200 protein-coding genes, 1 tRNA gene and 1 pseudogene (2 of these 202 cut by a window edge) are annotated in these 230,686 nt (G+C 66.3%); 98 read left to right on the top strand and 104 right to left on the bottom strand.

The features are described 5' to 3' along the window. The 11 genes from CJ010_RS12860 to CJ010_RS12810 all read left to right on the top strand — a co-directional run. A protein-coding gene (locus CJ010_RS12860; RefSeq protein ID WP_141018402.1) for an AraC family transcriptional regulator crosses the window boundary here: on the top strand, positions 1-874 show its 3' portion. It extends 113 nt beyond the left edge of the window; only the last 874 of its 987 coding nucleotides appear in the window; its start codon lies beyond the left edge, outside the window; its stop codon occupies positions 872-874. 158 nt (positions 875-1,032) lie between these two features. Continuing rightward, positions 1,033-2,262 (top strand): styrene monooxygenase/indole monooxygenase family protein, encoded by a 1,230-nt coding sequence (locus CJ010_RS12855; RefSeq protein ID WP_141018401.1) that lies wholly within the window; start codon positions 1,033-1,035, stop codon positions 2,260-2,262. Next, a complete protein-coding gene (locus CJ010_RS12850; RefSeq protein ID WP_141018400.1) occupies positions 2,259-2,783 on the top strand; it encodes a flavin reductase family protein in 525 nt (174 codons plus the stop codon). Before CJ010_RS12855 ends, CJ010_RS12850 begins: the two co-directional genes overlap by 4 nt. Before the next feature lie 172 nt (positions 2,784-2,955). Beyond that, entirely contained in the window at positions 2,956-4,296 is a 1,341-nt protein-coding gene (locus tag CJ010_RS12845) for a Rieske 2Fe-2S domain-containing protein (RefSeq protein ID WP_141018399.1), read from the top strand. Positions 4,297-4,596: 300 nt separating this feature from the next. Beyond that, a complete protein-coding gene (locus tag CJ010_RS12840) occupies positions 4,597-5,619 on the top strand; it encodes a 2Fe-2S iron-sulfur cluster binding domain-containing protein (protein WP_141018398.1) in 1,023 nt (340 codons plus the stop codon). Positions 5,620-5,642: 23 nt separating this feature from the next. Further along, positions 5,643-6,968 carry a M20 family metallopeptidase gene (locus tag CJ010_RS12835; RefSeq protein WP_141018397.1) on the top strand — a complete coding sequence of 442 codons (1,326 nt, stop codon included), beginning with the start codon at positions 5,643-5,645 and terminating at the stop codon, positions 6,966-6,968. Positions 6,969-7,189: 221 nt separating this feature from the next. Next, a complete protein-coding gene (locus tag CJ010_RS12830; RefSeq protein ID WP_240794356.1) occupies positions 7,190-7,930 on the top strand; it encodes an aspartate/glutamate racemase family protein in 741 nt (246 codons plus the stop codon). Next, a complete protein-coding gene (locus tag CJ010_RS12825; RefSeq protein WP_141018395.1) occupies positions 7,927-8,799 on the top strand; it encodes an alpha/beta fold hydrolase in 873 nt (290 codons plus the stop codon). The genes CJ010_RS12830 and CJ010_RS12825 overlap by 4 nt, the downstream gene beginning before the upstream one ends. Beyond that, on the top strand, positions 8,796-10,193 hold the full coding sequence (locus tag CJ010_RS12820) for an amidase (RefSeq protein ID WP_141018394.1): 1,398 nt from the start codon (positions 8,796-8,798) through the stop codon (positions 10,191-10,193). Before CJ010_RS12825 ends, CJ010_RS12820 begins: the two co-directional genes overlap by 4 nt. Before the next feature lie 36 nt (positions 10,194-10,229). Continuing rightward, complete coding sequence (gene iaaH / locus CJ010_RS12815) at positions 10,230-11,687, top strand: indoleacetamide hydrolase (RefSeq protein WP_141018393.1); 1,458 nt, start codon at positions 10,230-10,232, stop codon at positions 11,685-11,687. A 176-nt stretch (positions 11,688-11,863) separates the two neighbouring features. Further along, a complete protein-coding gene (locus CJ010_RS12810; protein ID WP_141018392.1) occupies positions 11,864-12,613 on the top strand; it encodes an SDR family NAD(P)-dependent oxidoreductase in 750 nt (249 codons plus the stop codon). Between the two features lie 288 nt (positions 12,614-12,901). On the opposite strand, the gene CJ010_RS12805 is transcribed toward CJ010_RS12810, so the two are convergent. The 4 genes from CJ010_RS12805 to CJ010_RS12790 are packed head-to-tail and all read right to left on the bottom strand — an operon-like array spanning position 12,902 to position 19,335. Continuing rightward, the gene (locus CJ010_RS12805; RefSeq protein WP_141018391.1) at positions 12,902-14,170 is read right to left on the bottom strand and encodes a DUF1329 domain-containing protein; all 1,269 of its coding nucleotides are present in this window, start codon (positions 14,168-14,170) and stop codon (positions 12,902-12,904) included. Positions 14,171-14,186: 16 nt separating this feature from the next. Continuing rightward, entirely contained in the window at positions 14,187-15,785 is a 1,599-nt protein-coding gene (locus tag CJ010_RS12800; RefSeq protein WP_141018390.1) for a DUF1302 family protein, read from the bottom strand. Between the two features lie 56 nt (positions 15,786-15,841). Next, positions 15,842-18,208 carry an RND family transporter gene (locus CJ010_RS12795; protein ID WP_141018389.1) on the bottom strand — a complete coding sequence of 789 codons (2,367 nt, stop codon included), beginning with the start codon at positions 18,206-18,208 and terminating at the stop codon, positions 15,842-15,844. Between the two features lie 44 nt (positions 18,209-18,252). After that, entirely contained in the window at positions 18,253-19,335 is a 1,083-nt protein-coding gene (locus CJ010_RS12790; RefSeq protein WP_240794355.1) for a YCF48-related protein, read from the bottom strand. A gap of 566 nt (positions 19,336-19,901) precedes the next feature. Here CJ010_RS12790 and CJ010_RS12785 point away from each other — a divergent pair. Beyond that, the gene (locus tag CJ010_RS12785; RefSeq protein WP_168224946.1) at positions 19,902-20,921 is read left to right on the top strand and encodes an AraC family transcriptional regulator; all 1,020 of its coding nucleotides are present in this window, start codon (positions 19,902-19,904) and stop codon (positions 20,919-20,921) included. Between the two features lie 202 nt (positions 20,922-21,123). Here the strand turns inward: CJ010_RS12785 and CJ010_RS12780 are convergent, their stop codons facing one another. From CJ010_RS12780 to mobB, 4 genes are all read right to left on the bottom strand, one after another. Continuing rightward, on the bottom strand, positions 21,124-21,987 hold the full coding sequence (locus CJ010_RS12780; RefSeq protein ID WP_141018388.1) for a DmsC/YnfH family molybdoenzyme membrane anchor subunit: 864 nt from the start codon (positions 21,985-21,987) through the stop codon (positions 21,124-21,126). Continuing rightward, positions 21,984-22,631 carry a 4Fe-4S dicluster domain-containing protein gene (locus tag CJ010_RS12775; protein WP_141018387.1) on the bottom strand — a complete coding sequence of 216 codons (648 nt, stop codon included), beginning with the start codon at positions 22,629-22,631 and terminating at the stop codon, positions 21,984-21,986. Before CJ010_RS12775 ends, CJ010_RS12780 begins: the two co-directional genes overlap by 4 nt. Beyond that, on the bottom strand, positions 22,628-25,354 hold the full coding sequence (locus CJ010_RS12770; RefSeq protein ID WP_141018386.1) for a molybdopterin-dependent oxidoreductase: 2,727 nt from the start codon (positions 25,352-25,354) through the stop codon (positions 22,628-22,630). The genes CJ010_RS12775 and CJ010_RS12770 overlap by 4 nt, the downstream gene beginning before the upstream one ends. Positions 25,355-25,450: 96 nt before the next feature. Further along, positions 25,451-26,002, bottom strand: a complete 552-nt coding sequence (mobB, locus tag CJ010_RS12765; protein ID WP_141018385.1) for a molybdopterin-guanine dinucleotide biosynthesis protein B — start codon at positions 26,000-26,002, stop codon at positions 25,451-25,453. 264 nt (positions 26,003-26,266) lie between these two features. Between mobB and CJ010_RS12760 the strand changes: the two genes are divergently transcribed. The 6 genes from CJ010_RS12760 (at position 26,267) to CJ010_RS12735 (ending at position 32,609) form a co-directional block, all read left to right on the top strand. After that, a complete protein-coding gene (locus tag CJ010_RS12760; protein ID WP_141018384.1) occupies positions 26,267-27,283 on the top strand; it encodes an AraC family transcriptional regulator in 1,017 nt (338 codons plus the stop codon). A 141-nt stretch (positions 27,284-27,424) separates the two neighbouring features. Continuing rightward, positions 27,425-28,555: an LLM class flavin-dependent oxidoreductase gene (locus tag CJ010_RS12755; RefSeq protein WP_141018383.1), complete on the top strand. Its 1,131-nt coding sequence runs from the start codon at positions 27,425-27,427 to the stop codon at positions 28,553-28,555. Then, positions 28,552-29,070 carry a flavin reductase family protein gene (locus CJ010_RS12750; protein ID WP_141018382.1) on the top strand — a complete coding sequence of 173 codons (519 nt, stop codon included), beginning with the start codon at positions 28,552-28,554 and terminating at the stop codon, positions 29,068-29,070. The genes CJ010_RS12755 and CJ010_RS12750 overlap by 4 nt, the downstream gene beginning before the upstream one ends. A gap of 241 nt (positions 29,071-29,311) precedes the next feature. Further along, complete coding sequence (locus CJ010_RS12745; RefSeq protein ID WP_141018381.1) at positions 29,312-29,926, top strand: gluconate 2-dehydrogenase subunit 3 family protein; 615 nt, start codon at positions 29,312-29,314, stop codon at positions 29,924-29,926. Beyond that, entirely contained in the window at positions 29,923-31,500 is a 1,578-nt protein-coding gene (locus tag CJ010_RS12740; RefSeq protein ID WP_141018380.1) for a GMC oxidoreductase, read from the top strand. Before CJ010_RS12745 ends, CJ010_RS12740 begins: the two co-directional genes overlap by 4 nt. A 152-nt stretch (positions 31,501-31,652) precedes the next feature. After that, the gene (locus tag CJ010_RS12735) at positions 31,653-32,609 is read left to right on the top strand and encodes a DUF808 domain-containing protein (RefSeq protein ID WP_141018379.1); all 957 of its coding nucleotides are present in this window, start codon (positions 31,653-31,655) and stop codon (positions 32,607-32,609) included. 48 nt (positions 32,610-32,657) lie between these two features. Here CJ010_RS12735 and CJ010_RS12730 read toward each other — a convergent pair whose 3' ends face one another. The 4 genes from CJ010_RS12730 to CJ010_RS12715 form a co-directional block, all read right to left on the bottom strand. Further along, positions 32,658-33,152 carry a flavin reductase family protein gene (locus tag CJ010_RS12730; RefSeq protein WP_141018378.1) on the bottom strand — a complete coding sequence of 165 codons (495 nt, stop codon included), beginning with the start codon at positions 33,150-33,152 and terminating at the stop codon, positions 32,658-32,660. 65 nt (positions 33,153-33,217) lie between these two features. Continuing rightward, positions 33,218-34,516 carry a styrene monooxygenase/indole monooxygenase family protein gene (locus CJ010_RS12725; protein WP_141018377.1) on the bottom strand — a complete coding sequence of 433 codons (1,299 nt, stop codon included), beginning with the start codon at positions 34,514-34,516 and terminating at the stop codon, positions 33,218-33,220. A 66-nt stretch (positions 34,517-34,582) separates the two neighbouring features. Then, positions 34,583-35,371: an SDR family oxidoreductase gene (locus CJ010_RS12720; RefSeq protein WP_141018376.1), complete on the bottom strand. Its 789-nt coding sequence runs from the start codon at positions 35,369-35,371 to the stop codon at positions 34,583-34,585. A gap of 124 nt (positions 35,372-35,495) precedes the next feature. After that, positions 35,496-36,509, bottom strand: coding sequence for an AraC family transcriptional regulator (locus tag CJ010_RS12715; protein WP_141018375.1), 1,014 nt, complete (start codon positions 36,507-36,509; stop codon positions 35,496-35,498). A gap of 221 nt (positions 36,510-36,730) precedes the next feature. Between CJ010_RS12715 and CJ010_RS12710 the strand changes: the two genes are divergently transcribed. The 9 genes from CJ010_RS12710 to CJ010_RS12670 all read left to right on the top strand — a co-directional run bounded on the left by CJ010_RS12710 (position 36,731) and on the right by CJ010_RS12670 (position 45,992). Continuing rightward, positions 36,731-37,237 carry a MarR family winged helix-turn-helix transcriptional regulator gene (locus CJ010_RS12710; RefSeq protein WP_141018374.1) on the top strand — a complete coding sequence of 169 codons (507 nt, stop codon included), beginning with the start codon at positions 36,731-36,733 and terminating at the stop codon, positions 37,235-37,237. A gap of 155 nt (positions 37,238-37,392) precedes the next feature. Further along, positions 37,393-39,711: a bifunctional salicylyl-CoA 5-hydroxylase/oxidoreductase gene (locus tag CJ010_RS12705; RefSeq protein WP_141018373.1), complete on the top strand. Its 2,319-nt coding sequence runs from the start codon at positions 37,393-37,395 to the stop codon at positions 39,709-39,711. Between the two features lie 318 nt (positions 39,712-40,029). Continuing rightward, positions 40,030-40,839: an SDR family NAD(P)-dependent oxidoreductase gene (locus tag CJ010_RS12700; RefSeq protein WP_141018372.1), complete on the top strand. Its 810-nt coding sequence runs from the start codon at positions 40,030-40,032 to the stop codon at positions 40,837-40,839. Between the two features lie 259 nt (positions 40,840-41,098). Next, complete coding sequence (locus tag CJ010_RS12695; RefSeq protein ID WP_141018371.1) at positions 41,099-41,944, top strand: enoyl-CoA hydratase family protein; 846 nt, start codon at positions 41,099-41,101, stop codon at positions 41,942-41,944. Positions 41,945-41,951: 7 nt separating this feature from the next. After that, positions 41,952-43,103: an acyl-CoA dehydrogenase family protein gene (locus CJ010_RS12690; protein ID WP_141018370.1), complete on the top strand. Its 1,152-nt coding sequence runs from the start codon at positions 41,952-41,954 to the stop codon at positions 43,101-43,103. A 46-nt stretch (positions 43,104-43,149) separates the two neighbouring features. After that, positions 43,150-44,331, top strand: a complete 1,182-nt coding sequence (locus CJ010_RS12685; protein WP_141018369.1) for an acyl-CoA dehydrogenase — start codon at positions 43,150-43,152, stop codon at positions 44,329-44,331. Between the two features lie 14 nt (positions 44,332-44,345). Beyond that, positions 44,346-44,801: a thioesterase family protein gene (locus CJ010_RS12680; protein ID WP_141018368.1), complete on the top strand. Its 456-nt coding sequence runs from the start codon at positions 44,346-44,348 to the stop codon at positions 44,799-44,801. Then, the gene (locus tag CJ010_RS12675) at positions 44,794-45,189 is read left to right on the top strand and encodes a RidA family protein (RefSeq protein WP_141018367.1); all 396 of its coding nucleotides are present in this window, start codon (positions 44,794-44,796) and stop codon (positions 45,187-45,189) included. The genes CJ010_RS12680 and CJ010_RS12675 overlap by 8 nt, the downstream gene beginning before the upstream one ends. An 8-nt stretch (positions 45,190-45,197) precedes the next feature. Continuing rightward, a complete protein-coding gene (locus CJ010_RS12670) occupies positions 45,198-45,992 on the top strand; it encodes an enoyl-CoA hydratase-related protein (RefSeq protein WP_141018366.1) in 795 nt (264 codons plus the stop codon). Between the two features lie 47 nt (positions 45,993-46,039). Here the strand turns inward: CJ010_RS12670 and CJ010_RS12665 are convergent, their stop codons facing one another. From CJ010_RS12665 to CJ010_RS12655, 3 genes are all read right to left on the bottom strand, one after another. Continuing rightward, positions 46,040-46,687 (bottom strand): hypothetical protein, encoded by a 648-nt coding sequence (locus CJ010_RS12665; protein WP_141018365.1) that lies wholly within the window; start codon positions 46,685-46,687, stop codon positions 46,040-46,042. Beyond that, positions 46,684-46,899 (bottom strand): hypothetical protein, encoded by a 216-nt coding sequence (locus tag CJ010_RS12660; protein ID WP_141018364.1) that lies wholly within the window; start codon positions 46,897-46,899, stop codon positions 46,684-46,686. Before CJ010_RS12660 ends, CJ010_RS12665 begins: the two co-directional genes overlap by 4 nt. Before the next feature lie 76 nt (positions 46,900-46,975). Beyond that, complete coding sequence (locus tag CJ010_RS12655) at positions 46,976-47,902, bottom strand: LysR family transcriptional regulator (RefSeq protein ID WP_141018363.1); 927 nt, start codon at positions 47,900-47,902, stop codon at positions 46,976-46,978. A gap of 184 nt (positions 47,903-48,086) precedes the next feature. Between CJ010_RS12655 and CJ010_RS12650 the strand changes: the two genes are divergently transcribed. The 5 genes from CJ010_RS12650 (at position 48,087) to CJ010_RS12630 (ending at position 54,354) form a co-directional block, all read left to right on the top strand. Next, the gene (locus CJ010_RS12650; RefSeq protein ID WP_141018362.1) at positions 48,087-49,274 is read left to right on the top strand and encodes an acyl-CoA dehydrogenase; all 1,188 of its coding nucleotides are present in this window, start codon (positions 48,087-48,089) and stop codon (positions 49,272-49,274) included. 507 nt (positions 49,275-49,781) lie between these two features. Further along, positions 49,782-51,005: a CaiB/BaiF CoA-transferase family protein gene (locus CJ010_RS12645; RefSeq protein WP_141018361.1), complete on the top strand. Its 1,224-nt coding sequence runs from the start codon at positions 49,782-49,784 to the stop codon at positions 51,003-51,005. A gap of 25 nt (positions 51,006-51,030) precedes the next feature. After that, complete coding sequence (locus CJ010_RS12640) at positions 51,031-51,780, top strand: electron transfer flavoprotein subunit beta/FixA family protein (protein ID WP_141018360.1); 750 nt, start codon at positions 51,031-51,033, stop codon at positions 51,778-51,780. Next, a complete protein-coding gene (locus CJ010_RS12635; protein WP_141018359.1) occupies positions 51,780-52,724 on the top strand; it encodes an electron transfer flavoprotein subunit alpha/FixB family protein in 945 nt (314 codons plus the stop codon). The genes CJ010_RS12640 and CJ010_RS12635 overlap by 1 nt, the downstream gene beginning before the upstream one ends. Positions 52,725-52,896: 172 nt before the next feature. Further along, complete coding sequence (locus tag CJ010_RS12630; protein ID WP_141018358.1) at positions 52,897-54,354, top strand: NAD-dependent succinate-semialdehyde dehydrogenase; 1,458 nt, start codon at positions 52,897-52,899, stop codon at positions 54,352-54,354. A gap of 19 nt (positions 54,355-54,373) precedes the next feature. On the opposite strand, the gene CJ010_RS12625 is transcribed toward CJ010_RS12630, so the two are convergent. Then, positions 54,374-55,483 (bottom strand): NAD(P)/FAD-dependent oxidoreductase, encoded by a 1,110-nt coding sequence (locus CJ010_RS12625; RefSeq protein WP_141018357.1) that lies wholly within the window; start codon positions 55,481-55,483, stop codon positions 54,374-54,376. 343 nt (positions 55,484-55,826) lie between these two features. On the opposite strand from CJ010_RS12625, the gene CJ010_RS12620 reads away from it, so the two are divergent. From CJ010_RS12620 to CJ010_RS12600, 5 genes are all read left to right on the top strand, one after another. Beyond that, the gene (locus tag CJ010_RS12620) at positions 55,827-56,777 is read left to right on the top strand and encodes a TAXI family TRAP transporter solute-binding subunit (protein ID WP_141018356.1); all 951 of its coding nucleotides are present in this window, start codon (positions 55,827-55,829) and stop codon (positions 56,775-56,777) included. A gap of 145 nt (positions 56,778-56,922) precedes the next feature. After that, entirely contained in the window at positions 56,923-58,959 is a 2,037-nt protein-coding gene (locus CJ010_RS12615; protein ID WP_141018355.1) for a TRAP transporter permease, read from the top strand. Then, the gene (locus CJ010_RS12610) at positions 58,959-59,372 is read left to right on the top strand and encodes a DUF1850 domain-containing protein (protein WP_141018354.1); all 414 of its coding nucleotides are present in this window, start codon (positions 58,959-58,961) and stop codon (positions 59,370-59,372) included. Before CJ010_RS12615 ends, CJ010_RS12610 begins: the two co-directional genes overlap by 1 nt. A 4-nt stretch (positions 59,373-59,376) precedes the next feature. Then, positions 59,377-61,170 (top strand): ATP-binding protein, encoded by a 1,794-nt coding sequence (locus CJ010_RS12605; protein WP_141018353.1) that lies wholly within the window; start codon positions 59,377-59,379, stop codon positions 61,168-61,170. A gap of 10 nt (positions 61,171-61,180) precedes the next feature. Continuing rightward, positions 61,181-62,524: a sigma-54 dependent transcriptional regulator gene (locus tag CJ010_RS12600; RefSeq protein ID WP_141018352.1), complete on the top strand. Its 1,344-nt coding sequence runs from the start codon at positions 61,181-61,183 to the stop codon at positions 62,522-62,524. Between the two features lie 3 nt (positions 62,525-62,527). Here CJ010_RS12600 and CJ010_RS12595 read toward each other — a convergent pair whose 3' ends face one another. Beyond that, complete coding sequence (locus CJ010_RS12595) at positions 62,528-64,141, bottom strand: NAD(P)/FAD-dependent oxidoreductase (RefSeq protein WP_141018351.1); 1,614 nt, start codon at positions 64,139-64,141, stop codon at positions 62,528-62,530. A gap of 200 nt (positions 64,142-64,341) precedes the next feature. Between CJ010_RS12595 and CJ010_RS12590 the strand changes: the two genes are divergently transcribed. Next, positions 64,342-64,848, top strand: coding sequence for a TIGR00645 family protein (locus CJ010_RS12590; protein ID WP_141018350.1), 507 nt, complete (start codon positions 64,342-64,344; stop codon positions 64,846-64,848). An 89-nt stretch (positions 64,849-64,937) separates the two neighbouring features. Here the strand turns inward: CJ010_RS12590 and CJ010_RS12585 are convergent, their stop codons facing one another. Both CJ010_RS12585 and map read right to left on the bottom strand, forming a co-directional pair. After that, on the bottom strand, positions 64,938-67,523 hold the full coding sequence (locus CJ010_RS12585; RefSeq protein WP_141018349.1) for a [protein-PII] uridylyltransferase: 2,586 nt from the start codon (positions 67,521-67,523) through the stop codon (positions 64,938-64,940). Positions 67,524-67,553: 30 nt separating this feature from the next. Further along, positions 67,554-68,372, bottom strand: a complete 819-nt coding sequence (gene map, locus CJ010_RS12580; RefSeq protein ID WP_141018348.1) for a type I methionyl aminopeptidase — start codon at positions 68,370-68,372, stop codon at positions 67,554-67,556. Positions 68,373-68,662: 290 nt separating this feature from the next. On the opposite strand from map, the gene rpsB reads away from it, so the two are divergent. From rpsB to CJ010_RS12495, 17 genes are all read left to right on the top strand, one after another. Beyond that, on the top strand, positions 68,663-69,418 hold the full coding sequence (rpsB, locus tag CJ010_RS12575; protein ID WP_141018347.1) for a 30S ribosomal protein S2: 756 nt from the start codon (positions 68,663-68,665) through the stop codon (positions 69,416-69,418). Positions 69,419-69,520: 102 nt separating this feature from the next. Beyond that, positions 69,521-70,411 carry a translation elongation factor Ts gene (gene tsf, locus CJ010_RS12570; protein ID WP_141018346.1) on the top strand — a complete coding sequence of 297 codons (891 nt, stop codon included), beginning with the start codon at positions 69,521-69,523 and terminating at the stop codon, positions 70,409-70,411. A gap of 64 nt (positions 70,412-70,475) precedes the next feature. Further along, on the top strand, positions 70,476-71,138 hold the full coding sequence (gene pyrH / locus CJ010_RS12565; protein WP_240794608.1) for a UMP kinase: 663 nt from the start codon (positions 70,476-70,478) through the stop codon (positions 71,136-71,138). Between the two features lie 10 nt (positions 71,139-71,148). Beyond that, complete coding sequence (gene frr / locus CJ010_RS12560; protein ID WP_141018344.1) at positions 71,149-71,706, top strand: ribosome recycling factor; 558 nt, start codon at positions 71,149-71,151, stop codon at positions 71,704-71,706. A gap of 48 nt (positions 71,707-71,754) precedes the next feature. Continuing rightward, positions 71,755-72,555, top strand: coding sequence for a polyprenyl diphosphate synthase (gene uppS / locus CJ010_RS12555; RefSeq protein WP_141018343.1), 801 nt, complete (start codon positions 71,755-71,757; stop codon positions 72,553-72,555). Next, positions 72,548-73,375: a phosphatidate cytidylyltransferase gene (locus tag CJ010_RS12550; RefSeq protein WP_141018342.1), complete on the top strand. Its 828-nt coding sequence runs from the start codon at positions 72,548-72,550 to the stop codon at positions 73,373-73,375. Before uppS ends, CJ010_RS12550 begins: the two co-directional genes overlap by 8 nt. 16 nt (positions 73,376-73,391) lie before the next feature. Continuing rightward, positions 73,392-74,591, top strand: a complete 1,200-nt coding sequence (gene ispC / locus CJ010_RS12545; protein ID WP_141018341.1) for a 1-deoxy-D-xylulose-5-phosphate reductoisomerase — start codon at positions 73,392-73,394, stop codon at positions 74,589-74,591. Then, positions 74,591-75,955 carry an RIP metalloprotease RseP gene (gene rseP / locus CJ010_RS12540; RefSeq protein WP_141018340.1) on the top strand — a complete coding sequence of 455 codons (1,365 nt, stop codon included), beginning with the start codon at positions 74,591-74,593 and terminating at the stop codon, positions 75,953-75,955. Before ispC ends, rseP begins: the two co-directional genes overlap by 1 nt. 8 nt (positions 75,956-75,963) lie before the next feature. Further along, complete coding sequence (gene bamA / locus CJ010_RS12535) at positions 75,964-78,321, top strand: outer membrane protein assembly factor BamA (protein WP_141018339.1); 2,358 nt, start codon at positions 75,964-75,966, stop codon at positions 78,319-78,321. A 34-nt stretch (positions 78,322-78,355) separates the two neighbouring features. Further along, on the top strand, positions 78,356-78,856 hold the full coding sequence (locus tag CJ010_RS12530; protein ID WP_141018338.1) for an OmpH family outer membrane protein: 501 nt from the start codon (positions 78,356-78,358) through the stop codon (positions 78,854-78,856). Between the two features lie 15 nt (positions 78,857-78,871). Further along, positions 78,872-79,897, top strand: a complete 1,026-nt coding sequence (lpxD, locus tag CJ010_RS12525) for a UDP-3-O-(3-hydroxymyristoyl)glucosamine N-acyltransferase (protein WP_141018337.1) — start codon at positions 78,872-78,874, stop codon at positions 79,895-79,897. A 5-nt stretch (positions 79,898-79,902) separates the two neighbouring features. Continuing rightward, positions 79,903-80,340, top strand: a complete 438-nt coding sequence (gene fabZ, locus CJ010_RS12520; protein ID WP_141018336.1) for a 3-hydroxyacyl-ACP dehydratase FabZ — start codon at positions 79,903-79,905, stop codon at positions 80,338-80,340. Continuing rightward, positions 80,337-81,107, top strand: coding sequence for an acyl-ACP--UDP-N-acetylglucosamine O-acyltransferase (lpxA, locus tag CJ010_RS12515; protein WP_141018335.1), 771 nt, complete (start codon positions 80,337-80,339; stop codon positions 81,105-81,107). Before fabZ ends, lpxA begins: the two co-directional genes overlap by 4 nt. A 4-nt stretch (positions 81,108-81,111) precedes the next feature. Beyond that, positions 81,112-82,287 carry a lipid-A-disaccharide synthase gene (gene lpxB / locus CJ010_RS12510; protein WP_141018334.1) on the top strand — a complete coding sequence of 392 codons (1,176 nt, stop codon included), beginning with the start codon at positions 81,112-81,114 and terminating at the stop codon, positions 82,285-82,287. Then, the gene (gene rnhB, locus CJ010_RS12505) at positions 82,260-82,874 is read left to right on the top strand and encodes a ribonuclease HII (RefSeq protein ID WP_141018333.1); all 615 of its coding nucleotides are present in this window, start codon (positions 82,260-82,262) and stop codon (positions 82,872-82,874) included. The genes lpxB and rnhB overlap by 28 nt, the downstream gene beginning before the upstream one ends. After that, positions 82,871-83,326, top strand: coding sequence for a CopD family protein (locus CJ010_RS12500; RefSeq protein WP_141018332.1), 456 nt, complete (start codon positions 82,871-82,873; stop codon positions 83,324-83,326). Before rnhB ends, CJ010_RS12500 begins: the two co-directional genes overlap by 4 nt. 8 nt (positions 83,327-83,334) lie before the next feature. Then, positions 83,335-84,123 (top strand): RNA methyltransferase, encoded by a 789-nt coding sequence (locus CJ010_RS12495; protein WP_141018331.1) that lies wholly within the window; start codon positions 83,335-83,337, stop codon positions 84,121-84,123. A gap of 3 nt (positions 84,124-84,126) precedes the next feature. Here CJ010_RS12495 and bioD read toward each other — a convergent pair whose 3' ends face one another. Genes bioD through bioA form a run of 5 tightly spaced genes read right to left on the bottom strand, consistent with a single transcriptional unit; the run spans position 84,127 to position 88,915 of the window. Continuing rightward, a complete protein-coding gene (gene bioD / locus CJ010_RS12490) occupies positions 84,127-84,810 on the bottom strand; it encodes a dethiobiotin synthase (protein ID WP_141018330.1) in 684 nt (227 codons plus the stop codon). Beyond that, a complete protein-coding gene (locus CJ010_RS12485; protein ID WP_141018329.1) occupies positions 84,807-85,616 on the bottom strand; it encodes a methyltransferase domain-containing protein in 810 nt (269 codons plus the stop codon). The genes bioD and CJ010_RS12485 overlap by 4 nt, the downstream gene beginning before the upstream one ends. Next, positions 85,609-86,364 carry an alpha/beta fold hydrolase gene (locus CJ010_RS12480; protein ID WP_141018328.1) on the bottom strand — a complete coding sequence of 252 codons (756 nt, stop codon included), beginning with the start codon at positions 86,362-86,364 and terminating at the stop codon, positions 85,609-85,611. The genes CJ010_RS12485 and CJ010_RS12480 overlap by 8 nt, the downstream gene beginning before the upstream one ends. Before the next feature lie 7 nt (positions 86,365-86,371). Beyond that, complete coding sequence (gene bioF / locus CJ010_RS12475; protein ID WP_141018327.1) at positions 86,372-87,544, bottom strand: 8-amino-7-oxononanoate synthase; 1,173 nt, start codon at positions 87,542-87,544, stop codon at positions 86,372-86,374. Then, positions 87,545-88,915 carry an adenosylmethionine--8-amino-7-oxononanoate transaminase gene (gene bioA, locus CJ010_RS12470; protein WP_141018326.1) on the bottom strand — a complete coding sequence of 457 codons (1,371 nt, stop codon included), beginning with the start codon at positions 88,913-88,915 and terminating at the stop codon, positions 87,545-87,547. It lies immediately after the preceding gene. 139 nt (positions 88,916-89,054) lie between these two features. Here bioA and yaaA point away from each other — a divergent pair, with 139 nt between their 5' ends. Next, entirely contained in the window at positions 89,055-89,840 is a 786-nt protein-coding gene (yaaA, locus tag CJ010_RS12465; RefSeq protein ID WP_141018325.1) for a peroxide stress protein YaaA, read from the top strand. 44 nt (positions 89,841-89,884) lie between these two features. Further along, on the top strand, positions 89,885-91,009 hold the full coding sequence (locus CJ010_RS12460; protein WP_141018324.1) for a M14-type cytosolic carboxypeptidase: 1,125 nt from the start codon (positions 89,885-89,887) through the stop codon (positions 91,007-91,009). Positions 91,010-91,029: 20 nt separating this feature from the next. Here CJ010_RS12460 and hpnE read toward each other — a convergent pair whose 3' ends face one another. From hpnE to hpnC, 4 genes and pseudogenes are all read right to left on the bottom strand, one after another. Beyond that, entirely contained in the window at positions 91,030-92,268 is a 1,239-nt protein-coding gene (gene hpnE / locus CJ010_RS12455; protein ID WP_371415709.1) for a hydroxysqualene dehydroxylase HpnE, read from the bottom strand. Next, a pseudogene (locus tag CJ010_RS25715) lies at positions 92,260-92,325 on the bottom strand (hypothetical protein); the annotation flags it as partial. The gene hpnE and the pseudogene CJ010_RS25715, both read right to left, overlap by 9 nt. Before the next feature lie 20 nt (positions 92,326-92,345). Continuing rightward, the gene (gene hpnD, locus CJ010_RS12450) at positions 92,346-93,179 is read right to left on the bottom strand and encodes a presqualene diphosphate synthase HpnD (RefSeq protein WP_141018322.1); all 834 of its coding nucleotides are present in this window, start codon (positions 93,177-93,179) and stop codon (positions 92,346-92,348) included. Next, entirely contained in the window at positions 93,176-94,021 is an 846-nt protein-coding gene (gene hpnC / locus CJ010_RS12445) for a squalene synthase HpnC (protein ID WP_141018321.1), read from the bottom strand. The genes hpnD and hpnC overlap by 4 nt, the downstream gene beginning before the upstream one ends. A gap of 102 nt (positions 94,022-94,123) precedes the next feature. On the opposite strand from hpnC, the gene CJ010_RS12440 reads away from it, so the two are divergent. The 3 genes from CJ010_RS12440 to CJ010_RS12430 are packed head-to-tail and all read left to right on the top strand — an operon-like array spanning position 94,124 to position 98,453. Next, complete coding sequence (locus CJ010_RS12440; protein WP_141018320.1) at positions 94,124-94,807, top strand: ABC transporter ATP-binding protein; 684 nt, start codon at positions 94,124-94,126, stop codon at positions 94,805-94,807. Then, positions 94,804-97,329 (top strand): FtsX-like permease family protein, encoded by a 2,526-nt coding sequence (locus CJ010_RS12435; protein WP_240794578.1) that lies wholly within the window; start codon positions 94,804-94,806, stop codon positions 97,327-97,329. The genes CJ010_RS12440 and CJ010_RS12435 overlap by 4 nt, the downstream gene beginning before the upstream one ends. Continuing rightward, positions 97,329-98,453, top strand: coding sequence for a lipocalin-like domain-containing protein (locus CJ010_RS12430; RefSeq protein ID WP_141018319.1), 1,125 nt, complete (start codon positions 97,329-97,331; stop codon positions 98,451-98,453). Before CJ010_RS12435 ends, CJ010_RS12430 begins: the two co-directional genes overlap by 1 nt. A 5-nt stretch (positions 98,454-98,458) precedes the next feature. Here CJ010_RS12430 and CJ010_RS25145 read toward each other — a convergent pair whose 3' ends face one another. The 3 genes from CJ010_RS25145 to CJ010_RS12415 all read right to left on the bottom strand — a co-directional run bounded on the left by CJ010_RS25145 (position 98,459) and on the right by CJ010_RS12415 (position 103,567). Beyond that, positions 98,459-100,522 carry a diguanylate cyclase gene (locus CJ010_RS25145; protein WP_168224945.1) on the bottom strand — a complete coding sequence of 688 codons (2,064 nt, stop codon included), beginning with the start codon at positions 100,520-100,522 and terminating at the stop codon, positions 98,459-98,461. After that, a complete protein-coding gene (locus CJ010_RS12420) occupies positions 100,519-101,442 on the bottom strand; it encodes an ABC transporter substrate-binding protein (protein WP_141018318.1) in 924 nt (307 codons plus the stop codon). The genes CJ010_RS25145 and CJ010_RS12420 overlap by 4 nt, the downstream gene beginning before the upstream one ends. Positions 101,443-101,563: 121 nt before the next feature. After that, positions 101,564-103,567, bottom strand: coding sequence for a TonB-dependent siderophore receptor (locus tag CJ010_RS12415; RefSeq protein WP_240794577.1), 2,004 nt, complete (start codon positions 103,565-103,567; stop codon positions 101,564-101,566). Positions 103,568-103,777: 210 nt separating this feature from the next. Here CJ010_RS12415 and rfbB point away from each other — a divergent pair, with 210 nt between their 5' ends. Genes rfbB through rfbC form a run of 4 tightly spaced genes read left to right on the top strand, consistent with a single transcriptional unit; the run spans position 103,778 to position 107,193 of the window. Beyond that, a complete protein-coding gene (rfbB, locus tag CJ010_RS12410) occupies positions 103,778-104,857 on the top strand; it encodes a dTDP-glucose 4,6-dehydratase (RefSeq protein WP_141018317.1) in 1,080 nt (359 codons plus the stop codon). Further along, positions 104,854-105,750 carry a dTDP-4-dehydrorhamnose reductase gene (rfbD, locus tag CJ010_RS12405; protein WP_141018316.1) on the top strand — a complete coding sequence of 299 codons (897 nt, stop codon included), beginning with the start codon at positions 104,854-104,856 and terminating at the stop codon, positions 105,748-105,750. Before rfbB ends, rfbD begins: the two co-directional genes overlap by 4 nt. Before the next feature lie 13 nt (positions 105,751-105,763). Next, complete coding sequence (rfbA, locus tag CJ010_RS12400; RefSeq protein WP_141018315.1) at positions 105,764-106,648, top strand: glucose-1-phosphate thymidylyltransferase RfbA; 885 nt, start codon at positions 105,764-105,766, stop codon at positions 106,646-106,648. Beyond that, on the top strand, positions 106,648-107,193 hold the full coding sequence (gene rfbC, locus CJ010_RS12395; RefSeq protein ID WP_141018314.1) for a dTDP-4-dehydrorhamnose 3,5-epimerase: 546 nt from the start codon (positions 106,648-106,650) through the stop codon (positions 107,191-107,193). Before rfbA ends, rfbC begins: the two co-directional genes overlap by 1 nt. A gap of 56 nt (positions 107,194-107,249) precedes the next feature. Here rfbC and CJ010_RS12390 read toward each other — a convergent pair. Both CJ010_RS12390 and CJ010_RS12385 read right to left on the bottom strand, forming a co-directional pair. Next, a tRNA-Leu gene (locus tag CJ010_RS12390) sits at positions 107,250-107,334 on the bottom strand. Positions 107,335-107,414: 80 nt separating this feature from the next. Next, positions 107,415-108,005: a pseudouridine synthase gene (locus CJ010_RS12385; RefSeq protein WP_371415708.1), complete on the bottom strand. Its 591-nt coding sequence runs from the start codon at positions 108,003-108,005 to the stop codon at positions 107,415-107,417. 266 nt (positions 108,006-108,271) lie between these two features. On the opposite strand from CJ010_RS12385, the gene CJ010_RS12380 reads away from it, so the two are divergent. Further along, positions 108,272-110,713, top strand: a complete 2,442-nt coding sequence (locus tag CJ010_RS12380; protein ID WP_141018313.1) for a GGDEF domain-containing protein — start codon at positions 108,272-108,274, stop codon at positions 110,711-110,713. Between the two features lie 147 nt (positions 110,714-110,860). On the opposite strand, the gene CJ010_RS12375 is transcribed toward CJ010_RS12380, so the two are convergent. From CJ010_RS12375 to CJ010_RS12365, 3 genes are all read right to left on the bottom strand, one after another. Further along, the gene (locus CJ010_RS12375; protein WP_141018312.1) at positions 110,861-111,604 is read right to left on the bottom strand and encodes an SDR family NAD(P)-dependent oxidoreductase; all 744 of its coding nucleotides are present in this window, start codon (positions 111,602-111,604) and stop codon (positions 110,861-110,863) included. A 172-nt stretch (positions 111,605-111,776) separates the two neighbouring features. Next, a complete protein-coding gene (locus CJ010_RS12370; protein WP_141018311.1) occupies positions 111,777-112,664 on the bottom strand; it encodes an alpha/beta fold hydrolase in 888 nt (295 codons plus the stop codon). Between the two features lie 179 nt (positions 112,665-112,843). After that, a complete protein-coding gene (locus tag CJ010_RS12365; protein WP_141018310.1) occupies positions 112,844-113,854 on the bottom strand; it encodes a quinone oxidoreductase in 1,011 nt (336 codons plus the stop codon). An 83-nt stretch (positions 113,855-113,937) separates the two neighbouring features. Between CJ010_RS12365 and CJ010_RS12360 the strand changes: the two genes are divergently transcribed. Continuing rightward, positions 113,938-114,882 (top strand): LysR family transcriptional regulator, encoded by a 945-nt coding sequence (locus CJ010_RS12360; RefSeq protein ID WP_205754953.1) that lies wholly within the window; start codon positions 113,938-113,940, stop codon positions 114,880-114,882. A 483-nt stretch (positions 114,883-115,365) separates the two neighbouring features. On the opposite strand, the gene CJ010_RS12355 is transcribed toward CJ010_RS12360, so the two are convergent. The 10 genes from CJ010_RS12355 to CJ010_RS12310 all read right to left on the bottom strand — a co-directional run bounded on the left by CJ010_RS12355 (position 115,366) and on the right by CJ010_RS12310 (position 125,913). Then, on the bottom strand, positions 115,366-117,465 hold the full coding sequence (locus CJ010_RS12355; protein WP_141018309.1) for a D-(-)-3-hydroxybutyrate oligomer hydrolase: 2,100 nt from the start codon (positions 117,463-117,465) through the stop codon (positions 115,366-115,368). Between the two features lie 380 nt (positions 117,466-117,845). Next, complete coding sequence (locus CJ010_RS12350) at positions 117,846-118,265, bottom strand: 4-oxalocrotonate tautomerase (protein WP_141018308.1); 420 nt, start codon at positions 118,263-118,265, stop codon at positions 117,846-117,848. Positions 118,266-118,275: 10 nt separating this feature from the next. Continuing rightward, the gene (locus CJ010_RS12345; RefSeq protein WP_141018307.1) at positions 118,276-119,031 is read right to left on the bottom strand and encodes an SDR family oxidoreductase; all 756 of its coding nucleotides are present in this window, start codon (positions 119,029-119,031) and stop codon (positions 118,276-118,278) included. A gap of 21 nt (positions 119,032-119,052) precedes the next feature. Further along, entirely contained in the window at positions 119,053-119,985 is a 933-nt protein-coding gene (locus CJ010_RS12340; protein WP_141018306.1) for a catechol 2,3-dioxygenase, read from the bottom strand. A gap of 284 nt (positions 119,986-120,269) precedes the next feature. Further along, positions 120,270-121,313 carry a 4-hydroxy-2-oxovalerate aldolase gene (dmpG, locus tag CJ010_RS12335; protein WP_141018305.1) on the bottom strand — a complete coding sequence of 348 codons (1,044 nt, stop codon included), beginning with the start codon at positions 121,311-121,313 and terminating at the stop codon, positions 120,270-120,272. Further along, positions 121,313-122,227 carry an acetaldehyde dehydrogenase (acetylating) gene (locus CJ010_RS12330; protein ID WP_141018304.1) on the bottom strand — a complete coding sequence of 305 codons (915 nt, stop codon included), beginning with the start codon at positions 122,225-122,227 and terminating at the stop codon, positions 121,313-121,315. Before CJ010_RS12330 ends, dmpG begins: the two co-directional genes overlap by 1 nt. Continuing rightward, a complete protein-coding gene (locus CJ010_RS12325) occupies positions 122,224-122,448 on the bottom strand; it encodes a tautomerase family protein (protein WP_141018303.1) in 225 nt (74 codons plus the stop codon). Before CJ010_RS12325 ends, CJ010_RS12330 begins: the two co-directional genes overlap by 4 nt. A gap of 19 nt (positions 122,449-122,467) precedes the next feature. After that, on the bottom strand, positions 122,468-123,271 hold the full coding sequence (dmpH, locus tag CJ010_RS12320) for a 2-oxo-3-hexenedioate decarboxylase (protein ID WP_141018302.1): 804 nt from the start codon (positions 123,269-123,271) through the stop codon (positions 122,468-122,470). Further along, positions 123,268-124,065: a 2-oxopent-4-enoate hydratase gene (gene dmpE / locus CJ010_RS12315; RefSeq protein ID WP_141018301.1), complete on the bottom strand. Its 798-nt coding sequence runs from the start codon at positions 124,063-124,065 to the stop codon at positions 123,268-123,270. The genes dmpH and dmpE overlap by 4 nt, the downstream gene beginning before the upstream one ends. Before the next feature lie 387 nt (positions 124,066-124,452). Beyond that, on the bottom strand, positions 124,453-125,913 hold the full coding sequence (locus CJ010_RS12310) for a 2-hydroxymuconic semialdehyde dehydrogenase (protein ID WP_141018300.1): 1,461 nt from the start codon (positions 125,911-125,913) through the stop codon (positions 124,453-124,455). An 845-nt stretch (positions 125,914-126,758) separates the two neighbouring features. On the opposite strand from CJ010_RS12310, the gene CJ010_RS12305 reads away from it, so the two are divergent. Next, the gene (locus tag CJ010_RS12305; protein ID WP_141018299.1) at positions 126,759-127,409 is read left to right on the top strand and encodes a HEPN domain-containing protein; all 651 of its coding nucleotides are present in this window, start codon (positions 126,759-126,761) and stop codon (positions 127,407-127,409) included. A gap of 126 nt (positions 127,410-127,535) precedes the next feature. Then, on the top strand, positions 127,536-128,912 hold the full coding sequence (locus CJ010_RS12300) for a deoxyguanosinetriphosphate triphosphohydrolase (RefSeq protein ID WP_205754952.1): 1,377 nt from the start codon (positions 127,536-127,538) through the stop codon (positions 128,910-128,912). 279 nt (positions 128,913-129,191) lie between these two features. On the opposite strand, the gene CJ010_RS12295 is transcribed toward CJ010_RS12300, so the two are convergent. Continuing rightward, on the bottom strand, positions 129,192-130,277 hold the full coding sequence (locus CJ010_RS12295; protein WP_141018298.1) for an IS110 family transposase: 1,086 nt from the start codon (positions 130,275-130,277) through the stop codon (positions 129,192-129,194). Between the two features lie 165 nt (positions 130,278-130,442). Between CJ010_RS12295 and CJ010_RS12290 the strand changes: the two genes are divergently transcribed. After that, positions 130,443-131,534, top strand: a complete 1,092-nt coding sequence (locus CJ010_RS12290) for a hypothetical protein (RefSeq protein WP_141018297.1) — start codon at positions 130,443-130,445, stop codon at positions 131,532-131,534. Here CJ010_RS12290 and CJ010_RS12285 read toward each other — a convergent pair. From CJ010_RS12285 to CJ010_RS12205, 17 genes are all read right to left on the bottom strand, one after another. After that, positions 131,522-132,358 carry an IS3 family transposase gene (locus CJ010_RS12285; protein ID WP_240794606.1) on the bottom strand — a complete coding sequence of 279 codons (837 nt, stop codon included), beginning with the start codon at positions 132,356-132,358 and terminating at the stop codon, positions 131,522-131,524. The two genes, CJ010_RS12290 and CJ010_RS12285, sit on opposite strands and share 13 nt — an antisense overlap. Then, on the bottom strand, positions 132,328-132,684 hold the full coding sequence (locus CJ010_RS12280) for a transposase (RefSeq protein WP_141018295.1): 357 nt from the start codon (positions 132,682-132,684) through the stop codon (positions 132,328-132,330). The genes CJ010_RS12285 and CJ010_RS12280 overlap by 31 nt, the downstream gene beginning before the upstream one ends. A gap of 573 nt (positions 132,685-133,257) precedes the next feature. Further along, the gene (locus tag CJ010_RS12275; protein WP_141018294.1) at positions 133,258-134,319 is read right to left on the bottom strand and encodes an NADH:ubiquinone reductase (Na(+)-transporting) subunit F; all 1,062 of its coding nucleotides are present in this window, start codon (positions 134,317-134,319) and stop codon (positions 133,258-133,260) included. A 55-nt stretch (positions 134,320-134,374) separates the two neighbouring features. Then, on the bottom strand, positions 134,375-134,731 hold the full coding sequence (locus CJ010_RS12270; RefSeq protein WP_141018293.1) for a phenol hydroxylase subunit P4: 357 nt from the start codon (positions 134,729-134,731) through the stop codon (positions 134,375-134,377). A 79-nt stretch (positions 134,732-134,810) separates the two neighbouring features. Next, on the bottom strand, positions 134,811-136,328 hold the full coding sequence (locus CJ010_RS12265) for a YHS domain-containing protein (protein ID WP_141018292.1): 1,518 nt from the start codon (positions 136,326-136,328) through the stop codon (positions 134,811-134,813). Between the two features lie 16 nt (positions 136,329-136,344). After that, positions 136,345-136,614 carry an MmoB/DmpM family protein gene (locus CJ010_RS12260; protein ID WP_011765580.1) on the bottom strand — a complete coding sequence of 90 codons (270 nt, stop codon included), beginning with the start codon at positions 136,612-136,614 and terminating at the stop codon, positions 136,345-136,347. 8 nt (positions 136,615-136,622) lie between these two features. Further along, positions 136,623-137,615 (bottom strand): phenol hydroxylase, encoded by a 993-nt coding sequence (locus CJ010_RS12255; RefSeq protein ID WP_065340348.1) that lies wholly within the window; start codon positions 137,613-137,615, stop codon positions 136,623-136,625. Positions 137,616-137,660: 45 nt separating this feature from the next. Continuing rightward, entirely contained in the window at positions 137,661-137,921 is a 261-nt protein-coding gene (locus CJ010_RS12250; RefSeq protein ID WP_065340347.1) for a phenol hydroxylase subunit, read from the bottom strand. 1 nt (position 137,922) lies between these two features. Beyond that, the gene (locus CJ010_RS12245; RefSeq protein ID WP_141018291.1) at positions 137,923-138,858 is read right to left on the bottom strand and encodes a catechol 2,3-dioxygenase; all 936 of its coding nucleotides are present in this window, start codon (positions 138,856-138,858) and stop codon (positions 137,923-137,925) included. A gap of 36 nt (positions 138,859-138,894) precedes the next feature. Then, positions 138,895-139,212: a 2Fe-2S iron-sulfur cluster-binding protein gene (locus tag CJ010_RS12240; protein ID WP_141018290.1), complete on the bottom strand. Its 318-nt coding sequence runs from the start codon at positions 139,210-139,212 to the stop codon at positions 138,895-138,897. Between the two features lie 510 nt (positions 139,213-139,722). Continuing rightward, on the bottom strand, positions 139,723-141,408 hold the full coding sequence (locus CJ010_RS12235) for a sigma-54-dependent Fis family transcriptional regulator (RefSeq protein WP_141018289.1): 1,686 nt from the start codon (positions 141,406-141,408) through the stop codon (positions 139,723-139,725). A 93-nt stretch (positions 141,409-141,501) separates the two neighbouring features. Next, positions 141,502-142,974, bottom strand: coding sequence for a methyl-accepting chemotaxis protein (locus CJ010_RS25285; RefSeq protein WP_240794576.1), 1,473 nt, complete (start codon positions 142,972-142,974; stop codon positions 141,502-141,504). A 4-nt stretch (positions 142,975-142,978) separates the two neighbouring features. Next, positions 142,979-143,428 carry a universal stress protein gene (locus CJ010_RS12225; protein ID WP_141018288.1) on the bottom strand — a complete coding sequence of 150 codons (450 nt, stop codon included), beginning with the start codon at positions 143,426-143,428 and terminating at the stop codon, positions 142,979-142,981. A gap of 19 nt (positions 143,429-143,447) precedes the next feature. Beyond that, complete coding sequence (locus CJ010_RS12220; RefSeq protein ID WP_141018287.1) at positions 143,448-145,838, bottom strand: RND family transporter; 2,391 nt, start codon at positions 145,836-145,838, stop codon at positions 143,448-143,450. Then, entirely contained in the window at positions 145,838-146,953 is a 1,116-nt protein-coding gene (locus CJ010_RS12215) for a YCF48-related protein (protein ID WP_141018286.1), read from the bottom strand. Before CJ010_RS12215 ends, CJ010_RS12220 begins: the two co-directional genes overlap by 1 nt. 92 nt (positions 146,954-147,045) lie before the next feature. Next, entirely contained in the window at positions 147,046-148,398 is a 1,353-nt protein-coding gene (locus CJ010_RS12210; protein WP_141018285.1) for a DUF1329 domain-containing protein, read from the bottom strand. 29 nt (positions 148,399-148,427) lie between these two features. After that, a complete protein-coding gene (locus CJ010_RS12205) occupies positions 148,428-150,116 on the bottom strand; it encodes a DUF1302 domain-containing protein (protein ID WP_141018284.1) in 1,689 nt (562 codons plus the stop codon). A 369-nt stretch (positions 150,117-150,485) separates the two neighbouring features. On the opposite strand from CJ010_RS12205, the gene CJ010_RS12200 reads away from it, so the two are divergent. Further along, the gene (locus CJ010_RS12200; RefSeq protein WP_141018283.1) at positions 150,486-151,388 is read left to right on the top strand and encodes a LysR substrate-binding domain-containing protein; all 903 of its coding nucleotides are present in this window, start codon (positions 150,486-150,488) and stop codon (positions 151,386-151,388) included. 121 nt (positions 151,389-151,509) lie between these two features. Here CJ010_RS12200 and CJ010_RS12195 read toward each other — a convergent pair whose 3' ends face one another. From CJ010_RS12195 to CJ010_RS12185, 3 genes are all read right to left on the bottom strand, one after another. Next, on the bottom strand, positions 151,510-152,745 hold the full coding sequence (locus CJ010_RS12195) for a Bcr/CflA family efflux MFS transporter (RefSeq protein WP_168224944.1): 1,236 nt from the start codon (positions 152,743-152,745) through the stop codon (positions 151,510-151,512). A gap of 28 nt (positions 152,746-152,773) precedes the next feature. Further along, positions 152,774-153,595 carry an SDR family oxidoreductase gene (locus tag CJ010_RS12190; protein ID WP_141018281.1) on the bottom strand — a complete coding sequence of 274 codons (822 nt, stop codon included), beginning with the start codon at positions 153,593-153,595 and terminating at the stop codon, positions 152,774-152,776. A 191-nt stretch (positions 153,596-153,786) separates the two neighbouring features. After that, the gene (locus tag CJ010_RS12185) at positions 153,787-154,641 is read right to left on the bottom strand and encodes an oxidoreductase (protein WP_141018280.1); all 855 of its coding nucleotides are present in this window, start codon (positions 154,639-154,641) and stop codon (positions 153,787-153,789) included. A 116-nt stretch (positions 154,642-154,757) separates the two neighbouring features. Between CJ010_RS12185 and CJ010_RS12180 the strand changes: the two genes are divergently transcribed. Beyond that, complete coding sequence (locus CJ010_RS12180) at positions 154,758-155,660, top strand: LysR family transcriptional regulator (protein ID WP_141018279.1); 903 nt, start codon at positions 154,758-154,760, stop codon at positions 155,658-155,660. Between the two features lie 56 nt (positions 155,661-155,716). Here the strand turns inward: CJ010_RS12180 and CJ010_RS12175 are convergent, their stop codons facing one another. From CJ010_RS12175 to CJ010_RS12140, 8 genes are all read right to left on the bottom strand, one after another. Beyond that, a complete protein-coding gene (locus CJ010_RS12175; RefSeq protein ID WP_141018278.1) occupies positions 155,717-156,877 on the bottom strand; it encodes an MFS transporter in 1,161 nt (386 codons plus the stop codon). Next, on the bottom strand, positions 156,871-158,397 hold the full coding sequence (gene treF, locus CJ010_RS12170) for an alpha,alpha-trehalase TreF (RefSeq protein WP_205754950.1): 1,527 nt from the start codon (positions 158,395-158,397) through the stop codon (positions 156,871-156,873). The genes CJ010_RS12175 and treF overlap by 7 nt, the downstream gene beginning before the upstream one ends. Before the next feature lie 140 nt (positions 158,398-158,537). Beyond that, positions 158,538-159,719, bottom strand: coding sequence for an ABC transporter ATP-binding protein (locus CJ010_RS12165; protein WP_141018276.1), 1,182 nt, complete (start codon positions 159,717-159,719; stop codon positions 158,538-158,540). 58 nt (positions 159,720-159,777) lie between these two features. Beyond that, positions 159,778-160,623 (bottom strand): carbohydrate ABC transporter permease, encoded by an 846-nt coding sequence (locus CJ010_RS12160; protein ID WP_141018275.1) that lies wholly within the window; start codon positions 160,621-160,623, stop codon positions 159,778-159,780. Continuing rightward, positions 160,620-161,627: a carbohydrate ABC transporter permease gene (locus CJ010_RS12155; protein ID WP_141018274.1), complete on the bottom strand. Its 1,008-nt coding sequence runs from the start codon at positions 161,625-161,627 to the stop codon at positions 160,620-160,622. Before CJ010_RS12155 ends, CJ010_RS12160 begins: the two co-directional genes overlap by 4 nt. A 158-nt stretch (positions 161,628-161,785) precedes the next feature. Next, positions 161,786-163,051, bottom strand: coding sequence for an ABC transporter substrate-binding protein (locus CJ010_RS12150; RefSeq protein WP_141018273.1), 1,266 nt, complete (start codon positions 163,049-163,051; stop codon positions 161,786-161,788). Positions 163,052-163,099: 48 nt separating this feature from the next. Then, positions 163,100-164,806 carry an alpha-glucosidase gene (locus CJ010_RS12145; protein WP_141018272.1) on the bottom strand — a complete coding sequence of 569 codons (1,707 nt, stop codon included), beginning with the start codon at positions 164,804-164,806 and terminating at the stop codon, positions 163,100-163,102. A gap of 16 nt (positions 164,807-164,822) precedes the next feature. Further along, the gene (locus tag CJ010_RS12140; RefSeq protein WP_141018271.1) at positions 164,823-166,472 is read right to left on the bottom strand and encodes an alpha-glucosidase; all 1,650 of its coding nucleotides are present in this window, start codon (positions 166,470-166,472) and stop codon (positions 164,823-164,825) included. A gap of 251 nt (positions 166,473-166,723) precedes the next feature. On the opposite strand from CJ010_RS12140, the gene CJ010_RS12135 reads away from it, so the two are divergent. Beyond that, a complete protein-coding gene (locus CJ010_RS12135) occupies positions 166,724-167,785 on the top strand; it encodes a substrate-binding domain-containing protein (RefSeq protein WP_141018270.1) in 1,062 nt (353 codons plus the stop codon). Between the two features lie 89 nt (positions 167,786-167,874). Here the strand turns inward: CJ010_RS12135 and CJ010_RS12130 are convergent, their stop codons facing one another. Both CJ010_RS12130 and CJ010_RS12125 read right to left on the bottom strand, forming a co-directional pair. Then, entirely contained in the window at positions 167,875-169,377 is a 1,503-nt protein-coding gene (locus CJ010_RS12130) for a carbohydrate porin (protein ID WP_141018269.1), read from the bottom strand. A 674-nt stretch (positions 169,378-170,051) separates the two neighbouring features. After that, the gene (locus CJ010_RS12125; RefSeq protein ID WP_141018268.1) at positions 170,052-171,944 is read right to left on the bottom strand and encodes a glucokinase; all 1,893 of its coding nucleotides are present in this window, start codon (positions 171,942-171,944) and stop codon (positions 170,052-170,054) included. A gap of 371 nt (positions 171,945-172,315) precedes the next feature. Between CJ010_RS12125 and zwf (CJ010_RS12120) the strand changes: the two genes are divergently transcribed. From zwf (CJ010_RS12120) to CJ010_RS12090, 7 genes are all read left to right on the top strand, one after another. Then, positions 172,316-173,776: a glucose-6-phosphate dehydrogenase gene (gene zwf, locus CJ010_RS12120; RefSeq protein ID WP_141018267.1), complete on the top strand. Its 1,461-nt coding sequence runs from the start codon at positions 172,316-172,318 to the stop codon at positions 173,774-173,776. Positions 173,777-173,813: 37 nt separating this feature from the next. After that, positions 173,814-174,809, top strand: a complete 996-nt coding sequence (locus CJ010_RS12115; protein WP_141018266.1) for a glucokinase — start codon at positions 173,814-173,816, stop codon at positions 174,807-174,809. 197 nt (positions 174,810-175,006) lie between these two features. Further along, the gene (locus CJ010_RS12110; protein ID WP_141018265.1) at positions 175,007-176,254 is read left to right on the top strand and encodes an ROK family transcriptional regulator; all 1,248 of its coding nucleotides are present in this window, start codon (positions 175,007-175,009) and stop codon (positions 176,252-176,254) included. Continuing rightward, the gene (locus CJ010_RS12105) at positions 176,244-177,791 is read left to right on the top strand and encodes a sugar ABC transporter ATP-binding protein (protein ID WP_141018264.1); all 1,548 of its coding nucleotides are present in this window, start codon (positions 176,244-176,246) and stop codon (positions 177,789-177,791) included. The genes CJ010_RS12110 and CJ010_RS12105 overlap by 11 nt, the downstream gene beginning before the upstream one ends. Before the next feature lie 48 nt (positions 177,792-177,839). Beyond that, on the top strand, positions 177,840-178,862 hold the full coding sequence (locus CJ010_RS12100) for a ribose ABC transporter permease (RefSeq protein ID WP_240794575.1): 1,023 nt from the start codon (positions 177,840-177,842) through the stop codon (positions 178,860-178,862). A 99-nt stretch (positions 178,863-178,961) separates the two neighbouring features. Continuing rightward, the gene (locus CJ010_RS12095) at positions 178,962-179,894 is read left to right on the top strand and encodes an ABC transporter substrate-binding protein (protein WP_141018262.1); all 933 of its coding nucleotides are present in this window, start codon (positions 178,962-178,964) and stop codon (positions 179,892-179,894) included. A gap of 46 nt (positions 179,895-179,940) precedes the next feature. Then, a complete protein-coding gene (locus CJ010_RS12090; protein ID WP_141018261.1) occupies positions 179,941-180,864 on the top strand; it encodes a carbohydrate kinase in 924 nt (307 codons plus the stop codon). 17 nt (positions 180,865-180,881) lie between these two features. Here CJ010_RS12090 and CJ010_RS12085 read toward each other — a convergent pair whose 3' ends face one another. From CJ010_RS12085 to zwf (CJ010_RS12065), 5 genes are all read right to left on the bottom strand, one after another. Continuing rightward, the gene (locus CJ010_RS12085; RefSeq protein WP_141018260.1) at positions 180,882-181,967 is read right to left on the bottom strand and encodes an oxidoreductase; all 1,086 of its coding nucleotides are present in this window, start codon (positions 181,965-181,967) and stop codon (positions 180,882-180,884) included. Between the two features lie 62 nt (positions 181,968-182,029). Further along, positions 182,030-183,670 (bottom strand): glucose-6-phosphate isomerase, encoded by a 1,641-nt coding sequence (pgi, locus tag CJ010_RS12080; RefSeq protein ID WP_141018259.1) that lies wholly within the window; start codon positions 183,668-183,670, stop codon positions 182,030-182,032. 48 nt (positions 183,671-183,718) lie between these two features. Continuing rightward, positions 183,719-184,630, bottom strand: coding sequence for a transcriptional regulator HexR (gene hexR / locus CJ010_RS12075; RefSeq protein WP_141018258.1), 912 nt, complete (start codon positions 184,628-184,630; stop codon positions 183,719-183,721). 69 nt (positions 184,631-184,699) lie between these two features. Further along, complete coding sequence (pgl, locus tag CJ010_RS12070) at positions 184,700-185,431, bottom strand: 6-phosphogluconolactonase (protein WP_240794574.1); 732 nt, start codon at positions 185,429-185,431, stop codon at positions 184,700-184,702. A 2-nt stretch (positions 185,432-185,433) separates the two neighbouring features. Continuing rightward, a complete protein-coding gene (gene zwf / locus CJ010_RS12065) occupies positions 185,434-186,906 on the bottom strand; it encodes a glucose-6-phosphate dehydrogenase (protein ID WP_141018257.1) in 1,473 nt (490 codons plus the stop codon). Positions 186,907-187,266: 360 nt separating this feature from the next. Here zwf (CJ010_RS12065) and edd point away from each other — a divergent pair, with 360 nt between their 5' ends. The 8 genes from edd (at position 187,267) to CJ010_RS12025 (ending at position 198,663) form a co-directional block, all read left to right on the top strand. Beyond that, on the top strand, positions 187,267-189,114 hold the full coding sequence (edd, locus tag CJ010_RS12060) for a phosphogluconate dehydratase (protein WP_141018256.1): 1,848 nt from the start codon (positions 187,267-187,269) through the stop codon (positions 189,112-189,114). 25 nt (positions 189,115-189,139) lie between these two features. Then, positions 189,140-189,775, top strand: coding sequence for a bifunctional 4-hydroxy-2-oxoglutarate aldolase/2-dehydro-3-deoxy-phosphogluconate aldolase (eda, locus tag CJ010_RS12055; RefSeq protein ID WP_141018255.1), 636 nt, complete (start codon positions 189,140-189,142; stop codon positions 189,773-189,775). After that, entirely contained in the window at positions 189,775-190,851 is a 1,077-nt protein-coding gene (locus CJ010_RS12050) for an aldose 1-epimerase (protein ID WP_141018254.1), read from the top strand. Before eda ends, CJ010_RS12050 begins: the two co-directional genes overlap by 1 nt. An 8-nt stretch (positions 190,852-190,859) precedes the next feature. Next, positions 190,860-192,290: a pyruvate kinase gene (gene pyk, locus CJ010_RS12045; RefSeq protein WP_141018253.1), complete on the top strand. Its 1,431-nt coding sequence runs from the start codon at positions 190,860-190,862 to the stop codon at positions 192,288-192,290. A 50-nt stretch (positions 192,291-192,340) separates the two neighbouring features. After that, the gene (locus CJ010_RS12040; RefSeq protein ID WP_141018252.1) at positions 192,341-193,978 is read left to right on the top strand and encodes an NADP-dependent glyceraldehyde-3-phosphate dehydrogenase; all 1,638 of its coding nucleotides are present in this window, start codon (positions 192,341-192,343) and stop codon (positions 193,976-193,978) included. A gap of 132 nt (positions 193,979-194,110) precedes the next feature. Next, positions 194,111-195,394: a phosphopyruvate hydratase gene (gene eno / locus CJ010_RS12035; protein ID WP_141018251.1), complete on the top strand. Its 1,284-nt coding sequence runs from the start codon at positions 194,111-194,113 to the stop codon at positions 195,392-195,394. Positions 195,395-195,514: 120 nt separating this feature from the next. Next, on the top strand, positions 195,515-198,250 hold the full coding sequence (gene ppc / locus CJ010_RS12030) for a phosphoenolpyruvate carboxylase (protein ID WP_141018250.1): 2,736 nt from the start codon (positions 195,515-195,517) through the stop codon (positions 198,248-198,250). Then, on the top strand, positions 198,247-198,663 hold the full coding sequence (locus tag CJ010_RS12025; protein ID WP_141018249.1) for a VOC family protein: 417 nt from the start codon (positions 198,247-198,249) through the stop codon (positions 198,661-198,663). The genes ppc and CJ010_RS12025 overlap by 4 nt, the downstream gene beginning before the upstream one ends. 15 nt (positions 198,664-198,678) lie before the next feature. Here CJ010_RS12025 and CJ010_RS12020 read toward each other — a convergent pair whose 3' ends face one another. The 3 genes from CJ010_RS12020 to CJ010_RS12010 all read right to left on the bottom strand — a co-directional run bounded on the left by CJ010_RS12020 (position 198,679) and on the right by CJ010_RS12010 (position 202,440). After that, positions 198,679-199,704, bottom strand: a complete 1,026-nt coding sequence (locus CJ010_RS12020; RefSeq protein WP_141018248.1) for a low specificity L-threonine aldolase — start codon at positions 199,702-199,704, stop codon at positions 198,679-198,681. 30 nt (positions 199,705-199,734) lie between these two features. After that, positions 199,735-200,970 carry a serine/threonine transporter SstT gene (gene sstT, locus CJ010_RS12015; RefSeq protein WP_141018247.1) on the bottom strand — a complete coding sequence of 412 codons (1,236 nt, stop codon included), beginning with the start codon at positions 200,968-200,970 and terminating at the stop codon, positions 199,735-199,737. Between the two features lie 90 nt (positions 200,971-201,060). Beyond that, a complete protein-coding gene (locus tag CJ010_RS12010; protein WP_141018246.1) occupies positions 201,061-202,440 on the bottom strand; it encodes an L-serine ammonia-lyase in 1,380 nt (459 codons plus the stop codon). Between the two features lie 137 nt (positions 202,441-202,577). Here CJ010_RS12010 and CJ010_RS12005 point away from each other — a divergent pair, with 137 nt between their 5' ends. Next, positions 202,578-203,501: a LysR substrate-binding domain-containing protein gene (locus CJ010_RS12005; RefSeq protein ID WP_141018245.1), complete on the top strand. Its 924-nt coding sequence runs from the start codon at positions 202,578-202,580 to the stop codon at positions 203,499-203,501. Here the strand turns inward: CJ010_RS12005 and radA are convergent. Together radA and CJ010_RS11995 are read right to left on the bottom strand one after the other, a co-directional pair. After that, positions 203,498-204,871 (bottom strand): DNA repair protein RadA, encoded by a 1,374-nt coding sequence (gene radA, locus CJ010_RS12000; protein ID WP_141018244.1) that lies wholly within the window; start codon positions 204,869-204,871, stop codon positions 203,498-203,500. The two genes, CJ010_RS12005 and radA, sit on opposite strands and share 4 nt — an antisense overlap. After that, positions 204,871-205,791 (bottom strand): LysR family transcriptional regulator, encoded by a 921-nt coding sequence (locus tag CJ010_RS11995; RefSeq protein ID WP_141018243.1) that lies wholly within the window; start codon positions 205,789-205,791, stop codon positions 204,871-204,873. Before CJ010_RS11995 ends, radA begins: the two co-directional genes overlap by 1 nt. A gap of 155 nt (positions 205,792-205,946) precedes the next feature. Between CJ010_RS11995 and lplT the strand changes: the two genes are divergently transcribed. Beyond that, positions 205,947-207,197, top strand: a complete 1,251-nt coding sequence (gene lplT / locus CJ010_RS11990; RefSeq protein WP_141018242.1) for a lysophospholipid transporter LplT — start codon at positions 205,947-205,949, stop codon at positions 207,195-207,197. 27 nt (positions 207,198-207,224) lie between these two features. Here the strand turns inward: lplT and CJ010_RS11985 are convergent, their stop codons facing one another. The 4 genes from CJ010_RS11985 to CJ010_RS11970 are packed head-to-tail and all read right to left on the bottom strand — an operon-like array spanning position 207,225 to position 209,591. Continuing rightward, positions 207,225-208,106 (bottom strand): uracil-DNA glycosylase family protein, encoded by an 882-nt coding sequence (locus tag CJ010_RS11985; RefSeq protein WP_141018241.1) that lies wholly within the window; start codon positions 208,104-208,106, stop codon positions 207,225-207,227. Then, positions 208,106-208,528: a ribosomal protein S18-alanine N-acetyltransferase gene (gene rimI, locus CJ010_RS11980; RefSeq protein ID WP_141020679.1), complete on the bottom strand. Its 423-nt coding sequence runs from the start codon at positions 208,526-208,528 to the stop codon at positions 208,106-208,108. Before rimI ends, CJ010_RS11985 begins: the two co-directional genes overlap by 1 nt. Before the next feature lie 29 nt (positions 208,529-208,557). Then, positions 208,558-209,247, bottom strand: a complete 690-nt coding sequence (gene tsaB, locus CJ010_RS11975; protein WP_141018240.1) for a tRNA (adenosine(37)-N6)-threonylcarbamoyltransferase complex dimerization subunit type 1 TsaB — start codon at positions 209,245-209,247, stop codon at positions 208,558-208,560. Positions 209,248-209,303: 56 nt separating this feature from the next. Then, on the bottom strand, positions 209,304-209,591 hold the full coding sequence (locus CJ010_RS11970) for a hypothetical protein (protein WP_141018239.1): 288 nt from the start codon (positions 209,589-209,591) through the stop codon (positions 209,304-209,306). Positions 209,592-209,869: 278 nt separating this feature from the next. Between CJ010_RS11970 and ompR the strand changes: the two genes are divergently transcribed. From ompR to CJ010_RS11935, 7 genes are all read left to right on the top strand, one after another. Next, positions 209,870-210,607, top strand: a complete 738-nt coding sequence (ompR, locus tag CJ010_RS11965) for a two-component system response regulator OmpR (protein WP_205754949.1) — start codon at positions 209,870-209,872, stop codon at positions 210,605-210,607. Positions 210,608-210,641: 34 nt separating this feature from the next. Then, positions 210,642-212,030 (top strand): ATP-binding protein, encoded by a 1,389-nt coding sequence (locus tag CJ010_RS11960; RefSeq protein ID WP_240794573.1) that lies wholly within the window; start codon positions 210,642-210,644, stop codon positions 212,028-212,030. Positions 212,031-212,182: 152 nt separating this feature from the next. After that, a complete protein-coding gene (locus CJ010_RS11955) occupies positions 212,183-212,599 on the top strand; it encodes a group II truncated hemoglobin (RefSeq protein WP_141018236.1) in 417 nt (138 codons plus the stop codon). 54 nt (positions 212,600-212,653) lie between these two features. Further along, positions 212,654-213,262 carry a septation protein A gene (locus CJ010_RS11950; RefSeq protein ID WP_141018235.1) on the top strand — a complete coding sequence of 203 codons (609 nt, stop codon included), beginning with the start codon at positions 212,654-212,656 and terminating at the stop codon, positions 213,260-213,262. Next, entirely contained in the window at positions 213,262-213,561 is a 300-nt protein-coding gene (locus tag CJ010_RS11945; protein ID WP_141018234.1) for a YciI family protein, read from the top strand. The genes CJ010_RS11950 and CJ010_RS11945 overlap by 1 nt, the downstream gene beginning before the upstream one ends. Before the next feature lie 5 nt (positions 213,562-213,566). Further along, positions 213,567-213,851, top strand: coding sequence for a BolA family transcriptional regulator (locus CJ010_RS11940; protein ID WP_141020678.1), 285 nt, complete (start codon positions 213,567-213,569; stop codon positions 213,849-213,851). Beyond that, the gene (locus CJ010_RS11935) at positions 213,848-214,630 is read left to right on the top strand and encodes a peptidylprolyl isomerase (RefSeq protein ID WP_141018233.1); all 783 of its coding nucleotides are present in this window, start codon (positions 213,848-213,850) and stop codon (positions 214,628-214,630) included. Before CJ010_RS11940 ends, CJ010_RS11935 begins: the two co-directional genes overlap by 4 nt. A gap of 87 nt (positions 214,631-214,717) precedes the next feature. Here the strand turns inward: CJ010_RS11935 and CJ010_RS11930 are convergent, their stop codons facing one another. The 4 genes from CJ010_RS11930 to CJ010_RS11915 all read right to left on the bottom strand — a co-directional run bounded on the left by CJ010_RS11930 (position 214,718) and on the right by CJ010_RS11915 (position 218,966). Beyond that, positions 214,718-216,514, bottom strand: a complete 1,797-nt coding sequence (locus tag CJ010_RS11930) for an acyl-CoA dehydrogenase (RefSeq protein ID WP_141018232.1) — start codon at positions 216,512-216,514, stop codon at positions 214,718-214,720. A 62-nt stretch (positions 216,515-216,576) separates the two neighbouring features. Then, positions 216,577-217,197: an energy-coupling factor ABC transporter permease gene (locus CJ010_RS11925; protein ID WP_240794604.1), complete on the bottom strand. Its 621-nt coding sequence runs from the start codon at positions 217,195-217,197 to the stop codon at positions 216,577-216,579. 84 nt (positions 217,198-217,281) lie between these two features. Next, complete coding sequence (locus CJ010_RS11920; RefSeq protein WP_141018230.1) at positions 217,282-218,217, bottom strand: electron transfer flavoprotein subunit alpha/FixB family protein; 936 nt, start codon at positions 218,215-218,217, stop codon at positions 217,282-217,284. Continuing rightward, positions 218,217-218,966, bottom strand: a complete 750-nt coding sequence (locus CJ010_RS11915) for an electron transfer flavoprotein subunit beta/FixA family protein (protein WP_141018229.1) — start codon at positions 218,964-218,966, stop codon at positions 218,217-218,219. Before CJ010_RS11915 ends, CJ010_RS11920 begins: the two co-directional genes overlap by 1 nt. A gap of 186 nt (positions 218,967-219,152) precedes the next feature. Here CJ010_RS11915 and CJ010_RS11910 point away from each other — a divergent pair, with 186 nt between their 5' ends. Then, positions 219,153-219,782: a TetR/AcrR family transcriptional regulator gene (locus CJ010_RS11910; protein ID WP_141018228.1), complete on the top strand. Its 630-nt coding sequence runs from the start codon at positions 219,153-219,155 to the stop codon at positions 219,780-219,782. Here CJ010_RS11910 and CJ010_RS11905 read toward each other — a convergent pair. The 8 genes from CJ010_RS11905 to ppx all read right to left on the bottom strand — a co-directional run bounded on the left by CJ010_RS11905 (position 219,744) and on the right by ppx (position 228,199). After that, positions 219,744-220,526, bottom strand: a complete 783-nt coding sequence (locus tag CJ010_RS11905; protein ID WP_141018227.1) for a TatD family hydrolase — start codon at positions 220,524-220,526, stop codon at positions 219,744-219,746. The genes CJ010_RS11910 and CJ010_RS11905 overlap by 39 nt on opposite strands. Positions 220,527-220,557: 31 nt before the next feature. Further along, on the bottom strand, positions 220,558-221,358 hold the full coding sequence (locus CJ010_RS11900; RefSeq protein ID WP_141018226.1) for an enoyl-CoA hydratase: 801 nt from the start codon (positions 221,356-221,358) through the stop codon (positions 220,558-220,560). Between the two features lie 129 nt (positions 221,359-221,487). After that, positions 221,488-223,140 (bottom strand): acyl-CoA synthetase, encoded by a 1,653-nt coding sequence (locus CJ010_RS11895; RefSeq protein WP_141018225.1) that lies wholly within the window; start codon positions 223,138-223,140, stop codon positions 221,488-221,490. 45 nt (positions 223,141-223,185) lie between these two features. Continuing rightward, the gene (locus tag CJ010_RS11890) at positions 223,186-223,818 is read right to left on the bottom strand and encodes an ABC-type transport auxiliary lipoprotein family protein (RefSeq protein ID WP_168224943.1); all 633 of its coding nucleotides are present in this window, start codon (positions 223,816-223,818) and stop codon (positions 223,186-223,188) included. Between the two features lie 19 nt (positions 223,819-223,837). Further along, positions 223,838-224,791 carry an MlaD family protein gene (locus CJ010_RS11885; protein ID WP_371415698.1) on the bottom strand — a complete coding sequence of 318 codons (954 nt, stop codon included), beginning with the start codon at positions 224,789-224,791 and terminating at the stop codon, positions 223,838-223,840. Beyond that, complete coding sequence (locus CJ010_RS11880; RefSeq protein ID WP_141018223.1) at positions 224,784-225,569, bottom strand: ABC transporter ATP-binding protein; 786 nt, start codon at positions 225,567-225,569, stop codon at positions 224,784-224,786. The genes CJ010_RS11885 and CJ010_RS11880 overlap by 8 nt, the downstream gene beginning before the upstream one ends. Before the next feature lie 2 nt (positions 225,570-225,571). Continuing rightward, positions 225,572-226,693, bottom strand: coding sequence for an ABC transporter permease (locus CJ010_RS11875; protein ID WP_141018222.1), 1,122 nt, complete (start codon positions 226,691-226,693; stop codon positions 225,572-225,574). A gap of 6 nt (positions 226,694-226,699) precedes the next feature. Next, positions 226,700-228,199 carry an exopolyphosphatase gene (ppx, locus tag CJ010_RS11870; RefSeq protein WP_141018221.1) on the bottom strand — a complete coding sequence of 500 codons (1,500 nt, stop codon included), beginning with the start codon at positions 228,197-228,199 and terminating at the stop codon, positions 226,700-226,702. Between the two features lie 170 nt (positions 228,200-228,369). On the opposite strand from ppx, the gene ppk1 reads away from it, so the two are divergent. Beyond that, entirely contained in the window at positions 228,370-230,451 is a 2,082-nt protein-coding gene (gene ppk1, locus CJ010_RS11865; RefSeq protein WP_141018220.1) for a polyphosphate kinase 1, read from the top strand. 40 nt (positions 230,452-230,491) lie between these two features. Here ppk1 and CJ010_RS11860 read toward each other — a convergent pair whose 3' ends face one another. Next, positions 230,492-230,686, bottom strand: the final stretch of a protein-coding gene (locus CJ010_RS11860) for a bifunctional (p)ppGpp synthetase/guanosine-3',5'-bis(diphosphate) 3'-pyrophosphohydrolase (RefSeq protein ID WP_141018219.1). 2,007 nt of this gene lie beyond the right edge of the window; only the last 195 of its 2,202 coding nucleotides appear in the window; its start codon lies off the right edge, out of view — the gene reads right to left on this strand; its stop codon occupies positions 230,492-230,494.

The following is a 230,686-nucleotide window of genomic DNA, read 5'->3' as shown; positions in this document are numbered from 1 at the left end:
GGTGCGCGGCGGCGAGCGGCTCGACTACCGGCAGGTCCATCAGCGCGTCGGCGCGCTCAGCTTCAGCCACATGCAATACGGCGCCGAAGTCAGGGTTGCACCTGGCAGCCTGCAGTCATTCTTCCTCGTGCAGGTACCTGTCTCCGGCTACGACAGGCTGCACGTCGACGGCACCGAGCTGAGCAGCGATGCGCGCCACGCCACCATCCATGCTCCGGACAGCCGGCTGGACATGAACTGGAGTGCCGACTGCAGCAAGTTCGTCGTGCGCATCGACCGTGACGCGCTCGAACGCCATGCCTCCGCGATCGCGGGGCGCGAACTCGGCGGTGCCGTGGCCTTCGACAACCTCGTCGACCTCGATTCGCCGATGGCACGCAGCTGGGTAAACACCGCGCAGCACCTCTTCACCGAGCTGCGCGGCAACAGCGCGCTCGCCGATCAGGCACTGGTGCGCAACCACATCGAACAGCTGCTGCTCACCACCGCGCTCAACTGGTTGCCAGGCAGTTTCACCCGGGAAGGCGCCTGTGCGGCGCGCACGGTGCTGCCGAGGCATGTACGGCAGGCGGAAGACTACATGCGCAGTTGCCCCGAACAGCCGATCACGGTGGAGTCGCTCGCCGCTCAGGTCGGCGTCAGCGGGCGCACCCTGTACGAGGGTTTCCGCAAGTTCCTCGGGGTCAGCCCGATGCGCTACCTGCGCGAGCTGCGCATGGAACGGGCGAGGGCGGACCTGCTCGACCCGGTCCGCCCTTCCAGCGTCACCGCCATTGCCACCTACTGGGGCTTCTTCCAGCTCGGCCGCTTTGCCGCCGACTATCGCCGCCGCTATGGCGAGCATCCGCGCGAGACCATGGCGCGCCGCGCCTGAATGCACCACGGTGGTGCCAACCGTCTGATTTCAAAGATTTTCGCAGTCTGTGCACGTCGGCTGCACTCCGCGCATATTGCGCACTGCCGCGCTACGTCAAATTGCAGGCGTCTTCAGTCACGAAGACTTCCAGCGAACCCACGACGGAGCATAGGCAGATGCGCAAGATCACCATCATCGGGGCAGGCCAGGCCGGGCTTCAGCTCGGCTTCGGACTGCTCTCCAAGGGTTACCACGTCACGCTCGTTTCCAACCGCAGCGCCGAAGAAATCGCCCGCGGCAGGGTGATGTCCAGCCAGTCCATGTACGACATGGCCGTCGGGTACGAACGCGACCTCGGCCTGGCCTGGTGGGACGATAGCTGTCCGCCGATCACCGGGGTGCACATGCGCGCCGGCAACAGCGAGGGCCAGACCCTGATCGATTGGCGCTCGCCGATGGCCGCCCCCGGCCAGTCGGTGGACCAGCGCATCAAGATGCCCGCGTGGATGCGCGAATTCGAACGCCGCGGCGGCCAACTGATGATCGAGGAGGCGGATCTCGCCGCGCTCGAACGCTACGCGGAGGCGTCCGACCTGGTGCTGGTCGCGAGCGGCAAGGGCGAGATCGGCCAGCTCTTCGAGCGCGACGCCGAACGCAGCACCTTCGACCGGCCGATGCGCACCATCTCGCTCACCTATGTGCACGGGATGAAACCGCGCAGCGACTACTCGGCGCTCAACATCAGCATCAATCCGGGCATTGGCGAGTATGTGAACTTCCCGGCGCTGACGCTCTCCGGTGCCTGCGACATCATCAACCTGGAATGCATTCCGGGTGGCCCGATGGACCGCTGGAACGAGGTGTCGACGCCGGCCGAGCATCTCGAACTCGCGGTCGAACTGATCCACCGCTTCTTCCCCTGGGAGGCACCGCGCTGTGGCGAGCTGCGGCTCACCGACGATCTCGGCACCTTGGTCGGGCGCATCCCGCCCACGGTGCGCAAGCCCATCGGTGCGCTGCCCTCGGGCCGCAAGGTGCTCGGCATGGCCGATGTACTGGTGCTCAACGATCCGATCACCGGGCAGGGTTCCAACAACGCCAGCAAGTGCACGATGCTTTACCTGGACGCCATCCTCGCGCACGGCGAGCGCACTTTCGACGCTGCCTGGATGCAGCAGACCTTCGAGCGCTACTGGGACTACGCCCAGTGGGTGGCGCGCTTCACCAACACCCACCTGCTGCCGCCGCCGCCCCAGTTGCTGAAGGTGTTCGGCGCCTGCGGCTGCAACCCCGAGCTGGCGGCGAAGGTCGCCAACGCGTTCGACGATCCGCGCAGCCTCGCGCCCTGGTACTACGACGAAGCGGAGGCCGACCGCCTGCTCGAAACCTTCGCCCAACCGGCATGAGCGCCGCTGCGCCCCTGGCCGAACCGGCGGCGATGGAGCAGGCGGCGCTGCGCCGCGCCTTCGGCCATTTCGCCACCGGCGTCACCATCGTCACCACCCGGAATACGGACGGCAGTCCTGTCGGCGTCACCGCCAGCAGCTTCAACACGGTGTCGCTGTCGCCGCCGCTGGTGCTGTGGAGCGTGGCCCGCAACGCCTACAGCTATCCCGCCTTCGCCGCCGCCGGCCACTTCGCCGTCCATGTGCTCGGTGCAGCACAACGGGGCTTGTCCGACCGCTTCGCGCGTGCCACCAGCGACAAGTTCGGCGGGCTGGCGCTCGCTTCCGGCTACGACGGTGTGCCGCTGCTGCCGGACGTGCCGGTGCTCTTCGAATGCGCGGTCGAGCATCGCTACGAAGGCGGCGATCACCTGATCCTGGTGGGGCGGGTGCTGCGCGTCCGGGAGTCGGACGGACCGGCGCCGCCGCTCGTCTTCCACCGCGGGCGCTACGCCGCGCTCCAGACCGAGGCCACCGCTTGACCCGGCCCCGTCAGCGTTTTTTGCACTGACGGGATAAACGAGGAAGGGAAGGGAGCGCGCCGGTGGCGGGCGCTCCCTAGGATGACTTCCACCGCAGCGCAGTCCGCCCGCCGGAGCGCGCAATGCATCCGCCAACCGGGGCCGTGCCCCGACAGACGCAGGAGATCGACAGATGTCAGACCAACCGATCATTCGCCGGCGCACAGTGTCGCCCGGCCACGCCATCAGCGACGCGCGGGTCAACAATGCCCGCACCCAGAGCCAGTACCAGCCCTACAAGGACGCCGCCTGGGGCTTCATCAACCACTGGTACCCGGCCGTGTTCAGCAAGGAGCTCGCCGAGGACGAGGTCAAGGGCATCCAGATCTGCGGCATCCCCATCGTGCTGCGCCGGGTCGACGGCAAGGTGTTCGCCTTGAAGGACCAGTGCCTGCACCGCGGCGTGCGCCTCTCTGAAAAGCCGATGTGCTTCAACAAGAAGACCATCTCGTGCTGGTATCACGGCTTCACCTTCGATCTGAAGGACGGCAAGCTCTCCACCATCGTCGCCAACCCCGACGACAAGCTGGTGGGCACCACCGGCATCACCAGCTACCCCACCGAAGAGGTGGCCGGCATGGTCTTCGTCTTCGTGCGCGAGGACGGTTTCCCGGATTCGGACGTGCCCCCGCTCGCCGACGACCTGCCGTTCCGCTTCCCCGAGAACAGCAAGCGCTTCCCGCATCCGCTGTGGCCCGCCGCCCCGAGTCTCCTCGACGACAACGCGGTCGCGCTCGGCATGCACCGCACCGGCTACGGCAACTGGCGCATCGCCTGTGAGAACGGCTTCGACAACGCCCACATCCTGGTCCACAAGGACAACACCATCGTCCATGCGATGGACTGGGTGCTGCCGCTGGGCATCCTGCCCACCGCGGACGACTGCATCACCGTGGTCGAGGATGAAAAGGGCCCCAAGGGCATGATGCAGTGGCTCTTCACCGACAAGTGGGCCCCGGTGCTCGAGAACAAGGAGCTCGGCCTCAAGGTCGAGGGCCTCAATGGCCGCTTCTACCGCACCTCGGTGGTACTGCCCGGCGTGCTCATGGTCGAGAACTGGCCCGGCGAGCACATGGTGCAGTACGAGTGGTACGTGCCCATCACCGACGACCTGCACGAGTACTGGGAGGTGATCGTCAAAGTCTGCCCCACCGAGAAGGCGCGCGGCGACTTCGATTACAAGTTCGAGCGCGTCTACAAGCCGCTGTGCCTGCACGGCTTCAACGACTGCGACCTCTACGCCCGCGAGGCCATGCAGAACTTCTACGCCGACGGCACCGGCTGGGACGACGAGCAACTCGTTGCCACCGACATCTCCCCCATCACCTGGCGCAAGCTCGCCTCGCGCTGGAACCGCGGCATCGCCAAGCCCGGCAAGGGCGTCGCCGGCGCGGTCAAGACACACAGCATCCGCTTCAAGGACACCGCCGAGGGCAAACCGCCCGGCTACTTCGTGGACAAGATCGAGGACTGAGCCGCGCCGTCACTCCCTCCCCTTCAAGGGGAGCGCGGTTCTGTCCCTCCCCCTTCAAAGGGGGAGGTGAGGAGGGGGATGGGGTTCGTCGCCGCGCTGAACCAAGCCCCATCCCCACCCTGACCCAGGAGCCTCCGCTGCGCTCCGTCGTTCAGCGGGTGGCAAACGATGTTTGCCGAAACCCCCGCTTCACCCCCTTGAAGGGGAGGGGACAAAACCACAGCGCGCTCCATCGTCTCCTTGAAGGGAAGCGCCCACGGCGCCTTTGCCAATAACACAACAGACCCCCAGAGAGCCCACATGACCGCCACCCATACCGTCAAGCTCCGCTTCGCCGACGGCGCCATCCGCGCGCTTGAAGTCGGTGCGGAGCAGACCGTGCTCGACGCGGCGCTGGCCGCCGGCGTGCCGCTGCTGCACCAGTGCCGCTCCGGCAGTTGTTCCAGCTGTCTGTCCCATCTCGTCGAGGGCGAGGCGCTGCCGCGTCCCGGATCGAGTTCGACCCTACTGGCGAGCGAGTTCGCCGCCGGCCAGCGCCTGCTGTGCGTGACCCAGCCCAGGGGCGATTGCACCTTCGAACTCGGCTACGGCAGCGAGGAGGGCGCCCAGCCGGTGGTCGAGGCCCATGCCTTCGTCAATGCCATCGAGCCGATCGCCTCCAACGTCGTCAAGCTCTCGCTCGAACTCGCCGAAGGCAGCTGGCTCGCCTGCCGCCCGGGCCAGTTCATCCAGGTGGAAGTACCGGGCGTCGGCGTGCTGCGCAGCTATTCGCCGGTCAGCACCGAAGCCGACCTGCCGCGGCTGGATCTGCTGATCCGGCTGCTGCCGCAGGGTGCGATGACCTCCTGGCTGACCTGCGGCGCCAAGGTCGACGACGTGGTGCGCATCAAGGGCCCCTACGGCGCCTTCTTCCTGCGCGAGAAGCGCCGTGCGCCGCACATCTTCGTCGCCGGCGGGACGGGACTTGCGCCGGTGCTGTCCATGATCGACCGCGTCCGCCAGCTCGGCGGGCGCAAGCCGCCGATGCTGCTTTCGTTCGGCTGCGCGACGCCCGACGTGCTGTTCTACCTCGACGAACTCGAACTGCGCCGCCAGTGGCTGCCGACGCTGGAGACGCGCGTCTGCGTCGACCGCGACAGCAAGGGCGACTTCCACGAAGGCAGCCCGGTATCCGCGCTGACCGCCGCCGATGTGCGCGACCCGGACACCGTGGCCTACCTGTGCGGCCCGCAGGGAATGATAGACGCGGCGACCCGGCGCCTGACCGAGCTGGGCGTGGCGCCGGAAAACATCTTCAGCGAGCAGTTCGTCCCCAGCAATTGAACCCGACCCGGAGCCCAATACCGATGAGCCAAACCACGCCCGTCCCGTTTTCCGGACAACACCAAGAGTGGTACGAACAGGCCTGCGCCCGCATCGACGCGGAGCGGCTGAAGCAGCTGCTGTTCTCGATCACCGACATCCACAGCCCCACCGGCATGGCGCGCGCCGCCAGCGAGTTCATGGCTGCACGGCTGCGCCAGGCCGGTCTCAAGTCGCGCTACATGCCGATGACCGAGACCAGCGGCAACGTGCTCGCCGAATACCGCGGCAGCGGCGGCGGGGCGGCGCTGATGCTGTACGCGCCGATCGACACCCATCTGGACTGCGACGACGCCGAACGCGAGTGGACCGGCGGCGCCACCGACGCCGACATGCAACCGCGCGCCAAGCTGGTCGGCGACTGGGTCTATGGCCTGGGGTCGTCGAACCCCAAGGCCATGGTCGCCACGCTCACCGAGATCGCCACCGCGGTGGTCGAGTCCGGTATCCCGTTGCGCGGAGACCTGCTGGTCGGCATGGCCGACGGCGGCATGCCGGTGGATATCTCCGCACGCCAGCACGCGGGCATGTCCAACGGCGTGCTGCATCTGCTCAACCGCGGCGCGGCAGCCGACTTCGCGGTGGTGATGAAGCCGTGGAACTGGGTCTATCACGAAGAGCCCGGCATGGGCTGGTTCAAGCTGCGGGTGCACGGCACCCTCGGCTACGCCGGTGTGCCGCGCGGCACGCCGGGTTTCCGCAGCTCGGTGGTACCGGCCGCGGCGGTCATCGAGGAGCTGGAGCGCTGGCTGGTCGGCTACGCCGAGTGCAACACCTCCGGCGTGGTCGCGCCGCACGGCTGGATCTCCGGCGTGCGCTCGGGCGACCCGGAACGTGCCGCCTTCCCGTCCGCCGTCACCGAGATCTTCTTCGACGTGCGCATCAACCCGCGCACCACCCCGGCCGACGTGAAGGCCCAGTTCGCCGCCTTCGTCGCCGACCTGCAATCCCGCCGTCCCGAGCTGAAGCTGGATTGGGAGATGTACGGCTCCGTCCCCGGCGGCACCACCGACGAGGGCAACTGGGTGATCCAGTCGGCGCGCCGCGGCTGGGAGCACATCGAAGGCCGCCCGCATGGCGTGCCCGACCTGCTCGGCGGCCAGACCGACGGCACCGCGCTGCGCCGCTACGGCGTGCCGACCGCACGCATCGGCTGGCCGTGGCCGGCGCAGGGCGCGACGGAACCGGTCGCCGAGGGGCTGGGCGGCATGGGAGCGACCTATGTGCCGGACCTGCTGCCGTGCGCGAGAAAGATCATGTACGTGGTGATCGACACGCTGACGCGGGGGAGAGAGGAGTTGGGGTTGTAGTTTTCTCCCTCCCCTTCAAGGGGAGGGCGGGGTGGGGATGGGGTTTGGTCCACCGCGGGGCCCAATCCCATCGCCCTACCAAGCCAAGCGCTTCGCTTCGTCGGTGGGCAGGCGAGGGGGCCGCGCAAACCCCATCCCCACCCCAACCCTCCCCTTGAAGGGGAGGGGGAAGAACCCCAAACGCCCCCCACCGGAGCCCCCCAATGCCCAGAAGAATCAAAATGATCTTCCCCGTCCCGATGAGCGACGCCACCCGGCCTATGGTGGAATCCCAGCTCCCGCCGGGCGTGCGCCGGCCCGACATCGAGGTCGAATTCGTCGGTGCCGGCCGGGTGATGACGCTGGCCGACAGCTACTACGACATGGCCATCATGGAGATGGCGGTGATCGAGGCCGGCATGCGCGCGCAGGACGAAGGCTTCGACGCGGTGTGCATCAACACCGTCAGCGATTCCGGCCTCGCCGCGCTGCGGGCGCGGCTGTCCATCCCGGTGCTGGCGCCGGGACAGAGCGCCTTTCACCTCGCCGCGATGCTCGGCCACCGCTTCTCCATCCTCACCATGTGGCCGCGCTGGTATCCGCTGTATCGCAAGACCATCAAGGAATACGGACTGGAATCGCGGCTTGCCTCGATCCGTTCGATCGACGTGCGGCCGGACGCCGCCGCGCTGTTGTCGGGCAAGGAAGAGGTCGTGTTCGGCAAGCTGGAGGAGGTCGCGCGGGATGCCATCGTTCGCGACGGCGCCGACGTGATCGTGCTCGGCTCCACCACCATGCACCAGTCGCACGCCCACCTCGCCGCCTGCCTGCCGGTGCCGGTGCTCAACCCGGGCGTGGTCGCCTACAAGCTGTGCGAGCTCTTCCTCGACCTCGGCCTCGCCCACAGCAAGCTCGCCTATCCGTCTCCCGAAACCATCAAGGACGGCGCCTTCTACGCCGCACACAGCGAGGTGAATGCATGAGCACGCAAGCCACACCCACACCCGAGAGCCGCTTCGTCACCGTCGACGGCCTGCGCCTGCATTACCTGGAGATCGACGGCCCGCAGGATGGCCTTCCGGTGATCTTCACCCACGGCGGCGGACCGGGCAGCACCGGCTGGAGCAACTTCCGCCTGTCCGCACAAGCCTTCTCGCGTCATCACCGCTGCTACTTCCTCGACCTGCCGCAGTACGGCAAGTCGGACATGGTGGTGGTCGACGGGCCGGTGTTCAGCTGGCACGCACAGAAGCTGCTCGGCTTCATGGACGCGCTCGGCATCGCCCGCGCCCACCTGGTGAACCAGAGCTTCGGCGGCTGCGTCGCGATCCGCCTCGCCGTGGACCACGGCGAGCGCATCGGCCGCATGGTGCTGATCGGCTCGCAGCCGGTCGCCCACGGCGTCATCGATCCGCTGCCGCTCGCCAGCAAGCACGCCCGCGGCATCTTCCCCGACTACTTCCGCGACAGCGGCGGGCCCAGCCTGGAGAAGATGCGCGCGCTGATCGCCCGGCTCGAATTCCACGACGACCGCCGCGTCGACGACGAGAACGTGCGCCTGCGCTACGAGGCCAGCATCAATCCGGCCTTCCTCCAGCTGTTGAAAACGCCAGGCTTCTTCGGCCAGCCCGAGGACCTCACCGCGCTGCTGCCGCAGGTGAAGGTGCCCACCATGATCTTCTGGGGCCTGCACGACTGGTTCGGCGGCGTCGACGTGCCGATGCTGATGCTCAACCGCTTCGCCGACGGACGCCTGCATGTCGTCGGCAACGCCGCCCACCACCTGCAGACCGAGCGGCCTGACGAGTTCAACGCCGCCGCGCTCGCCTTCCTCGGAGGCTACGCCACATGAACGGGAAGGTCGGCGGCCTGCACGATCTCGAACTCGCCGAAGTCGCGACCCTGCTGCGCGAGCGGGCGGTGTCGCCGGTCGAGCTCACGCGGCACATGTTCGGCCGCATCCGCGCACTCGACGGCCGCCTGCATGCCTATGCGCGCTTGATGGAAGACGAGGCGCTGCAGACCGCCACGCAGGCCGAGGCCGAGATTGCCGCCGGACGCTATCGCGGTCCGCTGCACGGCGTGCCGGTGGCGGTGAAGGATCTGTTCTGGACGCGCGGCACCGTCACCGCGGCCGGCACCACGGTATTCGCCGACTTCGTGCCGGACGAGGACGCCACCGTGGTGCGCCGCCTGCGCGAGGCCGGTGCGGTAATCCTGGGCAAGCTGCAGATGACCGAGGGCGCCTTCGCCACCCACCATCCGACGCTGGTGCCGCCGGTCAATCCCTGGGGCGCGGAGCACTGGACCGGCGCCTCGTCGAGCGGCTCGGGCGTGGCGACCGCGGCCGGCCTGTGCTTCGCCGCGCTCGGCACCGACACCGGCGGCTCGATCCGCTTCCCCGCAGCCGCCAACGGACTGTCGGGCCTCAAACCGGGCTGGGGCAGGGTGAGCCGTCACGGCGTGTTCGCCCTCGCGCCCACGCTCGATCACGTCGGACCGATGGCGCGCAGCGTGCGCGACGTGGCACTGGTCTACGCCGCCATCGCCGGCCACGATGGGCTCGATCCCACCTCGCTGCCCGACCTGCCGGCGAGTCCAGCACGCGCCGACATCGCCGGGCTGCGGGTCGGCGTCGACCCAGCCTGGAACGCGCGCGGCTCGGATGCCGAAGTGCTGGCCGGCTGCGCCCGCATGCTGGACGCGCTGGCGGAGCAGGGCGCCGAGATCGTCGAACTCGCGCTGCCGGAGTCCTGGCACATCGCGGGCGCATGGGAACTGCTGTGCGGGGTGCAGACCGCGGTCGCCCACGCGCGCACCTACCCGGCCCGGGCGGCGGAATACGGTCCGGCGCTTGCCCGCCTGATCGACGTCGGTCGCGCCGCCGACGCCATGACCTACCACCGCGCCCAGCTCGACGCTCTCGACTACACCGGCCGCATGGACGAGGCGCTTGCCCGCATCGATCTGCTGCTCGCCCCGGTTCAGCCCTTCGCCGCGCCGACGCACGAGCGCCTGGCCGAACTGGCGCAGAGCCCTGAGCTCAACCAGCGCCTGATCCAGTACACCGCACCGATCAACGTCAGCGGCCATCCCTCGCTGGTGCTGCCCTGCGGCCTGACCGCCGGCGGCATGCCGCTCGGCTGCCAGCTGATCGCCCGCAAGGGCGGCGAGGCCACGCTGCTGCGCGCCGGCGCTGCGGTGCAGGCGGTTACCGCCTGGCACCGCACCCACCCGCCGCTCTGAATGCAGCCCGATCAACGCCCAACCCGGAGAGAAACGATGAGCCCGACCCCGCCCCACGAAGGCGCCAAACCGGCCGCCGGCCCAACGCTGGCCGAAGCAGCCGCGCAGATCGCCGCCGGCAGCCTCAGCTGCGAGGCGCTGATGCGCGACTGCATCGCACGCGCCCAAGCCCACCCCGAGCTCAACATCTTCATCACCCTGGATACAGAAGGCGCGCTCGCCGCCGCCCGCTACGCCGACCACGCGCGTGCCGCCGGCAAGGCGCAGGGGCCGCTGGCCGGCCTGCCGCTGGTGGTGAAGGACAACATCCACGCCGCCGGATTGCCCGCCACCGCCGGCACCCCTGCGCTGGCCGGTTTCGTCCCCGCCACGGACGCACCCACGGTGCGCAAACTGCGCGAAGCCGGCGCCGTGGTGCTGGGCAAGACCAACATGCACGAACTGGCCTTCGGCGCCACCGGCTACAACCACGGCTTCCACCACCCGGACAGCGTCGGCGTGCGCAATCCCTACGACGCCACCCGCATCGCCGGCGGTTCGTCTTCCGGCAGCGCCGCCGCGCTCGGCGCCCGCATGGCGCTGGCCGCGCTCGGCACCGATACCGGCGGCTCGATGCGGATTCCGTGCGCGCTCAACGGCTGCGCCTCGCTGCGCCCGTCCTGGGGACGCTACTCCGGCGAGGGCGTGATCCCGATCGCCAACAGCCGCGACACCGTCGGGCCGATGGCGCTGTGCATGGCCGATGTTGCGTTGCTGGACGCCCTCATCACCGGCGAGCCGGCACTCCCCCCGGTACGGCTCGACAGCCTGCGGCTCGGCGTGGTCGCCGGTTACTGGGCCAACCTCGACGCCGACACCCGGGTGCTGGCCGAGGCGGCGGTGAAGAAGCTCGAAGCCGCCGGGGTGAGCTTCGTCGAGGTGCCGGATGCGCGCCTGCAGGAACTCAACGAGCCGATCGGCTTCCCGGTGGTGTTCCACGAGGCTTACGGCGACATGGTCGCCTACCTGAGCGAACAGGGGCCGGGCATCGGCATCGAGGCGCTCTACGAGCAGATCGCCAGCCCCGACGTGAAGGGCATCTACAAGGACCTGGTGCTGCCGCGCAAGACCTTCGGCCCGGACGGCAGCCTGGTCGACGTCGGCCCGGTTTATCAGGAGGCGGTGCGTTACGGTCGTCCGGCATTGAAGGCGCGCTACCGCGAGCTGTTCGAGCGTTACCGGTTGGACGCCTTCGTGTTCCCGACCACGCCTGTCGTAGCGCCACTGGCACGCCCCGAGGTCAGCCTGCCGGAGAACTTCCACCTGCTCATCCAGAACACCGAACCCGCCGCGAGTGCCGGCCTCGCGTCGATCCAGTTGCCGATCGGCCTCGGCCCGCAGACCGGCTTGCCGGTCGGCATGGAACTCGACGGCCCGGCGGGCAGCGACCGCCGCATGCTTGCCATCGGCATCGCGCTGGAGGCGGTGCTGGGGCGGGTGCCGTCGGCGTTCTGACAGCGCGGAGCAAAGTCCACGGATTTGCAGCCCGCTTTGCCTGACGGCGAGCGGGTTTTTTCGTTTGCGACGAAGCCCGACCGGCCGCAGGGGCTGCTCCTCCCGTGAAGGGTAGGGAGCAAACCGCTGGCGCCCTGGAACCGCCAATCCAATTTCCTCTTTACGGAACAACACCAATGAGCAACCTGCAAGACAAAATCGTCATCGTCACCGGCGGCGGCAGTGGCATGGGCCGCGATGCCTGCCTGGCCCTCGCGCATGCCGGCGCCCGGGTAGTGATCGGCAACCGCCGCGCAGAGGAGGGCGAGGCGGTGGTCGAAGCGATCCGCGCGCTCGGCGGACAGGCGGTGTTCCGCGTCACCGACGTGTCCCGCCCGGAGGACTGCGCCGCGCTGGTGCGCTGCGCGCTCGAGCACTACGGCCGGCTCGACGGCGCCTTCAACAACGCCGGCCTGCAGCGCGACTTCGGCGACATCCACGAGACACCCGACGCCGACCTGTCCGAGGTGATAGACATCAACCTCAAGGGCGTGCTCTACATGATGAAGTACGAGGCTGCGGCCATGCTGGCGGGCGGCGGCGGCGCCATCGTCAACAACAGTTCGATCTTCGGCCTGAAGGCCATGCCGCGGCTGGCCTACTACGTCGCCGCCAAGCACGGCATCGTCGGCGCGACCCGCGCCGTGGCGCTGGACTACGCGGAACGCGGCATCCGCGTGAATGCGGTGTGCCCCGGGCCGATCAAGACACCGAGCTACGACCGCGTCACCGGCGGCGACGACCACATGTACGACGAAGGCGTGCCGATGCGCCGGATCGGCATGCCGGGTGAGGTCAGCGCCGCGGTGCTGTGGCTGCTGTCGGCGCAGTCGTCCTACGTGACCGGGGCAGTGCTGCCGGTGGATGGGGGGATGAGTGCGGGATAGGGGGAAAGGGCTCTACCGGGCGACGACGATGTAGCGTCCGCAAGCCAGCTCCTTCCCCTTCAAGGGGAAGGCGGGGATGGGGATGGGGTTCCGGGCGATGGAACTGGCTCACAAACTAACCCCATCCCCACCCCAACCCTCCCCTTGAAGGGAAGGGAGCAAAAGCGGGCCAGCCGACAGGCCCGCTTTCATCACAACCAGTTAAGCGAAAAAAAAGGGGGCACCAACAGCAACCCCTCTTCATTTCCTGCCACACGGGCGGTGCCGCGGCACCGCCCGAACCCCAGCTCAGCGACCCGCCGCCTGCAGCGTCTGCAGGGTGAAGTCCTTGGCGCTCATGCCGGCGACGTTGGTCTTCCACGAGCCGGAATCCACCAGGAACACGGTGGCATGGTTGCGCTGGAAGTCGATGATGGCGCCGCCCGCGCTGCGCACGTCGGTGAAGCCGTCCTCCGCCTTGGCCGGGTAGGAGTGGAATTCCATCATCTTCCAGAATTCGCCCTTGCGGTTGTAGGCCTCGCCGTAATAGATGCGCGGGTACTTGGTATCGACGTAGAGCACCTTCTTGCTGTACGGGTGCTCCGCCGGCGTGGTCGCCTCGATCACATAGACTTCGCGCGGCTCGTAGGCGTTGTTGTTCATGTTCCAGAACGGCGCCTTGTCTTCGAGCACCGGGTACTTCTCGCCGAAGGTCTTGCCGTTGCGGTTCCACAGCGGCGTCTTGCTGTGGGCGACGGCGAGCACCATGCGCTTGCCCAGCATCTTGTAGCCCGGGTACCAGCAGGGGCGGGCGTTGAAGATCTCGAGGTCGTCCTGCAGCTGGTCGGAGGAACCCACCGGGTCCATCCAGGCGCCACCGGACAGGCGCCGCACGCGCCGCACCGCCGGAATGTAGGCCCACACGTCCGGCACCTTGGCGTTGTCGTACATCACCGTGAAGGTCCCCAGGCCCTTCATGTCGGACGGCGCCTTGAAGTACAACAACTGGCGGCCGCGTTCGCCACCGTCGCCCTCGACCGCGTCGCCGGACAGGCGGCCCTTCATCGAATAGCGGATGAATTCGGCCACCGGTTCGGCATGCACGCCCTTTTCGCCGTCGATCAGCACCTGGGTGAAGAAGGGTGCGTGGGCGAGGTCGCCGGAAAGCTGGCCGAGGTGCCAGTTCCAGATCACCTTCTCGGCCGCCTGCGGGTCCTTCATGTCGATGTCGGGGAAGGGCTGGCCAGCCTGCCAGCCGTCGACCTGACAGGTCTCGCCATTGATCTTGGTCTTGCCGGCGTTGGCGGCAGAGGCCTTGACCCACTTGGGATCGAGCGGAATCTCCTTGGACTTGGCCAGCGGCACCTTCATGCCGTTGTTGCGGATGCGCCATTCCATCTTTTCGGTCAGCAGGCTTGCGACCGTATGACCTTCGAAAGTATCGCTCTTGATCTTGTCGATGTTCTCGGCCGAAATCACCGTGCCGGCCGGCAGTTCGGCGGCATGGGCAAGGCCTGCTGCGGCCAGCGCGAGGGTGGCCGCGACGAGGCGCAGCACGGGCTTGTTGATCGTTTTCATGAGGTTGCTCCGGGGGTCAGAACAGGTAGGTCAGGCTGGTGTAGAGCTGGTCGCGCTTGTGGAAGTAGCCGAACAGCGCCGACTTGTCGCACATGCCGGCATTGGGCGGTGCGCACTCACCGGCGTCGCGGCTTTCGTTATTCCAGAACTTGTCGTACTCGACCTTCCAGCGCCAGTTCTTGGCCAGCTCGACAGTCACCGAAGGCACGGCGAAACCGCCACCGTTGGTCAGGTCGGTGCCCACCACCAGCTCGGGGCGGACGCGGCCGTTGTCGTAGCTGAGGCTGAAGATGCCGGTCAGCAGCATGTTGTGTTCCTTGGCCCGGCCACCCCAGCCGACCGAGTTCAGCAGGCGGTCGCCGCCGTCGTAGTCGAGGATCCATTTGTCGAACAGCTGGACCGAGAAGAACATCGGCTTCTCGGTGCCCAGCAGGGACTGGGTGAAGGCCAGGTTCTTGTCCATGCGCAGCATCCAGGCCAGCACGTTCTTGTGCTTGACGCCATCGAAACCGGGCGCGACGTTCTGGCTGGCGAGCGAACCCGGAACCGCCGAGAAGTTGTACGGCGCATCCTTGATGTAGGCGACCTCGGTGCTGAACACCGCGTCGGCCCAGTCGGCATAGCCGCTGGCGGTGAAGCCGAAGATGTCGACGATGGGGTAGATGATGTCGCCGAACAGGCCGTTGGTGTCCGCACGCCCTTCGGTCTTCACCGAGCTGAAGCCGGGGATGCCGTTGAACTTGCTCGTCCCGTTCATGATCGGGTTCGGCCAGTAGGTCTTCAGGTAGGACAGCGAATAGTTGATGTCGCCGGCCATGCCGCTCCAGCGGATGCCGCCGGTGACGTCGCGCACGTCGCCTTCATCGTTCTCGTAGTCGTAGGGGTCGATGTTGCGGAAGTCGACGCCGGCCCACGGATGGCTGGACCAGCGGCCGCCGTAGATCTCGAGTTCGGTGCCGATGTCGCTCTTGCGGTCCCAGCCCGGGCGGATGAACATCTCGACGCCGCCGTCGAGTTCGGGCACGTCGATGTTCACCTTGGCCATGATGTTGGCCTTGCGCAGTTCCTCGTTGGCCGGCTCCAGGAACGAACGCCAGGTCCAGTCGAAGCCGTGCACCATGTCGTTGGCGGCGAAGAAATCGGTCTCGCCCCAGGCGATCTGCTGCTTGCCCAAGCGCACCCGGGTGCGCTCGCCCAGCCCGAAATCGACGTACAGCTCGCGGACGACGTCGCTGATGTCGTTGCGGTTGTAGAGATCCATGATGTCGCCATCGTGGTAGTTGTTCGCCCCCATTTTCTCCAGGTGGCGCAGGAAGGGCGTCTGCACTTCGCCGACGGCGCGCAGCTTGGCCACCACCGAGACGTTCTCGGTGGCCTTCCAGTCAATGTTCAGGCGCGCGGTGCTGCGGGCCATCGACAGCTTGCCGCGGTCGTCGTAGCCCGGCGTGTCCTCCCAGTTCTGCATGTTCCACGACAGTTCCTGGCGCAGGTAGCCGTCGATCTTGAGATTGCCGTCCTCCGCATGGACGGGGAGGGCCGGCAACGCGAAGGCGATGGCGATCGCGGTGCCCAGGAGGGCGCGGGCAGGCCTGGTCTTGCTGCTTCTCTTCTTCATGGATGCTCCCTTGGGGTGAGTCGAATAGGTGCTGCGCTGAGAGACGGAGAACAGGTTCAGGCGGCGGCCGGGCGCAAGCCCGCGAGCACGGGCTTCTCCTGGCGGCCGAAGATGAAGGCGGGGCGGAAGACGTAGATCACCGACGGCATCACGAACAGCGCCGAAGCGGCCGAGACGCCGAGCCAGATCGCCATCAGCAGGCCCATCTCGGCCTGGAAGCGCAACGACGAGGCCCACCACAGCAGGGTGCTGAAGATCAGCACGCTGGCGGTGACCAGCACGCCCATGCCGGCCGAGTGCAGCGCCTCGTGGATCGCGTGCTCCGGCGTGCTGCCGGCGGCGATTTCTTCCTTGATGCGGTCGGCCACGTAGAAGGCGTAATCGACGCCCAGGCCGATGCCCAGCGCGGCCACCGGCACGGTGTTGATGTTCATGCCGATGCCCTTCCAGGCCATGAAGCTGAAGGTGAGCGTGTTGGAGATGATCACCGGCACCATGAACAACATGCCGGCCACGGTGGAGCGGTAGACCACGGTGCAGATCACCACCAGCACGAAGAGTGCGAGCGCGATGTGCTCGATCTGGCTGGACAGGATCACCTCGTTCACCGCCGCCATCACCCCGATCAGCCCGCCGGCGAGCTGCCACTTGCCCTCGGTGAGCGGATGGGTGTCGATGAACTCCTTGATGCGCGCCACCGCGGTGCGGATGGTCTCGCCCTGGCGGTCGCGGAACATCATGGTCACCGCGCCGTTGGCGTAGGCGGTGTCGGTGAAGCGGTCCATGTCGCCCGGTTCGGACACCGAATCGAGGATGGCCACCAGGCTGCCGTTCACCGCCTGGCTCTCGCCCAGTTCCAGGTAGCGCGGGTTGCCCTCGCGCAGCGTGCTGTTGACCACCGGAATCACGTCGGCGATGGACAGCGAGCCGCCGACCTCGGGCTGGGCCTCGATGAAGCGCTGGAAGCTGTTCATTGCGTGCAGCACTTCGTTGGACTTGACCAGGCCTTCCTTGCCGTCTTCGCCGATGACGATGAACATCCGGTCCACGCCCTGGAAGCGCTGGTTGATGGCCGCCGAATCGACGTTGTACTTGGCCTCCGGCCACAGGATGGGCGAACCCGGGTTGGCGTCGCCCACCTTCAGGTGGAAGGCGTAGTAGCCCGACACCGCCATCACCACCACGCTGCAGCCGATCACCGCGTAGCGGAAGCGCGAGGTCGCCATCCATACGCCGAAATCGAGCACCTTGCGCAGAATCGGCGCGAAATCCACCGGATGCACCGTGCCGTGCGGGCGGCGGATGTAGGACAGCAGCACCGGGGTCAGGATCACCGCGCTGATCGTCAGCGTGGACACCCACACCACCGACAGCAGCGTCAGCTTCTGCAGCATCGGAATGGGCGACAGCGCCACCACCGCCATGCAGGCGGCGTCGGCGATCACGCCCAGCATGCCGGGGCGGAAGAGGTCGGCGAGCGCCACCTTGGCGGCAATGCGGGCGCTGTCGGCGTCGGGCGGGATCACCGCCAGTTCGTCGTCGAAGCGGTTGACGATCTGCACCGAGTGCGACACTGCCCGCGAGGTGATCAGCATTGCCACCACGATCACCAGCGGTTCGAAATGCACCTTCAGCAGGTGGCAGATGCCCAGCGCCCAGATCGCGCTCACCACGCCGGCCAGCAGCGGCAGCAGCACGCCGCGCCAGGTACGCAGCAGCACGAAGAGCATCGCCAGGGTCAGCGCCATCGCCGCGGCGATCAGGTTGATCGTCTCCGGCACGTAGTGGTTCACCCAGCCGTACAGCATCGGGTCACCGACCACGCGGATGCTCACCGTGCCGTCATCGACGCGGGCGATCAGGTCGCGGATCTCGTGGAACACGGTGGCGTAGTCCACCTCGCGGTCGATGAAGTCGACCGTGATCAACGTCGCCTGCAGATCCTTGGACACATAGGGGCCGTACACCAGCGGATTGCGCAGCACCGAATCGCGCAGGGCTGCCATTGCCTCGGCGCTGGCGGGCAGGTCGGGCCACATCAGCGGCTTGGTCTCGATGCCGTCGGTCGAGGCGCGCACCTCCTTCAGCTTCTTGGAGGCGAGCGAGGTGATCTGGTAGGGATTGACCGCCGACACCTCGCGCAGGCCGAGGGTGATGGTGCGCACCTTGTCGAGCACCTTTGCGTCGAAGATCTCGCCCTGGTCCACCTCGACCATGATCGTGACCATGTTCGAGCCGCCGAAGGTGTCCTTGAACTTCTGGTGGGTCTGGATGTACTCGTGGCGCGACGGCAGCATGTCCTCGAACACGGTGCGCACTTCCACATGCAGCGCGAACCACGACAGGACCAGGGTCAGCACGGCGAGCGCGCCCACGACCCAGTTGCGCCGACGGATACATGTCTCGGCTATGCGTTCGATCATTTTTCTGCTCTCTGATTTGGGTGAGATGCGGGAGCGGGCCCGGTTCAGTTGCCCAGCGTGGTCCAGGCGCGGCCGTCCCAGCGGCCGATGTTGGCGCCGGCGAACCAGGCTCCGTCCTTGATCGGCAGCACCCGCGTGTGCCAGGACAGGTCGCGTTCGTCGAGGCGGCCGGTCTGCCACCTGGCGGCGTCGGCATCGGCCGAGATCCAGCGCCCGAGCGCCCCGGAGCCGATCCAGCGTTGCTGCGCCGTATCCCAGGCGATGTCGAAGAGGTGGTCGTGGATGCCGAGCTCCGCCGCCCTCCAGTTACGGCCGCCGTCGCGCGTTTCGAGCACTACGCCCTCCAGGCCCACCGCCACGCCGTGGTCCGCATCGCGGAAGGCGACCGCCATCAGCGAGCTCGCCACCGGCGCGGGCGTTTCGGTCCAGCTGGCGCCGCCGTCGTCGCTGGTCAGGATGCGGCCGAACTCGCCGACCACCACGACGCGCGAGGCACCGATGAGCGCCACGTCGTTCCAGGCCAGATCCTCCTCGTCGCGCAGCCGCGACCAGGTCGCACCGTAGTCGCGGGTCATCAGCAACGCGCCCATCTCGCCGCTTGCGATGGCGATGCCGTCCGCCCCGGTCTCGATGCGGGTGAGCTTGTTGGCAACCTCGGAGCGCGGCACGTCGGCAACCTGCTGCCAGCTCGCGCCGCCGTCGGCCGACACCAGGATCACGCCGTCGTTGCCGACCGCGACCGCGCGCGTGGCATCCCAGGTTGCGATGTCCTGCAAGGTCTGCCCAGACGGCACCGGCACGCGCTCGACCTGCCGGGAAGCCGGATCGATGCGCAGGATCTTGCCGCCCGATCCGACCGCCAGCAGGCGGTCCTCGGCCGCAGCGGTAATGCCGTAGTAGTGGTCGCGGCGCTCCAGCACGGGCGGCTGCAGCGTCGCGCCGACCGGTTGCGGCTTGACGAAGAGGCCGGCCCACAGCAGGCCGCCGATGATGGCCCAGGGCAGGGCGGAGACGACGTAGCCGCCCATCGACCGTGCCGGCGCCTGGCCGGTGTGCCGGGCGGCAGGGGAGTCGGCCGCGGCGGGCGGCGGGGAGTGGGAAGCGAGCTGGTCTGGCATGCGGTCCATGTCGTTGTGTCAGGTCTGTTGTGGGGCAAAGCCTAGGCGGCTTCTTGTGCCCTCTAAGCTAGAGCCCGGCCGTGCGCGGGACTATCCACGCAACGCAAGCCTTATCCCTTGCGCGCAAGTGAATCCGCGGTACCCCCCGAAGGCGGGCGGCACCCTTCGGCAAACGACCGCCGGGCATCAGCCGACACGGCCATCCTGCTGTTCGGAAAGGCTTTTTCAGAAAATGACAACGGCAAACAGGAAGCGCCTGCGCAGGCGTTTTCGGAACTGTCCCGATGCACTTGCAGGACGGTCATGGCACCGGCGAAGGGATGGCTGAAGGGGGGCGGCAAGAGCGGACCGCGCATCGCGCCGAGTGCTTTATTTATTTTGGAATCGTTCTTGCTTAAAGCACCTTGCGACGGCGTCCGACGCGTTCAAAGCAGCGGCAAGCGCGACCGGACGGCCCGCCGGCTGCACCAGGCTGGCGCCGACGGCACCCCGACGGTGCAGATCCTGGCGCCGTCACCACCACGGCGGTGCCGTAAGCGCCGCCCCAGGCGAAGACCAACGATGCAGGAGAACTCATGATTCTTCATGCCGGAACCACCCCCGACCCGGACAATCCCGCGCTGTCGCGTTTTCCGCTGTTCGAAACGCGCGATGTGGACGAAGCCCGCCTGCGCGGCACCCAGGTGTTCTGCGAGCACAGCCTGAAACTGGTGGACCGCCATGCGTCGATAGACGCCCGCATGTGCTTCAAGCGTATCCGTGGCGTGGGGATCGGCCGGATGACCTATGGTGCGCACGTCGCCGTCGATCCGGGCTGCCTCGACGATTTCCTGCTGGTGCAGATGCCGCTCAGCGGCGCCGAGATCCTGCGCAGCGGCGACATCGTGGTGAACTCCAGCCGCCGCGTCGCCACCGTGGCCAGCCCGCACCGTCCCTTCTCGCTGCGCCACGAGGCGGGCACCGAGAAGCTGTTCGTACGCATCGACCGAGACGTGCTGGAGCGCCATTGCCTGCAGCACCTTGGCCATGCGCTGCGCAAACCGCTCGACTTCCGCATGGACATGCCGCTCGACACCGTTGCGGGCCAGCAGTGGATGCGGGCGCTGCGCTGGCTGATGACCGAGCTCGACAGCGTCGCCGACGACGATCTCGCCACCAACCGTTACCCCTTGCTCGCCGCGCAGTTCGAGCAGTTGCTCATCTCGATGCTGCTGGTGTGCCAACCGCACAACTACACCGAGCAGTTGTGCAGCGATGCGCCGTCCATCGCGCCGGCCTTCGTCAAGCGGGTGGAGCGCTACATCGAGGACAACGCACACGAGCCGCTCACCATCGTCGACCTTGCCGCCCATGCGGGCGTCAGCAGCCGCTCGCTGTTCGCCGGCTTCAAGCGCTTTCGCAACAGTTCGCCGATGAACTACCTGCGCGAGGTGCGTCTGCAGCGGGTGCGCGACGCGCTGCTGGAGGCCGAGCCGGGCCACACCACGGTCACCAGCGAAGCGCTGCACTGGGGTTTTTCCCATCTCGGCCACTTCACCACGGCCTACAAGCGCCGCTTCGGCGAAAGCCCGTCGGAAACCCTGGCGCGCGGCTGAAAAAATGCCCGTTCGCCAGGCGAACGGGCAGTAAAAGGGCGGGAAATGCGGAGACAGGCTGAAGCGCCAGTAGAAGTTCCCGCCCGGGCAGCCGGACCGGTTTCAGGTCGTCATCGAAAAGGCGGGAGGGGCGCAGCCGCCCCTCCGCGCAAGGCGCTTCGACCGGGGTCGTTGCGCCGTCATGGAAACGGTGAGCGTCGCCTCAGCGCGCTTGCGCCAGCGGATGGCCGCGGCGCAGCTTGTTGCCGAGCGCATAGCCCTGCACCTGCGCCGCGCGCGTCACCAGCAGGAACTTGAAGTGCCAGCCGGGCAGCACGGCGGCGATGGCGGCCAGTACGCCGAACGCGACCGTCTGCGGCAAGACCAGGGCGGCTCCGCCAGCCAGCAGCGGCAGCGCGGCACCGGCCAGGAGCAGGCCGAGCTGCGCCGGCGCCAGTGCGCGGCGGGTCGACTGCGGCGCATCGGAGGCGAGCAGCCGGGCGCGATAGTGCAGCCAGCTGGCAGCACGCAGCAGCACCAGCACCAGCAGCGCGCCGAGCATCTCCGTCTGCAGCGCCGCGAACGCGCTCTGCAGCAGGAGCAGCAGCGCACAGCCTTCGACCAGCCCGGTCGCCACGATCAGGCGCACCACCGCCGGTTCCCGCCAGGCCGGAATGCCGCGCGCGGCCTTGAGGATGCGGCCCTGACAGTAGAGGAAGAGCAGGGCGGCCGCGCCCGCGGAATATGCCAGCAGCGCCAGGCCGGTGGCCAGCGCCGCCACCGACAGCAGGAAGATCAGCGCCGCGACATAGGCCTCGCGCGTCATCCACGAGGTCTGCGGATGGAAGAGCACGTTGAAGGCGCGCCACGGCCGCCCGATCTCGGCCCACACGCAGGCGAGGCCGGCACCGATCAGCGCCAGCCCGGCGAGCACCGCCCACAGCGGCGGCGACGCCGGATAGGCGGTCAGGGTGGCGAACAGCAGCAGCGCGGAGCCGCTGCCGCCGCCGATGAAGTTGGCTGCGGCACGCCAGTCCCAGCTGATCTGATGGCTGGTGCCGAAACGTCCGAACTTGGCAGGATTCATTTTTCGTTCCACAGGTAGAAGAAGCCCGGCTCGGTACCCAGTTCCTCGTGCATGCGGAACCAGGTGTTGTCGGTGAGCAGCTTCGAGACGTTGCTGTCGGGGTCTTCGAGGTCGCCGAAGGTGAGCGCGTTGGCGATGCAGGCATTGGCGCAGGCCGGCGTCGCGTCGGGATCGACGCCCGGCTTCAAGCCGCGGGCGAGGCCGGCATCGACCCGGTCCGAACAGAAGGTGCACTTTTGCGCGACGCCGATGCGGCCCTCGTCGAAGCGGATCGCCTCGGTTTCGGTCGGCTGGTCACCGTAGGCGAAGCGCGGCGTTTCCACCTTGTAGCGCGCCTGGTAGGGACAGGCCACCGCGCAGTAGGAACAGCCGATGCAGATGTCGTAGTCGATGGTGACGATGCCGTCCTTGCGTTGGCCGGTGGCGGTGCTGGGGCAGACCTCCATGCAAGGAGGATCGGAGCAGTGCTGGCAGCCGACCGGCATGAACAGGCGTTCGACATTGGGGTATTCGCCCATCTCCACATCCAGCACCTTGCGCCATTGCACGCCGGGCGGCGTGGCGTTGGTGTGCTTGCAGGCGGCGGTACAGGTCTGGCAGCCGACGCAGCGGTTGAGGTCGGCGACCATTACGTAGCGGGTCATCGTTTGCTCCCGATCTTCTTGATCTTGACGAGGACGGCGTCGACCGCCGAACCGGTGCCGTCGACCAGGTCCATGTTCATCGGCACCAGGTTGTTGAGGCTGGGCATGTCGAGGTCCTTGGCGTAGGGCGTTTTCCAGTGGCCGAACTGGCCGACCATCACCACCGTGTCGGGCCGCACGCCCTGGCGCAGCAGCGCGCGGCCGCTGGTGACACCGACCGGCGAGGTGACCTCGATGCGGTCGCCCTGGGCGATGCCCATCTCCTCGGCGACCCTGGCGTTGATCATGATCCCGTCGTGGCCGGCGACATTGGCCGCGACCTCGCGGATCATCTGCAGGCTGACGTTGCCGCCCCACGCGTACTGCATGCTGCGCGCGGTCAGCAGCCAGAACGGGTAGTCGCTGGCCTTGATCTTGTAGGCGCGCTCGTAGGCGTCGGCCCACAGCTTGTTGAGGTCTTTCCAGGTCGGCAGAGGCTCGTATTCGTGCAGCTGGCGGTCCCACCACGTGACGCCCTGCTCGTGCAGGCGGGCGGCGAGTTCCTGGCCGATGCGCAGGATGCGTTCCTGGTAGGGCAGCTCGAAGCGCAGACCCATGTCCTCCATCTTGGGGTAGAGATACCAGTTGATCTTGGGGAAGGGTTTGACGCGGAAGCCGTTTTCCTTGAAGTAGGCGAGGCCGTCGCTGGCGGCGCCGTCGGTCACGTCGACGCTCGCGGCACGGCACACCGCGTCCCAGGTTTCCTCCACCGTGTGCGGCTTGCTCACGTCCAGCGAGAAGTCGTACTTGTCCGTCTTCAGCGGCAGGCCGGCTGCGCCCATGTTGATCATGGTGTTGTAGGCCTCGAGCAGGCCGGTGCGCTTGGCCAGCTCGGTCGAGATCCAGGTGAAGTCCCTGGCCTCGCCGCGCGGCTCCACCACCGGCTGGCGCAGCACCCAGCCCTGGCTGTCCCAGAACTGCTCGAAGTAGTGCGTGCCGCCGAGGCGGATCAGCTGGGTGCTTTCGAGGTCGATGGCTTCGGGCAGCACCAGGTCGGCGAAGTGGTTGGTCTCGTCCTGGGTGTAGGAGAAGGCGACGGTGAAGGGGAAGGTCGCCATCGTCTCACCCATCTTGTCCGTCTCGGAGAACGAGATATTCGGGTTGCAGCGATAGACGAACCACAGGTCGGGCGGCTTGGGCTGGCCCCAGCTGTCGGCCGCGCGGCCCTGCAGGCGCATCCAGCTGAGCACGGTGGAGCCCATCAGCTGGCTGGTGAGGCCGCCGCCGATGATGGGGATGAGCGTGGTGTGGCCGTGGCGCACCTGCGGCTGCGCCGCCCAGTGTTCCTTGTCGGTGGGGTTGAAGGGGTAATCGAGGAAGCCGTCCGGACTGGGCGCGACCGAGCCCATGCGGTCGAAGTCCATGCCGGAGATGTGCACCGTGCTGCCGAGCAGCCCGCCCGGCACCTCCAGCCCGCCCACCAGCACCATCAGCATGGTGCGCGCCCACACGCATTCGTAGGCGCCCCAGCCGTTGTTCACGCCCTTGCCCAGCATCACCGCCACCGGGCGGAAGGGCAGGGTGCGGCCTTCGAACTCGATGGTCTCGCCGATGCGGGCGTGATCGACGAACTCGTTGGCGATGCGGCGTATCGTCGTCGCCGGCACGTCGGTGATCGGCGCCGCCCATTCCGGCGTGTGCGGCGCCACCATCTCGCGCGTCACCTCGAAGGCGGTGGTCGCCTCGACCGCGCCGTGCATCCACTCCTTGCCGTCGGCGCCCACTTCCAGCCCGCTCAGGCTGTAGCGGCCGAGCAGCGCGGGATCGGCCCCCGGCGTATCGAAGGGCACCGCGCGCTGGCTGCCCGCGTCCCAGATCAGCGGCTTGCGGCTGGCGGGGTCGCGCAGGAAGAAGCCCTTGGGGCCGACCAGGTAGGGCGAGCCGGTGCGCGCCTTGAGGAAGGGGCGGTCGAGATCGGCCAGCGGGCGCTCGTGCAGCAGCACGTGCAGCATCGCGTACAGGAAGGCCGGGTCGGTCTTCGGCTTGATCGGTATCCATTCGCTCGCCGAGGCGCCGGTGATCGACAGGTGCGGCTCGATCTGCACCCGCTTGATGCCTCGCGCCCGCGCATCCGCATGGCGGCGCACGCTGGTGACGCCGCCCGAGGCGTCGATGTTGTTGCCGAAGGAAACGATGTATTCGCAGCGCGGCGTATCGGGGCAGACGGTGAAGGCGCGGTGCCACAGCTCGCCGTACACATGCTCGGTGTGATAGCACTTGACCGTGCCGCCGGCGCCCAGGCTCTGGTCCACCGGCCCCCACGCGGCGAGGAAGGAGGCGAAGGTGCCCATGTAGAAATAGGGCGTCGCCGCACCGCCGGTGGTGAAGGCCACCCGCGGGTAGCCGTCCTCGTCGACCAGGCTCTCGGCACGGATCGCGTTCAGCCGCGCGGCGACGGTGTCCAGCGCTTCTTCCCACTCGATCTCGACGAAGCCCGGGTCCTCGCCGCGGCCCTTCTTCGGGTTGGTCCGCTTCATCGGCTTGAGGATGCGGTTGGGGTTGTAGATCTTCTGCACCAGGCCGTAGGGCTTGACGCACACCTTGCCGTCGGCCGGGTGGTAGCCCTTGGCGGCGAAATTGGGCGCCACCGTGGTCGCCACGCCGTCCGTCACCTCGACGGTGAGCATGTCCGGGCCATTGACGCACTGGTAGCAATAGGTGGAAACCTTGCGCGTGCTGCTCATGATTCTGCCGTGCTCCTTGCAGGGTCTTTCGGACGCGCCCGCCCCGACGAAGGACAGCGCGTAGGGACGCAGCTTATGAAGTGGCGTGCATGGGGACTATCCGAGGGCCGCAGCGCCTGTCCCTGCGCTGCAGCTTCCGCAGGCGCAGTCCGGCGCGCGCAGGGCGAGGTAATTGCAGATGAAGTCCGAGATGGCGCCGCAGGCGTCGAGCGGGAATACCGGCAGATGGGTGTTCTCGCCGCGGTCGCTGGCCACCGCCACGATCCACGGGTCGCTGCGGTGCAGCGGACTGGCGGGCGCGGCCGCGCGGCGCACCTCCATCTTGGGGATGGGCGCATGCTTGTAGCCCTCGACCAGCACCACGTCGCATGGCGCAAGCAGGCCGATCACCGCGTCTAGACCCGGCTCGGGCGCGCCGCGCAGCTCGCGCATCAGCGCCACGCGCTCCTTGGATACCAGCAGGACTTCGGCGCAACCGGCCTGGCGATGACGCCAGGAGTCCTTGCCCGGCTGGTCGAGGTCGAAGCTTTGATGGGCGTGCTTGACCAGCGAAACGCGCAGGCCACGGCCGACCAGCCCGCGGGTGACCCCTTCGATCAGCGTCGTCTTTCCCGCGCCGCTGTAGCCGGCAAAACCGAACACCTTCATTCCCGCCTCCCTGTCGATACACCTTCGCCACGAACGGGCGAAGGCTAGGGGAGCGCGGGTGGCGCTGCCTATCCGCAGGCCGCAAGCCCTATCCGACAGCTGCACTTTGCACGCCGGCCACCGCCCGGCAGGGCGCCACTTCCCGCCACGGGGAAAGACATTGCGGGCAGTACGGGAAAAGTAATAGACGTAAGAGAGTTACATCTGTTTTAATTTAGACATAAATAAATCCTGCATCGACAGGAACCCATTGGAGGAGACGCCATGGAAGCACAACGCCACTTCGCGCCGGCCGGCGCGGGGCCGGTCCTCGCCAATTTTCCGCTGTTCCGCACCTCGGACCTCGAGGAAGCCCGCAACCGCGTGTCGCAGGTGTTCTGCGACCACCGCCTGCGGGTGATGGGCAGCAGCAGCCGGATCGGCGCCGAGATGTACTTCCGGCCGATACGCGGCATCGGTGTCGGCCGCATGCGCTACGGCGCCAGCGTGGCGATCGATCCTGGCGAGCTCGGCGACTTCGCCCTCATCCAGATGCCCATCCGCGGCACCGAGGTGGTGGAACATGGCCGCCACACGGTGAACTCCACGCCGGATGTCGCCTCGGTCATCAGCCCGACGCAACCGGTCTCCATCCGCCACGGCGCCGATACCGAAAAGCTGTTCGTCAGGATCGACCGCGACACACTGGAGCGCCATTGCCGCCAGCACCTCGGAGGCGATCTGCGCCAGCCGGTGGAATTCCTGCCGCAGATGTCGCTGCCCGACAGCCGCTGCCTGTCCTGGGTGCGCCTGATGAACTGGCTGTGCGAGGAAATCGGCCACGAGAACCCGCAGGGCGATCCCATCCTCGATTCGCCGCTGTTCTCGGCCCAGATCGAGCAGATGGTGATCACCACCCTGCTGCTATGCCAGCCGCACAACTATTCGGAAAGACTCGCCCACGACGGCCCCACCGTCGCGCCGCACTTCGTCAAGCGCACCGAACGCTACATCGAGGAAAACGCCCACGAGCCGCTCACCATCGGCGAGATTGCCGAGCACGCCGGCGTCAGCACCCGCTCGCTCTTCGCCGGTTTCCGCAAGTACCGCAACACCACGCCCATGCAGTACCTCAAGGATGTGCGGATGCAGCGGGTGCACGAGGAACTGCTGCGCGCCTCGCCCGAAACCACCAACGTGACCTGCGTGGCGATGCGCTGGGGCTTTTCGCACCTCGGGCATTTCGCGGTCGATTACAAGCGCTGCTTCGGCGAAAGTCCCTCTGCCACCCTCAACCGCTGAACGGCTCGCCGCCGAATCCTGCAACTTCGGGATAAGCAGCGGAGTTTCGGGATAGTTCGCTTCGTATCGCGTCACTAGATTGGGCACATGCCGGCCACCGATGGCCGGCATCCCCGACAGCCTGACCATAAGGATACGAACATGAGCGAACGCACCGGCACCTTCGTGCCCCCGGTCCGCAACGACAACAAGTTCAAGCTCGGCTTCTTCGCCGCCAACTGCTCCGGCGGCATGTCCGTCACCCAGATGCCCGAACGCTGGCAGAACACCTGGGACAACAACCTGCGCCTGGCCAGGCTGGCCGACGCCGCCGGCATCGAGTTCATGCTGCCTATCGCGCGCTGGATCGGCTACGGCGGCGCCACCGACTTCCACGGCAACGTGCTGGAGACCATGACCTGGGCCGCCGGCCTGCTGGCGCACACCAAGCACATCAACGTCTTCGCCACCATCCACACCGCCTGCAACCATCCGGTGGTGGTTGCCAAGCAGATCGCCACCATCGACCAGATCGGTCGGGGCCGCGCCGGTCTCAACATCGTCTGCGGCTGGAACAAGCCGGAATACGACGCCATGGGCCAGACCCTGCCGGACGACCACGAAACCCGCTACCGCATGGGGCAGGAGTGGTACGACATCATCGAGAAGCTGTGGTACGAGAGCGCACCCTTCGACTGGGACGGCGAGTTCTTCAAGCTGAAGGGCGCCTACGGCCAGCCCCACCCGGTGGTGGACCGCGTCCCCATCTTCAACGCCGCCGGCTCTGCCCAGGGCCGCGACTTCGCCACCCGCAACGCCGACTTCCTGTTCACCTCGGCGATCGATCTGGCACGCTCGAAGGCCGAGGTCGCCGAGATCAAGGCGATGGCCGCCGCCAAGGGCCGCGACATCGACGTGCTGACCTTCTCCTACGTGGTCTGCCGCCCCACGCAGAAGGAAGCCGAGGACTACCACCGCTACTACTCGCAGGAGCACGCCGACTGGGCGGCAGTCGACAACATCATCCGGCTGATGTTCGCCCATGCCGAGTCGTTCCCGAAGGACCAACTGAAGCTGATCCGCGACCGTTTCTCCGGTGGCCACGGCGGCTATCCGCTGGTGGGCGATCCGCAGCAGGTGGCCGACGGCATCTGCGCGCTGCACGAAGCGGGCTTCGCCGGTTCGACGCTGTCCTTCGTCGATTACGCCGAGGAATTTCCCTACTTCCGCGACACCGTGCTGCCCATCCTGGAAGCGCGCGGGCTGCGCCAGCCCTTCAAGGTGGCGCCATGAGCAGCGCGGTGCTGGAGGCGCCGCTGTCGGCCGACGAGTTCCGGCGCGGCATGCGCCAGCTGGCGCTGCCCACCGCGGTGGTCACCACCGCGCACGAGGGTGTGCGCGGCGGGCTGACGGTGTCGTCACTGTGCTCGGTGAGCACCGAGCCGCCGCGGCTGCTGGTGTGCATCAACACCGCTGCCAGCGCCTACCCGCTGCTGCGTGCCAGCCGGGTGCTGGCGATGAACATGCTGGCCGAAGGGCAGGGCGCGCTGTGCATGCGCTTCGGCTCCAGCCGTTGCAGCGGCGAGGCGCGCTTTGCCGAAGGGCGCTGGGAGACCGGGCGCAGCGGCGCGCCCATCCTTGCCGACGCGCTGGCGAGCTTCGACTGCGAGGTGGTGGAGATGCACGAATCCGCCACCCACGCCATCGTCGTCGCCGACGTGATCGAGCTGCGCACCGTGGCGGACGCGATGCCGCTGCTCTATCGCGACGGCGCCTTCGCCCGCGTCGCGCGCGAGGCGATGCCGTGACGGCAGCGCCGGCCGGCGCCGCGCCGGACCAGTGGTTCCGCCCTGCCTGCGGCCAGAAGGCCGAACTGGACGTCAACACCGCCTGCGGCATCGTCCGGCACTTCCTGCAAGCGTGCTGCACTTTCCGGACAAGGCCTGCAGGGGCTGGATAGCTCCTGCGGCAGTGGGCGCGCTAGCTTCCAGCAAACGCCCGCGCACCGGCTGCGCGGGCGGCGACGCCCATCCATCCGAGGACACCCGCATGAAGCATCCGCTCGCCGGCACCACCACCGGCCCTGCCAAAGCGCCCGATCCGGCACGCCGGCAGACGCTCAAGGCCGGCGTCGGCCTGGGCGCCGCCGCACTTGCTGCCCAGGCCGCAGCAAAGGCGCCGGCGCCCGCCACCACGCTGTCGCGCCATACGCTGGCGCGCTGGTCGCATTGGCTCGACGCGCTGGTGCCTGGCGCTGCTGCGGCCGGCGCCGCTGCCTACCTCGTCGGCCAGCTCGGCCAGCCGCGCGACGCCAGCACGCTTTTCCTGCGCTATATGGACTGGCCCGGCAGCCCGGCGGATTTCTACCGCGACGGACTGGACGCGGTGGAGGCACTGGCGCAGCGCCTGTCGGGCCGTCCTTTCGCTGCGCTCGACGCCGACGCCCGCAAACGGCTGATCGATGCCGTGGCGGCTGGGCAGCCGGAGGGCTGGACCGGGCCGCCCGCCGGTCTCTTCTACTTCGTCAGCAAGGCGGACGGCGCCGACCTGGTGTTCGGCACCCGTCCCGGTATCGAACGGCTGGGCCTCGATTACCGCGCCCACATCGATCCATCCGCGCCTTGGCCGGGTGCAACAGGCATCAGGCGGAGGGCCCGCACATGAAGACGCTCAGGGAAACCGAAGTCGTCATAGTCGGCGCCGGTCAGGCCGGCAGCCTGATCGCGGCCGAGCTGGCCGCCGCCGGCCGCAGCGTAGTCGTGTTCGAGGCAGGCGCCGAGCGCGGCACTGCAGCGCTGGTCAGCTCGCAGATCTGGGCGCGGCGGCTGAAGGGCACGCCCGACCTTGCCGCGAGTACCGGTACCCATCCGCTCGGCATCACCTTCAACACCGGGCAGGGCGCCGGCGGCACTGCCGCCCATCACTACGCCTGCTGGTTCCGCCTGCACCCGGAAGACTTTGAGATGCGCCGCCGTCACGGCGTCGCCGCCGACTGGCCGCTGGGCTACGACGAGCTGCGGCCGCATTACGACGCGGTACAGGCCCAGGTCGGCCTGGCCGGCGACGCCGCCGCCGAGCGCTGGCGTCCGCCCGGGGCCGACTACCCGCTGCCGCCGGTGCCGCGTTTCCGTCAGGGCGAGATCCTGGCGCGCGGCTTCGAACGCCACGGCATGCACGTCGCGCCGCTGCCGCTGGCCATCGCCACCGCGCCTTACCGCGGCCGCGAGGCCTGCATCTACGACGGCTGGTGCGACGCGGGCTGCCCCACCGGCGCGCTTGCCAATCCGCTCGTCACCTATCTGAAGTGGGCGAAGGAGGGCGGCGCCGCGCTGCATTACCGGCACCGCGTCGAGCGCATCGTCACCGACGCCGCCGGCAAACGCAGCATCGGCGTGATCGTCGCCCGCCCCAACGGCGAGCGCGTGTTCCAGCCGGCCGCGCTGGTGGTGGTGGCAGCCTTCGCGCTGGAGACGCCGCGGTTGCTGCTGGCCTCGGCCACGGATCGCCACCCGGACGGGCTGGCGAACGCTTCCGGCACCGTCGGCCGCTACCTGCACACCCATGCTGCCGGCGGCGTGTTCGGCCTGTTCGACGAAACCACCGACTGCCACCTCGGTGTCAGCGGCGGGCAACTGGTCTGTCAGGATCGTTACGCGAAGGCGGCGGGCGAGGGCAAGGATTTCATCGGCGGCTACCAGTGGCTGATCGCGCATTCCGCCAAGCCCAACGACCTGCTCGGCATCGCCTGCAGCCGGCCCGACCTGCACGGCGACGCCTTCAATGCCTTCATGGCCGAGGCCGCCAGCCGCTTCGCCTCGATGACCGCCGTGGGCGAAACCCTGCCGCTGGCCGAGAACAGGCTGGAGCTCGTGCCCGGCAGCGACCGCGCCGGCATGGCGAAGATGCGCGTGGTGCACCGCTTCGACGACAACGCGCTGCGCCTGTACGCGCACGCGATGAAGGAGGGCGTCGAGATCTTCAGGAGCGCTGGCGCCCGCAGTGCCTGGCACGGGCCGATGGCGAGCATGCACCTGATCGGCGGCACCCGCATGGGCAGCGACCCGGCGAGTTCGGTCACCGACGGCTGGGGCCGCTGTCACGAACTGGCCAATCTCTTCATCGCCGGCCCGGGGCTGTTCCCGAGCGGCGGTGCGGTCAATCCGACCTTCACCGCATCGGCGCTGGCTCATCGCACGGCGGCACACATCGCCCGCCACTGGCGCGACTACGCCGGCTGAGTCGGCAATGCTGCAGCGCGGCGATTGACGCTGCTACCCGCTCGTCGTACCGTGGGCGCCCCATACTCTCCGAGCGCCCGCCATGCAGCCATCGCACGCCGTCCATCCGATCGATATCGTCCGTTGCGCCTGCGCGCGCGTGGAGGCTTGAGATGGCCGGGACCAGTCTGCTCGCCCTGATCGACGACATCGCCTCCGTCCTCGACGACGTGGCGGTGATGAGCAAGGTCGCCGCCAAGAAGACCGCGGGCGTGCTCGGCGACGACCTTGCGCTGAACGCCCAGCAGGTCACCGGCGTCTCCCCCGACCGCGAACTGCCGGTAGTGTGGGCGGTGGCGCTCGGCTCGCTCAGAAACAAGGCCATCCTGGTACCGGCAGCGCTGGCGATCAGCGCCTTCGCGCCCTGGCTGGTGACGCCGCTGCTGATGGTGGGCGGCGCCTTCCTGTGCTTCGAAGGCTTCGAGAAGCTCGCCCACAAGCTGCTGCACGCCAAGACGGAAGACGACGCCCACCACGCCGAGCTCACCGAGGCGCTGGCCAACCCGGACATCGACATACGCGCCTTCGAGCGCGACAAGATCAAAGGCGCGGTGCGCACCGACTTCATCCTGTCGGCGGAGATCATTGCGATCACGCTCGGCACCGTGGCCGACCAGCCCTTCGGCACCCAGTTCGCCGTGCTGACCACCATCGCGCTGGTGATGACGGTGGGGGTGTATGGCTTCGTCGCCGGCATCGTCAAGCTCGACGACGGCGGCCTGCACCTCAGCCGCAAGGCCGGCGAGAGCGCTTTCGCGCGCCTGCAGCGCGCCACCGGCCGCGGCATCCTGCGCGCCGCCCCCTGGCTGATGAAGGGGCTGTCGGTGGTCGGCACCGCGGCGATGTTCCTGGTCGGCGGCGGCATCCTGACTCACGGCCTGCCGGGTGCGCACGACCTGATCCATGGCGTGGCGCATGCGGCGGGCGGCATCGCCGGCATCGGCCCGGTGCTCGAAGCGCTGGTGCCGACGCTGATCGACGGCGTCACCGGCATCCTCGCCGGCGGGGTGGTGCTGGCCGGGGTCAAACTGGTGGGCGGCGGCCTGCGGGCGCTGCGCGCCGGCACATAAGGAAAAGGGGCGCTGCGGCGCCCCTTGTTGTTTCGAAGCGCTCCCCGCTCAGGCGGCGCATACCTCGGGATCGATCGGAGCCGCCAGATAACGCCCCCGATGGAACAGCAGCGGCGGCCGTTCCTCGGTATGGAAGTGCTGTACCCGACCGACGATGATGATGTGATCGCCGCCGTCGTAGTGGTGCTCGGTGCTGCACTGGAACACCGCCGGACATCCCGGCAGCAGCGGCGCTCCCCCAAGGCCGGCGCTGGTCTTCACGCCGGCGAACTTGTCTTCCGAGGCGCGTGCGAAGCGGTTGGACAGGTCCTGCTGGTCCTCTGCCAGCACGTGGATGGCGAAGAAGTCGGCGGTTTCGAACGCAGCTACGCTCCAGGCGTTCTTGGCCAGGCTCCACAGCACCAGCGGCGGCTCCAGCGACACCGAAGCAAAGCTGTTGATGGTGATGCCGATGGCACCACCGTGGATATCGCGGGTGGTGACGATGGCGACGCCGGTGGCGAAGTGGCCGAGGGCGTTACGGAACTGTCGGGGATCGAACATGGTTTTCTCCTGGCCGCGACCGGGGGGAATGGAACCCCCGGCCGCAGCGGCGGCAATGCAACGAATCAGGCGGCGAGCTTCTGCATCTCGCGGGCGATCAGGCTTTCCGCGTCTGCGGCATCGAACCAGTATTCGGCGTAATCGCGCGGATCGTTGAAGCCATTGGCGATGCGGCTGGCCAGCGACGGTGCCTGTTGCGCGGCGCCGAGCAGCTTGACGATATGCTCGGGCGGCGGGAACAGCAGGCTGTTGGTCCAGCGCACCACCTTTTCTGCATAGCCGTTGTAGAGCGCGTCGAAGGTCTGGCGCATCCAGGCTTCGTCGAAGGCGGCGGCGCCGCGGGCGAGGATGGCGTCGTAGTAGTGCTTGGCGCCCTTGGTGGCGTTGTTGGAGCCCTGGCCGGTGATCGGGTCGTTCACCAGCACCGCGTCGCCCATGCCGAAGACCTTGCGGCCGGAAGGCAGGGTCAGCACCGGGTTGCGCACCGTCGGCGTGATGCGGCCGGCGAGGATGCCGTTGGCGTCGGTGAGCTGGCAGTCGCGGCTGCGCTCGTATTCCCAGGGCACGAAGGTTTTGAGGATATTGAGGCTGATCTCGAGGTGCTGCTCCGGGGTCTTGGCCTCGCCCCAACAGTCCATCGGGCCGCCCGGCACGCCTTCGAACACCATGATGTCGCAGTCCTGGGTGCCGTCGGCGCCCTTGGTAGTCAGTGCCGGGAACACGAAGTATTCGCCCACGCCGGGGATCAGGTTGAAGTTCACGCACTCGTAGTAGTCGTGGCGCTTCATGCCTGTGACGTAGGTCAGGGCGAGCTGGCGCATCGGCTGCTTGACCGGCGAACGGCTTTCGTCGGTGCCGAGCAGCTTGACGATCTCGCCCTTGCCGCCGGCCAGCAGCACCAGTTCGTACTCGGCGGCGAGTTTGTCCAGCTCGGCCACGCCGACGTCGTCGAAGCGCAGTTCACCGCCGCGTCGCACGAACTCCTTCATCCAGCCCGGCATCTTGACCCGTTGGTCCACCGACTGGCCGTAGGCGTTGAGGCGCGCATGCCAATGGATCGCCTTGTTGCCGCTGCCGTCCGGCATCGGGATGGAGAAGCCGATGCCTTCGGTCTTCATGCAGTCGGCTTCCCACTGGTTCATGCCGAAATCGCGCTCGATCTGCAGCGCCGGATCGAAGATGAACTGGGACGACATCACCTTGCCGTGCCAGACATCCTCGGCACTGCGGTTGGTGACCAGGGTGACGCTGTAGCCCTGGTCGAGCAGGCCGCAGCCGAGCAGCAGGCCGGCCTGGCCGGCGCCGACGATGGCGACGCTGCGCGGGGTGATCTTGTTTTCGGACGCATTGCTGGCGAGGTGCATGGAAGTCTCCTGATGGGTGTGGATCTGTGCGGGAAAGCGAGGGACGCGGCGGCGAGGATGGAGAACTCAGGCCATCAGCCGCGTGATCGCGGCGGCGGTGCCTTCGGGACCGAGTGCGGTGTAGCCGCCATCGCAGGCATAGTCGGCGCCGGTGACGAAGCTGGCATGGTCGGACAGCAGGAAGGAGACGACCTGGGCGACTTCTTCGGGCAGGCCGAGGCGGCCGAGGATGTGGTAGTCGGCCGCGACCTTGTCGGCCTTGGCCTTGTCGCCGCCGGACAGCGTGTCGATCACCGAGGACCAGGTCCAGCCCGGAGAGACCGAATTGACGCGGATGCGCTCGGCGGCAAGATCAAGCGCCGCACTGCGGGTGAATTGCTGGATGGCCGCCTTGCTCATCGGGTAGAGCCAGCGGCCGGCCTGGGCAGCACCGGCGGAAATCGAGGCGAAGTTCACGACCGAACCGCCACCGCGCTTGGCCATCTCCGGGCGGCAGGCCTGCAGCATCATCGCCGCGCCGGCGACATTCACGTCGAAGGCCTGCAGCCACTCGGCGCGGGTAGAGGCAGCGCCGTTATCGACGTAGGTGCAGGCGCAATTGACGAGAAAATCGACGCCGCCAAAGGCCGCCGCCGTGCCGGCAACACAGGCGGCGATCGAAGCATCGTCGGTGACGTCGGTGCGGAGGTAGCGGGCGGCGGCGCCGAGGCGATCTGCGGCCGCAGCCCCCTTGGCGGCGTCGATGTCGGCCAGCACCACGCTGGCGCCGTGGGCGATCAGGTCACGTGCGACCGCCTCGCCGATCAGGGTTGCGCCACCGGTGACGATGGCGACTTTCTTGTCCAGGCCCTTCATCTGCTGTGCTCCGTTGTGGTGACGCACCGCGGCGTCGATGGAGCACAGTTTTCATTTCAGTCGGATGACGGGCTATCCGGAATGCGCCTGCCCCCTATCCGTTATCCGCGCAGGCACAAAAGACCTAGGCACGGGCGCCGCGGCCGGCCGTCTGCGAGGGAGTCTCACCGAAGCGGGCCTTGTAGTAGGCGGAGAAACGGCCGAGGTGCACGAAGCCGTAGCGCTGGGCGATGTCGGTGACGGATTCGCCATGCAGCGGCAGGTTCACCAGCGCCTTGCGCACCCGCTCCAGACGCACCTCGCGCAGGTAGACCAGCGGCGTGGTATCGCAATGCTTGCGGAAGCCTTCCTCCAGGGCACGCACGCTCACGCAGGCAGCGCGGGCAATGTCGCCCACGGTGATGCCTTCTTCGATATGGGCCTGCACGTAATCGATGGCGCGCTGCACATGACGCGGCTTGCCGGCCTCGCGCGGCGGGGTGGCGAGACGTTCGCTGTAGTTGTGCTGATGGAGCTGCAGTAATCCGCGCAACAGGCAATCCTCCAGGGCGGCGACAGTGGGGCGGAAGCGGAGCCAGTCGGCGCCGCATTGGTCGATGTTGGAAGCGAGGTCCACCAGCATCCGGCACCAGCTCTGGGTCAGACCCTCGCGCTGGGGCAGGGCGAGCCGGAAGCTGAGCGGCTTGTCCGGGGCTTCGCCGAGATGCTCGGCCAGCCGGCGTTCGAGCGCCTGGCGTGGGATCCACAGCAGCAGCTGGCGGTTGTCGTGGTGCCAGCGCATCTCGGTGTATTCGTCGGGGCTGAGGATGGACGCCACCGCCGGGCTGGACATCAGCTCCTGGTCGCCGCAGCGAATCGCCGCCGTGCCTTCGAGCGGCACCTGTACCAGGAAGAAACTCTTCAACTGCCCCGGCAGGATGTCGACGTCGGTGCCGTAAGTCAGGTAATTGAGCGCCGTCTCGTTGAGCTTGACCAGATTATGGCGCGAGGCGAAAGGCCGCCTGGCCGTGACTTGCTTGAGCTCGTGTGGGCAGAATACGCGGGCGACATGCAACCGCGACTCCTCGGCATCACCCGAGCGGAAAAAAGGGTAGGCGGCCAGCGGCTCTGCCGGCGGCAGGATTTCCGGGGCGTTCACGGCAAGGCTCCGGGCGGTCGGAATGGGAACAGGATTGCTCGGGGGACTGACATCGCGCTCTCCACTGCCCATAATGTATAGGTGTAAATAATTTAAATGCAACAAACTCCGGATCGCAAGACAAATCTGCACCTTCATTACACTTTAGACAGAGGATGTCGACTGTGCAGCTTCGCCATGCGATCCAGTGGTTTGCGCCAACCCCGGAGCCCAGGATGCCGATGAGCCCATCTTCAGAAGACAGACCCGCCGACGATGCGGGCGAACGCTTCATCGACGGCTATCTGGCCTACCTGCTCGCGCAGGCCAGCAGCCGGATTTCCCATGAGTTCCACCGCGAGGTGAATAGCGCCGGGCTGTCGGTGACCGAATGGCGGGTGCTGGCCAGTCTGGCCGGCAGTGCAGGCGAGAGCATAGGCGCGCTCAGTCAGCTGGCGCTGACCAAGCAGCCGACGCTGAGCAAGGTGGTGCAGCGCATGGAGAACGACGGCCTGGTCACGCGTACCCGCGTGCGCACCGACCGCCGTCAGACCGTCGTCCGGCTCACCCCCAAGGGCCAGCGTCTGACCGAAACCCTGCGCGAACGCGCCCAGCGCCACCAGCACGCGGTGCTGGAGCCGTTCGGCGCCGACAACGCACGCATGCTGCTGGCGATGCTGCGCGAGCTGCTGACCTTGCATCCGCCCGATCTTTCCGGCGACGGCGGCTACATTGGAGAGGAGCGCTGAGGCGACGAAAACGCATAGCCGCAATGAGCTTGTTGACTTAATAGTTTAGACATGAAATATTTCTCGCTAAATAAGCGATCCTATTTCATGCCTCGCGTCCGGTCCCGCACGAACCCGTCGGGCAGGCCGCAAGGAACAACCAGAGGAGCAACAGCATGCGCATCGTGTGTATCGGTGGTGGCCCGGCCGGGCTGTATTTCGCGATCCTGATGAAGAAGCTGAATCCGGCGCATCAGATCACGGTGGTCGAACGCAACAAGCCCTATGACACTTTCGGCTGGGGTGTCGTGTTCTCCGACGCGACCATGGACAACATGCGCGAATGGGACCCGGTGACGGCCGACGCCATCCAGGTCGCCTTCAATCATTGGGACGACATTGAGCTGCACTTCAAGGGCCGCACGATCCGCTCCGGCGGTCACGGCTTCGTCGGCATCGGCCGCAAGAAGATGCTCAACATCCTGCAGGAACGCTGCGAGGAGCTCGGCGTCGAGCTGGTGTTCGAGAAGGACGTCGATTCCGACCTGGAGTACCCGGATGCCGACCTCATCATCGCGTCCGACGGCATCAACTCCAAGATCCGCAACCGCTACAACGAAGTCTTCAAGCCGGACATCGTCACCCGCCCGAACCGCTATATCTGGCTGGGCACCAACAAGCTGTTCGACGCCTTCAACTTCATCTTCGAGAAGACCGAACACGGCTGGTTCCAGGCCCACATCTACAAGTTCGACGACACCACCACCACCTTCATCGTCGAATGCCCGGAACACGTCTGGCAGGCCCACGGCCTCGACAAGGCCGACCAGCAGCAATCGATCGAATTCTGCGAAAAGCTGTTCGAGAAGCACCTCGACGGCTTCCCGCTGATGACCAACGCCCGCCACCTGCGCGGCTCCGCCTGGCTCAACTTCCAGCGCGTGAAGTGCGAGCAGTGGCACCACTTCAACGGCAAGAGCCACGTCGTGCTGATGGGCGACGCGGTGCACACCGCCCACTTCGCGATCGGCTCCGGCACCAAGCTGGCGCTGGAAGACGCGATCGACCTCACCCGTTTGTTCAAGGAGCAGGGCGATGCGGTCGAGAACATCCCGGCGGTGCTGTCGCGCTACCAGGAAGTGCGCAACATCGACGTGCTGCGCCTGCAGAACGCCGCCTGGAACGCCATGGAGTGGTTCGAAGTCTGCGATGCGCGCTACTGCGATACGCTGGAGCCCGAGCAATTCATGTACTCGATGCTGACCCGCTCGCAGCGCATCTCGCACGAAAACCTGCGCCTGCGCGACGCCAAGTGGCTGGAAGGCTACGAGCGCTGGGTGGCCGAGAAGGCCGGTGTGCCGGTCGCCGCCGACCAGAACCCGCCGCCGCCGATGTTCACCCCGTTCAAGCTGCGCGGGCTGACGCTGGCCAACCGCGTCATCATGTCTCCGATGGCGATGTATTCCGCCGAGGATGGCGCGGCCAACGACTTCCACCTGGTGCATTTCGGCTCGCGCGCCCTCGGCGGCACCGGTCTGCTCTACACCGAGATGACCTGCGTTTCGGCCGATGCCCGCATCACCCCGGGATGCGCCGGCATGTACAAGCCCGAGCACGTCAATGCCTGGAAGCGCATCGTCGATTTCGTGCATGCCAATTCCAGCGCCAAGATGGGCCTGCAGCTCGGCCACGCCGGCCGCAAGGGTGCGACCAAGCTGGCCTGGGAAGGCATCGACCAGCCGCTGGAGTCCGGCGCCTGGGAGCTGATCTCGGCCTCGCCGCTGCCCTATCTGCCGAATTCGCAGGTGCCGCGCGAAATGAACCGCGACGACATGGACCGCGTCAAGGAAGACTTCGTGCGCGCCACCAAGATGGGTGCCGAAGCCGGCTTCGACATCCTCGAGTTCCACTGCGCCCACGGCTACCTGCTGTCGAGCTTCCTGTCGCCGCTGACCAATCAGCGCAAGGACGAGTACGGCGGCAGCATCGAGAACCGCGCCCGCTATCCGCTGGAAGTGTTCAAGGCGATGCGCGCGGTGTGGCCGGCCGACAAGCCGATGTCGGTGCGCCTGTCGTGCCACGACTGGTTCCCGGGCGGCAACACTGCCGACGACGCGGTGGCGATCGCGCGCCTGTTCAAGGAAGCCGGCGCCGACATCATCGACTGCTCGTCGGGCCAGGTGTGGAAGGGCGAGAAGCCGGTGTTCGGCCGCATGTTCCAGACCCCGTTCGCCGATCGCATCCGCAACGAAGTGGGCATCCCGACCATCGCCGTCGGTGCGATCTTCGAAGCAGACCATGTGAACAGCATCATCGGCGCCGGCCGTGCCGACCTGTGCGCGGTGGCCCGCCCGCATCTGGCGGACCCGGCCTGGACGCTGCACGAAGCTGCCAAGATCGACTTCAAGGGCCAGGCCTGGCCGAAGCAGTACCTGTCGGGCAGGGCGCAGTTCGAAACCAACCTCAAGCGCAGCTACGCGGCGCCTGGGAAGTAATCGAGCTCTCGACGGCTTGAGAGACTCGCGGTCTTGTTCCTCCCCTTCGGGAGGCTAGGAGGAGGGGGATGGGGTAGGAGGCAGCTCCGCGTAACCCCATCCCCACCCCAGCCCTCCCCTTGAAGGGGAGGGAGCAAATCGGGCCAGCCCGGTAGCCGGTGCCACGAGGCACCGTCGTTCGGCCGGCGGCGAGCGGTGCTCGCCGAAACCCCGTCCTCACCCCCTTGAAGGGGAGGGGGTAAAACCGAGCGCAGCTTGCTCGTGGTGGAGTGCTCCGACGTTGGGGCATCCCCCTATAAACCTCAGGAAGGTAGCGCAATGAACGCACCCACCGACAACAGCAGAGAGACCCATTCGCCGCTCGCCGGCCGCCACGCCGTGGTGACTGGCGCTGGCAGCGGTATCGGCGAGGCGATCGCGGTCGAACTCGCCCGCCTCGGCGCCACGCTGACGCTGGTCGGCCGCCGCGCCGAACCGCTGAATGCCACCCGCGACAAGCTGGCGGGGCAGGGCCACGGCATCGCGGTGGCCGACATCACCGACCACGCCGCCATCGCCGCCGCGCTGGCCGAAGCCGCCGCCGCGCGCGGTGCCATCGCCATCCTCATCAACAACGCCGGCGCCGCCAAGAGCGCGCCGCTCGCCAAGACCGAGCCGGCGCTGTGGAACGAGATGCTGACGGTGAACCTCACCGGCACCTACAACTGCACCCACGCCGTGCTGCCGGGCATGCAGGCCGCGCGCTGGGGCCGCATCGTCAACATCGCCAGCACCGCCGGCCTGGTCGGCTACGCCTACGTCTCCGCCTACTGCGCCGCCAAGCACGGCGTCATCGGCCTGACCCGCGCGCTGGCGCTGGAAGTGGCGAAGCAGGGCATCACGGTGAACGCGGTCTGCCCGGGCTACACCGACACCCCGCTGCTCGGCGGCGCGGTGGACAACATCGTCGCCAAGACCGGTCGCAGCAGCGACGACGCCAAGACCACGCTGGCCGCCAGCAATCCGCAGGGTCGCCTCGTGCAGCCGGAGGACGTCGCCCGCACCGTCGGCTGGCTGTGCCTGCCGGGGTCGGATGCGATACACGGGCAGTCGATTCCCGTCGCCGGTGGCGAGGTGATGGCCGGCTAAGAGCAGCACCAAACGAAATCGCTGGGGAGTCGCACCGACCGAGGTGAGCGTGCGGGATCTTTGTGGAGGGGCGAGGACTGTCTGAGCGAGCAACGCGAGCGCTCATTTGCGTACCCTCCGCCGCGCCGCGTAGCGGCAGCCCCGGAAGAAATATCCCGTGCGATCACCGGCAAGCGAGAGCCAGGCCAAACACTGCACAAGCCGCCACATAGCGGCAACCGAACCCAAAAATCAAGCCAGGAATGACAGGAGAGAGACCATGGCAGAACTTTCGATGAACGATCACAAGCGTCCGTTCAAGGACTACCAGGCCCGCCACTTCAAGTGGTCCTGCTCCGAAGACGGCCGCGTCGCCACCATCACGCTCAACCGCCCGGAGAAGAAGAACCCGCTCACCTTCGACTCCTACGCCGAACTGCGCGACCTCTTCAACAACCTCAAGTACGCCAGCGACGTGCGTACCGTGGTCATCCGCGGCGAAGGCGGCAACTTCTGCTCCGGCGGCGACGTGTTCGAAATCATCGAACCGCTCACCAAGATGAGCATGCCGGAACTCCTCGAATTCACCCGCATGACCGGCGATCTGGTCAAGACCATGCGGCGCGCCCCGCAACCCGTCATCGCCGCCATCGACGGCTTCTGCGCCGGCGCCGGCGCCATGGTCGCGCTCGCCGCCGACTTCCGCCTCGGCACGCCCGAAACCAAGACCGCCTACCTCTTCACCCGCGTCGGCCTCGCCGGCGCCGACATGGGCGCCTGCGGCCTCTTGCCGCGCATGATCGGGCAGGGCCGTGCCACCGAGCTGCTGATGACCGGCCGCGTGATGAGCGCCGAAGAAGGCCGCGACTGGGGCTTCTTCAGCGCGCTCCACGCCAGCGCCGAGCTCTTTGCCGAAGCCGACAAGCTCGCCCGCAACCTCGCCGACGGCCCCTGGTTCGCCCACACCATGACCAAGACCATGCTCAACCAGGAATGGGCCATGGGCATCGAGGAAATGGTCGAATCCGAAGCCCAGGCCCAGGCCATCTGCATGATGACCGGCGACTTCCGCCGCGCCTTCGAAGCCTTCGCCGCCAAGCAGAAGCCCAAGTTCGAAGGAAACTGAGCACGCCATGGACCGCTCCATCCTCGACCTGCCGTTCTACGGCCCCGAACACCGCCAGCTGTCGGACGCGATCTTCGAATGGGCATCGACCGCGATGCCCCACGTCGATCACCACGACACCGACAACGCCTGCCGCCAGCTCGTCGCCGCGCTCGGCAAGGCCGGTTTCCTGCGCTACGCGGTGCCGGCCGCCTACGGTGGCGCGCTCGCCGAACTCGATTCGCGCTCGCTCTGCATTGCCCGCGAAACGCTCGCCTACCACGACGGCCTCGCCGACTTCGCCTTCGCCATGCAGGGCCTGGGCACCGGCGCCATCACCTTGTCGGGCAGCGAAGAGATCAAGCGCCACGTGCTGCCCAAGGTGGCCGCCGGCGAATGGATTTCCGCCTTCGCGCTGACCGAACCGCTGGCCGGCTCCGACGTCGGCGCGATGAGCTGCGAAGCGCGCCTTGAAGGCGACCACTACGTCATCAACGGCGAGAAGACCTGGATCTCCAACGGCGGCATCGCCGATGTGTACTGCCTCTTCGCCCGTACCGGCGAGGCGCCGGGCACGCGCGGCATCTCCGCCTTCGTGGTCTATCCCGACATGCCCGGCTTCGAAGTCGCGGAGCGCCTGGACACGATCGCGCCGCATCCGCTCGCCCGCCTGCGCTTCACCGACATGAAGGTGCCGGTGGCCAACCGACTCGGCGCGCCGGGGGAGGGTTTCAAGGTGGCGATGCGCACGCTCGACATCTTCCGCGCCTCGGTCGCCGCCGCCGCGCTCGGTTTTGCCCGCCGCGCGCTCGACGAAGCCCTGAGCCACGCCCGCCAGCGGCCGATGTTCGGCCACACCCTGGCCGACTTCCAGCTGACGCAGGCCAAGCTCGGCGACATGGCCACCGACATCGAGGCCGCCGCGCTGCTTACCGCGCGTGCTGCCTGGCGGCGCGACGTGCAGAAGCTGCCGACCACCCGCGAAGCCGCGATGGCCAAGATGACCGCGACCGAAAACGCCCAGCGCGTCATCGACGCCGCCGTGCAGATCCACGGCGGGCAGGGCGTGCGTGTCGGCGTCAAGGTCGAATCGCTGTACCGCGAAATCCGCGCATTGCGCATCTACGAAGGCGCGACAGAAGTGCAGAAGCTGATCGTCGCCCGCGAGCTGTTGAAGTAAGCCTACCCCCAGCCCCGACCCTTACCCCTACGGAGCCGAACAGAGCATGAGCAAAGTCCAATTCAACTGGGAAGATCCCCTCAACCTCGACAGCCAGCTGACCGACGTGGAGCGCATGGTGCGCGACACCGCGCGCGCCTACTGTCAGGAAAAGCTGCTGCCGCGCGTGCAGGACGCCTTCCGTCACGAGCGCACCGACCGCGAGATCTTCAACGAGATGGGCGAACTCGGCCTGCTCGGCCCGACGATTCCCGAGCAGTACGGCGGCGCCGGCATGAACTACATCAGCTACGGCCTGATCGCCCGCGAAGTCGAACGCGTCGATTCCGGCTACCGTTCGATGATGAGCGTGCAGAGCTCGCTGGTGATGGTGCCGATCAACGAATTCGGCACCGAAGCCCAGAAGCAGAAATACCTGCCCAAGCTCGCCACCGGCGAATGGGTGGGCTGCTTCGGCCTCACCGAACCCAACCACGGCTCCGACCCCGGCAGCATGATCACCCGCGCGAAGAAGGTGCCCGGCGGCTACAGCATCTCGGGCGCCAAGATGTGGATCACCAACAGCCCGATCGCCGACGTGTTCGTGGTGTGGGCCAAGGACGACGAAGGCCAGATCCGCGGCTTCGTGCTGGAGAAGGGCTGGAAGGGTCTGTCGGCCCCGGCGATCCACGGCAAGGTCGGCCTGCGTGCGTCGATCACCGGCGAGATCGTCATGGACGAAGTCTTCTGCCCGGAAGAGAACGCCTTCCCCACGGTGCGCGGCCTGAAGGGCCCCTTCACCTGCCTCAACTCCGCCCGCTTCGGCATCGCCTGGGGCGCGCTCGGCGCCGCCGAAGCCTGCTACGAGACCGCCCGCCAGTACACCATGGACCGCAAGCAGTTCGGCCGTCCGCTCGCCGCCAACCAACTGGTGCAGAAGAAGCTCGCCGACATGCTCACCGAGATCACCCTCGGGCTGCAGGCTTGCCTGCAGGTCGGGCGGTTGAAGGACGCCGGCAACGCGCCGGTGGAGATCACCTCCATCATCAAGCGCAACTCCTGCGGCAAGGCCCTCGACATCGCCCGCGTCGCCCGCGACATGCTCGGCGGCAATGGCATTTCGGACGAGTTCTGCGTGGCGCGTCACCTGGTCAACCTCGAGGTGGTCAACACCTACGAGGGGACGCACGACATCCATGCGCTGATCCTCGGCCGCGCCATCACCGGCATCGCCGCGTTCGCCAACTGAGCACGGAGCCCGTCGTGACCCAGCACCCCGATTCCGATATGGCTCGCGAAGCGGCGCGTTTCGTCGTCGAGCGCCGCGTGCGCTTCGAGGACTGCGACCCGGCGGGCATCGTCTTCTTCCCCAACTACCTGCGCATGCTGAACAGCGTGGTGGAGGACTGGCTGGAATCCCTCGGCTATCCCTGGACCGAGCTGGTGAGCGTGCGCCGCATGGGCACGCCGACCGCCCAGCTCGACACCCGCTTCCTCGCGCCCTCGGTGTTCGGCGAGACCCTGCGCTGGCAACTGAGCATCGAAAAACTCGGCAATTCCTCGCTGGTCCTCAAGCACCTCGCCAGCGGCGAAGACAAGCCACGACTGAGTGCGCGACAGGTCATCGTCGCCACCTCGCTCGACAATCACAAATCGATCGCCTGGCCGGACGACGTCCGCAATGCGATTGCCCGTTTCATGGAGAACAGAGATGCATAAGACCCTGCAACCCGAAGGCTGGCTCGCCCCCAAGGGCTACGCGAACGGCATCGAAGCCCGTGGCCGGCAGATCTACGTCGGTGGCCAGATCGGCTGGAACGGCCAGTGCAAGTTCGAGAGCGACGACCTCGTCCAGCAGATTTTCCAGGCGCTTTCCAACATCCGCGACGTGATGGCGGTGGCCGGCGCCGGCCCGGAGCATATGGTCCGGATGACGTGGTACCTTAAGGACAAGAAGGAATACAACGCCCGCCTCAGGGAGATCGGTGCAGCCTACCGTGAGGTCATGGGCAAGAATTTCCCGGCGATGACCGCCGTCCAGGTTGCAGACCTCGTCGAGGACGAGGCCAAGGTCGAGATCGAGGTCACCGCCGTCATACCAGACTGAGAGGAAGGATGACAGACAAGGCTTACCTGCCCGGTGAGGGCGTGATCGTGGCCGGCCCCGATGCCGGCGTGCTCGAGATCCGGCTGGATCGTCCGCAGGCGAAGAACGCATTGTCGACGCCGCTGCTGCGCAGCATCGTCGCGCTGCTGGAGCAGGCGGAACACGACGACGCGGTGCGCTGCATCGTGCTCACCGGCGGCGACCAGGTGTTCGCCGCCGGCGCCGATCTGGCCGAGATGGCCGCCAAGGACATGCAGGCGGTGCTGCTCGAAGAGCGGCCGCGCCTCTTCGGCGCCATCGCGCGCTTTCCCAAGCCCATCGTTGCCGCGGTGTGCGGCTACGCGCTGGGCGGCGGCTGCGAGCTGGTGATGCATGCCGACATCGTCATCGCCGGCGAATCGGCGCAGTTCGGCCAGCCGGAGATCAACCTCGGCATCATCCCCGGTGCCGGCGGCACCCAGCGGCTGACCCGTGCGGTGGGGAAATCGGTGGCGATGAAGCTGGTGCTGGCGGGCGAGTTCATCCCGGCGCAGGAAGCGCGCGCCGCCGGGCTGGTGGCGGAAGTCGTCGCCGACGACGCCTGCATCGCCCGTGCGCACGAGCTGGCCGGCAAGATCGCCAAGAAGGCCCCGCTGGCGGTGCGGCTGGCCAAGGACTCGGTGCTGCAGGCCTTCGAGACGCCGCTTGCCGCCGGCCTGGCAATCGAGCGCCGCAACTTCGTGGTGCTCGCCGGCACCGACGACCGCAACGAGGGCGTCAGGTCCTTCCTGGAAAAGCGCAAACCGGTCTGGAAGGGGCGCTAAGCTCCGGAAAACGCGGGCACTGCATGAAGCGGCGCGCCCGCCGCCGGTCAGGGCCGGTGCGTGGCCCCCATCCGGTCCACATCACGCAGACTCATGATGGGCGCGTACATCACGTCGCCGATGTCGGGCGAACGCGCCCAGCCCAGCTGGACTTCACCGATGGCACGACGCGTCATCTTGCCCAGCCGCGTCGCCAGCATTGCGTCGGCGTATGGCGATTTGTCGTCGTCGGTCTGCAAGCGCGCAGTCGACACCACCGACACGCGCGAAATCGGGTCGTGCCAGGAGAACAGGAAACGGAACTGGCGCGAACGTGAATTGATGTCGCGGTTGCTCAGCAGCACATAGCTCGCATTCGGCGCCCGGTCGGGCAAGCCTGCCAGCATCGGCACGACCGCCGCAACGATGTCTTCCGCGGGATATTGCCGCGTGCCCGAGAAGGGCAGCACCCGGCGTGAGCTGAGCGGTGGCGCGCTCTTGATCCGCAAACCGAACTCGTCCGAAAACTGGCGCGCGAGCCTGCCGGCCTCGACCACGTTGAAGTCGTCGAGCGGAACGAGATAGACCGCCACCGGGCGTACATCCTCGACGACGGCGGGCGGCACCGTTTCATCCGATACCTGCAGTGGCGGCGAGGTCGCACAGCCGGCGGCGACCAGCAGCATCGCCGAGCCGAGCAGGCCCCGCAGCCTCATTGCTCACACTCCCCGGCACGCTCGGCGGCGGCCTGAACCACCTCCGCCAGCAACTCGCCGGCGGCAATCCATTCTTCGGCTTGCGGTAGCTGCCCGGAAGGCATGCCGGCATGCAGCTGTTCTAGCGGCGTTTTCGGGTTGTTGTCTGTCTGCGGCCCGCCAAACAAGGCGGACGCTTTGAACATGGTGCCGGCGAGGCGGATGGTCTTCATCGTGATTGCACTCCGTGCGGCGATATTGACCGCGAGGATAGTGCATTTGTCATTGCCTGACGACCCTTCCGGCATGTCATGTATCGGATGTCTTCTGCATCTCCTCGCTGGAGCTGTAGCGGGCTGTCTCGTCCACCAGCCATTGGCGGAAGTGAGTCAGCGCGGTGAGCTGGGCCTTGCGCTCCGGCACGATGAAGTAATACGCGCGTTCGCTCCGCTGGGCATGAGGGCAGGGCGTGATCAACAGACCCGCATCCAGCTCCTGGCGGATCAGGAAGGGCGGGATCAGTGCGACGCCGAGTCGGTGGATGGCTGCCTCGGCCAGCATGGAGAACAACTCCAGGCGTGGACCGCCCATATCTTGCGAAATACTCATACCGACCGACTCGAACCAGTGCCGCCAGGCGTAGGGGCGGGTGGTCTGCTGCAGCAGCGGCAATCCGGCGATCTCCGCCGGCGTCATGCCGGCCTTCACGCCGGCCAGTTGCGGGCTACAGACCGGCACCGGATATTCGCGCATGAGGAAGTGCGCCTCGGTACCCGGCCAGCCGGCGTCGCCGAAATAGATGGCGGCGTCGAACTCGGTCTCGTCGAACAGGAAGGGCCGGGTGCGGGTGCTCAGGTTTACCGTGACGTCCGGATTCCCGGCCAGGAAGGCGGGAAGGCGAGGCAACAGCCAGCGCGTAGCAAAGGTCGGCACGGTGGCGATTTCCAGCGTGGCGCCGCTGCCGCGGTGTGCCATCACCGACAGGGTGTCGCGTTCCACCGCATCGAGCCGCGCCGCAACCTTGCGGCTGTAGCTGATACCGGCTTCCGTCAAGCGGACGCCGCGCCGCGTGCGGCGGAACAGGGCGACGCCGAGAAAGTCCTCCAGCGCGGCGATCTGGCGGCAGATCGCGCTCTGGGTCAGCGCCAGTTCATCCGCGGCGCGGGTGAAGCTCTCGTGACGGGCGGCCGCATCGAAGGCCTGCAGCGCCGCGGTGCTGGGGATTTTTCTGCGCATGGTGTCCTTGACGTGCTGGTTTGGACCCGACTTTCCGTTCCCGCGGGCGGCCCAGACGTTTCGAAGTGAGTAAAGCGCACAGTTTACTTCCAAATACTCGTTTGCCGGCAGCTACGCGACTGCCTAAGATGGTCCTCGTTCGCGGCCCGCTGGCGGCCGCTCCCCGACAAGCAAAGGAGACAGCATGGCTTCCAACAAGGCGACCTTCGACTGGGCAGATCCGCTCTTCCTCGACAGCCAACTGACCGACGTGGAGCGCATGGTGCGCGACACCGCGCGCGCCTACTGCCAGGAAAAGCTGCTGCCGCGCGTGCAGGACGCCTTCCGTCACGAGCGCACCGACCGCGAGATCTTCAACGAGATGGGCGAACTCGGCCTGCTCGGCCCGACGATTCCCGAGCAGTACGGCGGCGCCGGCATGAACTACATCAGCTACGGCCTGATCGCCCGCGAAGTCGAACGCGTCGATTCCGGCTACCGTTCGATGATGAGCGTGCAGAGCTCGCTGGTGATGGTGCCGATCAACGAATTCGGCACCGAAGCCCAGAAGCAGAAATACCTGCCCAAGCTCGCCACCGGCGAATGGGTGGGCTGCTTCGGCCTGACCGAACCGAACCACGGCTCCGACCCCGGCAGCATGATCACCCGCGCGAAGAAGGTGCCCGGCGGCTACAGCATCTCCGGCGCCAAGATGTGGATCACCAACAGCCCGATCGCCGATGTGTTCGTGGTGTGGGCCAAGGACGACGAAGGCCAGATCCGCGGCTTCGTGCTGGAGAAGGGCTGGAAGGGGCTGTCGGCCCCGGCGATCCACGGCAAGGTCGGCCTGCGTGCGTCGATCACCGGCGAGATCGTCATGGACGAAGTGTTCTGTCCGGAAGAGAACGCCTTCCCGACGGTGCGTGGCCTCAAGGGCCCCTTCACCTGCCTGAACTCCGCCCGCTACGGCATCGCCTGGGGTGCGCTCGGCGCCGCCGAAGCCTGCTACGAAACGGCCCGCCAATACACCATGGACCGCAAGCAGTTCGGCCGTCCGCTCGCGGCCAACCAGCTGGTGCAGAAGAAGCTCGCCGACATGCTCACCGAGATCACCCTGGGGCTGCAGGCTTGCCTGCAGGTCGGGCGGTTGAAGGACGCCGGCAACGCGCCGGTGGAGATCACCTCCATCATCAAGCGCAACTCCTGCGGCAAGGCCCTCGACATCGCCCGCGTGGCCCGCGACATGCTCGGCGGCAACGGCATTTCGGACGAGTTCTGCGTGGCACGTCACCTGGTCAACCTCGAGGTGGTCAACACCTACGAGGGGACGCACGACATTCATGCGCTGATCCTCGGCCGCGCCATCACCGGCATCGCTGCTTTCAGCAACTGAGTACGTCCGGCGCGAGCTCAATTTCTTCGTCATATTCCTCTCGGCTTGGAGGAGGCAATAGAACTGCGACTCCAACGGCACCGTGTTCTGTCCGTGCCATAGCAACCAGGTATTGGCGGAGTGAGTGAGAGCTGCAGGAGGTTTTACTTCCCCCTTCAAGGGAAGGGCGGGGGTGGGGAAGGGGTTAAACCGAGCGCTCAACCCAAACCCATCCCCACCCTAACCCTCCCCTTGAAAGGGAGGGAACACACCGACGCACTTCCACGCGATGCCTCTCAATTAACCACAGGTTTGCTGTTCGCAGTTTCGGCCGCCGAATTTCCGCCGCCAGCGGTCGGGCGGGGTGTTTGTGGAGCCGGGCGAGGACTGTCTGAACGAGCGCAGCGAGTGAGTTCCGCAGCCCGGCGGAACAAATACCCCGCGCGAGGCGCCAGCCGATCCACAGGTTTTTTAACCCACCTAGAGCAGCGACCACGTCGTTACAAGAGGACAGCAAGAGAACCCACCATGCCCGGCGCACTCTCCCACATCCGCGTACTCGATCTCTCCCGCATCCTCGCGGGCCCCTGGGCCGGCCAGTTGCTCGCCGACCTCGGCGCCGACGTCATCAAGGTCGAACGCCCCGGCGCCGGCGACGACACCCGCGGCTGGGGCCCACCCTTCCTCAAGGACGAGCACGGCGAGAACACCAGCGTCGCCGCCTACTACCTCTGCGCCAACCGCAACAAGCGCTCCGTCACCATCGACATCACCCGGCCCGAAGGCCAGGCGCTGGTGAAGCAGCTCGCGGCCGAATCCGACGTCGTGCTCGAAAACTTCAAGCTCGGCGGTCTCGCCCAGTACGGCCTCGACTATGCCGCGCTGAAGGCGATCAACCCGCGCCTCATCTACTGCTCCATCACCGGCTTCGGCCAGGACGGCCCCTACGCACCGCGCGCCGGCTACGACTTCCTGATCCAGGGCCTCGGCGGCCTGATGAGCCTCACCGGCCGCCCGGACAATGAGGAAGGCGGCGGCCCGATGAAGGTCGGCGTCGCGCTCACCGACATCCTCACCGGCCTCTACGCCACCAATGCGGTGCTCGCCGCGCTCGCCTGGCGCGAGAAGAGCGGGGAAGGGCAGTTCATCGACCTCGCGCTGCTCGACGTGCAGATCGCCTGCCTCGCCAACCAGGCGATGAACTACCTCACCACCGGGCAGAATCCCAAGCGGCTGGGCAACGCCCACCCCAACATCGTGCCCTACCAGGACTTCCCGACTGCCGACGGCTACATGATCCTGGCCATCGGCAACGACGGCCAGTTCGCCCGCTTCTGCGCCGAAGCCGGCGCGCCCGAGCTTGCCGCCGACGCGCGCTATGCGACCAACAAGGCGCGGGTGGAAAACCGCGGCGCGCTGATCCCGGCGCTCAAGCGCCTGACCATCGAGCGCAGCACCGCCGACTGGGTGAAGGCCCTCGAAGCGCTCGCTGTGCCCTGCGGCCCGATCAACACCCTGGCCGACGTCTTCGCCGACCCGCAAGTGCAGGCGCGTGGCCTCAAGGTCACCATGCCGCACCCGCTCGCCGGCGAAGTGCCGTTGGTCGCCAATCCGCTGCGGCTATCGGCCACCCCGGTCGAGTACCGCAATCCGCCCCCGCTGCTCGGCGAACATACCGAGCAGATCCTCAACAGGACGCTCGGCCTCAGCGCAACGCAGATCGAAGAATTGCGCGCTGCCGGCGTGATCTGAAACGACAACCCAGGAGAAAGAGCGCGTGAAAATCCTCGTACCCGTAAAACGCGTGGTCGACTACAACGTGAAGGTCCGTGTGAAGGCGGACGGCAGCGGTGTCGACCTGGCCAATGTGAAGATGAGCATGAACCCGTTCGACGAGATCGCGGTTGAAGAAGCGGTGCGTCTGAAGGAAGCGGGCGTGGCGACCGAGGTGGTGGCGGTGAGCTGCGGCGTTGGCGCCTGCCAGGAGACGCTGCGCGCGGCGATGGCAATCGGCGCGGACCGCGGCATCCTGGTGGAAACCGACGTCGAACTGCAGCCGCTGGCGGTCGCCAAACTGCTCAAGGCGCTGTGCGACAAGGAAGCGCCGACGCTGGTGATCTGCGGCAAGCAGGCGATCGACGACGACGCCAACCAGACCGGCCAGATGCTGGCTGCCTTGAAGGGCTGGCCGCAGGCGACCTTCGCCTCCAAGCTCACGCTCGCCGACGGCAAAGCGACGGTGACGCGCGAAATCGACGGCGGTCTCGAAACCGTGGCGATCAGCTTGCCGGCGGTGGTCACCACCGACCTGCGCCTGAACGAGCCGCGCTACGCGACGCTGCCCAACATCATGAAGGCGAAGAAGAAGCCGCTCGACACGGTGAAGCCGGCCGATCTGGGCGTCGATGTCGCGCCGCGGCTCACCACGCTGAAAGTGAGCGAGCCGCCCAAGCGCAGCGCCGGGGTGCGGGTGGCCGATGTGGCCCAGCTGGTCGACAAACTGAAGAACGAAGCGAAGGTGCTCTGATGGCCATACTTGTCCTTGCCGAACACGACAACCAAACGATCAAGGCCGCCACGCTCAACACGGTGACGGCTGCCGCCAAGATTGGCGGAATGTTGGCAACCGAGATCCACGTGCTGGTCGCCGGCAGCAACTGCGCCGCCGCGGCCGAAGCCGCAGCCAAGCTCGCCGGCGTGGCCAAGGTGCTGGTGGCCGACGCCCCGCAGCTGGACGCCCAGCTTGCCGAGAACGTCAGCGCGCTGCTCAAGAACCTTGCCGCCGACTACAGCCACGTGCTGGCCCCGGCCACCTCGGCGGGCAAGAACACGCTGCCGCGCGTAGCCGCGCTGCTCGACGTCGCCCAGATCAGCGACATCGTCGGGGTGGAAGCCGCCGACACCTTCGTGCGCCCGATCTACGCCGGCAACGCGCTGGCCACCGTCAAGAGCGCCGATGCGGTCAAGGTCATCACCGTGCGCACCACCGCCTTCGAGGCGGCTGCGGCGGAAGGCGGCGCGGCCGCGATCGAAGCGGTCGCCACCGCCGCCGATGCGGGCCAATCGAGCCTGGTCGGCCGCGAGATCACCAAGAGCGCGCGGCCCGAACTCGGCGCCGCGAAGATCATCGTCTCCGGCGGTCGCGGCCTGGGCAGCGGCGAGAACTACACCAAACTGCTCGAACCGCTCGCCGACAAGCTCGGCGCCGCGCTCGGCGCTTCCCGCGCCGCGGTCGATGCGGGCTACGTGCCCAACGACTACCAGGTCGGCCAGACCGGCAAGATCGTCGCACCGCAGCTCTACATCGCGATCGGCATCTCGGGCGCGATCCAGCACCTGGCGGGCATGAAGGAATCCAAGGTGATCGTCGCGATCAACAAGGACCCGGAGGCGCCCATCTTCCAGGTAGCGGATTACGGCCTGGTGGGCGATCTGTTCGAGGTGGTGCCGGAACTCGCCGCCTCGGTCTGAACGCCATTATCCGTTCCCAACCGGCGGGCGCTTCCTCTCCCTCTCTCCGCTGCCCGTTGGTTATTTGACCGTCCCGGCTGAGCTCAGCCGGGACGGTTTTTCTTTCCTCGGGTGATAATTCCCGATCTGTCCGGCCGCATCTGCAGCTGCAGACACGCTTCGAGGAGACGCCATGGAACTCAAAGACCGCGCGCTGCTGCGCGAATCCGCCTACATCGACGGAGCCTGGGTCGGTGCCGACGACGGCGCCCGTTTCGATGTGACCAACCCTGCCGACGGCAGCCGTATCGCCAGCGTGCCCAGCCTGGGTGCCGCAGAAACCCGCCGCGCCATCGCCGCGGCCAATGCCGCGCTGCCGACCTGGCGCGCCAGAACTGCCAAGGAACGTGCCGCCATCCTGCGCAAGTGGTTCGAGCTCGTCATGGCGAACCAGGAAGACCTGGCGGTGCTGATGACCTCTGAGCAGGGCAAACCGCTCGCCGAAGCACGTGGCGAGGTGGCCTACGGCGCCTCCTTCATCGAGTGGTTCGCGGAGGAAGGCAAACGCGTCTATGGCGACGTGATCCCCGGGCATGGCTCGGACAAGCGCATCGTCGTGCTGAAGGAGCCGATTGGCGTGGTCGCTGCGATCACGCCATGGAATTTCCCGATCGCGATGATCACCCGCAAGGCAGGCCCGGCGCTTGCCGCCGGCTGCGCCATCGTCATCAAGCCGGCCGAAGACACGCCGCTGTGCGCGCTGGCGCTCGCCGAGCTGGCCGAACGGGCCGGCGTGCCCAAGGGTGTGTTCAACGTCGTCACAACCATGAAGGCGCCCGAAGTGGGCGGCGAGCTTACCGCCAACCCGACGGTGCGCAAGCTCTCCTTCACCGGTTCGACCGCGGTCGGCAAGCTGTTGATGGCCCAGTGTGCCGGCACGGTGAAGAAGGTATCGCTCGAACTCGGCGGCAATGCGCCCTTCATCGTCTTCGATGACGCCGATCTCGACGCCGCGGTGGCCGGCGCCATCGCCTCCAAGTACCGCAATGCCGGCCAGACCTGCGTCTGTGCCAACCGCCTGCTGGTGCAGGACGGCATCTACGATGCCTTCGCCGCCAGGCTGGCCGAGGCGGTGGCGAGCATGAAGGTGGGACCAGGGCTTTCCGGCGACGTGCAGCAAGGTCCGCTGATCAATCAGGACGCCATCGCCAAGGTCGAGGAACTGCTCGCCGATGCCACCGCCAAGGGCGCGCAGGTGCTGCTCGGCGGCAAGCGCCACAGCCTGGACCACGGCTTCTTCGAACCGACCATCATCACCGGCGTCACCCCGGAGATGCGGGTCGCGCGTGAGGAAATCTTCGGCCCGGTGGCGCCGCTGTTCCGCTTCCACACCGAAGAGGAAGCGGTGCGGATGGCCAACGACACCGAGTTCGGGCTTGCCGCCTACTTCTACGCACGCGACATCGCACGCGTGTGGCGGGTCGCCGAAAGGCTGGAATACGGCATCGTCGGCATCAACGAAGGCATCATCTCCACCGAAGTGGCGCCCTTTGGCGGCATGAAGGAGTCCGGCATCGGCCGTGAAGGCTCGAAGTACGGCATCGAGGACTACCTGGAGGTGAAATACCTCTGCCTCGGCGGCATACGCTAGGCAGCGCGGCGCGCTTCGCTCAGGCACCCCTGCCGACGATACCAGCCACCTCTTCGCCGATCGCAAGCGCTGCAGTCAGCCCCGGCGACTCGATGCCGAAGAGGTGTACCAGACCGGATACGCCGTGCTGGGCCGGGCCGTCGATACGGAAATCGGCATCCGCTTCGCCGGGGCCGACAATCTTCGGCCGCACGCCGGCATAGCCCGGCACCAGGCGCCCATCCTCCAGCCCCGGCCACCAGTTGCGAATCGCACGGTAGAAATGTTCCGCGCGCGCGGGATCGACGCGGTAGTCGGGGACATCGATCCACTCGACGTCCGGCCCGAACTTGGCCTGGCCGCCGAGATCGAGCGTGAGGTGCACACCGAGCCCGCCGGGCTCCGGAATCGGATAGATCAGCCGCGAGAAGGGCACGCTGCCGGCGTGGCTGAAATAGACGCCGCGGGCATAGCGCGCATGCGGCAGCATGGCTGGCGGGATACCCTCGATCGCCGCTCCGAGCGCCACCGCATCCAGACCGGCGGCATTGACGACCCAGCGCGCGCGCAGCTGCAGCGCCTGAGCACCGCCCACGTCGAGGATCACGCCGTCGCCGTCCGCCTTACCCCCTAGCACCGGACTGGCGAGCGCCAGCATCGCGCCGTCGCGCTCGGCATCGCCCAGCAAAGCCAGCATCAGGCCATGGCTGTCGACGATGCCGGTCGAAGGGGAGAGCAGGGCGGCGTGGGCGTCGAGCGCAGGCTCCAGTTCGCGGATTGCTGCCCGGTCGAGCAGGCGCAGGTCGTCCACGCCGTTGGCCTCGGCCCGGGCTCGGATCTGATCCAGCCTTTCGGCCATGTCTGCCCATGGCGCCACCACCAGCTTGCCGCAGCGCGCGTGGGCAACGCCATGCGCTTCGCAATACGGATAGAGCAGGCGGCGGCCTTCGACACACAAGCGTGCCTTCAGCGAGCCGGGCGGATAGTAGAGGCCGGCGTGGATCACCTCGCTGTTGCGCGAGCTGATGCCCGTGCCGAAGGCGGTTTCACGCTCGACGACCAAGACTTCCCGTCCCGACGCGGCAAGCGAGCGCGCACAGGCTAGACCCACGACGCCGGCCCCGATCACCACGCAATCTGCTGTCTCCATTACCGTTTTCTCCGTCTTTCCGGTCGCCCGCGTCGACCGTCGACGCACTCCAGGGAGCTGGGTTGTACCAGATCGCCTGCGCGGACGGAAAGTCCCCATGAGCGCAGCAGCCATGACAAGGCACTGACGCGACAAGCCGATATTCCGGAATTCCGGACAGCAAAGACGGTGAAGTTCTGGAATTCCGGAAGAAATCCGGATCAGCCTTTCGGAATGAAGAATAACACCATATAAAACATCAACTTATACCACATACCCTGACCTCACCGTCATGGCATGGGCTTTGCTAAACTCGTACCACCCAGTAATGGGAACATAAATCCAACTAATTCGGAGACTCTCGATGCCATCCTACGTCCGCAAGTGCGCCATGGGCGTCCTGTTTGCCGCAGCCACGACCGCCGCCTCCGCCACCACATTCGTCAACGTGCTCACCGGCGGCACCAGCGGGGTGTATTACCCGCTTGGCGTCACGCTCTCGCAGATCTACGGCGAAAGCATCGCCGACTCCAAGGTCCAGGTCCAGGCTACCAAGGCCTCGGCCGAAAACCTCAACCTGCTGCAGAGCGGACGCGGCGAGATCGGTTTCTCACTGGCGGACTCGGTGTCGGATGCATGGAAGGGCGAGGCGGAAGCCGGCTTTACCAAGCCGCTGGACAAACTGCGTGCGGTGGCCTCGGTGTATCCCAACTACATCCAGATCGTCGCCCTGGCTGATGCCAACATCAAGACGCTGGCCGATCTCAAGGGCAAACGGATCTCGGTGGGTGCGCCGCGTTCCGGCACCGAGATCAACGCCCGTGCCATCCTCAAGGCAGCCGGCCTGTCCTATGCCGACTTCGGCAAGGTGGAGTACCTGCCCTTCGGCGAATCGGTCGAGTTGATGAAGAACCGCCAGATCGACGTCACCCTGCAATCGGCCGGTCTCGGCGTGGCCGCGTTGCGCGACCTGTCGACCGCGGTCAAGGTCAACTTTGTGCCGGTCCCGGCCGATGTCGTCGCCAAGGTGGGCGATGCTGCCTATCGCTCGGCTGCCATCCCGCCCAACACGTATGACGGCCAGACCGCCGAAGTGCCGACCGTGGCGATCAACAACCTGCTGGTGACGCACGAAAAGGTGCCCGCCGAGGTCGTCTATCAGATGACCAAAGGCATCTTCGACAATCTGCCCCGTCTCGGCAATTCGCACGCTGCGGCCCGCCAGATCAAGCTCGAGACCGCGATCGACGGCCTTCCCATCCCGCTGCACGCCGGCGCCGAGAAGTACTACCGGGAACGCGGCCTGATCAAGTAAGCCGCTCACCCCGCTTGCGCCTTGCCGGCCAGGGCCGGCGGGGCGTGTATGCCGACGCACACCCCGGCCCGCCATCGCGGCGCGCCGCGAGGAATACGCGCCCGGCGTCCGGCCGTTTGCGCCGCTCCTCCATTGCGGAGTTTCCATGACCACGCTCCATTCCGAACCCACGGCCGAAGCCGGTCGCAGCATGCTGCGCGTCGTCTTCTACGCCGCCATCCTGTTCTCCGTCTTCCAGATCGTCACCTCCGCCTTCAGTCCTATTTCCAGTACGGTGGTGCGGGCGCTGCACGTCGGCTTCCTGCTGCTCCTCACCTTCCTGCTCTATCCGCTGCGTGGTGGCCAGAGCGGGCCGACCCACGTGCTGACCAAGGCGGTCGGCTTCATCGCCATCGGGCTTGCGACCTACCACTGGGTGTTCGAAGCCGACCTGGTGCAGCGCGCGGGCGAACTGACCGATGCCGACATGGCGGTCGGCGTCATCACGCTGGTACTGGTGTTCGAGGCTGCCCGGCGTGTGATGGGCCTGGCCCTGCCGTTGATCTGCCTGGGCTTTCTCGGCTATGCCCTGTTCGGCGAGCACCTGCCGGGTCCGTTCGCCCACCGCGGCTACGGTTTCGATCAGGTGATCGGTCAGCTCGCCTTCGGCACCGAAGGCATCTACGGCACCCCCACCTATGTGTCGTCGAGCTACATCTTCCTCTTCATCCTGTTCGGCGCCTTCCTCGAACAGGCAGGCATGATCCAGCTGTTCACCGATTTCGCGCTCGGCACCGTCGGCCACACCAAGGGCGGGCCGGGCAAGGTGGCGGTCGTTTCGTCCGGGCTGATGGGCACGATCAACGGTTCCGGCGTGGCCAACGTGGTCACTACCGGCCAGTTCACGATTCCGCTGATGAAGAGGTTTGGCTACAAGCCGGCCTTTGCCGGCGCGGTCGAAGCGACCAGCTCGATGGGCGGGCAGATCATGCCGCCGGTGATGGGCGCAGTCGCCTTCATCATGGCCGAAACCATCAACGTGCCTTACGTGGAAATCGCCAAGGCAGCCGCCATCCCCGCCATCCTGTACTTCTTCACCGCTTTCTGGATGGTGCACCTCGAGGCCGGCAAACAGGGCCTCAAGGGCCTGCCCAAATCGGAATGCCCCGATCCGTGGGCCGCGCTGCGCCTGCGCTGGTATCTGCTGATGCCGCTGATCGGCCTGGTGTACCTGCTCTTCGCCGGCTTCACGCCGATGTTCTCCGGCATGGTCGGGTTGGCGCTGACGGTGGTGCTGATCTTCGGCGCCGCGTTCGCGGGACGGCTGAACGGCACCTCGCTGCGCATCCTGTTCTGGATCGTACTGGGTCTTGCGTGCTCGGCCTTCGCCAAGGTCGGCATCGTGTCGGTGATGGCGGTGATCGGCCTGCTGGCGGTACTGCTGGTTCCTCGCAAGGATGGCCGCGCGACGCTGCGGATAGCTGTACAGGCGCTGGTCGAGGGAGCAATGCATGCGTTGCCGGTCGGCGTCGCCTGCGCGCTCGTCGGGGTGATCATCGGCTCGCTCACGCTCACCGGCAGTGCCACCACCTTCGCTGGCTACATCATCCAGCTCGGCAGCCACAGCCTCTTCCTGTCGCTGGTACTGACCATGCTCACCTGCCTGGTGCTCGGCATGGGCATCCCGACCATCCCGAATTACATCATCACCAGTTCCATCGCAGCCCCCGCACTGCTGGAGCTCGGCGTGCCGCTGATCGTCTCGCACATGTTCGTGTTCTACTTCGGCATCATGGCCGACCTGACCCCGCCGGTCGCGCTCGCCGCCTTCGCTGCGGCACCGATCGCCAAGGAGTCGGGACTCAAGATCGGCATGCGTGCAGTCCAGATCGCCGCTGCGGGCTTCGTCGTGCCCTACATGGCGGTCTATGCGCCGGAGCTGATGCTGCAGGGAGACAAGGGGCTGGAGGCCACCGCCTACGTGGTGTTCAAGGCCGCGCTGGCCATCCTCCTGTGGGGTGCCACCGTCGTGGGCTACTTCCGCTCGCCGATGAGCCCGATCGAACGTGTGCTGGCCTTCGCCGCCGCCGCGCTGCTGGTGGTCGCAGCGCCCATCACCGACGAACTCGGCTTCGCCCTCGCCGCACTGGTGATCGCCACGCACCTGTGGCGCGCCCGTCGGCTGGCGCCGGTCACGCTCTGATGGCGGTCTGTCTCGCAACCAGCGTCGGCGCAGTCGCGCTGGTTGCGAACAGTTTCACCCTCGCCTGGACGCACTCCATCGAAAGGCAGCGCTGGGAGGAAGACTGGTCGGTACGCGCGGGCGCCAGCGGCGCCGAACTGGTGCTCGAACACGTCCGTGTGCGCGGCCACGGCGCCGGCATGGAACCACCGCCAGGCGCGCAACTGCATGACGGCGTGTGGGAATGGCACCCCCGTCAGGCGCATCCGGCACTGCGCCTGACCCGCTCCGGCTACACCGCCGACTACGACTGGTGTACCGCCGACGGCGCCTGCCGTACGCTCGCATCCATCCTGCCGAGCGACGGCGGCGTGACCGAGGTCAGGCCCTGTTCCATGGCGGGCAAGGAGGAGGGCGCCGGCGTGACGCCCTGACTACATGCGTACCCTGCGACTGATTTCGCTCCCCTCATCCCTGCAAAAGGCGCTGGTCCTGGCGGTACTGACGCTGCCGGTGCTGGCGACGGTATACCTGCACCGCTTTCAGGCCGGTGTCGACGAACTGGCCGTCCAGGCGCAGCAGCGCCTCGCCTTGCTGTCCGCCAGCCTGGACGCCGAACTGCTGCGCAACGAGAGCCTGCCCACGGTACTGGCCCCACACCCGGTGCTGCAGGAGGTACTGACGAGCGCCGGCGCGCCGGACGCGGTCGCGCGCGCAAACGCCTTGCTCGCCGACGTACGCACGCGGACCGGCACCGGGGTCATCTACCTGATCGCGCCCTCCGGCATCACGCTGGCGGCGAGCAACTGGCGCGAGCCCGAGAGTTTCATCGGCGAGAACTACGCCTTCCGGCCGTACTTTCGCGAAGCGCTCGCCGGCCGCACCGGCATGTTCTTCGCCGTGGGCGCCACCACCCGCATCCCCGGCTTCTTTATCGCCCAACCTGTGCGCGAGGGCGACAAGGTGATCGGCGTGCTTGCCATCAAGGTCGAACTCACCACGCTGGAGAACACCTGGGCCGAAAGCGGCGAAGCCCTGCTGGTGGTGGACCACCACGGCGTGGTCGCCCTGTCGTCGCGTCCGCACTGGAAGTTCACCACGCTTGAGCCGCTGAGCCCGCAATCGCGCGCCACGCTGGACGCCACCCGCCAGTACTACACCGCGCCGCTCGATACACTGCCGCTGAAGTGGCGCAGCGCCCAGCGCGCATCGCTGGAAGGACGCGAGTACGCCGTCGGCAGCCGCAACCTGCGCTGGAGCGACTGGCGGATGCTGATGCTGATGGACACCAGACCTGCCGCCACCGCCGCCCAGGCCCAGGCCTTGGCGGTCGCGCTCGCACTCTGCCTCGCTGCCATCGGCGGGCTTTACTGGGCACAACGTGCAAGACGCTTGCGCGAACGGCTCGCCGCCCAGGCCGCACTCGAGGAAACGGTCGCCACCCGCACTGCCGACCTTGCCGCCACCAATGCGCGACTGCGCAACGAAGTGGCCGAACGCGCGGCTGCCGAGGACAAGCTGCGCAACGCCCAGCGCGCACTGATCGAGGCCAACCGCCTCGGCGCCCTTGGCCAGATGGCCGCCGGCGTGGTGCACGAGCTCAATCAACCGCTTGCGGCAATGCGCGGCTTCGCCGGGAACAGCCTGATCTTTCTGGAACGCGGCCAACTGGCGCCGCTGAAGGAGAACCTCCAGCAGATCATCGAACTCGTCGAACGCATGGCGCGACTCACCGCCCAGCTCAAGGTCTTTGCCTCGCGCCAGCAGAGCGCCGGCGGTATCGCGCCGGCACAACGGACGCTCGAACGCATCGCCAGCTGGTTTGAACAGCGCCTGCAAGCCGCGGGCATCCGCCTCACGCTGGTGATCGACGTAGACAGCCTGCCGCTGGACCCACAGGCGCTCGAGCAGGTAGCGTCCAACCTCGTCGGCAACGCCATGGACGCACTGGCCGGGCGCCCCGACGGTCAGATCGAACTCAGGGCGCACGGCGACGACACCGGCCGCTGGCTGGAGGTAGCGGACAACGGGCCCGGCATCCCGGCGGCGCTGCGGGAGAAGATCACCCAACCCTTTTTCTCGACCAAACCGCTCGGTCATGGCCTGGGCCTGGGACTGGCCATTGTCGGCGATCTGGTCGACGCTTCGGGCGGTCAACTCGAAATCGGCGCGTCGGACAGCGGCGGCGCAAGAATACGCGCGACCTGGCCGCCAGCCGACGGCCAGGTCTAGGAAGGTGTATATGGACGAAACCCCACTCAAGGTGCTCTACGTCGAAGACGACGATGCCGTGCGCGCGGCCGGTTGTCAGACTTTCGCCCTTGCCGATCTGCCTGTCGACGGTGTCGCACGCGCTGAGGCTGCCCTGCCGCAGCTGAGCCGCGATGCGCCGCTGGTGCTGGTCACCGACGTGAGGCTGCCCGGCATGGACGGGCTGAGCCTGCTGCGGCGGACGATGGAGATCGATGCCGATCTGCCCGTCATCCTGGTCACCGGTCACGGCGACGTGTCGATGGCGGTCGAGGCGATGCGTGCCGGTGCCTACGACTTCATCGAAAAACCTTTCGCCCCCGAGACCATGGTGGACGTGGTGCGACGCGCCATCGAGAAACGCCGGCTGGTGCTGGAGAACCGTGCGCTCAAGGCCAGGCTGGCCGACGACGGCGCCGGCAGCGGCCTGATCGGCGACAGCACGCGCATGCGTCAGGTCCGTGCCCTGATCGCCGAACTCGCCGACACCGACGTCGATGTGCTGGTGCTCGGCGAGACCGGTACCGGCAAGGAGCGCGTCGCGCGCGGACTGCACGAGGCGGGACGCAGGCGAACGGGCAATTTCGTTGCGATCAACTGTGCGGCACTGCCCGAGAGCGTGTTCGAAAGCGAGATGTTCGGGGTGGAGCCGGGCGCCTTCACCGGCGCCACCCGCAGCCGTGCCGGCAAGATCGAATACGCCAGCGGCGGCACCCTCTTTCTCGACGAGATCGAGGGCATGCCGCTGGCACTGCAGGCCAAGCTGCTGCGCGTGCTGCAGGAACGGGTGGTCGAGCGGCTCGGCTCGAACCGGCTGACGCCGGTCGACTGCCGCATCGTTGCCGCCACCAAGGTCGATCTCAAGTCGGAGAGTGAAGCGGGGCGCTTTCGCGCCGACCTCTACTACCGCCTCAACGTGGTCACCGTCGCGCTGCCGCCCTTACGCGAACGGCGCGAGGACATCCCGCAGCTGTTCCAGGCCTTCTGCCTGAAGGCCGCCGAACGCTACGGGCGGCCCGCCCCCGCGCTTGCTCCGGTACTGCACGACTGGCTGATGACCGCAGATTGGCCGGGCAATGTGCGCGAACTGCAGCACGCGGCCGAACGCCACGTGCTCGGCCTGTGGCACCCCCTGGCCGAAGGACTGCCGGTGGCAGGGCAGGCCATGCCGCAACGCCTGGCAGCCTTCGAACAGTTCCTGATCGAAACCGCACTGCAGCAAGGCGGCGGCGACGTCGCGGCGGCTGCGCTGGCGCTCGGCATTCCGCGCAAGACACTGTACGACAAGCTCGCGCGCTTCAACCTTGATCCGGCCCGGTTTCGAACCGGCGCCTGAAGCTCAGGCCTTGCCAGCCTCTTCCAGCATGGCCTGAGCCACTGCTTCGGCGACCCGGATGCCGTCCACGCCGGCCGAGAGGATGCCTCCGGCGTAACCCGCACCTTCGCCGGCCGGGTAGAGGCCCTTGACGTTCAGGCTCTGGTAGTCGTCGCCGCGGGTCAGACGCAGCGGCGACGAAGTGCGAGTCTCCACCCCGGTCAGCACCGCGTCGTGCATCGAGAATCCCTTGATCTGTCGCTCGAAGGCCGGAATCGCCTCGCGCATCGCGTCGATGGCGTAGGCGGGGAGCGCGGTCGAAAGATCGCCCAGGGTGATCCCCGGCTTGTATGACGGTTCGACCGCGCCGAGTTCGGTCGATGGCCGGCCGGCAATGAAATCGCCCACCAGTTGCGCCGGGGCGTTGTAGTCGCCGCCGCCGAGCACGAAGGCACGCGACTCCAGCTCGCGCTGGAAGGCAATGCCGGCAAGCGGGCCGCCCGGGTAATCGTCCGGCGTGATGCCGACCACGATGCCGGCATTGGCATTGCGCTCGTTGCGCGAATACTGGCTCATGCCGTTGGTGACCACCCGGTTCGGCTCGGAAGTGGCCGCCACCACCGTGCCGCCCGGACACATGCAGAAGCTGTACACCGAGCGGCCGTTCTTCGCATGGTGCACCAGCTTGTAGTCGGCGGCGCCGAGCAGCGGATTGCCGGCGTACTTGCCCAAGCGCGCCTTGTCGATGAGGGACTGCGGGTGCTCGATGCGGAAGCCCACCGAGAAGGGCTTCGCCTCCATGAACACCCCGCGCTCGTGCAGCATCTCGAAGGTGTCGCGCGCACTGTGGCCCAGCGCCAGGACGACGTGGTCGCTGCGCAGCTGTTCGCCACTGGCCAGCGTCACGCCGCGGATGTGGCCGTTGTCGATCAGCACATCGGCTACGCGTTGCTGGAAGCGGATTTCGCCGCCGAGCGACTCGATCTCCGCCCGCATGGTCTCGACCATGCCGACCAGGCGGAAGGTGCCGATGTGCGGCTTGCTGACGTAGAGGATTTCCTCCGGTGCACCGGCCTTGACGAATTCGGTCAGCACCTTGCGGCCGTAGTGCTTCGGATCCTTGATCTGGCTATAGAGCTTGCCGTCGGAAAAAGTGCCGGCACCGCCTTCACCGAACTGTACGTTGGATTCCGGATTGAGCACATGCTTGCGCCACAGGCCCCAGGTGTCCTGGGTGCGTTCGCGCACGGCCTTGCCCCGTTCGAGGACAATGGGCCGAAAGCCCATCTGCGCCAGCACCAGCGCGGCGAAGATGCCACAGGGGCCGAAACCGACCACCAGCGGACGCTGGCCGAAGTGTTCCGGCGCCCGTCCGACGAAGCGGTAGTTGGTGTCCGGCGCCAGCCCGACGTGGCGGTCGCCAGCGAACTTGTTCAGCACCTCGGCCTCGTTCTTCAGCGTGAGGTCGATGGTGTAGATGAAGGTCAGCGCGTCCGACTTGCGCGCATCGTAGCTGCGCTTGAAGACAGCGAAATCGACGAGATCGTCCGCGCCTATCCCGAGTCGCCGCACGATCGCCGCGCGCAGCGCCTCCGGCGGATGTTCGAGGGGCAATCTGAGTTCGGTGATTCGCAGCATGGGGATCCAGTGTCGGAGGCTAAATCGGGCTCGGCCGCCAGGGCCGGAGGCGGGGGATTTTACAGGAAGCTCGGGGGATGGCCTCGTTGCGGCGCCATCGGCCGCTGCGGGCATTTTCATGCTGCATCGCAGAATCCCGAACGCGTGCGCCGCGGAGGCCGCTGCTACAATGCCGCCTTCCTTCACATCTGCGAAGCGTCATGAAACGTCTCGAAAAGCTGTTCGAACACGTGCTCTTCAGTAGCCGCTGGCTGATGGCACCGGTTTATTTCGGCCTGGTCCTGGCCATGATCGTACTGCTGGTGAAATTCGCCAAGGAAATCGCCAACCTGGTCGGCCACATCATGACGGCAAGCGGGGGCGAGATGATCATCGGCGTGCTGTCGCTGGTGGACATCGCGCTGATCATGAACCTCCTGGTCATCATCATGTTCAGCGGCTACGAGAACTTCGTCTCCAAAATGGAAGACCTCCACAGCCACCAGGACAGGCCGGACTGGATGGGCCACATCGGCTTTTCCGACCTCAAGATCAAGCTGATCGGTTCCATCGTGGCGATTTCCGGTATCGAACTGCTGAAGGCCTTCATGAACGTGGGCAACCTGTCGGATCGCCATCTCGGCTGGATGGTCGGCATCCACGTCACCTTCCTGTTCTCCGGCGTGCTGTACGCGCTGATGGACAAGCTGGGTCACAAGGGTCACTGAGCGCGCAAACAAAAAAAGCGGGGCGACGTCGCCCCGGCAGCACCCACCGCAACGGGGCCGGACACTTGGCGTGTCGGCCCCGTCTGCGTTTACAGCTGCAGGCGTTCGAGCAGCTCGCGCTCCACTCGCAGCACGTGCGCGTCCTGCGACAGGCCGCTGCCGGTCAACAGGAAGGTATCCTCGACACGCTCGCCCAGCGTGGCGATCTTGGCCGTCTGCAGGCTGATGCCGTATTTTGCCAGCACTTCGGCCACGTCGAACAAGAGCCCCGGGCGGTCAGCCGCGATCAAGGAGAGAATGTAGTGTTTGCCCGCATCGTCCGGGCGGATGCGCACTTCCGGCGTGATCGGGAAATGCTTCACCTGGCGCGACAGCCGCCCCGTCGACGGGCGCTCCGGCGCACCCGGATTCAACAGTCGGGCCGTGAGTTCGTGTTCGATCAGCGAGACGACGTCTCGATAAGGTGCGGCGTTGCCCGGGTCCTGCAGCATGAAGCTGTCGAGCGCATAGCCGTGGCGGGTGGTATGCACCTTGGCGTCGAGAATGGTGAAACCGATACGCCCGAAGAAGCCGGTGATGCGCACGAACAGATCCTTCTGGTCGCGCGTGAACACCATTACCTGCACGCCTTCGTCGCCTTCGGACACGCGCGCCTTGACAACCGGCTCCTCGACCTCGGGCCTGAAGTACAACAGGCGAGTGTGCCAGGCGATCTCCTCCGGCGAATGCCGCATGAAGTAGACCGCATCCAGCTGCGCCCACAGCGCATCCTCCACGCCGGGACGCAGGCCGTGGTAGCGCAACAGGCTGCGCGCGTCTTCCTGACGGTCGTCGAGGCCTAGCGCCTGCTGCGGCGTGGCGCCACGCAGGAGGCGCTGCGTAGCGAAGAAGAGGTCTTCCAGCAACTTGCCCTTCCAGCCGTTCCAGACCTTGGGGCTGGTGCCGCGGATATCGGCATGGGTCAGAAGGTAGAGTGCGGTAAGCCGGCGCTCGCTGCCGACGGTATCGGCGAAGCGACGCACCACGTCGGGGTCGGAGGTGTCTTCCTTCTGGGCGACATGCGACATCGTCAGGTGGTGCTCGACCAACCAGACGACCAGCTCCGCATCCTCGTCGGAAAGACCGTGCTCATCGCAGAACTCGCGGGCTTCCTCCATGCCGAGCCTGGAATGATCGCCGCCGCGCCCCTTCGCGATGTCGTGATAAAGCGCGGCCACGTAGAGCAGCCAGTGACGCTCGAAACCGAGAATCAGACGCGTCATCAGCGGATATTCATGAGCATGCTCGCCCATGGTGAAGCGCCGCACGTTGCGCAGCACCATCAGGATGTGCTGGTCGACCGTATAGACGTGGAAGAGGTCGTGCTGCATCTGGCAGAGGATCTTCCGCCACGGCGGCAGGTAGCGCGACAGGATGCCGTACTGGTTCATGCGCCGGAACTCGTGCACGATGCCGCGCTTCTCCTGGAGGATGCGCAGAAAAAGGGCGCGATTGGCCGGGTCGGCGCGGAAAGCCGCGTTGATGCGATTGCGGTTGAGCCACAGCGCGCGCAGGCTGCGGGCGGTCATTCCCTTGAGTTCCGGATGCTGCTGCATCAGCAGGAAGCACTCCAGCAAGGCCGAGGGATGACGCTCGAAGACCTTTTCGTTGCGGATGTCGAGCAGTTCGCGCACCGCCTGGAAACGCGCGTTGATCGCTACCGCTGCGCCGCCGCGGTCGGGGAAGATCTCGGTGCCGTAGTTCTGCAGAAGGATGGCGTTGATCTGGGTAACCTTCTTCGCCGTCAGGTAGTAGCGCTGCATGAAGACTTCGGAGGCACGCTTGCCGACCGTGGCCTCGATGCCCATGATGCGGGCCAGCTTTTCCTGGTGATCGAAGAGCAGGCGATCTTCGGATCGACCTGTCAGGTAGTGCAGCCGGATGCGGACATGCTGCAGGAAGCGCTCCACGCTGCGCAGGTCGCTCGCCTCCTCGCCGGTGATCAGACGACGGCGGGCAAGGTCTCGCCAGTTGCGTCCCAGGCCGGCCGCGCGGGCAATCCAGCCCAGCATCTGCAGGTCGCGCAAGCCGCCAGGGCTTTCCTTGCAGTTGGGTTCGAGTGAGTAAGGCGTGTCGTTGTAGCGGGCGTAGCGCTGCTCCTGCTCGAGCTGCTTGGCCTTGAAGAAGGCACGCACGTCCAGCATCTCGGTATAGCGTGCCTGGAAACCAGCAAAGAGCTCCGCGTCGCCGGTCAGCAGGCGGGATTCGAGCAGATTGGTCTGGACGGTGATGTCGTTCATCGCCGCATCCAGACACTCTTCCACGGTCCGCACGCTGTGGCCGATCTCCAGCCCGATGTCCCACAGCGCGCCGACCAGGGTCGAAAGACGCGCCTGCAGATCAGAATCGGCCGGTTCGGCGAGCAGGATCAACAGATCGACATCCGAGCAGGGATACAGCTCGCCGCGCCCATAGCCGCCGACCGCCACCAGCGTGGCCTCCAGCGGCATGCCGCAACCGCGCCACAGCTGCAGGATGGCGGCATCGACCAGTCTGGCACGCCCCTTGAGCACGGTCGCGGTGAGGGGGTGCGTCTCGTAGGCAGTGCGCAGCGCGGCACTGCCTTCGGCGAGCTGCCTGCGCGCGTCGGCAATCGCAGTCTGAAGCGTGTCGATAGAAATCGCGGTGTCGTTCATCTTTTCCAGGCCGCGGGCCGAGTTTCCGGTTCAGGCAAAGGCTGCAGCGACCAGTGACGGCGGCGGTGGGCACTTCTCCGACAGGGTCAGCACCTCGACACCGGTCTCGGTCACGACGATGGTGTGCTCCCACTGCGCCGACAGGCTGCGGTCCTTGGTGACGATGGTCCAGCCGTCGGGCAGCTCCGAGATCGCCGCCTTGCCGGCGTTGATCATGGGCTCGATCGTAAAGATCATGCCTGGCTGCAGTTCGACGCCGGTGCCGGCCTTGCCGTAATGGAGTACCTGCGGCTCTTCGTGGAACTTGCGCCCGATGCCATGCCCGCAGAATTCGCGCACCACCGAGAAGCCATTGCCCTCTGCATGCTTCTGGATGACGCTGCCGATATCGCCGAGGCGCGCGCCCGGCCGTACCGCCGCGATGCCCAGCCAGAGGCATTCGAACGTGACGTGACACAGGCGCTTGGCCAGGATGCTGCCTTCGCCGCCGACGATGAACATCCGGCTGGTATCGCCGTGAAAGCCTTCGGGCGTGATGACCGTGATGTCGAGATTGACGATATCGCCCTTCTTCAACGCCTTGTCGCTCGGAATGCCATGACAGACTTGGTGGTTCACCGAGGTGCAGATCGACTTGGGGTAGGGCGTGTAGCCCGGCGGGGCGTAGTTGAGCGGCGCCGGCACGGTACGCTGCACGTTCACCATGTACTCATGGCAAATACGGTCGAGTTCGGCTGTGGTCACGCCGGGTTTCACGAAAGGCTCGACGTGGTCGAGCACTTCCGCTGCCAGTCGGCAGGCCACGCGCATCTGTTCTATTTCTTCTTGGGTCTTGAGGGTAATGCTCATTGCTGGGGTCGGGCCTTCAAAAGGTCACAAGGCTAGCGCATGCGTCCCATTCGGGCAAACGCGAACGCGCGCCGAGCCTTGAGCCGTGTAACGCGTGCATGCTAAGATCACGGGCTTGTCTGCTAGCGCAGGCAAAATCCGCACGCTCGCCAGAATGGGGTCTGCGATGCATCCGGTTTCACTTTGACTGGCATCGCGGCAAAAGGTGGGCAGCAAAATGTCGTCCGGCTCCCGGACCATTTGCTGACCACGCTGACGGGCGGAGGTTCAACCCTAGATTGGAGTTTCACATGACTGTCACGATGCGTCAGATGCTCGAAGCGGGCGTCCACTTCGGCCACCAGACCCGTTTCTGGAATCCGCGCATGGCCCCTTACATCTTCGGCCAGCGCAACAAGATCCACATCGTCAACCTCGAAAAGACGATGGTGAAGTACACCGAAGCGATGAACTTCGTGCGCAAGCTGGCGGCCAACCGCGGCACGATCCTCTTCGTTTCCACCAAGCGTCAGGCTCGCGAAATCCTCGCCGAAGAAGCCCGCCGCGCCGGCATGCCCTATGTTGACGAGCGCTGGCTCGGCGGCATGCTGACCAACTTCAAGACCGTCAAGCAGTCGATCAAGCGCCTGAAGGAAGTCGAGGCCATGATCGAAGACGGCTCCATCGAGCGTCTGTCCAAGCGCGAAGCGCTGACCGTGACCCGCGAACTCGAAAAGCTGCAGAAGAGCATCGGCGGCATCAAGGAGATGGGCGGCCTGCCCGACGCCATCTTCATCATCGACGTCGGCTACCACAAGATCGCCGTGACCGAAGCCCAGAAGCTGGGCATTCCGGTCGTCGGCGTGGTCGATACCAACCACTCGCCGGACGGCATCGACTACATCATCCCGGGCAACGACGACTCCTCCCGCGCCATCCGTCTGTACGCCCGTGGCGTGGCCGACGCCGTGCTGGAAGGCCGCAGCCAGGTGCTGCAGGAAATCGTCGCCGCCGGCGGTGACGAATTCGTCGAAGTCGAGGAAGGCAGCCAGGAACAGCAAGGCTGATTTTCCTGCCCGGCCCCGCGGGCCGGGCACAGTAAAGACATTCCCCCGCGCGGCGGCTGCGTCTTGTGACGGGCGGTCGCGCCCAGCAATCCAGGAGCTAACATGGCGGAAATCACCGCAAGCATGGTCAAGGAACTGCGCGAGAAGACCGACGCGCCGATGATGGAATGCAAGAAGGCACTGACCGAAGCCGGCGGCGACATGGCCAAGGCCGAAGAAGTGCTGCGCATCAAGCTCGGCAACAAGGCCTCCAAGGCCGCCGCGCGCGTCACTGCCGAAGGCATCGTCGGCATTTCCGTGTCGGCTGACGGCAAGCTGGCTGCAATGGTCGAGCTGAACTGTGAAACCGACTTCGTCGCCAAGAACGACGATTTCATCGCGCTCGCCGCCTCGCTCGCCGGCCTCGTCGCCACCAAGAACCCGGCCGACGTCGCAGCGCTCTCCGCGCTCGAACTCGAAGGCCAGACCGTCGAAGCCTTCCGCACCGCGCTGGTCGGCAAGATTGGCGAGAACATCACCATTCGCCGCTTCAGCCGCATTGAAGCCAAGGGTCAGGTCGCCAGCTATGTTCACGCCGGAGCCAAGATCGGCGTGCTGGTCGACCTCGTCGGCGGTGACGAGCAACTGGCCAAGGATCTGGCCATGCACATCGCCGCGTCGAAGCCGAAGTCGCTCGACGCATCGGGCGTGTCCGCCGAACTGATCGACTCCGAACGCCGCATCGCGATCGAGAAGGCCCGCGAAGCCGGCAAGCCGGAAGCCATGCTCGAGAAGATCGCAGAAGGCACCGTGCAGAAGTTCCTGAAGGAAGTGACCCTGCTCGGCCAGCCCTTCGTCAAGGACGACAAGCAGACCGTCGAAGCCCTGCTGAAGGCCCGTGGCGCATCGGTGGCCTCCTTCGTTCTGTACGTTGTCGGCGAAGGCATCGAGAAGAAGGTTACCGACTTCGCCGCCGAAGTGGCCGAACAGGCTGCCGCTGCGGCCAAGAAGTAAGGAGTCACATGTGACCGCCGCCGCATACAAGCGCATCCTGCTCAAGCTCTCCGGCGAAGCCCTCATGGGCGACGACGCCTACGGCATCAACGAGGATGTGGTCAGCCGCATCGTCTCGGAGATAGCCGAAGTCAGTCGCCTGGGCGTCCAGGTCGGCGTGGTGATCGGCGGCGGTAACATTTTCCGCGGCATGAAGGGGGCTGCCTCCGGCATGGACCGTGCCACCGCCGACTACATGGGCATGCTCGCCACCGTGATGAACGCGATGGCACTAGCCGACACCATGCGACGCTGCGGCGTCGAGGCCCGAGTCCAGTCGGCGCTGCGCATCGACCAGGTCGTCGAACCCTATATCCGCGGTCGCGCCATCCGCCATCTCGAAGAGGGCAGGGTGGTGATCTTTGCTGCCGGCACGGGCAATCCGTTCTTTACCACCGACACAGCCGCGGCGCTGCGGGGTTCCGAGATCGGTGCCCAGATCGTGCTCAAGGCCACCAAGGTCGATGGCGTCTACACCGCGGATCCGAAGAAGGATCCGACAGCCCAACGCTACCACCGCATCAGCTTCGACGAGGCGATCGGCCGAAATCTCGCAGTCCTCGATGCGACCGCCTTCGCGCTGTGCCGTGACCAGAAACTGCCGATCAACGTGTTCTCGATCTTCAAGCCGGGCGCGCTCAAGCGTGTCGTGATGGGTGAAGACGAAGGCACGCTGGTTCATTCCTGAGGAGTCGCGCATGATTTCCGAACTCAAGAAGGCGACCGAGCAGAAGATGCAGAAGTCGCTCGAGGCGCTCAAGACCGACCTCGCCAAGATTCGTACCGGTCGCGCCCATACCGGCCTGCTCGACCATGTACAGGTCGAGTACTACGGTTCCATGGTGCCGATCAATCAGGTTGCCAACATCACCCTGATCGATGCCCGCACGATCGGCGTCCAGACCTGGGAAAAGCCGATGCTCGGCAAGGTCGAGCGGGCCATCCGCGACAGCGATCTTGGTCTGAACCCGGCCAACATGGGCGAAATCATCCGCGTGCCGATGCCACCGCTCACCGAAGAGCGACGTCGCGACCTGACCAAAGTCGTGCGCCAGGAAGGCGAAACGGCCAAGGTTGCAGTGCGCAACCTCCGTCGGGATGCCAATCAGCACCTCAAGGATGCCGTCAAGGACAAGACGATCTCCGAGGACGACGAGCGTCGCACCCAGGAAGACATCCAGAAGCTCACCGACAAGTACGTGGCCGAGATCGACAAGCAGCTCGCGCAGAAAGAGCAGGAACTGATGCAGATCTGATCCCTCCGGATCGACTGTTCCCAAGCGGACGATACGGGGTAGGGGATCATGGGCACTTCAGGCTTCAGCAGTTCGACCCGGGGCATCCCCGAAGTCGCCGAGGTTCCACGCCACATCGCCATCATCATGGACGGCAATGGGCGCTGGGCACGCAAACGCTTCATGCCGCGCATCGCCGGCCATACGCGCGGCGTCGAGTCGGTCCGCGAAACCATACGCGCCTGCATGGATCGCGGCGTCGAGTACCTGACGCTTTTCGCCTTCAGCTCCGAGAACTGGCGCAGGCCCGCCGACGAGGTCTCCTTCCTGATGCAGCTCTTCATCAAGTCGCTGCGCAAGGAAGCCAATCGCTTGCACCAGAACGGTATCCGCCTGCGTGTCGTCGGCGATCTCGAACGATTCGAGCCCAAGCTGATCGCCGCCATCCGGGAGGCAGAAAGCCTGACTGCCGCCAACACCCGCTTCACCCTCACCATCGCGGCCAACTACGGTGGACGCTGGGACATCATGAACGCGGTGAAGCGGCTGTTGCAACGCCACCCGGACAGAGCGGGCGACTTCAACGAGGACGATCTCGCGGCAGAGCTGTCGATGAGCTACGCGCCGGAACCCGACCTGTTCATCCGTACCGGCGGCGAGCAGCGCATCAGCAACTTCCTGCTGTGGCAGCTCGCCTACACCGAACTGTATTTTACCGACACCTTGTGGCCGGATTTCGATGCCGCCGAGCTCGCCAAGGCGATCGCGTCCTATCAGGGCAGGGAGCGTCGCTTCGGCCGGACGAGCGAACAACTGAAGAGCAAACCGGAAGCAGCGGCTCCGCTTACCGATCCGGGCACCCATGCTTAAAACGCGGATCATCACCGCACTCATCCTGCTGTTCGGGCTTCTGGCTGCCCTCTTTCTGTTCCCGGCTGTCCTGTGGCTTGCCTTCTGCGCGGCAATCTGCGGTGCTGCCGCGTGGGAATGGGGCACGCTTGCGCGCTTTCAGTCCGGCCTGCACATCGCCTTTGCCGTGTTTGCCGGAGCGGCGGCGCTACTGCTCGGCCTTGTCGCCGGCCTGGGCGAGCAGGGGGCATCTAACCCCAGAGCCCTCGCACCGCTCTACCTCGCAAGTGCGGCATTCTGGGTGTTGGCGATGCCCTGGTGGCTGGCCCGGAAGTGGCAGATCGGCAGCATAGCCTCCGGTGTCGCGGTCGGCCTTATTGTGCTGCTGCCGGCGACGCTCGCCCTCGCTCACTTGCGGCAGCTCGGCCCGTGGGTACTCCTGGCAGCCTTGTCGGTTGCCTGGGTTGCGGATATTGCAGCCTATTTTGCTGGTCGCGCCTTTGGCCGGCATAAGCTCGCGCCCAACATCAGCCCGGGGAAAACCTGGGAAGGCGCCTACGGTGCCGCCGCTGGCGTCGTGCTGTTCGGCATCCTGGCAGTTCACGCAAGCGGATTGCGCCCCTTGTCCGTCACGACGCTCCTTACCCTTATTCCCTTGCTGCTCGGGCTGACCGCCATCAGCGTCATCGGCGATCTCTTCGAGTCTCTGCTCAAGCGCCAAGCGGGCGTCAAGGACAGCGGCAACATCCTACCCGGACACGGCGGCATACTCGACCGCATCGACAGTCTCACCTCCACGCTACCGTTGATGGGCCTTGCCGCACTCTGGCTCACCCGCTGACCATACAATCCGCCCTATGTCTGCCTCCCGTATCCAGCAGATCACCATCCTGGGTGCTACCGGCTCCATCGGCGCCAGCACGCTGGACGTCATCTCCCGCCACCCGGATCGCTTCGCCGTCTTCGCCGTCACGGCCCACCGCCAGACCGAACGTATGGCCGAGATCTGCGTCCGTCATTCACCGCGCTACGCAGTCATGGTCGATGCGCAAGCGGCACGGGAGCTGACGCTCAGTCTCAAGCGCGCGGGTTGCAAGACTGAAGTACTCGCCGGCACCACGGCACTCGACGCCGTTGCATCGCATGACGATGTCGATGCCGTGATGGCGGCCATTGTCGGCGCCGCCGGGCTGAACCCGACGCTCGCAGCCGCGCATGCGGGGAAGAAGATCCTGCTGGCCAACAAGGAAGCGCTCGTTCTTTCCGGACAGCTGTTCATGGATGCAGTGGCGGCGTGCGGTGCTCGCCTGCTTCCGATCGACAGCGAACACAATGCGGTCTTCCAGTCATTGCCGCCTGACTACGGTCGCCAGCCCACCGCCTGCGGCGTACGGCGCATTCTTTTGACCGCGTCCGGCGGGCCGTTTCGCGATACGCCGCTCGATGCACTGGAGTCGGTTACGCCCGAGCAGGCCTGCGCCCATCCAAACTGGGTGATGGGCCGCAAGATCTCCGTCGATTCGGCCACCATGATGAACAAGGGGTTGGAGGTAATCGAGGCGCACTGGCTGTTCGGTGCCCCGGCGTCCTTGATCGAGGTCGTCGTCCATCCGCAGAGCGTGATTCATTCGATGGTCGACTATGTCGACGGCTCAGTCGTCGCCCAGCTCGGCAATCCGGACATGCGCACACCGATCGCACATGCGCTGGCCTGGCCGCAACGGATCGAAGCCGGCGTCCGCCCGCTCGACCTCTTCGAGATCGCGCGCCTCACTTTCGAGCGGCCGGACTTCACACGCTTTCCATGTCTTGCGCTCGCGTACGAGGCCTTGCGCCTGGGCGGTTCGGCCCCTGCAGTCCTAAACGCCGCCAATGAGGAAGCGGTCGCAGCCTTCCTCGACGGCGTCCTCGGTTTTCGCCGTATCGCCGAAGTCATTTCGGCGACAATGGAACGGACGGGGCAACTGGCGGTCGATTCCGTCGATGCCGTGCTCGACGCGGATCGCCACGCCCGCCGGATCGCGCGGGAAGAGATACACAGCCGACGGCGCTACTGATGAACCTGCTTGATTACCTCATACCGTTCGCCTTCGCGCTCGGCCTGCTCATCCTGATCCACGAGCTCGGCCATTATCTGGTTGCGCGCTGGTGTGGCGTCAAGGTGCTGCGTTTCTCCGTCGGCTTCGGCAAACCGCTGCTCGTTCGGCGTGCCGGGCGCGACGGCACCGAGTGGGCCTTGGGCGCCTTTCCACTGGGTGGTTACGTCAAGATGCTCGATGAGCGCGAGGGCGAGGTTGCTGCGGCCGAACGTCATCGCGCCTTCAATCGCCAGCCCGTACTCCGCCGTTTCGCCATCGTCGCGGCGGGCCCGCTGGCTAACTTCCTGCTGGCCATCGCACTTTACTGGGGGATCTTCGTTGCAGGCAGCGACGAACTGAGCCCGCGCCTGGCCTTGACGGCGGCGAGCACGCCGGCCGCGGCAGCCGGCATCCAGGATGGCGATCTCGTGCTGGCAGTGGATGACGAACAGGTGCGGAGCTGGCAGGAGTTGCGCTGGGTACTGTTGCGACACGCGCTCGACAACCGTCGCGTCGTCCTGCAGATCCGGACGCTGGAAGACGTCGAGACCCTGCGTACGCTGGACCTCACCGGCATCCCGGTCGACGACGGTCAGACCGACCTGATCGCGCGCATCGGTGTGTCGCCATGGCGGCCGCTGATTCCGGCAGTATTCGGCAAGGTAGCCGAAGATGGCGCTGCCGCGCGTGCCGGCCTGCGCAGTGGCGACGAAGTGATCTCGATCGACGGTGAAGCCATCGACGGCTGGAGCGCGATGGTCGCCAAGGTGCGCGCTTCGGCAGGCGAAGTGCTGCTCTTCCAGATTCGCCGCGCCAATGAAATGCTCGAGCTGAGCGTGCGCCCGGACGAGGCCAACGAGCAAGGTCAGCGCTTCGGCCGCATCGGAGTGGCCGTTGCCGAAGCGGCAAGCGGCGGCGTGTCGATGTTCACCCGGGTTCGATACGGACCGATCGAAGGCTTTGCCAAGGCCGTCCGCCAGACCTGGGAAACCAGTGTGCTGAGCCTGCAGATGATAGGACGGATGTTTACCGGCGAAGTATCCTGGAAAAACCTCTCCGGCCCGGTGACGATAGCCGATTACGCCGGTCAGACTGCCCAGCTCGGTCTCGGCCATTACCTCAAGTTCGTGGCGCTGATAAGCATCAGCCTGGGCGTCCTGAACCTGCTGCCCATCCCGGTGCTGGATGGCGGGCATTTACTGTATTATACGATCGAGATCATAAAAGGCGGTCCGATTCCGGAACGCATCATGGAGATCGGGCAACAAATCGGTCTCGTCCTGCTCGCACTGCTTATGGCATTTGCGTTCTACAACGACATAAACCGTCTCATTTCCGGCTAATTACCTGCATGAACCGCAAGCTTCTCCCAGGGCTGATCATGGCCCTTTTCGCCGCTGCGCCGGCGTTCGCGTTCGAACCTTTCGTAGTCAAGGACATCCGGGTCGAAGGCATCCAGCGCACCGAGGCGGGGACGGTGTTCAACTATCTGCCGGTCAAGGTCGGCGACACCTTCGACGAAGGGCAGGCAGCGGACGCGATCCGCGCCCTGTTCGCCACCGGTTTCTTCCGCGACGTGAAGATCGAGGTCGAGAACAACGTTCTCGTCGTGCTCCTCGACGAACGGCCCGCGATCTCGCAGATCGATTTCGTCGGCATCAAGGAATTCGACAAGGACGCGCTCAAGAAGAGCCTGCGTGAAGTCGGCCTGGCCGAGTCGCGCATTTTCGACCGCGCGCTGCTCGACAAGGCCGAACAGGAACTCAAGCGCCAGTATCTGTCGCGCGGCAAGTATTCGGCGACCATCACCACCACCGTGACGCCGCTCGAACGCAACCGCGTCGGCATCAACTTCACGGTGGATGAGGGCGATGTGGCGAAGATCCGCCAGATCGGCATCGTCGGCGCCAAGGCCTTCGACGAGGACGAACTGCTGGAACGCTTTCAGCTGACGACGCCGGGCTGGCTGACCTGGTACACCAAGAACGACCAGTACTCGCGCCAGAAGCTGTCCGCCGACCTCGAGAACCTGCGTTCCTTCTACCTCGACCGTGGCTACCTCGACTTCAACATCGACTCCACCCAGGTGTCGATCACGCCGGACAAGAAGGATATCTACATCACCGTCAACGTCACCGAGGGCGAGCGCTACACCGTCACTGGCGTGCGCTTCACCGGCGACCTGATCCTCCCGGAATCCGAATACCTTGCGCTGGCGACGATCAAGCCGGGCGAGATCTTCTCGCGTGAGCGCCTCACCGAGACCACCAAGGCCATCACCGACCGACTGGGCAACGAAGGCTATGCCTTTGCCAACGTCAATGCCGCGCCGGAAGTCGACAAGGAAAAGCGCGAGGTGGCATTTACCGTGTTTGTTGACCCCGGTCGTCGCGTGTATGTGCGCCGTATCAACGTCGGGGGCAACACCAAAACGCGCGACGAGGTCGTGCGGCGCGAACTGCGTCAGATGGAAGGCGCCTGGTACGACTCGGCTGCGATCAACCGGTCCCGCACCCGTGTCGATCGGCTCGGCTTCTTCGACGAGGTCAATGTCGAGACTCCGCCGGTTCCCGGCACGACCGACCAGGTCGACGTGAACATGACGGTGAAGGAACGCGCGACCGGCAACCTGATGCTGGGCGCCGGTTTCTCGAGCTCGGAAAAGGTCGTGCTGTCGGCCTCGATCTCGCAGCAGAACCTCTTCGGCAGCGGCAACGCGATGACGCTGGGTCTGAACACCAGCAGCTCCAGCCGCACCTACGCACTGTCCTTCACCAATCCGTACTACACGGTCGACGGCGTCAGCCTGGGCTGGGACCTCTACCACCGCACCTATGACCCGTCGGAATCCTACTCGGTGTCGCCCTACAAGACGGTGTCCACCGGTGCGGGCCTGCGCCTCGGCTACCCGATTGCCGAAGACGACAGCATCAATTTCGGCCTGACCATCGATCGCACCAAGATCACGACTTATCAGGAAAGCTCCGAGCTGTACCGGAAGTTCTGTATCGAATACAACAGCGCTTGCGAGAACGGCGAGACTGAACCGACGACCCCCTCGGCCTGGAATACGTCCCCGTACGGCGTCGGCACTGTAACGGTAAACAGCCTTACTGCGAGCGCCGGCTGGTCGCGCGACAGCCGCGACAGCTACCTCTACCCGCGCAAGGGTGTGTATCAGCGCGCCCACGCCGAAGTGGCCGTTCCGCCGGGCAAGCTGCGCTACACCAAGCTCAATTACCAGTACCAGCACTGGTTCCCGCTGGGCCGCGACTATGCGCTGATGCTCAACGGCGACGTTGGCTGGGCCAAGGGTTACGGCGACAAGGAAGTTCCGTTCTACAAGAACTTCTACGCAGGCGGTATCGGCTCGGTGCGCGGCTTCGAACAGAGCACGCTCGGTCCGAAGGACTCCGATGGCGACGCAATCGGCGGCACCCGCAAGATCGTCGGCAACGCCGAGTTCTACTTCCCGATGCCGGGCTCGGGTTCCGACCGCTCGTTCCGGATTTCCGCCTTCCTCGATGCCGGTTACGTGTGGGGTGAGGACCAAAAGCTCAAGTTCGGCGACTTGCGCTACAGTACCGGCCTGGCGTTCGCGTGGAACTCGCCGATCGGCCCGCTGAAATTCAGCCTCGGCATGCCGCTGAAGAAAGAAAGCGACGACGAGATCCAGCGGTTCCAATTCCAGTTGGGTAGCATTTTCTGATCACCCGGCACATCGAGTCTTGTTGGAGGCATAAGTGAAAGTCAGCACCCTCTCCGTGCTTGCAGTGGCATTGATCGGCATGAGCCAGGTGGCCCACGCGGAAACCAAGATCGGTTTCGTCAATTCCGACCGCGTGATGCGTGAAGCCGGCCCCGCCGTACGGGCCCAGCAACGCCTGGAAAAGGAATTCGAGAAGCGCGACCAGGAACTCCAGCGCATGGCCAAGGACCTCCAAAGCATGCAGGAAGACCTCGACCGTAACGGCGCCACCATGGCCGAGTCTGACCGCCGCAACAAGGAACGCGCGTTCAACGACCTGAATCGCGACTTCCAGCGCAAGCAACGCGAGTTCCGTGAAGACCTGAACCAGCGCCGTAACGAGGAACTGGCGTCGGTTCTCGACAAGGCCAACCGTACCGTCAAGCAGATCGCCGAGGCCGAAAAGTTCGACGTCATCCTGCAGGAAGCGGTCTACGCCAGCCCGCGCATCGATATCACGGACAAGGTCATCAAGTCCCTGTCCGAGGGCAAGTAAGCCCCTTCCCGGCCCATGTTCCGTCTCGATGAGCTGATCGCGCGACTGGGCGGGGAACTCGTGGGCGACGCCACCGTCACCGTGCGTCGCGTGGCAACCCTGGACCAGGCAGGCGAGGGCGATCTTTCCTTCCTCGCCAATCCCAAGTATCTGTCGCGCCTGAAGTCGAGCCGGGCCGCCGCGGTCATCGTCGGCGAGTCTGCGCGCGACCTGCTGGCCGACCGCCCGCGTATCGTCACCCGCGATCCCTATCTGTATTTCGCCCGCGTGGCGCAACTGTTCAATCCGCCCGCCGCTGTCGTGCCCGGCATCCATCCGTTGACCGACGTTGCCAGCGTGCTGCCGGCCAGCGCTTCGGTTGGGGCCGGAGCGACGATAGGCGAGGGCGTCGAACTGGGGGCGGATGTGGTCATCGGAGCCGGCAGCCACATCGGCGCCGGCGTGCGCATCGGCGCCGGTACCCGACTCGCGCCACGGGTGACGATCTACCCCGGTTGTGTCGTCGGCGCGAACTGCCTCATCCACGCCGGCGCCGTCATCGGCTCCGACGGTTTCGGTTTTGCCCGCGAACAGGACGGTGCCTGGGTCAAGATTCCGCAGGTCGGCCGTGTCGTGATCGGCGACGACGTCGAGATCGGTGCCAACACCACCATAGACCGCGGTGCGCTCGACGACACGGTGATCGGCAAGGGCGTGAAGATCGACAATCAGATCCAGATCGGCCATAACGTGCGTATCGGCGACTACACCGCCATCGCCGGCTGCGTCGGCATCGCCGGCAGCACCCAGATCGGCGCCCGTTGCATGATAGGCGGTCAAGCCGGCATCATCGGTCACCTCACCATAACCGACGATGTGGTGATCTCCGCCGGTACGCTGGTCACCAAGTCCATCCACAAGCGCGGCGTCTACACCGCCAATCTACCCGTCCAAGCCCACGCGGACTGGGTCAAAAACTTCGCCCACCTGCGCCATCTCGATGGTCTCGCGGATAGAATACGCGCCCTCGAACAACGCCTAGAAGAACAGGACTCCGCCTGATCGCCATGGATATCAACGAAATCGTCCAGTACCTCCCGCACCGCTATCCCTTCCTGCTGGTCGACAGGGTGCTGGAGCTGGAAGAGAACAAGCGCATCCTTGCGCTCAAGAACGTGACGATGAACGAACCGTTCTTCCCCGGCCATTTTCCCCATCACCCGGTGATGCCCGGCGTGCTCATCGTCGAAGCCATGGCTCAGGCCGCTGCCGTGCTCTCGTTCAAGAGCATGGGCGTCAAGCCCGACGAGAACTCGGTGGTCTATTTTGCCGGGATCGATGCGGTGCGCTTCAAGCGGCCCGTCGTGCCGGGCGATCAGTTGCTGATGGAAGTCGAGATCACCCAGAGCAAGCGCAACATCTACAAATACAAGGCCGTTGCCCGCGTCGGTGGCGAGATCGCCACCGAAGCCGAACTGATGTGCGCGCTCAAGACCTTGCCATGATTCACCAGACCGCTATCGTTCATCCCAAGGCAAAGCTGGGCACGAATGTCTCGGTCGGCGCTTACTCCATCATCGGCGAGCACGTCGAGATCGGCGACAACACGCGCATCGGGCCCCACGCGGTGGTCGAGGGCCATACCCGCATCGGCCGCGACAACGACATCTTCCAGTTCTGCTCGATCGGTGCATCTCCCCAGGACAAGAAATACGACGACGAGCCGACACGGCTCGAAATCGGTGATCGCAACACGATCCGCGAATTCTGCTCGTTCAACGTCGGCACCAGCCAGGACGCCCACGTCACCCGCATCGGCAGCGACAACTGGATCATGGCCTACGTGCATGTGGCCCACGACTGCCAGGTCGGCGATCACACCATCTTCGCCAATAACGCCACGCTCGCCGGCCATGTCCATGTCGGCGACTGGGCCATTCTCGGCGGCTTCACCGGCGTACACCAGTTCTGCCGCGTCGGCGCGCACAGCTTCTGCGGCGTCGGCACGGTGCTGCTGCAGGATCTTCCGCCCTTCGTCACCGTGGCCGGCAATCCCGCCGCGCCCCACGGAATCAACAGCGAAGGCCTGAAGCGTCGCGGCTACAGCAGCGAAGCGATTGCTGCCATCAAGCGCGCCTACCGTGCCCTCTACCGCTCCGGTCTCAAGCTCGACGAAGCACGCGAGAAGATTGCCGAGATCGTCGCCGAGCACGCGGAAGTCGCACCGCTCGCAGAGTTCATCGCCCAGTCCAGCCGCGGCATCGTCAGGTGAAACCATGCCGCCGAGAATCGCCATGGTCGCCGGAGAAGCCTCCGGCGACCTGCTTGCCAGCCACCTGATCCGCGCCATCAAACGCCATCTGCCCGACGCCGAATTCTTCGGCATCGGCGGGCCCAAGATGCAAGCGGAAGGTTTCGATGCACGCTGGCCAGCCGAGCTGCTCGCGGTGCATGGCTACGTCGATGCGCTCAAGCGCTATCGGCAACTCTCCGCCATCCGCAAAACCCTGCTGAAGCAGATCCGTCGCGAACGGCCGGCCGCCTTCATCGGCGTCGACGCGCCGGATTTCAATCTGTGGCTCGAAGGCAAGGTCAAGGACGCGGGCATGCCTGCCATCCATTTCGTCAGCCCCTCGATCTGGGCCTGGCGGGGCGGGCGGATCAAGCGCATCGCGCGCTCGGTGACGCGCATGCTTTGTCTGTTCCCCTTCGAACCGGAACTCTACGATCGCGCGGGCGTGCCGGTCAGCTACGTCGGCCATCCGCTCGCCGACGTCTTTCCGCTGGAACCCGATCGCGCGGCCGCCCGCGAACGGCTCGGCCTGCCCACCGATCGCAAGATCATCGCACTGCTGCCCGGGAGCAGGCAGTCCGAGGTCCGCAATCTCGCCGACACCTTCATCGAGACCGCCGCGATCCTTGCCCAGCGCTTCGAGGATGTCAGCTTCCTCGTCCCGCTGGCGACCCGCGAGACCCGCGAGCTTTTCGACGAGGCACTCGCCCGCAACAACGGTACCGAGCTGCCGATCCGCATGCTGTTCGGCCACGCAGTCGATGCCATGACGGCGGCCGACGCCGTGCTCGTGGCCAGCGGCACTGCCAGCCTGGAGGCCGCGCTGCTCAAACGGCCGATGGTGATCAGCTACCGCATCGGCAAGTGGCAGTACCGCCTGATGAAGCGCATGGCCTACCTGCCTTGGGTGGGGCTGCCCAACATCCTGTGCCGCGAAACCTTGGTGCCGGAGCTGCTGCAGGACGACGCCACGCCGGTCAAGCTGGCTGACGCGCTCGCCCACTGGTTGAACGATCCGGCTGCCTGTGCAGCGCTCGAGCAACGCTTCGCCGAACTGCACCTGAGCCTGCGGCAGAACACCGCCGAACGCGCGGCGGCAGCCATTCTGCCCTATCTCATGAACCAACCCGCATGCCAGCCCAGCCGCTTGCCCGCCTGATCTGCGGTATCGATGAAGCCGGCCGCGGCCCGCTTTGCGGACCGGTTGTCGCCGCTGCCGTGATCCTCGATCCTGCAAGGCCCATCGTCGGCCTTGCCGATTCCAAGAAACTTACCGAACGCGCCCGCGAACGACTCGCGCCGCTGATCCGCGAGCAGGCCCTGGCCTGGGCTGTGGCAGAGGCCAGTGTCGAGGAAATCGACCGCCTCAACATTTTCCACGCCACCATGCTGGCGATGCAGCGTGCCGTTGCGGCGCTGGCCATAACACCGAGCGAAGCGCTGATCGACGGCAATCGCTGCCCGCCGCTGTCCATCCCGGCGCGCGCCATCGTCAAGGGCGATGCGACCGAGCCGGCCATCTCCGCGGCGTCGATCCTGGCGAAGACGGTTCGCGACGCCGGGATGAGGGAGCTCGACGCGCGCTACCCCCAATACGGACTCGCCGGCCACAAGGGCTATCCGACGGCCGCGCACCTGGCCGCGCTGAAGCGTCACGGTGTCGCCGATTTCTATCGCCGCAGCTTCGCACCGGTTCGCGACCTGCTGATCAATCCGCCACTGTGGACAGAGGAGGAGGGCGCATGACTCTGCACCACCTGATGCTCTTCCTGCACCTGGTCGGCGTCGTGGTCTGGGTTGGCGGCATGGCCTTCGCCTGGGGCTGCCTGCGGCCGGCAGCGACGCAGCTCCCACCCGCCCAGCGCCTGCCGCTGTGGTCCGGCGTGTTGTCGCGCTTTTTCGGTCTGGTCTGGATCGCGATCGCGCTGATCCTGCTTTCCGGAATCGCCATGTTGCTGGAAGTCGGGATGGGGCAGGCACCCAAGGCCTGGCACCTGATGGCACTCACCGGCGCGGTCATGATCGCGATCTTCGTATCGATCTGGTTCGGCCCCTGGCGGGCATTGCGTTCCGCCGTCGGCCGGGAGGATTGGGCGCAGGGCGCCGTGGCGATGAACCGGATCCGGAGCCGCGTCGCTTTCAACCTCGGACTCGGCCTGCTCACCATCGCGCTCGCGACCCTGGGACTGGGCTACTGATCCAGGCCATGAAGTCCATCAGCTCGCGCGACAACCCGCTGGTAAAGCAGCTGCACGGCCTCGCCAACAACCCGCGCGACCGCCGCAAGGCCGGCGCAACCCTGCTCGACGGCGCCCATCTGATCGCCGCTGCGCGCGTAGCGAGCTGGCCACTGACCCAGATCGTGGTGTCCGACAGCGGCTACGCGCGCGAGGAAATCCGCCGGCTGCTCGAAGACATCGGAGATTCCGTTGCGCTTGTGCGCATGAGCGACGTAGTCTTCGCCCACATCAGTCCAGTCGATTCTCCGTCTGGCGTGCTGGCCGTCGCGGACCTGCCGCCCCAGCCTTCCCTGCCGGCAAACTCCGGCTCGATGATCGTGCTCGATGGGGTGCAGGATCCGGGCAATCTCGGCGCCATTCTCCGCACCGCCGCAGCAGCGGACATAGGCGACGCACTGCTGACACCCGGGTGCGCGCAGGCCTGGTCGCCACGCACACTACGCGCCGGGATGGGAGCGCATTTCCTGATCCGCATCCACGAGCAGGCCGATCCGGCGCTCGTGCTGGCCGGCTATCCCGGGCAAATTCTCGCGACGGGGCTCGAGACCGGCGCGCGTTCGCTCTATGAACTCGACCTGCGCGGTCCGGTCGCCTGGCTGTTCGGGGCGGAAGGGCAGGGCTTGAGCAAGGCCGTGAAGGCGCTCGCATCCGGCCTCGTCATCATTCCGATGGCGGAAGGCCTGGAATCGCTCAATGTCGGTGCGGCCGCAGCGATCTGCCTGTTCGAACAGCGGCGCCAGATCCACGCCGCCTGAAGTTCAATCCGGCAAGCCCAGGTACTGTGCGGCCGCGGCGGCATCGCCGCTCGCCACATATGGCAGGACGCCGAGCAGTGGCGCCCCGATACGGCTGCGCAGCGCCTCGAGATTTTCGTTCGGGCGCAGCATGTCGGGCGCGACCTGATTCGCTACCCAGCCGGCCAGCGTCAGTCTGCGCGCCCGGATCGCCTCCACGGTTAGCAGGGCGTGGTTGATGCAACCAAGGCGCATGCCCACCACCAGGATCACCGGCAGGCCAAAATCGCAGGCCAGGTCGGCCGTATCGTAGGTGTCGTCCAGCGGCACCCTGAAACCGCCCACGCCCTCGACGAACACGCAATCGGCCTGCTCACGCAGTCGCGCGAAGCTGTCGAGAATATGCCGCGACGATATCGTCACGCCTTCTTCGGCCGCGGCGATGTGCGGCGCCACCGGGCTCTTGAGGCAATAGGGATTGAGCAGCGCGAGTCCGGGATCGACGCTGCCTGCAGCACGCAGGCGCAAGGCGTCGTCGTTGGCAAGCACGCCATCCACCCATTCCGCGCCGGCGGCGACCGGCTTCATGCCGACAGCCTGCCAGCCGCGCGCCCGGGCCGCGTGGATCAGGGCGCAGCTTGCGAAGGTCTTGCCGATTTCGGTATCCGTGCCGGTAATGAACCAGGCGCGGGAGGAGGGAGTCGTCATGGTTTGCGCACCGCCAGGAAGATGAGGTCGTAGCTTGCCGGCAGCAGACCGTCCTCGCGTCGATAACGCTCGTAGGCCAACTCCAGCCGCTGCCACGCTGCCTTGCCCATGGTGGTCCTGCGCCGGCCGCCGGTGACGGTCTGAGCGCCGATCGCCTTGATACTGCGCAGCAGCGCTCGCAGATCGGGAGCCAGTGCCGCCACGGTGTCGCCGCCTGCGGCCACGCATTCCAGCCCTGCCTCCGCCGCTGCACCCTGCCATATCGGTGCAGCGTGGAACTGCAGCACGTGCTCGGCTTCATCGACTTCGGCAAAGGCCGCACGCAGTTCCCACAGGGTCCGTGGCCCCAGCGTGGCAATCCAGCCGACGCCGCCGCCGCGCAGACTGCGGGTGAGTTCGGCGAACACCAATCGTGGTTCGCACCACTGCAGGGCCAGGCTGGACCAGACGGCGTCGACGCTCCCGGCAGCGAAGGGCAAGGCTTCGAGATCGCCGCACAGCAGCACGCTGCGGACTGAGCTGGCGTCGCCGCGCGCTTCCCGCGCTTCGCGCAGCATGGCCGGCGCGAAGTCGAGCGCGACCAGCAGGGCGGACGGACATAGTTCGGCCAGACCCTTGAGTCCGTAACCGGTGCCACAACCTGCATCGAGTGCGATCTGCGCCGAAGTCGCCGGCGCATGCGCGGCGGCAAAGCGCTTCAGCCGATCGCAGGCAACACGCTGCACATCGGCCGCGGTGTCGTAGCTGCCGGCGGCACGGTCGAAGGCGCGGCGCACCGCATGTTTGTGCGCGCGTCGATCAGACATCGGCGAACGCCAGCAACTGGTCGGCGAAAGCGGCCGGGTCGGACAGAAAAGGCGCGTGGCCAGAATTGCGGCATGGCTCCAGACGGGCATCCGGCAGGGCCTGGGCCAACCAGCCTGCGGCCTGCAGCGGCATCAGGGCGTCGCCGTCGCCATGAATCAGCAGCACCGGCTGCCGCAGCTGCGGCAGGTCCGCCCGCAGGTCAGTCTCGACCAGCACGCGCAGACCTTCGGCCAACGCGGCATCGGCGGCGCCGTCGGCATCCGCGGTGCGGGCAAGGGCGGCAGCGAGGCTCGCCTGCACCACCTTGCGGTGGCTCTCCCCCTGGACTTGCAGACTCAGGAAGCGGCGCAGCGTGACTGCCGGTGCTTCGGCAAAGCCCCGCACGAAGGCCTCCACCGTGGCTGCGTCCAGGCCGTGCGGCCAATCGTCGGCGGCGACAAAGCGCGGCGTGGCGCCGGTCAGCACCAGTCGCCGCACCTTTTGCGGATGACGGACGGCGAGCTTGATCGCCAGCATTGCCCCGAGCGACCAGCCGCAGAGGAACGCACCGTCCGGCAGATCCGGCGCAAGGCTGTCTGCCCAGCTGTCCAGCGTCGATGCGTGAGGGAGCGGCCTGCCGCGATGGCCGGGCAGTGCCGGCGTGACCAACCGGAAGCGCGCGTCCAATCGGGCCGCAAGGTCATCCCACACCCGCGGCGTCATTCCCCAACCGTGCAGCAGCACCAGCGGTGTGCGGGCGTCGCTCATCGACGAGTCATCCAAGGATGGTGTGCTCCAGCCGGTTGAGCGTTCGCGCGAGCAGGAGGACATCCTCTTCGCGGTGGGCCGCGGTCAACGACACCCGCAAGCGTGCGCTGCCGGCAGGGACCGTTGGCGGCCGTATCGCCGGCACCCAGATGCCTTCGTCCCACAGCGCGCGTGCGACCGCGAGCGCTTCCGCATTGCCGCCGATGCGTATCGGCTGGATGGGCGTGCGCGAGGGCATGCGCTGCCAGCGCGTGAGCTTCAACTCGGTAGCCAGACAGGCGACCAGCCCGGCGAGGTGCCGGCGCCTGTCGTCGCCCTCGGCGATGAGTCCGAGGCTGGCCAGCAAGGCCTCGGCCAGCGCGGGTGGCGCACCGGTCGTGAAAATGTAGGTGCGCGCCTTCTGCAGCAGCCATTCGATGACATCGGCCTGCCCGGCGGCAAAGGCACCGGACACGCCCGCCGCCTTGCCCAGGGTGCCGACGTAGATGATCCGCCAGGACGACAAACCTGCCTCGGCGACCGCTCCACGCCCGGCCGGACCGAGCACGCCGAAACCGTGGGCATCGTCCACCATCAGCCAGGCGTCGAAGCGCTCCGCCAGTGCGAGCAGCTCGGCCAGCGGGGCGACGTCGCCGTCCATGCTGAAGACCGCGTCGGTGACGATGAGCTTCCGCTTTGCAGTGCTCGCTTCGAGCTGCCGGGTAAGCGCCGCAAGATCGGCATGCGGATAACGGTACATGTCCGCGCGCGCGAGCAGCATGCCGTCCACCAGCGAGGCATGGTTGAGCCGGTCGGCGAAGATCGCATCGCCGCGTCCCACAAGGGCCGGGACGATGCCGCTGTTGGCCATGTAGCCGGTGGAAAAATACAGCGCGCGCTCGCAGCCGACGAAGGCGGCCAGCCCTGCCTCAAGCTCGTCGTGCACCGCATAGTGCCCGCTGACGAGATGGGATGCGCCCGACCCGCAGCCCCAGCGCGCGGCGCCGGCGGCCAGCGCCTCGGCCAGACGCGGTTCGCCGGCTAGACCGAGGTAGTCGTTGCTGCAGAAGGCGAGCATCTCGCGGCCATCGACCATGGCGCGCGGTGCGCAGGGCAGGGCGTTGCTGCGCCGCTGTCGGCGCAGCGCCTGGTCGGAGAGGGCGGCGAGGTCGGCGCGCAGGCCGTCGAGCAGCGCAGACATTCAGCGCAGCGCCCGTTCGAGCGCGGCCGCGGCACCGTCGACCAGGTGGCGCATCTCGTCGTCACCCAGGATGTAAGGCGGCATGAAGTACACCGTGTTGCCGATCGGACGTAACAGCACGCCGTGATCGAGTGCAGCCGCGAAGTAGCGGCGGGCGAACTCTCCCGCGGCAAGACTGCCGGTATCGACGTCGAAGGCGAGGATCATGCCCTGCTGGCGCAGATGACCAACCGCCGGATGATCGGCGAAGCGCTCCAGGGCCAAGGCCCGCATGTGCCGCGACCGCGCCTGGTTGGCGACCAGCACGTCGTCCTCGCGGAAGATGTCCAGCGTCGCCAGGGCCGCGCGGCAGGCCAGCGGGTTGCCGGTGTAGGAATGCGAATGCAGGAAGGCGCGCGCCGCGCTGTCGTCATAGAAGGCGGCGTAGATGTCATCGGTGGAGAGCACCAGCGACAGCGGCAGGTAACCGCCCGAAATCCCTTTGGAGAGGCAGATGAAGTCAGGCCAGCCGCCCGCCGCCGTCGCACCGGGCGCCACCGGCCCCGCGACCTGTTCCCACGCGAAGAAGGTGCCGGTGCGACCGCAACCGACTGCGATCTCGTCGGCGATCAGGTGCACCTGGTAACGGTCGCACAGCGCACGTGCGAGGCGCAGGTATTCGGCGTCGTACATCACCATGCCGGACGCGCCCTGCACCAGTGGTTCGACGATCAGCGCGGCGGTTTCGCCGTGGTACGCGGCAAGATGGGCTTCCAGCACCGAGGCCGCGCGGCGGGCGAGATCGGCGGCGGATTCGCCCGCTTCGGCCAGTCTGGCGTCGGGCGTCGGCACCGTGCTGCCGGCACGAACCAGCGGCGCATAGGCGTCGCGGAACAGCGCCACGTCGGTCACTGCCAGCGCGCCGGCGGTTTCGCCGTGGTAGCTGCCGGCCAGGCTGATGAAACGGCATTTCTCCGGCCGGCCACTGTTGCGCCAGTAATGCACGCTCATCTTGAGCGCGATCTCGGTCGCCGACGCGCCGTCGGAGGCGTAGAAGGCGTGCCCCAGCCGGTGCCCGGTGAGTGCGGCAAGCCGTTCGGAGAGCTCGACCACCGGCGGATGGGTAAAGCCGGCGAGCATCACATGTTCCAGCGTATCGAGCTGGTCGCGCAGCGCCGCGTTGATACGCGGATTGGCGTGGCCGAAAAGATTGACCCACCACGAACTGATGCCATCGAGCAGGCGCCGGCCGTCGGCATCCACCAGCCATGCCCCTTCGCCGCGCACCACCGGCACCAGCGGCAGGGTTTCGTGGTGCTTCATCTGGGTGCAGGGATGCCAGACGGCGGCAAGCGAGCGTTGCAGGAGTTCGGAACTGTTCGGGAAGGACATCAGAGGCAATACCGTGGTGCGGACAAGGTCGAGCGACCGGGGCGAAACCGGGCAATGGTGCGCAATCGGCGGGGGGCTGTCAAACCGGCCGAGTTTGCTAACATCGGGGGCATCCGCCAATCCATTGCCCACCCACCCCATGATCCTCGTCATTTCGCCCGCCAAGGCGCTCGATTACGAAACCCCGCCGATCACCGCGACCTTCACCCAGCCCGACTTCCTCGACGACGCCGCGGAACTCATCGACATCCTGCAGAAATGCACACCCGCCGACATCGCCGGCCTGATGAGCCTGTCGGACAAGCTCGCCAGCCTCAATGTTGCCCGCTATGCAAGCTGGTCGCGCCCTTTCGCACCCGACAACGCCAGACAGGCAGTGCTCGCCTTCAACGGCGACGTTTATGAAGGTCTGAGCGCGACGACACTCGCCGACGACGATCTCGCCTGGGCGCAAGAACACCTGCGCATTCTCTCCGGCCTCTACGGCGTGCTGCGTCCGCTCGACCTGATGCAGGCCTACCGCCTGGAAATGGGGACGCGGCTCGCCAATCCGCGCGGCAAGGACCTCTACGCCTTCTGGGGTGAGCGCATCACCGCCGAGCTGAATCGCCTGCTGGAGAAGGAGCGCGATGCTGGCCGTGAACCGGTGCTGGTGAATCTCGCCTCCGAGGAGTACTTCAAGTCGGTCAAGACCAGGCAGCTCGAGGGCCGCCTGGTGTCGCCGGTGTTCGAGGACTGGAAGGACGGCCGCTACAAGATCATCAGTTTCTACGCCAAGCGGGCGCGCGGCCTGATGAGCCGCTACGCGATCGAAAACCGGGTCGACGACGTCGAAGCCTTGAAGGCCTTCGACAGCGAGGGCTACGCCTTCGCCGCCGACGCCTCCGACGCCGACAGCTGGGTGTTCCGCCGGCGCGTGGCCTGAATGAGCCGCCAGCAAGGGCCGGCCGGATCCGGGAGGAAGCCGAGATGAAGATCAGTTCCAACTTCGACGCGGGTACGATCGAGGTGCTGAGCCTGGATGATCCCCAGGCAATCCGGCTGAAGCTGTGCGCCGACAATGCGGCGGATTTCCGCCAGTGGTTCTATTTCCGCCTGCAGGGAGCTGCCGGCACACCGGTTCGGCTGGTGTTCGAGAACGCCGCCAGCGCGGCGTACCCCGATGGCTGGTCGGACTACCGCTGCGTGGCATCCTACGATCGCCGCAACTGGTTCCGTATCCCCACGACCCGTTACGAGGATGGCCAGCTGATCGTCGAGCACACGCCCGAGCGCAACAGCGTCTACTACGCCTATTTCGAGCCCTATTCGCACGAACGCCACCTCGACCTGCTTGCCTGGGCGGAGATGTCGCCGTATGCCGAGGTGCACAATCTCGGCAGCACGGTCGAAGCGCGGGATCTGGACATGGTCGTCGTCGGCCGTCCGGCTCCGACACGCCGGCGGATCTGGATCATCGCCCGTCAGCATCCGGGCGAAACCATGGCCGAGTGGTTCGTCGAAGGCCTGCTCGAACGCCTGCTCGACAGTGCCGATCCGGTCGCGCGGCGCATACGCGAGCATGCAACGCTCTACATCGTGCCCAATGCCAACCCGGACGGCGCCTTCCACGGCAACCTGCGCACCAATGCCGCCGGTCGCAACCTCAACCGCGAGTGGCGTACGCCCGACCCGGATTCGAGCCCGGAAGTGTTCCTGATCCGCGAGGCGATGGAGCGCACCGGCTGCGACCTCTTTCTCGACATCCACGGCGACGAGACCTTGCCCTACGTGTTCTTCTCAACGGCTGAAGAGGTCCCCGGTTTCACCGCCGAAACCGCGGCGCGCCAAGCAGATTTCGTCGCTGCCTTCGCCGCCGCCAGCCCCGACTTCCAGCAGGAGCACGGCTACATGCCCGGACGTTTCGGCGAAGAACTGCTGACGCTGGCGAGCAAGTGGGTGGCGCACCGCTTCGGTTGTGTGTCGCTGACGCTGGAAATGCCCTTCAAGGACAACGCCAATCTCCCGGACGGGCAGGTCGGCTGGAACGGTGCGCGCAGCAAGCGTCTGGGCGCCGCCATGCTCAACGCCATCCTGAAACACGTAGCGGGCTGAGGACTGCGCCGCGAGCCCGTTCAGCGGCTGGCGCGCACCAGGATGGCGTTGGCGCAGGCAACGCCGGAGCGTACGGCCGATTCGAGCGTTGCCGGGTATTCCGACTCCACGTAGTCGCCCGCCAGCCACAGACCGGGCAAGGGCGTGCGGATGTCGGGGCGGAACACGCCCGGCCCGCAGGCAAAGGTGGCGCGTTTCTCGACGATGACCTGGGACCACTCCAGCTTGGGCAGGCGGCGGCCGAGTTCCGCTTCGAGCTGGGCGTGAGTAGCGAGGATGAGCTCGTCGCGCGGCAGCGCCTCATGCGGTCCACTGGCGCTGATCACGCAGGCAATCAGGCCCTCGGACCCGCCCAGCATGCCGCGGTCGAAGGCCCACTGCGCCGGCCCGCGGGCGAGGCCGATCATCGGCTGCGGCAGGTGCTGGCCGGAGCCGAGCGCGAGGTACACGGTGACGATGGGCTCGTGCGGCAGCGCATCGAGCTGCGCCGCCAGCCGGTCGCAGGCGCCGGTGGAGGCAAGCAGGGCGCCGGCATGATAGGGCGCGGTGGCGATCACCACCTGACTCCACGGCCGCCTGCCCGGATCGCCGCTGAGGGTGAAGCCGTCCGGCCCGGACTGGATGCCGTCGATGGCATTGCCGGTGCGCAGGGTGCCGCGACGGGTCGCCAGATAGCGGGCGGCCGGCACCGGAAAGAGTTCGGACAGATCCACCCGCGGGATCAGCAGTTCGCTGGCGGCCGCGCCCGACGCCAGGCTGTCGCGCAGCACCGCGGCGAACACCCGGGCCGAGGCCTCGGCTATCGGCGTGTTGAGCGCCGCCACGCACAGCGGCTCCCAGATCAGCTCACGCAGGGTCGAGGTCTGCGCGGTGTCGCGCAGCATGTCGGCCACCGTCATCGCCGGATCGGGAGCGTAGCCCTGCGCCTTCAACCAGCGCATCAAGCGCAGCATCGCGAGCCTGTCGCGCCATGTCAGGCCGCGCGCGGTCAGCAGGCCGACCGCGAGATGCAGCGGTGCCGGCAGAGCCGCCGCCCGCATGTGCAGCCGGCCGGGCACGTGGAGCGTCAAGGGTAGCCGCGCCAGCTGTTTGGGCGAACCGCCGGTCAGACGCAGCAGGCGGGTCAGTTCGGTATAGGCGCCGACCAGAATGTGCTGGCCGTTGTCGACTTCCCAGCCGTCCTTGCGCACTACCCGCGCCCGTCCGCCCAGCGTATGCGAGCGCTCGAACACGGTCACATGCACGCCCTGGCGCGCCAGTTCCACCGCGCAGGCGAGGCCGGCGTAGCCGGCGCCGATGATGGCGACAGTGGGCATCGCGGGAATGCTCATCGCTGTCAGCCCTTCATCCAGGTCCAGCCGGCCAGCCAGACCTTGCGCAGCGGCGTCAGCGAGGTACGGCGGTCGAGCACCTTGTAACCGTCGCGGCGGATCTCGTCGAGCAGGGCACGATAGATTGCCGCCATCACCAGGCCGGGCCGCTGGCTCTTGCGATCCGCCGGGGGCAACTGGGCGAAAGCCTGGTCGTAGTACTGGACGGCGCGCTCGGCCTGGAAAGCCATCAGTGCCTCGAAGCGGTCGGAATAGCACGCTTCGAGGATTTCGCTGGCCGGCACCTTGAAGCGCTGCAGATCCTCGATCGGCAGGTAGATGCGACCACGGCGCGCATCCTCGCCGACGTCGCGGATGATGTTGGTGAGCTGGAAAGCGAGGCCGAGATCATGCGCGTACTTCAGCGTCTGGCGATCGCTGTAGCCGAAGATCTCGGCGGCCAGCAAGCCGACGACGCTGGCGACGCGGTAGCAGTAGAGCTGCAGTCCCTTGAAATCGAGGTAGCGCGACTGGCTGAGATCCATCGCCATGCCGTCGATGATCTCGAGCAGTTGCTCGGGCGGCAGGCTGAACGACTTGCTCACGTCCTGCAACGCGAAACCGACCGGATGCGTCGGTGTGCCACCGAAGGCGCGTGCCACTTCCTGCCGCCACCAGTCGAGCTTGGTGTAGGCGAGCGAAACGTCGTGGCATTCGTCCACCACGTCGTCCACCTCGCGGCAGAAGGCATACAAGGCGGTGATCGCCTGCCGCCGCTCGGCCGGCAGGAACATGAAGCTGTAGTAGAAGCTGGAGCCGCTCTTGGCTGCCTTTTCCTGGCAGTAGTCGTGAGGATTCATGCAGTGATCCGGAAGAGGAGGGCACGCGACACGAGCCGGGCCCAGTCGCCCTTGCCCAAGGTCGGGCGCGCCCGGAATACGTCGTAGCCGGCCGCTTCGATGCGTTCGAGGATGCGCAACCCGCCCAGCACGATCAGCCGCAGCTCCCAGCCGAGCCGGCCCGGCAACTGGCGGGCGAGCGGCGCGCCGGAAAGCATCATCGCGCGCGCACGTTGCACCTCGAAGGCAAGCAGGGCGCGCCAGCGCTCGTCGCAGCGTTGCGCATCGATGTCGTCGGCGACCACACCGAAGCGGGCCATGGAATCCTGTGGCAGGTAGATGCGCTGTTTGCGCCAGTCGATACCGACGTCCTGCCAGAAATTGATCAGCTGCAGGCTGGTGCAGATCGCATCCGACATCCGCAGCTTGTCCGGCGTGGCCTCGCCGTACAGGTGCAGCAGGAGGCGGCCGACGGGATTGGCCGACCGCCTGCAGTAGTCCTGCAATTCGGCGAAATCGGCGTAGCGCGTCTTGCCCACGTCCTGGCTGAAAGCGTCGAGCAGATCGCGAAAGAGCTGCAGCGGCAGATCGAAGCGGTGGATGTTGCGGGCAAGCCGCCCGAACAGCGGGCGCAGGGCGGCGTCATTCACCGCATCGGCGACCGCGTCGCCGCGGCCGATCGCGTTCAGCGCCAGGCGGTAGTCGTTGAGGCGGGCAAGCCGTGCCACCGCCGGCGCATCGCCTTCGTCGGCCACGTCGTCCGCGCTGCGGGCAAAGGCATAGATCGCCTCCACCGGTTCGCGCAGGCGGGCGGGCATCAGCAGGGAAGCGACAGGAAAATTCTCGTAGTGGTCGACAGGCATGCAGACACGGCTTGGCGCGGGCGGAGCGGCCGGAGTATAAGCGATGTCGCGCGCCTGCCGGATTTCGCATGCAGCGCTGCCATTCCAATGTGATCCTTCCCGATGATAGCGATCTCTGCCCTCGTCAAAACCTTGCCCGGCACGCCGCCGCGCCGGATCTTCGATCGCCTTGCGCTCGATGTCGCCGCCGGCGAATGCATTGCCATCGTCGGCGAATCCGGCGTGGGCAAGTCCACCCTGCTCAATTGCATCGCCGGACTCGAAGATATCGATGCAGGCAGCATCGCGATCGCGGGCGAGCGCGTGGATACGCTGAACGACGACGGTCGTGCCCGCTTGCGCCGCAAGCACCTCGGATTCGTCTTCCAGGCCTTTCACGTCCTGCCGCACCTGCGGCTTGCCGACAACGTCGCGGTGCCGCTGTGGCTGCAGGGTAGGTCGGCGGTCACCGCCGACACGGCTGCGCGCGAGATGCTGGAGCGCGTCGGGCTGGGCAACAGGGCAGACGACTGGCCACGCACGCTGTCTGGCGGCGAGTTGCAGCGTGTCGCGATCGCCCGCGCGCTGGTGCATCGGCCCCCGGTGGTGCTCGCCGACGAACCGACCGGCAACCTCGATCCGGCCCGTGCCAGCGAAGTGCTCGACCTGCTGCTCGAACGCATCCGTGCGGCCGACGCTGCCGGCATCCTGGTTACCCATTCCCGCAGCGCGGCGCAGCGTGCCGACCGGGTGCTGCAACTCGGCCCCGACGGGCTGACCGACATTACGGACTCCCTGCGCCCATGATGGCGCCCGCCATATCCGGTACGGCGCGCCTGTTTGTCGCCAGCCTGCTACGCCAGCGCTTCGCCACCGCGCTGTCGCTGCTGGCGATCGCGCTGGGAGTGGCCCTGGGCCTTGCGGTACAGCTTATCCACGCCGCGGCGCTGGACGAGTTCGGCCGTGGCAGCCGCCTGCTTGCCGGCGAGGCCGATCTGCAGATCGTCGGTGCGGCCGACGGTTTCGATGAAGCGCTGTACGTCGCACTGGCACAACGCGCCGACATCGCCGAAGCCAGTCCGGTACTCGAGGTGGACGCAAAGCTGCCCGGCCACGCGGAGCCATTGAAGCTGCTGGGCATAGACCTGTTTCAGGCCGCCCTTGTCCAGCCGCGACTGCTACCGCGCCCCCAACACGGCGCGGACCGGCTCGCCGCGCTGGAGGAAGACGCGCTCTTCCTCAGCGCCGCGGCCCGTCATGAACTCGAAGCGCTCATCACGGACGACACCCTCGTCCTGCAGTCAGGCCTGTCGCGCCGCTCGTTGCAGATCCGGGGCGACGTGCCGGGGGCGGAGGCCGGCCAGCGCCTGGCCGTCATGGACATCGCTGCGGCCCAGCGTCACTTCGAACGCCTCGGACGCCTGACGCGCATCGACCTGCGTCTGGCCGATGGGGTCGATCCCGACGCGCTCGGGGCTGAGCTGCGCCCCTTGCTGCCCGCCGGCGTGAGCCTGCGCAGCCCGGATGCTACCGGCGGCGAGCTGGCGGCACTGTCGCGAGCCTACCGGGTGAACCTCACGATGCTGGCCGCCATCGCCCTGCTGACCGGGGGTTTTCTCGTGTTCTCCACCCAGTTCCTGTCGGTAGCGCGGCGACGGCGCGAGCTAGCCCTGTTGCGCGCACTGGGCATGGAGCGCGGCCAGCTGATGCGGGGACTGCTGCTGGAAGGTGGCACCATCGGCCTGCTGGGCGCCGTGCTGGGAGTGATGCTGGGCCACCTCCTCGCCGCAATCGCTTTCCGTCTGCTCGGTGGCGACCTCGGTGCCGGCTACTTTCAGGGCGTGACGCCACAACTGCGCTGGCAGGGCTGGAGCATTGCCGCCTATATGGCCTTGGGCGTTGCCTCCGGCCTGGCCGGTACGCTGCTGCCGGCACGGGCAGCGGCCCGCATCGCGCCGGCACGTGCGCTGCGGGCGGGCGAAGGCGAGGCGGAGCTGGCCATGCAGGCGCGCCCGCGTTGGCGCGGCGTGGTCCTGCTGCTGACCGCTGCCGCGCTGCTTTGCGCCGCGCCTCCGATAGGCGGCATCCCGCTCGCCGGCTATGTCGCCGTACTGCTCATCTTGTGCGCAGCCATCCTTGCACTGCCCGGTGCCGCAGCACTGACGGCCCGTTTGCCCTGCCGCGGGAGCGACACGGTAGGGCGCCTGGTGCGGGCCCGCCTGGCCGCCGCGCCGGGGCAGGCGGTGGTGGCGGGGGCAGGCGTGGTGGCGAGCGTCGCTCTGGCCTCGGCGATGGCGATCATGGTGACGTCCTTCCGCGCCTCGGTGGACGACTGGCTGACCCGCATATTGCCGGCCGACCTCTATCTGCGTGCCTCCGGGTCGCAGGCCAGCGGCCACTTCGACGACGCAGCGCTGGCCCGCATCGCCCGAATGCCCGGGGTCGCCGCCGTCGACACGGTCCGCGCGCTCGGCCTGCGACTGGACGAAGCACGCCCGCCGGTCACGCTCATCGCCCGCGCCGTCGACGGTGGTTGGGGCCTGCCGTTGGTGGCCGGCAGCATCCGGGCGCCGAATGGCACCGACGCGCCGCGGGCCTGGCTGTCCGAAGCCCTTGCCGACCGCTTCGGCAAGGATGTCGGCGACCGGCTGGATCTTCCGCTGGCAGGCAGGATGCAGCCATTCGTCGTGGCGGGCATCTGGCGCGACTATGCCCGCCAGCAGGGTGCGATCGTGATCGAGCAATCCGCCTACCGACGCATCACGGGAGACATGCGCATCAACGACGTCGCGATCCGCCTCGCCACCGGCACCGAAGCCGGGGAGCTCGCCGGCCGACTGCGGGCGCTGTTCGGCGAAGACTTGGTCGAAATCGCACTCCCGGCCGAGATACGCCGCGTCACCCTGACGATCTTCGATCGCACGTTTCTGATCACCTACCTGATGGAGGCGGTCGCGGTCGTCATCGGCCTGTTCGGCATCGCCACGACCTTCGCCGCGCTTGCCACCGCGAGACGCGGCGAGTTCGGCATGCTGCGCCATCTCGGCCTGACCCGCGCCGAAGTCGGCCGCCTGGTCGCCTTCGAAGGTGGGCTGACGGCAACCTGCGGCGTCGCGGTCGGCCTCGCCGCGGGTGGTGGCATCGCAGGGGTACTGATCGCCGTGGTCAACCGCCAGAGCTTTCACTGGAGCATGGACTTGAGCGTGCCGGTGGCGGTGCTCGCGCTCTTCGCCGCAGCGCTCGTCCTGCTCGCGGCGGTGGTGGCACGCTTCGCCGGCGCGCGCGCGATGCTGGGCTCAGCCGTGCAGGCGGTAAAGGAGGACTGGTGATGTTTCGCCGGCATGCTCTTCCCTTGCTCCTCGCCGTCGGTCTCGCCTGCGGCCCCGGCTACAGCGACTTCGCCAGGGCCGGAGCCGACCACGGTAACTACGCACCGGTGCTACCGGAACGGCCCATGGTTTTTCCACGCGACTACGGCGCACATCCCGCCCACCGTACCGAGTGGTGGTACGTGACCGGCTGGCTCAGAGACGAGACCGGCGCGGAACGCGGCTTTCAGGTGACCTTCTTCCGTGTCGCTACCCGGATCGGCGCGGACAACCCGAGCCGCTTCGCGCCGCGGCAGTTGATCCTTGCCCATGCCGCCATCGCCGACCCGACGCGCGGTCGCTTGCTGCACGCCGAACGCTCGGCGCGCGCGGTCGCGCCGCTGGCCGGCGCCGACGAAACGCACACCGCCAGCTGGATCCGCGATTGGTCGCTCGCCTGGCAGGGCGATCGCTACCGGACCCGAATCGCCGCTGCGGATTTTGCCTTCGACCTCGAACTCGTCCCGCCAGGGCCGCCGGTGCTGAACGGCGAGGGCGGCTACAGTCGCAAGGCACCGCAGGCGGGCCACGCCAGCTACTACTACAGCCGGCCGCATTTGAAGGTCGGCGGCACGCTGGAACTCGACGGCAAGGGACGTCAGGTCAGTGGCCACGCCTGGCTGGACCATGAATGGTCGAGCACGCTGATGCCACCCTCGGCACGCGGTTGGGACTGGATAGGTATCAATCTCGCCGACGGCGGCAGCCTGATGGCCTTCCGCATGCGCGACGCCGACGGCAAGGCACTGTGGGCCGGCGCAACGCTGGTGGACGGTCAGGGTAGGGCGCATACGCTGGGGGCGGACGAAGTGCGCTTCGAGCCGCTGCGCAGCTGGCGCTCCCCGCGTACCGGGGCCGACTATCCGGTGAGCTGGCGTGTGGCCCTGACCTTGGCGACGGGGGAACGCCAGTTCCGCATCGAGCCTCTGCTCGACGACCAGGAGCTGGACAGCCGGCGCTCCACCGGTGCGGTGTACTGGGAGGGTGCGGTCCGTCTCCACGAAACGACGACCGACGGTGCGACACATGAAGCGGGGCAGGGCTACCTGGAGATGACCGGTTACGCCGAGCGGCTCGAAATGTAGCCGGTTCAGCCGTCCAGCGGCACCGTGGCGGCGATGATGGTGCCCTGGGCGAAATCGAAGCCGTAATCGCGTAGCGAGTCACGCAGCAACTCGTCTTCGACCTCCGAAGCCACGCTGCGGATGGACAACGCCGCAGCCATGCCGCACAAGGCCTGGGCGAGGTTGCAGCCGGCCTCCAGACCGTAGGTTTCGACCAGCAGCTTGAGACTGATCTTGACGTAATCCGGATGCAGGGTCTTCAACAGGCTGACCGCTCCGCCGTCCATGCGTTCGAGCGCGATGCGGCAGCCGATGCGGCGCGCCTCGCGGGCGAGGTTGCGCGACTCGTCGGGCGACTGCTCGACCATGCTGGCGGGAAATTCGAGCACCACCAGGTCGGGATCGAGCGCGTGGCGACGCAGCTGCGCGGAGAGCGCACCCACGTAGCGCTCGGCAGCGAGCACCGAGCTGCGGCTCAGATTGAGGCTGACGCGCTGTTGCTGCCCTGTGGCGCTGCGGCGGGCGAGTGTGGCGCACACTTCGGCGGCGACCCATTCGTCGACTTCGACCAGACGCTGATCCTGCTCGAAGCTGCCGAGCAGCTCGGCGGCCGAACCGGCCATGCCGGCTTCGTCGATCACCCGCAGCAAGACTTCGCTCCAGGCCACGGTATCCGCCGCGCCGACCGGGAATACCGGCTGGCAGAAAAGCACCAGGCGGTCGAACGGGATGCTGTCCGGCAACTGCGCGGCCAGAGGTACATCCGTCTGACGGCGCCCGACCGGCGCGGCATCGTGCTCCACCACCCGATTACGGCCATTCTTCTTCGCCGCGTAACAGGCCAGGTCGGCGGCGACGAGAACATCGGAGGCCGTCGCCATGCCGCCGTCGATGCGCACCAGCCCGATGCTGGCGCCGATCGAGAAGCGGCGCCCCTCCCAGGTGAAGCGGAACGCTGCCACGGCTTCGCGCAGGCCTTCGGCAATACGGAAAGCATCGCCCGGGGGGCAGCCGAGCAGGATGAGCGCGAATTCGTCGCCACCGATGCGGCAGATGAGATCTTCCGCGCGCACCCGCTGGCGGATGAGCCGTGCGATGCGACGCAGCAGCTCGTCGCCGGCGGCGTGGCCGCAGGTGTCGTTGACGATCTTGAAGCGGTCGAGGTCGATGAAGCAGAGCACGCCGTGATCGCCGGCGCGGCGCGACCCGGCCACCGCCTCCTCCAGCGCCTGCTCGAAGGCACGGCGATTGGGCAAGCCGGTCAGCGGATCGTGCAGGGCCTGATGGGCGAGCAGGGAGGTGGCCTCGTCCACCCGCGCCTGCAGCGTCTTGTGGGCATCGGCGATAGAGCGCGCCATGGCGTTGAAGCCGCTCTCGAGCGCCTGCATCTCATCGCCAGCGCCGCTGTCCGGCACCGACACATCCAGCTTGCCGGCAGCCATCTGCTTGACCGCATCGACCAGCCGCGCGAGCGGCTCGACCACCGAGCGGGCCAGCTTCAGCGCGAGCGCGGCGGTCAACCCGAGGCCGAACACCACCACCGCCAGCGTGCCGAAAACCAGGTCGCGCTTACGATCGGCCAGCGATCGGGTATCGACCTCGACATAGACCCAGCCGATCGGTCGCAGCGCGGCGCGGGCCTTCGCCGGGTCCGACTCGACGATGTCGTCGATCACCAGTGGCGTCGGCATCACCGGCGCCGCGAACGAGATCCGGTTCGAGTTCCGTTCGAGCGCAGCCGCGGCACCGGTCGCCAGCACTGCGGCGACGTTGGCCATGCGCGGCTTGCCGCTGACCGCCAGCAGACTGCCGTCGGGGTTGTAGATGGCGACGGCCACGACTTCGCGTTGCCCGAGCACGGCCTGCAGCAAGCCTGTGAGATTGGCGCGATTGCCGGAGATCACGCCGTATTCGGCGGCGGGGGCAAGGAAGCTGACGATGGCGACACCGCGCTCGGCCGCCGCGTCGTCCATCGCCTGGGTATCGCGCACCAGCAGCAGCGTCGTGATCACCGCAGCCAGGACCGCCGCGGGGATCAGCACCACCATCAGCAGGCGTTGCTTGAGCGTGAGCGCTGCTGCCAGGCTCATCGTGCATTCCCCCCGGAGATTGCCTTGATCAGGCTGAGGTCATCGGCCACGTTGAGGCCGAGCGAACGCGCAACCTGACGGTTCACCGCCACGCCAAAGCGCGATGCCGAACGCGCCGCAGGCAGGCTGACCGGGCCGTTGCCCTGGCTCGTGATCCAGTCGGCAACGTCGACGGCGACATCCGACGGACTGCTGAACACCGCAGCCAGCGCTCCGGCTTCGACGTAGGCCTGGGAGTAGGCGATCATCGGCCGCCGATAACGATAGCTGCTGAGCAGCACCGCGCGCGCGGACGCCGCGTTGGTTGCCACCGGATCGGGAATCGCCAGCAAGGCATCGCTGACATCGAGCAGCCGCTCCGACGCCGCCAGCACGTCGGCCGCCTGCAGCACCTGCTGGCTGCGCAGCTGGATGCTCTCGCTGGCGGCGACGTCGGCCAGCTCGGTTTCGAGCGCACCGCTCTCCGGCCCCAGCAAGACGCCGACCCGTGTTGCCCGCGGCAGGACTGCACGGACCAGCCGTAACTGCCGGCGCAGGGGCTGATCCAGCACGATCGCCGACATTGCTGCTGCCGGATAACGGGCACGCAGGTTGGCGAACTGCTGCCGGCTGAGCAGGACGGCGAGGGTAGGGCGCCGGGTGCGACCGACCACTGCCTCGACCGCGGAAGCCCCCGCGGTCACTATCACGTCGGCACGCTCCAACACCGTTTCATTGACGCCACCGTCGGCAGTGCCCGCGAGGGTCAGCCGATGCGCGTTTTCCGGCAGCAGGCTGCGCAGCGCGTCGGCGAATGCCCTGGGCGCACCTTCCGCTTGCGACAACACGATGGCGATGTCCAGCGCACGCGCCGAAGGCGGCGCAAGCAGCAGCATTGCACCGGCGAAAAGCACGAAGGCGTAGGACAGGCGATGGCGCATCGGATCTGAACGTCTTAGCCGTCGATGACGTCGGCGTGACGATGATATCTCCTTGAGATAGCCGGCAGACTATTGATCGCCTGATTGCAATGCAAGTACGGTTGGCAGCCAAACGTGCACTTCACCACGACAACTTCAGACTCGCGAACACCTGCGGCTGCGCGCGGAACTGGTTCTCGTCGAACTCGCCATAGCCGCCGGTCAGGCTTTGTACCGTGAGCGCGAATTCGTTCTCCGCATCGAGCGTGCCGAAGCGCTTGGCCAGTTTGAGGTCGTAGCGGTCGCGGCTGGACACTTCTCCGCCGTCGTTGAGCCAGTGGAAAGGATGGTTGTGGTAGTAGCCAAGGCTCAGACGCCAGCGCTGCGGCAGATCCTTGATCAGCAGCAGGGAAGTCATCGAGGCCGGCGCGCTGGTCATGATCTGCTGGTCGAGAATCCGGCCGTTCTCCTCGATGTCGATGAAGGCCTGCGCCAGCACTGCGCGTCCGAAACCCGGTTTGCGCCAGTCGACGCTGAACTCGAAGCCACGCATGGTGAAGGCGCCCGAGTTGAGAAAGTAGGTGGCCGAGCGGTCGTAGCCCGCCGGCGGTGCAAAGGCGCAGCGCGGGGCGCGGTTATGGCGGCACACCTGATCATCGATGTAGTTGGTGTAGCGCTCGCGGAAGATGCGGGTATCGATACCGAGGCCGAGCTCGCGGAACTGCGCGACGTAGCCCAGCTCGGTGTACCGCACCTGCTCGGGATCGACAGGCAGTCCGGCATGGTAGAACAGGCGCACGATCTGGCCGCGGTAGCGCACGCTCTGCATCGACTCCGACTCCATCAGCGATGGCGCGCGGTAGGCGAGCCCGGTGGAAAGGCGCAGCGCGGAATCGACGCCCAGCGCATAGTTGATCGCCAATCGCGGCGAAAAGAGCTTGCCGCTGTAATCGTGATGTTCAAAGGTGCCGCCGAGATTGACGCGCAGCGGCACGAGCGGCTGCCAGGTCACGCTGCCGAAGGCCTGCCAATAGGTCGCCTCCAGGGTATCGCTGCGATTGAAATAACTCGGTGAACGGGTGGCATCGTGGCGTGCCCCGGCCCCCGCCAGCACCTGCCATTCGGGACTGAGGCGGCGGGTGAACTGCAGCTCGACCTCGTCGCGATGGGTATCGACGTCGATATCGACCGGAAACCCGGCCCGCGACGTCCACGCCGAACGTACCTGGTAGGCCTGATGGTAGTACTGCAGGTTGAGATCAGACTCCGCATCGAAGCTGCGGGTCCACGACAACTGGAGATAATGATGCCGGTTGCGGTCGGTCCGGATCGGCGAGAAATCCGCAGTTTCCGGTGGGTAACCGCGACGGTCGGCACCGTCGCTCGCCCCCAGATGCACGCGTAGCTCATCGCGGGCGCCGAGCTGAGCGCTTGCCTGGAAATTGACCACGGTGCGCCGGATAGCCTCTTCCGACTTCGGGTCGCCATCTTCGTCCCGATGCGACTTGAAGGTGGTTGCGGCACGTCGCGACGCAGACAGACGCCAGTCGAGCGCTTGCCCGCTTGCGCCGTTGATGCGGAAACCGTTGTCGGTGAAGCCGAAATCGCCGAAGCGCGAGATCAGGGTCAGGCCTTCCTCGGTTGCCGGCGCGCGGGTGATGATGTTGATCACGCCCTGGAAGGCATTGGCGCCATAGGCCGCCCCGTTGGGACCACGCACGACTTCGATGTGATCGACGTCGTCCACCCGCAAGGGCAGATCGTGCCAGTTGGTATTGCCCCACAAGGGACTGTTCACGGTACGGCCATCGATCATCACCTTGATGCGGCGATCGTAGGCGTCACCCAGCCCGTGGTTGGCCACCGTGGGCGAGCCGTCCGGCCAGTCGGCGACCAGGAAGCCGGGTACCAGACGCAGAAGGTCGTGGATCTCGGTAAAGCCCGACGCTTCTATCATTTCGCGATCGATGGTGGTGATCGCAGCCGGCGCATCGAGTGGGGACTGGGACAGCCGGGATGCCGTCAGCACCATCGGCATGTCACTGAAGAAAATGTCGTCTGCACGGGCCTCGTCCACCGCATAACAGATCGATAACAGGGTGACAAGCGCCTGCGTGCCGGCAGGAGAGCGAAACGTGAATGCCAATGGAACACCGGTTTGTTGATGTTGTTTTCCGGCGAGGGTCGCATGGGCGGACCGAACGGTCAATACGCGAAGGCAGTCCGGAGCTGCTCCGAAACCCAATTGTAATCAGCACTTTGCATGTGTCATGCAGAAGCATGGCGGCGACGGGTCCGGGCTTGTCTATAATCCACTCCTCACTATTCCCGGGCACCTCAGCGGAGCATCTTCCTCATGATTCTCGTAACCGGCGGCGCCGGCTTCATCGGTGGCAACTTCGTACTGGACTGGATAGAGGAACTCGGCGAGCCGGTCGTAAACCTCGACGCGCTCACCTACGCGGGCAACCTCGAAACCCTGGCGTCGCTGGCCGGAGACAAGCGCCATATCTTCGAGCGCGGCGACATCTGCGACCGCGCGCTGGTCGACCGCCTGCTCGCAACCCATCGTCCGCGGGCCATCGTCCATTTCGCTGCCGAAAGCCATGTCGACCGCTCCATCCACGGGCCGGCCGAATTCATCCGCACCAACGTGCAGGGGACCTTCACGCTGCTGGAAGCGGCACGCGCCTACTGGAACAGCCTGGAGGGCGAGGCCAAGGCGGCATTCCGCTTCCACCACGTCAGCACCGACGAGGTCTACGGCTCGCTCGGTCCGGACGACGCTCCATTCACCGAAACGCACGCCTATGAGCCGAACAGTCCGTATTCCGCCAGCAAGGCGGCCTCCGACCATCTCGTGCGCGCCTGGTACCACACCTACGGTCTGCCGGTGGTCACCACCAACTGCTCCAACAACTACGGCCCCTACCATTTTCCGGAAAAGCTGATTCCGCTGATGATCGTAAACGCCTTGGCCGGCAAGCCCCTGCCGATCTACGGCGACGGGCAGAACGTGCGCGACTGGCTGTACGTCAAGGACCACTGCAGCGCCATCCGCACCGTGCTGGCGCGCGGCCGCCTCGGCGAGACCTACAACATCGGTGGCTGGAACGAGAAGCCCAACATCGAGATCGTGCGCACGGTGTGCGCACTGCTGGACGAGCTCCGCCCCTCGCCGGAAGGCAGCTATAGCCGCCTCATCACCTACGTGAAGGACCGCCCCGGTCACGACCGCCGCTACGCGATCGACGCACGCAAGGTCGAACGCGAACTCGGGTGGCGCCCGGCGGAGACGTTCGAGAGCGGCATCCGCAAGACCATCGCCTGGTATCTCGCCAATCCGGAATGGGTCGCCAACGTCCAGAGCGGCAGCTATCGCGAATGGGTATCGACCAACTACGGCGAGCGCGACACCACCGGGGAACGGGCATGAAGATCCTGCTGCTGGGCAAGAACGGTCAGGTCGGCTGGGAGTTGCAGCGTGCGCTCGCCCCCCTGGGCGAACTCTGCGCACTCGACCGCCATGGTGCCGACGGCCTGAGCGGCGACCTTGCCGAGCCGCACAAACTGGCGGAGACGGTGCGAACCCTGTCACCCGACGTCATCGTCAACGCCGCCGCCTACACCGCGGTCGACAAGGCCGAGAGCGACATCGGACTGGCCCGTCGCATCAACGCCGAGGCCGTGGGTGTGCTGGCCGTCGAGGCGGCCAGGCTGGATGCCTGGCTGGTGCATTACTCGACGGATTACGTTTTCGACGGCAGCGGCAATACGCCGTGGCGGGAAGACGACGCGGTCGGCCCCTTGTCCGTGTACGGACAGACCAAACTCGAAGGCGAAGATGCCATCCGTGCCTCGGGCAGCCGGCACCTGATCTTCCGGACCTCCTGGGTATACGCCGCCCGTGGAGGGAATTTCGCCAAGACGATGCTGCGCCTCGCAGCCGAACGCGAACGCCTGACTGTGATCGCCGACCAGCACGGCGCCCCGACCGGAGCGGAGCTGATCGCCGATGTCAGCGCCCACGCGCTGCGTGCGGCACTGACATCGGGGTCCGAAGCGTCGCTTTCCGGCACCTATCATCTCGCCGCGGCCGGGGAGACGACCTGGCACGGCTACGCCGGTTTCGTCATCGACACCGCACGCCGCCTGGGCAGCGCCCTGAAGGTGGCCGAAATCGCCCCCATCCCGAGCGCCGACTACCCGACGCCGGCCCGGCGCCCCCTGAACTCCCGCCTGGACACCAGCCGCTTGAAGGACCACTTCGGCCTCACCCTTCCGGACTGGCGCCGCGGCGTCGAGCGCATGTTGCAGGAAACACTCTGAACGGACATCAGCAATGACTTCACGCAAGGGCATCATCCTCGCCGGCGGTTCCGGCACCCGACTGCATCCCGCCACGCTCGCCGTGTCCAAGCAGTTGCTGCCGGTCTACGACAAGCCGATGATCTACTACCCGCTATCGACGCTGATGCTGGCCGGGATACGCGAGATCCTCATCATCTCCACCCCGCAGGACACGCCGCGCTTCGAGCAGCTCCTCGGTGACGGCCGCCAGTGGGGGCTCAGGCTGTCTTATGCAGTACAACCCAGTCCGGACGGTCTGGCGCAGGCCTTCATCATCGGCGAGGACTTCATCGGTGGCGCCCCCTCGGCGCTGATCCTTGGCGACAACCTGTTCTACGGTCACGAGTTCGGCAACGATCTGCGCAGGGCAGGGGACAGTGCTGGGGGTGCGAGCGTGTTCGCCTATCCAGTGCACGACCCCGAACGGTACGGCGTGGTCGAGTTCGACGGGGCCGGCCGGGCGATCAGCCTCGAAGAGAAGCCCGTGCGACCCAAGAGCCGCTACGCCGTCACCGGCCTCTACTTCTACGACGCCCGCGTCGTGGAAATAGCCAAGGCCTTGAAACCGAGTCCGCGCGGCGAACTCGAGATCACCGACGTCAACAAGCAATACCTCGAGTGGGGCGCACTCGACGTGCAGGTGATGGGGCGCGGCCACGCCTGGCTCGATACCGGCACCCACGAGAGCCTGCTCGAAGCCGGCCTCTTCATCCAGACCATCGAAAAGCGCCAGGGCCTGAAGATTGCCTGTCCGGAAGAAATCGCCTGGCGTCAGGGCTGGATCGACGACGATTCCCTGCGCCAGCTGGCCGCACCGCTTGCCAAGAACGGCTATGGCCAGTATCTGAAACGTTTGCTCGAAGACAAGGTGTACTGATGCAGCTGACGCAGACCGCGATTCCCGATGTCCTGATTCTCGAACCCAAGGTGTTCGGTGACAGCCGTGGCTTCTTCATGGAGAGCTTCAACGCCCGGACCTTCCGCGAACTTACCGGGCTGGATGTCAACTTCGTGCAGGACAATCATTCCCGGTCGGCCAAGGGCGTGCTCCGCGGCCTGCACTACCAGATCCGCCAACCGCAGGGCAAGCTGGTGCGCGTCGTGCGCGGCCGGGTGTTCGACGTCGCGGTGGACCTGCGCCGCAGCTCGTCCAGCTTCGGCAAGTCGGTCGGCGTCGAACTCAGCGAAGACAACCACCGCCAGTTCTGGATTCCGCCCGGTTTCGCCCACGGCTTCCTGGTCCTGAGCGAATCGGCCGACTTCCTGTACAAGACCACCGACTACTACGCACCGGAACACGAGCGCTGCCTGCTGTGGAACGATCCCACCGTGGCCATCGCCTGGCCGCTGGAAGGCGAGCCCCTGCTATCGGGCAAGGACCGCGACGGAAAGACGCTCGCCGACGCCGAACTGTTCGACTGAAGAAAGCAAAAACGGCCCGCTCGGGAACACCCGTCGGGCCGTTCTTGTGATGACCGTGGTGCGAGGGAAGAGACTCGAACTCTCACGCCTTGCGGCGCTGGAACCTAAATCCAGTGCGTCTACCAATTCCGCCACCCTCGCCGAAAGCCGGGCCTTGCGCCGTCAGCGGCCGCGATTATACACGCCACTTGCGCGGACGCCGCCACCGCGGCGCCGACCGATCAAAACGGGGCGGGGCAGGTCGCGCTGATGGTCTCGCCGCCATCCGGATGAGCGAACTCGAGGTACTCCGCATGCAGCAACAAGCGGTTCGCCTTGGCCTGGACGACCGGCGAGGCATACAGGGCATCGCCCAGAATGGCGTGTCCGCGCGACATCAGATGCACCCGCAACTGGTGCGAGCGACCGGTTTCGGGATGCAGTTCCACCCGCGTCAGATGCCGTTCGATGTCGTGCGCCAGGACGTGAAAGCGTGTCATGGAAGGTTTGCCGAATTCGAAGTCCACCTTCTGCCGCGGGCGCCTGGGCCAGTCGGCGATCAGCGGCAGATCGATCTCCCCGCACGCAGGCTCCAGCAGGCCGTCGACCAGCGCGACATAGCGCTTGGCCACCTCGCGGTTCTGGAAACCCATGCTCAGCGCGCGATGCGCCTCCTTGCCCCGGGCAAGGACGATCAGGCCGGAGGTTTCCATGTCGAGTCGATGCACGATCAAGGCATCCGGGTAGTCGATACGGACCCGCTGCACCAGGCAATCCGCCTTGTCGTCGCCGCGCCCCGGCACCGAGAGCAAACCGCTCGGCTTGTTCACCACCAGCAATGCCGAATCGGCGTAGAGGTAGTCCAGAGGTAGGTTCGGCGGAGCCGAATATTTGACTTCAGGCATACGGAACAGAGGTCGATGCGGCAAGAGGAGGGCGATTCTCCTCCGTCGCCGGATCGGCCGCAAACCGGGTTTCCCCCTCCCGCGCTGACACCTGGGACCTGCGCCCGAGCGCGAGCTGCCCAGCCTCTTGGGCGCCGATTCGGCACTGCGCGCCAACTATACTGGAGCTTGTCACCGTGTCGGCAAGGGACGCCATGAGCGAATCCACGGCTGGGCCAGAGTCGCAGTTGCGCCAGGACGCGCCGCCCGGAGACGCGGTGGATGTCACCGTAGCGCTCACTCTTGCCACCCGCCTGATCGGTCGGATCGTGCTGCGCGCGCAAGACCAAGATGTCATCTGGCAGGAGGCCTGCCGTGTCCTCGTCGAATGCCGTGTCTGCACCACCGCATGGATCGGCCTGAGCACACATGACGGCCGCGGCCTTCATCCCGTGGCTCGGGCGGGGCAGGGCGGGGTGCTCGCCAGGCTCGACGGCCACGGCACCGGCCCGATCGCCAATGCCATTCGCAGCCGCCACAGCGTCGTGCTGCACGACATCCAGCAGACGCGCGATCCGGATCTGGCTCCCTGGCGGGGCGATGCCCTTCGCCGCGACGTCCGCGCTGTTTGCATCCTGCCGCTGCATGCCGCCGATACCGTGATAGGCGCCTTGACGCTGCTCGACGGGCAAGCGGGCCGCTTCGATGCCGGTACCGAACTCCTGGCCGATCTCGCAGACGACCTGTCCTTCGCAATCCTCCGCCTGCGTGACGCCGCAGAACAACACGACGAAGCCCGTCGGCTACGCCTGATCGAGCGGGCGTGGCGCACGCTCAGCGCCGGCAACCGGGCGCTTGTCCGTTCCACGGAAGAAGCCCAACTGCTCAACGAAATGTGCCGCCGCATCGTGACGGTGGGCGGCTACCGCCTCGCCTGGGTCGGCTACGCCCAGCACGATGCCGACAAGATGATCTTTCCCATGGCGCAGGTCGGAATGGAGTACGGTGCGCTCGACAACCTGCAATTCACCTGGGCGGACACGGCTGCCGGGCAGACGCCCGCCGGGGTCGTGATCCGCACCGGCAAGCCCTGCGTGCGGCTGTCGGTCGCCACCGACCCACTTACCCTCCGTCACCGCGAACAGGCCATGCAGCACGGCTTGGTGGCACTGAGTGCCTATCCGCTGATCGTGGACGAGGTCGTGATCGGAAACCTGAACATTGGCGCAGACGAACCCGAAGCCTTCGGCGACGAAGAGCTTGCCGTTCTGGCAGAACTCGCGGAAGACCTTTCCTTCGGCATTTCCAATCTGAGAATCAGGGCGCGGCACCGCAACGCCGAGCGCACGATAGAACGTATGGCCTTCGTCGATCCCCTGACCGGGCTTCCCAACCGCACCCGTCTGCGCGAACGGCTCAAGCGCCTGATAGAACACACACGCCACCACTACCAGCCGTTCGCGCTCCTGACCGTGAACGTCGACCGCTTCCGGGAGATCAACGACGTCATCGGTTACCAGCAAGGCGACACCTTGCTGGTCGAACTGGCGAAACGCCTGGCTGGCCTGATCGCACCACCGGCATCCGTCGCACGGATGGGCGTGGACGAGTTCGCCATCCTCCAGCCAGGCGCAGGCGCCGAACAGGCCGAAAATCTCGCCGAGGTGCTGGCACGCAGTTTCGACGAACCTTTCGATGTCGCCGAAGCACGCATCGAGGTCCAGGCCAGCATAGGTATCGCGCTGTATCCGGGACATGGCGCGGAGCCGGATTCCCTGATCATGCGGTCCGACGCTGCGATGTACCAAGCCAAACGGGAACGTACAGGGATCGCCGTCTTCCGCGGCGACTCCGAACAGGACAATCTCGCCCGCCTATCGCTGATTGCCGATCTGCGCCGGGCGATCACCGACAACCAGCTTCGGCTCTACTACCAACCCAAGGTCGACATGCCCAGCGGCACGATCTGCGGCGCGGAGGCGCTGCTGCGCTGGGACCATCCGCAACACGGGCTCATTCTTCCGGACAGCTTCATTCCCCTTGCCGAACGTACCGGCCTCATCAATCCGCTCACCTACTGGGTACTCAATGCCGCGCTGGGCCAATGCTACGCCTGGCGGGAAGAGGGCATCGACATGCCGCTGGCGGTCAATCTGTCAGCGCGCAACCTGCTCGATCCCCACCTGCTGGAGCGTCTCGAAGGACTTCTGGCCACCTGGGGCGCGAAGCCCGAGTGGCTACAACTGGAGTTGACCGAGAGCGCGCTGATGGAGGATCCAGCCGGTGCCCTCGATGTGCTGCGTCGTCTCAAAGAAATGGGCTTTCGCCTCTACGTCGACGACTTCGGCACCGGCTATTCCTCGTTGAGCTACCTGCAGCGCCTGCCTATCGATGCGGTCAAGATCGACAAGTCCTTCGTCCTCGGCATGCAAACCGATCGCGACTCGGCAATCATCGTTCGTTCGACGATAGAGATGATCCACAACATCGGCCTCGAAGTCGTCGCCGAGGGTGCCGCGAACCGCGTGCTGTGGGATCAACTCGCCGGTTTCGGCACGGATGTCGCACAAGGCATGTACATCAGCGCACCGATCCCGAGTGAGCAGTTCCGTGAGTGGAACATCCGGTTTCGGGCAACACCGCTGGATACCAATTGAGATCCGTTGCCGGCCCATCACCCGGCCAGGGCGTCGTCTTGAACGCCAGCCATCAGTGCGTGGAGGATCGGTGGTTCGATTTCCAACGATTCACGAATTCTCATCACGGGCTCCCGAATATCATGCACCGGGTTTCAGGCGGCGTCCTCAAAGGGTCTGCCCGTTCTCGGCTTTGACGATCTGGCCGGTCATTGAGCGGGATGTGAGCAGAAGCCAGATGCTGTCGGCAATGTCTTCAGGTGTCGAGATACGCTGCAGGGGGAGGTTGCCTGAGAGTTGGCGCATTTTGACTTCGTTGCCGGACCACCAGCGTGTTTCGACAGCCCCGGGGGCAATGCAGTTGACACGAATCTCGGGCGCCAGGACACGCGCCAAGGATTTGGTCATACCGTGCAGGGCCGCCTTGGAAACGGCATAGGGGAGGGACGAGCCGTAACCGGTTTCTCCGGCAATACTGCCGACGTTGACGATTGCGCCGTCGGGCATCGCACGCAGGTACGGTGCTGCGGCCCGGCAGCAATTGAAGGCGCCTTTGACGTTGCCCGCGAAGAGCTCGTCCCAGGTATCGTCGGCAATCGCATCCAGATCGGCGAACGGCAGTTGCCTGGTAATACCGGCATTATTGACAAGATACGTGATGTTGCCGAAAGCCTCGACGACTACCGCCATCATGCGTCGGACCTGGGCGTCGTCGGCGATATCGCTTCGGATGGAGATGGCGTCCTGACCTTTTGCGCGGATGGCCTCAACAGTGTTGTTGGCTTCAACATCGCTTCGCGAATAGACGATTGCCACTGCGCAGCCGGCCGCCGCCAACTTCTCGCTTGTGGCCCGACCGATGCCCGTACCGCCGCCAGTGATAACGGCGACTGCTTTTTGTGAGCTGTTCATCTCGGACTCCTATTGTCGGATTGAATTGGCAATGTGGTCCCCTGTTCCTTCGGATGCGCTGAGAGCATCCGTCGGGACGGGCTGCCTGCCGGTCATCGACGGGCTAGGCCACTCCCGCAGTCCTCTAGCCTTGTCATGGTTCCCAAACGTTGCCGGTTCGAGCAGTGCCCCATCATTTACCTCTGAGTCGGTCGAGAAAGCGTTCGATTTCACTCGCAACCTGGTCGGGAACTTCGACATGGGCGTAATGCCCTGCGCCGTGAACCAGCGCAACCTGGGCTTTCGTCTTCCCGGCCAGCCAGGCAGCTTCCGCGACAGGATCGTTGAAATCCGGATCGCGGCTGCCCATGACGACCAGCACTGGAACGGAAACCTTGCCGACCAGTGCCTCCGTATCGGACTTGGATAACGCGACCATGGTCCGCAACGCATCCATGCGTCCGGCTTCCTTGAGATTGGCAGCCAAACGATCACGATAGGCCAGATGGTCGGCCGGCTTGGTCAAGGGAAACAGGCTTTCCCAGTAGGTCATCCAGAACCACGTGCACCAGGGACCGGCAAAGCCGATGCTGACCATGACCTGGGTCAACCGATCGAACGGCAGATCCCGCAGGATGGGGCCGAGCATGCCTATGCTCTGGACCACGTCAGGTTGCTCGTGAGCAGCCCAAAGCGCGGCGCCGGCGGCGAATGAATTGCCAAGAATGACCGCCTTGCCTGCCCCGAGTTGGCGAATCAGGGCGAGTGCGTCGCTGCCAACGGCCCGAGCCGAATAGTCCGGCCAATTCGCCGATGATTCGCCATGACCACGAACATCCATGGTAACAACGCGATACCCGGCCCCGACCAGGCGCGGGCGAAGGAAGCGGTATTGCTGCCTGACGTCGCCCATGCCCGGAATCGCGACGATTAGCGAACCGTTGCCGCCACTGTCGTCATAGGCGATGCGTCCGGCGTCGCGCTCGAGAAAGCGTGTTTCAGACGTCGCGGCGACGGACGTAGACAAGCCGATCTGCGCCAGGATGCAGCATGTCAGGGCCGTGGAACGAAGTGACGTCATGGTCTGCTCTCCTGAAGGTGAGAATATCGTTCGGACGGTTTGCTGTTGCCATCGACCGGCAACACGGACCGTCGCCGCCAAATGCTTGACCGTCGACGACATCGCCCTACGCGCTGGACAACGCCGCGGTCAAAAGTCGAGCAGGACAAGAAGCAGCCGCTGATCCTCATCTCTTCCGATCAGGGGCGCAGCAGAAGGGTGCCCACGGTTTGCCCGGACTCCAGCCGGCGATGAGCCTCCGCTGCCTCGCTCAAAGGCAGGACGGCGCCGATCGTCGGCCGCAGGCCGGCCTGCAACTGCCGGATGGTAGCCATCGCGCCTTCTCGATAACGCACCAGATCCGTCATGAAGCGGAAGACCCCGGGGCGAGAGAGTGCCACCGAACGCGCCGGGCCGAGTAGCGACAGATCGAGCGGCCCGGAGTCGTCGGCGGCCACCTGACCGACGCTGGCGACCATGCCATAGGGGCGGACGGAACCGAGGGTGTCGAGCAGCGTCTTGCCACCGATCCCGTCGATGGCGTAATCGACACCCTGGCCATCGGTCAGCCTCATGACCGCTGCCACGAAGTCCTCATCGCGGTAATGGATGGCATGGTCAAGACCATGATCGATGGCCAGTTGCGCCTTGGCTGGCGAACTGACCGTGCCGATGACGCAGGCACCCAGGGACTTTGCCCACTGTACGAGAACTAGCCCCAGACCGCCCGCCGCCGCATGGACCAGCACGGTATCGCCGGCCTTCAGCGGATGGACGTAGGCGAACAGCATGTGAGTGGTTATGCCGCGCAACAGCAGGCTGGCCACCGCATCGTCGGGCACGTCATCGGGCAGTGGGATGGCCCTGTCGGCCCGCAGGTTTCGGGCGCTAGCATAGCTGCCGGCAGGTGGGCCGGCATAGGCGATGCGTTGGCCGACCCGGACCGTGTCGACATCCGGCCCGAGCGCCTCGACCACTCCGGCCGCCTCGACCCCGAGAACGGCGGGGAGCGAAGGCAGTCGGTAGAGGCCGGTTCGGTGATAGATATCGACAAAATTCACGCCGATCGCCGTGTGGCGGACACGGATTTCACCGGCCCCTGGCGGGGGGAGTGTTGCCTCGATTTCGGTTAGTGCGGATGCGTTGCCATAGTGACCAATGATGATCTGGGACGTAGCTGATGCGCCGAGAAACGACTCGCGCTTGGTCATGATGTTCTCCTGATGTACGAACTTGCAAGCGCAGCTTATGCTGATCAAAATTGCTCAACAATTCGTAAAAATTCACAACTACTGTGCAAAAACGCTCAGACAATCCTGGCTGCGAAAAACGCGGCCTGCAATGGGACGACATTCGCTATTTTCTTGAACTGGCGCGCACTGGCAGCTTGTCGGGCGCCGCCCGGCGGCTCGGAGTCGAGCACTCCACCGTGGCGAGGCGTGTCGAGGCGCTGGAAAGGTCATTGGGTATCAGGCTCTTCGACCGCCTGCCCAAAGCCTGGTCATTGACGCCGGAAGGCGAGACGCTGGTCACTCAGGCGGGCCGACTCGATAACGAAGCACTGGCATTCTCGCGGGCAGCGCTCGGTGTTTCCTCCCTTCAGGGAACCGTCCGGGTGTCGGCGCCGCCGGTCTTGGCCGGCCACTTCCTGGCGCCCCGCCTGGCCACGACCCGCGCAAGATGGCAAAACATCGATCTGGAACTGATCGGTGAGTCTCGTGACGCCAATCTGGCGCGGGGCGAAGCGGACCTGGCGATCAGGATGTCGCGGCCCACCGCGCCGGGCCTGGCCGCTCGTTGCATCGGGGAAATGGGTTACGGACTGTATGCAGCTCATGGCTATACCCGCCGCCCCCGCGAAGCCTGGGAGTTTCTTGGTTACGACGATAGCCTCGTACAGGTACCGCAGCAGCGCTGGCTTGCCCAGCTTGCCGGCGATCGGCGCTTCGTATTCAGGAGCAACGATCTTGCGGCACTGCTCAATGCCACACGCGTAGGTCTGGGTATCGCGGTTCTTCCGCATTTTCTGGCTGCGAACGATGATGCCGTGTCGCTGGTATCCGATCCAGTCTGTCCAACGCTACGGCAAATCTGGCTAGTGATGCACCCCGACGTCAAACGTTCGCCGCGTGTACGGCTGCTTGCCGATCTCCTGATCGATCTGGTCAGCGAGGCACAAGCGCTGTTGTCGGGAGCCGCCGCTGACCGATCAACAGGGGCAGTTCCCTCCGGCAACTGATGGGGGCAAATTCGGTAACGCGGATAGCACCCCCAATCGCCGAGGTCAATCAACCCGTACACAACAACGCCCGCGAGAACTGGCCTCGGGAGGCTACCGAAGGCGGGAAAGCGGCAGGCACTTCACCGTGACCTTTCTAACACCACAAACCGCCATAATTTGTATTATGTAAACTTCAATCAATGGTAGCCGGTTCGGTATCTGGATAACGAGACGTTCCGGTCGGAACGAAGATAACCTGCCAGCTTGGACCGATCGGACGTCCGACTCCAACGCCCCGTACACCCTTCCCGGCACCCGGGGAACTCCGGGGAGCCGCGCAATGGCTCCCCGGCCACTTATCGTCCGCGTCTCGCTGCAACATCCGGCGATAACCGCAAAACGGTGCACGTGTCACCGCTCCCGTTGCTCCCGCAAACGATGCGCCATACATGCGCACGACCAAGCGTCAAAGGAGCGCAGCCTGCCACGCCACAGTCCGACTCAGTCCGGCACGAATACCTCGCCACCGCGCACCCTGATCCGGTCGCGCGGGGTCGGATTCATGCTGATCGATGGCACGTTGGCAGCGGTGATCGGTGCCGCAGCACCAGGTGTTCCCGTCCGTGGCGTGGTCCGCACCACCTGGGAAGGCGGCAGCGGGGAATGCTCGGTCAGGTGCCGGTACATCAGGTCGAGCGCCTCGCGGAAGTAGACATGCAGCGGGACGAAGCGGGTGTCGTACCCGGGGAGCGTCGCCGTGCCGATGAAAGCGTCGAAGTGCTGGGCATTGGTTACCTCGATATAGCGCAGGCGGCTGCGGCCATGATCGGCCAGGCTGTTCATCGCCAGATAGGGACGTGAGGAGAAGCCGACCGGCACAAGCGCATCCGCGCGCCCATGCACGATGATCGCCGGTTTGCCGTGCAACTGCCCGGCCACCCGCAGCGCGTCCACACTTTCATGCACCTGCCGGGCGTCGGCGCTTGCGCCGGTCCACAGTTCGCGCAGGCACAGCGCGCCATCCACATTGAAGTCGAGCTTGCCGGTCGAAGGTGAAACCGACGCGCCGTCGCGCCGCGGGCCGCCGACCGACGCATCGTTGATGATCTGCAGCCCCGCCGCCGGCGGTATGCCGTTGCCGGTGCCGAAGCTCGTGGCTGCGCTCGCCGCAGGCCACGCCACCGGCACGCCGGTCGCATCGGTCGCGGCATAGCTGAAATCGCACGCGCGATCCTCGACGCCGAAGCGCCCATAGGCGTTCGCATAGGTGAGCGTGATCGGCGGTACGGCGAAGGCGTAGTGCGACGCCGCCAGCGGCGTGGATTCGGGCTCCCAGCCATAGGCAAGCAAAGCATCCAGCGCGCTGTCGCCCTGCTCCACCGGCGTGCTACCGGTAATCAGACCTGCGGCGACGAGCGCCTCGCAGCGATTTGCCGCCAGCGGAACCGGGATGAACCCGGCTCCCGGCGAGCCCGCGGCGCGCGGCGACAGCACCGCGCACGGCTGCAGCAGATTCGCCATCGTGGTGTAGTCGTAAAGCGGCCGCCCCGCTCCGCGACGCACCTGGCTACCGCGCGTCACCCTGACCTCGTCGTTCTCGCGCAACTGAATCTGCGGTTCGCCGACCGCGACGCCGTCGATCAGCCTGTCGTCGTCCTGCTCCGCAGCCGCGAGCGCCGCACCCCCGCCGTTGGAGACACTGGACGCGATCACGATGGTGTTCGCCGGCACGATCGTGCGGACCACACCCCTGGGCGTCTTGCGGCCATAGGTTTCGTTGAGCACGTAGAAGGCGAAGCGCACCGCATCCAGCGTATTCCGCCCCCACCGCGCCTCTGGGTTGGCCCCCGAATGAGCGTGCTTCACCGCTACCCGATGCGGCCACGCGGCAAGGAAGGCCACGCGTTCCGACTCCGACAGGTCCGCAGTGAAATGCGACTCCTCGCCGGCGTTGGCGGCATCGACACGCGTCCCGTCGATCAGGCCGACGGTATTGGTGGCCAGATCGTGCATGCCGTTGCCGCTGCCCTTGTCGGTGTAGGCAACGGCGCATCCCTTCTGCAGCCCCCATTCGCCCGAGGTACCGATCGCGCCGTAGATGCCGCGCGAACCGCTTGAGGTGCCGGTGACGATGCAAGGCGCTTTCGGATTGAAGTGCGCCGGAACCTGCACCATCAATGTCACGACGGTGTCGTCCGCTGCGTCGATGGCGTAGGCGAGGTATTCGGTGCCGGCGATCCTGCCGTCGCCCGGTCTGGAGACATGCCCGCCGGCGTCCACCGAGATCAGCGGCCCGAACAGCGATCCGAAGCCGCCTGCACTGGTGGTGTCCACCAGCGCCCGGTAGTTGCTGTAGATGGCCAGCCGGCGCAGTTCGGCCGCCGTCGGCACCGCGGACACCGTTGGCACCGTTGCGGACTGTATACCGCTGCGGCCGAGCCCGGCGGTGAGCAGGTCGTCGGCCACGCCGTCCACGCTGCGGAAAGATATCTCGCCAAGGAACGATGGTTTCACGTTGAAGCCATACTCCGGCGTGGCGGAAGCGGCCAGGGCCGTAAGGGGAAACGCAAACGCTGCGACAATGCCTATGCTTCGATTCATCGGGACTCTCCGTTGTCGATTCGCACGCCGGCGCCCACGACAAACGCGTCGTTTCATGCACGTTGCGTACGCGTATACGTTAAAGACCGCAGCTCCCGGCGCAGATATAGGGGTTTGTCCTCATCCTGGCCACCTCCCCCCGACGGTAGGGGAAACCACATACTCCGCCGCGTTCAATGCAGTGCGATGACAGGGCGGGACCGGAGGGCGGAACAAGTCGAAGGCCATCGGCGAAGCCTTCTTCGGCGGCGTGCTCAGGTCGCGCCGGTCGTGAGCACGAAAAAAAGCCCATCCGGCACCAACACCGGATGGGCAACAGACCGACGGTCACAAGGAGAGGAGAGGGAGAGAAGATTCCGCCGGTCGATAAGTCTTGGAGCTCAGGCGCCCTGCCCGGTGCGCTCCTGGATTTCGGCCTGACGCATCACGCTGCCCGGCACGCCGCCAATGGCCCAGTTCTCCGGCGCCACCGGCACGATGCCGCCGCGCACCAGCGCACGGTCAACACCGAGCACCCGTTCGACGATGTCGGTAAAGCCGGTCAGCAGGCGGTGGCGATCCGCCAGCGAGCGCCCTTCCATGACGACGAAGCTGAAGTACGGTGCCCGCTGCACGGCCCGGCACAGCGGCACACCGCCCACCGCCACGAGGTCCGGCCGGTACAGCTGGATGAACACCCGCACGCGGTCTATCGGGCAGGCGAGCACTTGGGCGAAGAAGCGGCTGGATTCCACCAGCAGCGCCTCGTGCTGTTCCGCCGTGTACTGCCCTTCGGCGAGATGAAAATGCAGGATCGGCATCGCCGCCTCCTCAGGGCAGACCGCGGCGACGGCCGGCGTCCAGCATCAGCGTGGAACCGGTCATCGCGTCGGCTTCGGGCGCCAGCAGCAGCGATACCGCCCAGGCCACCTGCTCCGGCGTGGTCAGCGCGCCGATCGAGGATTCGCCGCGCATTTCATCCAGCACCGCATCCACGCTGATGCCGCGCAGCGCGGCCCGGTCGGCGGCAACGCGGTGCAGGCGCTCGGTGTCGGCCGGGCCGGGGGCGATGGTGTGAACGGTGATGCCGCGCTCGCCATAGGCCAGGCTCAACTGGCGCACCACGTTCATCAGCGCCGCGTTGGCCACCCCGGCCGCGGCGGCGTAGGCGGTCGGTTCCAGCCCGTAATGGCCGCCGATGGCGACGATGCGCCCTCCCCTCGCCAGCCGGTCATCGACCGCCCGCACCAGGCGCAGCAGCCCGCCCACCTTGATGTTCACCGCCTCGGTCATCGACGCCGTCGGTGCGCTGAGGATGCCGCCCGCCACCGCCACGCCGGGGCCGTGCACCACCATCCGCACCGGCCCATCGACCGCGGCGGCTATCGCCGCGATGGCGCTGTCCGACGCGATGTCGGCGGCGCACGCCCGCAGGCCGGGGCAGCGCTCGCGCAGCGCGTCCAGCGCATCCACCGAGCGCGCCACCGCCACCACCGCCAGCCCCTGCCCCACCAGCCGCGAGACGATGGCCTGGCCGAAAGCGCCGGTGGCGCCGACGACGACTGCGATTTCCTGTTGTGATTTCATGCGTTTCCTTCCGGTGGCAACTCAGGTGAGCACGGTCAGGAAGCTTTCGCGCGGGATGTTGTCCTGCGCGAAGGTCGCCGCCCCCAGCTCGCTGGTATCCCAGGTCAGCGTCGGCGTGTCGGGGTAATGCACGTAGCCGCCGGAGAAAACCTCGTTGCGATTGCCCGAGGGGTCGAAGAAATAGATGGTCGCGCCGCGGGTCACACCGTGGCGGTTCGGGCCGACATCGACCGGGATGCGGTACTTGCCGATCAGGTCGGCGGCGTGGATCACGTCGTAGGTCGATTCCAGCAGGAAGGACACATGGTGGAAACGCGCCTCCTCCGGCTGCAGCACGAAAGCGACGTCGTGCGGCTTGGTGGAGCAGCTGAGGAAGAGCGCGAGCGAGGCCTCGCTGTCCACGTCGATCAGGCGCTCGCTCAGGTCGAACTCGAACACCTCGCGGAACAGCCGCGCGTTCTGGTCGATGTCGGGCCCGCCCAGGAGGCAGTGGTCCAGCCGGTTGATGCGGAAGCCGCGGATCACGCCTTCGTCCGGCATCACGCCCGGATTGCGCGTGCCCAGCGTGTTGCCGGTCTGCTCCTTATGGGCGTAGAGCTGCATCAGGTGCCCGCTCGGCAGACGGAACTGCAGCCGGCGCCCGGAGTACGGATACACGCCCGCCGCGATGTGCTCCACCTTCAACCCGAAGGCCTCGATCTTGGGCGCCAGTTCGGTGAGCGTGGCGTCGTCATAAACCTTGAAGGCGAAGTAGTCCATGCCGGCGGAATCGGCCTCGCGCAGCACCAGGCAGTGGTGATCGTGCTCGTCCCACGCCTTGTAATAGACCCGCCCGCCCTCGCCCTGCATCACTTCGTGCAGTCCCAGGCGGCGGCCGTAGTGCTCGCGCGCGGCGCTCATGTCGAGTACGCGGATCGCAACTTCGCCGAGCCGCAGCAGACCTCGTAGTGCCATGTTGTTGTCTCCTCTGTTGTTGGTTTGGATGCGCAATGCGTCCCGGCACCGCCGGTTGCCTTTCCCCCTCCCCTTCAAGGGGGCGTAGGCGGGGTTTCGCAGAGCACCGCTCTGCGCCGCCGGAGCGGCGGAGCGAAGCGGAGACTCCTGGCTGGGGTGGGGATGGGGTGAATCAGCGCCTGTTAGAACCCCATCCCCATCCCAACCTTCCCCTTGAAGGGGAAGGGGCTACACCCGTGGCCCGCTGAAGTTCATCCTCAATCCGGCCAGCGCTTCCGGCTGTGTCAGGCCGCACTCACCCCACGCTCCCGCGCCATCGTCATCGCCGTGTCCTGGATCATGTCTTCCTGCCCGCCGATCATCTTCTTCCTGCCCAGCTCGACCAGGATGTCCCGCGCCGGCACGCCAAAGCGCTCCCCCGCGCGCTTCGCATGTAGCAGGAAAGTCGAATACACCCCCGCAAACCCCAACGTCAGCGATTCGCGGTCGACGCGGACCATGTGGTCCATCATCGGCACGATCACGTCCTCGGCCACGTCCATCAGCTTGAAGAGATCGACGCCGGTTTCGATGCCCATGCGCTCGCACACCGCGGCGAACACTTCCAGCGGCGTGTTGCCGGCGCCGGCGCCCAGGCCGGCTACCGAGCCGTCGATGCGAGTCGCGCCGGCCTCGATCGCGGCGATGGAATTGGCGATGCCCATGCCGAGGTTGTGATGGCCGTGGAAGCCGATTTCGGTTTCCGGGTTCAGCACCTCGCGCAGCGCGCGCACGCGGGCGGTGACGTCGGCGGGCAGCATGTAGCCGGCGGAGTCGGTCACGTACACCGTTTGCGCGCCGTAGGACTCCATCAGCTTGCCTTGCTGGGCGATGCCGGCGGCGTCGTTGAGGTGGGACATCATCAGGAAGCCGGTCGTATCCATGCCCAGCTTGCGGGCGAAGGCGATGTGCTGGGGCGCGGTATCGGCCTCGGTGCAATGGGTGGCCACATGCACGCTGCGGGCGCCGGCGTCGTAGGCGGCCTGCAGCTCGCGCATCGTGCCCAGGCCAGGAATCAGCAGCACCGACACCTTGGCCTGCTTCATCCGCGACGCCACCGCGGCGATGTATTCCTCGTTGCTCGCCAGCGCAAAGCCGTGCTGCAGCGAATTGCCGCCCAGCCCGGCGCCGTGGGTCGCCTGCAGGTAGGGAATGCCGGCGTCGTCCAGCGCGGTGGCCACCTTCACCATCTGCTCCACGCTGATCTGCTCGCGCTTGGCGTGCATACCGTCGCGCAGACACATGTCGTGCAGGACGACCTTGCGCCCCTTCGGGTTCGATTCGCTCATCACGCCACCTCCACGGTCTTCAGCTTGATCTTTCCGGCCAGGATCTCCTCGGCGAACATCTCGGCGGTGCGGGTCGCGGCCGCGGTCATGATGTCCAGGTTGCCGGCGTACTTCGGCAGGTAGTCGCCCAGGCCGGCGACCTCCATGAACACCGAGACCTTGTTGCCGTCGTAGCTCGGCCCGTTCACCAGCCGGTAGCCGGGCACGTATTTCTGCACTTCACCGATCATCTGCAGGATGGATTCGGTGATGCGCGCCTGGTCGGGCGCCGACTCGGTGAGGCAGTAGATGGTGTTGCGCATGATCAGCGGCGGCTCGGCCGGGTTGATGATGGCCAGCGCCTTGCCCTTCTTCGCGCCGCCGACTTTTTCGATGGCCGACGAGGTGGTGTAGGTGAATTCGTCCAGGTTGGCGCGGGTGCCCGGCCCCACCGACTTCGACGCCAGGCTGGCGACGATCTCGGCGTATTCCACGCCCTGCACCCGCGACACCGCATTGACGATGGGAATCGTCGCCTGCCCGGCGCAGGAGATCATGTTCACGTTCATCTCCACCCGGTCGGCATGCTGGCGCAGGTTCACCGGCGGCACGCACAGCGGGCCGATGGCGGCGGGCGTCAGGTCGATCATCATCACGCCCAGCTCGTTGAGCTTGCGCGAGTTCTCCGCGTGCACATAGGCGCTGGTGGCGTCGAAGGCGATCTGGATGCCGTCTTCCAGCACATGCGGCAGCAGGCCATCCACGCCGTCTGCGGTGGTTTTCAGGCCGAGCTCGCGGGCGCGCGCCAGCCCCTCGGACGCCGGGTCGATGCCCACCATCCACACCGGCTCCAGCACCGGGCTGCGCTTCACCTTGTAGATCAGGTCGGTGCCGATGTTGCCCGAGCCGATCAGGGCGCACTTGATCTTCTTCATTGCTTCTCCTCCGCCGCGGCGCGCTGTTGGGCCGCTGCGCGCTGGGCCATGTTCATGCCGCCGACGAAGAACTCCTCGTCGCCGTGTTCGGTAATCAGGATCCGCACGCTGTCGTGCTTCACCCCCAGGCTGCGCGTCACCGCCTCGGTAACCGCCTGCGCCACCGCCCGCTTCTGCTCCACGGTGCGCCCCTCCATCAGGTGCATCTCGATGATTGGCATGTCTCCCCCTTGAAATCCCTCAGGCCACGAAGCGCATCGACACGCTGCCCAGTTCCTGGAAGCGCGCAACCACGCTGTCGCCCGGCTGCACCGCAATCGCCTCGGTAATGCCGCCGCTCATCACGAAGCTGCCGGCGGGTAGCGTCTCGCCGAGCCCGGCGAGGATGTTCACCAGCATCGCAATCGCCTCCGCCGGATGGCCGAGCACCGCCGCCGACGCCCCCATCGCGACGATCTCGCCGTTCTTCTCCAGCACCACGCCGAGCGTGCGCAGGTCCAGTTCCTCGACGTAGCGCGCCCGCCCGCCGCCGACGAAGCGCGCCGACGAACCGTTGTCGGCGATCACGCTGGGCAGGTCGAACTTGAAGCCGGCAAAGCGCGAATCGATGATCTCCACCGCCGGCAGCACGTAGTCGGTGGCCGCCAGCACGTCCGCCGCGGTGCAGCCGGGGCCGCTCAGCTCGCGCTTCATCACGAAGGCCACCTCGCACTCGACGCGCGGATGCACCAGGTCGGCGGTGGAAATCGCGGCGTTTTCCGGGCGCGCCATGCGGTCGGTCAGGAAGCCGATGGAGGGCACATCCACGCCCATCTGCTTCATCTTCGCCTTCGAGGTCAGCCCCGCCTTCCAGCCCACCAGCCGATGGCCCTGGGCGAGGTAGCGGCGGCGCAGCTCGCTCTGCACCGCGTAGCCGTCGGCGATGGTCATCGCCGGGTATTCGTCGGTGAGTTTGGGAATGGCGCAGGCGCGGGTCTGCGCGCCTTCCACACGTTCGCACAGGCGCACGATGTCCTCGCGCGACAAGGTCAGGTTCTGGCTCATGCCGCGCTCCTTCCGGCAAATTTCACCCGGCAGCTGCCGAGCCCGCCCACGGTGCACACCAGCTCGTCGCCATCGGCCACCGGCACCAGCGCCGACTGCGAACCGGACAAGATCACCTCGCCGGCCTTGAACGGAATCCCCAGCTCGCCCAGGGTATTCGCCAGCCAGGCCACCGCATTGGCCGGCGAACCCTGCACCGCCGCACCGACGCCGGTGGAGAACAGCTCGCCGTTCTTCTCCAGCACCATCCCGGCCAGCGTGATGTCCAGCTTGCGCGGGTCGCCCTTGGTCTTGCCGAGCACATACACGCCGCAGGAGGCGTTGTCCGCCACCGTGTCCTGAATGCGGATCTTCCAGTCGGTAATGCGCGAATCGACGATCTCGAAGCAAGGCACCACGTAGTCGGTGGCGCGGATCACGTCCATCGCCGTCACGCCCGGCCCCTGCAGGTCGTCCTTCAGCACAAAGGCCAGCTCGGCCTCGGCCTTGGGCTGGATCAGCGTATCGAGCGGCAGCGTGTCGCCTTCCTGATAGACCATGCCCGAGGTGAGCTGGCCGAAATCCGGCTGGAACACGCCGAGGAAGTCCTGCACCGGCTTGCTGGTCACGCCGATCTTCTTGCCGACGATGGTCTCGCCCGCCTGCACCCGCCGCGCCACGTAGCGCTGCTGGATGCGGTAGGCATCGTCCAGGGTGATGTCCGGCTCCTGCTCGAGCAGCGGCGGAATGGTGCGGAGCGCCCGCCACGCTTCGTAGAGCGCGTCGCCGTAGTGCTGGATCTTTTCCTCGTTCATGGGTCCCTCTGTGGGTGGGGATGGGAGTGGTGTGGGTTTTCCCCTCCCCCTTCAAGGGGGAGGAGCAGGGGTTTCGGCAAGCACTGCTTGCCGCCTGCGGAGCGGCGAGGCGTAGCCGAGACTCCTGGTTGGGAGGGGGACGGGGTTGGGCGGACTAGGCTGGTTCGTGGCGTCGGGCAGGAGGTCGGTTTTGCTCCTCCCCTTTCAAGGGGGAGGCTGGGAGGGGGATGGGGTTGGGTTGGCGCCCGTCTAACCCCATCCCCACCCCAACCCTCCCCTTGAAGGGGAGGGAGCAGTCTTCACCCCAAACCTTTGGGAATTGCTCGAAAGCAGTGCCCAAGCCCACCCGAAACCCTAGCGCCCCAAATCAACCGCCCCCACCCGCCCCTACAACTTCACGCAGACATTCCGCGTCTCCGTATAGAACTCCAGCGAATGCACCCCGCCCTCGCGCCCTATACCGGACTGCTTCGAACCACCAAACGCCGTCCTCAAATCACGCAGGAACCAGCTGTTGATCCAGGTAATCCCCACCTCCACCCGCGCCGCAACACGGTGGGCACGGGCGAGGTTGGTCGTCCAGATCGTGGTCGAAAGCCCGTAGTCGGTGGCATTCGCCAGCGTGACCACTTCCTGTTCGCTGTCGAAGGGGCGGATGTGGCAGCAGGGGCCGAAGATTTCCTCGCGCACCACCGCGGCGGTTTCGGGCAGGCCGGTCCAGATCGTCGGCTGCACCCAGGCGCCTTCGGCCAGTTCGCCCGGCATGTCGGGCACGCCGCCGCCGGTCACCACCGTGGCGCCCTCCTCCACCGCCTTGGCGTAGTAGGAGAGCACCTTGCGCTTGTGCTCCTGGCTGATCAGCGGGCCGTAGTTGGCGGCGTGGTCCTCCGGGCGGCCGTACTTCACCGCCTCGGCCTTCAGCTTCAGCGCCTGCACGAAGCGCTCGAAGATCGACCGCTCCACGTACACCCGCTCGGTGCCAAGGCAGACCTGCCCGGTGTTGAGGAAAGCGGAGCGGAAGATGCCATCCACCGCGGCGTCGAAATCCGCATCCGCGAACACGATGCCGGCGTTCTTGCCGCCCAGCTCGAAGGACACATCGCGCATGCCCTCGGATGCCGCCTTCATGATCGCCGCGCCAGTGCGGGTCTCGCCGGTGAAAGTGATCGCATCCACGCCGGGATGCTGGGTGAGGAAGGCCCCGGCGGAATCCGGCCCGAAGCCATTCACCACGTTGTACACACCCTTGGGCACACCCACCGCGTTCATCACCTCGCCCAGCAAGGCGGCGGTGTTCGGCGTTTCCTCGGAGGGCTTCACCACCACGGTGTTGCCGCAGGCCAGCGCCGGGCCCAGCTTCCAGGTCATCAGCAGGAAAGGCGCGTTCCACGGGCAGATCACGCCGATCACGCCCTTGGGCACGCGGATCGCGTAGTTCAGCGCCCCCGCGCCGTCCGGCGTCGCCATCTGGAAAGCCTCCGTCGGCACGTTCTTCACCACGTCGGCGAAGACCTTGAAATTGGCCGCGCCGCGCGGAATGAACACATGGCGCATCACATGCGAAGGCTGGCCGGTGTCGGCCATCTCGGCCTCGACGAAATCCTCGAAGCGGCGGGTGATCCCGTTGGCGACGCCATACAGCAGCTCGACGCGCTGGTCGGTGGTCAGCCCGCCCCATTCGCCGTGCAGCGCCGCGCGCGCCGCCTGCACCGCCGCATCCACCTCCGGCCGGCCGGCCTCGCTGATCGAGGCGATCACCCTGTTATCCACCGGCGACCGCTTCTCGAAGCGCCGCCCGCTGGCCGCAGCCACGTACTCGCCGGCGATGAAATTCTCGATCTGACGCATCTGCTCCTCCGTTATCCGCCCCGCCGCCGCGCTGCCTTGGGAAGCGGCAGGATGGCGTTGGGTTCTATTCGAAACGGAGTCTAAGAAGCGCGAGAAATACCGTCCAATACCTTATTTTTGGAAAGCTGATACCTTCAGGGTATCGGAAGGCACCGCCCAGCCGGGGTGCGGCGGCTGCGCGTCAAGCGCCTTCATCGCCGCCCACCACCCCGGCAAGTGGCCCCCGCCCCGCGACCCCGAGATCGCACCCGATACGCGCCCCGAGCGTCATCCCTACCTGCTCGCGGAACAGGCGCGCAAAGGCGCTCGCATCCTGGTAGCCGACCCGGTCGCCCCCCGCCGCCACTGTCTCCCGCCACCGCATCTATGACCGCAGCGGCCTCGCCGGCAAGCGCGATGCGCGCCTTCTCGCTGGGCGGCCGTGAGCGAGACCTACTGCAACTGCTTGCGCTGGACAGCCATACGCCGCTGGTTTTTCCTTGCGTCGAGCACTTCAATAACCCGCTAAGGCCGAAAGCAGGTGTATGAGCGCTGCTACAACGTTGCTGCGCCGCCCCGAGTCGGCAATCAAGCTTGGCCCTGAGCCGATAGCCAGCCCACACCAAGCGAATGGCCGTGGCCAGCCACGAGCAATACGTCACAGTTACACTTCATCCGTTCGACATACAGTATTGCCAACTCATCGCCGGGTTTGGGCACTCATTTAGGACTGTGTATAACCGGGGACACACACAAAAGTGCTTATGAGTCAGCTCGTTACCAATGCGGGGGTTATCGATTTATACCGCAGCTCTCCGGATGAGTCCGCGGATTTGCGGGCTAAAACACGTTGGGCACCATAATTTATGCCATTTTTGCCGTTTGACGCTGCAAGAGCCTGCATAGGGCGTAGCCGCCGGTTCCTCGCACTTGCTGAGCATCAGAATCTACCCGACCCTCAAATTCTGAACGATTTGCGCCGCACTGCCGTTGTCATGGCGGTGGCAGCAATCGACTCATACATGCACTGGCTGGTCTTTCGAAGGCTTTCTGATGTGCGGCGCGAAGGCGATCTTCCGAAGTCACTTGCGAAACTCAGCGTTCCCTTCTCTGACTTGGCGTCGCTCGCTGACGCTTTGATTGCCGCTCGCCGTGCGAATAGAGAAATTCGACCGTGGGTTCAGGTCAAGAACAGCGTTCAAAAAGAGTTGTTACGCGAAACCTTCCAGTCATATGAGCAAGTGGCAAACGCGCTAGCACTTTCTGGTGTTGAAAAGGGTTGGTCGCGCACCGCTGTAAAGATTGGCTGTACAGCAAATGACATTAAGGAACGACTAAACCGCATAGTGCATCGTCGAAATCAGGTCGTGCACGAGGGAGATATCACTCGTGCATCGAGACCGCAAAATCTTAAGTACAACTCTGTCGCACACGATTCAGTGGTCGATGATGTCACTTGGATTGAAGCGCTGCTCACCGCAATCGAAGAGGTTGTAAATGAAGGCAATCCGGCCTAGCGTGTTGCCCAACAATTCCGTCGAGCGGGACGGCCCAAAGCTGCGCTTTGGGTTCCCTCCGCCTTCGGCTCCGGCCGCCCCTCACGTCAAACGTTATGCGTCTTTCACGCTCTCAGAGGATCAAACATGTCCGAAGGAATGAATTGGGAAAAGTTGCTAAATCCAAATCGACTAGGTCATAGATCATCTAAGAGTGAGAAGGGACGATCCCCATTTACTTCAGACCAGGACAAGGTTCTGTTTTCAGGATCATTCCGACGACTTGCCAGAAAGACTCAAGTTCATCCGCTCGCGACAAACGATCACGTCCATAACAGGCTTACTCATAGTCTTGAGGTCGCGAGCGTAGGAAGGACATTGGCAATTCGCGTCGGGCAGTCGCTTCATGAGCGGGGGCGACTACCGGAAGGATTTGCCCCAACGGACATTAGCGACATTCTTCAAGCTGTCTGTCTAGCGCACGATATTGGCAACCCGCCCTTTGGTCATACCGGCGAAGAGGCAATTCGACACTGGTTCCAACATGAAGAAGCCTTGCCATACCTTTCAGGACTCAATCCCAATGAAATCTGTGATCTAGAAACCTTTGAGGGAAATGCTCAGGGATTTCGGGTTCTCACAAGCTCAGAATTTCATCCGTACGACGGTGGCCTCCGCCTAACGTACGCGTCATTGGCCTCATTCTTAAAGTACCCATGGACATCAGTTCAAGCGGTCAGTGGAAGTCGTCCAAAGAAGAGCAAGTACGGCGTATTTCAATCCGAACTGGATACATTTCGCGAGGTCGCTGAGGAAGTGGGACTATTGCGTCGCCCCGGTGATGACTGGTATTGCAGACATCCACTTGTTCACCTGATGGAAATAGCCGACGATTTTTGTTACGGCTTATTGGACCTCGAGGATGGCATGGACATGGGGATACTAAAGTGGGAGGAGGTCTTTGAGGTACTCCGACCAATTCTCGATCAAACAAAAGTTGATGTCTTAGCTAAAGATTTGGAGTCGGTACGTCCTGGCCGACGCCCACCGCTAATTCGAGGAAAGGTAATTTCGGCATTCATCGAGGAAGCCTCAAGCGCATTTATCAATAATGAAGATAAGATACTGGCGGGCCAGTATGATGAACTGCTTCCTTTATGCAGCTCTACCGTTCAAACCTGTGTTGCGACCGCCAAGTCTCTAGCGAAGACGAGGGTCTTCACTCACCCGAGAAAAATCGAGTTGGAAATTGGCGCATACAACACGATCGCGACGCTCCTCAGAGTGATGTGCCACGCAACCAACGAGCTACTTTCTGCCGATAGGCCAAGCAGTTTTAAAAGCAGTCGGGTTCTTGATCTTATCGGAAGAAACACCTTTCACCCAAAACTTGGAACCCCAGAATGCCCCAATTCGCCACGTTATCTTGCCCTAATGCGTGTTCTCGATTTTGTCAGTGGCATGACTGATAACTATGCCACGCATCTCGCCATGCAATTTAGCGGTAAGGGAGCGGTGCGATAAACAAAACGCCTAACCCTGCGTATATGGACTCCCCCGTAAATCAAGACAGATCGTGCTTTTGACTTCCCGGGTTGAATCACCTGCAGTCATATATCCGGCATCTGTGGTGGGTTCTGAATGACCCGTGCCGACATGGAATCTGCCCGCGAAGCGCCAATCGTTACAAGCGGCTGCTGGAGAGCCGGAAGAGTTATCGGCGTTCTGTCGCGTGGGTGTGACCCGGTTGGCCATGATGAGCGATCAGTCTCGGCGCAAGGGTGAGGAGTAAGGGTGAATCGATCAGGCGGCGATGGCGAAGGCGGTGCGTTCGAGCTTCTTGTTGGGGCGCGGCTGCGGATTGCCGTAGGCAGCGTGGTCGCGCAGCACCGCGTAGCAGATGCGGGCAAGCTTGTTGGCGAGCGCGCAGGCGGCCTTGTTGTGATTGGTACGGCGCTGCACCTCGGTCGCCCAGGTGCGCAGGCCGTCCAGCGGGCGGCTCGCGTCGCGGGCCAGGGCCGCGGCCCGCAGCACCGCGCGGGCGCCATGGGTGAGCAGCATCCTCAAATAGCGATCGCCCCGTTTCGAGATGCGGCCGAGCTTGCGGGTGCTGCCCGAGGAATATTCCTTCGGCGTCAGCCCGAACCAGCTCGCGAAATGGCGGGCATCCCTGAAGTGGGTCACGTCGCCGCCGGTGGCGGCCACCATCGCGGTGGCGGTCAAGAGGCCGATGCCCGGCACCGACATCAACTGGGTGCAAGCGGCACTGTGTCGCGCCAGCGCGGTGAATTCCCGTTCCAGTTGCGCGATGCGCTGTTCGAGCAGGCGGATCTCCTCGATCAGCAATCGCATGGTTTCGCGAATGAGCGCCGGCACTGGCGAACGCGGAGCCGCCAACACCCGGCTGATCGCCTCCACACCGGTGCGGGCGCCTTGCGGAATGCTCAGACCGAACTCCCGGCAGAAGCCGCGCAGCGCGTTGATGCGCGAAGTGCGGGTACTCATCCCCAGGGAGCGAATCCGGTGCAGGCCCTGCAGCGCCTGCTGTTCGACCGACTTCACGCGCACCGGGTCGATGTCGGCCGTGCGGGCCGCTTCGAGCAACGCGCGGGCGTCGGCGGCATCGGTCTTGTTGCGTCGGACATAGGCGCGGATATAGGCCGCCGGGAGCAGCCGCACCTCGATGCCGAGCGAATTAAGCCAGCGTGCCCAGTGATGCGCCGAACCGCAGGCTTCCATGATGACGAGCGAGACATCACGATTGGCGAACCAGTGCTCGAATTGATTGCGTGTAAGCCGATGGCTTTCGGTTACGCGCCAGGACGAATCGGCGACGGCGAGTTGAAAGACGCTCTTGGCCAGGTCGACGGCAACGGTAGTAGCATCCATGATGGACTCCTCCTTCTGAAGACCGATCCCCATCCCCATGAGCACCGGTGGCGCCAATTGGGCGCCGAAAAGGAGGGGGAGTCCATCCCCTCATTCCACCGGACCTGCGCGAAAAGCCGCGCAGGCCGGTGAATTCAGACGTTAGCACCTGGAGCTATCCCAATTATGGATATCGACAAGATTCAGGAAAAACGAGTCGACAAGCTATGGAAGTCGTGGCATGACGACGGGAACCTTGAGATATCCGATGTCTTCTTGAGTGCCCAAGTCTTGGAACTTGTCGACGAACAAAAGATTGCCTTTGAAAGCTTCAACGTCGAACAGATCCTCAGCGTCATTCCGTTCTCAAACACCGTATTTGTGCTCATCTGCCCAGCCTGCATCGACAGCGATAACTTTGAGGTATTTGAGGGTCTTGTTAACGCCGGGCTAATTGTTCCTGTTTTTCAGGCTCGCTATCGCTACTACCCGCCGGAAGTTGTCCAAGCGGTTGCAACCAAGCCGCACATATCCGTCTATGAGTTTGAAATATTCAGGACTGCAATACTTCATAGTCGGAGTGAGGCTGCAGTTTGCTCCCATTGCGTAGAGGAGCGGGAAGTTCAACTCGATAGGCTGATACGAGGAAAACGCAACGCACCACAATTCCGCGATCATCTTGAAACGGTAGTCAGAAATATCCGACCATTTGTTGACCCGGACTTCGAAATACTTGACGAATTGGAGGAAAGCTTCAGCTCAAGGAGCCTAGATCGGGCACAGCAGATTGCTGACACAAGCTTTGGCATACAGACCTTAAGAAATGCTCAAGCACTGAACGCTCCATTGCTTCTAACAGACGAAAAGCTTGACCATTTAAACCGATACGAGCTGGAAGAACTAGAGGAACTTCGACGCGTTGGCTTAGAACTGCGCGAACTGATTTCTCATGGCTTGGGGCTGAAAGTCCCAACTACGATGCCCATTGGCGATTACGTCGGGTTAGTTCGAGATATTCGTCCGCACATGCTTTCAATAACCACAAAAATGCTTGAGTCTGGACGGTCCTCCACAAACGAAATATCGCTTCGAGATGTATTCAACGGAATAGAGGACGTCAACCGTGAGGTGGAGAGGATACTTCGATCCAAGAGGTATCTTTTCATGGAGGCGGCGGTCAGTACTGTCTCCAACAACAAAGAGCTACTCGCATCAGCGCTGGTTGCAGCGGCGAGAGTTCCTGCGAAAAAGTGGACACCCGCTAGTCATGTGAATTGACGCTCGAAATCTGCAGGCGACCGATAGCCGAGTGCTGAGTGTAGTCGCCGATGATTGTAGAAATCCACGTAATCGCGAATGGCGCGCTGCAGTTCGTAGTCGGAATTGAAACGGTAGCGGTGATACATATCGGATTTCATGGTCTTGTTCCAAGACTCCATGTGCGCATTGTCCGTCATGCGCCGGGGCCGATTAACGGATTGATCGATACCCGCACGCTGCAGACAGCGCTTGAAATCGGCTGCCAGAAATTCGACACCGCGATCGCTATGGAAAAGAACGCCCGGTTGCGGCCTGCGCGTCCGCACCGCGGACGCCAGTGCTCTCCGGGTCAGCGCTGCAGTCTTCTCTGAACCGAGTGACCAGCCGATCAGGCGGCGGGAATGGCGATCCATCACGGTGGCCAGATAACGCCACTGATCCTTGACCTTCAGGTAAGTCACATCGCCGACCCAGACCTGATCTGGACGTTCCTCCTTGACCTGATGTGCTTTGCTCTCGACGCTATCGAAGAACTGGGTAAGACCAGGCATACGTCGATAGAGCTTGGCAGAACAAGCCCGCACACCGTGCTCACGCATCAAGCGCTCGACGCGTCGCTTGCCGACTGCTTCACCTTGAGCTTTCAAGGCGGCATGCACCCGCGGGCTGCCATAGGTTTCCCGACTCGCCCGATGGGCCGATTCGATCTGTTCAAGCAGGCGAGCGTCCTCTGCCGCTCGGGCACTGAGCGGGCGCTGACGCCATGCGTAGTAGCCAGATGGGCTGACGTTCAGGATGCGGCACATGATTCTCACCGGGAACGTTTCCTGGCAGTGCTCGATGAAGGCGAAGACGTCCCCTTTCGAGCGGAAGTGAACGCGATGGCTTTTTTTAAAAGTTCATGCTCCAGCTTCAGACGCTCGAAATCCTTCTTGAGCTTACGCAATTCCTTGAGCTCGGCCGCCACATCCTTATCGATGTCGATCTCCTTGGTCAGGATAAGCCCCTCGCGCGCTTGCTTACGCCACTTCGACAGCATAAACGGATGAATGCACAACGACGCAGCAACGTCACTCACCATCACCCCAGGCAACCGACTTAGCCGCACAGCGGTTGCCTTGAAATTCGCACTATATCGATAGACCGTTCTCGGACCTGGCTTTCCCATCGCAAACACTCCTGAATGGTTGGTTCAGAGTGTCCACAAAACCGTAGGAACTATCGGCTCTGGGGCTCGGAGGGAGTTTGCTTGGATGCGCCGGGAGCGCGGTTGGGGGAGTTGGAGCGCACGTCCTCCGGAAAAAGGGAAAGCTTCAAGGCAGTGTGGCTATAAAGCGTCTCGGTCAAGCAATTCATCGTGATCTTCAGCCGACTCTTCGAAAAGTAGTTGCCGCGTATGTTGGCGCTACCGAGACTCCTCTACAGGTAATCGCCGTGCGAGAAAAGATAAGCTCGTTCAAATGACTTTCGCGCGCTGTGCTAAGACTCCTATATGGACTCCCCCGTAAAGCAAGACGGATCGTGTTTTTGACTTTCCAGGATGAATCACCTGCAGTCGTATAGTCGGCATGTGTGGTCGGTTCTGAATGACCCGTGCCGACATGGAATCTGCCCGCAATGCGCCAATCGGCACAATCGACTGCAGATGAGCCCGGGGGAGTTATCGACAACGAAGGCAGCATTCGAGCCTCCTGCCCCGCGTGCGGCGACCGGTCGCCATAGGCGAACGGCCCTATGCCCCTCAAATCGCCTTAAACAACGGACTCCTCACCTGCTGCGCATCCGCCGCAGAGATAAACCTCTCCATATATATATCCCGCTCAAACAGTCGCCCCTGCATCAGCGTCGTAATACACGCATCGATCATCAGCGGCGGCCCGCACAGGTAGGCTTTGTGCCCGCGGAAGTCGTTGTCGAACGCGGCCTTGGCGGCGTCATGCACGAAGCCGCGGAAGCCGTTCCAGTCCGACCCTTCCGGTTCGTGCGACAGGGCCGGCACGTAGCGGAAGTTGGGGTGGCGCTCCGCGAGCGACAGGAATTCGTCGTGGTAGTACAGCTCGGCGCGGCTGCGCTGGCCGTATACCAGGCTGATCGGCAGGTCGAAGCCTTCTTCCAGCAGATCGAGAATCATCGAGCGCGGGCTGGATAGCCCGGAGCCGCCGGCCATGAAGACCACCGGCAGCTTGGCGGATTTCTTGACGAAGAAGCGGCCGTAGGGGCCGGTGATGCGGATGGCGTCGCCGACCTTCAGCTTTTCATGCACGTAAGCGGTGCCCTGCCCGCCCGCGACGATGCGGATGTTGAGTTCGATTTCGCCGGCGGCCGAGGGTGCGCTGGCGATGGAGAAGGCGCGGGTGCCGATGCCGTCCGGCAGGTGCAGGTTGATGTACTGGCCGGCCTGGAAGCGCATGCCTTCCGGCGCGTCCAGCTTGATCCACACGCCCTTGATGGTGGGCGTGAGGCTTTCGATGCGGCTCACCGTGCCGTCGAAGTCGCGCACCGGCAGGTTGAGGGCATCCGGGTCGTCTTCGATTTCGGCTTCGATCACCAGGTCGCTTTCGGCGGTGGCGCAACAGGCCAAGCATTTGCGTTCGTCGCGCTCGAAGTCCATCAGCGCAAAGCTGGAGGCGGCGCCGTGTTCGACTTCGCCGTCGACCACCTGCACCTTGCAGGTGGCGCACAGGCCGTGGCAGCAGGCGTGGGGCAGGTAGATGCCGGCGCGCAGCGCGGCGTCCAGGATGGTTTGCCCCTCTTCGATTTCGATGGTCTGGCCGAGGGGTTCTATCGTCAGTTCGTAACTCATGATTCCTCCGTGGGGTGCTGCCGGCGGGCGCGCTGCTCGCGGCCCGCCGCGGTGCTCAGGCGACCGGGGCCAGGCTGTTGGGGCCGGCGGTGCGCATGCGCAGCTGGTCCTTGTGGCCGATGCCGTTGGCGGCGAGGCTGGCGTCGAAGTCCGGCGTCCACGGCTGGTTGGATTTCAGCCATTCGACGCGCTGCCAGTCGATGGCGGCGGCATCCGGGTCGGGCGAGACCAGCGCCTTCAGCGGGCCTTCGACGAGCTCGCGGAACGGGGTTTCCGGCGGCAGGCAGATCAGGAAGGGGGCGGCGAACAGCAGGTGGCGGTCCCAGCTCACATACACGAGCTGCTTGCCGTGGAAGTTGGCGACCTGGTCGCGCGGCACGGCGACGTATTCCTTGATGGCGGTTACGGGCATTTCGATTCTCCGGGCGTGAGTGCTCCCACCCGGGGGCGCTGGCCCCGGGGCGGAAGCTGCGATTCGTGGGATGGGCGGCTTACTGGTTGGAGGTCGCCAGCCCGCGCCATTGCTGGAAGTTGCGCTGGTCGGCGGAGCCGGCGTAGTCGCCGTTATCGACGCCGTCGCCCAGGCTCACCCACGCCATCCATGCGCCGATGTCGCCCTGCTGTTCCTGGAACAGCGCCGGCATCGGCAGCCAGGCCTGGATGTACTTCTCCGGCTCGCGCTCGAACACGTCCTGGCAGCCGTCGGAGCAGAAGTGGTACTTCTCGCCCTTGTAGGTGGTTTCGCGGTTGCAGAGCATGGTCGGGTCGTCGGGCTCGGTGAACACGATGGGCAGCTGGCAGCACTGGCACAGCTTGGCGAGGCCGAAGTTCTTGTACGGCGTGCCGGCGGCGGCGAGCTTCTTGATGTGGTTCCAGCGCGGGCGGTAGTACTTGTCGAAGGTGGCCGGGTACTTGGCCGACAGCCAGTCCATGTCCTCGTCGGACGGAATCCAGCTGTGGAAGGCGGTGCCGAAGCTCCACTGGTACAGGCCCAGCATCAACTGGTGCGACATGTGGTCGATGGCCTTTTCGGCGTCGTCCCAGCCCTTGGGCGGGCGGATGCCGTAGCGCGCCAGGTCGCGGAACAGCGCGCCGCCGTTTTCCACGCCGTAGATCTCCCAGGCCTCGCGCCAGGACATCACGCGCTTGGGCAGCATGTAATCCATCATCGTGCTCACCAGCCCGAGTACGCGGAAGCCGCGCCAGAACCACTTGTCTATCCATTCCTGCACGATGGGCAGGTTGTCCGGGTCCTGCTCCAGCATGAACTTGATGCACTCCAGGCCCAGCGTCATATGACGTGCTTCGTCCGACTGCGCCGAGAAGCCGAAGGTGACCGTGGCCATGTCGCCGTTGTAGGCGGCGCCGGACATGAAGGGCACGAACAGCAGGTTGGTCAGCACGTATTCGAAGCTGAAGCCGATCGCGATCATGAATTCGAACGGGCCGGCCGACATCGCGTCGTCGAAGAAGGAGCGCGCCACCGAGGTGTACCAGATGCGGTCGCGGGCGTCCGCGAAGGCGTGGAAGCCGTTGTAGTAGCGGTTGTAGTTGGACATCGCGTGGATCTGCGTCTGCGCGTGGCGGATCTCGTCGATGGCCTGCATCTGGCAGGCCACCTGCGTGCCGACCCCGGCGAACTCCCGCCCGACGCGGGCGAAGCCACGGTGCGCGGCGTATTCGCCCGGGCTGATCGCCTGCAGGAAGATCTTCAGCGCGGTGAGGTAGCGCGCGTCGGTGATGTTGAGGTGGCCGTTGTTCTGGGTGTGGGCGTCGATGATCGCGTAGAACTTGCGCTCCTTCTCGGCCTGGTACTTCCAGTAGGCGTCCATGGTCAGGCGGAAGGGGTCTTCCCACTTGTCCCAGTCGTGGACCTTCAGGCCCTCGTACTTCACATACGGGTAGATCTCGTCCTTACTGTGGTAGCTCGGCTCCCAGCCCAGGTCGCGGGTCAGCAGCTTGTACTTGTCCTTGAGGTTGAGCTTTTTCTTGTCGACTTTCATGTCCATGGCGGGTCTCCGGGGGTCAGCTGTTCCAGCGCAGGGTCAGGGTTTCGTCGTCTTCATCGACGTTGCCCGAGAGGGTGATCAGGTTGATCTGCAATTCCTGCAGGTCGAAGGCGCGGCCGAGCTGCTCTTCGATGGTCTGCTTGCGGATCACGAGTTCGTCGGGGGCGTCGATCTTCACCATCGCCGGCTGGCGATGGACCACCGCCTTGGGGTTGTCGAGTTCGATGGCGTCGATGATCGGGCGGGTTTCTTCGTTGGCTTGCAGGGCGATGAATACGGTGGACATGGCGTGCCTCAGAGGGTGATGCCGATCTTGTCGAGCCGCTGCTTCAGGCCCGCGAGCTGTTCGCAGACGGCCTCGTCCGCCTGGGCGCCGAGCGCAAGCTCAACCACCGGCAGCAGCGCCGCCGCCGCGCGGCTGCTCCACGCCTGCACCCATTCGTTGATCTGCGCCTGGTTGTGGGCGGATTCGGCAGCCGCGACTTTCACCACCGCATCCACCCACTTGCGCGTCTCGGCGAACCAGTCGGTCATGAACTGGGTGAGCATCGCCACCGCCGAGCCGCCGCGCACCGAGAGTTCGTCATCGACGATGCGTTCGTAGATCAGCGGATACAGCAGGCCGTCCAGCGCCAGGTTCTGGGCGATGAAGAGTTCGAAGGGGTCGCGCACCACCAGGCAGTCCTCGACATAGCGGCGCAGCGGCTGCCAGGCGGCGCCATCCATCCACGCGCGCTTGCCGGCTTCCAGCGCCTCGGTGCCGCCCAGCAGCAGGCCGAGGCGCGACAGGTACTGGGCGATGCCGAGGTTGTCCATCGCGTGGTACATGCAGGGCTGGGTGAAGGCGGCCCCGTAGCCGTAGCCGCAGATGAAGCTGTTGTGCTGGTTCGCCCCCCAGGCGGCGTGGCGCAGCGGCACCAGCACCGCCAGCGCGGTGTTGCGCAGCGCCTCGGGCAGCATGTCGGCGAGGCCGCGGCTATCGACGAACTCGAAATTGGCCTCGGCGGTGTCCTGCTGGCGGGCGCGGGCCAGGGTGTAGGTGTTGTAGTAGTACTGGCGCGGGTCCTTCAGCGCATACCAGTCCTGCATCACGATCCTGGTGATGGAAGCGTCGTAAAGCTGCTGCTCCGGCGCCCAGGTGGGGCGGTAGTGCAGGTTCTCGGCGGCCTGGATGTCATAGCTCGCCTCCTGGTAGCGCGAGGCCGGCTTGTCGCCGAAGCGGCGCGCGAGGTGGTCGAAGGTGTTCCGCAACGGCTGGATGCTGACCGTGCGCAGGTCGATCTGCATGGATGTCTCCTTGGCGGACGCGCTGTGGCGGCGTCCTGTTGTGGGTTACTGCGGCTTGAAGCGGGTGCGGGTGGCGTCGGCGAGGCGCCAGTTCCAGTCGTCGGCACCGCCCTCGCCCGCCGCGGCGTCCAAGTGCTCGACGCGGTTGGCGTGGCAGAACTCGGCGAAGGCGGCCGGCGGCAGGATCATCTCGACGAAGATCTCCGGCTCGCCGACGGCGAAGTCGAACTCGACAAAGCCGTCGGGACGCTCGCCGGTGACGCGGACGTAGCGGCGGGTGGTGTCGAAGGAAAGGGGTCGTTCCATCTCAGGTCACCACGCTCAGGAAGCTCTCGTGCAGCTTGCGCTGCGGGTAGTCCAGCCCGCCGCCGGCGCCCAGCCCGTCGAAGGTCCAGGTGGTGGGCTCGTAGTCCGGGTAGGGCTGGTAGCCGCCCATGAAGGTCTCGAAGCGGTTGCCGGAGGGGTCCCAGGCGTAGATCGTGCAGCCGCGGGTGACGCCGTGGCGGGTGGGGCCGATATCCACCTGCACGTTGTTCATGGCCATGATGTCGCCGGCGCGCAGCACCTCTTCCCAGCTTTCGAGCAGGAAGGACAGGTGGTGCAGCTTGCCCGGCTCCGGGTGCTCGACGAAGGCGATGTCGTGCACCTTGTGCGAGCACGACATCCAGATCGCCGCGTTGCCCGCGCCGTCCGGCGTCAGCACCCGCTCCACCAGGTAAAAGCCGAGCACGTCGCAGAAGATTTTCTGCACCTCGGCGATGTTGGGGCCGTAGAGCAGGCAGTGATCCAGGCGCACCGGGGCGATGCCGTTCTCGGAGGCCTTGGTCCACGGCGCCGGGTTGAGCACCTGCAGGCCGTTGCCCACCGCCTGCTTCTCTGCATAAAGCTCGATGTCGTGTCCGGACGGCAGGCGGAAGCGCACCCGCTCGCCGGTCGCCAGCAGCTCGCCGGCGGGGATGCGCTCGGTGGCGAGACCGTAGGCGCGCAGGTCGCCTTCCAGCTTGTCGAGCGTCGCCTTGTCCAGCACCTTGAAGCCGACGAAGTCGATCCCGGCCCGGTCGGCCTCGCGCAGCACCAGGCTGTTGTGGTCGCGCTCGTCCCAGCACTTCAGATACACCCGGCCTTGTTCGTCGCGGCCGGTTTCCACCATGCCGAGCACGTCGCGGTAGTGGTGCACACCCTCTTCCAGGTTCAGCACGCGCAATTGCGCGTGACCCGGGCGCAGTACGCCAGTCAATGCCATCTGGTACTCCTCCTCGTTATTGGAATGAAACGCCGCTCAGCCCTTGGCGGCCGGGCGGCAGACGTTCTTGTGCATGCGGCCCAGCACACGCAATGAAACGTCGGAAAGCGGATAGGCCTTGCAGGCGAGCAGGCAGCCGCGCGCCTCCTCGTCGGCGCTGACATGGGCGCGGCTCATCACCCCGGTGGTCACCGCGCCGCGGGTGATCTCCACCTTGCAGACCCCGCAGCCGCCACCGTGGCAGCCGGACGGAATCCCCCGCCGCCCCAGCCGCAGCATCGCCTTCAGCAGGGATTCACCCGGCACGCAGTCGTACTGCTCGCCGGTGTCTTCGATATGCACGCTCACACCCATGTAAGGCCTCCTTTGTCTGCCCTGCCCTTTTTTGTCACGCCGAGGTTTGGATTAGCTCGGCTGATGGGTAGGTAAGGACTGTTAATGCAGAGGGCGTGCCATGGAGCTTAAGTTGTTGTTTTTATTGGGAGTGGAGAACGAGGCAGGAAATGGGGTGGGGAATGGGACGAGGATGGGCCTTACAAATTGGTAAGGCGGGGGTTTTGGTGGACAAAAACGTCGAGGTGCACTGCAGCAGGGGTGAAGGGCTTTGCCCCCTCCCCTTCAAGGGAGTGCGAACCAGAAGCGGTTGAGCTGGACCGATTTGCTCCCTCCCCTTCAAGGGGAGGGCGGGGGTGGGGATGGGGTTCTAACGGGCGCCGATTAACCCCATCCCCACCCTAGCCCTCCCCTTGAAGGGGAGGGAATAAATGCAAAACGCCCCATCGGCTCCGAACCGATGGGGCGTATCCAAATGCGCCAAGACCCGCGAGAAACCCTGTACCTGAACCCCGCGACCGACCCCCTCCCCTACTCCGCCGCGGCCGTGTTCTGTTTCAACCGATAAGCCAGCTGCCGCCGCGTAATCCCCAGCGCCCTGGCCGCATGGGTGAGATTCCCCTTGGCCTGCTGCACGGCGAGTTCGATCAGCCGCGCCTCGTGCGCTTCGAGGTTGAAGCCCTCCTTCAGCAGCGCCTCGCACAGCTTGTTGTGCGAACTCTCCCGCGCATCGCACAGATGCCCGCCGGTATCGAGTTCCACGCCCGCCGGCACCACCGACTCCGCGCCGGCGAACAGGTGCTGTTCCTCCAGCCGTCCGCCGGGCGGTGCCAGTAGCACGCCGCGTTCGATCACGTTTTCCAGTTCGCGCACGTTGCCCGGCCAGGGGTAATCGACCAGCGCGCGGATGGCGCGGTCGGTGATGCCCTGCAGCTTCTTGTGATAGACCGCCTCGTACTTGCCCAGCAGGGCCTGGGCGAGCAGCGGGATGTCGCTGCGGCGGTCGCGCAGCGGCGGGATAGCCACCGGGTAGGTGGCCAGCCGGTAGTAGAGGTCGGCGCGAAAGCTGCCCTGGCGGATCGCCTGCGGCAGATTGACGTTGGTGGCCGCCACCAGGCGCACGTTCACCTTGCGCGTCTGGTCGTCGCCGAGGCGTTCCACCTCGCCGGATTGCAGCACCCGCAGCAGTTTCACCTGCGCCGCCGGCGACAGGTCGCCGACCTCGTCGAGGAACAGCGTGCCGCCGTCGGCGCGCTCGAAGCGGCCGGCGCGGGATTGCTGGGCGCCGGTGTAGGCGCCCTTCTGCACGCCGAACAACTCGGCTTCGATCAGGTCGTGCGGGATCGCCGCGCAGTTGATCGCGATGAAGGGCTTGTCGGCGCGGTCGCTGTGGGCATGCAGCCAGCGCGCGAAGACTTCCTTGCCGACGCCGGTTTCGCCGAGCAGCAGCACGTTGATGGTGCTGCCCGCGGCCTTGCGAACCAGGTCGAAGGCGGCCTCGAAGGCGGGCGAATTGCCGATCAGGTCGTCGCGCCGGCAGGCGCCGCCGAGCGAGGCCCGCAGGCGCGCCAGTTCCTCGCGCAGTTCGGCGAGTTCGCCCTCGATGTTGCCGGGGCGAAAGTAGTCGAGGTAGCCGTCGGCGTTGTCCCAGTCCTCGGCCGGCTTGCCGACCAGCACGCATTGTTCGTCGCCCTTGCCGACGCAGTGCGTCTCGCGGAACACCACGAAGCGGTTGAAGAAGCGGGTGACATAACCGGAGGCATAGCCGATCAGGCTCCAGCACACCGGATCGTCGCCGACACCGAATTCGCGGATGTGCGACTCCGCCTCCCAGGAGTTCTCCCAGGTGACGTCGCCGACGAAGCTGCCTTTTTCCCAGTCCAGCTTCGCGTCGCGGATGCGCGCCCGCACCAGGCCTTCGAAGGCGTGCAGTTCCGGCCCGAGGCGGAACACGTCGTAGGGTTCGCCGTTGCCGAACAGCTTGCGCGCGAGGTCGGCGTCTTGTTGCCCGGAGACGAAGCCCATGCGCACCAGCAGGCCGCGCGCGCGCTCCACGCCCAGCGAGCGGAACAGCTCGCTGCGCAAGGCGCCCATCGCCTGGGCGTGCAGCAGCAACATGCGGCTCTCATCCAGCCAGATGTTGCCGCCGTCGATATCGAAGCGCAGCCGCGAGCGCAGGTTGAACTGCTCGACCAGCCCCTGTTTTTCAGTCCCCATCACGCCTCCGGGTCGCGCCCCTCTGCCGGGGGCCTGACCGTGTTCATCCATGTGCCTCGCACTCTACCGCGAACGTGATAGTCCCGCCCGGCATCACGCCGCAGCGGCGAGCGCGGCATAGGCCTCCTTCACCGCCTGGTAAGCGGGCCGCACCTGGGCCGGCGCCAGCTTGCGCGTCTGCTCAAGATCGCCACGTCGCGCATGGGCGAGCGCGTCGTCGCGCACCCGGCGGTAGGCGGCCAGCCTGTCGCGCAGTGTGCGCAACGGCAGCGCCAAGGCCGCCGCATCCAGGCGGGCGAGCTGGATGTCCATCTCGCCGTCCAGCACTTCGATGCGTTCGATATGCGGCAGCGCCTGCTCCGGTGTGCGCGCGTTGAGCACCATGATGTTGTTCACCCGGGTTTCCTCGATCGCGTCCAGCACCGCGCCCAGCGCGTCGTGCTGCACCTCCAGCCGGCCGGCCAGCGCCTTCATGTCGACCAGCTTGAGCATCAGCCCGCGCAGGCCGTCGTTGCAGAGGGTGATGCGGTCGTCGAGCATGCGCGCCAGGCTGTCGACGCCGGTCATCGCCTCGACCACCACGCCGCCGGTCTGGGCCCCGGCGGTGGCGCGCGCGGCGATCTCGGCCACCGCGCTTTCACTGTCGCGCGCGGCAGCGGCGATGCCTTCCAGCGTCGCCATCGCCTCGCCGCTGCGGGCGACGCCGTCGTGCGCCATGCCGGTCACCGCGTCGATGCCATGCTTGAGATGGTCGAAACCGCGGCCGATGCCGTCGATGATTTCGTCGACGCTGACGGTCGCCGTCGCGGTGCGTTCGGCGAGCTTGCGCACCTCGTCCGCCACCACCGCGAAGCCGCGACCCTGCTCGCCGGCGCGGGCCGCCTCGATGGCGGCATTGAGCGCCAGCAGATTGGTCTGCCCGGCGATCTCCTGGATGATGCGGACGATCTCGCCGATGCGCGCCACCTGGCCGCGCAGGCCGTCGAACTCGCGGCCGACACCGGCGACCACCTCGGCGAGTTCCTTCACCCCGGCGGCCACCCGCGCCACCCGCTCGCCGCCATTGGCCGCATGGCTGCTGACCTGGGTGGCGAGGCCCACCAGATGCGCCGCGCCCGCCGCCACGTCGTCGGCCGCGCCCGCCATCGCCACCACGCTGCCGACCGCCTCGCGCGCCAGCGCGGCCTGGCGGTCGGTGGCGTCCACCACCTCGGTGAAGGTCGACACCTGGCTGCCGCTGAAGGCGGCGAGTTCTCGCGCCAGCCCACCCATGCGGGTGGCGTAACCCACCTTGTCTGCCAGCAGTTCGTTCAGGCGCGCCACCGAGGCCGCGGGGTCCGCAATCGCCTGCGGGTCTTCCAGCAGCGCGCGGATCGCATCCACCGCCCCGCCCACCCGCCGGTGCGCGTTCCACGCCATCCACAGCGCCGCCAGCGCGCAGACGACGCCGAGCGCAACCGCCGCCCAGCCCGCGCTGCCACCCACGGCGCCGCCCAGGCCGGTCGCCGTCAACCCAGCCAGCAACAGCGACGCCTGCGCCGCGCGGCCGCCCGTTCCGCCGGCCACCGCGCTAGTCCTGCGCAACGCGGGCAACCAGCACCGGCAGCCGGGCTTCCGCCAGCAACCGCGCGGTCTCGGAGCCGAGCACCAGCCGCTGCAGTCCGCTGCGGCCGTGCGAGGCAATGAAGATCAGGTCGGCGCCGAGCTTTTCCGCCTGCTGCAGGATGGCCTGGTGCGGATGGTCGGACACCGCCCACAGCGCCCGCCACGGAATGCCGGCGGCGGCGCCGGCCTGCTCCGCCGGCTCCAGCACTGCGCGCGCCTCGTCGGCCAGGCGCTGGGCGAAGGCGGCCGGGTCCAGGCTGCGCTCCAGCGCGCCGGCATCGGTGGCGCCGAAGTCGGCCACCGCGTGGAAGAAGGTGACACGGGCGCCGACCGCGGCGGCGAAATCCAGCGCCTGCCGCGTCAGCGCGGCGGAGATGGCGGAACCGTCCAGCGGGACAAAGATGTGTTGGTACATGGGTTGATCCTCGCGTGGGTCAGGCGGCCTTGGGGCGCAGCAGGAAATGTCCGAGCGCGGGCAGCAGGATCAGCGCGCCGAGCATGTTCCAGATGAACATGAAGGCGAGCAGGATGCCCATGTCGGCCTGGAACTTGATCGGCGAAAACGCCCAGGTCGCCACCGCGATGCCCAGCGTGACGCCAGTCAGCACCACCACCTTGCCGGTGAAGGTGAGCGCCTTGTAGTAGGCCTCGGACAAACTCATGCCGTCGCGCATGCGCGCCAGCGTCACCGTCATCACGTACAGCGCGTAATCCACGCCGATGCCGACGCCCAGCGCGATCACCGGCAGCGTGGCCACCTTCACGCCGATGTTGAGCCACACCATCAGCGCCTCGCACAGCACCGAGGTCAGCGCCAGCGGCAGCACCGCGCACAGCACCGCCCGCCACGAGCGGAAGGTGATGAAGGCAAGCACCGTGACCGCCGCATACACCAGCAGCAACATCTGGCGGTTGGCCTGCCGCACCACGATGTTGGTCGCGGCCTCGATGCCGGCGTTGCCGGCGGCGTTGAGGTAGCGCACTTCGCCATTGCCGTACTGCGCGGCGAAGGTCTCGACCGCGTCGACCACGCTCGCCAGCGTGTCCGCCTTGTGGTCCTTGAGGTAGGCATAGACGGTGAGCAGGTCGCAGTTCTGGTTGAACATCTCGCGCGGCGCGCGGGTGATGATGGCGTTGAGCACGCCCTGCGAGCGCGGCACCTCATACCACTTCAGGCTGCCTTCGTTCATGCCGGCGGCCGACACCTTGGCTAGCCCGGCGAGCGACTTGGTCGATTCCACCCCCGGCAGCTGCTGCAGCGCCAGCTCCAGCGCATCCACGCCCATCAGCGTGTCGTAAGCGGCGCAGCCGTATTGCGGCGTCTTCACCATGACGATGTACACATCGCTGCCGGCGGCGTAGTTGGCGACGATGTAGCTGTTGTCGCGGTTGTAGCGGGAATCCGCGCGCAGCTCCGGCGCGCCGGGGTCGGTGTCGCCGATCTTGAGCTGGAAGCTGAGCACCAGGCCGGCGACGCCCATCACCGCCGCCACGGCCACCGCAATGCCCGCCCACTTGCGCTGGGTGAAGAGGTCGAGGAAGGCCCAGAACGGATGCTTGCGATGCGCGCTGTCGGCCGCCTCCAGCAACTCGGCCTTCAGGCTGCGGCGCGCCGCTTCCGGGCTGACCCCGGTGTAGGACAGCAGGATGGGCAGCAGCACCAGGTTGGTGAAGATCAGCACCGCTACGCCGATGCTGGCGGTGACGGCGAGGTCCTGGATGACCTGGATGCGAATCACCATCAGCACCGCGAAACCGACCGCATCCGCCAGCAGCGCGGTGACGCCGGCGAGGATCAGGCGGCGGAAGGTGAAGCGGGCGGCGACCAGCTTGTGGGTGCCGCGGCCGATGTCCTGCATGATGCCGTTCATCTTCTGCGCGCCGTGGCTCATGCCGATGGCGAACACCAGGAAGGGCACCAGCACCGAATACGGGTCCAGCTCGTAGCCGAGCGTGGGCAGCAGCCCGAGCAGCCACACCACCGCCACCACCGAGCACGCCACCACCAGCACGGTGCTGCGCACGCAGCGGGTGTACCAGTACAGCACCGCGGTGCAGATGCCGATGGCGAGCAGGAAGAACAGCGCCACCTGGCGCAGGCCGTCGATCAGGTCGCCCACCACCTTGGCGAAGCCGGTGATGTGGATGCGCACATGCTGGCCGTCGTAGCGCTGGCGCAGTTCTTCCAGGCGCTGGCCGAGGTCGCCGTAGTCGATGCGCCCTGCCCCGTCGGCACGCGCTTCCTGCAGCGGCACCAGGATGATGCTGGAGGCGAAGTTGCCCGCCACCAGCTGGCCGATCTCGCCGGAGCGTTCGACATTGAGCCGCACCTGCTCGACGCTGGCCGGCGAGCCGTCGTAGTCGTCCGGGATCACCGGCCCGCCGTCCAGCCCGTCTTCGGTGACGCCGGTCCAGCGCACCGCCGGCGTCCACAGCGACTTCATGAAGGGCCGGTCCACCTCCGGAAACAGGAACAGCTCGTCGGTGATCTTGCGCAGGGTGTCGAGGTATTCCGGCGTGAAGATGCTGCCGTCGGTGCTTTCCACCGCAATCCGCAGCGTGTTACCGACGCCGGCCAGTTGCGCGCGGTTGTCGAGGAAGTTGGCGATGTAGGCGTGCTGCGTCGGAATCATCTTCTCGAACGCCGCGTTGAGCCGCAGGCCGCCGATCTGCCACGCCAGCACCAGCGTCGCCAGCGCGCACAGCGCGACGACCACCAGGCGATGGTTGAACAGCAGGCGCTCGATGCGCGAACCGGACTCGCGGTCGAAGTCTTCGAGGCGCATCACCACGGCATCGGCGGCGCCGGTATGACTGGGGTTCATCACTTGCCTTCCGTACTGGAATCAATCGGGGCGAGGCGCAGCGGGCCGCGCACGCTGGCCATCACCAGGGTCTTGTCGGCGCCTTCGGCGAGCGCGGTGAAGCGCGGCCCGGCGCTGGCCGGCTGTTCTTCGAAGCGGGCGCCGCCGTCGCTGCTGCGCAGCAGGCGGCCGGCCTCGTCCACCAGCACCAGCGCGCCGTCGGCGAGCCGCGTGCCGGCGATCACCGACTCGCCGCGGCCGGTGTTCACCTTGCTCCACGTGGCGCCGGGCGCGGGCTGGTGGAAGAGGTTGCCGCGCAGGCCGAACACCACCGCGCCGTCGCCGGCGAGCAGCGCGCCGAAGAAGGTGCCGTTGTAGGGCGAGGCGAGCGGCGCGAAGCTGGCGCCGCCGTCTTCCGACGCGAACATCGCGCCCTGCTCGCCCACCACCAGCAGGCGCGCACCCTGGCGGGCGATGGCGTAAAGATGGCGGCCGCGCGGGTCGCCGATGCGGTCCATGATCGAGTGCCAGCTGCGGCCGCCGTCCTCGGTCGCCAGCGCCAGGCCGTAGGCGCCGACGACGAAGCCGCGCTGCGCATCGACGAAATGCACGTCGAGCAGCGGCTTGTCGGGGCCGTCGTCGACGAGACGCTGCGCATCCGCCAGCCGGCGCGCGCCGGCGGCATCGCCCGTGGCGGCGGCCTGCGCGGCTTCCAGCACGCGCTGCGCCGCCTGGCGGCCGTCGAGCTGGCGCGCCCAGGTTTTGCCGCCGTCGGCGCTATGCAGCACCACTCCGCCATGCCCCACCGCCCAGCCGTGCTGCGCATCGGCGAAGTGCACATTGGTCAGCGCCACGCTCACCGGCACCGCGTCGGCCTGCCGCCAGCGCGCGCCGTTGTCGTCGGACAGCAGCACCGTGCCGCGCTCGCCCACCGCCACCAGGCGGTCGCCGGCGCGGGTGATTGCCAGCAGCAGCGCGGTGTTGGCGCGCGGCGAGCTGGCCGCCGGCCGTTCGAGCAGATCGAAGCGCGCGGCGGGAGGCGCTTCCGGAGTGGCCGCATGCAGCGGCGGCAGGCCCAGGCCGAGGGCGAGCAAGGCCGCCCCGACCCGCCGCCGGGTAGAGATTCTGGTGTTCATGATGTCGTGTTCCCTGGCGCCGGCGATGGCCGGCTCAGCGCGGCGTCCGCAGCCGCCGAAGGGCCGCGGAGGGACCGCTGAAGCAGACAGGATCAGCGCACGGCCTCGGCCGCGACCGCATCCCCGGTGAAGAAGTTCTCGCTCTTGCGCGGCACGACGCGGAAGTCCTCGCCGTTGAGCGCCTGGATCACGCTCATGGTGCCGGCCTGCAGGTTGAACACGGTGGCGGTCTTGACCAGCGTGGCGGGCACGCTCGGCACTACGAAGGGCGTCACCTGGGTGGTGCGCCACAGCTTGCCCTCGGCGTCGTAGCCGTCCATCAGCAGCAGCAGCCAGCTGTCCTCGTCGAAGTAGAAGCGGCGCTTGGGCACGGCGTGGCGCTTGCCGGCGGCGACGGTCGCTTCCACCTCCCACACCCGGTGCAGCTCCCAGCGCACGTGGTCGGGATTGAGGTGGTGTTTGGCGACGGCGTCGTCGAGCTTCGCGCCGATCAGGCCGTTGGCGTTGTACGGCACGTACAGCTCCTTCTTGCCGACGATCTTCCAGTCGTAGCGGTCCATCGCACCGAAAAAGCCCTGCACCTCGTCGAAGTAGTTGGCGCCGGAGGCGACGAAGTCGGGCGTGTCGTAGGCCACCGTGGGCGCGCGCCGCACGCGGCGCTGGCCGACCAGGTACTGCCACGCCTGGCGGGGGTTGGCGGGGTCGATGGTGTCGCGGATGACGAGCGACTCGCCGGCCTTGAACGGCGGTTCCAGTGTGTTGAAGCGGAACATCGCGTACTCGCCCGACCAGCGTTCCGGCGTGCCGTCCTTGTAATAGAACGGGTACTGGAAGGAGATGTCGTTGCGCGTCGCCAGGGTGTGGCTGCCGTCGGCGTTGCCGACGATGTTCTTGAAGCGGTACTCGATGGATTCCGCCTCGACCCGCATCAGGTAGTTCCAGATGACCTCCGCGCCGTCCCTGGGAATCGGAAACGGCGTGCCGCCGAAGCAGCCTTCCAGCGAGCGCTTCTCGTCCTTCAGCGAACAGCGCGTGGCGTTCTTGAAGGCGTTGTCATAGACGTGCTGGGGCGCGGCGGCGGTGCGCTGGGTCGGGTAGACGTCGACGCGGAAGCTGTCCGGGTACTTGGCGAGCAGCAGCCGGGTGCCCTCGCTGAGCTTGTCGGCGTACTGGGCGGCGTTCTTGGCGGTGATCTGCAGCAGCGGTTTCTCGCTGGCGAGGAACTGCGTCGGGATGTCGCCGAGCTTGTTGCCGGCCACCGGCTTGGTCTGGCCGCCGGTCCAGGCGGGAATGCTGCCGTCCTTGTTGCCGGCGCGCTCGCCGCCCAGCGGCGTCAGCGTGGTCTTGAGGGCGGCGGCCTCGGCCTCGGTCACCGCGGCCTGGGCCTGCGGTGCGATTGCGAGCAGTCCGCCGATGGCGATGCACAGCATCTTCATGCGCAACATGGTCTTGTCTCCAGTCGTTGTAGTCGTGTTCAGAACGTGCGCTGCACGGAGAGCGAGATGAAGTCGCGGTCGCCGTGGAAGTTCTGGTAGGAAAGCTCGGGCACCGCGGTGTTGTAGCGGATCACCGAACCGGCGGAGCCGATGTAGTGCGTGTAGTTCACGCTGGCCTGCCAGGTCTTCTGGTAGTCGCCCTTCACCCCGATCGAGATGTTGCCGCCGTGCTCCGAGGGGAACAGCGCGCCGTTGACCGAGCTGCGCCCGGAGATGCCGTAGCTCACGCCGATCGGCACCTGCAGGTCCAGCCCCGGCATGACCTGGAAGTACTCCGGCTGGAAGATGAACTGCAGCGCGCTGGCGTCGCGGGTGGCGCGCGGATCGAGTTGGTCGGCGTTCTTGCTGATCGACAGCCGGCGGTTGAAGGCGAATTCGCCGATGAAGGAGGCGCCGTCCCACAGCGGGCTGGCCGCCAGTACGGCGAGCGCCGACAGGTTGAGGTGCAGGGTCTTGCCCACCGGGTAGGCGGCGCGGCCGTCGCCGTTGGCGGTGATGTTGCCCGGCAGGATCACGGTGTTGCCGCTCGCCACCAGCGGCATGTTGTCGCGGAAGGAGAGTTCGCCGGCCACGTTGGTGTCGCCCAGCAGGGTGCTGAAGCTGGCGCCCACCATGCGGATGTTCTCACCGAAGACCTGCACGTAGTCGCCGATGCTGCCGCCATGCGCATTCACGCCGGGGCGCACGTAGAACTGCGGCATCTTGTCGTGATAACGCGCGGCGTAAAGGCCGAACTCGGTGTCGTCGAGCTTCAGCCGCAGCTGCACCCCGCCCTGCCCCGAATCCCGCGCCTCGATGTCCTTGCCGCGGTAGGCGACAGCGCCCGGCCCGAGGATCAGCGACTCACCGCCGTTATCCACGAAATCGGCAAAGCTGAAATAGCTGCCCGCCGCCGGCAGGCGCGTCTTGCGCCACTCGAACTGGTAGTAGGCGCCAAGGGTGACGTTCGGGTTGATCTGCACCTGGCCGGAGATCTGCCCGATCGGCCGCAGGATCTCCTTGAACTGCGAGTTGGGCACCGACAGCGCCTTGATCAGGTCGAGCGAGGTCTGCGCCGCGGCAATGCCGTTGGAACCGAAGAACAGGCTCTCGCCGTAAAGCTGGGTAAAGCGCCCGGCCTTGACGTTGACGTTCATGTCGCCCGGGCTGAGGTTGGCGTAGGCGAAGGCGTCCAGCACCTCGGCGTACTGGCCGTGCAGCTTGCGGGTGGAACGGGTGAATTCGTCGTAGTCGGCCGAGCGCGAATTGACCAGCGCGCCACCGAGGGCGCCCGGATTGTCGTTGCTGCGGTGATAGACGCTGTCGTACCAGCCGGCGCCGCTCAGGCGAAAGCCATAGTCGCGCTTGTAGCGGAAGTCGAGTTCGGTCAGCAGGTCGAGCCGGTTGGAGATCAGCCCGCGTCCGAAGTTGAGATCGCCGTCATTGGTGTTGGCCTGCGGGCCGATGGAGTTGTCGGCGACGTCGCCATCCGCCCCGCGTAGCCGCCATGCGGCGCTGTACTTCACCGTGTTGTCCCAGCGCAGCACCACGTCCGGATTGCCGGTGTCGATGGTCGCGGCAGCGGCGACCGCCGGCAACAGCCCGCCGAACGCGACGGCCAGGGCCTGGACCAGCCTGCTGCAACGGACCAAGCCCGGACGGACGGCCTGCCTTGATTCAAACGCCATGTCTTCCTCCTGTAGTTGTTTTTGCTGATGGCGACGAGGACGGAGAGCCGCGTGGACTTTCTCCTTCCCCTTCAAGGGGAAGGCGGGGATGGGGATGGGGTTGGAGCACTCGCGGCGCCTGACCCCATCCCCACCCCAACCCTCCCCTTGAAGGGGAGGGAGTCAAAACCGCAGCGGCCAAACCACCTCACCCCAACCTTCATCACCATCAGCTTTCGTTCTTGCCAGCCCGGCCCCACCTTCCAGCCCTGCCGCCATGAGGAAAACTTACCGGCGCGCCTCATTACCGTCCAATACCAATTCAAGGCTCGCGTAATACCTTCGCGGTATGATCAATATCCACGCCTCACCCAACCGGGAACGCCGCCCATGGATATCCGCCAGATCCGCTACTTCATCGCCGTCGCCGAGGAGGCCAACATCGGCCGTGCCGCCACCCGGCTGCACATGTCGCAGCCGCCGCTGACCCGGCAGATCCAGCAACTGGAGGAGGAACTCGATACCCAGCTCTTCGTGCGCACGCCGCGCGGCATGGAGCTGACCCAGGCGGGCGCGCTGTTCCTGACCGAGGCGCGCAACATCCGCGCGCTCATCGAGCAGGCCACCGAGCGCACCCAGCGCGCCGGCCAGGGCAAGCTCGGGCGCCTGGACGTGGCGATCTTCGGCTCGGCCATCCTCGACCGCATTCCCAAGCTGATCCTGAACTTCCGCAACGAATACCCGGACGTGAACGTGGTTCTGCACACCATGACCAAGGCCGAGCAGATCTCCGCGCTGCGGCAGAACCGCATCACGGTGGGCTTCAACCGCATGCTCGGGCCACTGCCCGACCTGTGCAGCGAGGTGATCGCCACCGAGTCGCTGCTGCTGGCGGTGAACCTGAACGACCCGCTGGCGGCGCTGGCAGCGCTGCGCTTCGACGTGCTCGCCCAGCGCCCGGTGATCCTGTTCCCGTCCGGCGCGCGGCCCAACTTCGTCGACAAGGTGCTCAGCCTGTGCGAAGCGCGTGGCTTCGTGCCGGAAATCGCCCAGGAGGTCGGGGATGCCGTCACCGGCGTGGCGCTGGTGGCCAGCGGCTTCGGCGTCTGCGTGGTCCCTGAGTCGGCCACCACGCTGAACTTTCCAGGCGTGGTCTACATCCCCTTCGAGGATGCGCCCGAGGATGCTTGCGTGGATCTCAGCTGCATCTATCGAGCGGACGACCAGTCGCCCATCCTGAGCACCTTCCTCAGGTCGATACGGAACACGCCTTTGAATGCCGAGGAGCGGTGAAGCCAGCGGGATGTTGCGCGCCCGATGGGAAGCCGGAACAGCCGGCGGCGGGCCGCCCCCGGCGCGTCGAAATCTGCAGCCCGGAGGCAGACAGACCGGGCGGGAATGTCCCGCCCTTGCCTCAGGAGACTGCGCGCAGCCCGGCCTGCGCTGGGCGGCTACCCACCGCCAGCGCGGTTCCGAAGGCCAGCGCGAGCGCGCCAACCTGGATGCCCAGCATCGCAACCGGCGTGCCCGCATAGAAGCGGACCGCAAGATAGCCGAACAGCGCGCCACCGAGCATCTGCAGAAAGCCAAGCAGGCCGGCCGCGAGGCCGGAACGATGGGCCTGCGGCATCACCGCGCCGGCGACCGCGCTCGGGATCACCAGGCCTGCCCCCAGGGTCAAGCCCAGTTGCGGCAGCAGCAGGCTCGCCAGCGTCGTCGCGTCTGTCAGGGCGAGCGTCAAGGCGAACACCGCGGACGCAAGGCTGAGCCCGAGCCCGATCCGCAGGGTGCGCGCAAAACCCCAGCGCTGCGACAGTGGGCGAGCGGCCAACACCCCGACACACAGCCCCGTCACGATCAGGAAGAAGAACATCCCGTATTCGCCCGGCGTATGGCCGAGCTTGCCCACCACGTACAGCGGCGCACTGGAAATGAAGGCGAACAGCGCGCCGTAGGTGAAGGCCAGGGCGAGCGCAAAGCTGGCGTACTGGCGGTCGCCCATCAGTTCGCGGTAGTTCGACAACAGCCTCGGGACATGGACGGCCTGCGGGTCGCGTGCGTGGTGCGTCTCCTCGAAGCCCAGCCATACGTAAGCGAGTACGACCGTCGCCAGCGCGAACAGGAAGATGAAGGCGGTCTGCCAACCCGTCGGCAGGGTCGCCAGCATGCTGCCCAGCAGCGGCGAAACCATCACGCACACGCCGATCACCAGGGTGCCCAGCATCATTACCGGGCCGGCTTTCGCCCCCCAGGCATCACGGGTGATGGCGCGGGCCAGCACGATCGCGGCGGCAGCGCCGGCGCCCTGGGCGAAACGTGCCGCCGTCAGCGACCAGGTCGAACCGGCCAGGAAGCAGGCTGCGCACCCGGCGAGATAGAGCGCAAGTCCGCTCATCAGCACACGGCGGCGGCCGAAGCGGTCCGACAACGGGCCCCAGACCAGTTGCCCCAGCCCGAAGGCGAGGACGAAAGCGGTCAGGGTGTGCTGGACCGCTTCCTTGTCGACGCCGAATCGGCTGGCGATCGTGGGGAGCACTGGCACGTAGATCTGGGTGGACAGGTCGCCCAAGCCCGTCAGCACGATCACCAGCAGCAGGAGCAGGCGAGGTGGAGGCGCCATCGACGGCGCCGGTGCGGCAAAGGCAGTCATGGCTGTCTCCTCGGTCGGCCGGCGGCATTCACCGCTCGACGAGATCGGCAGCCACCCGCGCATAGCGCGGTGCGGCGTGGGCGAGCGAAAGCCGCGGCGCAAGACTGCGGCGCAGATTCGTCAGCGCCTCCCATTCCGACGCGTCGGGGAGTGACGGAATCGTGACGGTTTCGCCGAGGTCGAATCCGGCCAGCGCGGCGTCGACCATCTCGTCGACGTCCATCACCATTTCCGCCGGCAGGCTGGCAATGTCGGTGCCGGAGCGCGACCAGAGTTCGGTACGCGTCACGCCGGGAAGCACGACCTGCACGCGTACGCCACGCGCTGCGAGTTCCTGCTGAAGCGACAGGCTGAAATTGAGCACATAGGCCTTGGTCGCGCCATAGACGCCGTTGAACAGTTCCGGCGCCAGCGCCAGTACCGAGGCGATGTTGATGATGCTGCCCTCGCCCCGCGCGGCGAAGGCGCTCGCTGCGGCCAGCGCCAGCTGGGTAGGCGCAAGCGTGTTGAGCGCGATCATCGCAGCCGTCTCGCGCGGGTCGGCACCCACGACCGGTCCGCTGGCGGCGATGCCCGCGTTGTTCACCAGCATGGAAATCCGGCCGTCGTCGCGCAGGCGCTGCACGACGCGTTCGAGGTCCGCGGCCGCGGTGAGGTCGGCCGACAGAACGTCCACCGCAACACCGGTGTCCCGCCGCAAGCGTTGCGCCACCGCCTCGAGACGGCCCGGGTCGCGCGCGGCCAGGATCAGGTCGTAGCCGCGTTGAGCAAGGCGTTCGGCGTAGGTCGCACCGATGCCGGACGAAGCTCCGGTGATCAGCGCACGGCCCTGCGGATTGTGTTCGTTCATGTTCGATCTCCTGGACGGGGTTGGAAGCGGGTTCGCTCACGGCACTTAGATGACGATCATCATCTTTGATTTATAGATTACGCTCGTAATTTATAAAGTCAAGCACCGTTTCCGCCCGGCCCGTCTCCGCACAGGACCACCACACGGAACCGGGACGCCGCCGCATGCTCCGTCGGCGCCCCGCTCCATCGTCACGGCTTCAGGTCGTCGTGGTCGGTCGATACCGCCAGCGCGTGCCAGTTGGCGACTTCCCGCTCCACGGTTCGATGCTTCTCGGCGATCTTCGCCACGGTGTCGGTACCCAGCGGCAGCCGCACCGGCGGCTCGGCGCTGTCCGCGAGCACCAGCAACGCCTTGGCGAACTTCTCCGGATCGCCCGGCTGGCGGTGGTTCGCGCCCGCCATCAGCGACCGCATGTGACCAACCGTGGCCACGTAGTCGGGCAATTCCCGCACCGTCTTCACCAGCGAGCTGCTGTCGAGGAAGTCGGTGCGGAAGAATCCGGGCTCGACCACCGTCGCGCGGATGCCGAGCGGCGACAGCTCTTCGGCGAGCGCCTCGGTCAGCCCCTCCAGCGCGAACTTGGTGGCGCCATACACGCCCCAGCCCGGATAGGCGGAATAGCCGCCGATGGACGAGATGTTGATGATGTGACCGCGACCGGCGCCGCGCATGTGCGGCAGCACCGCACGGGTCACGTGCAGCACGCCGAAGACATTGGTGGCGAACTGGTCCGCGACCTCCTTCGCGCTGGATTCCTCGACCGCGCCGAGCAGGCCATAACCCGCGTTGTTGAGCAGCACGTCGATCCGGCCGAAGCGTGCGATGCCCGCCTCCACCGCGGCCAGCGCCTGCGCCTCGTCGGTGACGTCGAGCGCCACCCTCAGCAGGTTGTCGTGCGCGCCGAGCGCCTGCTCGATGCTGGCCGGCCGCCGTGCCGTGGCGACGACCCGGTCGCCGCGGGCCAGTGCCGCGCGGGCGACCTCCAGGCCGAAGCCGCGCGACGCACCGGTGATGAACCACACTTTCGAGTTGATGTTGGACATTTCGATTTCTCCAGGTAAGGGAATGGGGTCAGGCCCGGAACGAAATCTATGCCTCTCTATATCAACCCACTAGACTCATAATCTGCGTTTCATTAGCAACTGCAGGATGCTAATCAATGGACGATCTCAAGGCCCTCTCCACCCTTGCCCGCGTCGTCGAGAGCGGCAGCTTCCGCCGCGCGGCCCTCGAGCTGGGCGTTGCGCCGCAGGCCACCAGCAAGACCATCCGTCAGCTCGAAACCCAGCTTGGGGTGCGCCTGCTGCACCGGACCACGCGCAAGCTCAGCCTCACCGACGAAGGCGCCCGGCTGCTGGCTCAAGTGCGCCCTGCCCTGTCCTCCATCCGCAGCGCCCTGTCGGAACTGCGCGCCGCGCACCAGGACGTCGGCGGCAGCCTGCGCATCACCGCGCCACGCTCGGTCGGACAGCACCTCGTGCTGCCGCTGGTGACCCGCTATATGGACGAACATCCCGACGTCACCGTCGATCTCGAACTCGAAGACCGGCACACCGACATCGTCGAAGAACGCATCGATGTCGGCTTTCGCATGGGTGCCGGGCTGGACCGCAACGTGGTGGCACGGCGGCTGTTGGATATCCAGCAATGGGTCTGCGCCGCCCCCGCCTACCTCGAACGCCACGGCCGGCCGCATGGCTGGGACGAGCTCGCGCAGCATCGCTGCACCGGATTCCGGCCGGTCACCACCGGGAGGCTGATGCCCTGGGAGTATGCGGATGGCGATGCAACGGTCCATGCCGACGTCGCCGCACGCTTCGCCACCAACGATGTGGACGCAGAGGCAAGCGCGGTGCTGGCCGGAATGGGCATCGGCCAGATACCCGACTACATCGCCGCGCCGCTGATCGAGGCCGGCCGGCTGGAGCGCCTCCTGCCCGCCCACGGCAGCGAGCGCATCGGCCTGTACATCTACTACCCGCAGCGTGCCCACCTGCCGCAGCGCACGCGGCGCTTCATCGACCTGACGGTATCCAGCCTTCAGGCGGCCCACCGGCCTTGAGGCCATGCATTCAACGGAGCACCTCGAAATACCGTGGTCGGCATGCTGTAGCGATATCAGGAGCGCGTCACCTCGCTCAGCGACACCGCCCTCGCGCCGTGATCGCCCAGCACCCGTGCCTGCCAGGCGATTACGGCGCTCACCATAGCCAGCAAACTCAACACCCACTCAAGCGAGAGCAGGCTCGCCACCCGGCCGAGCAGCAGCGGCCCGAGCAGGCCGCCGAGCGCGCCGAGGCCGGCGACCAGCGCCAACGCCTCGCCGCCCATGCGGCCGGCGGCAGAAAAGATCACCGGTGCGGCCGCAGCCAGGCCCAGGCCGGTGGCGGCAAAGGCCAGGAAGGCCAGCGGCATCGCCGGCAGCCAGGCCGCAAGGAACAGGGCCACCGCGCACAGACATCCACCGAAGCGGACCAGGCGCGCGCCGCCGTAGCGATTGACCAGCCCGTCGGAGAACAGGCGACCGACCGCCATCGCGCCGGAGAAGACCGCCAGACCGAAGCCGGCCACGCTGTCGGCCGCGTGCAGGGCCTGCGACAGATAGACCGACGCCCAACCCATCACCCCGCTTTCCAGCACGGTGCACCAGCACAGCAGCAGCCCCAGCCCGAGCCAGGCATCCACCGCCGGCCTCACCTCGACCTGCTCCATCGGTGCAGCCGTCTCCGCGCGCAGCGTGGCGGCAGCGGCGCGGTGCACCAGCGCCGCCAGCAGGCCGACCGCCGCCATGTGCAGCGCCAGGTTCACGCCCGCCGCCGCCAACAGCCCGCTGACGAAGGCCGACAGCACGCTGCCGATGAAGAAGGTGGCATGCAGCCGGCCCATCATCCGCCGGCCCTGGTGCAGTTCCCATTGCGCCGCCTGATGGTTGATCGCCACGCTGACGCCGTTATAGATCATGCCCTGCAGGAAGAGCCCCGCGAGCAAACCCGACAGGCCGGGCAACCACGGAATCAGGCCCAGCACGATCCCGCCGGCGGTGCCGAAGCGGTGCAGCATCGTCCGGCTGCCCCAGCGCAGCAGCAGCGCGCGGTTGAGCGGATAGGCGAGCACGCCGCCCAGCCCGCCGGAGAACAGCACCCAGCCCCACTCTGCGTTGTCCAGCCCCCAGCGCTGGTAGAACTCGGGCTGGCGCGTCATCAGCACGCTGCCGACGCCGCCCAGCGCAGCAAAGCCGGTGACCAGCGCCCACAGCGGCCCCGCAAGGCGTTTCAGCATGGCGCCCCCGCCTGCACGGCAGTGGCGACCGGCGCGCCGAAGCGGGCGATGAAGGCGCGCACCACGCCATTGGTCCAGCCGAAACCGTCCTGCACCGGGTACTCGCCGCCGCCGGCATCGAGCGCCATGTCGCAGACGTCGTATTTCTCCATCAGCTTGCCGGTGCGCCGGAACACACGGTCGGCGAGAGCGACGAAGCGCGTCGCGATCTCGCGCGCCAGCGCGTCCTCGCCGTAATCGAGCAGGCCCTGCACCGTCGCCCACTGCAGTGGCGCCCAACCGTTGGGCGCGTCCCACTGCTCGCGCGTGGCCGCCAGCGTGGTGACCACGCCGCCCGGCCGCAGGAAATGCCGCTCGATGCCGCGGGCGATCCGCTGCGCCTGCGCCACATCGGCCAGCCCGCAGAACAGCGGGAACACACCGGCGAGCGACCAGCAGTCGGTCTGGCGGCCGTCGCACCAGCCGTAGTCGAAGAACCAGCCGGCCTCTTCGTTCCAGCAGTGGGCGAGGATGGCCGCGCGCCGCCGCACCGCCGCCTGCGCGTAGTCGGCGGCGCGCGCCTGGCCAGCCTGCGCCAGCCAGCGCGCGAGCAGGGTTTCGACGCGGTAGAGCAGGCAATTGAGATCGACCGGGACCAGTTCGGTGGTACGGATGCTGCTCAGGCTGCGGTTGCCGCCGCACCAGCGGCTGCTGAAATCCCAGCCGGATTCGGCCGCGGCGCGCAGGTTGCGGTAGACCTCCGCCTGACGCGCCGGCTCGACTTCGGCGAACAGTGCCACGTCCTCGGCGTAGGCCTCTTCGCGCGGCAGATTGCGCGCGTCCCAGTAGCGATTGAGCAGCGCGCCGTCGGCCAGACGCACCACATGGCGGTCGGCGGCAGGGGTCAGGCCGGCCGGCAGTTCGCAGGCCATCCAGTAGCGATATTCGCGCTCCAGTTGGGGCAGGAAGCCCGCGATGGCGTCGAAGCCGCACTCCCCTTCCAGCAGTTCCAGCATCAGGCCGAACACCGGCGGCTGCGAACGGCTGAGGAAGTAGATGCGGTTGCCGTTGGGCACATGGCCGACGCTGTCGATCAGCCAGGCGAAGTTGCGCACCATGCTGTCGACCAGATCGACGCGGCCGGCCGCCGCCAGGCCGAGCAGGGTGAAGTAGCTATCCCAGTAATAGATTTCGCGGAAACGCCCGCCCGGCACCACGTAGGGATGCGGCAGCGGAAGCAGCGTGCCGCCAGCCGGCGGATCGGCTTCAGACACGTCAGGCGCGCGGGTGAGCGTGGTCCACAGCGCATCGATGTGTGCGGCAAGTCCGTCCCCCGCCGCCGGCACCGGCGCCGCCCCGGCTTCCGGCAGGGCGAAGCGGCTGCGCACGAAGTCGTCGAGCAGGCGGCGGAAGTCCCGCGCAATGTCGTCGGCCGGCGCCAGCGCCACGCAGTCGGGAAAGGTCTTGGAGTCGGCGAACACGCGCGCGAGCTGCACCGCCTGGAACAGCGCGCCCTGGGTCTGGGGTCCGGAATGGTTCACGTCGTATCCTCGAAGCGGGCAGCAGCAGCCCCCCACGGCCGCGCGCGGCATGGTGGACGGCGTCGGCGGCGCCGTAATGCGGGTGGAAGGCCGCGGGCGGGACTCAGCCCGCCGCGGCCGTCATCGGTCCGGCTGCGCTGTCAGTGCATGGCCTTGGTGCGCATCGGCTCGACGAAGGTGATGGGCGGCGCATCGACGCCCGGCGTGCGCGTCGCGCCGTTGCCGGGCGCGCGGCGGGCGAAGGCCTTGCCGTCCTGGTCGAACAGGTGGCAGTGCTCGGGCGGCAGCCGGTAGCCGACGGTGTCGCCGGCGGCGATGTCGGAGCGATGAGCGTTGCGCACCACCCAGGGATCGCCGAGCTGGCCGCTGTCGAGATAGTGGTAGGTCTCGTTGCCCATGTGCTCGACGAAGAGCACGTCGGCGAGGAAGGGCGCCTCGGCCACCGCGCCCCACTCGATGTGCTCGGGGCGGATGCCCAGCTTCACCTTCATGCCCTCGGCGCCGGCCGGGGTGGCGATGGGCACCGCGAGCTCCTTGCCGTTCCACAGCCGCAGCAGGGTCTTGCCCTCGCCAGCGCGCAGCAGGGTGGCCGGCATCATGTTCATCTTGGGCGAGCCGATGAACTGGGCGACGAAGTCGTTGGCCGGATGGTCGTAGAGTTCCAGCGGCGTGCCCACCTGCTCGACGTTGCCGGCGCGCAGCACCACGATGCGCTGCGCCAGCGTCATCGCCTCGACCTGGTCGTGGGTGACGTAGATGATGGTGGAGCGCAGCCGGCGGTGCAGCGCGGCGATCTCCATGCGCATCTGCACCCGCAGCGCGGCATCGAGGTTGGAGAGCGGCTCGTCGAACAGGAAGAGCTTGGGTTCGCGCGCGATCGCGCGGCCGATGGCAACGCGCTGGCGTTGGCCGCCGGACAGATCCTTGGGCCGGCGCTTGAGCAGCGGTTCCAGCTGCAGGATGCGGGCGCTCTCCTCCACCCGCCGCGCGATCTCGTCGGCCGGCAGCTTGGCCAGTTGCAGGCCGAAGGCCATGTTCTCGTACACATTCATGTGCGGGTACAGGGCGTAGGACTGGAACACCATGCCGATGCCGCGCTCGGACGGGGTGTCGTCGTTCACGTATTTGCCGTCGATGTACATGCCGCCGCCGGAGATGTCCTCCAGCCCGGCGATCATGCGCAGCAGCGTCGATTTGCCGCAGCCCGAGGGGCCGACGATGACGATGAATTCGCCGCTGTCGACCTGCAGGTCGATGGACTTGATGACCTGGGCGGCGTCGCCGTAGCGCTTGTTGAGTTTGTCGAGGGTGAGTTGAGCCATGATCGTTGATCCTTGATGGGCGGACCGCTCCGGGTGCGCCTTGTGGTTCGGAGTCGGGTCAGCCTTTGACGGCGCCGGCGGTAAGGCCACTGACGATGCGCTTCTGGAAGATCAGCACCAGCGCGATGATGGGCACCGTCACCACCACCGACGCGGCCATGATGTTTCCCCACGGCAGCTCGTACTGCGACGCGCCCTGCAGCAGGCCGATGGCGACCGGCACGGTGCGGTTCTCGGTGGAGATGATGAAGGTGAGCGCGAACATGAACTCGTTCCACGCGCCGATGAAGGCGAGCAGCCCGGTGGTCACCAGCGAGGGCCCCATGATGGGTGCGAACACCTTGGTGATGATCACCCACAGGCCGGCGCCATCGACGATGGCGGCCTCCTCCAGCTCCACCGGCAGCGAGCGCATGAAGGTGGTCAGCACCCACACCGTGAAGGGCAGCGAGAAGGTGGTGTAGGACAGGATCAGTGCGCCCAGCGAGTCGTACAGCCCCATGAAGCGCACCAGCTCGAACATGCCCGACAGCACCGCCACCTGCGGGAACATCGACACGCAGAGGATGGTGAAAAGGATGTACTTGCGGCCGCGGAAGCGCACCCGTGCCAGCGCGAAGGCGGCGGTGATGGACACCATCAGGCACACCCCCACCGTCACCGTGGCGACGATGAAGGAGTTCAGCAGGCTGAGGCCGACACCGTTCTCGACCAGCGCATTGACGTAGTTCTCCCAGTGGAAGGTGGTCGGCAGGTAGTTGGTGAGGAAGAGATCCTGCCCGGTACGCAGCGAGGTCAGGATGGCGTTGTAGAAGGGGAAGACGCAGATCACGCTGACGACCAGCGCCGCCAGGTAGATCCAGAGCCGGCTCCCCAGCTCCTTTTGCTTGCGTGTGAGCTTCATTCCCTGGACTCCTTGCCTTCGTGGCTGAAGCGGTTGATCCACAGGAAGCAGGCAGCGATGCCGGCCACCATCATGAACACCAGCACCGAGGCGGCCGAACCCGCGCCCATCTCCTGGAAGGACACCATCTGCTCGCGGGCATAGCCGGAGATCGAGATGGTCGCCTCGCTGTTGGAGGTCAGCACGTAGATCAGGTCGAACACCCGCAGCGCATCCATCACCCGGAAGATCAGCGCGACGATCATCGCCGGCATGATCAGCGGCAGCGTGATGCGGCGGAAACGCTGCCAGGCGTTGGCGCCGTCGACCCGCGCCGCCTCGTAGAGGTCGGACGGGATCATCTGCAGCGCGGCGAGCAGCATCAGCGCCATGAAGGGCACCGTCTTCCACACGTCGGCGATCACCACCGCCCACATCGACAGCGTCGGCTCGGCGATCCAGGCCAGCGGTTCGGTGATGAGGCCGAGCCGCGTCAGCAGGTCGTTGATGACGCCGTACTGGTCGTGGAACATCCAGCCCCACATCTTGGCGGTGACGATGGTGGGAATCGCCCACGGCACCAGGATGGCAGCGCGCACCAGGCCCTGGCCGCGGAACTTCTGGTTCATCAGCAGCGCCAGCAGCATGCCGAACACCAGCTCCAGCGACACCGAGGCGGCGGTGAACCAGAGCGTGTTCCACACCGCCTGCCACCACAGCGGATCGGCCAGCACGCCGAAGCGCTCGCCGTCGGCGAAGTCGAGGTAATTGGCCAGGCCGACGAAGCTGTATTCCTCGGGGGTGTCGAGCGCGGCGTCGGTGAAGCTGTAGAACAGCGTGCGCAGCAGCGGCCAGCCGGCCACTGCGGCCAGCAGCACCAGCGCCGGGGTCACCAGCACCCAGGCGGCACGCGCGCGGCGCTGTTGCAGGCTGCGTTTGCGGCCCGATGGCGCCGCCGGTGCGGACGCAGCCGCCGTGGGGGCGACCGCAGCCGCCGGCAGCAGGCTCTCGGTATTGTGATTCATGGATGTTTCCTCCTAAGGCCGGGCGAGCATCGGCGGCGGGGGCGCCCTTCGGTTATAGGCCCGGCAGGCGCACCCGGCGATTGCGTTCGCCACACGGGCGGCACCGGGACGGGCCCGGCGCCGCCGGCATCACGGATGTCGGCTGGCCGACGCTCCGCTTACTTCCATTCCTTGCCCTTGATGCGCTTGAGCCGGTTCTCGACATCGGCCACCGCCTGCTCGCCGGTGGCGCGCCCGGACAGCACGTCGTAGCCGGCGTTGAACATCACCTTGGAGACCTTGGGGAACTGCGAGCGCGTCGGCGTGGAAGGACGCGGCACAGCGTTGGCGAACACGTCCTTGAACTGGGCCAGGTGCGGCGCCTTGGCCTGCACCTCCGGATCGGCATAGGCCGCCACCCGCGCCGGCGCCTCGCCGGTGACCAGGAACTTGGTCTTCTGGGTCTTTTCGTCGGCCAGGATGCGCAGCAGCTTCACCGCCGCCTCCGGGTTCTTGCTGTAGGTGCTCACCGCCCACTGCCAGCCGCCCAGGGTCGCGGCGTGGACGCCGTCCTCACCGCCCTTGGGGATGGGAATGACGCCGACCTTGCCCTTGACCGGGCTGTTCTCGGCCTGGGTCAGCAGGTAGGCGTAGGGCCAGTTGCGCATGAAGAGCGCGTCGCCGTTCTGGAACAGTGCGCGCGACTCTTCCTCCTGGTAGCCCATCACGCCCTTGGGCGCGATGGTGCCGACCCAGCTGGCGGCGGTATTGAGCGCCTTGGCTGCCCTGGGGTTGTTGATGGTAATGTTGCCGGCGGCATCGACGAAGGAACCGCCGTTGTAGGAGGCCACCCATTCGAGCACGTCGCAGCCCAGGCCCTCGTAGGCCTTGCCCTGGAACACGAAGCCCCAGAAGCCCTTCTGCCCGGCCTCGCGCTCGGCCTGCTGGATCTTCGTGGCGATGCGAGTCAGCTCTTCCCAGGTCTTTGGCGGCTGCTCGCCGTACTTCTCCAGCAGATCCTTGCGGTAGTACATCATGCCGGCATCGACGTTGTTGGGCACGCCCTTGATGCGGCCGTCGACGATGTTGTTCTTCCAGTTGTTGGGGAAGAAATGCGGCTCCAGGTCCTTCACCTTGTCGGTGAGGTCGAGCAGGTGCTTGTCGAGCAGGCCGACCCAGATCACGTCGACCGACAGCACGTCGATCGCCTTGCCGTCCTTGGCGGCGAAGATCTGCTGGTAGATCGACAGCTTCTCGTCGGAGGCCGCCGGCATCTCGAGGAATTCGAGCTTGTGCGGGGTCTCGTACTCGAAGCGCTGCTTGACGTATTCGCAGTAGGGCTTCATCGGGCCGGACACGTTGCATTCCATCTTCAGGGTGTCGGCGTGGGCGGGAATGGCGCTCGCAAGCAGGGTGGCGATGGCGCCGGACAGGATTTTCTTCATGGTGGTGTCTCCTCCGTTGTTCTCTGTATTCAGGTGGCTGGCGGCTGTTCAGGCGACGCGATAGACGCGCGCTTCGAACGGCTGCAGGGTGATGCCGTCGCACTCCTCGTGCGGCGCGACCGCGTGGTTGGCGAGCAGCAGCTCGCCGTGGCGCAGGGTGATGCCTTCCTCCCGGTATAGCGCCGGTTCGTCCGACAGGTTGGTGATGACGACGATGCGCGCATCGCCCAGCGTGCGTGTGTAGGCGTAGACCTGCGGGTCCTCGGCCATCAGCAGCGCGTAGCGGCCATGCACCAGCGCCGGCTCGGCCTTGCGCAGTGCGATCAGGCGGCGGTGATAGTTCAGCACCGAATCCGGGTCATCCTGCTGCGCCGCGACGTTGATCGCGGTGTAGTTGGCATTGAGCTTGAGCCAGGGCGTGCCGGTGGTGAAGCCGGCGTTGGCGCTGGCGTCCCACTGCATCGGCGTGCGCGAGTTGTCGCGGGCGAGTATGGCGAGTTCGTCGATGATGTCCGCCGGCGCCCTGCCCTGCGCCAACTGCAGCGCGTATTCGTTGCGGGCGAACACGCAGTCGAAGTCGTCGATGCTGTCGAAGCGGGTGTTGGTCATGCCGATCTCCTGCCCCTGGTAGAGGAAGGGCGTGCCCTCCTGCAGGAAGAACATGGTCGACAAGGCGGTCGCGCTCTCGCGCCAGTAGCGCTCGACATCGCCCCAGCTGGACACGATGCGCGGCACGTCGTGGTTCTCCAGGTAGAGCGCGTTCCAGCCGCGGCCGTGCAGCGTGTCCTGCCAGCGGCTGAGGACGCGCTTGATGCCGACGAAATCCGGCCTGGCACGCGGGTTCTCGGCCCACAGGTTGCGGTGCTCGAACTGGAAGATCATGTTCAGCCGCCCGTGCTCCGTGCCCACCCAGTCCAGCGCCTGCTCCGCCGACACGCCGTTGGCCTCGCCCACGGTCATGATGTCGTAGTGGCGGAAGCTGTTCTGCGCGAGGTCGTCCATGTAGCCGAGCACGCCGTCGACGTTCATGTGCATCGGGAACGACGGCACGTAGTCCAGGCCTTGCGGATTGGGCAGGTCGGGCAGGCCGGGCACCTTCTTCATGTGGCTCACCGCGTCCAGCCGGAAGCCGTCTATGCCCTTGTCCAGCCACCAGCGCACCATGTCGTTCACCGCGCTGCGCACCTCGGGGTTCTCCCAGTTGAGGTCGGGCTGGCGGGTGGAAAAGAGATGCAGGAAGTACTGGCCGGTGGCCTCGTCGTACTTCCACGCCGAGCCCTTGAAGATGCTCTCCCAGTTGTTGGGCGCATCGGCCGGCGTGCCCGGTTCGGCGCCCTTGCCGTCGCGCCACACGTACCAGTCGCGCTTGGGGTTGTCGCGGGACGAGCGCGATTCGACGAACCAGGCGTGCTCGTCGCTGGTGTGATTGACCACCAGGTCGAGGATGAGGCGCATGCCGCGGCTGTGCACCGCGTCGAGCAGGCGGTCGAAGTCGGCCATGGTGCCGAACTCGTCCATGATGGCCTGGTAGTCGGCGATGTCGTAGCCGTTGTCGTCGTTGGGCGACTTGTACATCGGGCAGATCCAGATCACGTCGATGCCGAGCGACTTGAGGTAGTCGAGCCGCGCGGTGATGCCGTTGAGATCGCCGATGCCATCGCCGTTGGAGTCCATGAAGCTGCGCGGGTAGATCTGGTAGGCCACCGCCTCCTTCCACCACGGTGTCTGCACGGCTTGCGTTGCGGGTTTGCTCATGTGGGATGTCCTCGGGTCAGGCCGCCGTCGCACCGAAGGCGATGGCGAAGGATTCGTAGGGGCGCAGCGCCAGGCGCTCGCCGAGGCGGGCGACCGGCTCGTAGTTGCTCACCAGGCACTCGCCGGCGCGCTGCCGCAATTCGGCCGGCAGATCGAGCTCGACCGGTTCGGCGCCGAAGTTGTTGATGACGACGATGGCCTCGTCGCCCAGCCGGCGCTGGTAGGCGAGGACCTGCGGATGCGTCTCGAACAGGGGCTGGTAATCGCCATGCACCATGGTCGGCCGCGCCTTGCGCAGCGCCACCAGGCGGCGGTAGTGGTGGAAGATCGAATCCGGATCGGCCAGCGCCGCCTCGACGTTGATTTCGCTATGGTTGGGATTGAGCTTGAGCCACGGCTGGCCGCTGCTGAAGCCGGCGTTGTCGCCCGCGCTCCACTGCATCGGCGTGCGGGCGTTATCGCGCCCGTTGGCATGGATGCCGGCCAGCATCTCGGCGGGCGGCACACCGGCGGCGGTGCGTTCGCGGTAGAGGTTGAGCGATTCGATGTCCTGGTAATCGGCGATGTCGTCGAAGCGCACGTTGGTCATCCCGATTTCCTCGCCCTGGTAGATGTAGGGCGTGCCCTTGAGGAAGTGCAGCGCGGTCGCCAGCATCTTGGCCGACTCGACGCGGTAGCGGCCCGGGTCGCCGTACTTCGACACCGCGCGCGGCAGGTCGTGGTTGTTCCAGAACAGCGAGTTCCAGCCGGTATCGGCCAGCTCGGCCTGCCACTTGCCGATCACCCGCTTGAATTCCGTCAGCTCGAAGGGGCGCGGCTTCCATTTGCCGTGCTGCGCATCCCAGGTGATGGTGATGTGCTCGAACTGGAACACCATGTCGAGTTCGCCGCGCGCCGGATCGGAATAGAGCCTGGCGATGTCCGGCGTGGCACTCCAGGCTTCACCCACGGTAAGCACGTCGCGGTCGCCGAAGGTGGCGGCGTTCATCTCCTGCAGCAGCGTGTGCAGGCGCGGGCCGTTGGTGGTGATGCCGCGGTCGACCTCCTTGCCGATGAGGTCGATCACGTCCATGCGGAAGCCGCCGATGCCGCGCCCCAGCCACCAGTTCATCATCCGGTGGACTTCCTTCTGCACGGCGGGATTGGCCCAGTTGAGATCGGGCTGGCGCTTCGAAAACAGGTGGAAGTAATACTCGCCGGTAGCCGGATCCAGTTCCCAGGCGCTGCCGCCAAAGTAGGAGCGCTGCGCGTCGGGCGGCGAGCCATCGGCCCGGGGCGCGCGCCAGATGTAGTAGTCGCGCCAGGGGTTGTCCTTGGCCTTGCGCGCCTCGGCGAACCAGGGATGCTCGTCCGAGGTGTGATTGACCACCAGGTCCATGACGATGCGGATGTCGCGCCGCGCCGCCTCGGCGATCAGCCTGTCCATCTCGGCCAGCGTGCCGAATTCAGGCGCGATGTCGCAGTAGTCGGAGATGTCGTAGCCGTTGTCGTCCATCGGCGAGCGGAACACCGGCGACAGCCAGATCACGTTCACACCGAGGGTCTGCAGGTAATCGAGCTTGCCGATGATGCCGGCCAGATCGCCGATGCCGTCGCCATTGGCATCGCAGAAGCTGCGCGGATAGATCTGATAGACCACCGCCTTGTGCCACCACTTCGTTTCCAAGATCGGCCTCCTCCTGGCGGTTTTCCGCCATCTGCCACCGTGTTCCGAACCCTGTCCGACGTGGTGGCAATGAGTTTTTTTGATGCTGTTATAAAATCACAAAAGCGGTTTGGATCGTAATCCGAAGCGCTTTGGATGTAAACTCGTTTTTGCGGGGAACTCCGGACTTTCCGGAGTCGCTAGACTTGCCCCATTCAGTGTTTCGTTAGCAGACGACCGCTCCCCGCCCGGAGCGGGCAAAGGACGACCCCATGAAGGTGAATCTGAAAATGCTGTCCGAGTCGCTCGGGCTGTCGCAAACCACCGTCAGCCGCGCACTCAACGGTTATTCGGACGTCAGCGAGAACACCCGCCAGCGCGTCGTGGAAGCCGCTCAGAAGCTCGGTTACCAACCCAATTCGCAGGCGCGACAGCTGGCGACCGGACGCGCCAACGCCATCGGCATCGTCTATCCGTTCAGCGCCAGCGACATCGGCGACATCCGCTTCGGCGAAGTGGTGTCCGGCATGACCGAACGGCTCGCCGAACACGATCTCGACCTGCTGATCCATTCGTCGAGGCCCGATGTCGAACTCGACACCTACCGCCGCCTCATCGACGGCCGCCGGGTGGACGCGATGGTCGTCGCCCGCACCCGGGTGGATGACCCGCGCATCCGCCTGCTGCAGGAGCGCAACTTTCCCTTCGTCGCCTATGGCCGTACGCAAAGCACCCTGCCCTACGCCTGGTTCGACTTCGACAACGAGGCGGGCGGCCGGCTGGCGGTCGAACGCCTGCTCCAACTCGGCCACCGCCGCATCGCACTGATCCACGCGCCGCTGGAACTCAACTTCGCCATGCAGCGGCACGCCGGCTTCGTTGGCGCGCTGCGCGCTGCCGGGATCGAACCCGAGCCTGCGTTCGTCGTCGAGGCGCCGATCAACCGCGTCGGCGGCTACGAGGCGGTGGGCAGGCTGCTCGCGCTGCCCGAGCCGCCGACCGCCGTGCTGATCGACAACAACGTCGCCGGCGTCGGCGCCCTGCGCGCCCTCGGCGATGCCGGCTGGAAACCGGGCCAGGGCATGTCGCTCATCGTCTATGACGGCATTCCGACCGAGATCCCGCTCACCTACAAGGTGACGGCCGTCGCCCAGCCGACCGGCGAAGCCACCGGCCGCGCGATCGCCGACCTGGTCGTCCGCGTGCTGGCCGGCAAGCCGCTGGCCGAGCTCCACACGCTGGGCGAGCCGCACATCGAAGTCGGCGACAGCGACGGCCCGCCCCCTGCCTCCGCCACGACAACCAGGCGCATTCGCAGCAAGGCGACGAGCTAAGCGGCCGCGACCGCGGCCTCCCGTCGTGTGCGAGGCATGGGGCGGGATGCGGTGCATCGCCGGCTTCCGGGAGACTCAGCCGCGCCGACTCAGAACCACACTTCCATCTGGGCACCGAACAGCCACTTGCTCGAGCCCTTGAAGGTGGTGTTGCCGAAGGTGCCGTTGTTGGCGGTGCCGTCGTAGCTGAAACCGTTCAGGTCTTTGTCCCAGCCCATCCAGCTGCCGAACAGGCGCAGTTCCGGGCGGGCGAAGAAGCCGGCGCTGGTATCCAGCTTGAAGGTCGGCGCCACGGTGAGCTTGTAGAAACCGCCCTTGCCGGTATCGAAGGTGCTGTCGAGATCCATGTACTGGTAGGTGGCTTCGTACTGCATCGCGAAGTTCTTGTTGATCGCGTTGTTCAGCCGCAGGTTGGCGGACACCCACTTGTACTCGTCGCCCTTGTTGAAACGGTCCTTGCTCGTCTCGGCCATCAGCGCGGGCGCGATCTTCCAGTCCTTGGCCAGATCGGTCACACCCATGGTGAAGACGCGTACCGCCTGGGCGTCGTCCTGCAGGTTGCCGACCGCGCCGACGCGCTTGACCTCGGCACCGAGACCGCGGCCGAAAAGGATGCCGGTCTTCGAGAAACCGCTGGCCACGCCGTAGAAGGTGGGCGCGTTGTAGCCCAGCAGCCCGTGATAGCCGGTGGTGGCGCGGCCGCTGTCGGCATTCTCGTTCTGCTTGGCACGGATGCCGTTGAGCATGACCTGCCAGTTGCCGATGAAGTTGTTGGTGGTGACGATGTAGCTCTTGACGCTGTCGTCATCGTCATTGACGAAGTCGCGGCCATAGACCGAGAAGCTGCTCTTCCAGTCCGGCGTCACCTCGACGTCATAGACGCCGGCACCGGTGCCGGCCAGGAAGATCACGTCGCTGTCGAAGAAGTGGATGTCGTAGTTCTTCTTGTCGAAGCGCTTGCCTGCCCAGAGGGTGGCGTTCTCCAACGCGGTGCCCTTGAAGCTGGCGAGCTTGCTCAGCTCGCCGAACACCCAGCGCACGTTCACGCCGTTCTCGCCGGCAGTCCAGTCGTTGTTGCTGTTGGTGCCGTCCGCCACCATGAAATTGAAGCTGCCGGTACTGCCGTCGTCCGTACGGAAGTTCTTGATCATCTTCGCTTCGACGTAGGTGTCGGTCTCCACGCCGAGACGCCCGACCGCACCGCCCAGGGGGCCGGCCGGCGTGAAGTAGGGGCCGACCCCCTTGACGGTGTACATGTCGCCGCCCGACACCGTTCCCGACCGGGCATAGCCGTGGAACTCGAAGGACGAGGCGGTTTCGCCAGCCGCCTTGGTCAGCGGCGCCTGGGTATCGGTCGCCACCTTGGCCGCGGTCGCGGTGGTGTCGGCCTGCTTGGCTACATCGCTGGCCTGCTGGGCCGCGGTCGTCGCCTGCTGGGCCATCGAGGTCACCGCGCGCAGCTGCTCTTCCAGCTTGGCGATGCGCGCTTCCAGGTCCTCGACCCGGCGCGACTTGCCGTCATCAGCGGCGCTCGCATTGCCGCAAAACGCGAGGGCAATGCCGATGGCGATTGCGGTGTGCTTGGTGTTCATTCCCTTGTCTCCTCAGTTCTGATTGGCTGCAACACTGACGCCAGCGGCGGCGCTTCTGCGAGCGCCTGCGACGGGCGGAAATACGTTCTGGGTCGCTCTCCACAACTGGCTGCGCGTCACCCCGGTGGCCGAGCGGGAAAGACCGCCGGCGGCACTCGGATCAGCAGCAGACACACACGGGGTGGAGATGAAATCCGCAACCGCCGCGTGGCTTTTCAACCAGCTTGTAGCGGATTGTAGAAATACTACCGAACGTTTGCAAATTTTTTGTAGTTGCCCTACAAAACATTGCCAATCAAATCATGCCACCAGGAATGTTAAGGCATTTTCACCATTGTTTTTTAGTATGTTTTTAGTTATCACAAGCCGTAAATGGCGTTAATGCCGTGAACACATATTCTGTGATACAAGTTCATAACTGATCACTAATCATGTTCTTCTTCTCCACTTTTAGCCCCAAAGCGCTTTCGATATTCGAGATGCCCCGCCCGACAAGAAGCGGCCAACGCCATGGGGAAGGCTGTATGGCGCTGTCGCCACCCCGCACGCGTCCCGCCAGGCGCAGCCCTGCCGAGCGCAGCGGCGACGCGCTCACGCGCTCGCGGCAGCAAGCACATCGACGCCAGGCAGGGAGAGACTGGCGCCGGCCTGGCACCGGCACCGGAAAGACCAGCTCAGCTGGCGTGGGAGATCAGCGCACCGAGATCACCGCCTTCGGCAGCGGTACGCGTCTGGGCTTCGGCACCGCGCCGCGCGCCGCGATCGGCTCCGCCGCGGACCGCGACGCCGACGGCGAGCACGTCGAGCATCAGCAGATGCAGGATGCGCGAGATCATCGACAGATGGGTTGCGATGTCTTCGGCATGATCGACGGCGAGATTGACGGTCGCCTTCTTCGCCAGCGGCGAGTGGCTTGCGGTGATGGAAATCACTGCGGCGCCGGCCGCAAGCGCGAGATCGACCGCCTTGAGCAGTTCCGGCAGGCGTCCGGAACTGGAGACGGCAACCACCACATCTCCCGGCGCGAGCAACTCGGCCGCCATCGCTTCGAGCCGCGGATCGGCGTAGGCAACGGCGGGAATGCCGAAGCGGAAGAACTTGTACTGGCCGTCGAGCGCGACGACGCTCGAATTACCGGCACCATAGAACTCGATGCGCGCAGCCTGCCGCAGCAGACCGATGGCCTGCTCGACCGCCGCGGGATCGAGGCCATCGCGCAGCCTCAGGATGGCCGACACCGTATTGTCCAGCACCTTGGCCGACAGATCGGGCGCGGCGTCATCGGCCTTCACCTGGCTGTGACGCACCGGCACCGTGCCGGTCAGTCCGGATGCCAGTTTCAGGCGGAAATCCGCCAGGCCGCTGAACCCCAGCGTGCGGCAGAAGCGGATGACGGTCGGCTGGCTGACATGGGCATGCCGAGCGATATCGGCCACCGGGTCGTTCAGGAAGCTGCGCGGCTGGTCCAGCAGCAGGCGGGCAACTCGCTGCTCGGCCTTGCTGAGCGTGGACAGCGCGGCACCGACTTTCTCCAGCAAGGGGTTTTCGCCCCGCTCGGCGCGCAGATGATGGCCGAGAATGACCGACACCCCTTGAAAAGCCGGTTGCGGCGCGGTGATCACGTAGGTCGGAATCCGGGCGAGGTAGTCGGCGAAACGCCCCTTGTTCTCGAAGCGCCGCCGGAAGGGCGAACGCAGGAAGAGATCGCCGAGCCGCGGCACGATGCCGCCGCCGATGTAGATGCCACCCACAGCGCCCAACGTCACCGCCACGTCGGCCGCCACGGTACCGAGCATCGCGCAAAAGCAGTCGACGACCTCGGCGCACAGCGGATCATCACCGGCCAGTGCGCGCGCTACGATCTTCGCGGCAGTCAGCGGCTGCTCCAGCACCACGCCCGCGCGTTCGGCGAGAGCGCGATGGACCAGCTCCATGCCCGGCCCGGAGATCAGGCGTTCGGCCGACACGTGCGACCACTCGCGCCAGGCGTATTGCAGAACAAAGATCTCGCGCTCGTCACCCGGCGCAAAGCTCACATGCCCGCCCTCGCTCCCCAGCGTCACCCAGCGATCCCCGGCAGGGATCAGGCCGGACACGCCCAAACCCGTGCCCGGCCCGATCAGGCCGACCACCCCGCCGGGGCTCGGCTCGCCGCCACCCACCTGGACGCGCCCGTCCTCCGGCAGCCGCGACAGCGCCATCGCCAGCGCGGTGAAGTCGTTCACCACCAGCAAGGTATCGAGACCGAGTTCGCGACGCGTCGCATCGATGGAGAACCGCCAGTCGCGGTTGGTCATCCTGACCAGGTCGCCGGCGATGGGATTGGCGATGGCGATGGCCGCGTGGCGCGGCGCCGCACCGGACGAGCGACGAAGGTAGGACTGCACGACCTCGACGATGCCCCCGTAGTCGGCGCACTGCAGAACCTCCACCGCCTCCAGGCGCCCCGGTGCGCGCTCGAGCGCGAAGCGGGCGTTGGTTGCACCGATGTCCGCCAGCAAACGCGGACCGTCGGCGAACTCCGCCGTGGATTGCCCGATGCCTTCCGCCCTCTCTTCTCCGTACATGAACACCCCGTCTATCGCATTGCCTGCGCCGCCGCACCGGACGCGCGCCGATATGCCATGCATTCTAGTCGCCTACCGCCCGCAGCAAGGCCGGACACCCTCGCGAAATACGTAGTATTGGTACGGACCCCCTCATTCTGTTACTTCATTACGCGCCACGAAGCCCCGCACGCGAGGACAGCGCTCCACCTTAACCGCCGCCACACTTCGTCAATATATTGTTTAAGTTCATACACTAACGATAATATCCCGGGCTTTTTTCGGCAGCCGCTCATCCATGACCGCACCCACGTTGTACTTTGCTTATTTGTAATTTTGCTACACAATAAGTCATCAGATGCCTGAACGGCGCATTCTTCGATGAGACTCCCATGAACACCCAACGCCCCCTCGATCTGGTCATCTTCGGCGGTACCGGCGACCTGGCGATGCGCAAGCTGCTGCCGGCGCTCTATCACCTGCATTGCGACGGCCTACTGGCGGCCGCCACCCGCATCGTCGGGGTTGCCCGCGATGATCTGGACGACGCAGGCTACCGCGAGTTGGTCTGCGTGCAGGCCCAGCGCTTTCTCGGCAAGGACTTCCGCCGCAGTGACTGGAACACCTTTGTTGCCCGCCTGCTGTATGCGCGGGTAGACGCCCTCGACGGCACGAGTTTCAGCGGGCTTGCCGAGCAGTTGTCGGCGCGACCGGACGGTCAGCGCGTGTTCTATCTCTCCACCGCGCCCAGCCTCTTCGCCGCGATCAGCCGTCACCTCGAAGCGGCCGGCCTGATCGCCGCCGACAGCCGGGTGGTGCTGGAGAAGCCGCTCGGCCACGATCTTGCGTCTTCCCGCGCGATCAACGACGAGGTCGGCCACTACTTCGGCGAAGGCCAGATCTACCGGATCGACCACTACCTCGGCAAGGAACCGGTGCAGAACCTGCTGGCCCTGCGCTTCGGCAACGCGCTGTTCGAACCGCTGTGGCGGCGCGAATGGGTGCGCGACGTGCAGATCACCGTGGCCGAACAGGTCGGTGTCGAGGCCCGCGGGGATTTCTACGACCGCGTCGGCGCGATGCGCGACATGGTGCAGAACCATCTGCTGCAACTCCTGTGCATCGTCGCGATGGAACCGCCGGCATCGATCAACCCCGACGCCGTGCGCGACGAAAAGCTCAAGATCCTGCGCGCCTTGCGCCCCTTCGGTCCGGGCGACGTCGCCAGCCGCAGCGTGCGCGGCCAGTATCGCGCCGGCGCCAGCGGAGGCCAGCCCGTGCCCGGCTACCTCGAAGAAGCCGGCATCGCGCCCGACAGCCGCACCGAAACCTTCGTCGCGCTCAAGGCCGAGATCAACACCTGGCGCTGGGCGGGCGTGCCCTTCTTCCTGCGCACCGGCAAGCGCATGCAGGACAAGGTAGCCGAGATCGTCATCAACTTCCGCTCGGTGCCGCACTCCATCTTCGGCATACCGGCCTCGCCACAGCACGCCAACCGCATGGTGATCCGCATGCAGCCGGAAGAAACGGTGGATCTGCACCTGCTCGCCAAGCAGCCGGGCGACGTCATGCACCTGCAACCGGTGCAGCTCAACCTCGACTTCGCCGAGGCCTTCCGCAGCCGCCGGCTTGAAGCCTACGAGCGCCTGTTGATGGACGTCATGCGCGGCAACCTGACCCTGTTCGTCCGCCGCGACGAGCAGGAGGCCGCCTGGCGCTGGGTCGAGCCCATTCTCGCCGGCTGGGATGCCAGCGGCGAACGCCCCAAGCCATACACTGCCGGCACCTGGGGCCCGGCGGCGTCGAGCGCGCTGCTGTCGCGCGACGGACTCTCCTGGTACGAGGAAATCTGATCGGCCGCGCTGCCCGCAACAACACGAGGACGCTGAAATGCCCCCTGCACTCATTCACACCTTCCCCCGCCTGGTCGGCGACATCGGCGGCACCAATGCGCGCTTCGCGCTGATCACCGCGCCCGGCGGCCAGCCCGAGGCGATCCGTACCCTGCCTTGCGCCGATTTCGACGGCCCGGCCGCTGCCATGGAGCACTATCTCGCCGGCACCACCACGCCGCGCCCGCGCTGGTGCGCCTTCGGCATCGCCAACCCGGTCGACGGCGACACCATCCGCATGACCAACCACGACTGGGCGTTTTCCGTCCGCGAGTTGCGCGCGACACTGAGGCTGGACCATCTCGAGGTGGTGAACGACTTCACCGCGCTCGCGCTGGCATTACCAGTGCTGCGGCCGGAGGACCTGATGAAGGTCGGCGGCGGCAGCGCTGCCGGCGGGCGGGCGATCGGCCTGCTGGGCGCCGGCACCGGCCTCGGCATTTCCGGCCTGGTTCCCTGCGGCGGCGACTACGTACCGCTCGAAGGCGAAGGCGGGCATGTAACGCTCGCTGCCAGCAATCCGCAGGAGGCGGAGCTCATCGCCTGGCTGGCGGCACGCTATCCGCACGTATCGGCCGAACGCGTGCTGTCCGGCCCCGGTCTGGTCGCGCTCTACCAGGCACACGCCGCGCTTGCCGGCCGCCTGCCCGAGCCCTACGACCCGGCCGACGTCACCCGCCTGGCACTGGCCGGCAGCGACGCCCTGTGCGTGGTCACACTGGCCAGCTTCTGTGCCTTTCTCGGCACCGTCGCGGCGGACCTCGCGCTCACGCTCGGGGCGCGCGGCGGCATCTATATCGGCGGCGGCATCGTGCCGCGGCTGGGAGAAGCCTTTGCCCGCTCGCCCTTCCGCCAGCGCTTCGAGGACAAGGGGCGTTTCAGCCGTTACCTGTCCGAGATTCCCACCTATGTGATCCAGGCCGCCTACCCCGGCCTGATCGGCTCGGCCCGCGTGCTCGAACGCAGGGCCGCCGACTCCACGACGCCCCCCTGAGCAGACCACGTTTCACCCACAGGGCGGCATGCGCAAGCCTCGCCGCCATCGGCCGTTCACCGGGCGGATGCCTGCCCCTTCGTGCAGATGGAGTAAATCCACATCTTGTTCTTGACATTCCGTTCGGCGCGACATTAAATAAACCAAGTTGATTTATTAATAAGCACCGCCAATGAGCGGGCAGGAAGGAGACGAAGATGGCAATAGCCCCTCCCGGGCGTGGCCGCAACTCCGTGCGGCTGCGGCGCTACAACGAAAGGCTGCTGCTGCAGGTCTTGCGCCGCAGCGGCGAAGCCTCCAAGGCCGACCTCGCACGCCGCACCCACCTCACCAGCACCGCCATCGGCAGCATCATCCAGTCGCTCGAAGAGAGCGACCTCATCGTCTATACCGGTCGCCGAACCGAAGGCCAGCGCGGCCAGCCGGCTACCCTGATCGACCTCAACCCCAAGGGCGCCTTCGGCATCGGCGTACGGCTCGACCGCGACTCCATCGAAACCGCCCTGCTCGACTTCGGTGGCCAGATCCTCGCCCGCCGGGTGCACGACCGCATCCTGCCCTCCCCGGACGAGACGCTCGAACTGGTGCGCAAGGACATCGACGAAGTGCTGAAGGCGATCACCCCGGAAGAGCGTGAGCGCCTCACCGGCATCGGCGTTGCCCAGCCGTTCAACCTGGGCGCCTGGCTGCGCGAACTCAATATCGCCCAACCCGAGTTCCGCGCCTGGGACGAAGTCGACTTCGCCTTCGAGCTCGGCGAGGCCACCGGCCTGCCGGTGTTCAGCGAAAACGACGGCAACGCCGCCGCCATCGCCGAACTCTTCTACGGTTGCGGCCGCGAGTTCGACGACTTCATCTACCTCTTCCTCGGCCCGGTCATCGGCTGCGGCATCGCGCTCAACGGCGACTGCCTGCGCGGCGTCACCGGCAATGCCGGCGACGTCGCGGTGATGCCGGTACCGCCGGGCAAGCTCGCTTCGGCCCAGGCTCCCAGCGGCAAGTGGGAGCTGCTGCTGTCGCGCGCCTCGCTCAACGCGCTGGCCCGCCATCTGCGCTACCACGGCGCCGAAGTGGCCAGCCACGCCGACCTCGAACGCCACATCCGCGCCCACCATCCTGCGGTGGAAGAGTGGGTCGAGGACTGCATCGACGCGCTGACCCCCGCGCTGCGCTCGGCGCTGTGCATTCTCGACGTGCCGGTGGTCGTGCTGGATGCCGACGTCGATGGCGGCCTGCTCGACCTGCTGCAGCGCCAGCTGGCCGCCAGCCTGGCGGAAACCGCACCGGAAGCGCGCGGCGTGCCCGACCTGGTACGCGGCTCCTTCGGCTCCGACGCCGGTGCTGTCGGCGCAGCCAGCCTGCCGATGTTCTTCAGCTTCTCCCCGCGCGCGGAAATCCTGCGCAACCAGGGCAAATCGATGGAGGAAATGCGTGATGCCGACTGATCAAACCCTGCGGCCGGTGCTCGAGATGCGCGGCATCTCCAAGACCTTTCCCGGCGTGCGCGCACTGCGCGACGTGTCGCTGACGCTCTACCCCGGCGAAGTCCATTCGCTGATGGGCGAGAACGGCGCGGGCAAATCGACACTGATGAAGATCCTGTCGGGCGCCTACCAGGCCGATGCCGGTGCCGAAATCCTGATCGACGGCCAAGCGGTGGTGATCGACGGCCCGCTGTCGGCCAAGGCGCTGGGTGTGGCGGTGATCTACCAGGAGCTGACCCTGTGCGCCAGCCTCAGCGTGGCCGAGAACATCTACCTCGGCCGCGAGCTGCGCCGGGGCGGCCGGGTGGACCGCGCGGCGATGGAAGCCGCATGCGCCGACATCCTCACCCGGCTGGGCGCGAGCTTCGGCCCGCGCACCGTGGTCGGCGGGCTCTCCATCGCGGAACGCCAGCTGGTGGAGATCGCCCGTGCGGTACACGCCAAAGCCCGCATCCTGGTCATGGACGAACCGACCACGCCGCTGTCCTCGCGCGAGACCGACCGCCTGTTCGAGCTGATCCGCCAGCTGCGCGCCGAAGGCCTGGCCATCGTCTACGTCAGCCACCGCATGGCGGAAATCTACGAACTGTCCGACCGTGTCTCGGTGCTGCGCGACGGCAGCTACGTCGGCACCCTGGACCGCGCAGAGCTGTCGGCCGATGCGCTGGTGCAGATGATGGTGGGCCGCGACCTATCCGGTTTCTACAAGAAGGACCATCGCGCCTACGAGCCGGGCAAGGTGGTGATGGCGGTGCGCAACATGCATGACGGTAACCGCGTGCGCGACTGCAGCTTCGACCTGCACGCCGGCGAGGTGCTGGGCATCGCCGGCCTGGTCGGTGCCGGCCGCACCGAACTCGCCCGCCTCATCTTCGGCGCCGATCCTCGCAGCGGCGGCGAACTGGTGGTCGACGGCGTACCGGTGCGCCTGCGCACCCCGCGCGACGCGATCCGCGCCGGCGTGGTGTACCTCACCGAGGACCGCAAGGGCCGCGGCCTCTTCCTCGACATGAGCGTGCGCGACAACATCAACGTCTGCGCCTGCTCGGGCGATGCCCGCGGCGCCGGCGTGCTCAACCTCGCCAAGGCGCGCGAGCGCGCCAACGCGGCCATCCGCGACCTGGCCATCCGGGTACCGAATTCCCGCGTCAACGTCGGCGCGCTGTCGGGCGGTAACCAGCAGAAAGTGCTGCTGTCGCGCCTGCTGGAGATCAAGCCGCGGGTGCTCATCCTCGACGAGCCGACGCGCGGCGTCGACATCGGCGCCAAGTCCGAGATCTACCGGATCATCAACGACCTCGCCCAGCGCGGCGTGGGCGTGATCGTGATTTCGAGCGAGCTGCCGGAGATCGTCGGCACCGCCGACCGCGTGCTGGTGATGCGCGAAGGCGAACTGGTCGGCGAACTCGGCGGCCACTCGGGCGCCACCATCACCCAGGAAGCCATCATCGCGCTGGCCACCGGCGCCACCCCCGAAACCCTGCCGCGGGCCGCCTGAAAGGCGCGCCCCACACGAGAGCAGGAGACAAAAATCATGGAGAAGACAATGAGCCAGACCCCCACGCCGATCGCCCCGTCCGTTCCTCAGCCCGGCGCGGCGCGCGCCCCACACCAGCCGACCGCGCGCGAGCGTTTCCAATCCACGATGCGCGCCGTCGGCATGCTGCCGGTGCTCATCCTGCTTGCTGGCGGCTTCGGCGTGCTGGCCGAAGGCTTCCTCACCGCGCAGAACATCTCCATCATCGCCCAGCAGGCTTCGATCAACATCGTGCTCGCCGCCGGCATGACCTTCGTCATCCTCACCGCCGGCATCGACCTGTCGGTGGGCTCCATCCTCGCCGCCGCCGCGGTGGTGTCGGTGATGGGCTCGACGCTGCCCGGCGGCGGCATGCTGGGCATCACCGCCGGTCTCGCCACCGGGCTGGCCTTCGGCCTGATGAACGGCAGCCTGGTCGCCTTCGGCAAGCTGCCACCCTTCATCGTCACGCTCGGCGCGCTGACCGCGGTGCGGGGCATCGCCCGCCTGCTCGGCGACGACAAGACGGTGTTCAACCCCGACCTGCCCTTCGCCTTCATCGGCAACGACAACCTGCTCGGCATTCCCTGGCTGGTGTGGATTGCCGCCGCAGTGATCGCCGGCTCGTGGTTCATCCTGCGCCGCACCGTGCTCGGCCTGCACATCTACTCGGTCGGCAGCAACCCGGAAGCGGCGCGCCTGTCGGGCATCAAGGTGTGGAAGGTGCTGCTCTTCGTCTATGCGATGTCGGGCCTGCTCGCCGGCCTCGGCGCGGTGATGACCTCCGCGCGGCTGCTCGCCGCCAACGGCCTGCAGCTCGGCCAGTCCTACGAGCTGGACGCGATCGCGGCGGTCATCCTCGGCGGCACCAGCTTCGTCGGCGGCGTCGGCTCCATCCTCGGCACCCTGATCGGCGCGCTCATCATCGCGGTGCTCACCAACGGCCTGGTGCTGCTGGGCGTGTCCGATATCTGGCAATACATCATCAAGGGCCTGGTCATCATCGGCGCGGTCGCGCTCGACCGCTACCGCCAGAGCGGCGCCCGCACCTGAGCCGCCCCCCTTCGCGCTTCACCATTTTTCCATCTCGCCGCTATCCGGCTGCCGGTCCCGGATTGCGGCTTGCCAAAAAGACCGGATGAGGAGACTTCCATGTTCCATCGCAAGGCCATCGCTGCCGGTATCGCCCTCGCCCTCGTTGCCGGCCTCGCCCAGGCGCGCGAGATCAAGTCGGTCGGCGTCACCGTCGGCTCGCTCGGCAACCCCTTCTTCGTCACCATCGCCAAGGGCGCCGAAGCCAAGGTGAAGGAGCTCTACCCCAACGCCAAGGTGCTGGCGGTGTCGGCCGACTACGACCTGAACAAGCAGTTCACCCAGATCGACAACTTCATCTCCGCTGGCGTGGATCTCATTCTGCTGAACGCCGCCGACCCCAAGGCGATCGAGCCGGCGGTACGCAAGGCGCAGAAGGCGGGCATCGCGGTGGTGGGCGTCGACGTGGCTGCCGCCGGGGCGGATGCCACGGTGCAGACCGACAACATCCAGGCCGGCCGCATCGCCTGCGAGTACATCGTCAAGCGCCTCAACGGCCAGGGCAATGTCGTCATCCAGAACGGACCGCAAGTCTCGGCCGTGGTCGACCGGGTCACCGGTTGCAAGGAAGTGCTGAAGGCGACACCCGGCATCAAGGTGCTGTCCGACGACCAGGACGGCAAGGGCTCGCGCGAAGGCGGCATGAACGTGATGCTCGGCCACCTCACCCGCTTCCCCAAGCTCGACGCGGTATTCACCATCAACGACCCGCAGGCCATCGGCACCGACCTCGCCGCCCGCCAGCTCAAACGCAAGGGCCTCGTGATCGCCTCGGTGGACGGCGCCCCCGACATCGAGAACGCGCTCAAGACCGACACTCAGGTCGAAGCCTCGGCCAGCCAGGATCCGTGGGCGATGGCGCAGCAGGCGGTGATGATCGGCAACGACGTGCTCAACGGCAAGCGTCCCGCCAACCCCATGGTGCTGATCCCGTCGACGCTGGTCACCCGCGACAACGTCGGCAGCTACAAGGGCTGGTCGTCGCCGCGCTGACCGCCGCCGACCGCGTTTCCATCCACCTCCTCGACGGTAGCTCATCATGTTTCTCGTTTGTGGCGAAGCCCTGTTCGACGTCTTCATCGGCGACGAAAGCAACAAGGCCCTGCACCTGGACGCGCGCCCCGGCGGCTCGCCCTTCAACGTCGCCGTCGGGCTCGCCCGCCTCGGCCAGCAGGTCGCCTTCCTCAGCGGCCTGGCGCGGGACATGCTGGGCGAACGCCTGGTGCGCACGCTGTCGCAGGAGGGGGTGGAAACCGGACTGTGTCCGCTGTTCGACGCGCCCACCACGCTGGGCATGGTCGAACTCGACGCTGCCGGCGTGCCGCGCTACGCCTTCTACGGCAACGGCGCGGCCGACCGGCTGCTGAGCCGCGACCAGCTGCCCGAGCTGGACGAGGGCGTTCGCGCCATCCATCTCGGCTCCTACGCCACCGTGGTGGAACCGGTCGCCGGCGCGCTCGAAGCGCTGGTGCGGCGCGAGCACGACCGCCGCCTGATCGCCTACGACCCCAACATCCGGCTCAACGTCGAACCCTCGGTGGCGCGCTGGCGTGAAAGGGTGGACGTGCTGACCGGCCTCGCCCACCTGGTCAAGATCAGCGACGAAGACCTGCACCTGCTCTATGGCGCCACCGACGAAGCAGCGCTCGCCCGGCGCTGGCTGGCCGGCGGCTGCGGCCTGGTGGTCGTCACCCGCGGTGCGGCCGGCGCCAGCGCCTGGAACGCCCGCGGCCGGGTGGATGTGCCGGCGCCGCGCGTCGCCACGGTGGATACCGTCGGCGCCGGCGACACCTTCCAGGCGGCGATGCTGGCGCACCTCGCCGAAACCGGGCAGCTCGACCCGGCGGCGCTGGCCGAGATGGATGTCGAGGCGCTGGCCCGCCTGGTCGACTTCGCGGCGCGCGCGGCGGCCATCACCTGCTCGCGCAGGGGCGCCGACATGCCGCGACGCGCCGAACTCTAAAGCGCCTGGGCGGGCGATCAGACCAGCGGCGGGAAAAGCGGCGCCGCGAGCGCGGCAATCTCCGCCGCAGTCAGCGGCAGTTGGAGCATGCGCCCGGCGCGTGCAGCCTCCACCCCGGTCTCCAGCACCGCCATGGTGGCGACCGCCTGCGCCGGCGTCACCGGATTGGGTGCCTGCGCGACCAGCGCGTCGCGCACCGCCGCGTAGTAGATGCGATAGTCGCCCGGCGGCACCGCATGGTCTTCGATCCGCCCCTCCCCAAGATGCAGATGGCCGGGACGAGGATCGCGGCCCCAGTCGGGCGCGCCCGGCAGCAGACCGGCGCGCAGCTGGCTCTCCTGCTCGTCCAGCCCGTACTTGATCCAGCTGCCGCCGCTGCCGTGCGCGGCAAAGCGCGGCACGCCGCCTGCCACCAGCAGCGAAGCGCCGAGCACCACCTGCAGCCGGCCGTAGTCGAGCTGCATCTGGCACCAGTCGTCCGCCTCGGCACCTTCGCGCTGGCGCACGATCAGCCCGCCGACCCGCGCCGGCACGCCGAACAGCAGCAGTGCCTGATCCACCAGGTGCGGGCCTAGATCCAGCCAGACATTGCGGTCCAGCCGCCCGCCCTGGGTGCGCGGCACCGGCCGGAAGCGGTCGAAGCGGGATTCGAGATGACTCAGCGTGCCGAGCCGGCCATCGGCGAGCATCGCCTGCAGGCCGAGAAAGTCGCTGTCCCAGCGGCGGTTCTGGAACACCGACAGCAACACCCCGCGTTCGGCGGCCAGCGCCGCCAGCCGGCGGGCGTCGGCCAGGCTCAGGGTGAAGGGTTTGTCGACCACCACGTGCTTGCCGGCCAGCAAGGCCGCCTCGGCCAGCGCGGCATGGGTGTGGTCCGGGGTGGCGATCACCACCAGCGCGATCGCGGGATCGGCAAAGGCATCGGCCGGGTGCGGCACGGCCTTCACCGCCGGCACGCTGTCGCGCACCTCTTCCGGCCGGCTGGTCACCACGGTGTGCAGCGCCAGGCCGGGTGTGGCCTGGATCAGGGGCAGGTGCAGCGTGCGGCCGGCATAGCCGTAGCCGACGAGCGCGACCTGCAGCGGAGCGGTAGGCTTGGTCATGCGCGATTCCTCCGTAAACGACAACGGCCGGGCACGACGCCCGGCCGCGACTGCATGTGAGTTCAGGCCAACGCGTCGCGCGCCATTTCGATCAGACCGCGCGACGACGCATCGTGGGCACCGAGCGGCTCGCCGGCCAGTTCCGCGCCGATGCGGCTGGCGATCTGCTTGCCCAGTTCAACGCCCCATTGGTCGAAGGCGTTGATGCCCCAGATCACGCTCTGTACGAACACCTTGTGTTCGTAGAGCGCGATCAGCGCACCCAGCGCCGCCGGCGACAGGTCCGGCAGCAACAGCGTGTTGCTCGGCCGGTTGCCAGGGAAGACGCGGTGCGGCACCAGCGCTTCGAGCGCCTCGCCCGCCATGCCGGCAGCGCCGAGTTCGGCGCGCACCTCGTCGGCGCTCTTGCCCACCATCAGCGCCTTGCTCTGGGCGATGCAGTTGGCCAGCAGCAGGCGGTGGTGGTCGGGCAGGCCGTGGCCGGCGGCGAGCGGCGCGATGAAGTCGACCGGGATCAGGTCGGTGCCCTGGTGCAGCAGCTGGAAGAAGGCGTGCTGGCCGTTGGTGCCGGGCTCGCCCCAGATCACCGGGCAGGTGGCGGCGTCGACCGGCTGGCCGTCGCGCGTCACCGACTTGCCGTTGCTTTCCATCTCGAGCTGCTGCAGATAGGCCGGCAGCCGCGCCAGCGCCTGCGCATAGGGCGCCACGCACAGGCTGCCGGCGCCGAAGAAGCCGCGGTACCAGACGCCCAGCAGGCCGAGGATGACCGGCATGTTGGCCTCCAGCGGCGCCTCGACGAAGTGGCGGTCCATCGCATGCGCGCCGTCCAGCAGTTCCTCGAAGCGCGCCCGCCCGACCTGCAGCGCGATCGGCAGGCCGACCGCCGACCATAGCGAATAGCGGCCGCCCACCCAGTCCCAGAAGCCGAACATGTTGGCGAGATCGATGCCGAAGGCGGCGACGCGCTCGGCATTGGTCGACACCGCGACGAAATGGCGGGCGATGTCCGCCTCGCTGCCGCCGCCGGCGAGGAACCATTTGCGCGCGCTGGCGGCGTTGGTCATCGTCTCGATGGTGGTGAAGGTCTTGGAGGCGATCACGAACAGGGTGCGCGCCGGGTTGAGCCCGGCCAGCACGCCCGCCAGATGGTCGCCGTCGATGTTGGAAACGAAATGCATCCTCAGGCGCGGATGGCCGTGGGTGGCGAGCGCCTGGCAGACCATCGCCGGGCCGAGGTCGGAGCCGCCGATGCCGATGTTCACCACGTCGGTGATCGCCTCGCGGGTGTATCCGCGCCACAGGCCTTCGCGCACCGCCTCGGCGAATTCGCCCATGCGCGCCAGCACCTCGCGCACCGCCGGCATCACGTCCTTGCCGTCGACTTCGATGGGCGTATCGGACCGGTTGCGTAGCGCCACGTGCAGCACCGCGCGGTCTTCGGTGTTGTTGATGCGGCGGCCGGCGAACATCGCCGCGCGCGCGCCGTCCAGCCCGCGCTCGCGCGCCAGCGCCAGCAGCAGCGGCAGCGTACGGTCGTCGATGCGGTTCTTGGAGTAGTCGAGAAAGAGGCCGGCGGCGCGCAGCGTATGGCGCTCGAAACGGCCGGGGTCAGCCTCGAACTGTGCGCGCATCCGCACATCGCCGAGTTCGGCACGATGGGCGGCCAGCGCCCGCCAGGCGGGGGTATTCGTCAGTTGGTCCATGTCAGTATTTGCCGAGCAGTCTCAAGCGTGGAGTCGTTTCGTTTCAGTTCAGGCTTCGTAACCGCGGATGCGCTTGTCGCGCAAAGTCTGCTTGGTGCGTTCCAGACGCTTGATCAGTTCGGGACCGCTTGCCAGCGCCACGCTCACCGACAGCACGTCGATGATGGCGAGGTGGGCGATGCGGGAAGTCATCGGCGCATAGACATCCGGGTCTTCCGGCACGTCGGCCGCCAGCGTGAGGCTCGCCGCGCGCGCCAGCGGCGAGCCGCTGGCGGTGATCGCGATCACCTCCGCGCCGGCCTCGCGCGCCAGTTCGCAGGCACGGATCAGCTCCGGCGTGCGGCCGCTGGCGGAGATCGCCACCACCACGTCGCCCTCTTCGAGCAGCGTCGCGGCCATGCCCTGAGTGTGCGGATCGCTGTAGGCGACCGAGGGAATGCCGAAGCGGAAGAACTTGTGCTGGGCGTCGGTGGCGACGATGCCGGAGTTGCCGATGCCGTAGAACTCCATGCGCCCCGCACGGGTGATCAGTTCCACCGCGCGGCCTAGGCGCGCCGCGTCGAGCTGGTTGCGCACGCTCATCAGCGCGCCGATGGTGCGGTTGAATACCTTGGGCGCCACTTCGTCGAGCGAGTCGTCGGGGCCGACATCGCGGTGCACATAGGGCACTCCGGTGGCCAGGCTCTGCGCCAGCCGCAGCTTGAAATCCTTGAAGCCGGAAAAGCCGAGCGCATTGACGAAGCGGGCCACCGTCGGCTGGCTGACGCCGACGCGGTAGGCCAGCTCGGCAATCGAGATGCTCAACACCTCGTTGGGATGGCCGAGCACGAAATCGGCGACGGCGCGTTCGGACTTGCGCAGATCGGGGATGCTTGCTTCGATGCGGGCCAGCAGGGTGCTGACCTGACGGCCGTCGGCCTCGCCCGTCGCCGACGGGCTGATGATGGGTTGGTCGTCCATTCCTTAACCTTTTTCTGATGCCCTCGCGCCTCCCGATGCCGGCCGGCTGCGACGGCTCCGCGCCGAATTCTATTCGGACGGGCTGAAGAATACCTGCAATGGTGCCGAGGTTTGGCGCAACAAGGCCGCCACCGGTTGCAACAAAGCGTCTCCCCGCGCCGCAGCCTGCTCGATGACGGCGAGCTTGCGCGCGCCGGCGATCTGCAGGAACACGTTGCGCGAGCGCTGCAGCGCAGCAAGACTGAAGCTGATGCGCGGATGGGCTGCCGCCGGCGGATCGATCGCCGCCAGCTGCGGCGCATCTGGCCCGAGCAGCGTGGCCAGCCCCGGCACGCCCGGGAAGAGCGAGGCGAAATGGCCGTCCTCGCCCATGCCGAGCACCACCACGTCGAAGGGCTGCGGCACCGCCTTCATGCGTTCGGCGCAGGCCGCCAGCCCCGCCACCGGATCCGCCTCGCCGCCGTACAGCGGCACCAGGCGGGCCGCGGCGGCAGGCCCCTGCAGCAGGTTGGCCTGCACCAGCCCTGCGTTGCTGTCGGGATGCTCCGCCGGTAACCAGCGCTCGTCGGCCAGCGTCACCCGCACGCGCTCCCAGGGCAGCTTGCGCTGCGACAGCGCGCGCAGGAAAGGCACCGGGCTGCGGCCGCCGGCCACCACCAGGCTGGCCTCGCCGCGCAGGCCCAGGTTGTGCCGCAGCATGGCGGCAACGCGGTCGGCCAGGGCTTCGGCCATCGCCCTGCCGTCGTCGAAGCGCTGCTGGCGCACATGGGCGGGTAGCGCAAGCATGTCTGTCGTCATCATGATCAGGAATCCTGCAGCCAGGCCAGGCCGTCGCGGCCGACCAGCGCACTGGAGGCGGCCGGCCCCCAGGTGCCCGCGGTGTAAGGCCGCGGCGGCGTCGGATCCTGCTCCCAGCCGTCGAGGATGGGTTCGATCCAGCGCCAGGCGGCGTCGAGTTCGTCGCGCCGCATGAACAGCGTCAGCTTGCCGCGGATGACATCCATCAGCAGGCGCTCGTAGGCATCCCACTGGCGGGTATCGTAGGTTTCGGCGAAGTCGAGGTTGAGCGCCACCGGCCGCACCCGCATCTCGTCGCCCGGCACCTTGGCCATCAGATGCAGTTCCAGTCCTTCGTCCGGCTGCAGCCGGATCACCAGCCGGTTGGGCGCACGCTCGCCGCTCACCGACGGGAACAGCGCATGCGGCACGTCGCGGAAGTTCACCACGATCTCGGCCAGCCGCTCCTGCATGCGCTTGCCGGTGCGCAGGTAGAAGGGCACGCCGGCCCAGCGCCAGTTGTCGAGTTCGGCCTTGAGCGCGACGAAGGTTTCGCTGCGGCTGCCGGCCGGGATGCCGGCTTCTTCCAGGTAGGCGGGCACCGGCCGGCCGTCGATGGCGCCGGCGCGGTACTGGCCGCGCACGGTGCGCGTCGCCACCTCCTCGGCGCTCATCGGCCGCAGCGCACGCAGCACCTTCAGCTTCTCGTCGCGCATCGCATCCGGGTCGATGCTGGACGGCGGCTCCATCGCCACAATGCACAGCAACTGCAGCAGATGGTTCTGCACCATGTCGCGCAGTGCGCCGGTGTTGTCGTAGAACTCGCCGCGCCCTTCCACGCCCACCGTTTCGGCCAGCGTGATCTGCACGTCGCGCACGCAGGCGCGGCTCCACAGGGGTTCGAACAGAGTGTTGCCGAAGCGCAGCGCGATCAGGTTCTGCACCGTTTCCTTACCGAGGTAGTGGTCGATCCGGTAGATCTGCTCCTCGCGGAAGATGGCGCCGACCTGCTCGTTGATGCGGCGCGCCGAGGCGAGGTCGCGGCCGAGCGGCTTTTCCAGCACCACCCGGCTGTCTGGTGTCACCAGCCCGGCGGCACCGAGGTTCTCGCAGATCGAGGCGAACAGGCTGGGCGCGGTCGCCAGGTAGAACACCCGCACCCGTGCGGGATCGTCGGCCAGCAGCGCGGCCAGGCCAGCGTAGTCGGCGGCGGCGCGGGCGTCGAGCGCCACATAGTCCAGGCAGCTGACGAAAGCGGCCCAGGCCGTGTCGTCGAAGTCGCGCGGGGCAATGAACTTGCGGGCGTGTGCCTCGACGGTGGCGAGGTAGGCCTCGCGCGTCTGCGCTTCGCGGCCGACGCCGACGATACGCCAGCGGGCGCGCCCGGTATCGGCTGCGCTGTCGCGATGGCGGAAGTAGAGCGCCGGCAGCAGCTTGCGCATGGCGAGATCGCCGCTGCCGCCGAACAGGATCAGGTCGAATGCATCCAGTGGAATCACTTGCAGGCCTCTTTCTCTATTGGAGAGGAACCGACTCGCAGCGTGCGATTGCGAGAAGGTAGTAAATCTACAACCTATTAAAGACGCCAATATGTAGAAAGTCAACAAAACTTTCCTGATCCAATCGAAAGCGCGATATCCACAAAAAATCTTTCAAGTCTTTGTTTAATTTGCAAAGAATTACCAAAGCCAGTGCACTTCCCGCATGTAGCCTGGCGCAGGGGAAGCGTCAAAAGGGGAATTTCCACCAAAATTGGCTTGCAATTCCACATGTAGTAAACCTACACTTGTTCACAAGCAAGCCAGCCGACCCAGCTCATCACTACACGAGAACAGGGTCGGACCACACAAGGAGGCAGCATGTCCCTCAACCCCGTCCTCGCCCGCATCACCGACCGCATCCGCGCCCGCAGTGCGGCATCCCGCGCTACCTACATGGCGCGAGTGGAAGCCGCCGCGCAGGCTGCCGGCGCCGCGCGCAAGCACGTATCCTGCGCCAACCAGGCCCACGCCTACGCGGCCTTCGCCCCCAACGAGAAGCTGGTGCTGCGCGAAGCGCGCCTGCCCAACCTGGCCATCGTCTCGGCCTACAACGACATGCTGTCGGCCCACCAGCCCTTCGAACGCATGCCGGCACTGATCAAGGAAGCAGCGCGCGGCGCCGGCGCGGTGGCGCAGTTTGCCGGCGGCGTACCGGCCATGTGCGACGGCGTCACCCAGGGCGAGGCCGGCATGGAGCTGTCGCTGTTCTCGCGCGACGTGATCGCGATGTCCACCGCGGTGGCGCTGTCGCACAACGTCTTCGACGGCGCGCTGTGCATGGGCGTGTGCGACAAGATCGTGCCGGGCCTGCTGATCGGCGCACTGCAGTTCGGCCATCTCCCGACCATCTTCGTGCCTGCCGGCCCGATGACCAGCGGCCTCGCCAACGACGACAAGGCCAAGGTGCGCCAGCGCTTCGCCCAGGGCCTGGCGACCCGCGAGGAACTGCTGGAATCGGAAATGGCCGCCTACCACGGCCCCGGCACCTGCACCTTCTACGGCACCGCCAACAGCAACCAGATGCTGATGGAAGTGATGGGCTTGCACCTGCCGGGCGCGGCCTTCGTCAATCCGGGCACGCCGCTGCGCGACGGGCTGACCCGCGCTGCCGCGCAGCGTCTGGCGCGGATCACCCGGCTCGGCGAGGAGTACATCCCGATCGCCCGGGTGGTGGACGAGCGCACCATCGCCAACGCCATCGTCGGTCTGCTCGCCACCGGCGGTTCCACCAACCACACCATCCACCTGGTCGCCATCGCCGCTGCCGCCGGCATCCACATCGACTGGAACGACTTCGACGAGCTGTCCGCCGTGGTGCCGCTGCTGACCCGCATCTACCCCAACGGCAGCGCCGATGTGAACCACTTCCACGCCGCCGGCGGCATGGCCTTCCTGATCCGCGAACTGCTGGCCGCCGGCCTGCTGCACGGCGACGTCACCACGGTGATGGGCGAAGGCCTCGCCCGCTACGCCGAGGAGCCCTGGCTGGACGGCGAACGCGTCGCCTGGCGGCCGGCGGTGGCCGAGAGCATCGCCCCGGCGGTACTGCGCCCGGCGGCCGACCCGTTCAGCGCCGACGGCGGGCTCAAGCTGATGCAGGGCAAGCTCGGCCGCGCGGTGATCAAGGTGTCGGCGGTCAAGCCGGAACACCGCGTGGTGGAAGCGCCGGCCATCGTGTTCGACGACCAGGACGATCTCCTCGCCGCCTTCAACCGCGGCGAGCTCAAGCGCGATTTCGTCGCCGTCGTCCGCTTCCAGGGACCCCGCGCCAACGGCATGCCGGAGCTGCACAAGCTCACGCCTCCGCTGGCGGTGCTGCAGGACCAGGGCTTCCACGTCGCGCTCGTCACCGACGGCCGCATGTCGGGCGCGTCGGGCAAGGTGCCGGCGGCCATCCATGTGACGCCGGAATGTCTGGCCGGCGGCCCGCTCGCCAAGGTGCGCGACGGCGACCTCATCCGGCTCGACGCCGAAGCCGGGGTGCTCGACGTGCTGGTGGACGAAACCGAATGGGCGGCGCGGCCGACGGCCACCGCCGACCTCGACCGCAAGCAGCACGGTGTCGGCCGCGAACTCTTCTTCAACGCCCGCGCCAACGCCGCCGGCGCCGAACAAGGTGCGGCCACCTTCGGCACCACCCTGCCCGGCCCCCTGCCGACCGCCTGACCCCATACAAGACACGGAGACACCCATGGACATTTCCGCCCTGCTCGCCACCAGCCCGGTGATGCCGGTGATCGTGCTGGACAAGGTCGCCGATGCGGTGCCGCTGGCGCGCGCGCTGGTCGCCGGCGGCATCCGCGTGCTGGAAGTCACCCTGCGCACCGCAGCTGCGCTCGACAGCATCCGCGCGATCCGTGCCGAAGTGCCGGACGCCATCGTCGGTGCCGGCACCGTGGTCACGCCGGCCGACCTGGACGCCGCAGCGCAGGCCGGCGCCACCTTCGCGGTGAGCCCCGGCGCCTCGGCCGAGCTGCTGCGCGCCGGCCGCGAATCCGCCATTCCGCTGCTGCCGGGCGTGATGACGCCGTCCGACGTGATCAACGCGCTGGCCGCCGGCTATACCGCGATGAAGCTTTTCCCCGCCGCGCAGGCGGGCGGCATCGGCATGCTGAAGGCACTCGCCGGCCCCTTCCCGCAGGCGCGCTTCTGCCCCACCGGCGGCATCGATGCCGCCAGCGCGCCCAGCTTCCTGGCGCTGCCTAACGTCGCCTGCGTCGGCGGCTCCTGGCTCACGCCGGCCGAGCGCGTGCGCGCCGGCGACTGGGCCGCGATCACCGGGCTCGCCCGCACCGCTGCGGCGCTGCGCCCGGCCGGGAAGGCGTGATGACCGCCCTCCACGCCCCTGCCGCGCCGCCGGTGTCGACACCGTTCCGGGTACGGACGGTGGACCACGGCGGCATCGCCGCGGTCGAACTGCGAGACGACGCCGGCGGCGCGCGGGCGGTCTTCGCCCTGCGCGGCGCCACCCTGCTCGACTGGCAGGTCGAGGACGGCGGCGAAGGGCTGGCGCTCACCGACGGCTATCGCTCGGCAGCGGAGCTCGCCGACCAGAACGGCGTGCGCAACGGCATCCTCGCCCCCTTCCCCAACCGTATCGCCGAGGGCCGCTACCGCTTCGACGGCGTGACTCACGACCTGCTCCCGGGCGTGACCGGCGAGCGCCTGATCTACCACGGTTTCCTGCGCGAGCTGGATCTCGCCGTGGTCGAAACGCAGGCGAGCGACACCGGCGCCAGCGTGCTGTTCGCCGGCGAAATCCGCGCCGATGCCCGGCCCGGCTACCCCTACGCGCTGGCCTTCGAAGTCCGGGCCAGCCTGGGCGCGCGCAGCATCGGCCTGACGATCACCGCCACCAATGTCGGTGACCGCGCCGCGCCCTACGCCGCCGGCTGGCACCCCTACTTCCGGCTCGGCGACGCCCCGCTGGACGCACTGGAACTGACGGTGCCGGCGACGCACAGCGTCGTCACCGACCGCAAGCTGCTGCCGCTGGCAGGCGAAGCGGCCTTCCTGCCGGTGGCGCACAGCCCGCTGACCGACTTCCGCACCCCTCGCCGGCTCGGCGCACTGGTGCTGGACGGCTGCTACGCCGGCGCCACGGCCGACGAGGACGGGCTGATCCGCAGCACCCTGCGCGATCCGGCCAGCGGCCGCCAGCTCACCGTCTGGCAGCGGAGCGGCCTGGTGCACCTTTTCACCGGCGACACCCTGGCGCGCGACCCGCGCCGGGCGCTCGCCATCGAGCCGGTGGAAGCGATGACCGACGCCTTCAACCGCCCCGACTGCGCCGACCGCATCCGCCTCGAACCCGGCGCCAGCCGCAGTTTTGCCTGCGGCGCCGAATTCAGCGCGGCCGGCGAATCCGCCACGCCTTGCTCCACCCCCTTTGCGACCGTGTGAGACCCCAGATGCCAGGCAAGAACACCAAGATCATCGCGACCGTCGGCCCCGCCAGTGCCGACCCCGACACCCTGCGTGCGCTCGCCGAAGCCGGCGCCGACGTCTTCCGGCTGAACTTCAGCCACGGCAGCCACGACGACCACCGCAAGGTCTACGAGCGCATCCGCGCACTGGAAGCCTCGCTCGGCCGCCCCATCGGCGTGCTGATCGACCTGCAGGGCCCCAAGCTGCGGCTGGGCACCTTCGCCGAGGGCGGGGTGACGCTTGCCCGCGGCGACCGCATCCGCTTCGACCTCGACCCCACGCCGGGCGACGCCCGCCGGGTGTCCATCCCGCACCCGGAGATCGTCGCCGCGGTCGGCCCCGGCCACGTGCTGCTGGTGGACGACGGCAAGATGCGGCTGCAGGTCGTAGCCAAGGACGGCAGCGTGCTGGAGATGGAAGCGCTGACCGACGGCCGGCTGTCCGACCGCAAGGGCGTGAATGTGCCTGACGTGGCGCTGCCGCTGTCGGCGCTCACCGCCAAGGACCGCCGCGACCTCGATTTCGGCCTGTCGCTCGGCATCGACTGGGTGGCGCTGTCCTTCGTGCAGCGGCCGGAAGACCTGGCCGAGGCGCGTGCGCTGATCGGCGAGCGCGCCCTGTTGATGGCCAAGATCGAGAAGCCGGCCGCGCTCGACAGCCTGGAAGCCATCATCGACCTGGCCGACGGCATCATGGTGGCGCGCGGCGACCTCGGCGTCGAACTGCCGCCGGAAGACGTGCCCGGCCTGCAGAAACGCATCGTCCGGCTGTGCCGCCGCGTCGGCAAGCCGGTGGTGGTCGCCACCCAGATGCTGGAGTCGATGATCTCGGCCCCGGCGCCCACCCGCGCCGAAGCCTCGGACGTGGCCACCGCGGTGTTCGACGGCGCCGACGCGGTGATGCTGTCGGCCGAGACCGCGTCCGGCCGCTACCCCGCCGACGCGCTGGCGATGATGAGCCGCATCATCGCGCGGACCGAGGCCGATCCGCTGCAGCGCCAGCTGATGGAAGCGGTCGCCGCCGATGCCAATGGCACCTGTACCGATGCCATCGGCACCGCGATCCGCGCGGTCGCCGCCACCCTGCCCTTGTCGGCCACGGTGGCCTTCACTGCGTCCGGCTCGACCGCGCTGCGCATCGCCCACCAGCGCCCGCGCACGCCGATTCTCGGCCTCACGCCCTCGCAGTCGGTCGCGCGCCGCCTGTGCGTGGTGTGGGGCGTGCGCTCGCGCCGCTCGGTGGAAGCCGGCGCGGTCGAGGAGATCGTGACCGTCGCCCTCGACCACTGCCGCGCCGAAGGCCTCACCGCACCCGGCCAGGCGGTGGTCGTCACCGCCGGCGTGCCCTTCGGCACCCCGGGCAGCACCAACCTGTTGCGACTGGCCTGGCCGGCCGGCGAAGTCGCCGCCGCCTGAACCGCGCACTACAACGAAAGCGAAAGCAAAGCAGAGAAAGAGGAAGAGACATGAACGCCAACGCCATCCACGCCCACCTGCAGGCCCTGTTCCCCACCGAAGCCGACATCCCCGCCGAATGCCGGGTGCTGGCGCCGCTGCACCAGCGCGCCATCCTGTTGAACGGCGAGATGCAGATCTGGAAGGGCGAGACGCGGCCGGTGTACTCGCCGGTGTCGGTGCGTGCCGCCGACGGCAGCCTGACGCCGGTGGAACTGGGCAGCTTTCCGGTGACCGGCACCGACGAGGCCGACGCCGCCATCGCCGCCGCCGTGGCCGCCTACGACAACGGCCGCGGCAAGTGGCCGACCATGTCGGTGGCCGACCGCATCGCCTGCGTCGAGAACTTCACCAACCAGCTGGTGGCCCGCCGCCGCGAGATCGTGAACCTGATCATGTGGGAGATCGGCAAGAGCCTGGTCGATTCCGAGAAGGAGTTCGACCGCACCATCGACTACATCAAGGCCACCATCGCCGAACTCAAGCGCCTGGACAACGACAACTCCCGCTTCCAGATCGTGGACGGCACCATCGCCCAGATCCGCCGCTCGCCGCTGGGCATCGTGCTGTGCATGGGCCCGTACAACTACCCGATGAACGAGACCTTCTGCACCCTGATCCCGGCGCTGATCATGGGCAACGTGGTGCTGTTCAAGCCGCCGCGTTTTGGCGTGCTGCTCTACTACCCGATGCTGGAGGCCTTCCGCAGCGCTTTCCCGGCGGGCGCGATCAACATCGTCTATGGCCAGGGCGGCGTCGTGGTGCCGCACATCATGCGTTCGGGCAAGGTCAATGTGCTGGCGCTGATCGGCACCAGCAAGGTCGCCGACCAGCTGAAGAAGGCCCACCCCAAGACCAACCGCCTGCGCGCGGTGCTGGGGCTGGAGGCCAAGAACGCCGCCATCATCCTGCCGGACGCCGACATCGAGCTGACGGTCAAGGAGTGCATCGCCGGCACGCTGTCCTTCAACGGCCAGCGCTGCACCGCGCTCAAGATGCTGCTGGTGCACCAGGCCATCGCCGACCAGTTCCTGCGCCGCTTCTGCGAGGAAGTCGCCAAGCTCAAGATCGGCATGCCGTGGGAAAAGGGCGTGACGGTGACGCCGCTACCGGAAATGTCCAAGGTCGCCTACATGGACGAATGCATCGAGGATGCCGTCGCCAAGGGCGCCAAGGTGCTCAACGAAGACGGCGGCGCCTCGGTCGGCACGCTGTTCTACCCGGCGGTGGTGTTCCCGGTCAAAGAGGGCATGAAGCTCTACCGCGAGGAGCAGTTCGGCCCGGTGATCCCGGTGGCGCCCTTCGAGGACATCGAGACCGCGCTCGACTACGTCATCAGCTCCGACCACGGCCAGCAGGTGTCCATCTTCGGCACCAACCCGGACCAGATCGCCAGCCTCGTCGATCCGCTGGTGAACCAGGTCTGCCGGGTGAACCTCAACGCCCAGTGCCAGCGCAGCCCCGACGTCTTCCCCTTCGCCGGCCGCAAGGACTCTGCCGAGGGCACGCTGTCGGTGCACGACGCGCTGCGCTCGTTCTCGATCCGCACCATGGTCGCGGCCAAGCAGACCGAGGCGAGCAAGAAGCTGCTCGACAGCATCGTGCTCGGCAACAAGTCCAACTTCGTCAATACCCGCTTCATTCTCTGACGCACGGCCGGCGCCGCGACCGGCGGCGCGCGGCCTCCTCTTTCTCGGTTGGCCGGCGGCGGAGGTCACTCCTCTCTCCACCGTCGTCGGCACCTTTTTGCCTCAATTCTGCGAACGCTCGCCCCTACGCCCATGAACAAGATCGTCGGCCTCAGCGGCCTTGAAATCCTCGACTCCCGCGGCAACCCCACCCTGCAGGCCACGGTGCGCCTGGCCTCCGGCCATGTCGGCAGCGCTGCCGTGCCCTCCGGCGCTTCCACCGGCAGCCGCGAGGCGCTCGAACTGCGCGACGGCGACCCGGCGCGCTTCGGCGGAAAGGGTGTGACCCGCGCACTCGCCCACATCGAAGGGCCGATCGCCGCCGCGCTCGCCGGCCGCGACGCCGAAGACCAGGCGGCCATCGACGCCCTGTTGTGCGAACTCGACGGCACGCCGGACAAATCCCGTCTCGGCGCCAATGCGCTGCTGGCGGTATCGCTCGCCACCGCGCATGCAGCCGCCGCCGCGAACGGCATCGCGCTCTACCGCCAACTGGGTGATGCCGCGCTCGGGTACGAGCTGCCGGTGCCGCTGATGAACGTGATCAACGGCGGCGCTCACGCCAACAACAGCCTGGACATCCAGGAATGCATGATCGTGCCGCACGGCTTCGAACGCTTCAGCGACGCCCTGCGCGCCGGCGTCGCGGTGTTCCACGCCTTGCGCGGCCTGCTCGACAAGAAAGGCTTTCCCACCTCGGTGGGCGACGAAGGCGGCTTCGCGCCGAATGTCAGCGGCACCCGCGAGGCGCTGGACCTCATCCTGGAAGCCATCGAGCGTGCCGGCTACCAGCCCGGCTCGCAGATCGCGCTGGCGCTGGACTGCGCCGCCTCCGAGTTCCACCACGACGGCGAATACCGCCTTGCCGGCGAAGGCGCCACCTACAGCCGCGCCACCTTCTGCAACTACCTCGCCGAGCTGGTGGGCGACTACCCCATCGTCAGCATCGAAGACGGGATGGCCGAGGACGACTGGGCCGGCTGGGGCCAGCTCACCGACCGGCTCGGGCGGCGCGTCCAACTGGTGGGCGACGACCTCTTCGTCACCAATACCGAAATCCTCGCCGCTGGCGTCGCCAAGGGCATCGCCAACGCCATCCTGATCAAGCCCAACCAGATCGGCACGCTCAGCGAGACGCTGGCGGCGATGGCGCTTGCCCGCCGTCACGGCTACGCCGCCATCGCCTCGCACCGCTCGGGCGAGACCGGCGACACCACCATCGCCGACCTCGCCGTCGCCACCGCCTGCGGCCAGATCAAGACCGGTTCGGCCAGCCGTTCCGACCGCGTCGAAAAGTACAACCGCCTGCTCGCCATCGAACGCGAACTCGGCGCCGCCGCCCGCTACGCCGGCTCGCGCGCCTTCCGCGCGCGCTGAGGCAGGACACCGCTTGCTCTCCGGACCGGCACCGCATTCAACGCTCACTCCCTGGCGGTGGTGCCGGTCTTCTTTTTACACTCGAGGGCAGCATCGCCTGCCCACAGCAGGAGCCCAGCAGTGAACGCAGACAAGGACCAGGCCCTACGCGACGACATCCGGCTGCTCGGCCGCCTGCTCGGCGACACCGTGCGCGCCCGCGAGGGCGACGCGGTGTTCGAGCGCATCGAACGCATCCGCAAGGACTCCATCCGCTTTCGCCGCGACGACGACCTCACCGCCCGCGCCGAGCTGGAAAGCGCGCTCGACGCCCTGTCGCGCGACGACACCCTGCACGTGGTGCGGGCCTTCAGCTACTTCTCCCACCTCGCCAACCTGGCCGAGGACCAGCACCGCACCCGCCGCTCGCGCGCCCACCTGATCGCCGGCTCCGCGCCCCGCGAAGGCAGCCTGGCACACGCCATCGAATGCGCCTTCGACGCCGGGCTGGACGCCGCCACGCTGGCGGATTTCTTCGCCGGCGCGCTGGTGGCGCCGGTACTCACCGCGCACCCGACCGAAGTCCAGCGCAAGAGCATCCTCAACTGCCAGACGGCCATTGCCCGCCTGCTCGACCAGCGCGACCGCATGACGCTCACGCCCGACGAGGCGCGCGACAACGACGACGCGCTGCGCCGAGGCGTGCTCACCCTGTGGCAGACGCGCATGCTGCGCCCCGCCAAGCTCAGCGTGGTCGACGAAGTGGCCAACGGCCTCGGCTACCACGACACCACCTTCCTGCGCGAAGTGCCGCGGCTCTATGCCGCCATCGAGGACAGGCTGGCGGCGCGCGACGCAAAGCTCGCCGGGCACGAACTGCCTGCCTTCCTGCAGGTCGGCAGCTGGATAGGCGGCGACCGCGACGGCAATCCCTTCGTCACCGCCGCGATGCTGGAAGAGGCGCTGGCGATGCAGTGCGAGCGCGTGCTCGGCTTCTACCTCGACGAACTGCAGCAGCTCGGCTCGCAGCTCTCGCTCGCATCCTTGCTGGTCGGCGCCTCCGACGAGCTGATCGCGCTCGCCGAGGCTTCGCCCGACCGCTCGCCGCACCGCATGGACGAACCCTACCGGCGCGCCGTCGCCGGCATCCGCGCGCGGGTAGCCGCGACCCGCCAGCATCTGCTCGGCGGCGCCGACAGCGATGGTCCCACCCCCTACGCCGGGCCGGAGGCGCTTGCCGCCGATCTGGCCATCGTCCATCGCTCGCTGCTCGCCCACGGCTCGGGCGAACTGGCGCGCGGCCGCCTGCGCCACCTGCGGCGGGCGGTGTCGGTGTTCGGCTTTCATCTCGCCCCGCTCGACCTGCGGCAGAACGCCGAGGTGCATGAACGCGTGGTCGCCGAATTGCTGGAGGTGGCCCACCCCGGCACCGCCTACCTCGAACTGGACGAGGAGGCGCGGATTGCGCTGCTGCTGCAGGAACTTGCCACCAGCCGGCCGCTGGAATCGCCGCACTGCCGCTACGCCGACGAAACCGCGGGCGAGCTGGCGATCTTCCGCATGGCGCGCGAGGCGCACCGGCGCTACGGCACCGCGGCGGTGCCCAACTGCATCATCTCCAAGACCGAGGGCGTATCCGACCTGCTCGAAGTCGCCCTGCTGCTGAAGGAGGCCGGCCTGCTCGACCCGCGTGCCGGCACCCTGGCGGTGAACATCGTTCCGCTGTTCGAAACCATCGCCGACCTGCAAGCGAGCGGCCCGGTAATGGACCGCCTGCTCGCCCTGCCCGCCTGGCAGCGCCTGCTCGATACGCGCGGCCGCACCCAGGAGGTGATGCTCGGCTACTCGGATTCGAACAAGGACGGCGGCTTCCTCACCTCCGGCTGGGAGCTCTACAAGGCCGAGATCGCACTGGTGGAGGTCTTCGCCCGCCACCGCGTGCGCCTGCGCCTCTTCCACGGCCGCGGCGGTTCGGTCGGGCGCGGCGGCGGCCCGAGCTACCAGGCCATCCTCGCCCAGCCGGGCGGCGCGGTGCAGGGCCAGATCCGCCTCACCGAACAGGGTGAAGTCATCGGCGCCAAGTACGGCAACCCGGAAGTCGGCCGCCGCAACCTCGAAGTGCTGGTCGCCGCCACCCTGGAGGCCAGCCTGCTGGCGGACAAGGAGCCTGCGCCGCAGCCGGCCTTCCTGGCGACGATGGACGAGCTCTCCGCCGCCGCCTTCCGCGCCTACCGCGCACTGGTGTACGAGACCGAGGGCTTCGAGCGCTACTTCCGCGAATCGACCATCGTCGACGAGATTGCCCAGCTCAACATCGGCTCGCGCCCGGCTTCGCGCAAGAAGAACGCCGCGATCCAGGATCTGCGTGCGATTCCCTGGGTGTTCAGCTGGTCGCAATGCCGCCTGATGCTGCCGGGCTGGTACGGCTTTGGCAGTGCAGTCGCCGCCTATCTCGCCCGCCACGGCGAGGCCGGCCGCGCGCGCCTGCGGGCGATGCACCGCGAATGGCCCTTCTTTGCCAGCCTGATGTCGAACATGGACATGGTGCTGGCCAAGAGCGACATCGCGATCGCCAGCCGCTACGCCGGGCTGGTGCGCGACGCCGCGCTACGCGAGGCGATTTTTCCGCGCATCCGCGCCGAGCACGAAGCGACGGTGGCGGCGCTGCTCGACATCACCGGGCAGGTGGAAGTCCTCGACGCCAACCCGTTGCTGAAGCGTTCGATCCGCAACCGCTTCCCCTACCTCGATCCGCTCAACCACGTGCAGGTCGAACTGCTGCGCCGCCACCGCGAAGGCAGCGACGACGAGCGCATCCGCCGTGGCATCCACCTATCGATCAACGGCATCGCAGCCGGGCTGAGGAACAGCGGATGAGTACCGGGACAAGCAAAGTGGCACTGGATGGCCTGCACCACGTGGCCATCATCTGCGCAGACTATGCGCGCTCGAAGCGCTTCTACACCGAAGTGCTCGGCCTGCACGTCATCGCCGAGACCTGGCGGGCTGCGCGCCGGTCGTACAAGCTGGACCTCGCGCTGCCGGACGGCAGCCGTATCGAGCTGTTCTCCTTCCCCGAGCCGCCACCGCGGCCTTCCAGGCCCGAGGCGCGTGGTCTGCGCCACCTTGCCTTCGCCGTGGAAGACCTCGACGCCAGTGTGCACGCGCTGGCCGCGCACGGCGTGGTCTGCGAGCCGGTCAGGACGGACGAACTCACCGGCCAGCGCTTCACCTTCTTCGCCGACCCCGACGAGTTGCCGCTGGAACTCTATGAACAGCTGCCCGACTGAAGCGGGCCGGCAGGTTCAGCCCGACAGGGCGCGCAGGTCGGCCAGCAGCGCATCGACACTTTCCGGCCGGGTGTCCCAGCCGCACATGAAGCGGGCGCCGCCGGCACCGATGAAGGTGTAGAAACGCCAGCCGCGTTCACGCAGGCCGGACTGCACCGCTGCAGGCAGCTCGACGAAGACGCCGTTGGCCTCGACCGGGAACAGCAGCGCAGCCCCGGGCACCCCAGCCAGCCCCGCGGCCAGCCGCTGCGCCATCGCATTGGCATGGCGGGCATGACGCAGCCAGGCGCCGTCCTCCAGCACGCCCAGCCAGGGTGCCGACAGGAAGCGCATCTTGGAGGCGAGCTGACCGGCCTGCTTGCAGCGCCAGGCGAAATCCTCCGACAGGCGGCGATCGAAGAACACCACCGCCTCGCCCACCGGCAAGCCCATCTTGGTGCCGCCGAAGCAGAGCACATCGACGCCGGCACGCCAGGTGAGTTCGGCCGGCTCGACGCCCAGCGCCGCCACCGCATTGGCGAAACGGGCCCCGTCCATATGGACGCGCAGACCATGCCCGTGGGCCAGATCGGCGATGGCCGCGATCTCGGCCGGACGATAGACGGTGCCGACCTCGGTCGCCTGGGTCAGCGTCACCACCCGCGGCTTGGGGTAGTGGATGTCGCTGCGCCGCAGGACGACCTCCCGCACTGCGTCCGGCGTGAGCTTGCCGCCCTCGCCCGGCGCCGGCAGCAGCTTGGAGCCATTGGAGAAGAACTCCGGGCCGCCGCACTCGTCGGTTTCGACGTGGGCCAGCTCGTGGCAGATAACGCTGTGGTAGCTCTGGCACAGCGAGGCGAGCGCCAGCGAATTGGCCGCGGTGCCGTTGAAGACGAAGTAGACGTCGCAATCGGTGGCGAAGAGTTCGCGCAGGCGGTCGGAGACCTCGCGGGTCCATTCGTCGTCGCCATAAGCCGGCGCGTGGCCGGCGTTGGCGCCGAGGAAGGCCTGCAGGGCCTCGGGACAGATGCCCGCGTAGTTGTCGCTGGCAAAATGCTGCATTGAAGCTCCCTGATCGATGGACATCCGGACTCAGGCCTGTGCGGCGGCCGCGACGGCATCCGCCTGCGGGCAGGCCGCGGCGGTAAACAGCACGTCGGTGGAAGAATTGAGCGCGGTCTCGGCCGAATCCTGCACCACGCTGATGATGAAGCCGATCGCCACCACCTGCATCGCGACGTCGGTTGAAATGCCGAACAGGTTGCAGGCCATCGGGATCAGCAGCAGCGAACCGCCGGCCACGCCGGACACGCCGCAGGCGGCGAGCGAGGACACCACGCACAGCAGCAGCGCGGTCGGGATGTCGACAGCGATACCCAGCGTATGGGCGGCGGCCAGCGTCATCACCGTGATGGTGATCGCCGCACCGGCCATGTTGATGGTCGCGCCCAGCGGGATGGAGATAGAGTAGGTGTCCTCGTGCAGGTTCAGGCGCTTGCACAGCTCCATGTTGATGGGAATGTTGGCGGCCGAGCTGCGGGTGAAGAAGGCGGTGATTGCGCTCTCGCGCAGGCAGGTGAAGACCAGCGGATACGGATTGCGCCGCGTTTTCCAGAACACGATCAGCGGATTCATCACCAGTGCGACGAAGAGCATGCTGCCGACGATGACGCTGAGCAGGCGGCCGTAGCCGAGCAGCGCATCCAGGCCGGACTCGGCGAGTGTGCTGGCAACCAGGCCGAAGATGCCGAGCGGCGCGAAACGGATCACCAGCCGGACAATCCGCGACACCGCGTCGGACACGTCGTTGAGCATGCTGCGCGTTGCCGGGCTTGCATGCCGCAGCGCGATGCCGAGCAGGATCGCCCAGCTGAGGATGCCGATGAAGTTCGCCTCGATCAGCGCCTTCACCGGATTGGCCACCGCGCTCAACAACAGGTTCTTGAGCACACCGATGATGCCGCCCGGCGGCGTGCCTGCGACCTCGGGCGCATTGAGCACCAGCGTGGTCGGAAAGGCGAAACTGGCGATCACCGCGACCGCGGCGGCGGCGAGCGTGCCAACGAGGTAGAGCATCAGCACCGGTCGGATGTGGGTGGGCTGGCCATGCTTGTGGTTGGCGATGGACGCCGCCACCAGAAAGAACACCAGCACCGGCGCCACCGCCTTGAGCGCCGAGATGAACACGTCGCCGAGCAGCCCGGTCGAGCGTGCGACATCGGGCGCGGCCAGCGCGAGGGCGATGCCGCAGACGAGGCCGATGGCGATCTGGGTGATGAGATTGGCTCGCAGGACGAGCCTGGATGCGCTGCTTGCTGCAGTAGTCATGGGTTGTCTCCTCTTGGGTCCCTTGTGGTTTTTTTCGGCGGCACCGGCGTCATCCGCCGGCGCTGCCTGCGCGCCGTGGCCGGCGCACGGTCAGCATTCGATGAAATTGACGGCAAGCCCTCCGCGCGAGGTTTCCTTGTATTTATCCAGCATGTCACGCCCGGTGTCGCGCATGGTGCGGATCGCCTTGTCCAGCGACACCGCGTGGGTGCCGTCGCCGCGCAGCGCGAGCTGGGCAGCATTGATCGCCTTGACCGACGCCATCGCATTGCGCTCGATGCAGGGCACCTGCACCAGCCCGGCGACCGGGTCGCAGGTAAGGCCGAGGTTGTGTTCGAGACCGATCTCGGCGGCGTTCTCCACCTGTTCCGGCGTGCCGCCCATGACCTCGGTCAGCCCCGCCGCCGCCATCGCACAGGCCGAGCCGACCTCGCCCTGGCAGCCGACCTCGGCGCCGGATATCGAGGCGTTCTTCTTGCACAGGGTGCCGATCGCCGCGGCCGTAAGCAGGAAGTCGACCACGTCTCGTTCGCTGCTGCCGGGCTGGAAGTTCATGTAGTAGTGGAGCACAGCCGGAATCACGCCGGCCGCACCGTTGGTCGGCGCAGTGACGACACGCCCACCGCCGGCATTCTCTTCGTTCACCGCGAGCGCATAGAGATTGACCCAGTCGAGCGCTGCCAGGGTGTCGCTGATGAGATTGCGCCCGGTTTCACGCTCGCGCAGCTTGCGGTGCAGTGCCGGGGCCCGGCGGCGCACCGACAAGCCGCCCGGCAGCACGCCTTCCTGCGCGATGCCGCGCGCCACGCAGGCCTGCATCGCCTCCCAGATGCGGTGCAGCGCGGCGCGTGTTTCGGCCTCGCTGCGCCAGGCCGTCTCGTTGGCCAGCATCACCTGGCTGATGCGCAGCGACTCGCGCCGGCAGATCGCGAGCAACTCGGCCGCGCTGTTGAACTCGTAGCGCAGCGGCACGTCGGCCACACCACCCTCCCCGGCCTGCGCTTGGGCTTCGTCAATGACGAAGCCGCCACCGATCGAGTAATAGGTGTTCTGGTAGAGGACGCCGTGTTGGCCGTGGGCGACAATGCGCAGTGCGTTGGGATGCTGCGGGAGGCTCACCGGCAACAGGCGCATGTCCTCGTCCCAGTGGAACGGCACCGTTGTCTTGCCCGCCAGCATCAGGCTGCCACTGCGCCACACCTCGGCCACCGCCGGTGCGATGAAGTCGGGATCGATCTCGTCCGGCCGCTGGCCCATCAGGCCGACGACGACGGCGCGGTCGGTGCCGTGACCAATGCCGGTGGCGGACAGCGAACCGTACAGCCTGACCTCGATGCGACGGACCGCGTCGAGTACGCCTTTCGCCGCGAGTTCGGTGGCGAAATCGTGCGCCGCCCGCATTGGCCCGACGGTGTGCGAACTCGACGGACCGACGCCGATCTTGAAGAGATCGAGAACGCTGATGGACATGAATGCTCCCCCGTATGCGCCGTCGTGCTTGCCGTTACCGGCGCCGACGTACGTGTTTATGTGGTGCGGCATTCTGTTGGCGCAGGGAACGCCGTTCAATCGATGTTTTCTGGCTCCCGGTTTACTAGAACTAAACCATGACGGCTACCGCTCCTGCTCAGATCCACGCGCGGCTCCGGGTGTTCCTGGCCGCCGCCCGCCATCTGTCCTTCACCCGGGCTGGCGAGGAACTGCACATCACCACCGGCGCGGTGAGCCAGCAGATCAAGCTGCTGGAGGAGTGGCTGGGCTTCCGGCTGTTCCGCCGCCTGCCGCGGCGCCTCGAACTCACCGATGAAGGCAGGCGCATGCTGGCCGCGGTCGACCCGGCCTTCGCCGCGGTGGATCTGGCGATCGGCCGGCTGCGCAGCGGAACCCTGAGCGGCATCGTGCGTCTGCGCGCGCTGCCGTCCTTTCTCGCCACCTGGCTGGTGCCGCGCCTGCCACGGCTGATGCAGCGCTACCCGGCGATCGAACTGCAGGTCGAGGCGGAGGACAGCACCCGTTCGCTGCGCGACGGCGATTTCGACCTGGCGATCGATCTCAACGACGGCAGCTATCCGGGCTTCCAGAGCACCGTGCTGCTCGAAGAAGAGGTCTTCCCGGTCTGCTCGCCGGCGCTGATGAACGGCCGCCCGCCGCTGCGAGCGCCCGACGACCTCGACCACTATCCGCTGCTGCACGACATGACCGCGTGGCGCGGCAGCCAGCCCTACGCGGAATGGGAGGGTTACCTGAAGGCGATAGGCGCGCCGCATGTGAACGTGCGTCGCGGCTACATGTTCAACCGCAACCACATCACCGTACAGTGCGCGATCGCCGGCATGGGCGTAACGATCGCACGCCGCACGCTGACGACGAACGAGCTGGAGAAGGGGCTGCTGGTGGCGCCGTTCGCACAATCGGTACGCACCGGCAAGCGCTACTGCCTGCTCTACTCAGGTGGCGCGCTCGGCGACCGGCGGGTGGCGACGGTGCACGACTGGATCGTGGCCGAGGCGCGCGACGCCGGTGCGCGCTAGGAATCGGCGAGCTCGCGAACGCTCTCCAGCGCTTCCTCGATACGGTCCACGCCGATCACCCGCATGCCGTCGATGGACTGCTTGGGCAGGTTGGCCTTGGGGACGATGGCTGCGGTGAAGCCGAGCTTGGCGGCTTCCTTGAGGCGGTCCTGGCCGCGCGGCGCCGGCCTGATCTCGCCCGCCAGCCCGACTTCGCCGAACACCGCCAAGCCGTGCTTGAGCGGCTTGTCGCGCAGCGATGAGACGATGGCCAGCAGGATCGCGAGATCGGCCGCGGGCTCGGCGATCTTGACGCCGCCGACGGCATTGACGAACACATCCTGGTCGAAGCAGACGATGCCGGCATGGCGGTGCAGCACCGCCAGCAGCATAGCCAGCCTCGTCTGCTCCAGACCGACCGACAGCCGGCGCGGATTCGGGCTGTGCGCAGCGTCGACCAGCGCCTGGATCTCGACCAGCAACGGTCGCGTACCTTCCTGGGTGATCAGCACGCAACTGCCCGAAACCCGCTGCGAGTGCTGCGACAGGAAGATGGCCGACGGATTGGACACACCGCGCAGGCCGCGCTCGGTCATCGCGAACACACCAAGCTCATTGACTGCACCGAAGCGGTTCTTGAAGGCGCGCACCAGACGGAAGCTGGAATGCGTGTCGCCCTCGAAGTAGAGCACCGTGTCGACGATGTGTTCGAGCACGCGCGGGCCGGCCAGCGCACCGTCCTTGGTGACGTGGCCGACGATGATGAGCGCGGTGCCGCTCTGCTTGGCGAAACGGGTGAGCTGCGCCGCGCACTCCCGCACCTGGGCGACCGAACCGGGCGCGGACTGCAGCGCCTCGGAATAGATCGTCTGGATGGAATCGATCACCGCCACGCGCGGCCTGGCGTCGCGCAGGCTGGCGAGGATGCGCTCCAGGTTGATCTCCGCGAGCAGTTGCAGGCCGGTGGGCGCAAGTTGCAGGCGCTGAGCGCGCAGGGCGACCTGTTCGCCGGACTCTTCGCCGCTGACGTACACCGCGGCCTGGTCCGCCGCCAGGTGGGACAGCGCCTGCAGCAACAGGGTCGACTTGCCGATGCCCGGGTCGCCGCCGATCAGCACCACCCCGCCCGCCACGAGGCCGCCGCCGAGCACGCGATCGAACTCGTCGATGCCGGTCGGTGTGCGAGGCTCTTCACGCGGCTGCAGTTCCGACAGCGCCTGCAGGCGCGAGGTATTCCCGGCCAGCGCGGCAAAGCGGCCCGATGCCCCACCCTGCTCCGCCACCGACTCCACCAGGGTGTTCCATGCGCTGCACTGCGGGCACTGTCCCTGCCAGCGCAGCGCCTGTCCGCCGCATTCGGTGCAGACGAAAACCGTCCTGGCCTTCGCCATTACTCCTCTTCCTCGAACTTCTGCGCCATCTCGGCCAGTTGCTCGCAGGCATGGTCGGCGAAAGTGGTGATCAGCCGCGAACGGAACTTGTCGCGCGGGATGATGACCTCCAGCGGCGTGTAGATCCTGGGCTCGAGCGGCACCGCAGCGATGCGGCCTTCGCGCAGGTCGCGCAGGATGGCGGCACGCGAGGCGATGCCAAAGCCCAGACCTTCCGCGGCGAGCAGCTTCACCGTGGCGAGGCTGCCGAGTTCGGCGCAGATCGTCACTTCGTTCATGCTGATGCCGGCCGCCTCGAAGAACTGCTCGGCAAGTTCGCGGATTGCATTACCCGGATCGCGGGTGATGAAGGGGTGCGCCAGCAGGTCCGCCGCGCGCAGCGACTTGGCCTGCGCGAGCGGATGCGAGGGCTGACAGATCACCATCAGTTCGTCGCGCGCTGCACTGCGATGCTCGATCGCCGGCTGGTCGGTGACGATCTCGATCAGGCCGATGTCGAGTTCGCGCGCCGCCACGCGGTCCTCGGTGAGCTGCGAGTTGCCGACCACCACGCGCGGGATCACCCGCGGATAGCGCCGCTTGAAGCTTTCCAGCAACACCGGCAGCCAGTAGGCCGCAATCGTGGTGCTGGTGCCGATGTTGAGTACGCCGGACAGCTCGTCGGTGAGTTCCGACACCCGCGACTCGAGCTCTTCCGACAGGCCGAGAATCCGTTCCGCATAGGCGAGCACCAGTTCCCCGGCCGCGGTGAGTGTGATCTTGCCGTGCCCGCGCTCGAGCAACCGGGTGTTGTAGTGCTCTTCCAACTGCTTGATCTGGAAGGTCACCGCCGGCTGCGTCATGAACAAATGCTCGGCAGCGCGGGTAAAGGAGCCGTGTTTCGCCACGGCATGGAACACCTGCAACCTACGATCGGCCATGATAGTGATAAGTCATATTTATAGCCATAATTAGAGCACAGATGCCGCCGTCGCGACGCATCTTCGCGCTCCGCGCGCGGAAGCATCCTGCAACACGTTTCGTCTCTTCATGATATAAACCGCGCTTCCGCTTTCGCGACGAGCTGTTTTCTACGATGCCGCTTGGCTTCTACATCATCATGGCCGCGCAGTTCTGCTCTGCGCTCGCCGACAATGCCCTGCTCATCGTTGCCATCGCCCTGCTACGGGACATGGCCTCCCCAGCGGAATACGAACCGCTGCTGAAGCTCTTCTTCACCGTTTCCTACGTCGCGCTTGCCGCCTTCGTCGGCGCCTTCGCCGACTCGATGCCCAAGTGGCGGGTGATGCTGATCAGCAACACCATCAAGATCGGCGGCTGCCTGATGCTTTTCCTCGGCGCACATCCGCTACTGGCCTATGCCGTCATCGGGCTCGGCGCCGCCGCCTACTCGCCGGCCAAGTACGGCATCCTCACCGAATACCTTCCGCACCGCCTGTTGGTGGTCGCCAATGGCTGGATCGAAGGCCTGACCGTCGGCGCCATCATCGTCGGCACGGTACTGGGCGGCGTGCTCATCCGCAGCGACGTCGCGGCCTGGCTCGGCTCCTTGCAGTTGCCGCTGGTGTCCTCGCCCTTCGAGGCCGCGGTACTGGTGATCGGCTTCCTTTATCTGATGGCCGCCGCCTTCAACATCTACATTCCGGACACCGGCGTCGATCACAAGCCGCTCAAGCGTAATCCGCTCTACCTGATGCACGACTTCAACCACTGCCTGAAGCTGCTGTGGCGCGACAAGCTCGGCCAGATCTCGCTGGCCGTCACCACGCTCTTCTGGGGTGCCGGCGCCACCCTGCAGTTCATCGTGATCAAGTGGGCCGAACACAACCTCGGCCTCAATCTGTCCGAAGCGTCGATGCTGCAAGGCGTGGTCGCCATAGGCATCGCAGTGGGTTCGGTGCTTGCCGCACGCTTCATCACCCTGCGGCGTGCGGTGCTCGTCATCCCGCTCGGCATCGCCATGGGTTTTGCCGTGCTGGTGATGATCGCGGTGACCGACCGCGCCGTAGCGATGCTGCTGATGGTAGTGGTAGGGGCACTGGCCGGCTTCTTCGTCGTGCCGATGAACGCGCTGCTGCAGCATCGCGGGCACATCCTGATGGGTGCGGGTCACTCCATCGCCGTGCAGAACTTCAACGAGAACCTGTCCATCCTGGTGATGACTGGCGGCTACGCCCTGCTGATCATGTTCGGGCTGTCGATCAACACCGTGATCCTGCTGTTCGGCTTCTTCGTTGCCGGATCGATGTTCCTGGTGAAGCAACGCCACGAGGCCAACCAGCGCAGCTTCGACTCCGTTGCCTTGCTCGACGATCGCGCCCACTGAAGACTCAGCCGGCAGTTGCGGGGCGACTCAGCCCTTCGCTGAAGTTTCCAGCGTCCGTCGCACGAAGCACAGGTCTTCCCAGGCTTTGGCCTTGTCTTGCGGATTGCGCAACAGATAGGCCGGATGGTAGGTGACCACGACCGGCACCTCGCCGCGTTCGAAACGCTTGCCCCGCGCCGCGCCTATGCTGACCTCCGACGCCAGCAAGGCCTGTGCGGCCGGACGGCCGAGCGCGACCAGCAGGCGCGGCCTCACCAGCGCAATCTGCCGCTCCAGGTAAGGGAGGCAGGCGGCAATTTCCCCGGTTTCCGGCGTGCGGTTATGAGGCGGGCGGCACTTGACCGCGTTTGCGATGTACACGCCCTCACCCCGCTTGAGCCCGATGGCTGTCAGCATGTTGTCCAGCAACTTGCCTGCCTGGCCGACAAAGGGTTCGCCACGCTGATCCTCCTCGGCCCCTGGTCCTTCGCCCACCAGCATGAGTTCGGCGCGGCGGTCGCCGACCCCGGGGACGGCCTGCTTGCGGCGCTCGCACAGCGAGCAGGCCTTGCAGCCACGGATGTCCTCTTCCAGCGCGTCCCATTCCAGTGTCGCAATGCGCGCAGCCCTGCCCGCATCGACCATGGGAGTCTTCCGGTCCTGAATGGCCGGAGCCATTGCACCAGCCGGCTCGACGCTTGCACGCTGGGGACGCGCCGCGGACAGCGTCCCGGCAGGGCGCGGGGCGCACACTGCCGGTAACGGTGAGGGCATTTCCGGATTGGCCTGCCGCGGCTCGTCAGGTGCCGAGACCACTTCCACCACGGTGGCCACCTCCGCATCGGCCACGTCGTTGGCGGTACGCAGGCGCCAGATCGGGCCCAGCCCCATCTCGCGCAACACCGAGTTGTGCCGCGATGCCGCGGCCATCACAGGTCCTTCCTCATCACGATCGCGTCCTCGCGCCCCTCGGCCGCCGGGTAATAGGCCTTGCGCCGTCCGATGGGCTGAAATCCGGTCGCGGCATAGAGCGCCAGTGCCGCAGCATTCGACGGTCTGACCTCGAGGAAAAGCTGGTCAGCACCGCGCTGCCTGCCGGTGTCCGCCACGAAATCGAGCAAGAAGCGCCCCAAGCCCTTCCCCTGACAATGCCTGACGATGCTGATGTTGAGCAGATGCGCCTCGTCCATCACCATCAACACCACAGCGTAACCTGCACGTTCCCCATCGACCTGCATGATCCAGGCGGAATAACCGGCGCTGAGGGAATCGGCAAAATTGCCCCGCGTCCACGGGAACGGATGCAACTCGCGCTCCTGCGCTACGACCCAATCGAGATCGGCCTCGGTCATCGGCAGGAACACGGGTACGGCCACGCAGTTCAAGCCTTGCCTCCACGTGCCAAGCGTTCGGCCGTCGTCAAGGCCACCTTATCCCGGACATAAAGCGGCACCGCCCGCTCCGGCGGAAGCAGCAGGCCATCGCCCACCTGCCGCGTCGCAAGCCGGGCCACGTCACCTGCGCGCGGTACTGCTGCAGCTGCCACACCGGACCAGCGTCCGGACAGCCGGCGAGTCAGTTCGGCGTCGTAGGCGGCAAAAGCGGAACCGATGGCGAACCAGTCGCCGTCAGGCAGGAGCACTTGTTCCGGTGCGCAGCAAGCCATCTCCGAACAGGCGATCGGCATACCGTCACGCAGTTCGAAGGCACAGTGGTAGACCTCACTCATCCGCGCGTCGGTAGCTGCCATCACACGTCCGGCCGGCGCCTGCAGCGCAAGGGCTGCAAGGCTGCTGACTGAGGCAATCCCGACGCCGGAACCAAGCGCCAAGCCCTGGACTACGCCGCAGGCAAGCCGCAGCCCGGTGAACGCGCCCGGACCGCTGCCGAACGCCAGCGCATCGAGCTGCCCCACCGCGATGCCACTATCGGCAAGCAGACGAGCGATCTCGGCAAGAATCTTTTCGGAATGGTTGGCGTGCCCTTCAAGGGTACGCTCAAGAACTTCTCCTGCCGACAGCAAGGCGATGCTTGCGTGTTCGCAGGATGTTTCGATGGCGAGAACTTTCATGGTTCCGCCATTCTACCGGGGACGCCGTCCGGCGGCGCGGGCACACCCGCCGCATTTCAGTTTGCGTCGCGTGCGCGCTTTTCGCCGTCCCGATACGCACCGCGCATCGCGTTGCGCAGATCACGGTGCAAGGCATCGCGTTCGGCATCGCTGAGCTTGCGGCGATCGTTGGCCGCAAACGGACTTTCCGCACCGTGGGCCAGCGCACGGCGCAACTCGGCCCGACGCATTTCAGCCGGTGGATGAGCAAGGTCATCGAGCAATGCCTGGTTCTGAGCCTGGCCCATTGCCGGAAAAGCGCCCGCCAACAATAGGACCGCTCCAGCCAGCAGGCGGGAGCGCATGGTTCCATGCTCCCCGTTTCGACAGGAAGCACCTCTTTCGACAGGTGACGTGTTCATGAAACAATCCCGACTTTGCAACGCGGCTACCGAACGGTTTCCGACCCGTGAAAAATAACGGCAATCCGGTCTGGAAGGTGGCAAATTCATCACGCGAGCGCCTTGCTTTGTAAGGGGATATTGCCCTTCCGAGCACTCCTTACGAAGCGTTACCCGGAGCTCTCCATCGCAGCACTGTCCGCTCTTGGCATTCCTGCGGCCTCGCGGCTACGATGCGCGCCATGAACACAAAAACACGATACCGGGTTCTACTGGTGGACGACGATGCGCGCCTGCGCGACCTGTTGTCCCGTTACCTGCAGGAGCAGGGATTTGCCGTGAAGGCAGTCGTAGACGCACCGATGATGGACCGCTCGCTGCACCGCGAGCACTTCGACCTCATCGTACTCGACCTGATGCTGCCCGGCGAGGACGGCCTGGCGATCTGCCGGCGCCTGCGTGCAGCCGAAAACCACATCCCCATCATCATGCTCACTGCGAAGGGCGATGACGTCGACCGCATCGTCGGCCTTGAGATGGGAGCCGACGATTACCTTCCCAAGCCCTTCAACCCGCGCGAGCTTGTGGCCCGGATCCAGGCCGTGATGCGCCGCCAGCCCCACTCGCTGCCGGGCGCACCGACACCGGAAGACGAAATTGTCGTGTTCGGGCGGGTGCGCGTCAATCTCGGCACACGCGCCCTTACCCGCGACGGCGAGGAAATCCAGCTCACGACCGGTGAATTCTCCCTGCTCAAGGTACTGCTGCAGCACCCCCGCCAGCCGCTGTCCCGTGACAAGCTGATGGAGCTCGCACGCGGCCGCGAGTACGGCGTTTTCGATCGTGCGATCGACGTACAGGTGTCCCGCCTGCGCAAGCTGGTCGAGGATGATCCGGCCAAACCCCGCTACATCCAGACAGTCTGGGGCTTCGGCTACGTTTTCGTGCCGGACGACAGCAAGCCCGCCGAGGACGAGTAAGCCCGCAGTGGCTCGTCCGATTACCTTCCGCAGGGTGCGCGCACTGGGCCGTTTCGTTTCCGGATGGCTGCCGCGCACGCTCTTGTGGCAGACCTTCCTGCTTATTGCACTGTTGCTCACCTTCGCGCTGGCAACCTGGTCGCAGATTTTCCGCTACTTCGAGGAACCGCCCCGCGCCCGCGACCTCGCCCAAATGGTCGTCAGTGTCGTCAACCTGACTCGCACCGCGCTTATCAACGCCGAAGCCAGCAGACGTACCGAACTGTTGATCGAGCTCGCCGCGCTCGAGGGCATCCGAATCTACCCGGCCGAGAAGAGCGACGAGACCGAACCTCTGCCCGACACCCGACCGATGCGGCTGCTGGTCGACGAGGTGCGCCGGCAACTTGGCGAGGACACCCGTTTCGCGGCGCGCTGGAAGAGTCTCGACGGTTTCTGGGTGAGTTTCCAGCTCGACCCAGCCGACAAGGACGAGTACTGGGTGATGCTGCCGCAGGACCGGCTCGAAAAACCTCACGCCCTGGAATGGCTGGCCTGGGGCAGCGCGGCACTGTTCGCAGCCTTGCTCGGCGCCTACCTGATCGTCTCCCGCATCGGCTCGCCGCTGAGGCAACTGGCTAAGGCCGCCCGTCTGGTCGGCAGTCGCCAGACTCCGCCGCGGCTCGTCGAGGCGGGCCCGCAGGAAATCGCGATCGTTGCACGCGCATTCAATCAGATGACGGGAGATCTCGCGCGAACAGATGCCGATCGAGCCTTGATCCTCGCCGGCGTGTCCCACGACCTGCGCACACCTCTGGCCCGCCTGAGACTCGGGATCGAAATGTCGGGCGCACCCGATGACGAGATCGGCGCAATGGTGGCCGATATCGAGGAAATGGACCGTATCATCGGCCAGTTCCTCGATTTCGGCCGTGGCGCACCGCAGGAGCCGTTACAGCCGCTGGATCTCGCCGAACTCGTCACCAGCCTGTGCGAACCCTACCGCATGCGCGGTTGCCAGCTCTCGATCCAGGCACCGGATTCCCTGATCGCGCCGGGCAGAGCCCTGCCCCTGCGACGCGCACTCGCCAACCTCATCGACAATGCACTACGCTATGCTGGAGAAGATAAACCACTCGACATCTCGGTCGGCGCGGAGGGCAACGAGGCCCGCATCGAAGTCGCCGATTGCGGCCCCGGCATCCCGGAAAGCGAGGTCGAACGCCTGCGCCACCCCTTCACCCGCCTGGAAACTGCCCGCAGCAACACCAAGGGCGCCGGACTGGGCCTTGCCATCATCGAGCGCATCATGCGCTCGCATCACGGCCGGCTCGATCTGCTGCCGCGTGAAGGCGGAGGGTTGCGTGCGATACTCTGCCTGCCGCTTGGCAGCACAACGACAAGCCCGCCCGAGGCCCAGCGCGTATCAGAGATCGAACACTGATCGTTGCCTGCCGGCAGCGCCGCGACGAAGACGTTGCCGCGTAGCGGTCATCGAATTGATGGACAATTTCAATCTGCGCGAGCGTGACCACACCGGCGTAGCCCTTCCGGCCAAGCTCTGTAACGAATGCGAAGCCTTCACCCCGAACCGTCATGCAAACTGAAAACACTTCCCCCCTACCCGTCGTGACTCCCTATTTGCAGATAGGCGGAGAAGCCGCAGTTCGCGCGCTCGTCCGGCGCTTCTATCAACTGATGGATGAGTTGCCCGAGACCTGGGGCATCCGCAAGATGCACGCGGAAGACCTTTCCGGCTCGGAAGAGAAGCTCTTCCTGTTCCTCACCGGCTGGTTGGGCGGTCCGGACCTTTACGTCGAACGCTACGGTCCGCCCTTCCTGCGCGCACGTCACCTGCCATTCTCGATCGGCGTCTCGGAACGCGATCAGTGGATGACCTGCATGAGCCAGGCGCTCGACGAAATCGTCACTGAAGAGGCTTTGCGGACGCGCTTGCACGAGTCCTTTGCCAACCTGGCCAATCACATGCGCAATCGCTCTGAACCGGCCTGATGCCGACCGCGCCGGCCCGTCGCCATTCCGCGTTACTCGCTATAATCCCAGCGCATGAAATTCTTGTTCGACCTGCTACCGGTCATCCTATTCTTTGCCGCCTACAAGTTCGCTGGCGGCGCTCCCGAAGCCTCACATCAGTTCGCGTCGCACTGGCTGGGTGATGGAATCGCCCTCAGCCAGGCGCCGATCCTGATCGCCACGGCGGTCGCCATTCTCGCAACCGTCGCGCAGATCACCGTCGTATGGCTGCGCCATCGCAAGGTGGACAAAATGCTGTGGGTCAGCCTTGTCATCATCATCGTCTTCGGCGGCGCGACCCTGTTCTTCCACAATCCGACCTTCATCAAGTGGAAGCCGACCGCGCTCTACTGGTTGTTCGCCGGCGTTCTCGGCGGCTCTGCGCTGCTGTTCAAGCGCAATCTGATCCGCAAGATGCTGGAAGCGCAGATCCATTTGCCGAACCTGGTATGGGAACGCCTCAACCTGGCCTGGGCGGCATTTTTCGTCGCGATGGGCTTCATCAACCTCTATGTGGCCTACGCATACTCGGAAGAGACCTGGGTGAATTTCAAACTGTTCGGCGGCATGGGCCTGATGCTCGCCTTCGTTCTCGGTCAGGGCTTCTACCTGTCCAAACATCTCGAAGAGGATGCCAAGTAATGTTCTACGCACTGATCGGCGAAGACGCCCCCGATAGTCTCACCACCCGCATGGCTGTCCGCCCTGCGCACCTCGCCCGCCTGGAGGCGCTGCGCGATACGGGGCGCCTGCTCGTAGGCGGCCCCATGCCCGCCATCGACTCGCCCGACCCTGGCCCTGCTGGCTTCGCCGGCAGCCTGATCGTGGCGGAGTTCGCCTCCCTGACGGAAGCGGAGGCCTGGCTTGCAGAAGATCCTTACGTCAAGGAAGGCGTGTTCGCCCGCACCATCGTCCGCCCTTTCAAGAAGGTGTTTCCTTGAGCATCATGGACCGCATGCGTTCCAAGCTCGTCGCCGCTCTCGCGCCCGACTCTGTCGAGATCGAGGACGACAGCGCCCTGCACGCGGGCCATGCTGGCGCCGGCAACGGCGGACACTACACGCTCTCTATCGTCTCGAACGCCTTCGAGGGCAAGAACACGGTGGCTCGCCACCGGATGATTTACAGCGCGCTTGACGACATGATGAAGAGCGAAATTCACGCGCTCGCCATCCGCGCACAAACGGCCGCCGAGGCCAGCATGCAACCCACCCAGAAGGAACCCAGATGAAACGATTCCCGAGCCGCCTCGCCATCGCCTTGCTTGCCGGCTTCCTGACTCACGGCACCTATGCGGCCGACGCGACCGTCACCGTGAATGGTGTCGCAATCCCGGCGGCGCGTGGCGAGGCGATGCTTGCCGAGCAACGTGCGCAAGGCGCGCCCGAAAGCCCGCAACTGCGCGACGCGGTCCGCGAAGAGCTGATCCGCCGCGAAGTTCTCAGCCAGGAAGCAGCCAAGAAGGGGCTGGAAAAGAAGACCGATATCCAGGCCCAGATGGACATGGCGAAGCAAGCCATCCTGATTCGCGCCTACCTGCAGGACTATGTGAAGAACAATCCGGTCACCGATGCAGAACTCAAGAAAGAGTACGACAGCATCAAGGGCCGCATGGGCGACAAGGAATACAAGCCGCGCCACGTGCTGGTCGAGACCGAAGACCAGGCCAAGGAAATCATCACCAAGCTCGGCACCGGTGCCAAGTTCGAGGATCTGGCCAAGGATTCGCGCGACCCTGGCTCCAAGGACAAGGGCGGCGAGCTCGGCTGGAGCAATCCCGGCATGTACGTGAAGCCGTTCTCCGACGCTATGGTCAAGCTCGAAAAGGGCAAGTACACCACCACGCCGGTGAAGAGCGACTACGGCTACCACGTGATCCAGCTCGACGACGTGCGCGAACTGAAGGCGCCGCCGTTCGACGAGGTGAAGCCGCAACTGCAGCAACGCCTGCAACAACAGAAGGTCGAAAAGCACATCCTCGACCTGCGCAACAAGGCCAAGGTTCAGTAAGGTCAGCTGCGGTCAAAGAAAAAGCCGGCGGAAACTGCGCCGGCTTTTTTTGTTGCGGGGGCTATCGCCCCCTCCTCGCCAATTCGGTCAGAACAGCTCTTCCGGCAGATCCAGCGCACCGGCCGCGCCATTGACCACCGAGTAAGCCAAGCCGGGGGCTTGTGCCAGTACGTGGTCCGCATAGAAACGCACGGTCACCAGTTTTGCCTGGAAGAAACCGCCCTCCTCCTCGCCAGCCTGCAGCTTGCGTTGCGCAATCAGGGCCGCACGCGCCATCTGCCAGCCACCGGCAACCACGCCCAGCAGCTTGAGGAAGGGAACGGAACCTACGGAAGCCGCCTTGATGTCCTGATTGTACGTGGCCAGGATGTAGGCGACAGCCTGTTCCAGCGCGTCTATCCCGTTCGCCAGCGAACGACGGATGGCGACGAGGTTTTCGCCCTGAGAATCGGCGAGTTGGCCCTCGACCTTGCGCATCTCTGCGATCACGCCGCCGATGGTCGCACCGTTTTCGCGTGCGATCTTGCGGCCGATCAGGTCGTTGGCCTGAATCGCAGTCGTGCCTTCGTAGATCGCGGTGATGCGCGCATCGCGCAGGTGTTGCGCAGCACCGGCCTCTTCGATGAAACCCATGCCGCCATGCACTTGCACGCCGGTGGAAGCGATCTCGATCGAGTTTTCGGTGCACCACCCTTTCACCACCGGGATCATCAGGTCGACAAAAGCCTGATTGGTGACACGCACGGCCTCGTCGGGATGGTGATGGGCCAGGTCGGTGGCCGCGCCGACGACGTAAGCCAGCGCGCGCATCGCTTCCGTCTGGCTCTTCATCGACATCAACATCCGGCGCACGTCGGCGTGATGGATGATGCTGACCTTGGGGCCGCCACGAACGCCGGCTTCCGTACCCTGTACGCGGTCCTTGGCATACGCGAGCGCGTGCTGGTAGGCCCGCTCGGACAAGGCCAGTCCTTCCATGCCGACGGCGAAGCGCGCCTCGTTCATCATGATGAACATGTATTCGAGACCGCGGTTGGCCTCGCCCACCAGGGTGCCGATCGCACCGCCCTTGTCGCCAAAGGCGAGTACGCAGGTCGGACTCGCGTGAATGCCGAGCTTGTGCTCGATGGAAACGCAATGCACATCGTTGCGTGCACCGAGCGAACCATCCGCGTTCACCATGAACTTGGGCACCACGAACAACGAGATACCCTTTACCCCTTCCGGTGCATCCGGCAGTCGTGCCAGCACCAGGTGGATGATGTTATCGGTCAGATCATGCTCACCGTAGGTGATGAAGATCTTCTGACCAAAGATGCGATAGGTGCCGTCGCCCTGCGGTTCGGCGCGTGTACGCACCGCCGCGAGATCGGACCCGGCTTGGGGTTCGGTCAGATTCATGGTCCCGGTCCACTGCCCGCTGACCATCTTCGGCAAGTACATCGTTTTCTGTTCGTCGCTGCCACGCAGCATCAAGGCTTCGATGGCGCCGGTCGTCAGCATCGGGCACAGCGAGAAGGCCATGTTTGCCGACTTCCACATCTCCATCACCGCGGTGGACACGAGTTTGGGAAGGCCTTGACCACCATACTCCGGATCGCCGGCAACAGCCGTCCAGCCTGCCTCGCTGAACTGGCGATAGGCCTCGCGCCAACCGCTGGCGGTCGTCACCGTGCCGTGATCCCACTTCGCGCCCTCCTGGTCACCGATCCGGTTCAGCGGCGCCAGGACGCCACCGGCGAACTTGCCGGCCTCTTCGAGAATCGCGTCGACCAGATCGGGAGAAACCTCCTCGTTGCCGGGCAAGGCTGCAACTTCGGCAAGGCCGGCCAGTTCCTGCATCACGAACTGCATGTCTCGAATCGGTGCGCTGTAGTTGCTCATGTGTGATCACTCCACGTTTTTATATGAAAGCGGACCGCGCCCCCGACACAGCAAGTGCTCCTTCACTTGCCGTTCAGATAACGACGATCGTCGAAAGTCGACACCCATCCGGGCCGATACACGACCAACAGGGTAACGACCGCACCGCTGATCCAGGCTTCGGCAAAACCGAGAAGCAGGAAGAACGGCAAATACTCGCTCAACAGGAAATCGGTCGTATATGCGCCGGCCAGCACGAGGGCGCCAGACACCACGATTCCCTGGATGATCACGGCGACGGCTGCGCCGACGAAACCGGTGACGAAGATGAAAATAAAGAAATGCGCGGGCAGGAAGCGTTCAATCAGTGCGTGAATGCGTGAAGCCACAAACACCGGAACAACGCACATCAGCACGAAATTGATCGGCCAAGCCTGCCACTCGATTGCGCCGTTCAGGCAGATGCCGGTAAGTGCCAAACCAAGAACCAACATGCCGAGTTGCGCCCCGAAGGTCAGCGCCGCAACCATGGCTCCCAGCATGTGCAGGCTGAGTCCCGGCTTGACGCCCGCCTTCAGACTCCACACCAGGGTCAAACCGACAGCAAAACCAAGCAGCAGATTGAGCTGACTGGAATCCTTCAGGCGGCCCCAAGGTGCGGTGCGCCAGATCCAGCCCAGCACAGCCACGGAAACAATCAGCATTCCCAAGTGCCAACCCGTCTGAAAAAGCGAAGCCGACAGGTTCACACGTGTCTTCCGTGGCAGTGCGCAGGGCCCGGATCGAGCTCAGCCTACGGCGCCGGTCAGTTCCGGCACCACCTCGAACAGATCGCCCACCAGGCCGTAATCCGCTACCTGGAAGATCGGCGCCTCGGGATCCTTGTTGATCGCGACGATCACCTTGGAATCCTTCATGCCTGCCAGGTGCTGGATCGCGCCCGAGATGCCGATCGCGATGTAGAGCTGCGGTGCGACGATCTTGCCGGTCTGGCCGACCTGGTAGTCGTTGGGCACGTAGCCCGCATCGACCGCGGCGCGGGAAGCGCCGAGCGCGGCGCCGAGCTTGTCGGCGAGCGGTTCGAGCAGCCTGGTGTAGTTCTCGCCGCTGCCCAGGCCGCGGCCGCCGGAGACGATGATCTTCGCGGCGCCGAGTTCGGGCCGCGCGCTCTTGGTGATCTCGCGGCCGACCAGGCTCGACTGGCCTGCATCGGTGGCGGTGGCGACCGCTTCGATGGCGGCCGCGCCGCCTTCCGCCGCTGCGGCTTCGAAGGCGGTGGTGCGCACGGTGATGACCTTGACCGCATCGGCGCTCTTGACGGTGGCCAGCGCGTTGCCGGCGTAGATCGGGCGCACGAAGGTGTCGGCGGCTTCCACCCCGACGATGTCGCTGATCTGGGCGACGTCGAGCAGCGCGGCTACGCGCGGCAGCGTGTTCTTGCCCGCCGAGGTGGCCGGGGCGAGCACATGGCTGTAGTCGCTGGCGAGGTTCTTCAGCAGCGCCGACACGTTCTCGGCAAGCTGGGCGTCCAGCTGCGGGGCATCGGCCACCAGCACCTTGGCGACGCCGGCGACCTGGGCTGCGGCCTGTGCGGCGGCGGCGCAGTTGGCACCGGCCACCAGCACGTGAATGTCACCACCAATTTTTGCCGCAGCACTGACCGTGTTGAGCGTGGCGGCCTTGATCGTTTGGTTGTCGTGTTCGGCAAGGACAAGTATGGCCATCAGAGCACCTTCGCTTCGTTCTTCAGTTTGTCGACCAGCTGGGCCACATCGGCCACCCGCACCCCGGCGCTGCGCTTGGGCGGCTCGCTCACTTTCAGCGTGGTGAGCCGCGGCGCGACATCGACGCCCAGATCGGCCGGCTTCACCGTGTCGAGCGGCTTCTTCTTCGCCTTCATGATGTTGGGGAGCGTCGCGTAGCGCGGCTCGTTCAGGCGCAGGTCGGTGGTGACCACCGCCGGCAGGCTGATCGCCACGGTCTCGAGACCGCCGTCGATTTCGCGCGTCACCGTCGCTTTGCCGTCGGCGAGCGTGAGCTTGGAGGCGAAGGTCGCCTGCGGCCAGCCCTTCAAGGCAGCCAGCATCTGGCCGGTCTGGTTGGCGTCGTCGTCGATCGCCTGCTTGCCGCAGATCACCAGCGTCGGCGCTTCCTTGTCGCACAAGGCCTTCAAGAGTTTGGCGACCGCCAGCGGCTGCAGTTCGACGTCCGTTTCCACCAGGATGCCGCGGTCCGCGCCGATTGCCATCGCCGCGCGCAGCGTCTCCTGGCAGGCCGCCACGCCGCAGCTCACCGCGACCACCTCGGTGGCCACGCCCGCTTCCTTCAGACGCACCGCTTCTTCAACCGCGATCTCGTCGAACGGGTTCATGCTCATCTTCACATTGGCCAGGTCGACACCGCTGCCGTCCGCCTTCACGCGGACCTTCACGTTGTAGTCGACCACGCGCTTGACGGGAACAAGAATCTTCAATGCCGCGCTCCTTCGGTTATTCAATTACGCCAGCCCTTCTGAGCCGACCGAGGCATTATGTCATTGCCTCTTTCGATTGACACTGCACGTGCGCCTGAGTTTGGATCCCCGGGAATCCAATCCATACGCATCAGTATGGTGTGAATACGGTAGCGTATGGGCGAACAATCGTCAATACTACGCCGTATGGAAAACACGCCAAACAAACCAAGGGTACAACTCGACCGGGACGCATGGATCCAGGCCGCTACCGAGGTACTCGCCGAAGAGGGTATTGCCGGTCTGCGAGTCGAGGTTCTGGCCAAACGACTCAAGGTCACCAAGGGCAGCTTCTACTGGCACTTCCAGGATCGCCGCGATCTCCTGATGGCGGTCCTGCAGCAGTGGAAGGACGGGCGCATCCGCGACATCATCAAGCAGACACACGCACGCCCTGGTCACGAACTGGAGCAGATTTACCACGTCATCGACGTCTACAGCGCCAACCGCAGCCGGCGAGGCATGATGATCGAGCTTGCCGTGCGCGATTGGGCACGGCGGGATGCCGACGCCAGCGTCATCGTTTCCGAAGTGGACGACATCCGTCTGCGTTGCGCTCGCGAGCTTTTTCTCGCCTGCGGAGTACCTACCGAGGAGGCATCCAGCCGCTGCATGCTGCTCTACGCCTACGTGTTCGGTATTTCGCTCATGATTTACGACAAGTTCGACAGCGACATCGCCCGCCTTAAACGCGACATTGCCGACCTCATCGCCCGCTCGCAGCACGCGACCAGCGCATCAAGCGGGCCGTCTGGCACCCTGGCCCATCAAGGGTAAAGCGGCGCGCGCATTGCGCGAGGTGGCGGCCACCACCTCTGCCACCGGCATGCCTCTCAATTCCGCAAGGATTCGGGCGAAATGCGCCATGTTGCCAGGCTCGTTGCGTCCGCCGCGCGCCCACATGGGCGGGATGTCGGGAGCGTCGGTTTCGAGGACGATGGATTCCAGCGGCAACTCGGCGGCAAGCTGCCGGATGCGACGGGATCCATCGAAACTCATGGCGCCACCGAAACCGAGCTTGAACCCGAGTGCAATGAATGCCTCCGCCTGCTGTCGGCTGCCGTTGAACGCATGAGCGATGCCGCCGGGAAGCCCAGCCCGCCTCACGTGCTTGAGGATGGGATCGACAGCGCGCCGCACATGCAGGATCACCGGCAAGCCAAAGCGCCTCGCCAGATCGAGCTGAGCGACGAAATAGCGCTCCTGCAGCGCTGGATCGATGTCGGTCACGAAATAGTCGAGACCGATCTCCCCGACAGCCACGGCACCACCTTTCGCGAGCTCAGCTTCAAGAGCGGTGAGATCGCTATCGCACGCCTGCGCCACGTATAGCGGGTGGATGCCGAACGCGCAGTAAACGTCGTCCCGAGCATCCGCCAATGCCCTGACCCGCGCAAAACTAGCCACATCGACCGCCGGTACGACGAAGCCGCTCACCCCCGCGGCGCGCGCGGCGGCGATCACTTCCTCACGGTCACCGTCGAACTCCATCGCATCGAGGTGGATGTGCGTGTCTATCATTCCACCGTCCGGCGCCACGCCCGTGCCGGGATCAACGGCCGATCCACTCCGGCTTCCGCTTGGCAATGAAGGCATCGATTCCCTCCGCCGCGTCCTCGGCCATCATGTTGCAGGCCATGGTCTCGGCGGCAAGCTGATAGGCGGCGTCCAAACCCATCTCCAGTTGCTTATAGAACATCTGCTTGCCCATCCGAACCGCTACCGGCGACTTTGCACAGATTGACGCCGCCAACTTCTGAACCTCGGCATCGAGTTGCTCGAGCGGTACCACCCGGTTCACCAGACCACGACGCTGAGCCTCGGCAGCGTCGATGAAATCGCCGGTCACAAGCATTTCGAAGGCTTCCTTCCGGCCCAGGTTGCGGGATAGACCGACGCTGGGAGTGGCACAGAACAAGCCGACATTGATGCCCGAAACCGCGAAACGCGATACATCCGCAGCTACGGCAAGATCGCACATCGAGACCAACTGGCAACCCGCTGCGGTGGCGATGCCGTGTATCCGCGCAATAACGGGCTGCGGCAATTCCACGAGTTTCATCATGAACTTGCTGCACAGTCGGAACAAGGCCTGCTGGAACGCAAGCGTGTGATTGCCGCGCATTTCCTTGAGATCGTGGCCTGCACAGAAAGCCTTGCCCTCCCCCGCCAGCACGACCACTCGGACGGAGTCGTCAGCGGCGATGGCGTCCACCTCGGCGATGAGTGCCTCGAGCATGGCCTGCGACAAGGCATTGAACTGGGCCGGACGATTCAGGCGCAGCGTAGCGACGCCGTTGTCGTCGCTACGCAAGACCATCGCGGTGTCCACTTGATCGGGTAAGGCGCTCATATCTCCTCCTGTTATATTCCGTTAACGTCAACGTAATCTTATGCGAAGTCCATCGCCTAGGTCTGACATTTCGCTGGATGAGGACATCGACACTGCAAGAGCCCGCCACAGCGGGCCCTTGCGTTTGCTTCATTCGATGGCCGAGGTCGATTTCGCCTGTTCGCGCAACACGAACTTCTGGATCTTGCCCGTCGAAGTCTTCGGCAATGTCCCGAACACGACCTTCTTGGGCGTTTTGAAACCAGCCAGATGTTCGCGGCAATGTGCGGTGATTTCCTCCGCAGTGACCGTGACACCGTCCTTCAACTCGACAAAGGCGCAAGGCACCTCGCCCCACTTGTCGTCGGGCGCTGCCACCACTGCGGCAGCCATCACCGCCGGATGCTTGTAGAGGGCGTCTTCGACTTCAATCGACGAAATGTTCTCGCCGCCCGAGATGATCACATCCTTCGAACGGTCCTTGATCTTGACGTAGCCGTCGGGCTGCATCACCGCCAGATCGCCAGTGTGGTACCAGCCGCCACGGAACGACTCCTCCGTCGCCTTCTCGTTCTTCAGGTAACCCTTCATCACCAGGTTGCCGCGGAACATGATCTCGCCCATGGTCTCGTTATCCCAAGGCACGGGTTCCATGGTGTTGGGGTCGAGCACGGTGATGCCTTCCTGAGCGTGATAGCGCACGCCCTGGCGACCGTTCTTGGCGACCTGCTCCGCCAGCGACAGCGCGCTCCATTCGTCGTGCTTGGCGCACACCGATGCAGGCCCGTAGGTCTCCGTCAGGCCGTACACGTGAGTGATGTCGATGCCGATCTTCGCCATGCCTTCGATCACAGCAGCCGGAGGCGGTGCGGCGGCGACCAGACCGGAAACCTTGTGATTGATGCCCTTGCGCCACTCTTCCGGCGCATTGGCCAGCATCGAATGAACAATGGGCGCACCGCAGTAATGAGTCACTCCGTGATCGCGCATGGCGTCGAAGATGAGACGCGGATCGACCCGGCGCAGGCAGACGTTCACCCCGGCATTGGCTGCCATCGTCCAGGCGAAGCACCAGCCGTTGCAGTGGAACATCGGTAGCGTCCACAGATAGACCGAATGCGGCGGCATGCCCCAGGACACGATGTTGGACATCGCGTTGAGATAAGCGCCACGATGATGGTAAACCACCCCCTTGGGGTTGCCCGTGGTGCCAGAGGTGTAGTTGAGCGAGATCGCCTCCCACTCGTCCGCGGGCTGCTCGAAAACGAACTCGGGGTTGCCGGTCTCCAGCAGCGCCTCGTAGTCGAGCTTGCCCAGGCGCTCACCCGGACCGGTGTATTCAGGATCATCGACGTCGATGACGATCATGTCCGGACGGTTGGCAAGTTCGATCGCCTTGCCGACCATGCGTGCATACTCGCGATCGGTGATCAGTACCTTGGCCTCGCCATGGTTAAGGATGAAGGCCACACCCTCGGCATCGAGCCGGGTGTTCACGGTATTCAGCACTGCGCCGCAAGCCGGAACGCCAAAGTGGCATTCGAACATTTCCGGCGTGTTGTTGAGGATGACGGCAACGGTGTCGTTCCTGCCCACGCCCAACTGCTTGAGCGCCGACGCGAGGCGCCGCGCCCGGGTATAGCTCTCCAGCCAAGTGTAGCGGCGTTGGCCGTGAATCACGGCAACGCGATCGGGATAGATGTAGGCACTGCGCTCGATGAAGGTGAGCGGGGTCAGCGGTACATAGTTGGCGGCGTTTTTCTCCAGGCCCACGTCGTAGGGCGTCTGCTTCCTCTCGGTCATAATGACTCCGCTGTTATGTATTTTGGCAACACGTGAGCATTGCGGTCAGGGTCCGCAACGCCCTTCGGTATTCAATCCTTGCGGCCCGTCGCGGTCAAGCGCCACAAGCCAGTCCGCCAGCATCGAATTCAGCTGCCGCGCCAGCTCGCGGTAGGCGATGACGCCACCTTCGGCGTCTGCCGAGGGCGTCGCCCGGCTCAGGCGGAACTCACGACGAGCCAGCGGCACTCCGCCACGAACCGGCATCCAGCTTGCCCGGAGCACGAGCCCGGCGCTGCTCACGCTGGCGCTCTCGAAGGTCTGGACAAATTCGTCCAGCTCCAGCACCAGCCGACAGCTGCTGCCACCGCCGCTTGGGCCACCCCGCAAACCGCGTTCGATCGTACTGGCGAGCATTTCAGAAGGTTGCGCCACCCAGCGGCTCTCGGAATAACTGCGACGCCGTTGCGCTGGGTTCCATGCCAATCGATACTGCATCGTGCTGGCGTCCAACCAGGACGGCGCGCTCACCTCGACCTGTGCGGGAATCACGCTCGCCGGCAACGACACCGAGTCCACCAGCCCGAGATCGTAGAAGGCGGTTGGTCTGGGTGGTGCCCCAAGCCCTGCGCAAGCGGTCAGCAGCACACCGGCAGACGCGACAATGCAGGCCGACAGGCGACCGACGAATGCTTTCATCTCGAATTTTCCTCGCAGCTCAGGGCGCATCTGCGGCAAAGCCGTCTTCGCCGGGGCCGGGCGCATGCTCCCCACGGCCGGTGAGCAGCAGTTGGGGTGAATGCTCGATATCCTCGATCAGACGACCGAGGCGCCGCGAAGTCGTGGTGAGCTCATGCAGCATGTCGTTGAGCTGGGGGATCGTGGTGCCGACGAGATCGTCGCCGGCCAGCGTGGCGGCACGATCCAGCTTGACGCTGAGTTCGCCGAGGCGGGTCATCAGGATCCGAGCCTCCGCCACGGTCGGCGCCGCTTCGCCGCTGCCGCGCTCGAGGTTGGCGAGCGTGGCCGACAGCCTGGCAACATTCTGCGGGCTGAAAGCCGCACTGATCGCGGCGAGCGTCCCTGGTGCATCGCCGAAGGTCCGGTCGATCCCTGCGGTGGCCGACTCCAGGTTGGCCAGCGCGCGCTTGAGACGAGCGGCATTTTCGTCGTCGAACAGCACCGCGATCTTGTCCGCCACCGTCTTGAAACGTTCGGCCGCAGCCAGAGCGCGATCGGTGATCTGGTCCATCAGGCCCGGCTCCAAGCGGATGCGCGGTGGCGAACCGTCCGCCGAATCGAGCGGCTCGGGATCGGCGCCACGGTCGTCGAGCTGAACATAGGCGAGCCCGGTGACGCCCTGGGTGCCGAGCGTCGCCCGCGTGCCACGGGTGACGGGCAGACCTTCCCGGATGCGGATGCGCACCAGGATCAGGCGCGGATCATTCGGATCGATCCCGATGTGCGTCACGTTCCCGGCGAGCATGCCGCGGTAGCGCACTCTGGCCTGTACGTTCAGTCCATTGATGGTGCCCTCGGAGACCAGGACATACTCGCGCATCGGCACACGTCCGTCTGAAAACCACCACAGAGCCAGCACCAAGCCACTGCCGAGCAACAGCGCGAAGAGTCCCGCGGCGAACGCGTGCGCACGACTTTCCATGTCAGGCATCCCCATTTCGCCGTGCCATCGCCCGACGCCCCTGCTCACCATGAAAGAAACGCTGGATGAAAGGATGCGCGACCGTCATCGTCTCATCCAGTGTCGCGTAGCTGACGATACGCTTGTCCGCCAGCACGGCGACCTTGGTCGCCAGCGCCGTCAGGGTGTCGACGTCGTGCGTCACCAGCACCACCGTCAGACCGAGCTGGCGATGGAGCGCACGGATCAGGTCGACAAAGGCGGCACTTCGATCCGGGTCCAGCCCGGCGGTCGGCTCGTCCAGCAGCAGCAACTCCGGCTCCAGCGCCAGCGCACGCGCCAGGGCCGCGCGCTTGATCATGCCGCCGGAGAGTTCGGCGGGCATCAGCCGGGCGTGCGCCGCATCCATTTCCACCATTGCAAGCTTGAGCGCCACCAGGTTGCGGATCTCCGCGGCGCTCGCGACGCGCAGCTCCTTGAGCGGAAACGCGATGTTCTCGCCCACACTGAAAGCGGAGAACAGCGCGCCGTGCTGGAAGAGCACGCCGAAGCGGCGCTTGCGTTCGATCTGCTCCCGCACGGAACCTTCATGCAAGAGCTCGCCGAACAAGCGAACCTCCCCGGCCGCCGGCCGGGTAAGGCCGATGACGTGTCGCAGCAAGGTCGTCTTGCCGCTACCCGAACCGCCGACCAGCGCCACGATTTCGCCGCGCTCGATGCGCAGATCCACGCCGTCGTGGATCACGCTGCTGCCGAAGCGCGTGCGTATCCCCTCCAGCGCGATCACGTACTCGACAGCCTGCGCCATGCTCACCCCGGCACGCCTATCGTACGGGTCGCGATGGCGAACACGGCATCGACCAGAATCACGATCGTGATCGCCGACACCACCGATGCAGTGGTGTTGGCCGACAGGCTTTCGGTGTTGGGTCGCACCCTCAGCCCGAAATGGCAGGCCACCAGCGAAATCAGCAAGCCGAAGGCCGCGCCTTTGGCCAGCCCGATGAAGACGTTGGCGATCGGCACCACCCGCGGCAAGGTCTCGATGAAGAAACCGAAGCTCATGCCCAACTCCACCCAGGCCGAAACCATGCCGCCAAACAGGGCCACTGCCGAAGTCCACAACACCAGGAGCGGCATCGCCAACGTCAACGCCACCACCTTGGGCAACACCAGCCGAAGTGAGCGCGACACGCCCATTGCCGCCAGGGCGTCGATCTCTTCGGTGACTCTCATCACCCCGAGCTGCGCGGTCATCGCCGAGCCCGATCGCCCAGCCACCAGTACCGACACCAGCACCGGCCCGAGTTCACGAATGATGCCCAGGCCAAGAATGTTGACGATGAACACATCGGCACCGAAGGCCCGCAGCTGCAAGGACGACAGGTAGGACAGGACCACGCCGATCAGGAAACCCACCAGCGCCGTCACCGGCATGGCGCGCACCGCCACCTTGTGGAGGTTGGCGGAAATTTCCAGCAGCGGCCAGTCACGCGGGTGACGCAACAGGTGGAGCAGATCGAGGCAGATCTGACCGAGCAGGTCGGTGAAATCGCGGGCATGGATGAAGAAACCCAGCACCGCGCGCCCGAACAGCACGATGACGTCCGCAGGGGTCGATCGAGTCCGTTTCGGCGGCAGATGCACGGCGGCATCCGCCACCCGCGCGATCACTTCGCGCTTGCCGTCGTCGATCTCGACCCGCGCCGGCCAGCTGCAGTGCCAGACCTGCCACAGCAGCGTAGCCCCGAAGCTGTCCAGCCGGTCGACGGCGCTCAGGGACCACGCCGCAGTCGCCGGCACCGCGGCAAGTTCGGCGCGTATCGCCTCGATGCGGCCGGATAATGCGCGCAGGGTCCAGTCGCCCCGCAACTCGGACACGCCGGCGGAAGCGTCGAAACAGACCAGCGGCGTCGCCGCGTCTTCGCTCATCGGCGATCAGGCGGGCTGGGTGCGTCCACTCGGCGAGCGTACGAAGAGGCCACGCCCAACCGACAGCCATTGCCGCTGTTCCTCATCCAGCGCGGCCGCCGTCAGCGGCAGCTTCTGCAGCCAGCCCGGCGCGGTATTCACCGAAAAGCCTCGCCCTTCGCGCGCCAGCACGATAGGCGGCACGCCCCGCCTGTCGCGCGCCCGATGCAGCACCGCGGCCAGACGCAAGCAGGCGATCAACAACCAGTCCGAGCTGCCGGGATCGATGGCTGCCACCCGTTCCAGCTTGCCACGGTGCGCCAGCACGATGCGCGACAGGCGTCCTTGGTCCATCCGCGAAAACCCGGGCATGTCGGCGTTGGCGAGGATGTAGGCCGAATGCTTGTGATAGCTGGAATGGGCTACCGAGATGCCCACCTCGTGCAGCATCGCGGCCCAGCGCAGGAAGCGTCGGTCGGGATGATCCACCGCGCCTGCCGCCGGTTCGAGCTGCGCGAGAAAAGTGCATGCAGTATCGGCGACCTGCTCCGCCTGACGCTGATCGACGCCGTAGCGTTGGACGAAGCCGGCCACGGTGGCATCGCGGAGATCGTGATGGTGGTAACGGCCAAGCAGGTCGTACAGTACGCCCAGACGCAGCGCCCCTTCGGAAAACACCATGCGCTCCAGGCCGAACTCCTTGAACACCGCACTCATGATTGCCAGCCCGCCGAGCAGCACCGGAATGCGGTCGCCCTTCATGCCCGGCAGGTCGACGGCGTTGATGTTGCCCGCGCGCAGCAACATCGTCTTCAGCTTTTCCAGGCCGTTGCGGGTGATGCCGCCGTCGGACAAGCCGTTCTGCTCGAGGATCTCGGCCAGCGCCTTGGCCGAGCCGCTGGAACCCACCGCCTCCTGCCAGCCGGCTTCGCGGTAGGCATGGGCGATGGCCTGCAGTTCACGGCGTGCGGCAAGCTCGGCATCCTTCATGCCACGCTTGTCGACCCGGCCATCGGGGAAGAAGTTGAGACTGTAGCCCACGCACCCCATGTAGAGTGATTCGAGCAGGATGGGCTCGAAGCTCTTGCCGATGATGAACTCGGTCGAACCACCGCCGATGTCGACCACCAGTTGCTGCCGGTGCGGATCGGGCAGCGTGTGCGCAACACCCACATAGATCAGCCGCGCCTCCTCGCGCCCGGCGATGACCTCGATCGGGAAGCCCAGCGCCGCCTCGGCGCGGATCAGGAAGTCCGGCGCGTTCTTGGCGACTCGCAGGGTATTGGTCGCCACCGCACGCACCGCGTCCGGCGAGAAACCATTCAGACGCTCGTTGAAACGCTGCAATGCGGTCACGCCGCGCTGCTGGGCCGCCAGATCCAGCCACTTTTCCGGCGACAGCCCGGCGGCAAGACGGACCGCTTCCTTGAGGCCGTCGAGCGGGTAGATCTGGTCATTGACGATGCGCCCTACCTGCAGGCGGAAACTGTTGGAGCCCAGGTCGATCGCAGCAATCAGTTCTTTCATAGTGGGGGCCGGGATCTGCCCGACGGCGCGTCGAGGAAGGATGAGCAAGGGCTGGGATTCTAGCACCCCGTCCGCCCCCTGCCCCAGCGCCGCCGACGGCGGCCACCTGTCATGTAAACGAAACGGAAATGTCACATAATCGAACCCGGTCACTCCGCGCCGGACAGGACATGTACAAACCCAACAACACCAATCGCTACCCCACCGACCACTTCATCAACCGCGAACTGTCCTTGCTCGAGTTCCAGCGCAGGGTGCTCGCCCAGGCCGCCGACGAGACCGTCCCCTTGCTCGAACGGCTGCGTTTTCTCTGTATCGTTTCCAGCAACCTCGACGAGTTCTTCGAGATCCGTGTCTCGGGCATCAAGGAACAGATCCGTCTTGGCAGCCGGCAGTCCGGCAACGACGGTCTTTCCCCGGCCGACCTGCTTGCCCAGGTCAGCACGGAAGTCCACAAACTGATCGCCCAGCAATACGCGCTGCTCAATGACGAGATCCTGCCTGCACTTCAGGGCGAAGGCATCTTCTTCCTGCGGCGCAGCGCCTGGAACGACGCCCAGCGTGCCTGGATCGCAGACTACTTCCACGACGAAGTCATGCCGGTGCTTACCCCTATCGGTCTCGACCCGGCGCACCCGTTTCCCCGCGTGCTCAACAAGAGCCTCAACTTCGCGGTCGAGCTGGAAGGCCGTGACGCCTTCGGTCGCGACTCAGGTGCCGCCATCGTGCAGGCACCACGGGCGTTGCCGCGGGTGATCCGCCTGCCGAAGGAAGTATGCGATGTCGACTATGGTTTCGTCTTCCTGTCCTCCATCCTGCATGCGCATGTCGGCGAACTTTTCAGCGGCATGAAGGTGCTCGGCTGCTATCAGTTCCGCGTCACCCGAAACTCCGACCTCTTCGTGGATGAAGAAGAAGTAAAGGATCTGCGCGCAACCCTGAAGGGCGAACTGCAACAGCGCCATTTCGGCGACGCAGTCAGACTGGAGGTAGCCGACAACTGCTCCGAGGACATGGCCGATTTCCTGCTGCAGCACTTCCGCCTGGAACGCGCCGATCTGTACCGGACGCCCGGCATCGTCAACCTGGTCCGGCTGATGCAGGTACCGGACTGGGTCGAGCGCCCGGATCTCAAATACGCCCCCTTCCAGCCCGGACTTCCCAAGGCGCTGGACAAGCGCCGTGAGATCTTCGCCGCGATCCGCAGCCAGGACGTGCTGCTGCACCATCCCTTCCAGAGCTTCGGTCCGGTGATCGACCTGCTGCGCGCCGCTGCCGACGACGCCCAGGTGGTCGCCATCAAGATGACCGTGTACCGCACCGGTACCGACTCGGTACTGATGGAGCATCTGGTGCGCGCAGCACAGAAGGGCAAGGAGGTGACGGTGGTGCTCGAGTTGATGGCCCGCTTCGACGAGGAGGCCAACATCTCGTGGGCCAACCGTCTGGAAGAAGTGGGCGTGCACGTGGTGTACGGCGTGTTCGGCTACAAGACCCACGCCAAGCTGCTGATGCTGGTGCGGCGCGAGGACGACGGCCTGCGCCGCTACGTGCACCTGGGCACCGGCAACTACCACCCGCGCACCACCCGCTTCTATACCGACTTCGGCCTGCTCACCTGCAACGAAGCGATCGGCGAGGATGTTGCCGAAGTCTTCAAGCAGCTCACCGGCCTCGGCACAGCCTCCACCCTGCGCCACCTGTGGCAGGCACCGTTCAGCCTGCAACCCAAGGTCGTGGAGGCGATCAAGCGCGAAGCGGAAATTGCGGCCGCCGGCCGCAAAGGCCGCATCATCGCCAAGATGAACGCGCTGCTGGAACCGGAAACCATAGAAGCGCTGTACACCGCCTCGCAGGCGGGCGTGGAGGTGGATCTCATCATCCGTGGCCCCTGCGCGCTGCGTCCCGGCGTACCGGGACTGTCCGAAAACATCAGGGTTCGTTCGGTGATCGGCCGCTTCCTCGAGCACCACCGTATCTTCCACTTCCACGCGGACGGCGAGGACGTGATCTATCTGTCGAGCGCAGACTGGATGGACCGCAACTTCTTCCGCCGTATCGAGATCGCCTTCCCCGTGCTCGATCCCAGGCTCAAGCGCCGCGTGATGAAGGAAGGCCTGCGACCCTACCTTGGCGACAACTGCCAAGCCTGGGACATGGTCTCCGACGGCAGCTACCGCCGCAAGACGCCACGCGGCACGCGGCGTGCAGCCCAGCTCATCCTGCTATCCGAACTCGGCGCCCCTAGCTGAAGGACAAGGCGCCTCCGCCGGGCAGTCGCCGCGCGGCGCGCTACTTGCGCTGCGCGTCGATCACGCCTTGGACTTCACGAATCAGCGTGATCGCCCGCTGCAACTGGGTGACACCGCCCACTTCCATCGTGAAGCGCATGAAGGCCGTGCCCTTCTTGGTGAGGGTGTTGACGGCGATGACGTTGAGCCGCTCGCGCGACAACACCTCCGAAATGTCGCGCAGCAGCCCCTGGCG

Origin of the sequence: Azoarcus sp. DD4 (assembly GCF_006496635.1) — a bacterium.
Lineage (GTDB): Bacteria > Pseudomonadota > Gammaproteobacteria > Burkholderiales > Rhodocyclaceae > Azoarcus.
The sequence above is the reverse complement of the archived record's forward strand: the minus strand, read 5'-3'. Positions and strand labels throughout refer to the sequence as shown.

Coding starts and splice junctions, on each gene's coding strand:
- CJ010_RS12730 (WP_141018378.1), bottom strand. CDS start 33,152: ATGTTCGATCCCCGACAGTTCCGTAACGCCCTCGGCCACTTCGCCACC.
- CJ010_RS12725 (WP_141018377.1), bottom strand. CDS start 34,516: ATGCACCTCGCCAGCAATGCGTCCGAAAACAAGATCACCCCGCGCAGC.
- CJ010_RS12495 (WP_141018331.1), top strand. CDS start 83,335: ATGAAGTCCATCAGCTCGCGCGACAACCCGCTGGTAAAGCAGCTGCAC.
- CJ010_RS12675 (WP_141018367.1), top strand. CDS start 44,794: ATGCATAAGACCCTGCAACCCGAAGGCTGGCTCGCCCCCAAGGGCTAC.
- bioA (WP_141018326.1), bottom strand. CDS start 88,915: ATGTCCTTCCCGAACAGTTCCGAACTCCTGCAACGCTCGCTTGCCGCC.
- uppS (WP_141018343.1), top strand. CDS start 71,755: ATGGGCACTTCAGGCTTCAGCAGTTCGACCCGGGGCATCCCCGAAGTC.
- rseP (WP_141018340.1), top strand. CDS start 74,591: ATGAACCTGCTTGATTACCTCATACCGTTCGCCTTCGCGCTCGGCCTG.
- CJ010_RS12500 (WP_141018332.1), top strand. CDS start 82,871: ATGACTCTGCACCACCTGATGCTCTTCCTGCACCTGGTCGGCGTCGTG.
- CJ010_RS12370 (WP_141018311.1), bottom strand. CDS start 112,664: ATGACGTCACTTCGTTCCACGGCCCTGACATGCTGCATCCTGGCGCAG.
- CJ010_RS12590 (WP_141018350.1), top strand. CDS start 64,342: ATGAAACGTCTCGAAAAGCTGTTCGAACACGTGCTCTTCAGTAGCCGC.
- CJ010_RS12100 (WP_240794575.1), top strand. CDS start 177,840: ATGAGCCAGACCCCCACGCCGATCGCCCCGTCCGTTCCTCAGCCCGGC.
- CJ010_RS25145 (WP_168224945.1), bottom strand. CDS start 100,522: ATGAGCCTGGCAGCAGCGCTCACGCTCAAGCAACGCCTGCTGATGGTG.
- CJ010_RS12090 (WP_141018261.1), top strand. CDS start 179,941: ATGTTTCTCGTTTGTGGCGAAGCCCTGTTCGACGTCTTCATCGGCGAC.
- CJ010_RS12185 (WP_141018280.1), bottom strand. CDS start 154,641: ATGTCCAACATCAACTCGAAAGTGTGGTTCATCACCGGTGCGTCGCGC.
- CJ010_RS12480 (WP_141018328.1), bottom strand. CDS start 86,364: ATGAGCGACGCCCGCACACCGCTGGTGCTGCTGCACGGTTGGGGAATG.
- CJ010_RS12810 (WP_141018392.1), top strand. CDS start 11,864: ATGAGCAACCTGCAAGACAAAATCGTCATCGTCACCGGCGGCGGCAGT.
- pyk (WP_141018253.1), top strand. CDS start 190,860: ATGCCAGGCAAGAACACCAAGATCATCGCGACCGTCGGCCCCGCCAGT.
- CJ010_RS12260 (WP_011765580.1), bottom strand. CDS start 136,614: ATGTCCACCGTATTCATCGCCCTGCAAGCCAACGAAGAAACCCGCCCG.
- CJ010_RS12595 (WP_141018351.1), bottom strand. CDS start 64,141: ATGCTGCGAATCACCGAACTCAGATTGCCCCTCGAACATCCGCCGGAG.
- fabZ (WP_141018336.1), top strand. CDS start 79,903: ATGGATATCAACGAAATCGTCCAGTACCTCCCGCACCGCTATCCCTTC.
- CJ010_RS12025 (WP_141018249.1), top strand. CDS start 198,247: ATGAGTACCGGGACAAGCAAAGTGGCACTGGATGGCCTGCACCACGTG.
- CJ010_RS12795 (WP_141018389.1), bottom strand. CDS start 18,208: ATGATCGAACGCATAGCCGAGACATGTATCCGTCGGCGCAACTGGGTC.
- CJ010_RS12705 (WP_141018373.1), top strand. CDS start 37,393: ATGCGCATCGTGTGTATCGGTGGTGGCCCGGCCGGGCTGTATTTCGCG.
- pgl (WP_240794574.1), bottom strand. CDS start 185,431: ATGATGACGACAGACATGCTTGCGCTACCCGCCCATGTGCGCCAGCAG.
- eno (WP_141018251.1), top strand. CDS start 194,111: ATGAACAAGATCGTCGGCCTCAGCGGCCTTGAAATCCTCGACTCCCGC.
- CJ010_RS12850 (WP_141018400.1), top strand. CDS start 2,259: ATGAGCGCCGCTGCGCCCCTGGCCGAACCGGCGGCGATGGAGCAGGCG.
- CJ010_RS11895 (WP_141018225.1), bottom strand. CDS start 223,140: ATGACCGAGAGGAAGCAGACGCCCTACGACGTGGGCCTGGAGAAAAAC.
- CJ010_RS12770 (WP_141018386.1), bottom strand. CDS start 25,354: ATGAGCAGCACGCGCAAGGTTTCCACCTATTGCTACCAGTGCGTCAAT.
- CJ010_RS12365 (WP_141018310.1), bottom strand. CDS start 113,854: ATGACCAAGCGCGAGTCGTTTCTCGGCGCATCAGCTACGTCCCAGATC.
- lpxB (WP_141018334.1), top strand. CDS start 81,112: ATGCCGCCGAGAATCGCCATGGTCGCCGGAGAAGCCTCCGGCGACCTG.
- CJ010_RS11925 (WP_240794604.1), bottom strand. CDS start 217,197: ATGCTGATTGTTTCCGTGGCTGTGCTGGGCTGGATCTGGCGCACCGCA.
- CJ010_RS12110 (WP_141018265.1), top strand. CDS start 175,007: ATGGCAATAGCCCCTCCCGGGCGTGGCCGCAACTCCGTGCGGCTGCGG.
- CJ010_RS12610 (WP_141018354.1), top strand. CDS start 58,959: ATGGCGGTCTGTCTCGCAACCAGCGTCGGCGCAGTCGCGCTGGTTGCG.
- CJ010_RS12095 (WP_141018262.1), top strand. CDS start 178,962: ATGTTCCATCGCAAGGCCATCGCTGCCGGTATCGCCCTCGCCCTCGTT.
- CJ010_RS11910 (WP_141018228.1), top strand. CDS start 219,153: ATGGAAAACACGCCAAACAAACCAAGGGTACAACTCGACCGGGACGCA.
- CJ010_RS12155 (WP_141018274.1), bottom strand. CDS start 161,627: ATGAATCACAATACCGAGAGCCTGCTGCCGGCGGCTGCGGTCGCCCCC.
- CJ010_RS12775 (WP_141018387.1), bottom strand. CDS start 22,631: ATGACCCGCTACGTAATGGTCGCCGACCTCAACCGCTGCGTCGGCTGC.
- CJ010_RS12830 (WP_240794356.1), top strand. CDS start 7,190: ATGATCTTCCCCGTCCCGATGAGCGACGCCACCCGGCCTATGGTGGAA.
- pyrH (WP_240794608.1), top strand. CDS start 70,476: ATGGGCGACGACGCCTACGGCATCAACGAGGATGTGGTCAGCCGCATC.
- CJ010_RS12650 (WP_141018362.1), top strand. CDS start 48,087: ATGGCTTCCAACAAGGCGACCTTCGACTGGGCAGATCCGCTCTTCCTC.
- CJ010_RS12585 (WP_141018349.1), bottom strand. CDS start 67,523: ATGAACGACACCGCGATTTCTATCGACACGCTTCAGACTGCGATTGCC.
- CJ010_RS12380 (WP_141018313.1), top strand. CDS start 108,272: ATGAGCGAATCCACGGCTGGGCCAGAGTCGCAGTTGCGCCAGGACGCG.
- rpsB (WP_141018347.1), top strand. CDS start 68,663: ATGACTGTCACGATGCGTCAGATGCTCGAAGCGGGCGTCCACTTCGGC.
- CJ010_RS12660 (WP_141018364.1), bottom strand. CDS start 46,899: ATGAAGACCATCCGCCTCGCCGGCACCATGTTCAAAGCGTCCGCCTTG.
- CJ010_RS12220 (WP_141018287.1), bottom strand. CDS start 145,838: ATGAACCCCAGTCATACCGGCGCCGCCGATGCCGTGGTGATGCGCCTC.
- CJ010_RS12550 (WP_141018342.1), top strand. CDS start 72,548: ATGCTTAAAACGCGGATCATCACCGCACTCATCCTGCTGTTCGGGCTT.
- frr (WP_141018344.1), top strand. CDS start 71,149: ATGATTTCCGAACTCAAGAAGGCGACCGAGCAGAAGATGCAGAAGTCG.
- CJ010_RS11950 (WP_141018235.1), top strand. CDS start 212,654: ATGAAATTCTTGTTCGACCTGCTACCGGTCATCCTATTCTTTGCCGCC.
- CJ010_RS12635 (WP_141018359.1), top strand. CDS start 51,780: ATGGCCATACTTGTCCTTGCCGAACACGACAACCAAACGATCAAGGCC.
- tsf (WP_141018346.1), top strand. CDS start 69,521: ATGGCGGAAATCACCGCAAGCATGGTCAAGGAACTGCGCGAGAAGACC.
- ppk1 (WP_141018220.1), top strand. CDS start 228,370: ATGTACAAACCCAACAACACCAATCGCTACCCCACCGACCACTTCATC.
- bioD (WP_141018330.1), bottom strand. CDS start 84,810: ATGACGACTCCCTCCTCCCGCGCCTGGTTCATTACCGGCACGGATACC.
- lpxA (WP_141018335.1), top strand. CDS start 80,337: ATGATTCACCAGACCGCTATCGTTCATCCCAAGGCAAAGCTGGGCACG.
- CJ010_RS12780 (WP_141018388.1), bottom strand. CDS start 21,987: ATGAATCCTGCCAAGTTCGGACGTTTCGGCACCAGCCATCAGATCAGC.
- CJ010_RS11985 (WP_141018241.1), bottom strand. CDS start 208,106: ATGGCCGCGGCATCGCGGCACAACTCGGTGTTGCGCGAGATGGGGCTG.
- CJ010_RS12750 (WP_141018382.1), top strand. CDS start 28,552: ATGAGCAGCGCGGTGCTGGAGGCGCCGCTGTCGGCCGACGAGTTCCGG.
- CJ010_RS12790 (WP_240794355.1), bottom strand. CDS start 19,335: ATGGACCGCATGCCAGACCAGCTCGCTTCCCACTCCCCGCCGCCCGCC.
- CJ010_RS12840 (WP_141018398.1), top strand. CDS start 4,597: ATGACCGCCACCCATACCGTCAAGCTCCGCTTCGCCGACGGCGCCATC.
- CJ010_RS12355 (WP_141018309.1), bottom strand. CDS start 117,465: ATGAATCGAAGCATAGGCATTGTCGCAGCGTTTGCGTTTCCCCTTACG.
- CJ010_RS12200 (WP_141018283.1), top strand. CDS start 150,486: ATGGATATCCGCCAGATCCGCTACTTCATCGCCGTCGCCGAGGAGGCC.
- mobB (WP_141018385.1), bottom strand. CDS start 26,002: ATGAAGGTGTTCGGTTTTGCCGGCTACAGCGGCGCGGGAAAGACGACG.
- iaaH (WP_141018393.1), top strand. CDS start 10,230: ATGAGCCCGACCCCGCCCCACGAAGGCGCCAAACCGGCCGCCGGCCCA.
- bamA (WP_141018339.1), top strand. CDS start 75,964: ATGAACCGCAAGCTTCTCCCAGGGCTGATCATGGCCCTTTTCGCCGCT.
- dmpE (WP_141018301.1), bottom strand. CDS start 124,065: ATGAACGAGGAAAAGATCCAGCACTACGGCGACGCGCTCTACGAAGCG.
- ompR (WP_205754949.1), top strand. CDS start 209,870: ATGAACACAAAAACACGATACCGGGTTCTACTGGTGGACGACGATGCG.
- CJ010_RS11905 (WP_141018227.1), bottom strand. CDS start 220,526: ATGATAGACACGCACATCCACCTCGATGCGATGGAGTTCGACGGTGAC.
- CJ010_RS12605 (WP_141018353.1), top strand. CDS start 59,377: ATGCGTACCCTGCGACTGATTTCGCTCCCCTCATCCCTGCAAAAGGCG.
- CJ010_RS12620 (WP_141018356.1), top strand. CDS start 55,827: ATGCCATCCTACGTCCGCAAGTGCGCCATGGGCGTCCTGTTTGCCGCA.
- CJ010_RS12485 (WP_141018329.1), bottom strand. CDS start 85,616: ATGTCTGATCGACGCGCGCACAAACATGCGGTGCGCCGCGCCTTCGAC.
- CJ010_RS12735 (WP_141018379.1), top strand. CDS start 31,653: ATGGCCGGGACCAGTCTGCTCGCCCTGATCGACGACATCGCCTCCGTC.
- rfbB (WP_141018317.1), top strand. CDS start 103,778: ATGATTCTCGTAACCGGCGGCGCCGGCTTCATCGGTGGCAACTTCGTA.
- zwf (WP_141018267.1), top strand. CDS start 172,316: ATGAACACCCAACGCCCCCTCGATCTGGTCATCTTCGGCGGTACCGGC.
- CJ010_RS12190 (WP_141018281.1), bottom strand. CDS start 153,595: ATGAACGAACACAATCCGCAGGGCCGTGCGCTGATCACCGGAGCTTCG.
- CJ010_RS12135 (WP_141018270.1), top strand. CDS start 166,724: ATGAAGGTGAATCTGAAAATGCTGTCCGAGTCGCTCGGGCTGTCGCAA.
- rfbD (WP_141018316.1), top strand. CDS start 104,854: ATGAAGATCCTGCTGCTGGGCAAGAACGGTCAGGTCGGCTGGGAGTTG.
- CJ010_RS11920 (WP_141018230.1), bottom strand. CDS start 218,217: ATGGCCATACTTGTCCTTGCCGAACACGACAACCAAACGATCAAGGCC.
- CJ010_RS12785 (WP_168224946.1), top strand. CDS start 19,902: ATGATTCTTCATGCCGGAACCACCCCCGACCCGGACAATCCCGCGCTG.
- CJ010_RS12720 (WP_141018376.1), bottom strand. CDS start 35,371: ATGAAGGGCCTGGACAAGAAAGTCGCCATCGTCACCGGTGGCGCAACC.
- CJ010_RS12615 (WP_141018355.1), top strand. CDS start 56,923: ATGACCACGCTCCATTCCGAACCCACGGCCGAAGCCGGTCGCAGCATG.
- tsaB (WP_141018240.1), bottom strand. CDS start 209,247: ATGAAAGTTCTCGCCATCGAAACATCCTGCGAACACGCAAGCATCGCC.
- CJ010_RS12340 (WP_141018306.1), bottom strand. CDS start 119,985: ATGGCACTACGAGGTCTGCTGCGGCTCGGCGAAGTTGCGATCCGCGTA.
- CJ010_RS11970 (WP_141018239.1), bottom strand. CDS start 209,591: ATGCGCTCCCGCCTGCTGGCTGGAGCGGTCCTATTGTTGGCGGGCGCT.
- CJ010_RS12010 (WP_141018246.1), bottom strand. CDS start 202,440: ATGTCCATCAGCGTTCTCGATCTCTTCAAGATCGGCGTCGGTCCGTCG.
- lplT (WP_141018242.1), top strand. CDS start 205,947: ATGCCGCTTGGCTTCTACATCATCATGGCCGCGCAGTTCTGCTCTGCG.
- CJ010_RS12710 (WP_141018374.1), top strand. CDS start 36,731: ATGAGCCCATCTTCAGAAGACAGACCCGCCGACGATGCGGGCGAACGC.
- CJ010_RS12300 (WP_205754952.1), top strand. CDS start 127,536: ATGTCCGAAGGAATGAATTGGGAAAAGTTGCTAAATCCAAATCGACTA.
- dmpH (WP_141018302.1), bottom strand. CDS start 123,271: ATGAGCCAGAACCTGACCTTGTCGCGCGAGGACATCGTGCGCCTGTGC.
- map (WP_141018348.1), bottom strand. CDS start 68,372: ATGAGCATTACCCTCAAGACCCAAGAAGAAATAGAACAGATGCGCGTG.
- hpnC (WP_141018321.1), bottom strand. CDS start 94,021: ATGCCTGTCGACCACTACGAGAATTTTCCTGTCGCTTCCCTGCTGATG.
- rfbA (WP_141018315.1), top strand. CDS start 105,764: ATGACTTCACGCAAGGGCATCATCCTCGCCGGCGGTTCCGGCACCCGA.
- CJ010_RS12760 (WP_141018384.1), top strand. CDS start 26,267: ATGGAAGCACAACGCCACTTCGCGCCGGCCGGCGCGGGGCCGGTCCTC.
- CJ010_RS12280 (WP_141018295.1), bottom strand. CDS start 132,684: ATGGGAAAGCCAGGTCCGAGAACGGTCTATCGATATAGTGCGAATTTC.
- CJ010_RS12820 (WP_141018394.1), top strand. CDS start 8,796: ATGAACGGGAAGGTCGGCGGCCTGCACGATCTCGAACTCGCCGAAGTC.
- dmpG (WP_141018305.1), bottom strand. CDS start 121,313: ATGAGCGAATCGAACCCGAAGGGGCGCAAGGTCGTCCTGCACGACATG.
- CJ010_RS12350 (WP_141018308.1), bottom strand. CDS start 118,265: ATGCCGATCCTGCATTTTCATCTCGCCGAAGGGCAGTACACGGCGGAA.
- CJ010_RS12740 (WP_141018380.1), top strand. CDS start 29,923: ATGAAGACGCTCAGGGAAACCGAAGTCGTCATAGTCGGCGCCGGTCAG.
- CJ010_RS12825 (WP_141018395.1), top strand. CDS start 7,927: ATGAGCACGCAAGCCACACCCACACCCGAGAGCCGCTTCGTCACCGTC.
- CJ010_RS11940 (WP_141020678.1), top strand. CDS start 213,567: ATGGACCGCATGCGTTCCAAGCTCGTCGCCGCTCTCGCGCCCGACTCT.
- CJ010_RS12005 (WP_141018245.1), top strand. CDS start 202,578: ATGACGGCTACCGCTCCTGCTCAGATCCACGCGCGGCTCCGGGTGTTC.
- CJ010_RS12745 (WP_141018381.1), top strand. CDS start 29,312: ATGAAGCATCCGCTCGCCGGCACCACCACCGGCCCTGCCAAAGCGCCC.
- CJ010_RS12225 (WP_141018288.1), bottom strand. CDS start 143,428: ATGTACCAACACATCTTTGTCCCGCTGGACGGTTCCGCCATCTCCGCC.
- CJ010_RS12755 (WP_141018383.1), top strand. CDS start 27,425: ATGAGCGAACGCACCGGCACCTTCGTGCCCCCGGTCCGCAACGACAAC.
- CJ010_RS12270 (WP_141018293.1), bottom strand. CDS start 134,731: ATGCCCGTAACCGCCATCAAGGAATACGTCGCCGTGCCGCGCGACCAG.
- CJ010_RS12685 (WP_141018369.1), top strand. CDS start 43,150: ATGAGCAAAGTCCAATTCAACTGGGAAGATCCCCTCAACCTCGACAGC.
- CJ010_RS12655 (WP_141018363.1), bottom strand. CDS start 47,902: ATGCGCAGAAAAATCCCCAGCACCGCGGCGCTGCAGGCCTTCGATGCG.
- CJ010_RS12835 (WP_141018397.1), top strand. CDS start 5,643: ATGAGCCAAACCACGCCCGTCCCGTTTTCCGGACAACACCAAGAGTGG.
- CJ010_RS12670 (WP_141018366.1), top strand. CDS start 45,198: ATGACAGACAAGGCTTACCTGCCCGGTGAGGGCGTGATCGTGGCCGGC.
- CJ010_RS12645 (WP_141018361.1), top strand. CDS start 49,782: ATGCCCGGCGCACTCTCCCACATCCGCGTACTCGATCTCTCCCGCATC.
- CJ010_RS12695 (WP_141018371.1), top strand. CDS start 41,099: ATGGCAGAACTTTCGATGAACGATCACAAGCGTCCGTTCAAGGACTAC.
- CJ010_RS12700 (WP_141018372.1), top strand. CDS start 40,030: ATGAACGCACCCACCGACAACAGCAGAGAGACCCATTCGCCGCTCGCC.
- CJ010_RS12130 (WP_141018269.1), bottom strand. CDS start 169,377: ATGAACACCAAGCACACCGCAATCGCCATCGGCATTGCCCTCGCGTTT.
- ppx (WP_141018221.1), bottom strand. CDS start 228,199: ATGAAAGAACTGATTGCTGCGATCGACCTGGGCTCCAACAGTTTCCGC.
- CJ010_RS12180 (WP_141018279.1), top strand. CDS start 154,758: ATGGACGATCTCAAGGCCCTCTCCACCCTTGCCCGCGTCGTCGAGAGC.
- CJ010_RS12145 (WP_141018272.1), bottom strand. CDS start 164,806: ATGAGCAAACCCGCAACGCAAGCCGTGCAGACACCGTGGTGGAAGGAG.
- CJ010_RS12205 (WP_141018284.1), bottom strand. CDS start 150,116: ATGGCGTTTGAATCAAGGCAGGCCGTCCGTCCGGGCTTGGTCCGTTGC.
- CJ010_RS12690 (WP_141018370.1), top strand. CDS start 41,952: ATGGACCGCTCCATCCTCGACCTGCCGTTCTACGGCCCCGAACACCGC.
- CJ010_RS12345 (WP_141018307.1), bottom strand. CDS start 119,031: ATGAAATCACAACAGGAAATCGCAGTCGTCGTCGGCGCCACCGGCGCT.
- yaaA (WP_141018325.1), top strand. CDS start 89,055: ATGATCCTCGTCATTTCGCCCGCCAAGGCGCTCGATTACGAAACCCCG.
- CJ010_RS12050 (WP_141018254.1), top strand. CDS start 189,775: ATGACCGCCCTCCACGCCCCTGCCGCGCCGCCGGTGTCGACACCGTTC.
- CJ010_RS12295 (WP_141018298.1), bottom strand. CDS start 130,277: ATGGATGCTACTACCGTTGCCGTCGACCTGGCCAAGAGCGTCTTTCAA.
- CJ010_RS12175 (WP_141018278.1), bottom strand. CDS start 156,877: ATGCTGAAACGCCTTGCGGGGCCGCTGTGGGCGCTGGTCACCGGCTTT.
- bioF (WP_141018327.1), bottom strand. CDS start 87,544: ATGTCTGCGCTGCTCGACGGCCTGCGCGCCGACCTCGCCGCCCTCTCC.
- CJ010_RS12630 (WP_141018358.1), top strand. CDS start 52,897: ATGGAACTCAAAGACCGCGCGCTGCTGCGCGAATCCGCCTACATCGAC.
- ispC (WP_141018341.1), top strand. CDS start 73,392: ATGTCTGCCTCCCGTATCCAGCAGATCACCATCCTGGGTGCTACCGGC.
- CJ010_RS12845 (WP_141018399.1), top strand. CDS start 2,956: ATGTCAGACCAACCGATCATTCGCCGGCGCACAGTGTCGCCCGGCCAC.
- CJ010_RS12165 (WP_141018276.1), bottom strand. CDS start 159,719: ATGGCTCAACTCACCCTCGACAAACTCAACAAGCGCTACGGCGACGCC.
- rimI (WP_141020679.1), bottom strand. CDS start 208,528: ATGACCGAGGCCGATCTCGATTGGGTCGTAGCGCAGGAGCGCGAGTTG.
- CJ010_RS12305 (WP_141018299.1), top strand. CDS start 126,759: ATGCCATTTTTGCCGTTTGACGCTGCAAGAGCCTGCATAGGGCGTAGC.
- edd (WP_141018256.1), top strand. CDS start 187,267: ATGTCCCTCAACCCCGTCCTCGCCCGCATCACCGACCGCATCCGCGCC.
- CJ010_RS12625 (WP_141018357.1), bottom strand. CDS start 55,483: ATGGAGACAGCAGATTGCGTGGTGATCGGGGCCGGCGTCGTGGGTCTA.
- sstT (WP_141018247.1), bottom strand. CDS start 200,970: ATGACTACTGCAGCAAGCAGCGCATCCAGGCTCGTCCTGCGAGCCAAT.
- CJ010_RS12195 (WP_168224944.1), bottom strand. CDS start 152,745: ATGACTGCCTTTGCCGCACCGGCGCCGTCGATGGCGCCTCCACCTCGC.
- CJ010_RS12210 (WP_141018285.1), bottom strand. CDS start 148,398: ATGTTGCGCATGAAGATGCTGTGCATCGCCATCGGCGGACTGCTCGCA.
- CJ010_RS12600 (WP_141018352.1), top strand. CDS start 61,181: ATGGACGAAACCCCACTCAAGGTGCTCTACGTCGAAGACGACGATGCC.
- CJ010_RS12160 (WP_141018275.1), bottom strand. CDS start 160,623: ATGAAGCTCACACGCAAGCAAAAGGAGCTGGGGAGCCGGCTCTGGATC.
- CJ010_RS12040 (WP_141018252.1), top strand. CDS start 192,341: ATGAACGCCAACGCCATCCACGCCCACCTGCAGGCCCTGTTCCCCACC.
- CJ010_RS12440 (WP_141018320.1), top strand. CDS start 94,124: ATGATAGCGATCTCTGCCCTCGTCAAAACCTTGCCCGGCACGCCGCCG.
- CJ010_RS12215 (WP_141018286.1), bottom strand. CDS start 146,953: ATGAACACCAGAATCTCTACCCGGCGGCGGGTCGGGGCGGCCTTGCTC.
- CJ010_RS12245 (WP_141018291.1), bottom strand. CDS start 138,858: ATGGCATTGACTGGCGTACTGCGCCCGGGTCACGCGCAATTGCGCGTG.
- CJ010_RS12330 (WP_141018304.1), bottom strand. CDS start 122,227: ATGAAGAAGATCAAGTGCGCCCTGATCGGCTCGGGCAACATCGGCACC.
- CJ010_RS11995 (WP_141018243.1), bottom strand. CDS start 205,791: ATGGCCGATCGTAGGTTGCAGGTGTTCCATGCCGTGGCGAAACACGGC.
- CJ010_RS12325 (WP_141018303.1), bottom strand. CDS start 122,448: ATGCCAATCATCGAGATGCACCTGATGGAGGGGCGCACCGTGGAGCAG.
- CJ010_RS12855 (WP_141018401.1), top strand. CDS start 1,033: ATGCGCAAGATCACCATCATCGGGGCAGGCCAGGCCGGGCTTCAGCTC.
- CJ010_RS12115 (WP_141018266.1), top strand. CDS start 173,814: ATGCCCCCTGCACTCATTCACACCTTCCCCCGCCTGGTCGGCGACATC.
- CJ010_RS12310 (WP_141018300.1), bottom strand. CDS start 125,913: ATGCGTCAGATCGAGAATTTCATCGCCGGCGAGTACGTGGCTGCGGCC.
- CJ010_RS12375 (WP_141018312.1), bottom strand. CDS start 111,604: ATGAACAGCTCACAAAAAGCAGTCGCCGTTATCACTGGCGGCGGTACG.
- CJ010_RS12665 (WP_141018365.1), bottom strand. CDS start 46,687: ATGAGGCTGCGGGGCCTGCTCGGCTCGGCGATGCTGCTGGTCGCCGCC.
- CJ010_RS11885 (WP_371415698.1), bottom strand. CDS start 224,791: ATGCCTGACATGGAAAGTCGTGCGCACGCGTTCGCCGCGGGACTCTTC.
- CJ010_RS11880 (WP_141018223.1), bottom strand. CDS start 225,569: ATGGCGCAGGCTGTCGAGTACGTGATCGCGCTGGAGGGGATACGCACG.
- CJ010_RS11875 (WP_141018222.1), bottom strand. CDS start 226,693: ATGAGCGAAGACGCGGCGACGCCGCTGGTCTGTTTCGACGCTTCCGCC.
- CJ010_RS12805 (WP_141018391.1), bottom strand. CDS start 14,170: ATGAAAACGATCAACAAGCCCGTGCTGCGCCTCGTCGCGGCCACCCTC.
- CJ010_RS11890 (WP_168224943.1), bottom strand. CDS start 223,818: ATGAAAGCATTCGTCGGTCGCCTGTCGGCCTGCATTGTCGCGTCTGCC.
- hexR (WP_141018258.1), bottom strand. CDS start 184,630: ATGGACGACCAACCCATCATCAGCCCGTCGGCGACGGGCGAGGCCGAC.
- pgi (WP_141018259.1), bottom strand. CDS start 183,670: ATGGACCAACTGACGAATACCCCCGCCTGGCGGGCGCTGGCCGCCCAT.
- CJ010_RS11900 (WP_141018226.1), bottom strand. CDS start 221,358: ATGAGCGCCTTACCCGATCAAGTGGACACCGCGATGGTCTTGCGTAGC.
- CJ010_RS12290 (WP_141018297.1), top strand. CDS start 130,443: ATGGATATCGACAAGATTCAGGAAAAACGAGTCGACAAGCTATGGAAG.
- CJ010_RS12020 (WP_141018248.1), bottom strand. CDS start 199,704: ATGCAGCATTTTGCCAGCGACAACTACGCGGGCATCTGTCCCGAGGCC.
- CJ010_RS12800 (WP_141018390.1), bottom strand. CDS start 15,785: ATGAAGAAGAGAAGCAGCAAGACCAGGCCTGCCCGCGCCCTCCTGGGC.
- CJ010_RS12250 (WP_065340347.1), bottom strand. CDS start 137,921: ATGGAACGACCCCTTTCCTTCGACACCACCCGCCGCTACGTCCGCGTC.
- CJ010_RS11955 (WP_141018236.1), top strand. CDS start 212,183: ATGCAAACTGAAAACACTTCCCCCCTACCCGTCGTGACTCCCTATTTG.
- CJ010_RS12430 (WP_141018319.1), top strand. CDS start 97,329: ATGTTTCGCCGGCATGCTCTTCCCTTGCTCCTCGCCGTCGGTCTCGCC.
- CJ010_RS12435 (WP_240794578.1), top strand. CDS start 94,804: ATGATGGCGCCCGCCATATCCGGTACGGCGCGCCTGTTTGTCGCCAGC.
- radA (WP_141018244.1), bottom strand. CDS start 204,871: ATGGCGAAGGCCAGGACGGTTTTCGTCTGCACCGAATGCGGCGGACAG.
- eda (WP_141018255.1), top strand. CDS start 189,140: ATGGACATTTCCGCCCTGCTCGCCACCAGCCCGGTGATGCCGGTGATC.
- CJ010_RS12085 (WP_141018260.1), bottom strand. CDS start 181,967: ATGACCAAGCCTACCGCTCCGCTGCAGGTCGCGCTCGTCGGCTACGGC.
- CJ010_RS12240 (WP_141018290.1), bottom strand. CDS start 139,212: ATGGGTGTGAGCGTGCATATCGAAGACACCGGCGAGCAGTACGACTGC.
- CJ010_RS11945 (WP_141018234.1), top strand. CDS start 213,262: ATGTTCTACGCACTGATCGGCGAAGACGCCCCCGATAGTCTCACCACC.
- CJ010_RS12460 (WP_141018324.1), top strand. CDS start 89,885: ATGAAGATCAGTTCCAACTTCGACGCGGGTACGATCGAGGTGCTGAGC.
- hpnD (WP_141018322.1), bottom strand. CDS start 93,179: ATGAATCCTCACGACTACTGCCAGGAAAAGGCAGCCAAGAGCGGCTCC.
- CJ010_RS12105 (WP_141018264.1), top strand. CDS start 176,244: ATGCCGACTGATCAAACCCTGCGGCCGGTGCTCGAGATGCGCGGCATC.
- CJ010_RS12275 (WP_141018294.1), bottom strand. CDS start 134,319: ATGAGTTACGAACTGACGATAGAACCCCTCGGCCAGACCATCGAAATC.
- CJ010_RS12150 (WP_141018273.1), bottom strand. CDS start 163,051: ATGAAGAAAATCCTGTCCGGCGCCATCGCCACCCTGCTTGCGAGCGCC.
- CJ010_RS11935 (WP_141018233.1), top strand. CDS start 213,848: ATGAAACGATTCCCGAGCCGCCTCGCCATCGCCTTGCTTGCCGGCTTC.
- rnhB (WP_141018333.1), top strand. CDS start 82,260: ATGCCAGCCCAGCCGCTTGCCCGCCTGATCTGCGGTATCGATGAAGCC.
- CJ010_RS12235 (WP_141018289.1), bottom strand. CDS start 141,408: ATGGGGACTGAAAAACAGGGGCTGGTCGAGCAGTTCAACCTGCGCTCG.
- lpxD (WP_141018337.1), top strand. CDS start 78,872: ATGTTCCGTCTCGATGAGCTGATCGCGCGACTGGGCGGGGAACTCGTG.
- CJ010_RS11930 (WP_141018232.1), bottom strand. CDS start 216,514: ATGAGCAACTACAGCGCACCGATTCGAGACATGCAGTTCGTGATGCAG.
- CJ010_RS12255 (WP_065340348.1), bottom strand. CDS start 137,615: ATGCAGATCGACCTGCGCACGGTCAGCATCCAGCCGTTGCGGAACACC.
- CJ010_RS12125 (WP_141018268.1), bottom strand. CDS start 171,944: ATGTACGGAGAAGAGAGGGCGGAAGGCATCGGGCAATCCACGGCGGAG.
- CJ010_RS12420 (WP_141018318.1), bottom strand. CDS start 101,442: ATGCGCCATCGCCTGTCCTACGCCTTCGTGCTTTTCGCCGGTGCAATG.
- rfbC (WP_141018314.1), top strand. CDS start 106,648: ATGCAGCTGACGCAGACCGCGATTCCCGATGTCCTGATTCTCGAACCC.
- CJ010_RS12265 (WP_141018292.1), bottom strand. CDS start 136,328: ATGGACATGAAAGTCGACAAGAAAAAGCTCAACCTCAAGGACAAGTAC.